General features: G+C 34.8%; 217 protein-coding genes and 1 tRNA gene (1 of these 218 only partly in view). 156 read left to right on the top strand and 62 right to left on the bottom strand.

All coding sequences use genetic code 11. The features are described 5' to 3' along the window. The first annotated feature begins 2 nt into the window (after window positions 1–2). From V1503_RS04065 to addA, 6 genes are all read left to right on the top strand, one after another. The gene (locus V1503_RS04065; protein WP_410625019.1) at window positions 3–1,709 is read left to right on the top strand and encodes a peptide-binding protein; all 1,707 of its coding nucleotides are present in this window, start codon (window positions 3–5) and stop codon (window positions 1,707–1,709) included. 142 nt (window positions 1,710–1,851) lie between these two features. Next, on the top strand, window positions 1,852–2,805 hold the full coding sequence (locus V1503_RS04060) for an ABC transporter permease (RefSeq protein ID WP_214482480.1): 954 nt from the start codon (window positions 1,852–1,854) through the stop codon (window positions 2,803–2,805). A gap of 20 nt (window positions 2,806–2,825) precedes the next feature. Continuing rightward, window positions 2,826–3,731: an oligopeptide ABC transporter permease gene (gene opp4C, locus V1503_RS04055; protein ID WP_320258256.1), complete on the top strand. Its 906-nt coding sequence runs from the start codon at window positions 2,826–2,828 to the stop codon at window positions 3,729–3,731. A 646-nt stretch (window positions 3,732–4,377) separates the two neighbouring features. Beyond that, window positions 4,378–5,163 (top strand): nucleotidyltransferase domain-containing protein, encoded by a 786-nt coding sequence (locus V1503_RS04050; RefSeq protein ID WP_410625017.1) that lies wholly within the window; start codon window positions 4,378–4,380, stop codon window positions 5,161–5,163. A 386-nt stretch (window positions 5,164–5,549) separates the two neighbouring features. Continuing rightward, on the top strand, window positions 5,550–9,056 hold the full coding sequence (gene addB, locus V1503_RS04045; RefSeq protein WP_410625015.1) for a helicase-exonuclease AddAB subunit AddB: 3,507 nt from the start codon (window positions 5,550–5,552) through the stop codon (window positions 9,054–9,056). Continuing rightward, window positions 9,049–12,822, top strand: coding sequence for a helicase-exonuclease AddAB subunit AddA (gene addA / locus V1503_RS04040; protein ID WP_410625013.1), 3,774 nt, complete (start codon window positions 9,049–9,051; stop codon window positions 12,820–12,822). The genes addB and addA overlap by 8 nt, the downstream gene beginning before the upstream one ends. Window positions 12,823–12,858: 36 nt before the next feature. Here addA and V1503_RS04035 read toward each other — a convergent pair whose 3' ends face one another. The 7 genes from V1503_RS04035 to V1503_RS04005 form a co-directional block, all read right to left on the bottom strand. After that, on the bottom strand, window positions 12,859–13,077 hold the full coding sequence (locus V1503_RS04035; RefSeq protein ID WP_214482484.1) for a spore germination protein: 219 nt from the start codon (window positions 13,075–13,077) through the stop codon (window positions 12,859–12,861). 135 nt (window positions 13,078–13,212) lie between these two features. Beyond that, the gene (locus V1503_RS04030) at window positions 13,213–13,590 is read right to left on the bottom strand and encodes a spore germination protein GerPE (RefSeq protein ID WP_320208200.1); all 378 of its coding nucleotides are present in this window, start codon (window positions 13,588–13,590) and stop codon (window positions 13,213–13,215) included. A 10-nt stretch (window positions 13,591–13,600) separates the two neighbouring features. Further along, a complete protein-coding gene (locus V1503_RS04025; RefSeq protein ID WP_320208199.1) occupies window positions 13,601–13,807 on the bottom strand; it encodes a spore germination protein GerPD in 207 nt (68 codons plus the stop codon). Next, window positions 13,804–14,427 (bottom strand): spore germination protein GerPC, encoded by a 624-nt coding sequence (gene gerPC / locus V1503_RS04020; RefSeq protein ID WP_410625010.1) that lies wholly within the window; start codon window positions 14,425–14,427, stop codon window positions 13,804–13,806. Before gerPC ends, V1503_RS04025 begins: the two co-directional genes overlap by 4 nt. 291 nt (window positions 14,428–14,718) lie before the next feature. Then, the gene (locus V1503_RS04015) at window positions 14,719–14,931 is read right to left on the bottom strand and encodes a spore germination protein GerPB (protein ID WP_214482488.1); all 213 of its coding nucleotides are present in this window, start codon (window positions 14,929–14,931) and stop codon (window positions 14,719–14,721) included. 168 nt (window positions 14,932–15,099) lie between these two features. Beyond that, entirely contained in the window at window positions 15,100–15,321 is a 222-nt protein-coding gene (locus V1503_RS04010) for a spore germination protein (RefSeq protein WP_214482489.1), read from the bottom strand. Window positions 15,322–15,432: 111 nt separating this feature from the next. Next, on the bottom strand, window positions 15,433–15,585 hold the full coding sequence (locus V1503_RS04005; RefSeq protein WP_214482490.1) for an aspartyl-phosphate phosphatase Spo0E family protein: 153 nt from the start codon (window positions 15,583–15,585) through the stop codon (window positions 15,433–15,435). A gap of 380 nt (window positions 15,586–15,965) precedes the next feature. Here V1503_RS04005 and V1503_RS04000 point away from each other — a divergent pair, with 380 nt between their 5' ends. Next, window positions 15,966–16,319 carry a YisL family protein gene (locus tag V1503_RS04000; RefSeq protein WP_410629378.1) on the top strand — a complete coding sequence of 118 codons (354 nt, stop codon included), beginning with the start codon at window positions 15,966–15,968 and terminating at the stop codon, window positions 16,317–16,319. 177 nt (window positions 16,320–16,496) lie between these two features. On the opposite strand, the gene V1503_RS03995 is transcribed toward V1503_RS04000, so the two are convergent. Continuing rightward, on the bottom strand, window positions 16,497–17,057 hold the full coding sequence (locus V1503_RS03995; protein ID WP_410625008.1) for a DUF2777 family protein: 561 nt from the start codon (window positions 17,055–17,057) through the stop codon (window positions 16,497–16,499). A gap of 444 nt (window positions 17,058–17,501) precedes the next feature. Between V1503_RS03995 and asnB the strand changes: the two genes are divergently transcribed. Continuing rightward, window positions 17,502–19,349: an asparagine synthase (glutamine-hydrolyzing) gene (gene asnB, locus V1503_RS03990; protein WP_410625006.1), complete on the top strand. Its 1,848-nt coding sequence runs from the start codon at window positions 17,502–17,504 to the stop codon at window positions 19,347–19,349. A 1,456-nt stretch (window positions 19,350–20,805) separates the two neighbouring features. Here asnB and V1503_RS03985 read toward each other — a convergent pair. After that, a complete protein-coding gene (locus V1503_RS03985; RefSeq protein ID WP_410625004.1) occupies window positions 20,806–21,663 on the bottom strand; it encodes a CvfB family protein in 858 nt (285 codons plus the stop codon). 179 nt (window positions 21,664–21,842) lie between these two features. On the opposite strand from V1503_RS03985, the gene V1503_RS03980 reads away from it, so the two are divergent. Then, the gene (locus tag V1503_RS03980; RefSeq protein WP_214482499.1) at window positions 21,843–22,334 is read left to right on the top strand and encodes a YajQ family cyclic di-GMP-binding protein; all 492 of its coding nucleotides are present in this window, start codon (window positions 21,843–21,845) and stop codon (window positions 22,332–22,334) included. A gap of 142 nt (window positions 22,335–22,476) precedes the next feature. Here the strand turns inward: V1503_RS03980 and V1503_RS03975 are convergent, their stop codons facing one another. Next, window positions 22,477–23,832, bottom strand: coding sequence for an alpha-amylase family glycosyl hydrolase (locus tag V1503_RS03975; RefSeq protein ID WP_410625001.1), 1,356 nt, complete (start codon window positions 23,830–23,832; stop codon window positions 22,477–22,479). Window positions 23,833–24,104: 272 nt separating this feature from the next. Between V1503_RS03975 and V1503_RS03970 the strand changes: the two genes are divergently transcribed. After that, window positions 24,105–24,446 (top strand): P-II family nitrogen regulator, encoded by a 342-nt coding sequence (locus tag V1503_RS03970; protein ID WP_214482501.1) that lies wholly within the window; start codon window positions 24,105–24,107, stop codon window positions 24,444–24,446. Between the two features lie 44 nt (window positions 24,447–24,490). Next, entirely contained in the window at window positions 24,491–25,867 is a 1,377-nt protein-coding gene (locus tag V1503_RS03965) for an ammonium transporter (protein ID WP_214482624.1), read from the top strand. A 291-nt stretch (window positions 25,868–26,158) separates the two neighbouring features. Here the strand turns inward: V1503_RS03965 and V1503_RS03960 are convergent, their stop codons facing one another. Continuing rightward, window positions 26,159–26,290, bottom strand: a complete 132-nt coding sequence (locus tag V1503_RS03960; protein ID WP_410624999.1) for a DUF3941 domain-containing protein — start codon at window positions 26,288–26,290, stop codon at window positions 26,159–26,161. A gap of 168 nt (window positions 26,291–26,458) precedes the next feature. Next, complete coding sequence (locus V1503_RS03955) at window positions 26,459–27,316, bottom strand: DegV family protein (protein ID WP_410624997.1); 858 nt, start codon at window positions 27,314–27,316, stop codon at window positions 26,459–26,461. 307 nt (window positions 27,317–27,623) lie between these two features. Between V1503_RS03955 and V1503_RS03950 the strand changes: the two genes are divergently transcribed. Beyond that, window positions 27,624–28,460 (top strand): YitT family protein, encoded by an 837-nt coding sequence (locus V1503_RS03950; protein ID WP_214482505.1) that lies wholly within the window; start codon window positions 27,624–27,626, stop codon window positions 28,458–28,460. A gap of 83 nt (window positions 28,461–28,543) precedes the next feature. Here the strand turns inward: V1503_RS03950 and V1503_RS03945 are convergent, their stop codons facing one another. From V1503_RS03945 to V1503_RS03935, 3 genes are all read right to left on the bottom strand, one after another. Then, complete coding sequence (locus V1503_RS03945; RefSeq protein WP_214482507.1) at window positions 28,544–28,726, bottom strand: DUF3813 domain-containing protein; 183 nt, start codon at window positions 28,724–28,726, stop codon at window positions 28,544–28,546. 2 nt (window positions 28,727–28,728) lie between these two features. Continuing rightward, window positions 28,729–28,884, bottom strand: a complete 156-nt coding sequence (locus V1503_RS03940) for a hypothetical protein (RefSeq protein WP_214482509.1) — start codon at window positions 28,882–28,884, stop codon at window positions 28,729–28,731. Window positions 28,885–29,231: 347 nt separating this feature from the next. After that, window positions 29,232–30,050 carry a Cof-type HAD-IIB family hydrolase gene (locus tag V1503_RS03935; protein ID WP_214482511.1) on the bottom strand — a complete coding sequence of 273 codons (819 nt, stop codon included), beginning with the start codon at window positions 30,048–30,050 and terminating at the stop codon, window positions 29,232–29,234. Between the two features lie 340 nt (window positions 30,051–30,390). Between V1503_RS03935 and V1503_RS03930 the strand changes: the two genes are divergently transcribed. Further along, complete coding sequence (locus tag V1503_RS03930; RefSeq protein WP_410624993.1) at window positions 30,391–30,702, top strand: metal-sulfur cluster assembly factor; 312 nt, start codon at window positions 30,391–30,393, stop codon at window positions 30,700–30,702. Window positions 30,703–31,225: 523 nt separating this feature from the next. On the opposite strand, the gene V1503_RS03925 is transcribed toward V1503_RS03930, so the two are convergent. From V1503_RS03925 to V1503_RS03910, 4 genes are read right to left on the bottom strand one after another with little or no spacing between them, the layout of a single operon-like run. Continuing rightward, window positions 31,226–31,528 (bottom strand): metal-sulfur cluster assembly factor, encoded by a 303-nt coding sequence (locus V1503_RS03925; protein ID WP_214482514.1) that lies wholly within the window; start codon window positions 31,526–31,528, stop codon window positions 31,226–31,228. A 13-nt stretch (window positions 31,529–31,541) separates the two neighbouring features. Continuing rightward, on the bottom strand, window positions 31,542–32,786 hold the full coding sequence (locus V1503_RS03920; RefSeq protein WP_410624991.1) for a hypothetical protein: 1,245 nt from the start codon (window positions 32,784–32,786) through the stop codon (window positions 31,542–31,544). Between the two features lie 16 nt (window positions 32,787–32,802). Continuing rightward, window positions 32,803–33,009: a DUF2249 domain-containing protein gene (locus tag V1503_RS03915; protein WP_214482519.1), complete on the bottom strand. Its 207-nt coding sequence runs from the start codon at window positions 33,007–33,009 to the stop codon at window positions 32,803–32,805. Then, window positions 32,999–33,256 carry a DUF2249 domain-containing protein gene (locus V1503_RS03910; protein ID WP_410624988.1) on the bottom strand — a complete coding sequence of 86 codons (258 nt, stop codon included), beginning with the start codon at window positions 33,254–33,256 and terminating at the stop codon, window positions 32,999–33,001. The genes V1503_RS03915 and V1503_RS03910 overlap by 11 nt, the downstream gene beginning before the upstream one ends. 200 nt (window positions 33,257–33,456) lie before the next feature. On the opposite strand from V1503_RS03910, the gene V1503_RS03905 reads away from it, so the two are divergent. Further along, window positions 33,457–34,578: a TIGR04053 family radical SAM/SPASM domain-containing protein gene (locus V1503_RS03905; RefSeq protein WP_214482523.1), complete on the top strand. Its 1,122-nt coding sequence runs from the start codon at window positions 33,457–33,459 to the stop codon at window positions 34,576–34,578. A 208-nt stretch (window positions 34,579–34,786) separates the two neighbouring features. On the opposite strand, the gene V1503_RS03900 is transcribed toward V1503_RS03905, so the two are convergent. The 6 genes from V1503_RS03900 to V1503_RS03875 form a co-directional block, all read right to left on the bottom strand. Continuing rightward, the gene (locus V1503_RS03900; RefSeq protein WP_410624986.1) at window positions 34,787–35,848 is read right to left on the bottom strand and encodes an oxidoreductase family protein; all 1,062 of its coding nucleotides are present in this window, start codon (window positions 35,846–35,848) and stop codon (window positions 34,787–34,789) included. Continuing rightward, window positions 35,848–37,035, bottom strand: coding sequence for a carboxylate--amine ligase (locus V1503_RS03895; RefSeq protein ID WP_410624984.1), 1,188 nt, complete (start codon window positions 37,033–37,035; stop codon window positions 35,848–35,850). The genes V1503_RS03900 and V1503_RS03895 overlap by 1 nt, the downstream gene beginning before the upstream one ends. A gap of 15 nt (window positions 37,036–37,050) precedes the next feature. Beyond that, window positions 37,051–38,193: a glycosyltransferase family 4 protein gene (locus V1503_RS03890; RefSeq protein WP_410624982.1), complete on the bottom strand. Its 1,143-nt coding sequence runs from the start codon at window positions 38,191–38,193 to the stop codon at window positions 37,051–37,053. 46 nt (window positions 38,194–38,239) lie between these two features. After that, the gene (locus V1503_RS03885) at window positions 38,240–38,425 is read right to left on the bottom strand and encodes a hypothetical protein (protein ID WP_214482533.1); all 186 of its coding nucleotides are present in this window, start codon (window positions 38,423–38,425) and stop codon (window positions 38,240–38,242) included. Then, window positions 38,409–39,080, bottom strand: coding sequence for a PIG-L deacetylase family protein (locus V1503_RS03880; protein ID WP_320258257.1), 672 nt, complete (start codon window positions 39,078–39,080; stop codon window positions 38,409–38,411). The genes V1503_RS03885 and V1503_RS03880 overlap by 17 nt, the downstream gene beginning before the upstream one ends. 193 nt (window positions 39,081–39,273) lie before the next feature. Then, complete coding sequence (locus V1503_RS03875; protein ID WP_320258196.1) at window positions 39,274–40,326, bottom strand: M42 family metallopeptidase; 1,053 nt, start codon at window positions 40,324–40,326, stop codon at window positions 39,274–39,276. Between the two features lie 101 nt (window positions 40,327–40,427). Between V1503_RS03875 and V1503_RS03870 the strand changes: the two genes are divergently transcribed. From V1503_RS03870 to V1503_RS03845, 6 genes are all read left to right on the top strand, one after another. Next, window positions 40,428–41,909, top strand: a complete 1,482-nt coding sequence (locus V1503_RS03870; RefSeq protein WP_410624979.1) for a helix-turn-helix domain-containing protein — start codon at window positions 40,428–40,430, stop codon at window positions 41,907–41,909. A gap of 553 nt (window positions 41,910–42,462) precedes the next feature. Continuing rightward, window positions 42,463–44,121, top strand: a complete 1,659-nt coding sequence (gene hutU, locus V1503_RS03865; protein ID WP_410624977.1) for a urocanate hydratase — start codon at window positions 42,463–42,465, stop codon at window positions 44,119–44,121. Between the two features lie 16 nt (window positions 44,122–44,137). Further along, on the top strand, window positions 44,138–45,412 hold the full coding sequence (hutI, locus tag V1503_RS03860) for an imidazolonepropionase (RefSeq protein WP_320258198.1): 1,275 nt from the start codon (window positions 44,138–44,140) through the stop codon (window positions 45,410–45,412). Continuing rightward, window positions 45,390–46,415 (top strand): agmatinase family protein, encoded by a 1,026-nt coding sequence (locus V1503_RS03855; RefSeq protein WP_410629377.1) that lies wholly within the window; start codon window positions 45,390–45,392, stop codon window positions 46,413–46,415. Before hutI ends, V1503_RS03855 begins: the two co-directional genes overlap by 23 nt. A gap of 373 nt (window positions 46,416–46,788) precedes the next feature. After that, complete coding sequence (locus V1503_RS03850) at window positions 46,789–47,325, top strand: DUF4269 domain-containing protein (protein WP_410624975.1); 537 nt, start codon at window positions 46,789–46,791, stop codon at window positions 47,323–47,325. 365 nt (window positions 47,326–47,690) lie between these two features. Next, complete coding sequence (locus tag V1503_RS03845) at window positions 47,691–48,419, top strand: MBL fold metallo-hydrolase (protein ID WP_410624973.1); 729 nt, start codon at window positions 47,691–47,693, stop codon at window positions 48,417–48,419. Between the two features lie 142 nt (window positions 48,420–48,561). On the opposite strand, the gene V1503_RS03840 is transcribed toward V1503_RS03845, so the two are convergent. After that, entirely contained in the window at window positions 48,562–49,236 is a 675-nt protein-coding gene (locus V1503_RS03840; protein WP_214482551.1) for a Crp/Fnr family transcriptional regulator, read from the bottom strand. Between the two features lie 542 nt (window positions 49,237–49,778). Here V1503_RS03840 and V1503_RS03835 point away from each other — a divergent pair. Both V1503_RS03835 and V1503_RS03830 read left to right on the top strand, forming a co-directional pair. Next, window positions 49,779–50,345, top strand: coding sequence for an RNA polymerase sigma factor (locus V1503_RS03835; RefSeq protein ID WP_410624971.1), 567 nt, complete (start codon window positions 49,779–49,781; stop codon window positions 50,343–50,345). Continuing rightward, complete coding sequence (locus tag V1503_RS03830) at window positions 50,323–51,243, top strand: hypothetical protein (protein WP_410624969.1); 921 nt, start codon at window positions 50,323–50,325, stop codon at window positions 51,241–51,243. Before V1503_RS03835 ends, V1503_RS03830 begins: the two co-directional genes overlap by 23 nt. Window positions 51,244–51,337: 94 nt before the next feature. Here the strand turns inward: V1503_RS03830 and V1503_RS03825 are convergent, their stop codons facing one another. Next, window positions 51,338–52,024 carry a Crp/Fnr family transcriptional regulator gene (locus tag V1503_RS03825; protein ID WP_214482558.1) on the bottom strand — a complete coding sequence of 229 codons (687 nt, stop codon included), beginning with the start codon at window positions 52,022–52,024 and terminating at the stop codon, window positions 51,338–51,340. A 206-nt stretch (window positions 52,025–52,230) separates the two neighbouring features. Here V1503_RS03825 and moaA point away from each other — a divergent pair, with 206 nt between their 5' ends. After that, window positions 52,231–53,253, top strand: a complete 1,023-nt coding sequence (gene moaA, locus V1503_RS03820; protein WP_410624967.1) for a GTP 3',8-cyclase MoaA — start codon at window positions 52,231–52,233, stop codon at window positions 53,251–53,253. 185 nt (window positions 53,254–53,438) lie between these two features. Here the strand turns inward: moaA and ric are convergent, their stop codons facing one another. Then, on the bottom strand, window positions 53,439–54,137 hold the full coding sequence (gene ric / locus V1503_RS03815) for an iron-sulfur cluster repair di-iron protein (RefSeq protein ID WP_410624965.1): 699 nt from the start codon (window positions 54,135–54,137) through the stop codon (window positions 53,439–53,441). Between the two features lie 478 nt (window positions 54,138–54,615). Between ric and V1503_RS03810 the strand changes: the two genes are divergently transcribed. The 8 genes from V1503_RS03810 (at window position 54,616) to V1503_RS03775 (ending at window position 60,898) form a co-directional block, all read left to right on the top strand. Then, complete coding sequence (locus V1503_RS03810; protein ID WP_410624963.1) at window positions 54,616–54,873, top strand: FeoA family protein; 258 nt, start codon at window positions 54,616–54,618, stop codon at window positions 54,871–54,873. Next, entirely contained in the window at window positions 54,833–56,845 is a 2,013-nt protein-coding gene (gene feoB, locus V1503_RS03805; RefSeq protein ID WP_410629376.1) for a ferrous iron transport protein B, read from the top strand. The genes V1503_RS03810 and feoB overlap by 41 nt, the downstream gene beginning before the upstream one ends. Before the next feature lie 44 nt (window positions 56,846–56,889). Beyond that, the gene (locus V1503_RS03800; protein ID WP_320258207.1) at window positions 56,890–57,078 is read left to right on the top strand and encodes a FeoB-associated Cys-rich membrane protein; all 189 of its coding nucleotides are present in this window, start codon (window positions 56,890–56,892) and stop codon (window positions 57,076–57,078) included. 262 nt (window positions 57,079–57,340) lie between these two features. Then, a complete protein-coding gene (locus V1503_RS03795) occupies window positions 57,341–58,606 on the top strand; it encodes a molybdopterin molybdotransferase MoeA (RefSeq protein ID WP_410624960.1) in 1,266 nt (421 codons plus the stop codon). Continuing rightward, window positions 58,594–59,127 (top strand): molybdopterin-guanine dinucleotide biosynthesis protein B, encoded by a 534-nt coding sequence (gene mobB, locus V1503_RS03790; RefSeq protein ID WP_410624958.1) that lies wholly within the window; start codon window positions 58,594–58,596, stop codon window positions 59,125–59,127. The genes V1503_RS03795 and mobB overlap by 13 nt, the downstream gene beginning before the upstream one ends. Continuing rightward, window positions 59,117–59,590, top strand: a complete 474-nt coding sequence (locus V1503_RS03785; RefSeq protein WP_214482565.1) for a molybdenum cofactor biosynthesis protein MoaE — start codon at window positions 59,117–59,119, stop codon at window positions 59,588–59,590. Before mobB ends, V1503_RS03785 begins: the two co-directional genes overlap by 11 nt. Continuing rightward, the gene (moaD, locus tag V1503_RS03780) at window positions 59,583–59,816 is read left to right on the top strand and encodes a molybdopterin converting factor subunit 1 (RefSeq protein WP_214482566.1); all 234 of its coding nucleotides are present in this window, start codon (window positions 59,583–59,585) and stop codon (window positions 59,814–59,816) included. Before V1503_RS03785 ends, moaD begins: the two co-directional genes overlap by 8 nt. Window positions 59,817–60,391: 575 nt before the next feature. After that, window positions 60,392–60,898 carry a hypothetical protein gene (locus V1503_RS03775; protein ID WP_410624955.1) on the top strand — a complete coding sequence of 169 codons (507 nt, stop codon included), beginning with the start codon at window positions 60,392–60,394 and terminating at the stop codon, window positions 60,896–60,898. A gap of 123 nt (window positions 60,899–61,021) precedes the next feature. Here the strand turns inward: V1503_RS03775 and V1503_RS03770 are convergent, their stop codons facing one another. Continuing rightward, window positions 61,022–62,767, bottom strand: coding sequence for a sigma 54-interacting transcriptional regulator (locus V1503_RS03770; RefSeq protein WP_410624953.1), 1,746 nt, complete (start codon window positions 62,765–62,767; stop codon window positions 61,022–61,024). A 411-nt stretch (window positions 62,768–63,178) separates the two neighbouring features. On the opposite strand from V1503_RS03770, the gene V1503_RS03765 reads away from it, so the two are divergent. The 19 genes from V1503_RS03765 to argF all read left to right on the top strand — a co-directional run bounded on the left by V1503_RS03765 (window position 63,179) and on the right by argF (window position 86,755). After that, complete coding sequence (locus tag V1503_RS03765) at window positions 63,179–64,708, top strand: acyl-CoA carboxylase subunit beta (protein ID WP_410624951.1); 1,530 nt, start codon at window positions 63,179–63,181, stop codon at window positions 64,706–64,708. Between the two features lie 15 nt (window positions 64,709–64,723). After that, on the top strand, window positions 64,724–65,509 hold the full coding sequence (locus V1503_RS03760; protein WP_214482575.1) for an enoyl-CoA hydratase/isomerase family protein: 786 nt from the start codon (window positions 64,724–64,726) through the stop codon (window positions 65,507–65,509). A gap of 3 nt (window positions 65,510–65,512) precedes the next feature. Then, window positions 65,513–65,725, top strand: a complete 213-nt coding sequence (locus V1503_RS03755; protein ID WP_320258216.1) for an acyl-CoA carboxylase biotin carboxyl carrier protein subunit — start codon at window positions 65,513–65,515, stop codon at window positions 65,723–65,725. Window positions 65,726–65,737: 12 nt separating this feature from the next. Then, window positions 65,738–67,102 carry an acyclic terpene utilization AtuA family protein gene (locus V1503_RS03750; protein ID WP_410624948.1) on the top strand — a complete coding sequence of 455 codons (1,365 nt, stop codon included), beginning with the start codon at window positions 65,738–65,740 and terminating at the stop codon, window positions 67,100–67,102. A 3-nt stretch (window positions 67,103–67,105) separates the two neighbouring features. Beyond that, a complete protein-coding gene (locus tag V1503_RS03745; RefSeq protein WP_320258218.1) occupies window positions 67,106–67,432 on the top strand; it encodes an AtuA-related protein in 327 nt (108 codons plus the stop codon). A 71-nt stretch (window positions 67,433–67,503) separates the two neighbouring features. Further along, window positions 67,504–68,655, top strand: coding sequence for an acyl-CoA dehydrogenase family protein (locus V1503_RS03740; RefSeq protein WP_410624946.1), 1,152 nt, complete (start codon window positions 67,504–67,506; stop codon window positions 68,653–68,655). Window positions 68,656–68,870: 215 nt separating this feature from the next. Further along, a complete protein-coding gene (locus V1503_RS03735) occupies window positions 68,871–70,022 on the top strand; it encodes an acyl-CoA dehydrogenase family protein (RefSeq protein ID WP_410624944.1) in 1,152 nt (383 codons plus the stop codon). Between the two features lie 301 nt (window positions 70,023–70,323). Further along, complete coding sequence (locus V1503_RS03730; RefSeq protein WP_410624942.1) at window positions 70,324–71,871, top strand: AMP-binding protein; 1,548 nt, start codon at window positions 70,324–70,326, stop codon at window positions 71,869–71,871. Window positions 71,872–71,956: 85 nt separating this feature from the next. Beyond that, window positions 71,957–73,474 carry an o-succinylbenzoate--CoA ligase gene (menE, locus tag V1503_RS03725; protein ID WP_410624940.1) on the top strand — a complete coding sequence of 506 codons (1,518 nt, stop codon included), beginning with the start codon at window positions 71,957–71,959 and terminating at the stop codon, window positions 73,472–73,474. A 52-nt stretch (window positions 73,475–73,526) separates the two neighbouring features. Continuing rightward, the gene (locus V1503_RS03720) at window positions 73,527–74,306 is read left to right on the top strand and encodes an enoyl-CoA hydratase/isomerase family protein (RefSeq protein ID WP_410624938.1); all 780 of its coding nucleotides are present in this window, start codon (window positions 73,527–73,529) and stop codon (window positions 74,304–74,306) included. A 32-nt stretch (window positions 74,307–74,338) separates the two neighbouring features. After that, window positions 74,339–75,310 (top strand): NAD(P)H-dependent flavin oxidoreductase, encoded by a 972-nt coding sequence (locus V1503_RS03715; protein WP_214482583.1) that lies wholly within the window; start codon window positions 74,339–74,341, stop codon window positions 75,308–75,310. 643 nt (window positions 75,311–75,953) lie between these two features. After that, the gene (locus V1503_RS03710) at window positions 75,954–76,667 is read left to right on the top strand and encodes a YwiC-like family protein (protein ID WP_410624936.1); all 714 of its coding nucleotides are present in this window, start codon (window positions 75,954–75,956) and stop codon (window positions 76,665–76,667) included. Window positions 76,668–76,992: 325 nt separating this feature from the next. Continuing rightward, window positions 76,993–78,024 carry an N-acetyl-gamma-glutamyl-phosphate reductase gene (gene argC / locus V1503_RS03705; RefSeq protein WP_410624934.1) on the top strand — a complete coding sequence of 344 codons (1,032 nt, stop codon included), beginning with the start codon at window positions 76,993–76,995 and terminating at the stop codon, window positions 78,022–78,024. A gap of 61 nt (window positions 78,025–78,085) precedes the next feature. Then, a complete protein-coding gene (gene argJ / locus V1503_RS03700; RefSeq protein WP_410629375.1) occupies window positions 78,086–79,312 on the top strand; it encodes a bifunctional ornithine acetyltransferase/N-acetylglutamate synthase in 1,227 nt (408 codons plus the stop codon). A gap of 11 nt (window positions 79,313–79,323) precedes the next feature. Next, window positions 79,324–80,091: an acetylglutamate kinase gene (gene argB, locus V1503_RS03695; protein ID WP_410624932.1), complete on the top strand. Its 768-nt coding sequence runs from the start codon at window positions 79,324–79,326 to the stop codon at window positions 80,089–80,091. Between the two features lie 250 nt (window positions 80,092–80,341). Then, complete coding sequence (argD, locus tag V1503_RS03690; protein ID WP_410624930.1) at window positions 80,342–81,505, top strand: acetylornithine transaminase; 1,164 nt, start codon at window positions 80,342–80,344, stop codon at window positions 81,503–81,505. A 75-nt stretch (window positions 81,506–81,580) separates the two neighbouring features. Continuing rightward, window positions 81,581–82,663, top strand: coding sequence for a carbamoyl phosphate synthase small subunit (locus V1503_RS03685; RefSeq protein WP_410624928.1), 1,083 nt, complete (start codon window positions 81,581–81,583; stop codon window positions 82,661–82,663). Then, window positions 82,656–85,796: a carbamoyl-phosphate synthase (glutamine-hydrolyzing) large subunit gene (gene carB, locus V1503_RS03680; protein WP_410624926.1), complete on the top strand. Its 3,141-nt coding sequence runs from the start codon at window positions 82,656–82,658 to the stop codon at window positions 85,794–85,796. Before V1503_RS03685 ends, carB begins: the two co-directional genes overlap by 8 nt. Beyond that, window positions 85,796–86,755 carry an ornithine carbamoyltransferase gene (gene argF, locus V1503_RS03675; protein ID WP_410624924.1) on the top strand — a complete coding sequence of 320 codons (960 nt, stop codon included), beginning with the start codon at window positions 85,796–85,798 and terminating at the stop codon, window positions 86,753–86,755. Before carB ends, argF begins: the two co-directional genes overlap by 1 nt. 101 nt (window positions 86,756–86,856) lie before the next feature. Here argF and V1503_RS03670 read toward each other — a convergent pair whose 3' ends face one another. After that, window positions 86,857–87,684, bottom strand: coding sequence for an undecaprenyl-diphosphate phosphatase (locus V1503_RS03670; protein WP_410624922.1), 828 nt, complete (start codon window positions 87,682–87,684; stop codon window positions 86,857–86,859). Window positions 87,685–88,137: 453 nt separating this feature from the next. On the opposite strand from V1503_RS03670, the gene V1503_RS03665 reads away from it, so the two are divergent. Both V1503_RS03665 and clpB read left to right on the top strand, forming a co-directional pair. Continuing rightward, window positions 88,138–88,317 (top strand): YjzC family protein, encoded by a 180-nt coding sequence (locus tag V1503_RS03665; protein ID WP_214482592.1) that lies wholly within the window; start codon window positions 88,138–88,140, stop codon window positions 88,315–88,317. Between the two features lie 328 nt (window positions 88,318–88,645). Further along, window positions 88,646–91,252, top strand: a complete 2,607-nt coding sequence (gene clpB / locus V1503_RS03660) for an ATP-dependent chaperone ClpB (protein ID WP_410624920.1) — start codon at window positions 88,646–88,648, stop codon at window positions 91,250–91,252. 362 nt (window positions 91,253–91,614) lie between these two features. Here the strand turns inward: clpB and V1503_RS03655 are convergent, their stop codons facing one another. Beyond that, window positions 91,615–91,797, bottom strand: coding sequence for a YjzD family protein (locus tag V1503_RS03655; RefSeq protein ID WP_214482594.1), 183 nt, complete (start codon window positions 91,795–91,797; stop codon window positions 91,615–91,617). Between the two features lie 148 nt (window positions 91,798–91,945). Here V1503_RS03655 and V1503_RS03650 point away from each other — a divergent pair, with 148 nt between their 5' ends. From V1503_RS03650 to V1503_RS03640, 3 genes are all read left to right on the top strand, one after another. Further along, window positions 91,946–92,683 carry an alpha/beta hydrolase gene (locus tag V1503_RS03650; protein ID WP_214482595.1) on the top strand — a complete coding sequence of 246 codons (738 nt, stop codon included), beginning with the start codon at window positions 91,946–91,948 and terminating at the stop codon, window positions 92,681–92,683. Window positions 92,684–93,059: 376 nt separating this feature from the next. Continuing rightward, window positions 93,060–93,977, top strand: coding sequence for an NAD-dependent epimerase/dehydratase family protein (locus V1503_RS03645; protein WP_410624917.1), 918 nt, complete (start codon window positions 93,060–93,062; stop codon window positions 93,975–93,977). 171 nt (window positions 93,978–94,148) lie between these two features. Next, the gene (locus V1503_RS03640; protein WP_320258235.1) at window positions 94,149–95,108 is read left to right on the top strand and encodes a BMP family ABC transporter substrate-binding protein; all 960 of its coding nucleotides are present in this window, start codon (window positions 94,149–94,151) and stop codon (window positions 95,106–95,108) included. A 94-nt stretch (window positions 95,109–95,202) separates the two neighbouring features. On the opposite strand, the gene V1503_RS03635 is transcribed toward V1503_RS03640, so the two are convergent. Continuing rightward, window positions 95,203–95,484: a hypothetical protein gene (locus tag V1503_RS03635; protein WP_320258236.1), complete on the bottom strand. Its 282-nt coding sequence runs from the start codon at window positions 95,482–95,484 to the stop codon at window positions 95,203–95,205. 519 nt (window positions 95,485–96,003) lie between these two features. Between V1503_RS03635 and V1503_RS03630 the strand changes: the two genes are divergently transcribed. The 15 genes from V1503_RS03630 to opp4C (V1503_RS03565) all read left to right on the top strand — a co-directional run bounded on the left by V1503_RS03630 (window position 96,004) and on the right by opp4C (V1503_RS03565) (window position 113,144). Then, window positions 96,004–96,936 (top strand): beta-ketoacyl-ACP synthase III, encoded by a 933-nt coding sequence (locus V1503_RS03630; protein ID WP_410624914.1) that lies wholly within the window; start codon window positions 96,004–96,006, stop codon window positions 96,934–96,936. Between the two features lie 68 nt (window positions 96,937–97,004). Continuing rightward, window positions 97,005–98,243: a beta-ketoacyl-ACP synthase II gene (gene fabF / locus V1503_RS03625; protein WP_410624912.1), complete on the top strand. Its 1,239-nt coding sequence runs from the start codon at window positions 97,005–97,007 to the stop codon at window positions 98,241–98,243. A gap of 475 nt (window positions 98,244–98,718) precedes the next feature. Continuing rightward, window positions 98,719–99,498: a DUF2268 domain-containing putative Zn-dependent protease gene (locus V1503_RS03620; RefSeq protein WP_410624911.1), complete on the top strand. Its 780-nt coding sequence runs from the start codon at window positions 98,719–98,721 to the stop codon at window positions 99,496–99,498. A gap of 187 nt (window positions 99,499–99,685) precedes the next feature. Next, on the top strand, window positions 99,686–100,717 hold the full coding sequence (locus tag V1503_RS03615) for an ABC transporter ATP-binding protein (RefSeq protein ID WP_214482601.1): 1,032 nt from the start codon (window positions 99,686–99,688) through the stop codon (window positions 100,715–100,717). Next, on the top strand, window positions 100,714–101,703 hold the full coding sequence (locus V1503_RS03610) for an ABC transporter ATP-binding protein (RefSeq protein WP_410624909.1): 990 nt from the start codon (window positions 100,714–100,716) through the stop codon (window positions 101,701–101,703). Before V1503_RS03615 ends, V1503_RS03610 begins: the two co-directional genes overlap by 4 nt. A gap of 28 nt (window positions 101,704–101,731) precedes the next feature. Next, window positions 101,732–103,480 (top strand): oligopeptide ABC transporter substrate-binding protein, encoded by a 1,749-nt coding sequence (gene opp4A / locus V1503_RS03605; RefSeq protein WP_410624907.1) that lies wholly within the window; start codon window positions 101,732–101,734, stop codon window positions 103,478–103,480. 38 nt (window positions 103,481–103,518) lie between these two features. Then, a complete protein-coding gene (opp4B, locus tag V1503_RS03600; RefSeq protein ID WP_410624905.1) occupies window positions 103,519–104,484 on the top strand; it encodes an oligopeptide ABC transporter permease in 966 nt (321 codons plus the stop codon). Between the two features lie 13 nt (window positions 104,485–104,497). Further along, window positions 104,498–105,415: an oligopeptide ABC transporter permease gene (opp4C, locus tag V1503_RS03595; protein WP_410624903.1), complete on the top strand. Its 918-nt coding sequence runs from the start codon at window positions 104,498–104,500 to the stop codon at window positions 105,413–105,415. Window positions 105,416–105,627: 212 nt separating this feature from the next. Continuing rightward, window positions 105,628–105,837 carry a YuzI family membrane protein gene (locus tag V1503_RS25150; RefSeq protein WP_250886634.1) on the top strand — a complete coding sequence of 70 codons (210 nt, stop codon included), beginning with the start codon at window positions 105,628–105,630 and terminating at the stop codon, window positions 105,835–105,837. Window positions 105,838–105,984: 147 nt separating this feature from the next. Further along, window positions 105,985–106,734: a YjbA family protein gene (locus tag V1503_RS03590; protein ID WP_214482606.1), complete on the top strand. Its 750-nt coding sequence runs from the start codon at window positions 105,985–105,987 to the stop codon at window positions 106,732–106,734. 522 nt (window positions 106,735–107,256) lie between these two features. Then, a complete protein-coding gene (locus V1503_RS03585; RefSeq protein WP_410624900.1) occupies window positions 107,257–108,267 on the top strand; it encodes an ABC transporter ATP-binding protein in 1,011 nt (336 codons plus the stop codon). 9 nt (window positions 108,268–108,276) lie between these two features. Further along, entirely contained in the window at window positions 108,277–109,260 is a 984-nt protein-coding gene (locus V1503_RS03580) for an ABC transporter ATP-binding protein (protein WP_410624898.1), read from the top strand. Between the two features lie 195 nt (window positions 109,261–109,455). Next, window positions 109,456–111,225: an oligopeptide ABC transporter substrate-binding protein gene (gene opp4A / locus V1503_RS03575; protein ID WP_410624896.1), complete on the top strand. Its 1,770-nt coding sequence runs from the start codon at window positions 109,456–109,458 to the stop codon at window positions 111,223–111,225. 34 nt (window positions 111,226–111,259) lie between these two features. Further along, window positions 111,260–112,225, top strand: a complete 966-nt coding sequence (opp4B, locus tag V1503_RS03570) for an oligopeptide ABC transporter permease (RefSeq protein ID WP_214482610.1) — start codon at window positions 111,260–111,262, stop codon at window positions 112,223–112,225. A 13-nt stretch (window positions 112,226–112,238) separates the two neighbouring features. Then, a complete protein-coding gene (gene opp4C / locus V1503_RS03565; RefSeq protein ID WP_214482611.1) occupies window positions 112,239–113,144 on the top strand; it encodes an oligopeptide ABC transporter permease in 906 nt (301 codons plus the stop codon). Window positions 113,145–113,249: 105 nt separating this feature from the next. Here opp4C (V1503_RS03565) and V1503_RS25145 read toward each other — a convergent pair whose 3' ends face one another. Both V1503_RS25145 and trpS read right to left on the bottom strand, forming a co-directional pair. Then, the gene (locus V1503_RS25145) at window positions 113,250–115,343 is read right to left on the bottom strand and encodes a methyl-accepting chemotaxis protein (RefSeq protein WP_496113357.1); all 2,094 of its coding nucleotides are present in this window, start codon (window positions 115,341–115,343) and stop codon (window positions 113,250–113,252) included. Between the two features lie 205 nt (window positions 115,344–115,548). Continuing rightward, a complete protein-coding gene (gene trpS / locus V1503_RS03550; RefSeq protein ID WP_410624893.1) occupies window positions 115,549–116,541 on the bottom strand; it encodes a tryptophan--tRNA ligase in 993 nt (330 codons plus the stop codon). A gap of 575 nt (window positions 116,542–117,116) precedes the next feature. On the opposite strand from trpS, the gene V1503_RS03545 reads away from it, so the two are divergent. The 8 genes from V1503_RS03545 (at window position 117,117) to spxA (ending at window position 125,716) form a co-directional block, all read left to right on the top strand. Further along, window positions 117,117–118,775 carry a peptide ABC transporter substrate-binding protein gene (locus tag V1503_RS03545; protein ID WP_410624891.1) on the top strand — a complete coding sequence of 553 codons (1,659 nt, stop codon included), beginning with the start codon at window positions 117,117–117,119 and terminating at the stop codon, window positions 118,773–118,775. A 133-nt stretch (window positions 118,776–118,908) separates the two neighbouring features. Further along, window positions 118,909–119,841, top strand: a complete 933-nt coding sequence (locus tag V1503_RS03540) for an ABC transporter permease (RefSeq protein ID WP_320258251.1) — start codon at window positions 118,909–118,911, stop codon at window positions 119,839–119,841. A 1-nt stretch (window position 119,842) separates the two neighbouring features. Beyond that, window positions 119,843–120,790: an ABC transporter permease gene (locus V1503_RS03535; RefSeq protein WP_410624888.1), complete on the top strand. Its 948-nt coding sequence runs from the start codon at window positions 119,843–119,845 to the stop codon at window positions 120,788–120,790. An 11-nt stretch (window positions 120,791–120,801) separates the two neighbouring features. Further along, the gene (locus tag V1503_RS03530; protein ID WP_410624886.1) at window positions 120,802–121,854 is read left to right on the top strand and encodes an ABC transporter ATP-binding protein; all 1,053 of its coding nucleotides are present in this window, start codon (window positions 120,802–120,804) and stop codon (window positions 121,852–121,854) included. A gap of 6 nt (window positions 121,855–121,860) precedes the next feature. After that, window positions 121,861–122,799: an ABC transporter ATP-binding protein gene (locus V1503_RS03525; protein ID WP_320259166.1), complete on the top strand. Its 939-nt coding sequence runs from the start codon at window positions 121,861–121,863 to the stop codon at window positions 122,797–122,799. Window positions 122,800–123,296: 497 nt separating this feature from the next. After that, window positions 123,297–124,505 carry a putative glycoside hydrolase gene (locus V1503_RS03520; RefSeq protein WP_410624884.1) on the top strand — a complete coding sequence of 403 codons (1,209 nt, stop codon included), beginning with the start codon at window positions 123,297–123,299 and terminating at the stop codon, window positions 124,503–124,505. A 48-nt stretch (window positions 124,506–124,553) separates the two neighbouring features. Then, window positions 124,554–124,742 carry a hypothetical protein gene (locus V1503_RS03515; protein ID WP_214483286.1) on the top strand — a complete coding sequence of 63 codons (189 nt, stop codon included), beginning with the start codon at window positions 124,554–124,556 and terminating at the stop codon, window positions 124,740–124,742. Between the two features lie 575 nt (window positions 124,743–125,317). Continuing rightward, the gene (gene spxA / locus V1503_RS03510) at window positions 125,318–125,716 is read left to right on the top strand and encodes a transcriptional regulator SpxA (RefSeq protein ID WP_214483288.1); all 399 of its coding nucleotides are present in this window, start codon (window positions 125,318–125,320) and stop codon (window positions 125,714–125,716) included. Window positions 125,717–126,088: 372 nt separating this feature from the next. On the opposite strand, the gene V1503_RS03505 is transcribed toward spxA, so the two are convergent. Further along, a complete protein-coding gene (locus V1503_RS03505) occupies window positions 126,089–126,754 on the bottom strand; it encodes a TerC family protein (protein WP_214483290.1) in 666 nt (221 codons plus the stop codon). A gap of 580 nt (window positions 126,755–127,334) precedes the next feature. On the opposite strand from V1503_RS03505, the gene mecA reads away from it, so the two are divergent. The 4 genes from mecA (at window position 127,335) to pepF (ending at window position 133,196) form a co-directional block, all read left to right on the top strand. After that, on the top strand, window positions 127,335–128,018 hold the full coding sequence (gene mecA, locus V1503_RS03500; RefSeq protein WP_410624881.1) for an adaptor protein MecA: 684 nt from the start codon (window positions 127,335–127,337) through the stop codon (window positions 128,016–128,018). Window positions 128,019–128,182: 164 nt separating this feature from the next. Next, entirely contained in the window at window positions 128,183–129,694 is a 1,512-nt protein-coding gene (gene cls, locus V1503_RS03495) for a cardiolipin synthase (protein WP_410624879.1), read from the top strand. Between the two features lie 439 nt (window positions 129,695–130,133). Continuing rightward, entirely contained in the window at window positions 130,134–131,324 is a 1,191-nt protein-coding gene (locus V1503_RS03490; RefSeq protein WP_320259162.1) for a competence protein CoiA, read from the top strand. Window positions 131,325–131,378: 54 nt separating this feature from the next. Then, window positions 131,379–133,196 (top strand): oligoendopeptidase F, encoded by a 1,818-nt coding sequence (gene pepF / locus V1503_RS03485; RefSeq protein WP_410624877.1) that lies wholly within the window; start codon window positions 131,379–131,381, stop codon window positions 133,194–133,196. Window positions 133,197–133,305: 109 nt separating this feature from the next. On the opposite strand, the gene V1503_RS25140 is transcribed toward pepF, so the two are convergent. From V1503_RS25140 to V1503_RS03465, 5 genes are all read right to left on the bottom strand, one after another. Beyond that, the gene (locus V1503_RS25140) at window positions 133,306–133,476 is read right to left on the bottom strand and encodes a hypothetical protein (RefSeq protein WP_496113356.1); all 171 of its coding nucleotides are present in this window, start codon (window positions 133,474–133,476) and stop codon (window positions 133,306–133,308) included. A gap of 777 nt (window positions 133,477–134,253) precedes the next feature. Next, complete coding sequence (locus tag V1503_RS03480) at window positions 134,254–135,105, bottom strand: ClpXP adapter SpxH family protein (protein WP_214483375.1); 852 nt, start codon at window positions 135,103–135,105, stop codon at window positions 134,254–134,256. Window positions 135,106–135,125: 20 nt separating this feature from the next. Next, complete coding sequence (locus tag V1503_RS03475; RefSeq protein ID WP_214483295.1) at window positions 135,126–135,539, bottom strand: globin domain-containing protein; 414 nt, start codon at window positions 135,537–135,539, stop codon at window positions 135,126–135,128. Window positions 135,540–135,905: 366 nt separating this feature from the next. Next, complete coding sequence (locus V1503_RS03470; RefSeq protein WP_410624875.1) at window positions 135,906–136,514, bottom strand: lytic transglycosylase domain-containing protein; 609 nt, start codon at window positions 136,512–136,514, stop codon at window positions 135,906–135,908. A 392-nt stretch (window positions 136,515–136,906) separates the two neighbouring features. Then, entirely contained in the window at window positions 136,907–137,494 is a 588-nt protein-coding gene (locus V1503_RS03465) for a CYTH domain-containing protein (RefSeq protein ID WP_410624873.1), read from the bottom strand. A 126-nt stretch (window positions 137,495–137,620) separates the two neighbouring features. On the opposite strand from V1503_RS03465, the gene V1503_RS03460 reads away from it, so the two are divergent. From V1503_RS03460 to V1503_RS03445, 4 genes are all read left to right on the top strand, one after another. After that, the gene (locus tag V1503_RS03460) at window positions 137,621–137,998 is read left to right on the top strand and encodes a UPF0738 family protein (protein ID WP_410624871.1); all 378 of its coding nucleotides are present in this window, start codon (window positions 137,621–137,623) and stop codon (window positions 137,996–137,998) included. A gap of 95 nt (window positions 137,999–138,093) precedes the next feature. Next, complete coding sequence (gene yjbM / locus V1503_RS03455; protein ID WP_214483298.1) at window positions 138,094–138,729, top strand: GTP diphosphokinase; 636 nt, start codon at window positions 138,094–138,096, stop codon at window positions 138,727–138,729. Window positions 138,730–138,760: 31 nt separating this feature from the next. Continuing rightward, complete coding sequence (locus tag V1503_RS03450) at window positions 138,761–139,555, top strand: NAD kinase (RefSeq protein WP_214483299.1); 795 nt, start codon at window positions 138,761–138,763, stop codon at window positions 139,553–139,555. A 7-nt stretch (window positions 139,556–139,562) separates the two neighbouring features. Then, on the top strand, window positions 139,563–140,462 hold the full coding sequence (locus V1503_RS03445) for an RluA family pseudouridine synthase (RefSeq protein WP_410624868.1): 900 nt from the start codon (window positions 139,563–139,565) through the stop codon (window positions 140,460–140,462). Between the two features lie 92 nt (window positions 140,463–140,554). On the opposite strand, the gene prpE is transcribed toward V1503_RS03445, so the two are convergent. Continuing rightward, the gene (prpE, locus tag V1503_RS03440; protein WP_410624866.1) at window positions 140,555–141,322 is read right to left on the bottom strand and encodes a bis(5'-nucleosyl)-tetraphosphatase PrpE; all 768 of its coding nucleotides are present in this window, start codon (window positions 141,320–141,322) and stop codon (window positions 140,555–140,557) included. Between the two features lie 836 nt (window positions 141,323–142,158). Continuing rightward, complete coding sequence (locus V1503_RS03435) at window positions 142,159–143,313, bottom strand: FtsW/RodA/SpoVE family cell cycle protein (protein ID WP_320259156.1); 1,155 nt, start codon at window positions 143,311–143,313, stop codon at window positions 142,159–142,161. A gap of 388 nt (window positions 143,314–143,701) precedes the next feature. Here V1503_RS03435 and mgtE point away from each other — a divergent pair, with 388 nt between their 5' ends. From mgtE to V1503_RS03415, 4 genes are all read left to right on the top strand, one after another. Next, entirely contained in the window at window positions 143,702–145,072 is a 1,371-nt protein-coding gene (gene mgtE / locus V1503_RS03430) for a magnesium transporter (protein WP_410624864.1), read from the top strand. Window positions 145,073–145,089: 17 nt separating this feature from the next. Beyond that, window positions 145,090–146,943, top strand: a complete 1,854-nt coding sequence (locus tag V1503_RS03425) for a monovalent cation:proton antiporter family protein (protein WP_410624862.1) — start codon at window positions 145,090–145,092, stop codon at window positions 146,941–146,943. A gap of 209 nt (window positions 146,944–147,152) precedes the next feature. Next, a complete protein-coding gene (fabI, locus tag V1503_RS03420; protein WP_214483305.1) occupies window positions 147,153–147,929 on the top strand; it encodes an enoyl-ACP reductase FabI in 777 nt (258 codons plus the stop codon). 161 nt (window positions 147,930–148,090) lie between these two features. Beyond that, complete coding sequence (locus V1503_RS03415; protein ID WP_410624859.1) at window positions 148,091–148,546, top strand: CotO family spore coat protein; 456 nt, start codon at window positions 148,091–148,093, stop codon at window positions 148,544–148,546. Between the two features lie 52 nt (window positions 148,547–148,598). On the opposite strand, the gene cotI is transcribed toward V1503_RS03415, so the two are convergent. Beyond that, window positions 148,599–149,687, bottom strand: coding sequence for a spore coat kinase CotI (gene cotI, locus V1503_RS03410; RefSeq protein WP_410624857.1), 1,089 nt, complete (start codon window positions 149,685–149,687; stop codon window positions 148,599–148,601). Window positions 149,688–149,927: 240 nt separating this feature from the next. Between cotI and V1503_RS03405 the strand changes: the two genes are divergently transcribed. From V1503_RS03405 to V1503_RS03390, 4 genes are all read left to right on the top strand, one after another. Next, the gene (locus tag V1503_RS03405; RefSeq protein WP_410624855.1) at window positions 149,928–151,058 is read left to right on the top strand and encodes a glycosyltransferase family 4 protein; all 1,131 of its coding nucleotides are present in this window, start codon (window positions 149,928–149,930) and stop codon (window positions 151,056–151,058) included. Window positions 151,059–151,106: 48 nt separating this feature from the next. Beyond that, on the top strand, window positions 151,107–152,165 hold the full coding sequence (locus V1503_RS03400) for a CotS family spore coat protein (protein ID WP_410624853.1): 1,059 nt from the start codon (window positions 151,107–151,109) through the stop codon (window positions 152,163–152,165). Window position 152,166: 1 nt separating this feature from the next. After that, window positions 152,167–153,162 carry a hypothetical protein gene (locus tag V1503_RS03395; protein WP_410624851.1) on the top strand — a complete coding sequence of 332 codons (996 nt, stop codon included), beginning with the start codon at window positions 152,167–152,169 and terminating at the stop codon, window positions 153,160–153,162. Window positions 153,163–153,507: 345 nt separating this feature from the next. Then, window positions 153,508–153,741: a hypothetical protein gene (locus V1503_RS03390; protein ID WP_410624849.1), complete on the top strand. Its 234-nt coding sequence runs from the start codon at window positions 153,508–153,510 to the stop codon at window positions 153,739–153,741. A gap of 642 nt (window positions 153,742–154,383) precedes the next feature. On the opposite strand, the gene V1503_RS03385 is transcribed toward V1503_RS03390, so the two are convergent. Then, window positions 154,384–155,544, bottom strand: coding sequence for a glycosyltransferase family 4 protein (locus V1503_RS03385; RefSeq protein WP_410624847.1), 1,161 nt, complete (start codon window positions 155,542–155,544; stop codon window positions 154,384–154,386). Window positions 155,545–155,735: 191 nt separating this feature from the next. On the opposite strand from V1503_RS03385, the gene V1503_RS03380 reads away from it, so the two are divergent. Next, window positions 155,736–156,551: a UTP--glucose-1-phosphate uridylyltransferase gene (locus V1503_RS03380; RefSeq protein WP_410624845.1), complete on the top strand. Its 816-nt coding sequence runs from the start codon at window positions 155,736–155,738 to the stop codon at window positions 156,549–156,551. 108 nt (window positions 156,552–156,659) lie between these two features. Further along, window positions 156,660–157,124: a hypothetical protein gene (locus V1503_RS03375; RefSeq protein ID WP_410624843.1), complete on the top strand. Its 465-nt coding sequence runs from the start codon at window positions 156,660–156,662 to the stop codon at window positions 157,122–157,124. A 232-nt stretch (window positions 157,125–157,356) separates the two neighbouring features. Here V1503_RS03375 and V1503_RS03370 read toward each other — a convergent pair whose 3' ends face one another. Then, entirely contained in the window at window positions 157,357–157,929 is a 573-nt protein-coding gene (locus V1503_RS03370) for a hypothetical protein (protein WP_410624841.1), read from the bottom strand. A gap of 372 nt (window positions 157,930–158,301) precedes the next feature. Further along, window positions 158,302–158,988: a BMQ_0737 family morphogenetic spore coat protein gene (locus V1503_RS03365; protein WP_320259141.1), complete on the bottom strand. Its 687-nt coding sequence runs from the start codon at window positions 158,986–158,988 to the stop codon at window positions 158,302–158,304. 210 nt (window positions 158,989–159,198) lie between these two features. On the opposite strand from V1503_RS03365, the gene V1503_RS03360 reads away from it, so the two are divergent. The 11 genes from V1503_RS03360 (at window position 159,199) to V1503_RS03310 (ending at window position 166,612) form a co-directional block, all read left to right on the top strand. Then, window positions 159,199–161,493 carry a hypothetical protein gene (locus tag V1503_RS03360; RefSeq protein ID WP_410624839.1) on the top strand — a complete coding sequence of 765 codons (2,295 nt, stop codon included), beginning with the start codon at window positions 159,199–159,201 and terminating at the stop codon, window positions 161,491–161,493. Window positions 161,494–161,587: 94 nt separating this feature from the next. Further along, the gene (locus V1503_RS03355) at window positions 161,588–161,938 is read left to right on the top strand and encodes a DUF1360 domain-containing protein (RefSeq protein ID WP_214483318.1); all 351 of its coding nucleotides are present in this window, start codon (window positions 161,588–161,590) and stop codon (window positions 161,936–161,938) included. A gap of 86 nt (window positions 161,939–162,024) precedes the next feature. Continuing rightward, window positions 162,025–162,147, top strand: a complete 123-nt coding sequence (locus V1503_RS03350; RefSeq protein ID WP_284730468.1) for a hypothetical protein — start codon at window positions 162,025–162,027, stop codon at window positions 162,145–162,147. A 305-nt stretch (window positions 162,148–162,452) separates the two neighbouring features. Beyond that, entirely contained in the window at window positions 162,453–162,740 is a 288-nt protein-coding gene (locus V1503_RS03345) for a hypothetical protein (RefSeq protein ID WP_410624836.1), read from the top strand. A gap of 138 nt (window positions 162,741–162,878) precedes the next feature. After that, window positions 162,879–163,082 (top strand): DUF1657 domain-containing protein, encoded by a 204-nt coding sequence (locus tag V1503_RS03340; protein WP_410624834.1) that lies wholly within the window; start codon window positions 162,879–162,881, stop codon window positions 163,080–163,082. Window positions 163,083–163,165: 83 nt separating this feature from the next. Then, complete coding sequence (locus tag V1503_RS03335) at window positions 163,166–163,642, top strand: YhcN/YlaJ family sporulation lipoprotein (RefSeq protein ID WP_410624832.1); 477 nt, start codon at window positions 163,166–163,168, stop codon at window positions 163,640–163,642. 16 nt (window positions 163,643–163,658) lie between these two features. Next, the gene (spoVAC, locus tag V1503_RS03330; protein WP_410624830.1) at window positions 163,659–164,138 is read left to right on the top strand and encodes a stage V sporulation protein AC; all 480 of its coding nucleotides are present in this window, start codon (window positions 163,659–163,661) and stop codon (window positions 164,136–164,138) included. Continuing rightward, window positions 164,139–165,155 carry a stage V sporulation protein AD gene (gene spoVAD / locus V1503_RS03325; RefSeq protein ID WP_214483323.1) on the top strand — a complete coding sequence of 339 codons (1,017 nt, stop codon included), beginning with the start codon at window positions 164,139–164,141 and terminating at the stop codon, window positions 165,153–165,155. Continuing rightward, window positions 165,152–165,508 (top strand): stage V sporulation protein AE, encoded by a 357-nt coding sequence (gene spoVAE, locus V1503_RS03320; protein WP_410624827.1) that lies wholly within the window; start codon window positions 165,152–165,154, stop codon window positions 165,506–165,508. Before spoVAD ends, spoVAE begins: the two co-directional genes overlap by 4 nt. A gap of 12 nt (window positions 165,509–165,520) precedes the next feature. After that, complete coding sequence (locus V1503_RS03315) at window positions 165,521–165,727, top strand: DUF1657 domain-containing protein (RefSeq protein WP_214483325.1); 207 nt, start codon at window positions 165,521–165,523, stop codon at window positions 165,725–165,727. A 24-nt stretch (window positions 165,728–165,751) separates the two neighbouring features. Continuing rightward, window positions 165,752–166,612, top strand: coding sequence for a DUF421 domain-containing protein (locus V1503_RS03310; protein WP_320259137.1), 861 nt, complete (start codon window positions 165,752–165,754; stop codon window positions 166,610–166,612). A gap of 99 nt (window positions 166,613–166,711) precedes the next feature. Here the strand turns inward: V1503_RS03310 and V1503_RS03305 are convergent, their stop codons facing one another. Together V1503_RS03305 and V1503_RS03300 are read right to left on the bottom strand one after the other, a co-directional pair. Beyond that, a complete protein-coding gene (locus V1503_RS03305) occupies window positions 166,712–166,846 on the bottom strand; it encodes a hypothetical protein (RefSeq protein ID WP_284730469.1) in 135 nt (44 codons plus the stop codon). A 106-nt stretch (window positions 166,847–166,952) separates the two neighbouring features. Next, entirely contained in the window at window positions 166,953–167,264 is a 312-nt protein-coding gene (locus tag V1503_RS03300) for a thioredoxin family protein (RefSeq protein WP_214483327.1), read from the bottom strand. Window positions 167,265–167,456: 192 nt separating this feature from the next. Between V1503_RS03300 and V1503_RS03295 the strand changes: the two genes are divergently transcribed. The 10 genes from V1503_RS03295 (at window position 167,457) to V1503_RS03250 (ending at window position 175,844) form a co-directional block, all read left to right on the top strand. Next, complete coding sequence (locus tag V1503_RS03295; protein WP_214483328.1) at window positions 167,457–167,681, top strand: glutaredoxin family protein; 225 nt, start codon at window positions 167,457–167,459, stop codon at window positions 167,679–167,681. A gap of 694 nt (window positions 167,682–168,375) precedes the next feature. Further along, complete coding sequence (locus tag V1503_RS03290; protein WP_410624823.1) at window positions 168,376–169,614, top strand: ABC transporter substrate-binding protein; 1,239 nt, start codon at window positions 168,376–168,378, stop codon at window positions 169,612–169,614. Next, complete coding sequence (locus V1503_RS03285) at window positions 169,592–170,461, top strand: ABC transporter permease (protein ID WP_410624821.1); 870 nt, start codon at window positions 169,592–169,594, stop codon at window positions 170,459–170,461. Before V1503_RS03290 ends, V1503_RS03285 begins: the two co-directional genes overlap by 23 nt. Further along, on the top strand, window positions 170,461–171,249 hold the full coding sequence (locus V1503_RS03280; RefSeq protein WP_410624819.1) for an ABC transporter permease: 789 nt from the start codon (window positions 170,461–170,463) through the stop codon (window positions 171,247–171,249). The genes V1503_RS03285 and V1503_RS03280 overlap by 1 nt, the downstream gene beginning before the upstream one ends. Window positions 171,250–171,262: 13 nt before the next feature. Further along, window positions 171,263–172,237, top strand: coding sequence for an ABC transporter ATP-binding protein (locus tag V1503_RS03275; RefSeq protein WP_410624817.1), 975 nt, complete (start codon window positions 171,263–171,265; stop codon window positions 172,235–172,237). Between the two features lie 194 nt (window positions 172,238–172,431). Continuing rightward, window positions 172,432–173,082, top strand: coding sequence for a TVP38/TMEM64 family protein (locus tag V1503_RS03270; RefSeq protein ID WP_410624816.1), 651 nt, complete (start codon window positions 172,432–172,434; stop codon window positions 173,080–173,082). A 31-nt stretch (window positions 173,083–173,113) separates the two neighbouring features. Beyond that, window positions 173,114–173,695, top strand: a complete 582-nt coding sequence (locus V1503_RS03265) for a CDP-alcohol phosphatidyltransferase family protein (RefSeq protein WP_214483334.1) — start codon at window positions 173,114–173,116, stop codon at window positions 173,693–173,695. A 15-nt stretch (window positions 173,696–173,710) separates the two neighbouring features. After that, window positions 173,711–175,138, top strand: a complete 1,428-nt coding sequence (locus V1503_RS03260; protein WP_410624813.1) for a dihydrolipoyl dehydrogenase family protein — start codon at window positions 173,711–173,713, stop codon at window positions 175,136–175,138. An 84-nt stretch (window positions 175,139–175,222) separates the two neighbouring features. Then, complete coding sequence (locus tag V1503_RS03255) at window positions 175,223–175,459, top strand: hypothetical protein (RefSeq protein ID WP_214483336.1); 237 nt, start codon at window positions 175,223–175,225, stop codon at window positions 175,457–175,459. 250 nt (window positions 175,460–175,709) lie between these two features. After that, complete coding sequence (locus V1503_RS03250) at window positions 175,710–175,844, top strand: YjcZ family sporulation protein (protein WP_214483337.1); 135 nt, start codon at window positions 175,710–175,712, stop codon at window positions 175,842–175,844. Between the two features lie 391 nt (window positions 175,845–176,235). Here the strand turns inward: V1503_RS03250 and V1503_RS03245 are convergent, their stop codons facing one another. Next, window positions 176,236–176,925 carry a Crp/Fnr family transcriptional regulator gene (locus V1503_RS03245; RefSeq protein ID WP_214483338.1) on the bottom strand — a complete coding sequence of 230 codons (690 nt, stop codon included), beginning with the start codon at window positions 176,923–176,925 and terminating at the stop codon, window positions 176,236–176,238. Window positions 176,926–177,058: 133 nt separating this feature from the next. On the opposite strand from V1503_RS03245, the gene spoVIF reads away from it, so the two are divergent. Both spoVIF and V1503_RS03235 read left to right on the top strand, forming a co-directional pair. Continuing rightward, on the top strand, window positions 177,059–177,313 hold the full coding sequence (spoVIF, locus tag V1503_RS03240) for a sporulation-specific transcription regulator SpoVIF (RefSeq protein WP_214483339.1): 255 nt from the start codon (window positions 177,059–177,061) through the stop codon (window positions 177,311–177,313). Window positions 177,314–177,981: 668 nt separating this feature from the next. Beyond that, window positions 177,982–178,800 (top strand): ribosomal eL19 family protein, encoded by an 819-nt coding sequence (locus tag V1503_RS03235; protein WP_410624810.1) that lies wholly within the window; start codon window positions 177,982–177,984, stop codon window positions 178,798–178,800. Window positions 178,801–179,348: 548 nt separating this feature from the next. On the opposite strand, the gene V1503_RS03230 is transcribed toward V1503_RS03235, so the two are convergent. Then, a complete protein-coding gene (locus V1503_RS03230) occupies window positions 179,349–181,619 on the bottom strand; it encodes a UvrD-helicase domain-containing protein (protein WP_410624808.1) in 2,271 nt (756 codons plus the stop codon). Window positions 181,620–182,063: 444 nt separating this feature from the next. On the opposite strand from V1503_RS03230, the gene V1503_RS03225 reads away from it, so the two are divergent. Both V1503_RS03225 and V1503_RS03220 read left to right on the top strand, forming a co-directional pair. Then, complete coding sequence (locus V1503_RS03225; protein ID WP_410624806.1) at window positions 182,064–182,306, top strand: hypothetical protein; 243 nt, start codon at window positions 182,064–182,066, stop codon at window positions 182,304–182,306. Window positions 182,307–182,327: 21 nt separating this feature from the next. Continuing rightward, entirely contained in the window at window positions 182,328–183,227 is a 900-nt protein-coding gene (locus V1503_RS03220) for an MBL fold metallo-hydrolase (protein ID WP_410624804.1), read from the top strand. Window positions 183,228–184,396: 1,169 nt separating this feature from the next. Here the strand turns inward: V1503_RS03220 and V1503_RS03215 are convergent. Next, on the bottom strand, window positions 184,397–184,735 hold the full coding sequence (locus V1503_RS03215) for a TetR/AcrR family transcriptional regulator (RefSeq protein WP_410624802.1): 339 nt from the start codon (window positions 184,733–184,735) through the stop codon (window positions 184,397–184,399). Between the two features lie 169 nt (window positions 184,736–184,904). After that, window positions 184,905–185,579: a DUF421 domain-containing protein gene (locus V1503_RS03210; protein WP_214483346.1), complete on the bottom strand. Its 675-nt coding sequence runs from the start codon at window positions 185,577–185,579 to the stop codon at window positions 184,905–184,907. A 1,413-nt stretch (window positions 185,580–186,992) separates the two neighbouring features. Between V1503_RS03210 and V1503_RS03205 the strand changes: the two genes are divergently transcribed. Continuing rightward, a complete protein-coding gene (locus V1503_RS03205; RefSeq protein WP_410624800.1) occupies window positions 186,993–187,469 on the top strand; it encodes a GNAT family N-acetyltransferase in 477 nt (158 codons plus the stop codon). 357 nt (window positions 187,470–187,826) lie between these two features. Here the strand turns inward: V1503_RS03205 and V1503_RS03200 are convergent, their stop codons facing one another. The 4 genes from V1503_RS03200 to V1503_RS03185 form a co-directional block, all read right to left on the bottom strand. Beyond that, entirely contained in the window at window positions 187,827–188,252 is a 426-nt protein-coding gene (locus V1503_RS03200; protein ID WP_320259121.1) for a GNAT family N-acetyltransferase, read from the bottom strand. A gap of 4 nt (window positions 188,253–188,256) precedes the next feature. After that, window positions 188,257–188,772 carry a YjcG family protein gene (locus V1503_RS03195; protein WP_320259120.1) on the bottom strand — a complete coding sequence of 172 codons (516 nt, stop codon included), beginning with the start codon at window positions 188,770–188,772 and terminating at the stop codon, window positions 188,257–188,259. Window positions 188,773–188,982: 210 nt separating this feature from the next. Beyond that, a complete protein-coding gene (locus tag V1503_RS03190; RefSeq protein ID WP_410624797.1) occupies window positions 188,983–189,711 on the bottom strand; it encodes an alpha/beta hydrolase in 729 nt (242 codons plus the stop codon). Between the two features lie 216 nt (window positions 189,712–189,927). Continuing rightward, window positions 189,928–190,467 carry an HD domain-containing protein gene (locus V1503_RS03185; protein WP_410624795.1) on the bottom strand — a complete coding sequence of 180 codons (540 nt, stop codon included), beginning with the start codon at window positions 190,465–190,467 and terminating at the stop codon, window positions 189,928–189,930. A 265-nt stretch (window positions 190,468–190,732) separates the two neighbouring features. Here V1503_RS03185 and V1503_RS03180 point away from each other — a divergent pair, with 265 nt between their 5' ends. Beyond that, window positions 190,733–190,867: a hypothetical protein gene (locus V1503_RS03180; protein WP_284730471.1), complete on the top strand. Its 135-nt coding sequence runs from the start codon at window positions 190,733–190,735 to the stop codon at window positions 190,865–190,867. Window positions 190,868–190,921: 54 nt separating this feature from the next. On the opposite strand, the gene V1503_RS03175 is transcribed toward V1503_RS03180, so the two are convergent. Together V1503_RS03175 and shc are read right to left on the bottom strand one after the other, a co-directional pair. Further along, window positions 190,922–191,125: a hypothetical protein gene (locus V1503_RS03175; protein WP_214483383.1), complete on the bottom strand. Its 204-nt coding sequence runs from the start codon at window positions 191,123–191,125 to the stop codon at window positions 190,922–190,924. Between the two features lie 115 nt (window positions 191,126–191,240). Then, window positions 191,241–193,112 (bottom strand): squalene--hopene cyclase, encoded by a 1,872-nt coding sequence (gene shc / locus V1503_RS03170; RefSeq protein ID WP_410624793.1) that lies wholly within the window; start codon window positions 193,110–193,112, stop codon window positions 191,241–191,243. Window positions 193,113–193,719: 607 nt separating this feature from the next. On the opposite strand from shc, the gene V1503_RS03165 reads away from it, so the two are divergent. After that, the gene (locus V1503_RS03165) at window positions 193,720–194,454 is read left to right on the top strand and encodes a hypothetical protein (RefSeq protein WP_214483353.1); all 735 of its coding nucleotides are present in this window, start codon (window positions 193,720–193,722) and stop codon (window positions 194,452–194,454) included. Between the two features lie 538 nt (window positions 194,455–194,992). Here V1503_RS03165 and V1503_RS03160 read toward each other — a convergent pair. Beyond that, on the bottom strand, window positions 194,993–196,807 hold the full coding sequence (locus V1503_RS03160; RefSeq protein ID WP_410624791.1) for a sulfatase family protein: 1,815 nt from the start codon (window positions 196,805–196,807) through the stop codon (window positions 194,993–194,995). Between the two features lie 341 nt (window positions 196,808–197,148). On the opposite strand from V1503_RS03160, the gene V1503_RS03155 reads away from it, so the two are divergent. The 23 genes from V1503_RS03155 to V1503_RS03045 all read left to right on the top strand — a co-directional run bounded on the left by V1503_RS03155 (window position 197,149) and on the right by V1503_RS03045 (window position 220,773). Next, entirely contained in the window at window positions 197,149–197,649 is a 501-nt protein-coding gene (locus V1503_RS03155) for a hypothetical protein (protein ID WP_320259114.1), read from the top strand. A 530-nt stretch (window positions 197,650–198,179) separates the two neighbouring features. Continuing rightward, window positions 198,180–198,389, top strand: a complete 210-nt coding sequence (locus V1503_RS03150; protein ID WP_320259113.1) for a hypothetical protein — start codon at window positions 198,180–198,182, stop codon at window positions 198,387–198,389. Between the two features lie 705 nt (window positions 198,390–199,094). Continuing rightward, the gene (locus V1503_RS03145; RefSeq protein ID WP_320259112.1) at window positions 199,095–199,412 is read left to right on the top strand and encodes a hypothetical protein; all 318 of its coding nucleotides are present in this window, start codon (window positions 199,095–199,097) and stop codon (window positions 199,410–199,412) included. Between the two features lie 161 nt (window positions 199,413–199,573). Beyond that, window positions 199,574–199,705, top strand: coding sequence for a hypothetical protein (locus tag V1503_RS03140; RefSeq protein WP_410624788.1), 132 nt, complete (start codon window positions 199,574–199,576; stop codon window positions 199,703–199,705). A 135-nt stretch (window positions 199,706–199,840) separates the two neighbouring features. After that, window positions 199,841–201,232, top strand: coding sequence for a 4Fe-4S binding protein (locus tag V1503_RS03135; protein WP_410629373.1), 1,392 nt, complete (start codon window positions 199,841–199,843; stop codon window positions 201,230–201,232). A gap of 28 nt (window positions 201,233–201,260) precedes the next feature. Then, window positions 201,261–202,196 carry a F510_1955 family glycosylhydrolase gene (locus tag V1503_RS03130; RefSeq protein ID WP_410624786.1) on the top strand — a complete coding sequence of 312 codons (936 nt, stop codon included), beginning with the start codon at window positions 201,261–201,263 and terminating at the stop codon, window positions 202,194–202,196. A 230-nt stretch (window positions 202,197–202,426) separates the two neighbouring features. Next, window positions 202,427–202,729 (top strand): SHOCT domain-containing protein, encoded by a 303-nt coding sequence (locus V1503_RS03125; protein ID WP_410624784.1) that lies wholly within the window; start codon window positions 202,427–202,429, stop codon window positions 202,727–202,729. A gap of 121 nt (window positions 202,730–202,850) precedes the next feature. Continuing rightward, window positions 202,851–204,338: a multicopper oxidase family protein gene (locus V1503_RS03120; RefSeq protein ID WP_410624782.1), complete on the top strand. Its 1,488-nt coding sequence runs from the start codon at window positions 202,851–202,853 to the stop codon at window positions 204,336–204,338. A gap of 232 nt (window positions 204,339–204,570) precedes the next feature. Continuing rightward, a complete protein-coding gene (locus V1503_RS03115; RefSeq protein ID WP_410624780.1) occupies window positions 204,571–205,302 on the top strand; it encodes an urease accessory protein UreH domain-containing protein in 732 nt (243 codons plus the stop codon). Window positions 205,303–205,541: 239 nt separating this feature from the next. After that, the gene (locus tag V1503_RS03110; RefSeq protein ID WP_410624778.1) at window positions 205,542–207,815 is read left to right on the top strand and encodes a heavy metal translocating P-type ATPase; all 2,274 of its coding nucleotides are present in this window, start codon (window positions 205,542–205,544) and stop codon (window positions 207,813–207,815) included. Window positions 207,816–208,237: 422 nt separating this feature from the next. Further along, window positions 208,238–209,065 (top strand): prolipoprotein diacylglyceryl transferase, encoded by an 828-nt coding sequence (gene lgt / locus V1503_RS03105; RefSeq protein WP_410624776.1) that lies wholly within the window; start codon window positions 208,238–208,240, stop codon window positions 209,063–209,065. Between the two features lie 375 nt (window positions 209,066–209,440). Further along, on the top strand, window positions 209,441–209,731 hold the full coding sequence (locus V1503_RS03100; protein ID WP_410624774.1) for a hypothetical protein: 291 nt from the start codon (window positions 209,441–209,443) through the stop codon (window positions 209,729–209,731). Window positions 209,732–210,276: 545 nt separating this feature from the next. Next, window positions 210,277–210,888, top strand: a complete 612-nt coding sequence (locus tag V1503_RS03095) for a hypothetical protein (protein ID WP_410624772.1) — start codon at window positions 210,277–210,279, stop codon at window positions 210,886–210,888. A gap of 140 nt (window positions 210,889–211,028) precedes the next feature. Next, entirely contained in the window at window positions 211,029–211,748 is a 720-nt protein-coding gene (locus V1503_RS03090; protein WP_410624770.1) for a response regulator transcription factor, read from the top strand. Continuing rightward, entirely contained in the window at window positions 211,745–213,151 is a 1,407-nt protein-coding gene (locus tag V1503_RS03085) for a sensor histidine kinase (protein WP_410624768.1), read from the top strand. Before V1503_RS03090 ends, V1503_RS03085 begins: the two co-directional genes overlap by 4 nt. A 293-nt stretch (window positions 213,152–213,444) precedes the next feature. Then, the gene (locus V1503_RS03080) at window positions 213,445–213,573 is read left to right on the top strand and encodes a hypothetical protein (RefSeq protein WP_410624766.1); all 129 of its coding nucleotides are present in this window, start codon (window positions 213,445–213,447) and stop codon (window positions 213,571–213,573) included. A 61-nt stretch (window positions 213,574–213,634) separates the two neighbouring features. Beyond that, the gene (gene resB / locus V1503_RS03075; protein ID WP_410624764.1) at window positions 213,635–215,281 is read left to right on the top strand and encodes a cytochrome c biogenesis protein ResB; all 1,647 of its coding nucleotides are present in this window, start codon (window positions 213,635–213,637) and stop codon (window positions 215,279–215,281) included. After that, window positions 215,265–216,455, top strand: coding sequence for a c-type cytochrome biogenesis protein CcsB (ccsB, locus tag V1503_RS03070; protein WP_410624762.1), 1,191 nt, complete (start codon window positions 215,265–215,267; stop codon window positions 216,453–216,455). Before resB ends, ccsB begins: the two co-directional genes overlap by 17 nt. Window positions 216,456–216,476: 21 nt before the next feature. Then, window positions 216,477–217,004, top strand: coding sequence for a thiol-disulfide oxidoreductase ResA (gene resA, locus V1503_RS03065; protein WP_410624760.1), 528 nt, complete (start codon window positions 216,477–216,479; stop codon window positions 217,002–217,004). 14 nt (window positions 217,005–217,018) lie between these two features. Further along, window positions 217,019–217,456: a rhodanese-like domain-containing protein gene (locus tag V1503_RS03060; protein WP_410624758.1), complete on the top strand. Its 438-nt coding sequence runs from the start codon at window positions 217,019–217,021 to the stop codon at window positions 217,454–217,456. Window positions 217,457–217,671: 215 nt separating this feature from the next. Further along, a complete protein-coding gene (locus tag V1503_RS03055) occupies window positions 217,672–219,303 on the top strand; it encodes a sensor histidine kinase (protein ID WP_410624757.1) in 1,632 nt (543 codons plus the stop codon). Window positions 219,304–219,307: 4 nt separating this feature from the next. Beyond that, window positions 219,308–219,964: a response regulator gene (locus V1503_RS03050; RefSeq protein ID WP_410624755.1), complete on the top strand. Its 657-nt coding sequence runs from the start codon at window positions 219,308–219,310 to the stop codon at window positions 219,962–219,964. 140 nt (window positions 219,965–220,104) lie between these two features. Next, window positions 220,105–220,773, top strand: a complete 669-nt coding sequence (locus V1503_RS03045) for a plastocyanin/azurin family copper-binding protein (protein ID WP_410624753.1) — start codon at window positions 220,105–220,107, stop codon at window positions 220,771–220,773. Window positions 220,774–220,809: 36 nt separating this feature from the next. Here V1503_RS03045 and V1503_RS03040 read toward each other — a convergent pair whose 3' ends face one another. Both V1503_RS03040 and V1503_RS03035 read right to left on the bottom strand, forming a co-directional pair. Next, window positions 220,810–221,253 (bottom strand): hypothetical protein, encoded by a 444-nt coding sequence (locus V1503_RS03040; RefSeq protein ID WP_410624751.1) that lies wholly within the window; start codon window positions 221,251–221,253, stop codon window positions 220,810–220,812. 111 nt (window positions 221,254–221,364) lie between these two features. Next, window positions 221,365–221,883 (bottom strand): QcrA and Rieske domain-containing protein, encoded by a 519-nt coding sequence (locus V1503_RS03035; RefSeq protein ID WP_320259092.1) that lies wholly within the window; start codon window positions 221,881–221,883, stop codon window positions 221,365–221,367. 827 nt (window positions 221,884–222,710) lie between these two features. On the opposite strand from V1503_RS03035, the gene V1503_RS03030 reads away from it, so the two are divergent. The 9 genes from V1503_RS03030 to V1503_RS02990 all read left to right on the top strand — a co-directional run bounded on the left by V1503_RS03030 (window position 222,711) and on the right by V1503_RS02990 (window position 230,074). Next, window positions 222,711–222,783, top strand: a tRNA-Val gene (locus V1503_RS03030). Window positions 222,784–223,511: 728 nt separating this feature from the next. Continuing rightward, window positions 223,512–223,865 carry a hypothetical protein gene (locus tag V1503_RS03025; protein ID WP_410624749.1) on the top strand — a complete coding sequence of 118 codons (354 nt, stop codon included), beginning with the start codon at window positions 223,512–223,514 and terminating at the stop codon, window positions 223,863–223,865. A gap of 102 nt (window positions 223,866–223,967) precedes the next feature. Beyond that, window positions 223,968–224,150 carry a hypothetical protein gene (locus V1503_RS03020; RefSeq protein ID WP_410624747.1) on the top strand — a complete coding sequence of 61 codons (183 nt, stop codon included), beginning with the start codon at window positions 223,968–223,970 and terminating at the stop codon, window positions 224,148–224,150. A gap of 988 nt (window positions 224,151–225,138) precedes the next feature. Continuing rightward, window positions 225,139–225,534 (top strand): hypothetical protein, encoded by a 396-nt coding sequence (locus tag V1503_RS03015; protein ID WP_214483364.1) that lies wholly within the window; start codon window positions 225,139–225,141, stop codon window positions 225,532–225,534. Window positions 225,535–225,954: 420 nt separating this feature from the next. Then, entirely contained in the window at window positions 225,955–227,004 is a 1,050-nt protein-coding gene (locus V1503_RS03010; protein WP_410624744.1) for a beta-propeller fold lactonase family protein, read from the top strand. A 566-nt stretch (window positions 227,005–227,570) separates the two neighbouring features. Continuing rightward, window positions 227,571–227,981 (top strand): hypothetical protein, encoded by a 411-nt coding sequence (locus tag V1503_RS03005; protein ID WP_410624742.1) that lies wholly within the window; start codon window positions 227,571–227,573, stop codon window positions 227,979–227,981. Between the two features lie 249 nt (window positions 227,982–228,230). Then, window positions 228,231–229,025: a hypothetical protein gene (locus V1503_RS03000; protein WP_410624740.1), complete on the top strand. Its 795-nt coding sequence runs from the start codon at window positions 228,231–228,233 to the stop codon at window positions 229,023–229,025. A 409-nt stretch (window positions 229,026–229,434) separates the two neighbouring features. Beyond that, a complete protein-coding gene (locus V1503_RS02995; RefSeq protein WP_320259085.1) occupies window positions 229,435–229,677 on the top strand; it encodes a YncE family protein in 243 nt (80 codons plus the stop codon). Window positions 229,678–229,939: 262 nt separating this feature from the next. Beyond that, the gene (locus V1503_RS02990; protein WP_410629372.1) at window positions 229,940–230,074 is read left to right on the top strand and encodes a hypothetical protein; all 135 of its coding nucleotides are present in this window, start codon (window positions 229,940–229,942) and stop codon (window positions 230,072–230,074) included. A 422-nt stretch (window positions 230,075–230,496) separates the two neighbouring features. Here the strand turns inward: V1503_RS02990 and V1503_RS02985 are convergent, their stop codons facing one another. Then, a protein-coding gene (locus tag V1503_RS02985) for a hypothetical protein (protein ID WP_320259084.1) crosses the window boundary here: on the bottom strand, window positions 230,497–230,686 show its 3' portion. The gene runs 23 nt beyond the window's last position; the window shows 190 of its 213 coding nt (coding positions 24–213); its start codon lies beyond the right edge, outside the window; its stop codon occupies window positions 230,497–230,499.

The following is a 230,686-nucleotide window of genomic DNA, read 5'->3' as shown; positions in this document are numbered from 1 at the left end:
ACGTGAAATTGAGTAAATCAAATTGGCTTTTATTAAGTCTAATGTTAGTATTTGCACTATTTTTAGCAGCGTGTGGAAATGAAGCAGATGAGCCATCTACTGCGCAAAAAGATCCAGTAACAACAAGTGATGGTGAAGGCGAAGAGGAAGAGGAAGTAGAAGAAACTGAAGAACCAGCAACAACTAATGAACCACAATCTGGTGGGACGTTAATTATGGGATCTATAGGCGGTCCAACTTTATTTAATTCCATCTACTCTCAAGACGCTTCAAGTGGAGATATTCAAAATCTTATTTTCTCTTCACCAGTTATTGCTAACCCTAACCTTGAAGTGGAATATGATTTAGCAACAGATATTCAAAGCTCTGAAGATGGCTTAACAGTTACTGTAACACTTAGAGATGATGTAAAGTTTCATGATGGTGAGCCACTTACCGCAGATGACTTAGTATTCACATACAGTATTCCTATAAGTGATGAATATATTGGTCCACGAGGTGGAGATTTTGAATCAATAGAAAGCATTACAAAAATCGATGAATATACTGTTGAATTTAAACTAAATGAAGTAAATGTAGGGTTTATTCCAACAACATTAAACTACCAGGTTTTACCTGAACATATATTAAAAGATGTACCGATTGCAGAATTAGGCTCACATGAGTTCAATACGAAAAATCCCATTGGTTCAGGACCTTTTATTTTTGATGAGTGGAGAGACGGAGAGTACGTGAAAGTTGTGCGGAACGATGATTACTTTTTAGGTGCGCCTTATCTTGAAGAGATCATTTACAAAATTGTTCCTGATCAAAATGCGTTACTAGCACAACTTCAAGCGGGAGATGTGGACTATTACCCTTCTGTTCCAGAAAGTGAAATTGACACGGTAAAGGGATGGGCTGATAGTGCTGGCGTTGTCATTGAAGATGGTCTTGGATTACAGTATAACTTTATTGCTTATAACCAACAAAATGAGATGTTTCAAGACAAAAGAGTTCGTCAAGCACTTACGCATGCTGTAGACCGTGAAGGTATTATTGCAGCAGTGTTGAATGGTGGAGGACAAATAGCACACGTACCAGAAAGCCCATTATCATGGGCATATAGTGATGATGTTCCAGTATTTGAGTATGACCCTGAACAAGCGAAGCAATTATTAGCAGAAGCTGGATGGGAGGATACTGATGGTGATGGATTCTTAGATAAAGATGGTAAAAAGTTTGCATTTGAAGTTAAAACGAACCAAGGTAATAAAATTAGAGAAGATATAACAGTTATTCTAAAACAACAATTAGAAGAAATTGGTATTGAAGTAACACCAAATATTATGGAATTCAGTGCTTTTGTTACATCCATTACCGCTCCTAACTGGGATTATGATGCGCTAATATTAGGTTGGCTTCTAAACACATTCCCAGATCTAAATGAAATTTACCACTCAAGTCAAAGAGAACAAGGGATGAACTTTGTTTGGTATTCAAACCCTGAATTGGATATTTTATTAGAAGAAGCAAAATCACTAACTGATAGAGATGAATATAAGGATGCATATGCTGAAATTTACAAAATTGTTGCGGAAGACCAACCTTACACATTCTTGTATTATCCTACAAGATATCAAGCCATTCCTTCAAACTTACAAGATTATACCTTCCACTCAAGGCTTGATGTATATCATCCATATAAATGGTGGTTAAAACAGGAATAAATAATTATTTCGATTAAAAGAGGGGTGGGCTTCCCTCCCCTTTATTATTATTGAAGGCAAAGTATTATACAAATTGTAAAATTTAATAATACTTTAATGATAGATATAGCGATTATGTATGAAAAGGAGAGGGAGGTGCAACTTGTTAGCATATATCGTCCGTAGACTCTTCATGACTATTCCCTTGTTGTTAGGTATAACAATTATTTCTTTTGTCATTATCCAAATGGCTCCTGGAGACCCTACTGCCTTGTTAATAGACCCAAGTATTAGCCCAGCTGATAAAGCAAAAATGATAGAAAATTACGGTTTGAACGACCCTATTCATGTCCAATATTTAAAGTGGGTTGGAAATATGTTACAAGGAGACTTCGGAACATCTTTACTAAAAAAAGGAACTCCAGTATCTGAAATGATCATGAACAGACTACCTAATACTCTATTGTTAATGCTTGTAGCTACAGTGTTAGCGTTTTTAATATCAATCCCATTAGGTGTTTACTCAGCTACGAGGCCTTATTCAAAATTAGATTATGGAATTACAGTAACTTCTTTTTTAGGACTTGCTACTCCAAATTTCTGGTTAGGACTTATTTTGATTATGTTTTTTTCGGTAAAACTTGGCTGGTTTCCTACCGGTGGTGTTGCGAATCTCACAGGTCCGTCAGGTTTATGGGACCGCATTCATCATTTAATATTACCTGCATTCGTGTTAGCTTCAGCAGATATGGCTAGTTTAACAAGGTATACACGTTCAAGTATGATTGATGTAACGAAACAAGACTATATGAGAACTGCACGGGCAAAAGGGTTAAAGAGAGGTACGGTTATATATAAACACGGTTTACGGAACGGCTTAACACCAGTTATTACTATTTTTGGAGTTATGCTGCCGACATTTATCGGTGGATCAGTTATAGTTGAACAAGTATTTGCTTGGCCTGGTCTTGGTCGTTTATTTTTTGAATCAGCATTTAAAAGAGACTATCCAGTTATTATGGCATTAACTGTTTTATCTGCCGTTTTAGTTATTATTGGTAATATGATAGCAGACATATTATATGCGGTCTTTGATCCACGGATTGAGTATAAATAGGGGGGATTATCGTGTCACAAATGAATAGTATGCCTGAACCGACTAGAGAACAGCTATTGAACCCCATTCTTAACGAAAAGCCGGATACGTATACAAAAATTTTCGCTCGAAAATTTTTGAAAAATAAACTCGCAGTATTTGGGGCAGTTGTGCTTACGATCATCATACTTGCAGCAATATTTGCACCACTTTTAACACCATATTCCCCAAATAAACAAAGCTTAATAGATAAGCTTAAACCACCGAGTAGCGAGAATCTATTAGGGACTGATAAATTTGGCAGGGATATATTTACGAGATTATTGTATGGAGGTAGAGTTTCATTACTTGTTGGCTTTTCATCAATTGCAGGGGCAATAACAATTGGAACTTTCATAGGAGCGATTGCTGGCTATTTTGGTAGACGTATTGATTCATTTCTTATGAGGTTTGTCGATATACTTCTTTCAATTCCTACGATTTTCTTATTAATTACTTTGGTTACGATCTTTCAACCAGGTGTAGATAAATTAATTCTCATATTTATTTTTACAGGGTGGATGACCACTGCACGTTTAGTAAGAGGTGAGTTTCTTTCGCTAAGAACTCGTGAATTTGTACTTTCTGCTAAAACGATTGGTGCAAAATCGTGGACTATTATCTTTTCGCATATATTACCTAACGCACTAGGGCCAATTATTGTTGTGGCAACTTTAAACATTGGCCAGGTTATATTAATCGAAGCCGCATTAAGCTACTTGGGCTTGGGGATACAACCTCCGAAGCCGAGCTGGGGTAATATGCTACAAGATGCCCAAAACTATACGATCATGTTAAAAGCATGGTGGTATCCATTATTTCCTGGGTTAATGATTCTAATAACAGTATTATGTTTTAATTTTGTAGGAGATGGATTACGAGATGCCTTCGATCCAAAAAACGAATAAATAAAAGCCAAGGTGATGTACCTGGCTTTTTTTAGTTCTATACAAAGTAATACACTTAAGCTCTGTTGCTTCAATATGATGAAATGGATGAACTATTGACAAAGAGGTGAAGAATTGACGACTAGTTTTACTAGCAAATGAACATATTCACTAAGTGCACTGTATTTTTTGAAGGTTATTATAGTAGTTGTGTTCTAAGAAACAAACAAAGCATGGACTTAGTACCTTTTCTTATTAAAGGCGATGACAATCGCATAAAAACACCTCAAGTTGTTCACATTAAATTCATTAACAAAGTTTATGCAAGCTGTCTTCGTATTTATTATTGCTATTTAGCTAACTAACTCCCTTGATAGCTTTTCATCTCTCTAAAGAGTGAAAGTTGTAAAGGTGTATCTTACAGTTCTAAAGTATACGAAAGATTGTGTTCGCATTGAATGTTGCTTTGCGTTCTAATATATAAGTATGTATTCTTTTTACGTTCTTGGCATCTTATCTACTTTTACAATTGAACAAAGTTTACGAAAAGAGCCTTATGAAAATAACTAATTAAAAATAATCTTAATTCTTGAATTGATTAATTTCTTAGAACAGTACTTATATTGTTATAACATTTATACTTCGTAAAATGAGGTGTGTTAATACCGTGCGAACTCAAATTATATCAGAACTAGAACAAATAGAGAGGGAGGAACAAGTTAAAATAATTTTTGCTTGTGAAGCAGGCAGCAGGGCGTGGGGGCTTCATTCGAATGATAGCGATTTCGATGTGAGGTTTTTTTATATTCATCATACAGACTGGTATTTGTCCATTGAACATAAGAGGGATGTCATAAGCAAGCCTGTATCCGATTTATTAGATATTAGTGGATGGGATATTCGTAAGGCATTACAGCTTTACAAAAAATCAAATCCTTCCATATTTGAGTGGTTACAATCATCGATTGTTTATGCTGAACATGACCAAGTAATGAAAGGTTTTCGAAAAATGATTTCATATGCATTTTCTGAAAAAAAATGCATGTATCATTATTTACATATGGCTAAAAGAAATTATCATAACATATTGTCCAAAGAAAGTGTCACTGCAAAACAATATCTTCAAATTATACAACCTCTTTTATGCTGTAAGTGGATCGAAATGCATCACTCACCACCACCTGTCCAATTTCAAAAGATGATGTATGCGACAATTTCAAAAGAAGGTTTAATTGAAGAAATAGCTAAATTAATTAATATGAAGCGAAAAGATGTCATTAGTAGAGGGGATTCCAAAACTCTCGTACAATGTATTGAACAACTATTAATTACAATTGAAAGAGTTGTTCATAACCAGCCAGCTTCGAAATGTGAAAAGTATGAACCGTTTAACCAGATTTTTCTCAATGCACTTCAAGAATTTTGGGGATATGATAAAAATAACTCTTTTTAACTATGTTGTTATTTTAATTAGGCTGTTTTCGCAATGATTGTTGCTTGTCGTTCTAAGATATAACACGGATACAACAATAGTTTCGTTGCATCTTTTCTTCTACAATATAAAGATAATTATACAAGACTTCTTTTTACTGTCGTAATTTTGTATAAATAACAACAAAGTTTACGAAAAGAGCCTTTAACTAAAAAGGGACAGATAACTAGTGGTTTTATACTTTTTTCATCATTATATAGTGTTGGAAAATATACAGGCATCGTGAAAGCAGCCTTGTTAAAGTGATTAATGACATGCATTGGCTAACAACCTGCTATGGTGGTTATCTTATTGTAAATAAAGTAAAATAATAAATAGTATACAAGATTACTGGGAGGGGAGATTTTATGTCTCTTCGTTTTGTTATTGGAAGAAGTGGTTCTGGAAAGACACAGACATGTATAAATGAGATTCATCAACTGTTGATTAACGATCCAATGGGAGATCCGATCATTTACTTAGTACCGGATCAAATGACGTTTCAATCGGAGTATGAATTAATTAATAGACCAGGGATAAAAGGCATGATTCGTGCTCAAGTGTATAGTTTTTCAAGACTTGCATGGCGTGTACTTCAAGAGACGGGGGGAATTAGTAGATATCATTTATCGACTGTAGGTGTATCAATGCTGCTTAGAAAGATCATTGAGCATAGGAAGAGCGAACTGAAGGTGTTCTCAAAGGCAGCAGAAAAATCAGGCTTTATTACTCATGTTGAAGGAATGCTCACAGAGTTAAAGCGTTATTGTATAGATGCAAATGAACTTAAACAAACTCATGAACAGTTGATTCTAAAGGAAGATCAACCTAATAAACAAGTACTAGCTGACAAATTATACGATTTACAAATGATTTATCAAGATTTAGAAGCGCATCTATTAATGAAATATATTGATTCAGAAGATTATTTGAGGCTATTAGCTGAAAAAATGGCACAATCATCTTACTTACAAAATGCGCATATTTATGTGGATGGTTTTCATAACTATACACCCCAAGAGCTCGATGTCCTAGTGCAAATGATGAAAACAAGTAAGCGGGTTTCTATTACATTGACTACAGATGAACAATATGACGACTACCCCCCTCACGATTTACATCTATTTAGAATGACAGGGAGGACATATCAAACCATTACTCGATTAGCAAAAGAGGCTTCCATCGACATTGAGTCACCTGTTCGCTTGGTCGAAAATATGAGACATGCTTTACAACCTTCATTACATCATTTAGAGCAATCGCTTGAGTCTCGGCCTTCTATACCATTTCAACAACGTTCAAATATTACATTATATCAAGCTGTTAATCGTCGAGCAGAGGTGGAAGGCGTCGCTAGAGAAATTACTAGACTCGTAAGAGATGAGGGGTATCGTTATCGTGATATAGCGCTCTTCATTCGTAATTCAAATGATTATTATGATTTACTAGATACGGTATTCACAGATCACCACATCCCATTTTTTATTGATCAAAAACGTTCAATGCTCCATCATCCGTTGATTGAATTAATTCGCTCGAGCTTAGAGGTAGTGACAGCTAATTGGCGCTATGATGCAGTATTTCGGTGTGTAAAAACAGATTTATTATTTCCTCAGGATGCCAATATCAATGCGTTGCGTGAAGAAATGGACTATCTAGAAAACTATGTGTTAGCATACGGAATTCATGGGGGTAAATGGACGAATAAGAAACGTTGGGAGTATCGCCGTTTTCAGGGACTGGATTTAGATTCATATGTGAAGACGGATGAAGATGTATTATTTGAAAATAGAGTAAATGATTTACGTAATTTGATTGTACCATCGTTAAATAGCCTGCAAAAAAGACTTACCAAAGCGAAATGTGGTCGAGAGATGTGTGAAGCAATTTATACCTTTTTAGAAGAGCTGCACATTCCTGCTAAGCTTACAAAGATGAGAGATCAAGCTGAAGCTGACGGTCATTTAGTAGAGGGTAGTGAACATAGTCAGGTTTGGAAGGCTGTAATAGATTTACTTGACCAGTATGTAGAGGTATTAGGGGAAGAGGCATTACCATTACATGTATTTACGAATATTATCGAGACTGGATTAGAAAGTATGCAGTTTGCTCTAGTGCCACCAGCGATAGACCAGGTCCTCATCGCACATTTTGATCGTTCTCGCTATATTAATATTAAAGGGTCATTTATTCTTGGGGTAAATGAAGGTGTCATCCCTTTAAAGCCTACAGATGAGGGTGTTTTATCAGAGGTTGAAAGAGGAATGCTTCATGAAATAGGAGTAGAGCTAGCCCCTGGTGGTCGGGAACAGCTCTTAGACGAATCTTTTCAAATATATATGGCATTGTCATCTCCAAATGAATATTTGTACATCTCCTATCCTTTGGCGAATGATGAAGGGAAATCACTCATCCCTTCCAGTTTAATTAATAGAATAAAGGATTTATATCCAGAGTTAGAAGAAGAAGTGCTTGTGGGTGATACGAGTGAGCTAACAACTGCTGAAGAGCAGCTAGCTTTTGTAACTAGTCCAACAGTCACGCTATCTCATGTTGCTACTCAATTACAAGCATGGAAGAAAGGATATCCTGTAGAACCACTTTGGTGGGATGTATACAACTTTATTGTTAGTGATGCCTACTGGAAAACAAGAGGAAATAGAGTATTTCAAAGTCTTTTTTATGAGAACAAAGAACAGCCATTAAAGATTGAAACAACGAAAAAGCTCTATGGTGACACAATTAAAGCAAGCGTATCTCGAATGGAACGTTTCAAAGGTTGCCCGTTTTCGCACTTTGCCTCACACGGTTTAAAATTGAAGGAGAGACAGTTATTTCGTTTAGAGGCACCTGATATAGGTCAATTATTTCATTCAGCGTTAAAAATGATTTCTGATAAGCTTCGAAATCAACACGTAGATTGGTCAGAGTTGTCACAAGAGCAATGTCAGCTGTTAGCTATTGAAGCTGTCGAAAAACTAGCTCCTCGATTACAAAATGAAATTTTATTGAGTTCGAATCGACATCATTATGTGAAGCGTAAATTGCAGCATGTGCTCATTCGTGCTTCGGTCGTTTTAAGTGAGCACGCAAGAGCAAGTGGATTTACACCAGTTGGCTTAGAGCTACCATTTGGAGCAGGTGAAGAATTTCCTGCTATTGCGTTTCAGTTACCGAATGAAACAAAAATGGAATTAGTCGGAAGGATTGACCGTGTTGATAAAGCGGTTGGTTCACAAGGAGTATTACTCCGAATAGTCGATTATAAATCCAGTGCAAAGGAGTTAAATTTAGCTGAAGTTTATTATGGTTTAGCTCTACAAATGCTCACATATTTAGATATAGTTATTACCCATTCAACAAAGTGGATAGGACAGCAAGCGAACCCGGCTGGGGTTCTTTACTTTCATGTGCATAATCCAATGCTTCAAACAAAAGGTAAGCTAGCTGCAAATGATATTGAGAAAGAGTTATTGAAACAATTTAAAATGAAGGGCTTGCTTCTTGGGGATGAAGAGTCCATACGTTTAATGGATCAATCGTTAGAAGTTGGTCGTTCCGATATTGTAAGTGCTGGTATTAAAAAGGGTGGTGGCTTCTATGCTGGTTCATCAATAGCTTCAGCAGAGGAGTTCTCAAACTTACGTAAACATGTGAAAAACATATTTACTGATATAGGAACACATATTATGGACGGAGATGTATCAATTTCGCCTTATAAGTTAAAGGAGAAAACCCCTTGTACATTTTGTTCTTATAAACCGTTCTGCCAATTTGATGAGTCATTTAAAGAAAATCAATATCGAATATTATCAGATGAAAAAGATCATCGGATTTTAGAAAAAATTAGTAAGGAGGTTGAAGAGAATGACTAATAATCTCCCTCCAAAACCAACTGAAAGTCAATGGACAGATGAGCAGTGGCAAGCAATTGTTGCGAAAGGACAAAGTACATTGGTTGCTGCTGCGGCGGGATCTGGGAAAACAGCAGTATTAGTTGAAAGGATCATAAAAAAAATCACTTCTATTGAAGACCCGATTGATGTTGATCGATTACTCGTTGTGACATTTACAAATGCATCAGCCGCTGAGATGCGTAGTAGGATCGGTGAAGCTATTGAGCAGGCGATTAAGGAAGATCCTAGTTCACTTCACTTACGAAAACAACTAAGCTTGTTAAATCGTGCATCTATATCAACATTACACTCATTTTGTTTAGAAGTGATTCGTAAATACTATTACTTAATTGATATTGATCCAAGCTTTCGCATTGCTGATGAAGTGGAAGGCGAGCTCATAAGAGAAGAAGTTATTGAGGATATGTTTGAAGAGTATTACGGGATGGAAAACAATGACCAATTTTTTCAATTAGTCGATTGTTATTCAAATGATCGAAATGATGCTGATGTGCAAGTATTAATAAAAAAAATGTATGATTTTTCTCGGTCACACCCATCACCTAATGATTGGCTAAACTCAGTCATTAAAATGTACGAGATTACAGAAAATACCTCTATCGAAGACTTGCCATACTATAACTATTTATTAGCAGATATTAATATTCAGCTTGAAGGTGCAAGAGGTTTACTAGAACAAGCGTTAACAATTACAAAACAACCGTCAGGGCCTGCACCTAGAGCAACAAATATTGAAGATGACTTAGAGCAGCTTAATCGCATTGATCGTGCTAAGAATCTTTCATGGAATGAACTATATGAAGAAATGCAAGGTTTATCGTTTTCTCGAGCAAAAGTTTGTCGTGGTGATCAGTTTGATGAGATACTCATAGAAAAAGTGACAAAGCTTCGAAAGAAAGCTAGAGATATCATTGAAAAACTTCATGATGAACTGTTTAAACGTAAGCAAGAATTGTTATTAAATGATATTCGAGAAATGGAGCCTACGGTAAAAACGCTCGTTACTTTAGTAAAAGAATTTGCAATAAGATTTGAGAGTGTCAAACAAGGAAAAGGCCTTGTAGATTTTGCAGATTTAGAACATTATTGTTTGCAAATTTTACGGAAAACAAACAGTGCTGTCGAAGAATTCATACCATCTGAAGCTGCTCTCGACTATCGTGAGCAATTTCAAGAGGTTTTAGTGGATGAATACCAAGATACTAACATGGTCCAAGAATCAATTATTCAATTTGTTACAACAAATCAAGAACATGTCGGTAACTTGTTTATGGTAGGTGATGTGAAGCAATCCATTTATCGCTTCCGCCTTGCGGAACCGTTACTATTTTTAAGTAAATACAAACGGTTCAGTACGGTAGGGAAAGAAAGTGGTCTACGAATTGATTTAGCGAAAAATTTCCGAAGTCGTTCAGAAGTATTGAATGCAACAAATTATATATTTAAGCAATTGATGAATGAATCTGTAGGTGAAATTGATTATAACAGTGATGCAGAATTAAAGCTAGGTGCACTTGACTATCCATCAAATGATAAAATGGATACAGAATTTACGTTAATTGAGAAAAATCAAGACGATGTGGAAGGACCAACACATCTTAGCACCAAAGAAGAAGGTGTTCATTCTTTTGATCCGGTTGAGTTAGAGACAGCCCAGTTAGAAGCACGTTTTATGGCTAGTAAAATTAAGGAACTTATTAATGAGCCATTTGAAGTGTTTGATCGCAAGAAAAAAATGAACCGTCGTGTTGCATACAGAGATATCGTTATTTTGCTTCGTTCAATGACATGGGCGCCTCAAATTATGGAGGAGTTTAAGCAACAAGGCATTCCAATATACGCGAATTTATCAACAGGTTATTTTGAAGCGACAGAAGTTGCAATTATGCTATCCTTGCTTAAAGTGATCGACAATCCTTTGCAAGATATTCCACTCGCATCTGTGCTTCGTTCACCAATCGTTCAACTGAATGGGGAGGAACTAGCAAATATTCGCTTGAAAAAGAAGAAAGGTACTTATTATGAAGCATTAACAAGCTTTTTGAAGGGTGCACCTGAAGAATATGAAAAAGAGTTATATGAGAAGATAAGTAATTTTTATGAAAGTCTTCAAACATGGCGCATGAAAGCGAGAAATGGGTCACTCTCTGATCTTATATGGAAAATATACAGAGAAACACAGTATTATGATTATGTAGGCGGTTTACCTGGTGGAAAACAACGTCAAGCAAATTTACGGGCATTGTACGATAGGGCAAGGCAATATGAAGCAACCTCTTTTCGAGGATTGTTCCGATTTTTACGATTTATTGATCGTATGCAAGACCGTGGAGACGATCTGGGTACGGCAAGAGCTATTGGGGAACAAGAGGATGTTGTTCGTTTAATGACCATTCACAGTAGTAAAGGTTTGGAGTTTCCAATTGTTTTTGTAAGTGGCTTGTCAAGACAATTTAATAGACAAGATTTAAACAAATCGTATTTGTTAGATAAAAATTTGGGGTTTGCTTCAAAATATATTAACCCTTCGCTTAGGATTAGCTATCCGACTCTTCCGCAATTAACATTAAAAATGAAAATGAAAATGGAACTAATTGCTGAAGAAATGAGAGTTTTATATGTCGCGTTAACACGAGCCAAGGAAAAGTTATTCTTGGTCGGCACTGTGAAACAAGCATCAAAGGTGATTAATGAATGGCAAGGTCAGCTTTTAAATCACCAATGGTTGCTTTCAGATTATGATAGGGTATATGCAAAATCATATTTAGATTGGCTTGGACCTACACTGATACGTCACCGACATAATGAAGCTTTACGAAATGACGAAAACATTGATAAATTACCCGAAGAATTAACTGACTATCCTGCAAAGTTTCGGATAGAGATTAAACAATCAACTGATTTTTTAGAACAAGATTTGAACAATCCTATAGAAGATGAACAAATCTTATCAGCAATTCGTAACGGCCAATCAATAGATTTAGGAAGTTCATATCAGGACCAAATGGTTAACCGTTTAACATGGGAGTATCCAAACGTAGATGCTACAAAGTATCGGTCTAAGCAGGCAGTATCAGAAATAAAGCGGATGCGTGAATCATTAGATGAGTTTAGTCATACATCTTTGTTGGCACAAAAACAGCAACCTATTGCAGAACGTCCATTATTTTTACAAGAAAAATCAATCTCTCCTTCTGAGAGAGGAACAGCGATGCATCTGTTCATGCAGCAAATCAAACTACATGAGCCTATAACGATTGAAGGATTGTCAGACCAGCTTGCTAAAATGGTTGTTCATGAGATCATTACAGAAGAGCAATCAACAGCCATTTCTATAGAACATATCCATGACTTTTTTCAAACTGAGTTGGGAGAACGTCTAGTTAATGCTACGATGGTGAAGAGAGAGTTACCATTTAGCCTTGCGTTACCAGCGAAGGAAGCTTATCCAAAATGGCAAATACAAGACGAAGAGACTGTTCTTGTTCAAGGAATGATTGATTGTATATTTGAAGATGATCAAGGAATTGTCTTACTAGATTATAAAACTGATACAATTACCGGTCGTTTTACAAATGGGTTTGAAGAAGCTGAACCAATATTAACGAAGCGTTATCGCACTCAAATAGATTTATACCGACATGCACTTGAACAGATATGGCAAAGAAAAATAGATGAATGCTACTTATTTTTCTTTGATGGGTCACATCTATTACGCATGTAAAATACATAGCAACTCTTTGTAGGAATTCAAGAGTTGCTATGCATTTGCTGTTTGCGGCTGATCTACTAAATCTGGATCACCAGTATTTGTAAAGCTAATTCCGTTTGTTACAATGAAGAAGTTACCTGAAACTGAAGAACCTGAACCAGTATAAGATTTTTCCTGTGTTTTCGGCGATATATAAAAGGAATCTCCAAAGTTTATCACTCCGCCAGATACAGTGTTAATATTAACGGGTCCAACGATTGAAGGCATAGACTACACCCTTTATTAGAGTATCCAAATTAGTTCAACATGTTGAATGAGTAGTATATCTTCCTTATCTTATTTATGTGTGAATGTATAACTTGTCATTTCAATATTTATGTTATGCATTTGGCTTATAAATGTTCATTGATTCTCCTCATTACTTTCCAATTGTCGAATGTTCTTCACACGATCAACGGCATCAATTTCATCAATCGAACCTATTTGAACTAAAGATGAAGCGGCTATCCCGATGATTCTAATGTTACGTACGTGTATCGTTGGATTTTCGTTGTGAAAAGCAACAGAAACAGGCTCTCGGTCTGGTGGTTTAGGGATAACCTGTGAGTAAATTTCGTCTTCGAAATTACCTTCATTTGAAAAAAATAGCGGATATTCTCGTCTAACTGCAAAAACTCTAGCAAGCGGCGTGAAGGACACAGAATCACCAATATGAAATACCGAGCTTAATGACACATCAACAATTCTTATTTTGTTAACAACAGATACTCTACGCAGCATCTTGTTATCCTCAAAGTGCAGTTGAAGGTGGCGCGGTAGGAACAAATGGAACGAATGGTGCAACTGCGCCGATTATTAAAGATTCTGGTGGGGTATCAAATATGGATGATAAAGTTATTGAGTGTGTGTCGCCGACTAAAAAAACTGAAGAACTAGATACACCAATCATTCTTATGTCTCCTACACATAAATTCCGGTTTGTTACAGTAAAATTCATTTATCTTCTCCTCCTATGTTTCTTGGAAAATGTTGAATGAAAGCGAGAAATGAGTTTTCAATATCTTTTTTAACATATGAAACGATCCTTTCCATACTTCTTTTTGCTTGGGTTGGATTTTGTATATCAGCAGGTGTAAGTTTATTGATGTAATAATTTATCCGGGGGTTAATTTGTTTCTTTACATCTTCAATCATGAATTGTCGATATGAGTCGTCAAGAGCAAAATCTTGTTGTTTTTCAATCCCTTTAATTAGGTCAACGCTATTCCGGTCTAAAAATGAATGTACATCATTAAATACTTGTTGTGAAAAACCTTCAGGAAGTTGTTCGATTGGTGGAACTTGGAATTGATCTTGAGTTACTGCAAAATCTTCAATTGCATTAGAATCTTGTGGGTTTAAGCCAATATTTAATGTTCCCGAAAGAGTTTCAACCTTTAATTGATCAAATTTGTATTCAATCTTATCAATCGTCGTGTGTTTTTCGTTTTTTAGCTCTTCCACTTCATTTTGCAATTGCTCTATGGTTGATTCCATTTGTTTAATCTTTTCATTTTGAGATTCCACAAATGAATGAAGTTGGCGCATATACTGGTAGAATTCATCTTGAAAATACATTCAAACCTTCCTTTCTTTAGGGTATTCACATGATTTTGTTAAACTCTGTTGCTTTTATTGTTAAAATTTACTCAGCTGAAAGTGGCCTATGCAACTGTCGTGCTTTTCTTGCTATGTTAATATAGGTGTACATTCTTAGTTCGAATAACAAGTATCAATGCGTAAATAGCCTATTGTTAAGTACCTTTCAAATATTCGGAACGCACTAAAAATAAGGTGCATGCGCTTTGTTATTTATCATATGTGAAAAAAAAAAATAGGTGATTAGCCCATTTTGAATTAAAGAATTTTTTATGGTCCCTGTAATGGTACAAGTTGTCCCGTGCCTGGAAAACCTGTAGGTTGTTGAGCTTCGGGAGCGGGCTCTGTATATGCTCCTGTATTATACAAATTTGATAATGCATTAATACTACCAGCACTTCCTATTTGTAACACAGAAGAGTTCGAAACACCATCAACTCTTAGTTGGTGAATAATAATACTTTGGTTAATATAAAAGTTCAAAATTCCCACACCTCCTCTCTTTCATAGAACAAATTTAGTAAATGTACTTTTAAAGCTTTACAACAAGCAATCAGGTGAAGACTCAACCCCACCTGATTTGTAAATCCTTCAGATCTAAGCGTCATTTAAAAAACTCGACCTTTTTGAGAATTCATTCAGATTCAATTTCTACAGATTTGCAGCTAGTGGTTGATCAATTACATCAGCATCATACGTATTAGTTACACTTTGAGTGTTGTTAATATATAAATAATCACCTGTATTAAATGAACCTGCTCCAGCAAAGGTTTTAGCTGTGCTTATAGGTGAAATTGAATAAACGTCACCTATATGAAAAACTGCACTTGACCCAATGTCAGTTACATTTACGACACCAACTATAGCAGGCATAACAAACACCCTTTTACAATCTGTTATAGGCATAGTATGAGTGACCCTAATTTATTGTGAGGAAGAATTATAATCTTGTTTATTAAATAAAAAAACTTGGCATATGCCAAGTTAAAAGTCAGCTGAATCTAGTATTTCTTGTTCCACGTTCAATAAATCATCTAATTCCTGACTGCATTTTACTGTTTCATCTGCTGTATAACCGAATGTTGCTGCAAGGTCAATCATTTGTTGTCTTTTTTCTTCAATTATGTGTTGAATCATTTATCCCACACCATCTTATTTTATTGATAGGACTTAAGTATGTGTATATTATACATGATTATACATGAAATGGAATGCGTTCGCTAAAAGAAGATTTGTTTTTACAAAATAATGCAATATTCTACATGTGATGAATGAGGAAATGGTGTAAAATATTTCTTTTCATAACACTTCATGTAATTTTCTTTATTCATTATTTTAGAATTTTGGTCGAAAATATGCTATGATGTTGAAGGAGTAAGCTTGTTCTAGTATACTTGAACATCGCCGTGTCAGGTAAGAGAGTATACGCTACCTGATAGAAAGATTCCATCAATAGCGATGGAGGTCTAAAAACTTTTACAAACTAAGATGAAAAAAGAAAGGAAGGAATTAAAATGATAATACATGCACATCTTACCTCTTGGGTTGTAGCTCTTATTCTATTCTTCGTTGCATTTTCTATGTACAAAAAGGGAAGTAATAAAGGGGCAAAAATTTCTCACATGATTTTGCGTCTATTCTATTTACTTATCATCGCAACTGGAGGTATGCTTTATTCAAGTGGGGCAGAAATTCCAGGACTTTACCACGTGAAGGCTACGTTAGGAATTATCGTTATAGCTGCAATGGAAATGGTGTTAGTCCGTTCTTCAAAAGAAAAATCAACAAACATTGCTTGGGTATTATTAATTATCAGTTTTATAGTTGTATTATATTTAGGGTTTACATTACCACAAGGTACTCAGTTTTAAATAGGTAGGGTCTTTTCTTTTCTATGAAAAGAACAGCAAAAGGAGATTTTACTCGGCTGTCATCATACTAAAAAAGTAAGACTACGATTATATTTTAAGTACAATCAATTACATAATATGTAAGACATGTAATTAACAAAAAGCATCTGTATTTATAATAGATGCTTTTTTCATTTTTTAAATATGCTGTGAAAGTAAACGTTTCCCACTACTAGTTGTATATTCAAAACGATCAGTTGAATGAGACCCTCTAAAGAAATGATGCTGCACGTTACATATTGTCTCTAAATTATCGAAGATGAGGAAGTTTACACCTTCAGCATTTGAATTATTCATCTCAAAAAAACTTAATACATTATGAGAATAAATACAATCATACATAGAAAAAGACAATTGGTTTAAGCAATGGATAAATCTAATAAAGCTTTCTTCATTGAGCGATTGCAATAGTTCTGAGTAGTTAAGCAGCAGCTTCTTGTTTATCCTTACTTTATCTCCATGTTGTAAGAAATATGTGAATTTGGAGAGTTCAACAACTCCAGACTCAATGATGCTTCCTTTAAGCCAACGGTCCATCAACCATATTTCGAACTCGTCTTGAACAATATCTTCAAAATTTGAAGCAACATCATCTTCATCATCAAAAAAAATCCATTCATCACCAATATATTCAATTGATCCATTTATAAATGCTCTTTGTTGTTCTTTTATTAATTGCAGTCTATGCTGTATATTCATGCAGAAAATCCTCCAACTATGTGTTAACCATACTTTTTATTCAATTTGACTCCACCAATACAGGTGGAGTTGTATTTTTTGATGAGCGACTATACAACAAGCGGTTGTGCATTGAGAATAAATACGTATACAACTAGGCTATCGTGGTATCTTAGTTTCTATAAAACGATGAAGATCATAGAAAGTCTATTTGTGAAAATGTCATTTTAAAAAATAAACATGGTTTATAAACACGCCTTTGAAAAAAATTGAGTCATGTATTTCTTTATCTTGTTTAGACAACTTTCGTTCTCTTTAAACTATGAATCATTGGGTTGAATAAAAATATGTATAATGTTGTTATTTATGTAGGACGATTCATCCAATTCACGATAATTGCATACAATGATAGCATGCTTATACGAAGAATGGTTCATGTTAGTAATGAAGAGGAGCTGGTAAGAAATGTGTGGAATTACAGGTTGGATTGACTATAACAGAGACTTAAGAAACGAACATACCACCCTATCAAAAATGACAGAAACACTAAGAAAAAGAGGTCCGGATGATACGAATATTTGGACATCACTTCATGCGGGGTTTGGTCATAAAAGATTGGTTGTTGTTGATCCTGAAGGTGGTATTCAACCAATGTCTCGTTCCAATCATTCAAACACATATACTATTTGTTATAATGGAGAGCTATATAATACTGAGGATATTAGAAAACAGTTAGCTTCTTGTGGCTATACATTTAAAGGGCACTCTGACACTGAGGTGTTGCTAACTGCTTATATTGAATGGGAGGAGCGATGTGTTGATTATTTAAATGGTATCTATGCGTTTGCTGTATGGGATGCAAAGAAAGAACAAGTATTTCTTGCTCGTGATCGTTTAGGAGTAAAGCCCTTATTTTATAGGATGGATGAGTTTAGTATATTATTTGGGTCTGAATTAAAAGCCATTTTAGCACATCCATCTGTAAAAGCAGAGCTAGGAGTCGAAGGGCTAGCAGAGATTTTTGGTCTCGGTCCGTCGCGTTCTCCCGGTCATGGTGTATTTAATAAAATTAATGAGCTACGACCTGGTCATGCGCTTGTATTTTCGAAGCAAGGCATTAAAATGTGGCGTTATTGGAATGTAAAAAGTAAACCACATACCGATTCATTAGATGAAACGACTGAAAAAGTACACTTTCTCCTCAAAGATGCTGTGACAAGGCAGCTTGTGTCAGATGTACCATTATGCACATTTTTATCTGGAGGGGTAGATTCTAGTGCAATCACTGCTTTTGCTTCATTAGCGTATGCAAAAGAGGGAAAAGGAAGCTTGCATACGTATTCAATAGACTATGAAGAGAATGATAAATACTTTCAAGCAAATGATTTCCAACCGAATTCAGATGTGCCTTGGATTGAGAAAATGTCGACTGAATTTAAAACACAACATCATCGATGCGTCATTTCTCAACAGGATTTAGTGAATTATTTAACAGAAGCAGTATATGTAAGAGATTTACCTGGAATGGCAGACATCGATTCGTCATTATTATGGTTCTGTAAACAAATTAAAGAACAATTTGTTGTTGGGTTGTCTGGAGAATGTGCAGATGAAATTTTTGGTGGTTACCCTTGGTTTCACAACACGGATATATTACAAAATGCTGGATTTCCGTGGATGCGTTCCTTAGATGCAAGGATTGAGCTATTGCAAGATTCATGGAATAAAAAGCTAAAATTAAAAGACTACGTTCAAGAAAAGTATGAACAAACTGTAAAAGAAACACCGATGCTTGAAGGTGAAAACCCACTTGAAGCGAATCGAAGACAGATGTTTTATTTAAACATGATATGGTTTATGACAACATTATTAGATCGTAAGGATCGCATGAGTATGGGAGCTAGCCTTGAAGTTCGTGTACCATTTGCAGATCATAGGCTCGTTGAATACGTTTGGAATATCCCTTGGGAAATGAAAATGTACGGCAATAGAGAGAAAGGCATCTTACGGCGATCATTAGAAGGGATTTTACCAAGTAAAGTGCTTTATAGGAAGAAGAGTCCTTATCCTAAAACGCACCACCCTCTATATAGTTCACTTGTTAAAAATTGGTTAGAAAATATATTAGAAGATAAATCATCTGTGCTTTATGAGTTTTTTAATAAAGATAAATTAAAAGAAATTGTTGACTCCGAAGGCAAAGCATTTCGAGTTCCATGGTTTGGACAATTAATGACTGGACCACAGTTACTCGCATATTTAGCTCAAATCCACGTTTGGTTTAACGAATACGGTATACAAGTAAAAGAGTAGCTAAACTGGCAATAAATAAAAAATACAGAGGTTTGATGCGTAAATAAAGTGATAGATGGATAAAAACAAGAATTGACCGATAAAATGGTGGATTTGACCCGAAAATCATAGTATTAGACCGATAAAGTGCTGGATTTGACCCGAAAATCATAGTATTAGACCCATAATGTGCTGGATTTGACCCGAAAATCATAGTATTAGACCCATAATGTGCTGGATTTGACCCGTAAAACACCGAAATTGACCCGTAAAGAAAGTTTTAGACTGATAAAACCCAGAATTGACCGATAAAATGCCGTATTTTACAGTATTAGACCCGTAAAACCCAGAATTTGATGCGTATGCAAAGTGTTAGACCACTAAAACCCAGAATTGACCGATAAAACACTTGATTAGACCCGTATAATGCCGTATTAGACCCATAAAATACCGAAATTGACCCAGAAATTACAGTATTAGACCCGTAAAACACCGAACTTGACCCAAAAAACAGAATTTAACATGTAAACAAAGTTAGATCGATAAAGCATAGAAATTGATGCGTATGCAAAGTGTTAGACCACTAAAATACAGAATTGACCAATAAAACACTTGATTAGACCCGTATAATGCCGTATTAGACCCATAAAACACCGAAATTGACCCGAAAATTACAGTATTTGACCCGTAAAACACCGAACTTGACCCAAAAAACAGAATTTAACATGTAAACAAAGTTAGATCGATAAAGCATAGAAATTGATGCGTATGCAAAGTGTTAGACCACTAAAATACAGAATTGACCAATAAAACACTTGATTAGACCCGTATAATGCCGTATTAGACCCATAAAACACCGAATTTGACCCGAAAATTACAGTATTTGACCCGTAAAACACCGAACTTGACCCAAAAAACAGAATTTAACATGTAAACAAAGTTAGATCGATAAAGCATAGAAATTGATGCGTATGCAAAGTGTTAGACCACTAAAATACAGAATTGACCAATAAAACACTTGATTAGACCCGTATAATGCCGTATTAGACCCATAAAACACCGAAATTGACCCGTAAAACACCAAATTAGAGCCAAAAAAACAGAATTTAACATGTAAACAAAGTTAGATCGATAAAGCATAGAATTTGACGCGCATGCAAAGTGTTAGATCCGTGAAACATCAATATTGACCGATAAAACCTTTATCATACTAATAAATCAATATATGGGTCTTGCACCTATCCTTTTGATATTAATGGTCGGATAGGTGCAAGAGCTATTTGTTATACCACAGAAGGTGATGGTTTATTTTGGCTGTTTTCGCATTAGATGTTGCTATACGTTCTAATATATAAAAGCACGTATCCATCTAGTGTAACTGGCATCTTTTCTACTTTTACAATTATTAAGCTCTAATAAAACTTATCACATTGTCCATTGTTAATAAAAATAGCAACAAAGTTTACGAAAGGAGCCTTTATTTTTTAAAATAAGTCCAACCATCCTCTTGATACACTTTTTCATCTTTCATTAACTTACCTAATGCTCTTTTAAATGCGCCTTTACTCATGTGAAACCGTTGTTTTATATCTTCAGGTGAACTTTTATCTGAATAAGGCATTGCTCCTCCACGGTCTTCCATATACTTATAAATAACTAGTGAATCATCATTCATGCTTTCGTGGCTTCTAGATAATAATGATACATTAATTGTTCCATCATCCTTAACTGCAATGACTCTACCTTCGACATGTTCACCTAACCTTGGTTCTGACTTTCGCTCTGAATGATGAATAAAGCCTCGGTACCCTTCATCTGTAAGTAAAAATGAGCCGACTTTTAAGGAACGATAAATAGTTCCTTTAATATTTCTGTTGGAAATTTCCTTTGGAGCAGTGTTCATTATTTCCTCAATGATTTCTTCCGTAGCGAGTTTAGCAAGTAATCGTCCACGATTATCAGTTTTTAATGAACAATACAATTGATCGCCGATTTCAGGCCAAATATTTTCCAACAGTGGTAAATCGTCACCTGAAACAAGAATATCCTTTTTAATACCAATATCTATAAATGCTCCGAGGTTTTGCTTTACTTCTACAACTTTTACCCATCCGTATGATTCAGATGTAATACTTGGTAATGTTGTAGTTGCTGCTATACGTCCCTGGTGATCAGAATACAAAAATACTTCTACTTCTTGTTGTAACTGAATGTCAGAAGTTATTTCGCTATTATGAAGAAGAATGCTTGTCTCACCATCTGATAAAAAAAATCCAAAATCTGATTCTCTCTCTACAACAAGAGTAACAATGTTGCCTGCTTTTACGTTGTTCATCTTTGTTTCCTTCTTTCTACAAAAATTATCATATAGTTTACATTATAACCTGTTTCTAGCTTTTGTAAGTGGTATATGATATCTGTATGCACTAATATACATTATGTCATAAGTTGTCCCAATTGCTTAATTTTACTATAATGGAGACAAAACTCAATAGATATTTTGGAGGTGTCATCATGGCGAAGGAAAGCTCGTTCGATATTGTGTCTAAAGTGGATTTTTCGGAAGTAACAAATGCAATAAATATAGCTATGAAAGAAATTCAAAACCGTTATGATTTTAAAGGGAGTAAAAGTAACATCTCACTTGAAAAAGAAGATCTTGTGCTACTGTCTGACGATGATTTCAAGCTAGATCAGTTAAAGGATGTTTTAGTGAGTAAAATGGTTAAAAGAGGTATTCCGATAAAAAATTTAGACTATAGTAAAGTTGAAAGTGCTTCAGGTGGGACTGTTAGACAAAGAGCTAAGCTTATTCAGGGAATAGATAAAGAAAATGCTAAAAAAATTAACGCGATTATTAAACAACTAGGTTTGAAAATTAAAACCCAAATTCAAGATGATCAAGTGAGGGTTACTGGGAAGAATAAAGATGATTTGCAAAAGGTAATTACAGCCATTCGAGAGGCTGATTTAACAGTTGATGTACAATTTATAAATTACCGTTAATGTAAAAAAGCCATTTTAATGGCTCTATAAGCAGGTTTTTAGAACAAAGCGCCTCGTAGAATAGCCCTTCTAATACATTCATTGGGCGTCGAGGCGCTTGTCTAAATCACTCATGTTAATTTCTGATTCTTAGAATATCCTCTTATTTGTTATGGACCTTTTTATTTGCAAATAAAAATAGTAAAAACAAGGCTGGAACAGCAAAGACCATTAGCATAAATGGTAAATTTACACCGGTTTTCTCAGCAAGAACATAAATTTCTGCTTCCTCCCGGTCAATAGTTACCTTGTATCCCTGTTCATCACTTCTAATTAAATCTCCAGCTAATAATCCTCTAAGTTCTTTTTCATCTTCAAGCGTAGTTGTATCTAAGTGTACTGTCTTTGTTTCGGAGGTATTGTTGATGACAGCAATCGCTGTTTCTTCTTTATATGTCCGCTTAAAGACTAGCATGCCATCTTCCTCATATAACATTTCAAAGTCTCCATAGGTTAATGAAGGTAGTGTGCTTCTAAGTTCACTTAATTTAGTTATATAATCAGATAATTCTTTCTCAGTTCGAAAATTCATTATTAGTTGATTAGGAATTCCATTACCACCATCTAATGCTATTTCAGACCCATATAATACAACAGGCGCCCCAGGTGTTGTATACAAATGAACCAAAGCTTGTTTGATTCTTGTAACGGGATATTGATCCAGTGCGGTGGCTTTCCTTGTAAATCTATCTGTTTGAGGACTATCGATCATTTTCACTGTCGTTTCGGATTGTTCCTGGTTGTTATTTGTTTCGTTAAATACATTATTAATTGTATCAAGTGGTTGATCAATTGTTACAAATTTGCTAGAAGCTTCTTCGTAATAGGAACGACTTACAATTGCGTCAAAACCTATACCGTTATACGTGTGTTCAAGTTGAGATTCTATAGTTAGTTCATCTGCAAGCAAGAATAAATTTTGATTGCTTGATTTGATATCGTTAATAAATTCCTTCCAGAAATCACTAGGGTACAAGCCAATATTTAATATATGATAACCATCAATATCTGTTTCTTCTTGCAAAGATATGTAAGCTTCCGCAATATTATTTGGCATTTCCATTGTTGTTTCAACATCTACAATTATCTTCATATTCCGTTTATGAGCTTCGTCTACTAACGCTATTAAATCCTCTTTCGTTCCAAAGTATTCTTTGATAGTAAGATTTTCATTATCGTTACTAAAGTCATCGTTAAAAATGGATGATAACATTATAGTACTAAAACCCATTTCTTCAATATAATCGAGTTTTTGTATAACGCCCTTTATGTCACCCCCGTAACCGTCATTTGGAACTTTTTGATCATTTGATACATCACCGTTAAAGAATTTCTCCACTATTACATAATAGATCGTTTCATCCTCCAAAGTTGGAGCCTCATTATTTTCAGCTTGGACTAATACGCCTTGTATAAGGATGAATGGTATAAATAGGAAAGCGAGCAACCTTTTTTTCATTAATATTAAACTCCTTTTATTATTTTAAATGATCATATATAAAATATATCCTTTACTAGATTATCTCCACTAGTAGTAGGTAGTCAATATTTTAGCGATATGCTTCACAGAAGAATGTGCTTTTATTTGTAAAAATTAATCCATGTTATATTTTCTAACATAAAACGCAAAAAAGTTGTTGCTTTTTTCTGAAACTTCACTTAGAATAAGATACATGATATAACATGATGGCGTTAACTTATATAACATGTAGGTTAGAGGGGGATATGAAATTGAAAAAAGTTGAAGCGATTTTTCGTCCTGAACACTTTCAGGATCTACGCAATAAATTAGAAACTATCGGTGTAAATGGGCTTACTGTTTCAGAGGTTGCTGGATGTGGTAAGCAAAAAGGTCAAAAAGGGGTATTTAGGGGAAGTAAATTTGAAATCACATTAGTACCAAAAATTAAAGTAGAAATGGTCGTTGAAAACGAAAAGGTAGACGAAATCATTAACATCATTCAATCGATATGTCGTACGAACAGTGTGGGAGATGGGAAAATTTTTATCATACCTATCGAAGATGCTGTTAGGATTCGTACAGGTGAAACTGGAAAGCAAGCAATACTATAATTCGATAAAACCAATATTGAAAGGGAGAGATTAAGTTGAGAAGAATGAAAAGAACAGCACTTTTAACACTTATTATTAGTTTATTCATGTCGTCTGTTGCTTTCGCTGAGGGTCCAACCACCACTGCATTACAATCATCGATGGATATGATGTGGATCATGGTTGCAGCGTTGCTTGTATTCTTTATGCATGCTGGTTTTGCAATGGTAGAAAGTGGATTTACACGTTCTAAAAATGCATTAAATATATTAATGAAGAACATGTTGACGATTTCAATCGCATCAGTGCTTTATTTTCTAGTTGGATATGGAATTATGTTCGGATCAAGTGCTGGTGGATTTATCGGTACAAGTGGATTTGCCTTAAATGGTCATGAAGCTGACGTTGGATTCTTCTTATTCCAGGCAGTTTTCTCAGCTACATGTGCAACGATTATTTCAGGAGCCGTAGCAGAAAGAATTAAGCTATCTAGCTATTTATTAATTACGATTTTAATGACAGGTTTTATTTATCCTGTAGTTGGACATTGGATTTGGAATGGCGGATGGTTAGCTGAATTAGGTTTCGTCGATTTTGCAGGATCAACAGTTGTTCATTTAACAGGTGCACTTGGTGCAGTAGTTGCAGTATTCTTTCTTGGTGCAAGAATTGGCAAATACTCTGAGGGTAAAGTAAATGTCATTCCTGGTCATAATATCCCACTAGGGGCACTAGGTGTATTCATTTTATGGTTTGGTTGGTTTGGTTTTAACGGAGGAAGTACTTTAGCAGCTGATCCAGAATTAATCCCTCATGTTGTAACAACTACCTTATTGTCAGCATCGTGCGGTGTTCTAGCATCTGCATTTTATACAAACTTACGCTATAAAAGAATTGATGCTTCATTAACTTTAAATGGTGCTTTAGCTGGATTAGTTGGGATTACAGCTGGTACTGCAAACGTTTCTTTAGTTGGTGCAATCATTATCGGCCTAGTGTCAGGTATCATCTTAGTTGAAGCAGTACAATTTATTGATCGTAAGTTAAAGCTTGATGATCCAGTAGGTGCAATCGCAGTTCATGGAGTTGCTGGAATTTGGGGAACATTAGCAGTTGGCTTCTTCGATACTCAAGCAGGATTAGTTTACGGTGGTGGAGTTCAATTACTTGGTATTCAAGCCTTAGGGATTACAGCAGTAATCGTATGGACCGTTGCCACATTAGGTGTTGCACTATTCATTATGACTCGTCTTGGATCAATTAGAGTATCTCGTGAAGAAGAGATCGGTGGCTTAGATTTTGCTGAGCACGGTTCAACAGCTTATGAGTTACGAGAAGGTATTTTATCAGATCAACATAATCCTGTTTCTCCGGAATTTGGTTCTGGATTAATTGAAAGATTGAATCAAGCTGGTTCAGCAAGTAGTAAAGCAACTGGTTGATTAACGAAATACTAACATACAAAACAGCCATTTACTCATAGAGTGATGGCTGTTTTTATATTGTAAACACGGATGTTATTGTTATTTAATTTGCACAGCAAGTTAAGTAATTTGACAAGCAAAGATACTGCGAACCTCTAGCTGTATAGAAGATTATTATGAATAACTACTAGCCTTTATAATTTTATCATTAATTTAGCTTAAACAGAAAACCCTCAGAGGGCAGCCTCCGAGAGTTGGGTAATAACTCTTTATTTGGAATTTGGAAATGTAATGCAGTGTTTGTAATGCTTATTTATGATCTGTATCCTGTGAATATTGGCGTTCACCACGTTTACGATTTTGTTCTTTTTGTAAATTTTGTTTGTGGTGCAGTGCATTATTATCTTTTGCTTTTTTTTCATTATCACTCGTATGCGGCATAAAGAGACACTCCTTTTAAATCGGCTGATTTCAAATTGATTGTTGGTATGCGATATAACTGGATAATTTTTTCTCGTCACAGTCAATAGCAACAACAATGAAAGGAAAAGAGCCTTTAGTTATAATCTTTATTAGCTTGTCCGCGTTAGTGAGAATGTATGTAGCTTATTAACTATACTTATCATTCAAGAAAAATAACGCTAGTGTCCCTGGTCCAGCATGTGCTCCAATCGCACAGCCTATTGTATTTATTAAAAATTGATCGCAGCCAAACTCATCTTTAATTTTTTCTTGTAACAATAGTGCTCCCTCTTCATTATCTCCGTGACTGATACCGATCGTTTGAGTTGATAAATCAACTCCTCGTTCTCTCATAAGATCAATCATACGTTTGATCACTTTTTTGTTACCTCTAATTTTTTCTAATGGAATTAGCTTACCATCCTCAACATGCAATAAAGGCTTAATGTTTAGTAAACCTCCTACAAAAGCAGAGGTTCTACTAACTCTTCCTCCCCGAGCCAAATATTCTAAGTTATCAACTGTAAATATGTGTTCCATATGCTTACAGTGGAACTGGATAGCTTCGATGAGATCTTGATATGCTAGTGTTTTTGATAGCTCTACAGCCTTTTCTACAATTAATCCGTATCCTAAAGAAGCACATTTTGAATCAATAATTGTAAGTTCAAAGTTTGGGTATTCTTCTAAAACTTGCTCTCTCATTAACATTGCTGTTTGATATGTGCCGGACAGCTCAGAAGAAAAAGCGATATAAATTGATGATTTCTGCTGTTTTGCTAAGTTTAAGAATAGTTTTCTTAGCTCGCTAGGCTTGGCTTGTGATGTTTTTGCTATCTTTCCTTGTCGCATCGCATCATATACTTGCTTAGGTTTGATAGAGAGTAAATCTTCGTATTCTGTTCCATCAACATTAACACATAAAGGAACTAAATCTACATTTGAATTCCGATAAAAATCAAGCGGTAAGTCACTGCCGCTGTCTGCAATAATATTTGTATTCATCCAAGCACCTCTTTAAATAAATTGCTACATTAATAAATTTAAGCCTACTCAATAAGTTTATCATGACAAAAGAAATTATAGTATTGCAAGTTTGGGTAGAATATGTTTAATTTAATACATCACAGCAGTGAAAATAGTAAATAAGGCACTTTATTTAGAATTTGTAGCTACTATATTTATATAGTTAATCGTTTATATTTTACTAAGAATAGCAACAAATAAAACGGACAGCTTCATAAAATGAACCGTTAGAATATTCAAGTTTTGGGAGTAGAAATATAGCTTATAAAGGGGAATCATAGTAATTATGCATGAAGTAAAAAAGTTTGTAATAGTCATCTTAGGTGCATTATTAAATGCATTAGCACTTAATTTCTTTTTAATTCCTGCCAATATTTATGCTGGAGGCTTTGCAGGTCTTTCGCAGTTACTATCGAGCATTACTGGACAATTCACACCATTTCAAATATCAACAGGTATTTTTCTGTTCTTACTAAATGTGCCAGTTGCGATCCTAGGTTGGAAAAAAGTAGGGAAAAGGTTTACCCTGTATAGTTTTTTAAGTGTCGCATCGATGTCATTCTTTCTTCAAATATTGCCTATCGTTCATGTTTCTGAAGATATTTTATTGAATGCAGTTTTTGGTGGAGTCATTCAAGCAGTAGGGATTGGTTTCACATTGAAATATGGCGCTTCCACAGGTGGTCTTGATATCATCACGCTAGTTTTATCTAAAATCAATGATCGCCCTATTGGTGTATATTTCTTCTCATTAAATGCCGTAATCATTATCACAACCGGTTCTTTATATGGTTGGGAATACGCACTATATACGTTAGTGACTTTATATGTAGCGACAAGAGTGATTGATTCAATACATACTAGACATGAAAAACTAACAGCGATGATCATTACAAAAAAAGCAGATGAGCTAAAAGAGGCAATTCACTCAAAGCTAGTGAGGGGAATTACGACAGTACCTGCAAAGGGTGGCTTTTCAAATGAAAGTCAAGAAATGATGATTATCGTAATCACGAGGTATGAATTGTATGATTTAGAAAGAATCATCAAAAAGGTCGACGAGAATGCATTTACTAATATTGTTCAAACAGCAGGTATCTTTGGCTTATTTCGAAAAGAATAATCAATTAGAAAGGGTAGGAAATCAAGAGCTACTTTTTAGCTTATTTCCTACCCTTACACCGGAATAAATATTTTAACAATTAATTAATGTTGTAAATTGTCTAACCTATTTTGAAGCTCTCTTAACTGCTTTTTTTCAGCAATCGTTGAGTTTGCATATGCTGAGGACAGTGCGTTTTTTGCCGCTGACAAGGCATCTTCAGATTGAGCAGCCTGTTCAGCTAATTGAACTGCTTCTCGAGCTTGTTGAAATAATTGATTTCCCATCGTTATGCCCCACCAATTGATGATTCTTTAACATTTGAAATTTTTTGTCTTTCCTCTGCCTCTGCATATGTCGTGTGATAAGGGATCCGTTCATCATGTTTTTCAACAGCGTCAACACCTTGTTGAACGAAGCGTTTGGATTTATTACGTTTACCCATCAGTAGCCCCCCTTAAATCATCCTGAAGAAACTAACTCAACAAAATCGATTTCTAGGTGTATATTGAAAATGTTACTTGGTTAATCTTAAGCTACACTCGATTGATTGAGTCAGTATCATTTATATTTTGGCTAACAATTGTTTATATATACATGAATGATTAGGTTAAGGCTCTTATTATAAACTTTGTTGTTATTTGTAAAAAATATTATTAGACGTGATTTGGTAAAAGACAAGGTGCTCGAGTAAGTCTTTATTTAATCGTACATTAGGTAACAAAAAATGAAAAAATTTCATTTGTTATAGGGCTTTAAATGTTAGTTAGAACATTAAATAACCATTATCATTTAGTTATCAAGTTTTAATATATTAGCTAAAGCCTTACCGACTCCATCTTGTTCGTTTGTAGTGGTAATATCTTTAGCAAGGGACTTTAATTCATCAATTGCATTTCCCATAGCAATTCCAAATCCAGCATAATCAATCATTTCTAAATCATTGTCTTCATCGCCAAAAGCTATTATGCGGCTGCGAGGAATTTGATAATAGTCAGCAATTTTTTTCAAACCAACGGCTTTATTTAATCCAGCTTTTACAATCTCTATAATGTGCCATGGTGCTCCCCATTTGCGATGATCAATCATTTCTGCATGTACATCTGATAAATAAGAACGAATTTCTTGTACGTGGCTCTCTTCTGCATGAATTAAAATACTCGTAGGGTCGTGAGTTAAAATTTGCTTTAAGTCACCTGTTTCAATTTTCGGGTTGCCAAAGTTAAAGATATTTAAATACTTTTCATCATGATAATGAAAATAAACATCATCCATCACTTCAGCTAAAATATTCTTAATATCATATTGCTCACTAGCTTCCACGATATCCTTCGCTGTATTTAAATGAAGTGGGGTATGATATAATCCCCAATTGTGATCGATTGGATGATGAACGAAGGCACCATTAAAATTAACAATGGGTGTTTTTAAATTAAGCTCATTATAATAAATTTCACTAGCTCTATATGGTCTTCCAGTTGCAATAACAACAATATGACCTGCCATTTGAGCCTTCATGATCATTTCTTTCGTATATGAGGAAATCTTTTTATCATCAGTTAATAAAGTACCGTCTAAATCTAATGCAATTAAATGTTGTTGAAAGCTCATAATGTCTCCTTTGTAAAAATAATTTATCTTACATAATAAAACATTTATTATACTATTTACATAGTAGAAAATAATCATCGATTGTTTTAAGTGTACCTTGAATGGAAAAAATTTGTCCACTATTTTGTAATAAAATGAAAAATAATAAGAGCAAGTACGATTCATTAATATCTCACGATGTTAATTCATTCTCATATCGCTAGTATTTGCGACAATAAATGTAACAAATCGTTCATATTTTCTATAAGAAAATGTACTGAAAAGAAGTAATTTTTTTGCTAATTAGTACATATATGATATAATGAAAATGATTCTCAAGTAGGTCGAAAGGGTGAAAAACATGGATAAAGCTTTAGAAGAAAATTTAATGGGCGCACTTGAAAATGTGCTTGATCCAGAGTTAGGTATTGATATTGTTAATTTAGGCTTAGTGTATGGTGTTGATATAGATGATAATGGGACTGCGACTGTTACAATGACTCTCACTTCTATGGGATGCCCATTAGCAGGAACTATTTCTGAAGATGTAAAGAGAAATTTAGCGGATATACCAGAAGTAAAAGAGACAGAAGTTAGTATTGTTTGGAGCCCACCTTGGAGTAAGGATCGCATGTCAAGATATGCAAAAATTGCTTTAGGAGTTCATGGATAATCATGTAGTAAAATACATCTGATGTATAAATATTTTAGATATTATTGTAAGAGAGGTGGAGATTAAATAACTTCATCTCTCTTTATGCTGCCATAAGTTAAGCTTTTTTCTATTCTAGCCGAAAAAATGACTTAGCTTTGTTACTTTTTACGCCTAATCTATAAGATAAAATTGTTGTTTTACTACTGATTAGTCATCGATATATAGAAGGAAAGATGCAACTTTGTTTATTTCTTATGAAAAAAATAACAATTCATGAAAAAAAGCCCTTGGCTAAGAGCGGAATTGTTTCTTGTTTCAAAAGTAATGTTGTTAGGGTAAATGGCTAGCATCACAGTTTCAATATGATGCTATTTTTAACAAATTTGTACTATAAGAAGTAGCTTTAAATGTTAGTCATCATGTTATAGACGAAAAGCAACAATCAATGCGAAAACAGCCTGCTATTAAGATTCAACAACCAATCAGGTGGAGGAGAGTTACCACCTGATTCACCGAGTTCGAGTTTATTTACATGCAGTCACTATATTCCTTGTAAAGTTTGTAATGCTCTTTGTGACATGCGTTGCGGTGTCCATGCTGGCTCCCATACAAGTTGCACGTTAACTGTATGAACCTCTCCCAGTTGCTCGATAACATGCTTAACACCATTTACAATGCTATCGTGTAAAGGGCAACCAGGGGTAGTTAATGTCATGATAATTGACACATCATTAGCTGTGGATATAGTAACATCATAAATCAAACCGAGGTCAACAATATTTATGTTTAACTCCGGATCAATTACTTCATATAGACGACTGTACACTTTTTCTGTTAAGCTCATTAAGATCTCCTCCTTATTTCCGAATGACGTTGCCAATTGAAAAACAAAAGGTGGCAGTAGTTAATAACATTACTAATTGACTGATCGTATATAACGGAACACTCTTTACGATAATAGATAAAGCTATTCCAACAATGCTTATTAGAAAAGCAAGAAAAGTAGGTATGCTCATTTTCTCATTAATCATATCTTTTAACGTAGGAACAGATTCTTTACCTATCTCTTTGCTATATCGATGCGTCCACCATAAAAACGGAACTATTTTGTATAGGTATCCCATAATACTTAACACAATCCAAGCGATAATATAGAGTAATATAAGTATTGGAAACCAATGATGGAGACTAGGGAAAAAAGAGATAATCATTGCAAAAAAATGAATGAAAAACCCATTTATAATAGCTAATAATGAAAACATAAAAGGTTTATCAAGCTTCTTCTTAATTCTTTTTGTAAGAATGGTATATATATGCCCCGTAAATAAACTAAAGCCAATGAATAATCCACTGACACCTATTGGTAATAAAGTTGAAATATCTAGTAAAAAAGATAATGCTGTTAAAAATAATCCGCATACATAAGCACTATATACCCAAGCGGCTAATTTCATTGAAAATCCGTGTGCAAGAGCAAACATCGGCACCATTTTATAAGAAAAACCAAAAATCAATAAAGTAAACCAGCCTGTGATTCCAAATAAAATATGTGTTTTTAACAGTGGGATATGTTGAAATAATACTGTTCCGAACTGCAAATTATATGCTAACAATATCCCTAAAGCCAATGTAAGCAATAAGCAAATGAGTGCACTGCCAACAAACAATGTAAGTATATTGAATTTTTCTTGTTTTTTCATAGTCATCAACATTTGAATGATAAATAATAATATTGAAAATAAAGCAATACTTCCACTGTATAGAATTGTTTTAGGTGCAAATACAAATGATAAAGCCAGGCTAGAAACTCCTATAGCACTTAAGAAAAATTGAAGAAAGCCTAAGCGTTCACTCCAAATAGGAGTAAGGAAGACAACAGGAACAAGTTGGTACATTGCCCCCATAGCCACCATCACTGCCCATCCGAGAATAAGCAAATGTGCACTACTCCATATTTCAGGTATTCTATATAAACCTTTTACGATATTCTCACCTTGAAAAACCAGAATAAATTGACTTGCTAGAAAGGCTAATAAACTAAAAAAAATAAATAAAAATGGAAGCTTTATATTCGTTTCAGTCGTAGCTTGCTTTGGAAACATAAAGTATCACCCGTTTTCATCTTCTAATATCAATTTGATAAGTACCATCGTCTAGCTGTTTAGTATGGTGCGTATACTTGAGTTCATCCAATTGCTCATATAAGAACATAGGTCGTCTATCATTAATAATTGAAAGAACTTCGTTATCTTGAAGTTTTTCCAATGCTGCAAGTGTTCTCATCATTGGTTGGGGAGGCTCTAAACCTCGATTATCAAGAATCATTTTTCTCACCTCGCACGAAGGTCACTTTCCAATGCTTTGCTGCTATCTTCTCAACGGTATAAGTAAAACCTTTTGTTTTCATAATTGTAAGTAGCGGTGTAGGTTTAATAGGTGCGTGTAATATAAAAATGTCATCATCTTTCAATGAAGAAACAGTATTTGTTATTTTTTGAAATGGCTGAAGCTTTTTATTTATATCTTCTCTCACATCTAACTCAACGATGTTCTTTGCTTCTATATCGTTCATTTTTTATTCCTCCTCGTCATATCCTTTGATTTAATGATAATAATTTTCAATTATGTTTGGTGTGATTCAGTTCACTTGTTAATAATTTTTTCAATAGTTACCATTCACAATTTGTCCACAAGAATATGTGATGCATATCACATACATACTCAAATCAAAATAATTACAATATTTACATGAATGTTGAGGAGGTAGTCCTTATGTTTGATCGAGATTTTAATAAAAATCCATTTATAGTCATTTGGGAATTAACGCGTGCTTGTCAATTACACTGCTTGCATTGTCGAGCAAAAGCTCAAACTAGACGGGACCCTAGAGAATTATCCTTTGAGGAAGGTAAACAATTAATAGATCAGATTTATGAAATGGATAATCCAATGTTGGTGTTTACAGGTGGAGACCCTTTGATGAGGGAAGATGTATATGATATTGCAGATTATGCGATAAAAAAAGGTGTAAGGGTATCCATGACACCTAGTGCCACTCCCAATGTAACTAAACAAGCGATTGAGAAGGCAAAAGAGGTTGGTTTAGCACGGTGGGCTTTTAGTTTAGACGGTCCAACTGCTGAAGTACATGATCATTTTCGTGGAACGAAAGGATCATTTGATTTAACAATGAATGCCATAAAATATTTACACGAGTTAGAAATTCCAGTGCAAATTAATACAGTGATTTCTCGCTACAATGTTGATGTGCTAGAAGAGATGGCTAAGGTTGTAGAAGAGTTAAAATGCGTCCTGTGGAGTGTATTTTTTCTCGTTCCTACCGGAAGGGGGAAAGAGTCAGATATGGTATCCCCAGTACAACACGAACAGATTTTTCACTGGCTATATGAATTAAGTAAAAAGGTACCGTTTGATATTAAAACAACAGCAGCACAACATTATCGTCGTGTCGTTATTCAACAGAAAATGAAAGAAGCAAAAGATACAGATCGAGCTATCCGTTATGCAGATGCCTTAAACGAAGGAAAAACGGGTCAAATTGATGGTTTAGGTCGAGCACCAAAAGGTGTCAATGACGGCAATGGTTTTGTTTTTATATCTCATATTGGTGATGTATTTCCTAGTGGATTACTGCCTGTCAAAGCTGGAAATATTAGAGAGAAGACATTAGCGGATATTTATAGAAATTCTCCTATCTTCAAAGATTTGCGAAATCCAGACAAATTTAAAGGGAAATGTGGTGTATGTGAATTCCGCTTTGTTTGTGGTGGCTCACGTGCAAGGTCGTATGCAGTGACTGGAAATTTTTTAGAAAGTGAACCATTCTGTGTGTATATACCGAAAGCATTGCGGTCAAAATCAGTGAATACTTAATATAACAAGCTGAAGTAGGTGTAGCCTTCCTCTATATCTTTGAGTGGGATACACCTTTTTGTATGTAGCTATGTTAAAGCTCGGCCTCTTTTCATAACTAGCGTTAACTGTAGCTTTTCTTCGTTAACAAGATAGCAATTTCGTACAATCTATAATTTTTGAATAGTGCCTTTTTAACGAACGTTTTGTTTGAACATCTAGAAAAGCATTAGCTATAAAAATTGAGTTCTTTACCCCAAATCAAAACTTTGTCTAGATAATAGGTAAGCAATACACCTTTGTTACCATCAAACTCTTTTTGTAATTGTACTAGTAAGCCAGTTTCAAGGACGTACTGTAAATAAGACATTTTATATAATATCATAGGGTCACCTTGAAAGGAGATTCCTCTTTTGTTCATTTCCTTAGTATATAATTGAACACAATGGTTTCGAATGCTATCATCATTGTTTTTCTCGGAATTACGTAACCCAAGATATCTTTCAACTAGTAAATTGATATCAAACCAACCTGATGCAAATCTAGACGATTCCCAATCAATCATTTGAATATGGTTGTTAGTATTTTGATGAAAATGATTGCAGCATATATTTTGTAAATGAAGGTCACCGTGTACGATGCATTGTCCATTCTTTACTAGTTCAGAAAATGATAAAGAGCTTTCACTTAATATTTGTTGTATTATGCTGTGCGTAGGTTCTATCATTTTCTTTAAGCGCTTATGGTGTAACGCATCAATAAGATACAATTTTGTTTTTTGTATTTTAGCTTGTCTTCGTGTTTTCATTTTCTTCGAATGAAATGTTGGAAACCAGGGGTTAAACAAATCGATATTATCGTAGAAATTTTGCTCATATGAGTGGGCATGTAATTTTGCAATTGTTGGTATGATATAGTCAAAATGATTTGGAGGAGGTATTCGTCCACGCAAAGGCTCAATATATTCTATTAACATCCATGTTTCGTTATCAAATATATTTGACTTAGTTGCGTATATTGTTGGCATGAACTCTTTTAGAAAGGGGAGAGCTTTTTCATATAAATTTATTTCTACAGTATTTCTATTTTTTGACCCTATATAACGTTTAAAAATAATTGGTTGAATACCTAATTCTGTTGAGATGTCTAATTTATAAATCATACTTTTCGCAGATGCTCTTAATTGCTGAATTGAATCAGGAACAAATGACTTAAATTTGCCAAACTTATGTTTTATTTGATGATGAAAATCGGTGTTTTGAAAAACCTTTTTAATGTAGGCGATATCCATTATGTGTTTTCTTCCTGTTTTTTAGTTTTCCATGAATTATAAAGATGAGAAAATGTACTGCGCAAAAATGGCATCGGGTCATCCCATGCGAATAGTGCATATTGTTTGTTTCCAGATAGTCCCTTCTTGAAGTCATTAAAAGTCATTTCACCATATTCCCTTTTTTGGAGGTAGGCAAGGTAATACCGTACAAGATAAATCCATTTAATGTCTTCTATTTGATACAATCGCGGTTCAGGGTCTTGACCTGTTAAGTATAGGTAGTATAAATAAGCAAAATCTATACCACAAGCCTCTGTTAAACTATGAGAAAGCCATAATCTAGAATTGATCTCAATAAACTTAAGTTCACCATCACGGGGATCTTTTTTAAATTCGGCCATGGCTACTCCCCTACACTCCAATTCTTTTAGAAATGGTAAGCCAACATCAATAATTTCTTCATCTCTTTTGCTAATAATGAGGGCACCTGTACCCATATTTGGCGGGAATTGATGAATTTTTTGTAGTGTGAAAAGAGCCTTTACATTCATATCTTCATCAAGAAAAGTCGCCAGTTTGTAAAAAGTGCTGTCATCACCGGGAATAAATTCTTGTAGCATTAACTCACCAAATTGCCGATAGTAAGGAAAAACAGTTTTTAATTCTTCTGCACTATGAACCATAATAATTTTTTTATTAATATGTTGACGAAACTTATGTCCATAAACAGGCTTTATAATACACGGAAATGTTAATTTGTTAAGAATATCTTCCAATTCCTCTTCCTGATCTAAAAAAAAAGTTGTCGGGCATGGAATATTATACTTTGTAGCTAGTTCATACGTTAAACGTTTATCGATTAATGCATGAATAGTTGAGTGCTCAGGTAATAAAAATAAATAATACATAGACAATATTTCTCTATGCTTTGACATAAAATAGAGAAAATCATCTGAACCAGCATATAGCACAGCTTTACAACAAAATGTCTTACCTAAATTTAATAGGAAGGTAAGCAAGCCTTCTTCATCTTTAATAGGGTCAGGACAACTCTTACATGTTGCATAACATGTTTTGCCGATTTTGTATTTTTTTCCTGTATCAAAGGCGTATACATCCACTCCTTTTCTACCTAAACTTCTTACAATACCAATTCCATTTGCACTTAAATCAAGAACGATTGCAGGATGCTTACGCTCAACCATATTTCAACTACCTTTCTATAATAAAGATTGGTACTCCTGTTCAATTTTTCTTGACATCTCGTTAACTGTTAGCTCAGCTTGTGCAAACTTGCGGGCATTTTCCCCTAGTTCGTTTCTTAAAGAGGGATTTTGGATAAGTAGTAGCAGATGCTTTGAGAGTGTTTCAATGTCACCTGGTGTTGAAAGTAAACCTTCCTTCTGATGATGAATTAATTCGGGAATTCCTCCTACATATGATGAAACGATAGGTAACCCCATATGCATCGCTTCAATGATAGAAATTGGTAGACTATCATTTATAGTAGGTAAAACAAAAATGTCCGTTTCCTTTAATAGCTGAGGGATGTCGTCTCTACTTCCTAAGAACACTACATTTGACAAACGTAAATGTTGTGCTTGTTGTTCTAAATCCTCTCTCGTCTTACCGTCACCAATAATCCTAATTTCTACATGATCTAAATGCTCTTTAATCATGTTTAGGGCTTCTAACAAAATATGGTGACCCTTACGTTGAGTAAGACGAGCAATACAAGAAATGATCGTTTGATGACGGTTTGCACCTTTGGTGTACTCTATTTCTTCATTTTCTTCTATTCCTGTATGAACTGTTAGCATTTTTGAATCGTGTGCACCTAGTTGCTTAAGCGGTTCACGGAAATGATCTGATAGGATGATAATCTTATCCGCATATTGAACAGCCCTTTTATCAATTTCAATAAAGTACCTTGCTGAAAGTGAATCTTTGTCTACTTCTTTAAATTTTATTCTATTGAGGCTTAAAATCCCGTGAGGAGTATAAAGTAGTGGTTTTTCATAATGTTCATTAAGCATACCTAAAATATACGCAGTTGCTAAATCCTGAGCGTGTAAAATATCATAACCCTCAAGGTTTTGTTGACTTAAATGTGTTAAATATGTGTAAAAGTTAACGTCAAGCTGAAAAAACTTCTTCTTATCTTTACCGTAGCGTTGTTGGTAAAATTTCCACAAATAGTCACTTATGTTGTTCTTTGTGTTTACATAACCATCAAACTCGTTTGGACATGTAATTTCAACGACATGGCCACGATTCTCCAGGCCGTGTTTTAGATTAGTGATATAGTTAGATAAACCTCCAACATGAGGATAGTTCCAGAAAGTCGTTAGTAATATTCTCAATGTCCACTTCCCCTTTGTGCCCTCTAGTTTGATTTGTCATCATGTTTCATGTTGTTGAAGATTGAATGTTGTCGTTATTTGAATCCTCGAATGGATCTTTCTTGTCTTTCTTAAGTATCTGTTGTTGGAAATGATGATCCATCATGGCAAGTAAATCTGGTGCGGGAACTTGTAGTTTCGCTAACTTGGAAATTGTTATCTGTTTATTTGAAAAATCACCAATTGTCTTCATGTTGGATCCTCCTAATAATTTCAAAAGCCTCAGCATAATGTACACCAACTGTCATCCCTCTATACCTTGCTAAAAACTTTATTCCATCAAACGAACGGGGGTGGGGGAAAGGGCGCATTTCAACATCGTAATGTTTAAGGGCATTCAATTTATTATCGATTGTATCAGTTACGTCAACATAGTAATTTGGTTTAAAAGTTTGATCATTGGTATGGTGAGTCCATTCGGTAGATGAAACTGTTTCAAAGCAAATTATGTCGATTGGGGCACTTCCAGCTATAGGACGTGCAGCAGTCATAACAGCTTGAAATGTAACTTGATGGTCCTTATTTAAATCGCCATAATGGTGAGTGAATATTTTACAAGGTTGATATATTGTAATTAACTTTTCAATTTTCTTATTAATAAGGTGAAGTGGGAAAGTTTCCATTTCTAAATTAGGATACTCGAGGAAAATAACTTCTTTTACACCTAACTCTTTATTTGCTTCTATACAGCAGTTGGTGATATATTCATCTTCTTTGTTACGGCCTTGAGCAGTTATTACAGTAATAACTTCATAGCCACCATTTATTAATTTTTTTATAGTTGCACCCGAACCAAGCAGCTCGTCATCAGGATGGGATGCAATAATTAAGACAGTTTTTTTTAGCATCAATCCTTCATCTCCAAAAATGTGTAATCTATTTTAGGTTATGTATATGGGTTTAATGAAAGAGTTGATACAGACATATGCGGATAATGACTACCCATTTTTTACAGAGGAAAACATGTACGGATGAATCTTAACCGACAAATGAAGGAAAAAAAAGAGTAGATGGAGTAAAGTTCCACCTACTATACAAGTCTTAACATATTGTTGCTGTTTGAACATATGAAAGAAGTAGCTTTTCAGTATTAATTATTGAAGTTTGATGGGTACGCTCAAAGGCGTGTGATGATTCAATACCAGGGCCAATAAGTCCGTGAACAATATCAAATCCTGAACGTATAGCTGCGGATGCATCAGATCCGTAAAAAGGATATATGTCAACCTTATAGTCAATATTATTATCGTTAGCTAATTGAACTAACTTTTTTCTAAGGCCATAATGATACGGGCCGCTAGAATCCTTCGCACAAATAGACACTGTATATTCATCAGAAGCTTGACCATCTCCAATAGCTCCCATGTCAACTGCCAAATATTCAACGGTTTCAGGTGTAATATTAGAGTTTCCACCATAGCCAATTTCTTCGTTATTGGAAATAAGAAAATGTGTTGTATGTGGTAGCTGTATGTTTTCTTTTTTGATATGTTCAATTAGTTGTAGTAAGATAGCTACACTTGCTTTATCATCTAAATGTCTAGATTTTATAAACCCGCTTGAAGTAACTTCAACTCTAGGATCAAATGACACAAAATCTCCAACTTCGATACCTAGAGAGCGAACGTCCTCTGCATTCTCTACCTTTTCATCAATTCTAACTTCAATATTCTCCTCATTTCGTTTAGCTTCACCAGCATTTTTATATACATGTACGCTCGTTTGATGCATCAGAATGGTACCTGTATATGTCCGTCCGTCAGAGGTTTCAATTTGACAATACTCTCCTTCAACAGAATTCCACCGAAAACCTCCGATCATCGAAAGTTTTAACCGACCATTACTCTTGACTTCTTTAACCATAGCACCAAGTGTATCTACATGTGCTGTTAACATTCGATGTTTCGTGCCGTCAGTTCCAGGAAGAGTTGCAAGCAGTCCACCTTTTCTATTGCGGCTATTCTCGACCCCAATGTTAGTAAGTTTATCTTCAATAAATTGAATGATGTTGTCTGTATGGCCAGATGGACTTGGAATAGATACTAGTTCTTTAATAAGCTCAATTGTTGCATTTGTGTTTGGATATGTATTCATCTTAAATCTCCTCTCTTAATAAAAATATATCTCTCATTACTTTATCATATAATTTAGTTTTCTTATAATGTATAAAAGAGACTTACATAAGGAGAAGTCATATGAAATTACTTATTGCAGACCGTGATCAAGATGAAAGGATAGGGATACGTTGGTTAGTATCGGCAAACTCATTTTCATTTGAGCAAATATTGCTAGCTAGTTCATTTGACGAGCTTATTATCAACCTTGAAAATGATGTTCCAGAAGTAACAATCATAGAGCTTGATATGATCCCAAGAGAGCACTGGAACATACTATTGAGTAGGATAAAACAATATACACAAATCGTCATAGCTGTTTCAGCCGAAGCGACATATGAGCGTGCAAAGCAAGCGATAGAGCTGCAAGCTGTTGATTTATTAGTAAAACCAAATTCACCAGAGTCATTAAAGAAAACTTTGTATCGTTCAGTTAATGTTTTAAGAGCGGAACATAGCTCTAAACAACGTCAAGCTAATAAGTATAATACTACAACTTATCGTTCGCTTTTTATCCAAGATCACCAAAATGAAACGGCTGATTCTTTAATGGTATTACAAACTGAAGATCAAAATAAGTTAGCTGAGCTTCGCTTATTTCTTGAAACCTATTATGTAATGGAGGATGTATTACTATTACCTGTCAGTGATTTAATTGTATTAGTTTTTCAAAATAAAAATACAAAACAGTTAGAAGCAGTTGGAAATCGACTCCTTCAAGATTGGGATGAAGAAAAAAATGACCCAATGGCTATCGTTATTCATAGCCAAGGGATAATTAAGTCACTTCACGAAGCATACATGCAAGCAAAAGGGGCATTACAAGTAACATACTTTAAAGGATACAGGCAACTTATACATGTAAAGCAAAATGTTGAATGGCATACTATTGACCCTTTTTTAACTCCTCAAGAGCAAAGAGAATGGATAGATATGCTAAATAATAAGGATAAGGATATGGTTAAGTCATGGATGTACCGTCATTTTCTATCAATTTCAGAGCCTTTTCCCGAACCAGGATTAGTACGAACTAGATTAACAAGCATACTAGCACAAATACGTCGATATATGAAATCGTTTTATTTAGATCAAGGGGTGTACGAAGAGTTATACCATAAGGTTTTTGAAGAAATTTTATATAGTCCAGTCTTATACCGCTCTGTTCAACAAATGATTCTGTTTACGGGTCAATTATTTGATGGTGCTCAAAATCAACTAGAATCTTCACGTCACGATGTCGTCGAACTAGGCGTGGCATATATTGAAAGGAATTATCACCATCAAACTTTATCATTAGAGGATGTTGCTAAATACACAGGTAGAAGCCCCAGCTATTTTAGCCATTTGCTTAACAAAAAAATGAACATATCTTTTATTCAGCTTGTGACCAATCTTCGGATTCACGCTGCGAAGAGATTGTTATGGGAAACAGATTTATCAATTAAAGAGGTTGCAAATAAAGCTGGTTTTCGAAATGCAAATTACTTCAGTAGAATTTTTAAGCAGGTGATGGGTGTTACTCCTCGAGAGTATAGAATGGAGAAAGATATAGATTTAAATTAGGTCTATGTTTTAACACGAGTGTATTAGTGAGTGAGCTTTGCTGTCATGTTTTTGAATGAAAACAGCTAAGTATAGTCATTTTTCATAAAGACTGTTTTCACATAACATGTTGTTTTATTAGGTAATAAATACATACCCAACTGGCGTTGGGGGCATCTTTTCTTTTGCAAAATGATGACTTACATATAAAGCAGCCTCTAATGGTACAAAGCAACAAAGTGTACGAAAAGAGTTTTTCGCATAGTATGATTTTTCTCACTAAGAAATAAACAACTTTAGTTTTGTTGCACCTTTACTCTTTCAAACGATGATAAGAACATGAACCCCTATTTGTATAGTATATGTGTTATCTGTAAAATGGCAAAACGATGAATACATCTAAAATCAAAAAAAAATACTAATAACAAAATAAATTACTATAATTTCACGTAAATCCTTCTATTTTAATGATGCCAACTTGATATCGTCTTGAATTTCACAAAGTTTTGTTCTATTTTTCTGAAATTTCCCCTAGTATACTTACTCATAAGAAATGAATAATGGGGTGTTTATGATGAGTACAAATAAGCGTAGCATTGAAAATTATACAGGATCAGAATTACATGCAAAAGGTTGGGTTCAAGAAGCAGCATTAAGAATGCTCATGAATAATTTAAATGAGGATGTAGCAGAAAGACCTGAAGATCTCGTTGTATATGGAGGTATTGGCAAAGCTGCTCGTAATTGGGAAAGCTATGATGCGATTATAAAAACTTTACACAATTTAGAAGACGATGAAACGATGCTTGTTCAATCTGGGAAACCAGTTGCGGTGTTTAAAACACACACGGACGCACCGAGAGTGTTAATTGCAAACTCAAATCTTGTGCCAGCTTGGGCAAATTGGGACCACTTCCATGAGCTTGATAAAAAAGGCTTAATGATGTATGGACAAATGACAGCTGGAAGCTGGATATATATCGGCAGCCAAGGGATCGTTCAAGGCACATATGAAACGTTTGCTGAACTTGGACGCCAGCATTTCAATAGTACACTAAAAGGAACGATATCTCTAACAGCCGGATTAGGTGGTATGGGTGGAGCACAGCCTTTAGCTGTCACTTTAAATGAAGGTGTTTGTATTGCTATTGAGGTAGATCGAACTAGAATTCAACGACGCATTGAAACACGCTATCTAGATATAATGACAGAAAGTATTGATGAAGCTATTCAATTGGCACGTGAAGCGAAGGAACAGGGGAAACCACTATCGATTGGCTTATTAGGAAACGCTGCAGAAGTATTACCAGAAATGATTAGCAAAGGATTTACTCCAGATGTACTAACAGATCAAACGTCCGCACATGATCCAATTAATGGATATATACCTTTAGGCTATTCTCTAGAGAAGGCAGATGAGTTACGTAAAGCGGATCCAAAAGCATATGAGAGTGAATCTAAGAAGAGTATTGCTGAACATGTAAAAGCGATGTTAACAATGCAGGAACTAGGTGCGATTACTTTCGACTATGGAAATAACATTAGGCAGGTAGCAAAGGATGAAGGAGTGGACAAAGCTTTTAATTTCCCTGGCTTTGTACCAGCTTATATTCGACCACAGTTTTGTGAAGGAAAAGGGCCTTTCAGATGGGTTGCTTTATCAGGAGACCCAGAAGATATTTATAAGACGGATGAAGTCATTTTACGTGAGTTTAGCTACAATAAACATTTATGCAATTGGATTAAAATGGCTCGTGAAAAAATCCAATTTCAAGGGTTACCATCTCGTATTTGTTGGTTAGGTTATGGAGAGCGCGCTAAATTTGGGAAAATTATTAATGACATGGTTGCTAGCGGTGAGTTGAAAGCACCAATTGTTATTGGACGTGATCATCTAGACTCCGGTTCAGTAGCTTCACCAAATCGTGAAACTGAAGGCATGATGGATGGAAGTGATGCAGTAGCTGATTGGCCAATTTTGAATGCCTTAATAAATAGCATCGGTGGTGCAAGCTGGGTGTCTGTACATCATGGTGGTGGTGTAGGAATGGGATATTCATTGCATGCAGGTATGGTCATCGTTGCTGATGGAACACCAGAAGCTGCAAAAAGGCTTGAACGTGTGTTAACGACAGATCCTGGTATGGGAGTTGTTCGTCATGCAGATGCGGGGTATGATTTAGCGAAAAAGACAGCAAAAGAAAAAGGTATACACATTCCAATGATGGATTAAGGGGAGGAGGGTAATTATGAAACCACTTTTTATTAGAAATGCAAATGAAGTGATAACGCTGAAAGGTAGTTCAGAACATCCACGTAAGTTAGAGCAAATGGAAAACCTTGAAGTAATTAAAGGCGGCAGTGTCTGGTTGGAGAACGACAAAATCATAGCTGTTGGTACGGATGAACAACTACATGAACAATTTAAGAATCGAATTGATGAAGCAGAAGTGATTGATGCGCGAGGCAAAGTGATTTTACCTGGCTTAGTAGATCCGCATACACATTTAGTGCATGCAGGAAGTCGGGAAAATGAATTTAATATGCGCCTAAAAGGTGCGAGCTATATGGATATTATGAATGCTGGTGGTGGCATTCATGCATCGACAAAAGCAACGAAGGAAGCTAGTCATGATCAATTATATGTGGAAAGTAAACGTAGACTAGATCAGTTTTTACTTCATGGTGTTACGACTGTGGAAGCGAAAAGTGGCTATGGCTTAGCATTAGAGCATGAAATAAAGCAGCTTGAAGTAGCAAAACAGCTCAATGAAGATCACGTCATTGACATTGTTTCTACTTTTATGGGTGCACATGCAGTACCTGCCGAGTATAAAGATCGACCTGATGAGTTTGTAGATATCGTTGTAAATGAAATGATCCCTAAGGTTGCTCAGACAAAACTTGCTGAATTTAATGACGTATTTTGTGAACACGGTGTGTTTACACCGGAGCAATCAAAGCGTATTTTACAAGCTGGATTGGAACATGGCTTACTTCCTAAAATCCATGCAGATGAGATTGAGCCATATGGCGGAGCAGAAACTGCAGCAGAAGTTGGAGCAGTATCGGCTGACCATTTGCTTAAAGCTTCGGAAAAAGGTATGGACATGATGGCAGAAAATGATGTTATAGGCGTGTTGCTCCCAGGAACAGCATTTTTCCTCATGGCTGAATTTGCAAATGGGCGCAAAATGATTGATAAAGGTGTCCCAGTAGCTTTATCTACTGATTGTAACCCTGGGTCTTCACCTACTGTTTCATTGCCATTTATTATGAATCTAGGCTGTTTAAAAATGGGCATGACTCCTGCTGAAGTCATTTGTGCTGCAACAATTAATGCTGCTCATGCGATTAAACGAGGACAAGAAATAGGTAGTATTGAGGTCGGTAAAAAAGCAGATATATTAATTGTCGATGTACCGAATTATATGCAATTACCATACCATTACGGCATGAACCATACTGATACGGTTATTAAAAACGGTAAAATTGTCGTTGATGGAGGGAAGCTTTGTGTCTAATTATCCGTACCCGTTGCTTAAGCGACCACCATTTACCTGGGATAGAAACGAGAATATAACAGAACCTAAAGTACATGAATGGATTGAAACATTACCCGTAAATCATGATGTTAAGTGGGAGAACTTTGATATTTCTATTTTAGGAATACCTCTTTCACGATCATCAATTAGTGCATCAGCCGCGAGTGAGAATCCTGAAGCGATGCGCAGAGAATGGAAGTCTTTTACGACATATAATATTGATTATGACATTGATTTAACGGACCTTTCTGTAGTAGATTTAGGTGATGTCAAACAGCATGTTACAGACATTGCATTGTGTCATCAAAATATTACCCATGCAATGGTAGCAATGCGTCAACATCATCCACATGTGTTCCCAATCATGCTCGGTGGAGATCATTCTATTACTGCAATGCTAGTGAAAGGGTGGAAGCAGTCACATCCTAATGAGAAAATAGGTATTTTACAGTTTGATACTCATTTTGATTTACGAGATGTAGATGAATTTGGTCCAGCAAACGGTACTCCAATTAGAAATCTTATTGAAAACGAGATAGTAGAAGGTAAGCATGTATATAATATAGGCCTTCACGGTTTCTTTAATGCGAAATCATTAAAGGACTATGCGGACGAGTGTGGGCTGAATTATACGACACTACGTGAGGCACGTAAGCAAGGGATTGAACACGTAGTAAAGCGAGCAATAGATGAACTGAGTAATCAGGTAGATACAATATATTTGACTGTTGATATGGATGTACTAGATATTACTGCTGGACCTGGGGCACCGGCTGCAACACCAGGTGGGATGAGAGCAGATGAGTTGTTTGATGCAGTTTATATTGCTGGTCAAAGTGACAAAGTGAAGGCAATGGATATTGTTTGTCTCGATCCACATAAGGATCAAGCAAATTCAACTGTCAAAGCAGGCGTACATGTCATGCTATCGTTTTTATCTGGATATATAAATAGATTAGGTGAGAAGAGCTCTTTTCGTTAATTTTCTCATTTTAACAAGGATGCTTTGATCAACTTGTCAAAATATAAATATCAATACTGAAAGCTTTTAGATGGAGCTTATAAGATAGTGCTATAATATAAATCCTGTTGAAATATTGGCAGGATTTTTTCTTATTCGATCAAAGGTGTCAGGTCGACATATAACTTTGTATTATTAAGTTATTGTTTTTTTACCTAAAGCAAACAGCTTGAATACTTAATTTTAAACATGTTTAATGTCTTATAAGAAAAACATAAACTAAAAGGGACCTTTTCGGTAGACTTTGTTGCTATTAATATTGATTTCTAGTTATGTCATGATGAAATGTATATAACCACTACAATATTATTGACATGTTTTTAGGAGGGAAGCATTGTATAATTCTCTGATAAGTTTAAAAATGGGAACAGCAAAACAGCGTCAAGCATATAGTGCCATAGAAAATTTAGGAATTATGAAAGACTTAGTTGAGTATGATCCTGTAGTATGTGGAACGATACCAATTGGTGTTGATGTAATTGATTCTGATTTAGACATTATTATGGAAGTTGATCATTTACATAAACTAAGATTTGAAAATAAAGTAAAAAAACTATATGAGAATGAAATCGATTTTAAGATCACCAGAAAAAATATTAGAAATTTGGAAGTGATCAAGGCCAATTTTATATTTCACGGCTTTGAATTTGAAATATTTGGGCAATCTCAGCCAGTTTTACAACAATATGCTTACCAACACATGGTTATAGAGAGATTTATACTAAAAGAGTTTCCAGGTATAAGGGAACAAGTCATTAATCTAAAAATAAAAGGATATAAGACTGAACCAGCATTTTGTGAAATTTTAGGTCTATCTGGAGATTCTTACGAAGCATTATTAAATTTTGGTAGAGAAAAAGGGATTATTTAATGTTCTTTAATTTTTTCTCTACGTGAGAAAAGACCAAAATCCTTCAATAATGAAATTACTAATAACGGTCGTAGTAAAGCTGTTAATAAAATTGAAAAAGAAAGTATGCCTATATTTTGTAACGTAAATTCGGAATTTTTTATGGAATTTATAAGAACTCTTCACTATTTATCATGATCTAAAAATTTGTATAAGTTAGCCGCTGCACTAAATTATGAAAATTACCATGATGATGCGTAGTAAAAATCACAACAAATAAGCTTGCGGACCAATTAATAATCTGAAAATTATGAATATAAGTATGATTTATATGTATAATATGGTAAAATCAATGTGAAAAATTTAACATTTTAGGAGGAATGTATTTGTTCTCAAAGCGGAAAGTTACTATATTTGCATGTTTATTAATCACTTCACTATTTATATTTGGCTGTAGTAAGGAGGATGCTAGTACTACAGAGGGACCTCCATCACTTCAAGTAATTGGCCACGCCAGTGTGAAAATTAAAACGAGTGATGGTAAAGTCATTTACATCGATCCATGGGCAGGTGATGAGGAGGATTACTCTGAACCAGCAGATATAATTCTATCTACTCATGGACATTATGATCACAGTGATTTGTCAAAAGTAACGAAAAAAGATCAAACAGAAATTATTACACAATTTTACGATTTTGAAAATAAAAAGATTGAGAGTGACTTACCTGGTAAAAACATTGAGGTATTAGGTATTCATATTAGTGCAGTCGCAGCTTATAATGATCACCATCCTATAGATTTATCCTATGGTTATGTACTAGAGTTTGATGGACTGCGAGTTTATCATGCAGGAGATACTGGAAAAATAGAAGAAATGAATTTATTGTCTGATAAAAATATAAATTATGCCTTATTAGGTATGGACGGTACATATGATAATATGAATGTAGAGGAGGCGATAGATGCAGCAATAATGATTAATGCTGATCATGTCATTCCTATTCATACAGATGCACCTGGCATTTATAATGAAGAAAATGTTGAGAAATTCGAGGTGGAAAATAAATTAGAAGTAAAACCAGGAGAAACGATACAGTTAGAAGAGAAAAACTAGATTTAAAGTTTCCAGCTTCTTTGTAAAATACTAGACTAATTAATAAAGAAAACAAGGGAACTCCAAAGGGGAGTTCCCTTGTTCGTGGTATCTTGCCAGTTGTAAAAGAATGCCCCAATAACATTAAAGATAATAAGACGAGTTAATCAATACTACAAATAATAGCAGGGCACTCTTCACAATTAATTTCTGTTTTTAAGAACTCTAAATCAAGAATCGTAATAAATCCTTTATTCATTGATATTTTCTTTTGACGTCGCAAGTCATTTAACATGCGATTGACACTTTCTCTAGTTGTACCACAAAAGTTTGCCAGCTCCTGATTCGTAAGAGGTAAGTCAATAAAAATTCCATCTTCTTTCTTAATTCCATAGCTGTTTGACATACGAATAAGAGTAGAATATAGCGCACCTTTTTTTCCATTTAGAACTAAATCGCGAAATTTCGTTTGCGTTTTCCGAAAGTGATCACTCATCCATTTCATAAATTCAAATGCAAGTTGGCTATTTTGAAAAAATTGCGTCTCGAGATGGTCTTTTTTTATGACAGCTACTTCACAATCCTCAAGCACTTTTGCATTGAGAATATATTTTGCATCATCTGTAAAAAGTGTAAGCTCACCTACGATGTCATCTTGTCGACATATTCTTAATGTAAGTTCACGTCCATCTGCAGAAATTTTACTAATTTGTATTCTTCCGGAACGAATGATGTAAAGTTCTGTAGCCTCCATCCCTTCTTGAAAAAGGTATGAGCCTTTGTTAACTTTCACGGTGTACTCAGAGGAATTCAACAATTCTTTTAGCTCAACAGACATGGTCGGTTTTGTAGGCTGGGGTTGAGTTTTTATTGTTACCACCTACCTTATGGAAGAATTAGTTGTTACTTCTATTAAATATGAAAACATTCAAAACTGCAACGTAAATATTATCATTCTACTGGGTTATCGAAAGGATTATGATTTTTTTTTGATGTTGTACAACATAGATAATAGTATTATAAAGTTTGAATCCTACACGTTGAACTTAATTTATACTTTCTCATTCATTCTAACTTAAAATTAATTAAAATTTTTCATAAAATGTCACAAATTGATGAGTAAAATTGTTTTAATTATGAAACGCTTATTTATCAGGCTCTTTTCGTAAACTTAGTTGTCATTGTCACTACATTAGAAATACCAATAAGTATTGTATCATTGCCGTAAGTGCTAATGAAAAGATGCTACAAACGGTTGTTTTTTTACATGTAGTAAACAGATTTAAAACAGCTTTGAACATAACTTTTAATTATAAGGACGAAAAAAACAACAGTCAATGCGAAGATTGCCTTTATCAAAGAAAAGAGGAGGGATGGAAGTTGAAAAAGGTAGCAGAAAACAAAGACAAAATATTGAACGATTATAACGTTGATTTTAGCCAATTGATTAGTACAAATTATCAAAGGATTCATACATATTGTTTTCATATGCTTAGAAATGTCCTAGATGCTGAAGATGCTACTCAAGAAGTGTTCGTGAAGGCTTATAATAACTTGCATAAAATTACCAATGAAACCAATCTATCTGCTTGGTTATACAAAATTGCATATCATCATTGTTTGAATGTCATAAAAAGACAAAGATTAATCAAATTTATACCATTTCAACCTCATAATGAACCGCTAGCTCATAATAATACAACAATGCATGAAACAGAGTTTAGTGAAGAGATTTCAGATGCTTTACGAGAATTATCAGCAAAAGAACGTACGATTATTATTTTAAAAACAGTTCAGGAGCTTTCATACACTGAAATTGAGCAAATTATGAGTAGTAATCAACCCGCAGTGCGCAAATGCTATGAGCGGGCTAGGAAAAAGCTAAAAAGATATTTACTAGCAAACGAGAATAGGAGGATAAAAGATGAAGAAATTTCATTCCTTTGAAGACTTTGAACGATCATTGAAAAATGAACAAATCCCTACAATGAATGAACAACAAATACATGAAGCTGTGTTTTACAAGAAAGATAGTAAAAGAACAAGCTTCTTTGTTAACCGAAGGCTAGTGTTAATGACAACGGTATTACTCATTATTTTAACAACGTCAGTCGGTGTTGCTGCAAAATTAAATGGCTGGTCGTTGTTAAATTCAAAAGGTGAAACGATGCTAGAGGTTACGAATGAAAAGGAAGGTTTATCATACTACAGACGATATGATGATACAGTTGATGATTTAAAAGATACTCTTGAACCAGGTGAGTTTCTTTATTTTCTACCTATTGATCAATACGAAAGATATGGTCCAGGTGCTGTACGAACTGTTAAAAATGATACATATTTTTCTGATTATACAAATATGAAAAACTTTATTGAAAATAAAGTCTTATTACCAACTGAATTTCCTGGAGCCTATGAACTAGATAAAGGACAAATACAATACACTATTAAAAGTGAAGAAAACCTCTTAAATGTATATGAAGAAATGTATAAAGAGGGTAAAAGTAAGGGTCTAGAGTTTGTTACAAAAGAAGGAGAACTAAGTTCTAACATAGTTGTAATTTCAATGACCTTAAAAAACGAACTATACGAAAAGGTTTATATTAATATAATTTCAAGTACAAATGGCACTACATGGCATATGAGTGATAAAGAATTAGAGCAATCAGAGAAGAGAAACCTAAATGGCGTAGATTATATATATAATTCAGATGAAAATAGAATATTATTTGCTGTTGAGGACGGAAAAGGAGAAAACTGGATTTATAGCATGCATCAAGTTAATAAGAGGTCACCTGAAAACCCTGTACTTGATTTAACGGAAAATATTTTAAAACAACAATAAGGTTAACGCCATATTTAAAGAGTAAATCAGGTGGAGGAGCACTCCACTTGATTTTAATTATGAGAATATTAATTGCTCAACTGTGCGACAAGAATTAGTGTTTATACATCGTCGAAAATTGATTCCAGTCACAAATGATGATTTTCTTTTCTTCAATGTCTATAATATGTTCACTTTTTAATTTTGAAAAAACTCGGCTTACGCTTTCACGGGTAGCTCCAATTATGTTTGCAAATTCTTGTACTGTTAAAGGGAGTTCAATTTGAACACCTTTACTTTTTTTACTTCCAAATTCTTTTGCTAATCGATCTAATGTTGAAATTGTTTTACTATATACATCCAGTAAGGCGATATCTCTTATGATTGATGTAAAGCTACGTAGCTGCCGACTCATATAACGAATCATTTCAACAGCTATGTCTGGATTTTGCATCAATTCAACTTGCAAATGATTCGTGTCTAAGTATAAAACTTCCCCCTCTTGAAGCATTTGAGAAGTTGCAGGGTATCTTGTTCCTTCTTCGCTAAATAACGCTGCTTCAGCAAATATATCTCCTGCTTTTTTTAAACAAACAACAATCTCTTTTCCAGTCTGGTCTCCTTTTGTGAGGCGAACAATGCCAGATTTCACAAAAAAAACTGATGTAGCTTCCTCGACTTCAGAAAAGATAATCTCCCCCTTATTAAAATATTGAGATTTAAGATTTTCCGAAATAAAGGCTAATGATTGCTCTGGTAAATCTTGAAATATATTTATTTTTCGTAACATCTGGACATACATGTTAAAACCTCCTTAACTGAGATAATAAAGTAATAATAGGAGAAATCGCTCCAAAAAAATATTTCCCAGTTAAAGTGTATACGACAAGTTAATTTCTTTAAGTGACAAGCATCACATTGTTTATAAATATATTTTGCTTTAATATGTATATAATAGGTTAAATATGATATTACTGACTTAAATAATTTATGGGGGAGAGATTGCTTATGGTCAATCAGGCAATATCAATTCAAGACCAACATCATCGCCCTTTGCGGGATATAAGAATATCAGTAACAGACAGATGTAATTTCCGTTGTTCATATTGCATGCCAGCAGACATCTTCGGCCCTGATTTTCCATTTTTACAAAGGAAAGAACTATTGACGTTTGAAGAAATTTCTAGACTCGTCAAATGCTTTGCTGAGATTGGTGTGAAGAAAGTAAGGTTAACTGGGGGAGAACCGTTACTTAGAAAGGATCTTCATATTTTAATTAAGCAACTGTCATTAATAGATGGGATTGAGGATATTGCTCTTACGACAAACGGAATATATTTACCAAAATATGCGAAAGAGTTAAAGCAAGCTGGTTTACAGCGTGTAAATATAAGCTTAGATGCTATTGAAGATGAAATCTTTAAAGAAATGAACGGCAGATCTGTAGGTGTATCACCAGTTTTAAAAGGTATAGCAGCTGCTAAAAAAGAGGGCCTAATTGTAAAAGTTAATATGGTTGTTAAAAAGGGCTTAAATGATTCACAAATCATACCGATGGCGAAATATTTTAAAAAGGAAGAGATTCCTATTCGCTATATTGAGTTTATGGATGTCGGTAGCACAAATGGCTGGAATTATGATCAAGTGGTAACGAAAAAACAAATATTTCACCAATTAGAAGAACACTTTGAATTAGAACCAGTGGAGCAACGGTATTTTGGCGAAGTAGCAACATGCTATCGTCACAAAGGCACAGATACAGAAGTAGGGTTCATTACATCTGTTTCAGAGTCATTTTGTTCTAGCTGTACAAGGGCTCGTATATCAGCAGATGGGAAAATGTACAATTGTTTATTCGCATCGAAGGGCCACGATTTTAAGAAAATATTACGCGCTAATGCATCAAGCGAAACAATTATAGAGGAAATTAAAAAGGTGTGGGGAGCACGACACGATCGTTATTCAGATGAACGTACTGAACATTCAGCAAAAATGAGAGAAAAAATCGAAATGTCCTACATTGGTGGGTGAGAAGAAAAGGGTAAGTATCCTGAACATACCCGCCAAGCAAAGAAGAGTGGGATGAAAAGTCGCTTGTTAACCTTCATATGGTTTGGCTTATGAAAACAAGCAGATAAGCCCTGTAGGTTTCATATCATGCAAAGCAGCAAACTCAATAACAAACCCTCTGACATAATTTATCAGAGGGTTTTAATTTATGAAATCCTATTAAATAAAATATTATTTTCTAGATGAATATGTTCAAATAAATCAGATTCTAGCTCTTCTAAGCGATTAAATACTAATTGATACGTTCTACATGCACCTAATGGTGGCGTGAAATTATTCGTAACGGTACGTAGTTCCTTTAAGATATCACCTGCAGTTTCATGTTCATTTTTCGTAGCTTCGAGAATATTGACGATTTTGTCTCGATTACTATTAGAAGGATCGTGCTCGAACGCTAAAAATGATGGAAATAGCTCAGTTTCTTCACCCATAAGGTGCTCTTCTAAAACTGCTTTTAACGTGTTGAATAGCTTATGAACTTGAATAAGTTCTGGGTGGGCTTGTCCATGGACCCTCATCACCTTTGTTACATACGGGCTTAATTGTGGAAGCTCCTCTTCTAAATAACGATGATGTTTATCTATTATGCGGTTGATAAGTTCGGTAATAGATGCTGAATTCCAGTTGTGTTGAGAACTTGAATCGTTTTCTTTCTCTTCATATAATTTGTTTAGCTCTGCAATTATTTTTTCTGTAGAAACATTTCTTTCAAGAGCTGATTCTTTTATAGGTCTATTCCCATTACAACAAAAATCAATCCTATACGATTTGAAAATATCACTAGCTTTAGGAAATTCTGCTACAACTTCCCCTACAATCATGTTTTCATCAAATTTATTTGGCATTTCTATTCCCTCCTCATTATTAAAGATGGCTGTTTTCGCAATGGTTGTTGTTTTTCGTATTAAATAATAACCGTACCCAACTAGAGGTCGTGGCATCTTATCTTCTGTACAGAGATGACTAACAATATTTGGTACTAAATTCATAACAATAGCAACAAAGTTTACGAAAAGAGCCTAAAAAATAAATTCTTATGTATAGCATAGACAATCCAAATGGGTAGCGTGGTGATTGAGATCACAGGTCTTTCATTGAATGTAACTTTATGGACAGGAAATGCGGTGTCAATTGGGTAAATTGACAATTGACGTCACACATCTTTCATAATATCGCAACTGTATTGTGACAAATATTACACAAAAATAAAAAAATCTATTATATGATGAAATTACAATGAGAAGAATTATCATTATCATATAAGATAATAATTTGTAAATTTAACTATGAAGAACTTTTCAGCTATTTCAGGAGGAATATCATATGAACATGGCTAACTTGAAAAAAGGCTCTACAGCAAAAATTATTGATTTGTCATTAGCAAGTGATCTTGTGAAGCAACGGTTATTATACATGGGCGTCGTAGAAGGTGAAAATATTTGCTTAAAGTGTGTCATGCCATTTGGAGGTCCAGTATTGATTGAGTGCTGCGGACAATGTATAAGCATTAGACGTAATGAGGCAGCGAAGATTGGAGTGGATGATATTGTCCTCACAAATTGCACTATTCGGGAATCCTAATACGGGAAAAACATCGCTGTTTAATAATTTGACAGGATCATATGAATACGTTGGCAACTGGAGTGGGGTGACCGTTGAGAAGAAAATTGGTATCTTAAGAGATAAACAAGGCCAGCTCATTGATCTCCCAGGAGTGTATTCATTAAATCCACTTTCAAAGGATGAAGAGGTTGTCACAAATTTTATGCTGACAGCATCATTTGAAAAAATTGTTAATATTGTTGATGCTTCTCAACTAAAGCGGAATTTACACTTAACAGTGCAGTTGTTAGAGTTCGAGAAACCTATCATTATCGGTTTAAATATGGTTGATGTTGCAAAAAAAAGAGGCTTGATAATCAATGCTGAAAAATTAGCTGATAAGCTTGATGTCATAGTAGCTCCTATTATTGCTAGAACTGGAATGGGCTGTGAAGAACTTACAGCTAATCTTGCGTTACTAAATGAATCTAATGAACGAATATTTACATTAAATTATGGCGCTATTTTAGAAGAAGCAATTCAGCAAATTGAAGAAATACTACCCGACAAGTTATCCATATCAAAACGGTGGTTAGCTATACAATATTTGGAAGGTAATAAACAAGTAGAATCCTATGTTAGACAATTTTTAGAACCAAATATACTTGAGCAAATAAAGCACCAAACGGAACAGATGATATCAAAAGTTACAGAAAGTGGAACAATCCGTCAATTCATCTATCATATACGTGATCAGTTTATCGGTGGCTTAATAGTAAACGTAATGGAAGTGTCAGAGACAAAGGAAAGAACTACAACGGAATTAATTGATAATATAGTCACGAATAAATACTTCGGGTTACCACTATTTTTACTATTTATGTATATCATTTTTATGTTAACTTTTGATTGGCTCGGTTCGCCTTTAGCGGATTTGTTGGATGGCTTTATTTCAGGACAAATATCATCATTGTTAGCAAATGGACTTGAGGTAATCGGTGCTTCGGAGTTTATTCAATCGTTGGTACTTGATGGCATTGTGGCAGGGGTTGGTGGAGTATTAGTATTTGTACCACAAATTTTTATCTTGTTTCTATTAATCTCATTCCTTGAAGATTCAGGATATTTAGCGAGAGTAGCTGTAGTGATGGATAGATTAATGGAGGCAATTGGCTTAAATGGAAAGGCATTTATTCCTATGATTATTGGTTTCGGATGTAACGTCCCAGGTGTTATGGCAGCTAGAACAATTGAGCAACCGAAAGAGCGACTGTTAACAATATTATTAACTCCTTTAATGTCTTGCTCAGCAAGATTACCTGTATATGCGTTGTTTGCAGGGGCGTTCTTTATTAAACATCAAGCTGTCATCGTATTTTCATTGTATGTATTAGGAATTGTTGTTGCGATGGTGCTAGCAAAATTGTTCTCTAGTATATTTTTCAAAGGAGAAAAATCACTGTTCGTCATGGAACTACCTCCTTATCGCATCCCTCAATTGTTAACATTGTCACGTAGTACGTGGGAGAAGGGAAAGGGATTTTTGAAAAAAGCGGGAACAATCATTTTTGCAGGTTCTGTTTTTATTTGGTTGTTAACATACTTTGGACCAAGTGGTGTCGCTGAACAAATGGATAATAGCTTTTTAGCTTTAATAGGTGGTTATATAGCTCCTTTATTTGCCCCTTTAGGATTTGGCACATGGCAAGCTGCCGCTTCGTTGATGACAGGTTTTTTTGCAAAAGAAGTTGTCGTATCGACGATGAATATTATTTACTATGCGCCTAACACAGACTCTTTACAAGGCATGCTATCACAATATTATACACCAATCTCCGCTATTAGCTTTATGTCATTTGTCCTTTTATACGTACCTTGTCTTGCAACAGTAGCTACGATAAAAAAAGAATCGAATTCGACGAAATGGACACTTTTTTCAGTTGGATATGCCCTAGTAATTGCTTATGTAATTTCTTTACTTATTTATCAAGTCGGAAAAATGTTTTTATAGTAGGAAGTATAGATCACTGACTAAATATTAAAGGAAGTGATAAAATGGTAATAAATATTGTCCTTGGAACATTGATTATCGGTTATGCGGCATTCATGCTCTTAAAATCATTAAAACGTAGCTCAAAAGGAAAATGTGCAAATTGTTCAAGTGCTTGCCAGCTTCCATGTGATCATACTTCAACAGTACATGATGAAGTTTCACAAGCTCCAGAAGAGCATACAGTTAAATAATGGAGGAGCATGGTTTCTTTTAGAGGAGATTTAACAAGGATGAGAAAATAAACCAATTTAGTAATTTGGCAGTCGTGGTCAAGGACTTTTCTATTAAAAAAGTTTCATCAACTTAAGGCATCATTTTATGTAATGAGTTCAGCTAAACAAGCTTTAAGCTATCGTTAAAAAGAAGAAAAGATGTTGGAAACTTTTGTTGTATACCCGTAAATAATTAGAATGTATAAAAGTCTGTTAGAAATAACTATAAAGGAGTAGGCCTATGGTGGAAAAAAGACAATTAACACCAGTATCAGAAGCTGTTAGTAAGGTTATGACACATGCTAAGCATGGTGAAATAGAAGAAGTATCAATAGATGATTGCTATGGTCGTTTTCTTGCAGAAACGATTGTTGCAGATCACGATGTACCAAATTTTGATCGCTCTGCTTTTGATGGCTTTGCGATACGAGCAGTAGATTCCATACATGCGAATCAACATAATCTTATTGAATTTGAAGTGGTTGAAGAAATAGGTGCCGGGCAGGTAGCATCAGAGACATTAACAGAAGGTCAAGCGATACGAATTATGACCGGAGCACGAATGCCTTCGACTGCAAACGCGATTGTAATGCTCGAATTAACTAAGCAATACGAACGTGATGGAAAAAAGTATATGTCTATAAAGCGACCTTTTAAAGAAGGTGATAACGTTTCTTTTAAAGGTGAAGACACAAAAAAAGGTACTGTATTAGTTGAAAAAGGACATGTTATAAATCCAGGTATAAAAGCGTTATTAGCTACATTTGGTTATAGTACTGTAAAAGTAGGAAAAAAACCAAAAGTAGGTGTGTTTGCAACAGGGTCAGAACTACTTGATGTAGATATGCCTCTAGAGCCAGGAAAAATACGAAATAGTAATTCCTACATGATCTGCGATCAAATAGAACGTTGTGGTGGAGAGGCCGTTTATCTTGGAAAGCTCATGGATGATTTTCAATCATGTTACGAGGCGATGAAAAATGCACTTCAACATGTTGATATTCTTATTACCACAGGCGGTGTTTCTGTAGGAGACTTTGATTACATACAAGAAATTTATAACAAGCTAGGAGCTGAACTCCTTTTCAACAAAATTTCAATGCGACCAGGCAGTGTGACTTCAGTTGCACAGTTAAATGGTCAGCTATTATTTGGCTTATCTGGGAATCCATCAGCCTGTTATGTTGGTTTTGAACTATATGCTCGTCCAATCATAAGGAGCCTATTATTTTCAGCACGTCCACACCTTCAAAAAATTCAAGCTACGCTTAATGAAGACTTCCCTAAAGCTAATCCTTTCACGAGATTTGTAAGGAGTAAGCTGTCATACCATGAAGGAAAAGTTTTTGTAGCACCGAGTGGTTTAGATAAATCAAATGTAGTTGTTTCTTTAGCTTCTACGAATGCGTTAATGATGTTACCAGGTGGCACTAGAGGATTTCAAAAAGGAATGCTGGTAGACGTGTTGTTACTTGAAGATCAAGAAGGTTGTCAATGGCCGTGGTGAATACACCAGTAATTTTACAAATAGTAGGGTATCAAAATAGTGGGAAAACCACTTTAGTTGAACGCTTTGTGCATGAATCAGTCAAACAAGGTTTAAAGGTTGGCACAATTAAACATCACGGACACGGTGGCAAACCAAAGGCAAATGATGTAGGGAAAGACACATATCGTCACCGGCAAGCTGGTGCAGTCATAACTGGGGTTGAGGGGGAAGGGACTGTTCACATTCATATTGAAAATGACGAAACTTCCTTGAAGCAATTATTACACATGTATAATCCATTTGGCCTAGACATCATTTTTGTAGAGGGTTATAAACAAGCACAATTTCCCAAAATTGTTTTGTTGCGGTCTGTAGAAGATATCCATTTATGTAACGAATTAACGAACGTGTTAGCTATTATAAAATGGTTCGATCATCATCAATTTGATGAGATTCCATATAAAGTGTTCAATATTGGTGAGCATGAAAAATATATTCCGACGATTTTACAAAATGTGAGGAGACGACATGGACAATAAAAATTTTTCATTGACTGAAGATCCAATTCGAGTTCAAGAATTAATAGATAAAGTAGTTAGGCGTGAAGCAGGAGCGGTAACTACTTTCATCGGTACAGTGAGAGAGTTTACAAAGGGAAAGCGAACTTTATTTTTACAATATGAATCATATGTTACGATGGCTGAAAAAAAACTAGCACAAATAGGTGAAGAAATAACAGAGAAATGGCCTGATGCTAAAGTAGCGATCACTCATCGAATCGGTAGGTTAGAAATATCAGACATTGCAGTGGTCATTGCTGTATCAACACCTCACAGAAAAGATGCTTATGAGGCGAATGAGTATGCGATTGAACGTATAAAGCAAATTGTTCCTATTTGGAAAAAAGAGCATTGGGAAAATGGTGAAAAATGGATTGGAGATCAACTGGAACAAAATGAATACCCAACAGGACAACCTGAGGAGGAGCATATCAATGATTAAAGTTTTACTTTTTGCACATTTGCAGGATGAGGTAGGTAAAGAAACGATAACGATAGATAAGGCACCTCTAACAATTGCTGAATTAAAAGTATTGCTATCAGACCAATTTGAACTACAAAATGTAGAACAATTAATGTTTGCTATAAATGAAGAGTATGCACAAGTGAATGATGTCATCCAAGCAGGGGATATTGTTGCACTTATTCCACCTGTAAGCGGAGGGTGAAAATAAAGATTATATTAACCACCAGAAAAAGTGAGTCGACTGATGACTCACTTTTTTGTTAGCCAATATTTCATCAGTGTTATGTTGATTAACCTTCTCTAATAAAGCATTATCCTTACATTTATAATGAGAATTCAGAAAATGTACAAATGATAGAGATATATAATACGCTATACTCTGTTTTAGAGGAACATTTTGGAATGTACATTAAAAAAGGGGCAGAAAGTGAGTTGGAAAATGAAAAAGGATAATTAGATATAACTTATTTTACTTATCTATTTTAGTGTATCAGGATATTCGTATACATTATGTAGTGAGAAAAAATACTAATGGATTTTTTATAACGAAATCTCAGATTATAGTCGTAGAGCCAGTATTGTTGCTCTATCTAATATTACTTTAATCTTTCCATAAATTATTTTGGTTGAACTGAGCCAAAATGAAACAAGTAGTGAAGAATTCTGAATAACTTCTGACATTGAAACGGCATCAAGTGAAGAAGTACTCGAAGCTTATTAAAATATTATAATTGGGGTTTTAAATCTTTTGAACGATTAGGGAAAGGAGGGAGAAGGATGAAGTTTAGCTGGAAAAATCTTATTATTATAGTCATTTTAACTAACTTAGCTACCTTTTATTGTGTTAAGGTTTTTTTTCCAACAACAGTTATAAAAAATAATTATCTATTTAAACTCGCAGGTAAGGGTGAGTATTGGGAGGTGAAAGATTATCAAATTGCATGGAAATCTAATAAAGGAGCAATTGAAGGTAGCGAAGAAATAACCTATCTGGGAGATCCTCAGCAACTAGAAGGAAAAATTGAAGTAAAAGTATATGATTATTTTAGAGATGGCATTGTACCTCACAGTGTAGGAGAAACAGATGCGGAACAGTTTGTGAAATATGTCTCAATTAAAAGAGGTGGTGGAGGGGCTTATCCTGATAATAGCCTGTCTTTTGAAGATATTATGGAGCAAACTATTTTTGAATTTAGCTGGAGAACCAAAGATGGAAAAAATCATAAAGAGAAAGTTAAGTTGGAATTAGATTATGACCAACGATATATAAACCATATAAAATGAACAATCCAACCATTTCTAATGAGCTCTTTATCTACACGAAAACAAATCCAATACTCCCATGAAAGAATGAGTCTGGGGTTATTGGATCGAGAATTTTACGACTATATTATAGGAAAATATTTCTTACATATAATGGGTTTGCTCTTTTATAGCATAGTTTTTTATTTTTTCATAAAGCGTGGAGCGACTAATTCCTAACAAATGAGCGGCTTTAGTTCGATTACCGTTTGTTTGGATAAGCGCTTGAATGATCAGTGATTTTTCAGACTCTTTCAGTAGATTTTTTTGATTAGTAAAATATCCATTATTAAAGCTATGAAAAGTAGGTTGTGTTTGTTGAAGTCCATATGTAAGCTCTTCAAATTGAATATGTAGTGGCTCAATCCATTTTGTATTAGTAAAGTGATAAGCTCGTTCAATAATATTCTCAAGTTGTCGTACATTGCCTGGCCAATCATATTGTTGAAGCTTTTCAATGCCACCGTTTGAAATACCAACGATAGTGCGCTTTGTTTTGGCATTACATTTTTCAATGAAGTGATTACATAGTAAAGGGATATCCTCCATACGTTCATTTAAAGGAGGGATATGGAGTTGAATGACATTTATTCGATAGTATAAATCTTCTCTGAAAATTCCTTTAGCTATTAACTCAATTAAATTCTTATTTGTAGCTGCTATAATTCTCACGTCAACCTTGATCGTTTTTGTGCCACCAACTCTTTCAAACTCTCTTTCTTGTAAAACACGTAATAGCTTTGCTTGGAGAGATAAGGGCATATCACCTATTTCATCTAAAAACAGGGTACCTTCATGGGCTAATTCAAATTTACCTGGTTTTCCTCCTTTTTTCGCACCAGTAAAGGCACCAGAAGTATAGCCGAAAATCTCTGCTTCTAACAGCTCTTCAGGAATGGCTGCACAGTTAATTTTGATGAATTTCCCTTTTCTGCCTGATGAAAAATGGATACCATCTGCTATTAATTCTTTTCCTGTGCCACTTTTTCCAGAAATTAGAATAGTCGAAAATGATTGTGCGGCTATTAGTGCTTGTTGTTTTAAGTCTTCCATTCTTTCACTTCGAGAAATAATGTGTGTAAAATAATTTGCGCTTTGTTTCGTAGATACTAAACCTCTAGCAACCTGCTCATAATCAGTAATATCCTTTAAAACTACCATTCCCCCAGTAACTGTTTGCCATTGTAGCAGAGGAATAAAAGAAGCTATCACTGATGTTGTACCTATCGATAGTTGCTTATGCTTAATAATGGTCTTAGATTGAATTGTAGATTTTAAATAATTTGAAATTGCTGGAGAGATTTCTTCAATAGAGTGATTTATAAGTTGGTTTTTTTCATAGTTAAGGATATTAGTTGCAGATGTGTTAACGGATGTAATTGTGAGATGTAAGTTAACAGAGATAACCGACTCTTCTAAGTTATTAATTAATAAATTGAGACGTTCTGTTAAGCTTTGACTTTCTGTTATTAATCCTCGAATGAGTTCAGACTTTGTAAGTACGCCTACCACTCTTTGTTGATCGTTTAGAACGATGGCATGACCAACATTTTCTTGCACTAGCAAGTCTTTTGCAAAATATACATTATCATTTTCATTAAGTGTTACTACGTTTTTTTTTATGTATGGAGTGATTTCTTTTGCTAAATCTCCTGAATCAAGTAAACAACGATAGAGAGAATATTTGGTGACAATTCCTACGAATTTTTTGTTATTTATTACGCAAGCGATATCCTGACGAAAGTGTAAAAAAGCTTGAAGAACTTCACGAACGGAGCTCGTAGGTACTACTTTGATAAATTGAAATGAAGTGATTTGACGAATTTCTATAAGGATAACCCCCTTTTCCATATGTTGCAATTGTATTAAAAAAATTTTGAATATTCAACACATTTGTCCGGTTTCTGTACAGTCGTAAGTTACTACGGACATATGTAACGATGCTAACAGCAATATATAATCGATATTTTCTAAGGAATATTTGTGTATGAAATTCCGTCGTATGAGTTAAGTACACCACATTTATGGATCAAATACTTAGTTATATGGGTCAAATAACAATATTTACTGGTCAAAAACTCAGTTATATGGGTCAAATTACAATATTTACGGGTCAAAAATTCAATTATATGAGCTAAATCACTATATTTATCGGTCAAATTCATTGATTTACTTATTTGGCACAACATTTGCATAAAGCTATTTGTAGGATTTCTTTTATATTCATCTACTTATTTTTCTTGCTTATAAGGGGGCTAATTAATGAGAGAAGATTATGAACTATATTTAAGAGAAAAAGAAAGAATTTTAAAAGGTGGGAAAGAAAAATATCATCAGTATAACGCAAGTAAAGGCAAGATGTTCGTTCGAAGTAGGTTATCGAAGCTATTTGACGAGGGGGCCATCGTTGAGGACGGATTATTTGCCAATGCGGAGGAACCTGAATTACCTGCTGACGCTTGTATTACTGGTATAGGTAAGATTAACGGGAGAACGGTATGTTTTTTGGCTGCCGATTCAACAGTAAAAGCAGGGTCATGGGGACCAAAATCAGTCGAAAAGAATATACGAATTCAAGAAAAAGCGATGGAACTACAAGTACCAATGTTATACCTTATTGATTCTGCAGGAGCTAGAATAACTGAGCAATTGGAAGTTTTTCCTGGGAAAAGACAAGGTGGAAAGGTTTTTTATAACCAAATCCAAATGTCTGGATCCGTACCGCAAATATGTATTTTATTTGGACCGTCACCAGCTGGTGCTGCCTATGTACCTGCTTTTTCTGATTTGGTGATTATGGTTGATCAAAATGCTTCAGCATATTTGGGATCTCCAAGGATGGTTGAAATGGCGATCGGTGAGAAAACGACGATGGATGATATGGGTGGTGCGAAAATGCATTGCTCAGTGAGTGGACTTGGTGATGTTCTCGTTCAAACTGAAGATGAAGCGATCGAAACATGTAAGCAGTACTTAACATTTATGCCACAAAATTGGCAAGAAGTGCCGGATGAGGGCGTAAGTAAAGAACCGGTAACAGGAAGAAAGATAGAAGAAATTATTCCTCAAAATGAAAACGTTCCTTTCGATATGTATGAACTGATTAATCAAGTAATTGACGAAGATAGCTGGTTTGAATATAAGAAGTTATTTGCACCAGAGCTCATAACTGGTTTTTGTAGGATTGGTGGAAAAGTAACTGGGTTAGTTGCAAACCAACCAAAGGTAAAAGGTGGCACCTTATTTGTAGATTCGCCAGACAAAGCAGCACGCTTTATAAAAATTTGTAATGCCTATAGTATTCCTCTGTTGTTTTTATCAGATGTTCCAGGCTATATGATTGGATCAAAAGTTGAAAGAAGCGGAATCATTAGGCATGGTGCAAAAATGATTTCTGCATTATCAGAAGCAACAGTTTCAAAAATTTGTGTCGTTGTAAGAAAGTGTTACGGTGCTGGATTATATGCCATGGCTGGACCTGCGTTTGGAACAGATGCAGTGTTAGCGCTGCCGAGTGGATCAATAGCTGTAATGGGACCGCAGGCAGCTGTAAATGCAGTATATTTAAATAAAATACTCGAGCTTCCTGAAGAAGAACGCCAGGCTTTTGTTCAAGCTAAGCGAGAGGAATATGCAGAGAATATTAATATCCATAAGCTAGCTTCAGAGTTAATTATAGATGATTTAATCGGCTTTGAAGAGTTAAGATCGGCAGTTATTCGCAGGTTTGCATTATATAAAACGAAAAAAGTACATGTGCCCGAAAAGAGAAACGCGATTCATCCAGTATAGAAAAGAGGTGTAATAGTGGAATTCCAAACAATTTTATACGAAGTGAAAGAGCATATCGCAACGATTACTCTTAATCTACCTGAAGTGAGAAATCCATTAACAGAGAAGTTAGTTACAGAGCTTATCCAAGCGATAAAGCTAGCTGACTCAGATGAACAAGTTCAAGCCATGATTTTAACAGGGCGTGGAAAATCCTTCTCAGCAGGTGGTAATCTGAATGAATTTAAGCGGACTTCTGAAAAGGATGTTCCTACATTATATTTTGAAGGAAAAAGTAGTACAGAGTTATTTAAACTAGGTGCAACGGTACAAACACCGATGATTGCTGCTGTAAACGGTGCGGCACTTGGTGGTGGAACAGGTCTAGTTGCAATGTGCCATATAGCTATTGCATCCACTAGTGCAAAATTAGGCTTAACAGAGCTGAAGCTAGGTATCGTTCCATTTGTCATTTTGCCATGGGTAAGAAGAGCAGTAGGAAACCGTAAAGTAATGGAAATGATGCTTAAGGCAGAAGTGTTAACCGCTGAAGAAGCATGTAAATATCATTTAGTTCATCAAGTTGTGGAACCAGAGAGATTAGATGAAGAAGTCTGGAATACTGCAAAAATAATAGCATCTCATAGTCCACTTGCTGTAAAGCTAGCACTAGATTCATATTTTACGACTGAACAGATGGATTTTATGAAATCCTTTGATTATTTATCAAACTTAAGGCTTGTATCTTTTAAGAGTGAGGACCTAAAAGAGGGTGCTTCAGCATTTTTAGAGAAACGAGTGCCCGATTGGAAAGGGGTATAAACAGTGAATTATGAAGCTCCTATAAGTGGGAATGTTTGGAAGGTTTTAGTGGAGGATGGCGATCATGTCCAAATTGGTGATGTTCTTATCATAATGGAATCTATGAAGATGGAAATTCCAATCGAAGCAACAGCTGAAGGGACAGTAAAAAAAGTAATAGCTAGTGAAACAGATTTTGTACAAGAAAGTGATATTGTTATAGAAATGGAAGACTAGGGAGGTGGTTATGTGAAGTCAATTCGAATAGGCGCTGCTCAAGGCTTTTATGGGGATACAATTGAACCAGCAATTGCAACAGCAAAGCACGGTAATGTCGATTATTTATGCTTTGACTGCCTAGCAGAATTAACGATGGCAATATTATTAAAGGACCAACAAAAAGATCCTCATCTAGGATATGCAAGGGATATAACTATATCAATGAAAGCGCTGTTACCGTATGTGAAGGAACAAGGAATGAAGATTCTTACAAACGCGGGAGGTTTGAACCCTCTAAGAGCTCAACAAGAAGTCATTCAAATTGCAAGGCAAAATGGATTTGAAAACATAAAGATTGCTGTCGTCACTGGAGATCATATTTATGACGATTTAGAGGATTTGATAGAACAAGGGGTTTCACTTGATCATTTTGAGACAAATGAGTCCTTTCGTACAGTAAAAGACAAAGTATTGTTTGCAAATGCTTATCTCGGCGCACAGCCCATCGTAGAAGCATTGAAAGAGGGAGCAGATATTGTAATCACTGGACGGACAACAGATACCGCGCAGTTTTTAGCACCTTTAATATATGAATATAATTGGGGAGATCAGGAGTGGGATAAGCTTGCAAGTGGTGTGTTTATGGGCCATTTACTAGAGTGTTCTGCGCAATCAACTGGGGGAAATTATAGCGGTGAATGGCATGAAGTTGCTCAAATGGACGAAATAGGTTATCCGATTGCTGAATGTCAAGAAAATGGAGAGTTTATCGTCAGTAAGGTAAAGGAGCGCGGCGGTCTTATTACACCAAATACTCTGAAAGAACAAATGCTGTATGAAATCCATGATCCATCAGCATATATTACGCCTGATGTTGTTGTTGATTTAATGAATGTGAAGCTCGAACAAGTTGCTGAAAATGAGGTTTTAGTCACAGGTGTGAAAGGCAAAGCTAAACCAGCTGAATTAAAAGTCGTTATGGGGTTTGACAATGGCTATATGGGGCAAGTAATAACTGGATTTGCTTGGCCAAATGCACTGGAAAAAGCGAAAAAAGCAGATGAAATTATTCGCCTTCAAGCAGAGAGGAGCAAACTTCAATTTGATGAGATCAAAACTGATTTCATCGGTTACAACGCGCTACATGGTCCTTTGGCAACAGAAGTGAGTACCGATTCAAATGAGATTTTTCTTAGAATGGCCATACGTACAAAATCTAAAAGAGACGCCATTTCTTTTTCAAGGCTATTTCCACCACTTGCTTTAAATGGCCCACCGAGTATGGGGGCGTATATAGGAAACATCCCACCTAGAAAGCTATTTGGTATGTGGGCAACGCTTATACCTCGACACCTTGTAGAGGCTAAGATTTCTGTTACGGTTCAGGAGGTGTAAAGGATGTCGAAGATACTACTTGCAGAAATAGCTCAAGCTCGTTCAGGTGATAAAGGCAATACCGTAAATATAGGACTTATTGCTAAAGAGGAACAATGGTATGACATACTCGTTGACCAAGTAACGAGTGCAAAGGTGAAGGAGCATTTTGAGGGAATAGTACTTGGAAATGTAACAAGGTATGAACTACCAAACATACACTCACTTAACTTTGTATGTACTAATGCTTTAGATGGGGGCGGATCAAACTCATTACGATTAGATAACCTCGGAAAATGTTTTGGTTCCAATTTACTGAGGTTAGAAATTGATATATCTCAAGATTTATGAAGTATCGACGTTTTAAAAATTCAGCATCTCAAAAACTAATCTTTACATATTTCATTAAGAAAGGAGTGGTAATGATTAAGTATGAACCGTATTTTTCAGATGAACACGAACAGTTAAGAAAGACGATAAAAAAATTCGTTCAAAAGGAAGTAATTCCTTTCGTAGATGAGTGGGAAGTAGCAGGCGGCTTTCCTAGAGAAATGATGGCAAGAATGGGTGAGCTCGGATTTTTAGGACTGCGTTACCCTGAAGAAGTTGGAGGGCAAGGCTGGGACTATTTCTCTGGTATTGTGTTAGCTGAAGAGCTTGCGAAGTGTGGAGCTGGTGGTTTTCCAATGGCTGTTGCTGTTCAAACTGATATGGCAACTCCACCAATATTGGAATTTGGTACAGAGGAACAGCAACAAAAGTATTTGAAGCCAGCGTTACGAGGTGAAAAAATCGCTTCAATTGGGATTACAGAACCAAATCACGGATCTGATGTAGCTTCTATTGAAACGAGAGCTAAACGAGATGGGAACGAATGGGTTGTCAATGGAGCAAAAACGTTTATTACAAATGGTCCGAGTGCTGATTTTATTACACTCGTTACACGAACTTCTGATAGTCCAGGGTATAAAGGTATCAGTCTGTTTTTAGTTGAAACGAATCGTCCTGGCTGTACTGTCAGTAGAAAGCTAGACAAGGTAGGTATGCGCTCATCTGATACTGCTGAATTTGTATTTGAGGATGTACGTGTACCACATGAAAACTTGTTGGGGGAAGAAGGGCGAGGTTTTGCACAAATTATGTGGGAACTACAAGGAGAGCGATTAATAGCTGCCGCTGGGGCAATCGGTATGGCTGATCATGCGTATAAGTTAGCTCTTGAATATGCCAAAACGAGAAAGCAATTCAATCAAACTATTAACAACAATCAAGTCATTTCACACTTGTTGGTAGAAATGAAAACTGAAATAGAGCTTTGTAGAGAATTAACCTATGCTACTGCGTACAGGTTTGCAAATGGTGAAGTACCTAGTAAAGAAATATCCATGGCAAAGTTAACATCAGCAAAAATGTGCCATTGGGTAGCAGATCGAGCATTACAAATTTTCGGAGGAAGCGGATATATGCTAGAAAATGAAATTCAAAGAATTTGGCGTGATTCTAGAGTGTATCGTATTGGCGGAGGAACCGATGAGGTTATGAAAGAAATTATCGCTAAGCAAATGGAGCTATAAGAAAGAGTTTTGCTGTATCGAAAGCTTTTCTAACTGTTTAGCTACTGAACCGAACCTCTCTAGCTGTTTCAACTATTTTTACGTCTTTAGCTCACTTGTCTAGAAAAACTTAACTCAAGTCATTCATTCGAAGCGAACAGAAATGACGACAGTGCATGTGTTGGTGAGGTGTGTGCTATTTTTTGAATTTCAATTTTTTTGGGGGTGAATTGTTCATGACTCACTGGATCTTCACTGAAGAACACAAATTATTTCGTAGAACCGTTCGAAAGTTTGTGGAAAAGGAAGTCAAGCCTTATGTTAATGAGTGGGAAAAGGAAGGTGAAATCCCACGCAGCCTTTTTAAGCGAATCGGAGACCTAGGTTATTTAGGTATTAAAGTGCCAAAGAAGTATGGAGGATTAGGTTTAGATTATATTACTGAAGCCGTTTTTCTTGAGGAGTTAACAAAATGTGGCTCGGGTGGTGTAGGTGCTGCGATTGGAGGCTCCATTGGAATTGCCATGACCCCTATTTTGAATTTTGGTAACGATCATCAAAAGGCAAAATATGTTCAACCTACGATTGCTGGGGATATGGTGGGAGCTCTTGGGATAACTGAGCCAAACGCTGGAAGTGATGTCTCCTCTCTGCGTACGACTGCTACAAAAAAAGATGGATATTATGAGTTAAATGGATCAAAGACGTTCATTACAAATGGTGTAAATGCCGATTATGTCGTAGTTGCTGCCAAAACGAGAAATGAGCCACTGCATAAAAATATTAGCTTGTTTATCGTTGAAACAGGATGGGATGGCTTCGATGTTGGAAAGCCTTTGCAAAAACTAGGTTGGCGAAGCTCTGATACTGGGGAGTTATTCTTTGAAAGCGTAGCTATACCTGAAGAAAATCTAATTGGAAAAGTGAACGATGGCTTTTATTATATTATGAAAAATTTTCAATGGGAAAGAATTATCTTATCGTTAGCATGTGTAGCTCAGGCGGAAATGGCACTGGAGGCAAGCATGAAATATAGTTCCGAAAGAATACAATTTAATCAACCAATTTCAGCATTTCAAGTGAATCGACACAAAATGGTTGATATGGCTGTAGATATTGAAAAAGCAAAGCATATGACTTATCGAGCGTTATATTTATTCAGTGAAGGTAAAGACATCACGACTGAAGCGACATTTGCGAAAGTTTATGCTGGGGAGATGGTAAATAGGGTCTGTGATGAAGCTATGCAAATCTTTGGTGGGGCAGGGTACATGATGGAATATGATGTACAACGTTATTGGCGAGATGCTAGAGTCCAATCGATTGGAGGTGGTACGACACAAATTATGAATGAAATTCTATCAAAGCAACTACAAATAGTAGATTAGTAAATTAAGAAATGAAGGCGTTAATAGATCGATTTTACAAACTGATTTTTACTCTATTGATGATGTTAAAATTTCACATCAAATATAACAACTGTTATGCTGAATTAGTTTAACCTTATGTCAGAGGGATAGAATACCCAACTCTATTAAGAATATATTCAACTCTTTGGTCGACGGGACTTCATTCGCTCTCCGTTAATGAAAGCGCTTTAATATTTTATGTAAATGTAAGTATCTGCTCTATAATAGCAAGCTGGTCATGGATAAGTATGGCTTAAATATCAAATAAAGAGGTGTTCATATGATGATTAACGAGATCAACAGAATTGCCATTGGGGATATGTTAAGAAGAACAGCTAACAGAGTGCCTGAAAAAATAGCCCTTGTTGATAGTGACGTTGAGTTAACGTATAAACAACTAGACAATGCAGTTAATCAATTTGCTAACTATTTGTTAAATAATGAATTTAACAAAGGTGATTGTGTAGCTACCATTGCTGGGAATTCCTACGAACATGTAATCGCTATTTTTGGTATAGCAAAAGCAGGATTAACATGGGTACCCATTAACCCACATATATCAATCCAAGAAAAGCTATATATTCTCGATGAGGTGAAGGCATCGATCATCCTTGGTGATGCACCGCTGTTAACGCAAGATTATGAGAGCTTAAAGGCAAAACACTTATTATATTTTAATAACACCTCAGAAGAACAATTAGCATTTCTTGCTGCTTTCAATGATGAATCTACAAATGAACCGGTAGTTGATATTCATGATCGTGATGTGGCTCAAATTATGTTTACGAGTGGAACGACAGGAAATCCGAAAGGTGTCATGATCAGTCATACGAGTGTCTATGTATCAAGCTTAGCAAACATTATTGAAAACAAATTGAAGCAAGAGGATGTCGTAACGATTATGTTACCGATGTTTCATTGTGCGCAACATGCATTTCTTACATCGTTTATAAATATAGGGGCAAAGAATATCATTTATAAAGCTTTTGAACCAGAGGCTTTTATGCAAACAGTCCAAGAGGAAAAGGTTACGGTTATGTTTGCCTTACCTATTATGTATCGAGCCATTATTCATCATCCAAAAAGAGAACACTATGATCTTACATCTCTCGAAACGTGTATGTATGGGATGGCTCCTATGGATAAGTTTACTTTAGAAAAAGGCATAACCGAATTGAATGCAAATTTTTTATTAGGTACTGGGCAAACAGAAATGTATCCAGGTACGATGTTTTTTAAACCAGAAGAACAGTTACGTCGATTCGGATCTTATTGGGGTACGAGTAGTTTAATTAACGATACAGTGATTATGGATGGCGAAGGTAACATCCTCAGTAAAAATCAAGTCGGTGAAATCGTCCACCGTGGTCCGAACGTCATGAATGGATATTTAAATAATAAACAAGCTACCGAGCAAACGCGTATGTTTGATTGGCATCATACAGGAGACTTAGGTTATTGGGATGATGAGGGACAAATGGTTTTTGTAGATCGAAAAAAAGACATGATTAAAACTGGTGGAGAAAATGTGGCATCTATAAAGGTAGAACAAACAATTATTAATCACGCTAAAGTTCAAAATGTAGTAGTTGTAGGGTTGCCACACGAGCACTGGAGTGAGGCAGTGACTGCGTTTGTAATTCCAAAAGAGGGAATGGATTTAACGGCTGAAGAAATTATTGCATATTGCAAGCAATATTTAGGAGGATTCCAGGTTCCTAAGGATGTCGTTATCGTAAATGAATTACCTATGACATCCACTGGAAAAATACAGAAACATCATATTCGAAAACAATATCAAGAACACTATGCACACGCGAAGTCCTAATAAAAAATACCATTCACTCTGACAAAAACATTTTTTCGAAACAAGACTAAGTAACAAATAAATAAGTGAAAGGTGGGTTAACACAATGAACAAAGGAATAGGGTCATGGCTAACATATCATAGTGAACAGAGACCTGAACAAGCTGCTCTCATATACAAAGATAAAACAATCACGTATAAGGAGTTAAATATTAGAGTTAATAAACTGGCTAATAGTTTTCTTAAGCTAGGAGTTCGATTTGGAGATAGAGTTAATGCTCTCCTTTTTAACTCAAATGAATGTATGGAAACGATGTTTGCTTGTGCTAAAATTGGTGCTATTTTTGTACCGATAAATTTTCGACTTAGCATTGATGAAATTGAATACATTGTTCGAGACTCTGGAACAGGTCATTTAATCTACGATGAAAGAATGACTCAAGCAGTGAATGCATTGCGTGAAAGAATAAAAGACTTAAATTATTTCATCCATGTCGGTCACTCTCCAGATTTAGTAGATTTATCTTACGAAAATTTAATAGATCAGTCATTGGGGAACGAGCCTGAATTTGAACTGAGCGAAAATGATGTTCATATGATGATGTATACGTCTGGTACGACTGGAAAACCAAAAGGAGCAATGTTAACTCACGGAAATACACAATGGAATGCAATTAATGCGATTCAATTTTTGGCTTTCAAAGAAGATGACATTACTTTAACTGTGGCACCTTTATTCCATATTGGTGGGATGAATATTCTTACGACCCCTGTACTATATAAAGGAGGGACTGTCGTTCTTCAAGACCATTTTCAACCAGATAAGGTACTACATGCGATCCAAGCTTATAAAGTAACTAGTCTATTTCTTGTTCCTGCAATGTGGATGGCTCTCTTACATTCTAACCTCATTAATGACTATGATGTATCATCTTTTCGATTTTGCATTTCTGGTGGCGCACCATGCCCTCTCACAGTGATTGAATTTTTTCAGCAAAGACTAGTACCGTTATATGAAGGGTTTGGATTAACTGAAACAGCTCCATTTGTAAGCTTACTAGATGCTAAAAATGCTTATCGAAAGATGGGTTCAGTTGGTAAGAACCCTATACACACGGAAGTGAAAATTGTTAATGACTTAGGAAGCCGTGTAGAACATGGTGAAGTTGGTGAATTATTAGTCAAAGGCCCTAATGTGTTTGCTGGATATTGGAATAAACCACTTGAAACGAAGAAGGCTATTAAAGATAGTTGGTTCTATACAGGTGATTTAGCCAGAATGGATGATGAGGGTTTTATTTATATTGTAGATAGAAAGAAAGATATGATTATAAGTGGTGGAGAAAATATTTATCCTGCAGAAGTGGAACAAGTTTTATATAAGCATCCTGATATCAAAGAAGTTGCTGTAGTTGGGGCAGTAGATGAGACATGGGGTGAGGTCCCTAGGGCATATATTGTCCTACATGATACCGACAAAAATTTGACACTCGAACACTTCACAACATTTTGTAATGGAAAGCTCGCGAATTATAAGATTCCTAAACATATAGAGCTACTTTCCAATCTACCTCGAAATGCAACTGGCAAAGTGTTAAAAACTCAACTAAGAAGCATGCTGTGATAGTACTTAAACTGTCTTAGTTTTATAAGAGAAACAAAAGGAGGAACATAAAATGATGAATAATTTAGTATTATACGAATTGCTAGATCGTACAGCTGTAATTACGTTGAATAATCCTGATAAGCTAAATGCACTGTCTTTTGATTTAATTGAGGAACTTGAAGGAGCTATTCGAAAAGCGGAGAAGGATGAACATGTGCAAAGTATTATTTTGACAGGTACTGGTCGTGCATTTAGTTCAGGAGGGAACGTAACTGATTTTCCAGATTTGAATGCAGTGAACGGGCGTAAATATTTGATAGAGGGACATGATTTACTTAAAAGAATTTATGCTTTAGAAAAGCCAGTTATTGCAGCTGTCAATGGATTAGCAGTTGGAGGAGGGTTTAATTTAGCTCTTTGTTGTGACTTTGTTTTAGCTTCAGAGAAAGCTGTTTTTTCTCAAATTTTTTCAAAAATTGGTCTAGTTCCTGATATGGGAGGAATGTTTCTTTTACCGCGCACCGTTGGGTTACAAAGGGCAAAGGAGCTTATGTATTCAGGACGAAAAATTACTGCAAAAGAAGCGTTTGAATATGGTATTGTGCTTGAATTAGTATCTGCAGAACATTTAATGGAACGAGCAGTTGAATTTGCGAAAACAATAACAGAAGGTGCTCCAAATGCAATTGCATTAACTAAGTCAATTTTAAACCATAGTTTTGAATCAAGCTTTGATCAAATTTTAGCTGAAGAAGCTATGGCACAAGGTATTGCCTTTACAACGAAAGATCATAGAGAAGGAGTAACGTCATTTTTTGAGAAAAGACAACCACAATTTTCTGGTAGGTAATTAGTGTATGAATTAAAAAGGGGGGAAAGATAATGAACGAAAAACTGCCGAAACATATGACTACAAATATAACTTTACCAGTCATTTCAGCACCAATGTTTCTCATATCAAGTCCAAAGTTAGTTATTGAAAGTTGTAAGTTAGGTGTCATAGGTTCGTTTCCAACATTGAATGCTAGAACAGTAGATATATTAGAAGATTGGATGGCTGAAATTTCTACAGAGCTAGCTATTGCAAAAAAAGAAGATCCTCAACTGAAAGTTGCACCATGGGCTGTCAATTTTATCGTTCATCAAACAAATCCGCGATATGAGGAAGACTTACGGTTAATAACTAAATATCAGCCCCCAATTGTTATTACATCACTTGGAAACCCGTCAGCTGTTGTTGAAATTGTTCATCAATATGGTGGTCTTGTCTTTGCTGATGTAAGTAACATTCCTCATGCTCGCAAAGCTGCGAAAACGGGAGTTGACGGCTTAATTCTAGTATGTTCAGGTGCAGGAGGGCATGCTGGAACAATTAATAGCTTTGCTTTTGCAGGAGAAGTAAGAAAATTTTGGGATGGCATTACAGTCTTGGCAGGTTGCATCACGACGGGACGTGATATTCTTGCAGTTGAAGCTTTAGGTATGGACATGGCTTACATTGGAACGAGATTTATAAGTGCAAAGGAGAGCTTTGCAAGTGAAGATTATAGAGATATGTTAATAGATGCTTCTGTAGATGATCTTATTTATACTGATGCCATTAGTGGTGTATACGCTAATTACCTAAAGGAAAGTATTTTAAATGCTGGTATTGATATAAATGAACTTGAAAAAAAACAAACTGTTGACTTTTCATTTATGAACCAAACAAATGCGAAAGCATGGAAGGATATTTTTTCAGCAGGGCAAGGAGTTGGTCAGATAAGTAGAGCTCAAACAGTTGCTGAAATTATTGAGGAAATGCAAAATGAGTATCATTTAGCTAAAGGTAGGTTGTCTGAAACGCTCGTTTAGCTTAAAGGCTCTTTTCGTAAACTTTGTTGCTATTGTTATCAAATTATTACCAAGTACTATATAAGTGGTTTATATGTTAGTCAACTATGTACAGCAGAAAAGCGCTAGTTGACTATTTTTTAATAAGAAAATCAACAATCAATGCAAAAACAGCATTACTAAAAATGGACGGTATGATGAGTTGTATAGGTGCACAATAATTAAAAAGTTATCACGTACGCTAAATGTATACGTGCTTAAATCTTATAACGAAAATGTGAAAACAGCCAAAGGAAAACATGCTGTATGGACATCACTCTCATCTAATAAAGTTTAAATATCGGAAGGTTACCCATGACTTTAACCTTATTGCTATTTTCAGCCTTAATAGAAGGAAAGGTGTCACGAAACTTTAGTTGCGCTTATTTTCAGCGTGAGAAAACAACAATCCTTATCATAACCACTCTATTGAAAGGCTAGGACCAGAAGTTATTCTAGCCTTTTAAGAGCTTACAATTAGGCTATACACAACATTTTTGTAAATTGTTAATAAAAAGTCAAAGATGCCTTGGAAGGGACTGTAACTTTGTGATTTATCTCACTTATTGTTTTATGTTGTTTCATTATAATAACATCTAAGAAAGTTTAGGTGAGGTGAACGAGTATGAAACCTTTGATTCCGAAACAACACGGTGCATGGGCTATGTTACTCATCCCATTTTTGGTAGGAATATTTGCTGGTCAGCCTTCTATGATACATATCCCCTTATTTGGTGGCTGGCTGTTACTTTATTTAGGTACATATCCTTTGCTCATGTTTTTGAAAGGAAAGCGACAAGAATTTTATCTCAAATGGACATTTATTTATATGTTTCCAGCTCTAATTTGTTTAGTTGTAGCATTAATTATTAATTATAACCTTATTTATTTTGGCATCGTCATGTTGCCTTTTTTCGTGGTAAATGTGTATTTTGCAAAGAAAAACCAAGAACGTGCTCTACTAAATGACATGAGTGCAATTACATCATTTAGCATCGGTGGAGTAGCTAGTTATTATGGGGGGACTGGTACGATAGATTTTGTTGCTATTGGTATTTTGTTACTATCAATGTTCTTCTTTATAGGAAGTACATTTTATGTGAAAACAATGATAAGAGAGAAGAAAAATAATGCATACCGTTGGCTTTCTTGGGGATACCATCTAGGAATCATAGTTATATTATTTGTAAGTGGCTACCCTTGGTTTATTATTGCGTATATACCGAGTGTAGTCCGTGCTTTTTACTTTTATGGAAAAAATGTTTCTGTTTTGAAAGTAGGTATCTGGGAAATTATAAATGCTGTTTATTTTTTCTTAGTCGTTGTAGTGTTAGTCTAAAATAGCATTGAAATGTATATCGTATTTATAATGAGAGCTAACCTATTAAAGGTTAGCTCTTTTTATTTCATAAGGTCAATATTCAACTAAGCTACAAAATAGGTAGATTTAATGTTTGTTCTATTTTTACAGCGTAATTAATAGTATTTATATAATAGTTTATGGTTTTTATAATTTATTTATAAAAATACAATTGATTTTATATTTATTCAGTATTATAATGAAAACTAATTTTACGTGATGTTCAAAAAAACATGACAAAGACAGAGGTGTAGCTTTGAATTGAGTGAATCAATGCTGCCTAAGAAATAGAGGGGGATCGCAGATGAGAGCTGCTGTAATCGGTGCAACAGGTTATGGAGGAGTAGAACTATTACGTTTATTGCAGCAACATCCAGTCGTTAATGTTCATTCTGTTCATTCATCTTCTAATGATGGATTACCATTAGGGCAGATGTATGGACATTTATCTGGAAGTTTGAAATTTCAGTTAGAAAGTATTGATATTGACAAAATTGGTAGTGAGGTAGATGTGGTATTTATGGCAACACCAGCTGGTGTATCTAGTGAATTGACATCACAATTCAGTGAATATGATACACATATCATTGATTTATCAGGTGATTTGCGGCTACAAGATAATAAAACTTATGAAAGATGGTATAACAAGACTCCAGCTCCATCTCAAATTGTCAAGGAAGCTGTATATGGATTATCCGAGTGGAATAGCAATAAAATTAGTGAAGCTAAGATTATTGCAAATCCCGGTTGTTACCCTACGGCGGTACTACTAGGTTTAGCACCTTTAGTTCAGATGGATTTAATTAAGGAAGAATCGATCATTATTGATGCAAAATCAGGTGTTTCGGGTGCAGGGAGAAGTTTAGCTACCGCTGTTCATTTTGCTGAAACAAATGAGAATCTAAAAATCTATAAAGTAAATCAACATCAGCATATTCCAGAAATAGAGCAAATGCTCCTTAATTGGAATGGTAGCATTCAACCAATTACATTGAGCACCCATCTTGTTCCAATGACTCGAGGTATTATGGCGACAATGTATGTTGAGCCTAAAAAACAGCTCAAAACGGAGGAGCTGTATGATATTTATAGGTGTGCATATGATGAGCATTATTTTGTACGAGTAAAGGATGTATTTCCATCAACGAAGGAAGTTTATGGGTCAAACTATTGTGATATTGCATTGATGAATGATGAAAGAACAGGAAGAATTACAATTGTTTCAGTGATTGATAATCTAGTTAAAGGAGCAGCAGGTCAGGCTATTCAAAACTTAAATATTTTACTAGGTATGGATGAACATACGGGCTTAGATTTACTACCTGTTTATCCATAGATGTCATATATATTTTTCTTTCTCTTACGAAAAAAATAATGGAGGAATAAGTTTGATTAATATGAAAACAAAAGTAGGTACTGTTAATGTATTGCCAGAAGGAACGATCACATCTCCTGAAGGGTTTCAAACGGATGGGATTCATGCAGGTTTAAGATACACCAAAAATGATCTAGGTATTGTTCTCAGTGAAGTACCAGCCACATGTGCTGCAGTATATACACAAAGTCATTTTCAAGCACCTCCATTAAAAGTTACGCAACAAAGTATTGCAGTTGAAAACAAGCTTCAAGCTATTGTTGTAAACAGCGCCTGTGCCAATGCATGCACCGGTGAACAAGGTATGCAGGATGCATATGAAATGAGACATTTATGTGCTACACAATTTTCGATGCAAGAACACCTCATTGCAGTAGCTTCAACAGGAGTAATAGGTGAATTATTACAAATGAATAAGATCCGTACTGGAATAAAAAAACTTAAACCTAACAAAACGAAAAAAAATGCACAGCATTTTGAATCAGCTATTTTAACGACTGATACCGTTACAAAAAAGGCATGTTATCAGACAGTTATTGATGGAAAAACAGTGACAATAGGTGGAGTAGCTAAAGGTTCTGGTATGATTCACCCCAACATGGCTACTATGCTTTCATTTATTACGACAGATGCCAATATTGATTCAACAATTTTACAAAATACTTTACGAATAATAACGAATCAATCATTTAATCAAATAACTGTTGATGGTGAGACATCTACTAATGACATGGTTATTGTGATGGCTAATGGGCTAGCTAATAATGAACCATTAACCCCAATACACTCTGAATGGAAGCAGTTTTACACAGCTTTAATGCATGTTTGTGAAGATTTAGCTAAACAAATTGCTCGTGATGGGGAAGGAGCAACAAAGCTTATTGAAGTAAAAGTGAAAGGGGCAGTAAACGACGATGAAGCAAGGGAAATGGCTAAACAAATTGTCGGTTCTAACCTTGTTAAAACAGCGATTTACGGTAATGATGCGAACTGGGGAAGAATAATTGGGGCGATTGGACATAGTAGTGCATCAGTTAATCCAAATACTGTAGATATTACGGTCGGTTCAATAAAGATGTTAATTGCGAGTCAACCACAGCCGTTCTCCGAGGAAAGAGCAACAGCATATTTAGCAAATAATGATATTTATATTGAGGTACATTTGAATATAGGTGATGGCGAAGGGATAGCATGGGGCTGTGACTTAACTTATGATTACGTCAAAATTAATGCAAGCTACCGAACGTAAGGAGGATGGGGATGAGTAATGACATCATCGTAATTAAATGTGGAGGAAGTGTTATAACAGAGCTTTCAGCACAGTTTTTTAAAGGGCTCCATGAACTTCAAAAACGAGGAAAGAAAGTGGTTATTGTACACGGTGGAGGGCCAGTTATTAACCAATTATTGTCACGAATGAACATACGAGTGGAATTTGTTGATGGCTTACGTAAAACGACAAAAGATGTGTTAGATGTAGTAGAAATGACTTTAGCTGGAAAGGTTAATAAACAATTTGTGACTAATTTATCTCAATATGGTCTCAAAGCTGTAGGACTATCAGGTTGTGATGGCCAAATGTTGCTAGTGAAGCCTATTGAATTTGAGAAGTTAGGTTACGTAGGTGAAGTTGATCATGTAAACGTAGATTTGCTTATAACGCTACTTAACGATGACTACATCCCAGTTGTTGCACCAATAGGCATGAGTTCACAAGGGGGGAAATACAATATTAATGCTGATTCAGCAGCAGGGAGTATTGCTGAAGCACTCAATGCAAAACAATTATTGTTTGTTACAGACGTTCCAGGTATATTACAAAATGGTATTCTTTTAGAAGAAGCATCTGAAAACCAAATTAATGGCATGATAAGTGATGGGACGATTTATGGAGGTATGATTCCAAAGGTCAAAGCAGCAATTCACTCATTATCAGACAAACTACAAGAAGTGATGATTGTCAGCGGGAAAAATAGCATCTTATCTGCCAGCGGGTCGTTGCACGGAACGAAAATAAGAAAAATGTAAGAGTTTTTTATAACTCTTGATCAATAAAGAGTGCATTATAAGAATGTGTTTAATAAATGGAAAGTATAATATTTTTGCAGAGAATCATTCGCTATACAGGGGTTATCTATATCTAGCTCTAGCACCTATCCCTCGAGACCACTTCGCCATTTCAACCGAAGGAAAAAAGACGCCTTCATGTGAAATGTGTCCAGTGCTTGTCGGGGATGATACAGTCGCTTGCGCTTTTCTAATTGGGAGGTAGCTTACAATGACGAAAGAAACATTATTTCCTACTTATCAGCGTTGGGACATTCATGTTGCTTCAGCTGAAGGTTCACATATCATTGATGAAATGGGCAAAAGTTATCTAGATTTTGTGTCTGGAATAGGCGTATGTAATCTAGGTCACCGTCATCCAAAAGTTCAACAAGCAATAGAAAAACAATTACAAACATTTTGGCACGTCTCAAATTTGTTTCATGTTGACTCACAGAAAGAAGTCTCACGTCTACTTGTTGAAAATAGTAACGGTTCAGCAGTCTTCTTCTGTAACAGTGGTGCTGAAGCAAATGAGGCAGCAATTAAACTAGCAAGAAAACATACGAATAGATCAAGAATCATTACATTTAAACAGTCATTTCACGGCAGAACATTTGCTACGATGACGGCTACAGGGCAGGATAAGGTTCATGATGGATTTGGACCTTTATTAGAAGAGTTTCTTTATCTACCATTTAATGATATCGAAGCGATAGAAAAAGTGATTGATAGTCATGTAGCAGCCATTATGCTAGAAATTGTTCAAGGTGAAGGTGGAGTTGTACCAGCTGAGCGTGATTTTTTACTAAGGGTTGAGGAATTATGTAACAAGTATGGAGCACTCCTTATTGTTGACGAAGTACAAACAGGGGTTGGTAGAACGGCATCTAAGTTTGCATATCAAAAATTTGGTATTTCACCACATATTATTACTGTTGCCAAGGGGTTAGGAAGTGGTTTACCCATCGGTGCAATGCTTGGGACTGAGAATCTAATCAATACATTTGGTCCAGGCTCTCACGGTTCAACATTTGGTGGAAACCCAATAGCTATCGCTGCAGCAAAAGCAACATTAGAAATCATATTTGATGATGTTTTTTTACAGCAAGTTGAACAAAAAGCAGCCTATTTAACGAATAAACTGAGTGATGTTTGTAAGCATGTAAGCTTCATAGAAGAAATTCGCGGGGAAGGATTGATGATAGGGATTGCTTGTAATATCAATGTTACAGATATTATATCGAAAGTCCGTGAGGAAGGACTACTTGTATTACCAGCAGGTCCACATGTGATTCGGCTATTACCACCACTTACAGTAAGCTATGATGAAATAAATTATGCAATAAATATCATTAGTAAAGTTGTAACAGATATAACAATGGTAGCTAAATAACTATCGGGTTATTTTTTTAATCTGAAATGCATAAAAATTCAATAAAATAAATAAAAATACAAAAAGAGGTGTAGCATGAAAGCATATTTAACGTTAACGAATGGGAATGTCTACGAAGGGGACATAAAATCACCTCTTTCAACTAATATATCTGGTGAAGTTGTGTTCTTTACAGGAATGACAGGATACCAAGAGGTTCTCACTGATCCTTCGTATAAAGGACAAATTATTGTTTTTACTTATCCTTTAATAGGGAACTATGGAATTAACGCTGTAGATTTTGAAAGTAACAAACCACATGTTGCTGGAGTAATTGTGTACGAAGCGAAAGAATCATTAAATCATTTTGAAGCTGAGAAAACACTAGAACAGTATTTAAGGAAATGGAATGTTCCATTAATTACACATATTGATACGAGGGCCATCGTAAAAACAATTCGGGATAGTGGCACTATGTTAGGACAAATATCTCATATACCACATACGCATTTTAGCAAAATAAAGCATTTACATGAAGAAAAGTTGGCTGTTGCTGAAGTATCTACTAAGAACAATCAAACATTAGGTACGGGATTTCCACACATTGTAGTTATAGACTTTGGATACAAACAATCAATTGTTGAACAATTGATAAAACGTGGCTGTATGGTAACGATCGTACCATATTATACAAACTATAACACAATTACTGAAATTCAACCTGATGGTATATTGTTATCTAATGGTCCAGGAGACCCAAAGGCACTTGAAAACATCATAAGTGAATTAAAAAAAATATTATCTAATTACCCGACCTTAGCAATTTGTTTAGGACATCAGCTCGTTTGCTTAACATTTGGAGCGAATACATTAAAGTTATCTTTTGGTCATCGCGGTGCTAATCAACCAGTGCGTGATTTAACAAATAATAAAGTTTTTATGACATCACAAAATCATAGTTATGTTGTGGATGAACATAGTCTCAGTGAAACTTCATTACAACCACGTTTTGTCAATGTAAATGATCGTTCGATAGAAGGTGTAACACATAAAACGTTACCAATATTAACAGTTCAATACCACCCTGAGGCTAATCCAGGGCCTGTTGAAAGTGAATGGGTCTTTGACGAATTTATAGATAGTGTTTGTGCGGTTAGGGGTGAGAAAGTGTATGCCTAAAGATACAACAATTCAAAGCATCCTAGTCATTGGGTCAGGTCCAATTATTATTGGTCAGGCAGCAGAATTCGATTATTCAGGCACACAAGGATGTAAAGCATTAAAAGAAGAAGGGTACCGAGTGATTTTAATTAACAACAATCCGGCAACAATTATGACAGATGATTTGTATGCTGATGTTGTTTATTTTGAACCATTAACAGTTGACTGCGTAACAAAAATTATTGCTAAAGAAAGACCAGATGGATTGTTAGCAACACTAGGTGGTCAAACTGGGTTAAATCTTGCATTTTCCTTATATGAAGAAGGTGCATTAGAAAAATATAGTGTTCGCTTATTAGGCACTTCAATTGAATCGATAAAAAAGGGTGAGGATCGAGAAGAATTTCGTGAACTTATGAAAAAATTAGATGAACCAGTTCCTGAAAGTGAAATTGTCACAACGTTGGAAGGTGCTCTAGGTTTTGCAACAAAAGTGGATTTTCCCATAATTATACGCCCTGCATATACATTAGGAGGAACAGGTGGTGGTATCGCCTACAATGAAGAACAGTTTAAGTCATTCGTAACGAATGGGTTATTAGCGAGCCCGATTTCTCAATGTTTAATTGAGAAAAGTGTAGCTGGCTTTAAAGAAATAGAATATGAGGTAATGCGTGATTCAACGGGAACATGTATTACGATCTGTAATATGGAAAATATTGATCCTGTCGGAATACACACAGGGGATTCAATCGTTGTTGCACCTTCTCAAACAATTTCTGACAATGAATATCAATTGCTAAGAACAGCATCTATAAAGATCATATCAGCTTTAGGTATTGTCGGTGGGTGCAATATTCAATTTGCACTTGATCCATACAGTAAGCAATATTATTTAATAGAAGTTAATCCAAGAGTTAGTCGTTCATCTGCATTAGCATCAAAAGCTACAGGTTATCCAATTGCAAAAATAGCCGCTAAACTCGCAGTTGGCTATTCATTAGCAGAATTAACCAATCCAGTAACTGGTTATACTTTTGCAAGCTTCGAACCAAGTTTAGATTACACTGTGGTTAAAATCCCGAGATGGCCGTTTGATAAATTTCCGACTGCGGATCGGACATTAGGTACACAAATGAAGGCAACAGGAGAAGTCATGGCACTTGACCGGAATATTGAAAGGGCCATTCAAAAAGCAATTCAATCACTTGAACTTGAAAGCATCGGATTGTTGTTAAAAGAGCTATGTGAATTTGCTACAGAACCTCTCCTGAAACTTCTAAAGGAAGCTGATGATAGAAGGTTATTCGTAATTCTTGAATTATTACGCAGGGAAATTTCAGTCGATGTTATATTTGAGCATACGAACATTAATTATTTCTTTTTGCATATATTTTCGCAACTAATTGACTTTGAACAGAAAATAAAACAATTGTCATTAAATAGCGTTACAAAAGAAGAAATGCAACAGATGAAAGAAAAAGGCTTTTCAGATGAGTACATCGCTTTGTTATGGAATGTCAATGAGCTTGATGTAAGAAGTAAAAGAAAGTCGTTAGGAATTGTTCCTTCTTATAAAATAGTAGATACTTGTGCAGCTGAATTTAAGACGAAAACAGCCTATTATTATTCTAGCTATTTTGGAGAAAACGAACTAGCAGCTTCTTCAAAAGAAAAGGTACTCATTATTGGTTCTGGTCCTATACGGATTGGTCAAGGAATCGAGTTTGATTATAGTTCAGTTCATGCTTGTTTTGCCTTACAACAAGAAGGGTATGAAACGATTTTGATAAATAATAACCCAGAAACTGTAAGCACCGATTATGAAACAGCAGATCGTTTATATTTTGAGCCATTAATCTTTGAAGATGTATTAAATGTTATAGAAGCAGAAGGTGTCGAAAAAGTAATCGTTCAGTTTGGTGGTCAAACTGCAATTAATCTTGTTCATCAGTTAGAAAAGTATGGTATTGAAATTGTTGGAACCTCCCACCAAATTGTACATCTGTTAGAAGACAGAGATCTTTTTTACAAGCTTCTATCAGAAATTGATGTACCACATGTACCTGGCAAAATAGCGTTAAATGAGTATGACATATTAGAAAAAGCGCGTGAAATAGGTTATCCGATTTTACTGAGACCTTCATACGTTATTGGTGGGAAGGGCATGGTCACGTATTCATCAGAGCAGGAATTAAAAAAATATATGAATAAACAAACACAGAGAGTGTACCCGGTATTAATAGACGCCTTTATCCCTGACAAAGAAGTGGAGATTGACGTGTTATCGGATGGGAAAAATATAGTCATTCCAACGATCATTGAACATATTGAACGAGCAGGAGTTCATTCAGGAGACAGTTATGCTGTTTTACCAGCATATAGTTTAACAGAAGAAGAAAGAGACAAAATTGTTGCCTATACGGAAAGAATTGCTCAAAAGCTATCTTTCACAGGTGTGATGAATATTCAATTCGTCATAAACAAAGGTGATGTTTTTGTACTTGAAGTTAATCCAAGGGCTAGTAGAACAGTTCCTATTGTGAGTAAGGTAACAAATATACCTATTATACAAATTGCGACAAAATTATTGCTTGGGAAATATACATTAGATCAACTGTATGGCAACAAAGGGTTACTAGAGAATAAACCGTATTACACTGTGAAATCGCCTGTTTTTTCCATAAACAAGTTGAATGGGGTCGACCCGACTGTTGGACCAGAAATGAAAGCTACTGGAGAAGGGATTAGCATTGCGCTAACGATAAATGAAGCACTCGCAAAGACATTTCATTCTTATCTTCAGTCACACGAAGGAAGTAATGAAATATTTATTGACCTTGATGACGAACAAGATGAATTAAAGGACACGCTATATCACGAGATTGAAGCAGCTGGTTTAATAGCAGTAGAAGATGTAAATATTGATGTTTGGCTGAAGAAAAAAGAAGCATTAGCAGTGATTAGTATAAATGAAGGAAAACAAGCATTGACTAATCGCATAAAATCTATCGCTCATAGTAAACAAGTATTCACTCAATATGAGACAGTGAAAGCGTTTTTTACAGCAATTTCTCACAAGAAATTTACGATGCATTCGATACAAGAGTGGAAAGAAAAATCTAAATTAACGCAGGAAGTGGTGATATAATGGCAGCTCTACCAAAAGTGAAGACCAATATTCAATTAAAGGGTATGGATTTGCTGACACTAAGTGAATTGAATATCGACGAAATCATGTATTTATTAAACACTGCATTATATTTGAAGAAGGCAAGTAAAAGCGGAAAGCATAGTAAGGTACTAGATGGTCAAACATTAGCTATGATATTTGACAAGCCTTCAACACGAACGCGTGTGTCGTTTGAAGTAGGGATGACGCAATTAGGTGGTCACGCGCTATTTTTGAATAGTAATGATTTACAATTAGGTAGAGGAGAAACAATAGCAGATACCGCAAAAGTATTATCACAATATGCAGATGCCATTATGATTAGAACGTTCGCTCATAGCACAGTTGAAGAATTAGCGTTACATGCTAAAATTCCTGTCATTAATGGTCTTACAGATCAATTTCACCCATGTCAAGCATTAGCTGACTTATTAACAATCTATGAAACGAACAAAACTTTTGAAGGTGTTAAACTGGTTTACGTTGGAGACGGGAATAATGTGGCCCATTCATTAATGATAGCATCGGCTAAAGTGGGTTTAGATTGTGTCATAGCTTGCCCTAAAGGATATGAACCTGAGAGTGAAATTTTTAAAATAGCTTCTCAATTTGCTAAAGAAAGCGGGGCTTCGATTGACATTTCTCATGACCCATATCATGCTATAGAAATGGCTGATTTTGTTTACACTGATGTGTGGGCAAGTATGGGCCAAGAAAAGGAGCAGGCAGAGCGGTTACAAGTGTTTCAACAATTTCAGGTGAATGAAAATTTAATCAAGAAAGCTAAGTCTAACTTTAAATTTTTACATTGTCTACCTGCACATAGAGGTGAAGAAGTTACTGCTGAAATTATAGATGGCAATCACTCTGTAGTATTTGAACAGGCTGCGAATCGTTTACACGTTCAAAAAGCATTATTGCAAGAGATACTCAGTTAGTTAGTTAACATAAACATCGTAGTAAAAAGCTCCCTATTATAATATTAATAGGGAGTTTTTCTATACCTTCTTTTGGTTTGTTATATTTTCAGTATGTGAGCTTAAAATAACGCATAAATTGTTACGAGCGTTCCTACGATAAAGCAATATATTGCAAAATATTTCAAGTTTCCTCTTGCCATGATGCCCATAAACCACTTTAAAGAAAAGTAAGAAGCAAATAGTGAAGCAAAGAAGGCAACTGTATATGGTATGGCTAATGTTTTTAAATTCTCGTCAGTTAAAATATCTGTAAAGCCTAATACCATCCCACCTGCACTGACTGGAATATATAATAAGAAAGAAAAACGTAACGCAGTTTCTTGCTTCATGCCGAGTAACATAGCAGCAACAATCGTTGCTCCAGATCGACTAATTCCAGGAATGAGTGCAACAGCTTGGGCAAATCCTACAATAATGGAATCTCTAAGAGTAAGCTCAGCATCATTTTTTCTCCCGCGAAAATTACGAATCGTCCAAAGTGCGATACCAGTAATTAATAAAGCAATTCCAAGAACATAAATTTTCTTCAAATGATAAGAAATGAAATCATCAAAAAATACACCAATGACTCCAGCAGGAATTGTTCCGATAATTAAATAAATAATAAAACGAAAATCTGATTTTGCACTTTCATCTTTTTTTATAACATATGCAATGCCATTAGTTGTTAAACGAACCAAATCTTCTCTATAGATGAGTAGGACTGCGATAAGAGATGCTGTATTGACAAGTAATGCGAATGACATATCTTCAGTTTTTATTCCAAAAATAGTCTCTGCTAAAAATAAATGGCCGCTTGATGAAATAGGAATTGGTTCTGTGAACCCTTGGAATATTCCTAACAATAAATATTTAAGTAAGAGAAATATTTTTTCAAATGAATCCACGTCTAAAATCCTCCAATATTGATGCTACTATTTATTCATTTAACTATACTTTCTGTATGGCTGTAAAGAGTTAATTTCTATGTAAAGGCTGTTCTTACAAAGATTGTTGTTTTAATGAGCAGCTTTCGTTTTACATAGTAATTATTTTCTTATATAACCAAAAAACGCTTTGTAAATTAGCTTTCATAGCATCTTTTCATAAAATGATTCACATACTGTCTAATTTTTAATTTCAAGAGAAGGTCTTGTGTAGATTAAAAAGCTCGTCACATAAAAGATGTATTCACATGAAATAAGAAATATTCTTTCAAAATGATATGTAGAAAACATGAAATTGCAGTTAAAAGGAAATAGTAATACTGCATGTAGAAAAGAGTGTGAATGAGAAAGAAGGAACTTTCCAAAGTCTTTTCATGCTCTTGCTGAGATAAATTGTTTTAAGGAGTGAGAAAGATGGGACAAAGTCATCGCTTTAGATCAGGGCAAAGAGCTCCGAATAATGGAGAATATGTTGAAGTAGGGGAGACAGGGGATAATGTGAAAAATCCAAAGAAGATTAGATTAAAAGCAGGAGATCCATTCCCAGAAACATCAAATCATAATAGACATTGGACATACAAAAGAAAACCTTAAATACTGATAAAATCTGAAGGTTTTATTCGTAAATTAATCATGTAAAGTAAGCTGGGGCTTTGTCCGAGCCCCAAAATTTTAAAAAAGTAAAAAAGGTCCACGAAATCTAGGTGCACGCGCATCATATGTTAATACTTGTAGCAACAATCTGTACGAAAGAAACCAGTCTGAATATCATACTATCTCCTTTAACTAGACTACACAATCAACATTTGTAACGTCTATGTTAAAGGAGATTTTTTGCTATATACTTTTATTTCCACAAGAATCCATATATAATATGATTAAAGGTCAAAAAAAGTCAAACTACTTTTTTGGGGGGATTTGGATGGAGCTAAATAATATGACGCAAAAGCTACAAGAGGCTGTTATGTCATCCCAAACATTAGCTATTAAAAACCATCATCAGGAGGTAGATGTTGTTCACCTATTGTACACACTTTTAAATGAAGAAGATGGGCTAGTAAAGACGATTTTTCAACACTTAGATATTAAAATCCAACTTATTAAACAGCAAGTAGAAGAACTGTTACATAAGAAACCTCAAATAATTGGAGCAGGGGTTGAGGCTGGTAAAGTATATATAACTCACCAGTTACAACAGCTTTTTATATATGCAAAAGAGGAAGCTGATTTTTTAAAAGATGAATATATTTCTATTGAACATCTGTTATTGGCTATCGTAAACAAAAAGGCATCATCAGAAATGAAGGATCTGTTCATACAACACCGTGTTACTCGAGATTCATTATTAAAGGTTTTAGCTGAGATAAGGGGGAACCAAAGAGTGACAAGTCAAAACCCAGAGGTTACTTATGAAGCTTTAAAAAAATATGGGCGTGATCTCGTTGCTGAAGTTCGCTTAGGGAAAGTTGATCCGGTAATTGGTCGTGATAGTGAAATACGAAGAGTTATTAGAATTTTATCTAGAAAAACAAAGAATAATCCAGTCTTAATCGGAGAGCCAGGTGTTGGGAAAACAGCGATTGTTGAAGGTCTTGCGCAACGTATCGTGCGTAAAGATGTTCCAGAAGGTTTGAAGGATAAAACTATTTTTACATTAGATATGAGCTCGCTTGTAGCAGGTGCAAAGTTTCGTGGAGAGTTTGAAGAAAGATTAAAGGCTGTATTGCAAGAAGTGAAAAAAAGCGATGGTAGAATTCTGTTGTTTATAGATGAATTGCACACGATTGTTGGTGCAGGGAAAACAGAAGGGGCAATGGATGCTGGGAATATGCTAAAGCCGATGTTAGCTAGAGGTGAGCTCCATTGTATTGGTGCTACAACGCTTGATGAGCATCGCCAGTATATTGAAAAAGACCCTGCATTAGAGCGTCGTTTTCAGCAAGTGCTTGTTAATGAACCTACTGTAGAAGATACCATTTCCATATTAAGAGGATTGAAGGAACGATTTGAGATTCATCATGGGGTGAACATACATGATAGAGCAATTGTTGCTGCTGCAACATTATCTGATCGGTATATATCTGAACGCTTTTTACCAGATAAAGCAATTGATCTTATCGATGAGGCTTGTGCAAAAATAAGAACAGAAATTGATTCTTTACCTGCTGAATTAGATGAAGTCACTCGAAGAATGATGCAACTTGAAATTGAAGAAGCCGCTTTAAGAAAAGAAACGGATATCGTTAGTAAAAACCGCCTTGAAATTTTAGTAAAAGAGCTGTCAGATTTAAAAGAGAAAGCTGCAGCTATGAAAGGCAAGTGGCAACTTGAAAAAGAAGGGTTGCAAAATATTCAGTTGTTACGAGAACGAATTGAAAAAGCAAAAAGAGATCTTGAAGAAGCTGAAAATAATTATGATTTAAACAAAGCTGCAGAGCTACGACATGGACTAATCCCACAATTAGAAAAGGAATATAAATTACTAGAGCAGCAGTTAAATGACCAACAACCAGAGAATCGTTTATTACGGGAAGAAGTAACCGAAGAAGAAATAGCGAATATTGTAGGCAAGTGGACGGGTATTCCAGTAACAAAGCTTGTTGAAGGTGAAAGGGAAAAGTTACTGAGACTTGCTGGCATATTAGGGAAAAGGGTCATTGGTCAGGATAAGGCAATTGAACTGGTTGCTGATGCAGTACTAAGGGCAAGAGCAGGAATAAAAGATCCAAATAAACCGATCGGCTCATTTATTTTTTTAGGTCCAACTGGCGTAGGAAAAACAGAGCTTGCAAAAGCATTGGCTGAAGCATTATTTGACAGTGAAGAACAGATGATCAGAATTGATATGTCTGAGTATATGGAAAAGCATGCGATTTCAAGGCTTATTGGTGCACCTCCAGGTTATGTTGGATATGAAGAAGGGGGCCAATTAACTGAGGCGATTCGTAGAAAGCCTTATTCAGTAGTATTGTTAGATGAAATTGAAAAAGCACACCCAGAAGTATTCAATATATTGTTACAAATTTTAGATGACGGACGGATTACAGATTCACAAGGTCGAACAGTTGATTTTAAAAATACAGTAATAATAATGACCTCAAATATAGGGTCTCAGTTTCTGTTAGATGGGATGAATGAGATTGGGCAAATAAACGATGTTATTGAAAATCAAGTTCTGGATCAACTACGAGGACATTTCCGACCGGAATTTCTTAACCGAGTTGATGATATCATTTTGTTCAAGCCACTTTCTCAAGCGTCTATCAATGGAATTGTTGAAAAACTGATTAACGAGCTGCAAGTTCGTCTAAAAGAGAGGCACATATCAATTTCAGTTACAGCGGAAGCAAAACATTATATAGGATTATCAGGCTTCGATCCAGTATACGGAGCGAGACCGTTAAAAAGGTTTATCCAGAAACATGTAGAAACACTAATGGCAAAAGAAATCATTGCCGGTCATATAAACGATCATGATCATGTGAAAATTGATGCAAAAAATGGACAAATCAACATCAGTAGTGAGTGAGAATTTGTAAATGTATCTATAATTATTTATAGGTTAGTTAGATTTTGTAACTCATTATTACCGAGTAAATTGATGGACATATAGAAACACTGTTTTCATATTAAAACATAATCCAGAATACAAGGTTTCTTTTTCTTCTATTTTTGCTACAGTAGGAACAAAAATTATGAAAAGAGTCTTTAGAAAAGAAAAAAATAAAAAAGTCTTGGGTTAATCCCAAGACTTTTTTATTTACTAAATAGGGCTGTTTTCGCATTAATTGTTGCTTTATGTTATAAGAGTTAAGCACGTATATAATTAACGTTCAAAAAAAGCCCTAAATATTCAATCGATTCCGAAGTTTTTCACGAAATCGAATTTCTTTAATGGTTTTCAGTAGGCTCGATTGGAAGTGCTTCCCCAATGATATATACAAAAAGGGTAAATGCAACAGCTAATACGGTACCTGTTGTAAAGCTATATACAGCACCAAGCATTGAGCTGCCTACATAAGTAGCCATATGTACTAATAAAAATGTCCAGAAAAAAGTCCAAAAATAACGCAATATTATCACCCCACTATTATGCATTTTAAGTTAATCATATCATAAATATTATATAGAATAAATAGATGTTACGACTTACATTTTGGTAAATACAATCATACATTGTAAAGAATGAATAACAGCTTGATTAGTGTGAGGCGGGGGAGCTATGGAAGAACTAAAACGCTTTCTACAATTAGATAAAGAATGGAACGTTGTCCATATTCCATATAAACCGAATGGTTTTGGTGTATTTGTGATAGGTGATAAAAACCATTATGTAGATCAACAGACGAGTTTTTGGATGCAAAATATGGGTAGAAGTTTGTTATTAGATTCATTTTCTAACAATGGATATACGGTGTTTTATTCCAACTTATATAATGAACATTGGGGAAGTCCAAAAGCACTATTGTTAGCAAAAAGGTTGTATCACATAATTATGCGTAAAGAGATTTTAAATAAACGTATTCATGTTTTAGCAGAAGGGATGGGAGCTTTAGTAGCTTTGCAATTAATGGAGGATGATGCAGCTAAAATTCGTTCTACGGTTTTATTAAACCCATGTATTGATTTAATTGCACAGGCAAATGCGGAAAAAGACAACAAATTTTTTTACAAACGTTTTTTAAAAGAATTTGCAGCAGCACATGATATTGATGATAAAAATGCAGAAGTTCATTTAATGAACCTTAAACAAGAGTATAAAAATAATAGTACAAATATTAAAATATGGCAGTCAGTAGACAACTATTATTATAATCCAATGATCCATAGTAGAAAGTATGAGAAATTAAGAAAAAGTATGAGTGCTCCTATTACACTTGCATATCACTTACAAGAAAAGCGTAATAGCATTGCTCAATCTATCATACGGTTTTATAGAGAGAATGAAAAGGTCCTTTAATACAGGGAAATTTGTTGTTTATTATATGATGAGTTTTTTGTAGCTCAATAAATGTAAAATAGAAAAAATGCCACGAACGCTAGATGTAAAAGTGCTATTATCTTATAACGAACACCAACAATCAATGCGAAAACAGCATTAATATAAGATTTGCTTAGAGTGGTTGTTTAAATAAACTTAGCTGCTTCTTTTATTAAGTTAAAATTGCAAAGTGGATTTATAAGTGGTTATTTTAAATAGAAGAAAAAAAGGCAAGAAACATTTTTGTATAGACTAAAGAAACCTTTGTATGAAAAGGCTTTTTAACAATTGCGTAACAATTGATACTGTTTAGTGAAATCAAATTAATGAGGAAATGGTCGGAGGAGGGGAAAGATTGGAGCAGGCGATGGTATTTGGTGCGATGGGTTTTGTTGGATTCAATCTTAGTTGTTACCTTCTGGAAGAAGGGATGGAAGTATTTGGTGTGAGAAACCCTTTGATTGAAAAGTGTGATAAATTTATTGAACAAAAAATGTTGCACCTGGGTAGAAATGCTAATTTTCATTTACTTGAGCTTGAAGAGGGTTCACCTTTAATTCACAAGGGCGATATCGACACAAGCTCCGCGATATATTATTGCTTGTTTGATCCTACAATTCATATAAAAAGTGAATTTTATCAACAAAAGTATATAGAGAAGTCACTCACTTTATTAACGAAAGTAATTAATTTTTGTGCTCTGCGCAAATGTAAATTAATCCTCGTATCTACACTTGATATGTTTAATCGTAATGAGCAAGTAATTAATGAAGAAACAGAACCAACACCTAAATCATTGAACGGATTATTACACCATCGTGAAGAAATATTAGTGATGAACAAAGAAAATGATCTAGAATTTCCATACATTATTGTCCGTTTACCAACGCTATATGGACCGTGGCAACCTATGGAAATGGCGTTTCAGCATGGGATTGTAACTACTGATCTCCACTCTGATCACCCCACTATACATGAAGACACAAGTGATGTTTTATATATTCGTGATTTATTAAATAGTTTATATGTTCTTGGGTCAAATAATTTATCAAACGAAATCATACATTTTGCAAGCGGTAATGAAAGTGAATGGTTTTATGGTTATAAGTTAATTTATGAACAAGAATCATCTTTGAGAAATGAGTACAAATACCCAATCATAGATACGACAAAGGTAAGGAAATTATTAAATTTTTATCCACAAACAACAATAGATGAAGGAATTAAGAAGCAGGTAGCACACACAAAAAAAATAATGAAACATTTGATTTAGTAATTGTAAAAAAATTCCCCTTTTACAAATGAGCAAACGTCAAGGTAAAATAAGAGTTAGCTATGATCAATTTGATATAGTAATCAAGTAAAATAAATTCAAGCTTGTATACTAGTTACATAGAAGTGAATAAATAGTACTACACCTATGTCGCTAAAGGAGTTGCTGTAAATGCCTAAGCTGTTAACAGTAATCATTTTCCTTTATATTTTCATGATTGCAGGATGTGAGAATTCAGAGGGCAATAAAATCAACAATGTTGGTCTTCTCGTACCTGATACAGTTAATGATCAAGTATGGGGGACAAAGGGTTATAAAGGGATGTTAAAGATTCAGTCTAACTTTAATGTAGATGTTTTTTTAAAAGAAGGAATGAATAACGAAGCTGTTGTAAAGGTTGCAGTTGAGGACCTCAGTGCCAAAGGCGTAAATCTAATATTTGGTCATGGGAATGAATATGTGGAATACTTTAATAAAATAGCTCCTCAATACCCAAATATACATTTTATATATTTTAATGGTGATGCCGTTATTGAAAATATAACGAGCCTTAATTTTGAAGCAAATGCGATGGGTTTTTTTGGTGGTATGGTAGCTGGGAAAATGACTCAATCCAATAAGGTTGGGGTTATAGCTGCGTTTGATTGGCAGCCAGAGGTAGATGGTTTTTTTGAAGGTGCACTATTTCAAACGAACGATGAAGTTGAGGTAAAAGTTGAATATGTACAAAATTGGAATGATATTGACTTAGCATTACAAGTTGTCGATAGAATGATTAGTGAAGGTGTTGATGTTGTCTATCCTGCTGGTGATGGGTTTAATGTTCCTGTTATTGAGAGGCTGAAAGAAAATGGACTGTATGCAATTGGTTACGTATCAGATCAATCAGATTTAGGACAGGCAACGGTGTTAACGAGTACGGTTCAAAACGTTGATATATTATATGAACTTGTTGCGGAAAGGTATAACGATGGAACGCTTGAATCAGGAAATTTATATTTCGATTTTCAGGATGAAGTTATTACCATGGGGGTATTTAGCCCAAAGATAGATCAAGCTTATCAGAAAAAAATAAATAGCTATATTCAGATTTATAAAGATACGGGGAAGCTACCTAATCAAATTGAATAATTAAAAGTGTGAATATAAGAGTAAAAACTGCTGGTGTTTTAGTAATAAGTAAATAATCTCTTTCATGAAAGGCGGTAGCTTCGTAATTCTTGAATCATTTTTTTGATTTTTTAAAAAAGTTAAATAACGGAGTGAGCTCTTTCATCATTGGTTTAAGTTGATTATATGAGTTATAAATATCATTCAATTGTTCCATTATTTTCACATAGTCTATTTCATCATTTTGTTGTTGTGGTGTCTGATTGACACTTGGTTGTTGTTCTCTGAAATTTTGAGTTTGTCTGTCTCTGTCTCTTCGTGGGCCGAATAAAGACCTTGAAAAAGGATCAACCGGTCTTGTTTCAGCACCCCTCGAATGTTGTTCTTCTTTTTCCATAGTATCACCCCACTTCATGTGCTTTAATACTCGTGGATCATTTCGTAACTGTTGCTGCTATTGTTCCTAATTTAACATAGTTAAATTAGGAGCTAACCTGAACTTAGCAGTGGTTTCGCGCAAATTATTTGTAAATATTTTTAAGTTCTTAATAAGCAAACCACAATGTATGCGAAAATCACCTTACTTATAGCATATGTTTTATTAAAACAAATTTTGTAGACGGATATCATAATGATACTTAGGTGAACGTCCATTTTTTTGAGACAATAAAGTTGCTAAAAGGTAACAATATGGAGTAAAATTAGTACCAAGTAATAATATTTACTATTAATAAGGGCTCTTTTCATAAATTTTGTTGCCATCTTTACAAAATAGTTAAAGCTAAATGAGTTTTTGTATGAATGCCATAGTCTTGAAGAAAAGATACCATAATTGTTTCTTGTATACGTATTTTTGTCTTAATACAAAAAACATCAATCGATGCGAAAAAGCCATTAATAAAAAGGAGATTAGCATATGAATGCAGGTATTTTAGGAATTGGTCGATATTTACCCGAACGTGTGTTGACAAACGCTGATTTGGAAAAGATGATGGATACATCTGATGAGTGGATTCGTACACGCACAGGGATAGAGGAACGTAGAATTGCCAATGATGATATTGATACGTCAGACATGGCATTTTTTGCTGCAGAAAAAGCGTTAAAAGATGCGGAAATCACAGCTGATGAAGTAGATATGATTTTAGTTGCTACGGTGACACCAGATCAGCCATTTCCATCAGTAGCATGCAGAATTCAGGAGAGGTTAGGAGCAAGTAAAGCGAACGCTATGGATATAAGTGCTGCTTGTGCTGGGTTCATGTATGGCATGGTAACCGCCAAACAATTTATATCTACAGGGACTTATAAGCATGTGTTAGTCATTGGTGTTGAAAAATTGTCTAAGATCACTAACTGGGAAGATCGCAATACCGCTGTCTTATTTGGGGATGGGGCTGGTGCCGTCGTTATGGGGCCTGTGTCAGAAGATAGAGGCTTACTTTCTTTTGAACTAGGAGCGGATGGAACCGGTGCAAACCATTTATACCAAGATGAATATATCATTATGAACGGACGTGAAGTCTTTAAATTTGCAGTAAGGCAAATGGGTGAGTCTAGTGTCAATGTATTGGAAAAAGCTGGATTAACAAAAGAAGATGTTGACTTTCTCATTCCTCATCAAGCGAATATTCGTATTATGGAATCAGCGAGAACAAGGCTCGAACTACCAGAAGAAAAAATGTCAAAAACAGTGCATAAATATGGGAATACTTCAGCTGCTTCAATCCCAATTTCCATCGTTGAAGAGCTAGAGGCTGGTAAGATCAAAGATGATGATTTGCTCGTCATGGTCGGCTTTGGCGGAGGTTTAACTTGGGGAGCTATTGCTTTCCGTTGGGGGAAATAACAAAAATTTAATTATTTAAAATATATGTTGAGTAATTCATGTATAAATGGACAAAGGAGATGCTTACAATGAATAAACGTAGAGTTGTTATTACAGGTTTAGGTGCTGTTACACCTCTTGGGTCATCAGTGGAAGCAACATGGGAAAATTTAATAAAAGGTGTTTCGGGTATTGGAACTGTTACGCGTGTGAACCCAGATGATTATCCTGCTAAGGTAGCAGGTGAAGCAACAGACTTTAACCCTGAAGATTTTATGGAAAAGAAAGATGCACGAAAAATGGATCGTTTTACGCAATTTGCGTTAGCGGCATCTTTGATGGCAGTAAAAGATGCCAGCCTAACAATCACAGATGATATTGCTCCAAGAGTTGGTGTCTGGATCGGATCTGGGATAGGTGGTATGGAAACATTTGAAAATCAATTTGAAACATTTCAAAAACGAGGCTATCGTCGTGTGAGTCCGTTTTTTGTACCGATGATTATCCCTGATATGGCAGCAGGTCAAGTGTCAATTGCTCTTGGTGCCAAAGGGATAAATTCTTGTACTGTCACAGCATGTGCTACAGGGACGAATTCTATCGGTGATGCATTTAAAGTCATCCAGCGAGGAGATGCGGATGTAATGGTTTCAGGTGGAGCGGAAGCACCAATTACGAAAATGTCCATGGCTGGATTTTGTGCTAATACAGCGTTGTCAACAAATCCAGATCCAGATACAGCGAGCCGTCCTTTTGATAAAAATCGAGATGGTTTCGTAATGGGTGAAGGAGCTGGAATCATTGTCCTAGAGGAGCTAGAGTTTGCGAAAGCAAGAGGGGCAAAAATTTATGCAGAAGTAGTCGGTTACGGTTCTACTGGAGATGCCTATCATATTACAGCGCCTGCACCTGGTGGAGAAGGTGGGGTTCGCGCAATGAGGCAAGCAATTGAGGATGCTGACCTTACACCAGAACAAATTGATTATATTAATGCTCACGGTACGAGCACACAATACAATGAAAAATTTGAAACAATGGCGATTAAAGAAGTGTTTGGTTCGTATGCCGAAAAACTACCAATTAGCTCAACGAAATCCATGACAGGACACCTACTAGGTGCTGCCGGTGGGATAGAAGCAATATTCTCAGTCTTATCGATTAAGGAAGGAATCATTCCTCCGACTATTAACTTGGAAACTCCTGACCCTGATTGCGACCTTGATTACGTTCCGAATGAAGCTAGAAAACAGGAAGTATCTGTAGCGTTAAGTAACTCATTAGGTTTCGGGGGTCATAACGCAGTATTAGTCTTTAAAAATTATGAATAATAATATGATAACCCAAAAAACTGGCTATTTTTATATGCCAGTTTTTTGTGCTTATATGGCCTATGCACTCACATTAACATTTTGTCATATGATGAAAAGAAAACTGTATTCTTCTTTAAGAAGTGATTAATAACATGATTAGGCCCTTTTCGTATAGTTTGTAGCCATAGTTACAAATTAGTGCCATAAAAAGAAGTTTTATATGTTAATCATCGTTGTACAGAAGAAAAGGTGTCACGAACTCTAGTTGTGTATTACGTGTTTATTTCTTAATACGTAAAAGAACAACCAATGCGAAAACAGCCTTTTTAAAAAAAGTTAACAAGCTGATGATTTTACAACATTCATCTCATAAGAAGAAAGAATGGCATGAATGATAGTTTCTAAGACTATTTATTCTTCGTACGAGATACATCAATTAATGCGAAACAGCGCATATTGTTGATATTAATCATACAATAAAAGGGTGAAAAAGATGCCTGTAATATCTACCTATGAATGGTTGGATCAATGGTACGACGAACCATATAAACTGTGTAAAAAATTAGCAAAATTATTTGGAGGAACATCTGAGAGGTCTATCTATTCATATCTACGTTCCTTTGGAATGTATCGTCCCTCAAGGAATGGTAAGGAATGTATACATGAGCTCAAGGAGAATAAAGTATGGGAAATTGTAAAAAAAGAGCATCAACTTTTACAAAAAGAATGGGTGGGTGAAGATGTACCGATCATCATTTTTCCAGCCGATTCATCAAATCCTGGCTTGCGCGAATACAATGGTAAATCTGGTGTTGCTTTTAAAGATAAGCTATTTTTATTCGTCTCTCCACAAAATGAGAAAAATGAAATTCGTGCTTTATTTACACATGAATATAATCATGTTTGTAGGTTATCAAAGTACAAAAAAAATGATGACAGTTATACTTTATTGGATACGATTATCTTAGAGGGGCTCGCTGAAAATGCTGTTAGGGAAAGACTTGGGGAAAAATATGCTGCTGCATGGACGAATTATTACTCTCAGGATGAAGCTCAATATTATTGGAATAAAATAATAAAACCGAAAAGGAATGTGTTAAGAAGTCACCGGATTCATGATCAGCTTCTATATGGTCATGGACTTTTTCCAAAAATGGTAGGCTATAATGTTGGATATCAATTAGTGAAATCGTGTATAGATCATCAAGGTGATGCGATAAAGACTTTGTTATCTTTCCAAAGTAATGACATCGTTAAATATTCAGACTTTTAATCATTATTAAATGCTTAAAGAGGAGTAGTAGAAAATCTAGTATACTAGCTACTTTTCTTTTTTTTATATTTTGAAAATATTGTAACTTTAAAAAATATATTGATTTTGTAAAGAATCTGTAATATATTTTATTATAATATTATGTTTAAAAATTCATATTAAATATATTACTAATTAGAGGTGTACTATGAGTTCAAATTCTCGTCAAAACGCTGAAACACCTTTATTAAAGGTGAGCAATTTAGAAACAGCCTTTAAAATTGATGGTGAATACCACAATGCCGTTGATAATGTGTCATTCTCAGTAAAGCCGAAGCAAATTGTCGGAATTGTTGGAGAATCAGGATGCGGAAAGAGTGTTATGTCACTTTCCATCATGAAACTGTTACCAAAGCACAACGGAGAAATTAGAAGTGGACAAGTTGATTTTAAAGGTAAGGAATTGCAAGATTTAGATGATAATGAGATGAATACAATTCGCGGAAAAGATATTTCTATGATTTTCCAAGAGCCGATGACTGCACTAAATCCAGTTTTCACAATCGGCTTTCAACTTGAAGAAGTACTTTTTAACCATATGAATATTTCTAAACGTGAAGCGCGCTTGAAAAGTGTTTCTTTATTAAAAAGTGTCGGAATTTCCAGACCTGAGCAAATTGTCGAAGAATATCCTCACCAGCTTTCAGGTGGAATGAGACAAAGGGTAATGATAGCAATGGCTATCGCTTGTCAGCCACAATTGTTGATCGCTGATGAGCCTACAACTGCACTCGACGTAACTGTACAAGCCCAAATTCTTGAATTACTTAAGGAAATTCAAGAAGTAAATGATATGTCAATCATTCTTATTACGCATGATTTAGGTGTCGTTGCAGAGATGTGCGATGAAGTAATAGTTATGTATGCAGGTAGAATTGCTGAAAGAGCTAATGCAGAAGAACTGTTTTACAACCCGAAGCATCCGTACACGAAGCTATTAATGGGCTCCATTCCTAAGTTAGATGAGGAAGTTGAAAAGTTAAGTTCTATTGAAGGAATTGTACCTTCCCTAGTCAATATGCCGAAAACTGGCTGTAAATTTGTTGACCGTTGTCCACAAGCAATGGCAGAATGTAGAGAATTAACACCACAGCTGAAAGAGGATAATGTTAATCATGAGGTAGCTTGTTTGTTATATGAAAACAGCTTTCCTACTGAAAGGGTGAAGGTGAGTAAATGAGCCAACAATCAACTTTAGAAGAAAAAGAAAGTTTACTAGAGATAGTAAATTTGAAAACTTACTATCCTATTAAAGGTGGAATTTTACGTAGAACGATAGGCAATGTTAAAGCAGTTGACGATGTATCCTTTGAAATTAAGAAGGGTGAAACATTCGGGCTTGTAGGAGAATCTGGATGTGGTAAATCAACAACAGGTAGAACGATTTTACGTTTGTTGGAACCGACAGACGGCAAGATTATTTTTGATGGACAAGACATTACGAAGTTAAGAGGTGCATCCCTACGACAGATGCGTAAAGACTTCCAAATGGTTTTCCAAGATCCATATGCTTCCTTAAATCCTACAATGATGGTCGGAAGTTTGGTATCAGAGCCTATTCGCAATTACAAAAAAGTTTCTGAAGAAGATTTAAAAGATGATGTCTTGGATTTGCTGAAGAAGGTTGGGCTACCTCCTGATGCATACTATAAATATCCACATGAATTTTCAGGTGGACAAAGACAGCGTGTCGGTATAGCTAGAGCGCTTGCACTTCGCCCAAAGCTTATCATTGCCGATGAACCTGTGTCCGCACTTGACGTGTCAGTGCAGTCACAAGTATTAAACTTGTTGAAAGAATTACAAGATGAATTTGATTTAACGTATTTGTTTATCGCACATGACTTAAGTGTAGTGAAACATATGAGTGATAGAATTGGTGTTATGTACCTAGGTGGGATCGCAGAGCTTGCTGATAAAGAAAGCTTATATGCTGAGCCTTTACATCCGTATACCCAAGCGCTGTTATCTGCAATTCCTGAACCTGATCCAAGGAAGAAAAAAGAGCGCATTATTTTAGAAGGGGACGTACCTAGTCCAGCAAATCCACCTGAAGGCTGTGCCTTCCACCCACGCTGTGCCCATGCTAAACCGGAGTGCCAGAAGGTGAAACCTGTTTTGAAGGAGGTGAAAAAAGGTCATAAAGTAGCATGTCACTTATATTAACTAAAATTGATAAATTAGGGGGAGAACTATGAAAAAATCATTATGGCTGTTTTCATTAATGCTTGTTCTAGCATTGTTCTTAGCTGCTTGTGGTGGCGGGGATGACGCTTCAGCTCCAGCAGATGATAATAACACAGAAGAAACTGATTCAAACGATACTGAAGCTACAACAGAAGGTCCTAAAGAAGGTGGAACTGTAACATACGGTTTTACCCAACCGTTTAAAGGCGTATTATCATATGCTTATTATGAAGGTGCAGATGATTCAGAGATTTTACAGTTTATGCAGGAGGGCTTAACTGCAACTGATGTAAACTTACAAACTGTACCAAACTTAGCAGACTGGGAGCTTTCTGAAGATAAGCTAACGTTAACGTTTAAGTTAAAGCAAGGTGTTAAATGGCATGATGGCGAAGAATTAACTGCTGAGGATATGGAATATGCTTGGTACTTAATTGCTGACCCTACTTATGAAGGAGCTCGTTTTGCAAACGTAGCAATGATTGAAGGTGCAGCGGAATACCAAGCAGGTGAAGCTGACACGATTGCAGGTATTACGGTAGTAGATGACTATACAATTGAAGTAAAAGTAACAGAACCATCTGTTAACTTAGTTGATAACATCTGGACAGTACCAGAACCAAAACATTATTACGGAGATTTATCATCTAAAGAAGTACCTGATTCTGATCAAGTTCGTGTAAACCCAATTGGTCTTGGACCATTTAAAGTGAAAAACATCGTACCTGGTGAGATGGTTGAGCTTGAGCGTTATGACGATTACTGGAATGGTAAGCCTTTATTAGATGGAGTTGTGTATAAAGTAATAGATGGCGCATTAGCTTCAGGTTTGCTTGAAAGTGGCGAGATCGACATTATCACAGCACCTTCTGATCAGTGGGAGATTATTAAAGATTTACCAAACCTTGAGAATGAAGTAGTAGATGCTTTATCATACAGCTATATCGCTTTTGATATGGGTTATTACGATACTGAAAACAACGTAGTAGTAAGTGACAACCCGAAATTCCAAAACAAAACGTTACGTCATGCAATGGCGTATGCAATTAATCGACAAGAATTTGTGGATAGCTTTAGAAATGGGCTTGGAAAACCATTAAATGTTCCTTTCCCATCTGTTTCTTGGGCAAAAATTCCTGATGATCAAATTAACACATATGATTATGATCCAGAAAAAGCAAAAGAGCTTTTAGATGAAGCTGGTTATGTTGATGTTGATGGTGATGGCTTCCGTGAAGACCCAGAAGGTAATAAATTTACAATTAACTTTGACGCGATGAGTGGTGCAGAAACGTCTGAGATTCGTGCTCAATACGTACTACAAGCATGGCAAGGTGTTGGACTTGATGCTCAATTAAACGGTGGAGCACTAAAAGACTTCAACTTATTCTATGATACGATTGAAGCAGATGATCCATCTGTTGAAACATTCCATGGTGCTTGGGGACTAGCTACAGATCCAGATCCGTCAGGTATTTGGTTAAGTACTGATAAGTGGAACATGTGGCGCTGGTATAACGAAGAGTCTGATGAGCTAATTAAAGCTGGTGTCCAATTCCCAGAGGATCCAAACAAAGATGTACTTGAGCACCGCAAAGAGATTTATTACGAATGGCAAAAACTTGTTAACGAAGAGCTACCTGTTATTTTCTTTGAACAACGTGAAGATGCTTGGGCGATTAACAAGCGCTTAAAAGGCGTAACAGTTACACCATTTGGCGTACTCGATTTCGAAAAATGGTATGTTACAGAGTAATAAAATCTATTTGAAACTGTACGATAAGGAGATCCGACATGCTACAATATACGATTCGTAGACTATTAGGAATGATTCCGTTACTTTTCCTTATCTCCGTAGTGGTATTTACCCTGGCTAAGCTAATGCCAGGGGATGCCCTTTCGGGTAAAGTTGATCCGCTCAATTCTGATCCAGAATATATTGCAGAGATGCGTGAAAAAATGGGTTTAAATGATCCAATTCACGAGCAATATTTTCGTTGGATAAGTGGCGTTCTACAAGGAGATTTCGGAGATTCATTTGTTCATAAACGTGATGTATCTGAGCTAGTATTTTCTCGCTTTCCAAACACACTCTTACTCGCAATATCTGCACTTCTAATTGCTTATGTTTTGTCATTTTTGATGGGGAGACATGCAGGAAGATATCCTTATAAAAAAGGAGATTATTTTATCTCAACCTATAATTATATTGCCTTAGCGATTCCAAGTTTTGTTGCGGCATTAGTTGCTATTTACGTGTTTGCTATTAAATTAGGCTGGGTACCGGCAACTGGTAGTATCGGTGCTGGTGTAGAAGCTGGGACTCTGGAATATTATATGAGTAAATTAAAGCATACGATTTTACCTGCTTTAGTATTAGGTGCAATGGCTACAGCTAGTTATACGCAATTTTTACGAAATGATATTATCGAAAGCTCACGTAAAGATTACGTTCGTACAGCGAGAGCGAAAGGTACAAAAGAGAGTACTATTTATAATAAGCATATACTACGCAACTCTCTTATACCGATCGTAACATTATTAGGTTTTGATATCGCATCTTTATTAAGTGGGGCAATCATCGTTGAATCAATTTTCACATATCCAGGCATTGGTAACTTGTTTTTTGAGTCGATGAATAGCCGAGACTATTCAGTTTTAATGGCAATCACTATGCTACTGTCAATGATGGCGTTAATTGGTAATTTATTAGCGGATTTACTTTATGGGATAGTTGATCCGAGAATCCGTTTAGGTTAGTGAGGTGAAAAAGATGGAACCATCAGTGTCAAATCAAGCAAACTCTGTTATACCACAAACAAAACGTCCCAAAAAACAATCACCGTGGGCAATAGCTCGACGAAAATTTTTACGTAATAAGCCAGCTATGATTAGCTTAATATTCTTGCTATTTATTACTACTGTAAGTATGTTAGCTGAACCGTTAACGGTACCGATGGAAGAAACGAATATTATCAACACAAGTCAACTTAGTCAGGAACCATCATCTGAGCATTGGTTCGGTACTGACAAAGCTGGGAGAGAAGTATTTGACCGTGTTCTTCACGGAGGAAAGACATCATTATTACTCGCGTTTTCAATTACGCTAATCCTTACTATTATCGGTACAATTATTGGTGCTACCTCTGGATTTTTCGGAGGTAAGGTTGATTCAGTACTTATGAGATTTACGGATTTTGTTCTAATATTTCCGTTCTTACCGTTTGTAATCGTATTGAAAGCGATTTTTATTGAATCAGGTATTGCTGTTCTCATTTTTGTTATTAGTATATTAAGCTGGACAGGTATGGCTCGTATAGTCCGAGGACGAGTATTAGCTGAAAAGGAAAATGAGTATATTCTTAGTGCAATATCAATTGGTTGTTCACCAGCGAAAGTTATTAGAAAGCATTTATTTCCAAATATCATGTCTATTATTATCGTACAAGCAACACTCTTATTGGCGGTAATGATAGTTGTTGAAACTGGCTTAAGTTTCCTTGGTTTTGGTGTTCCTATGACAACTCCGAGCTGGGGTAATATGCTTCAAGAAGCACGTAGCCCAGATGTTTTACAATATAAGTGGTGGATATGGCTTCCACCAGGCTTAGCAATTGCTTTAACGATTCTTTCAATTAATTTTGTGGGTGAAGGCTTGAAGGATGCATTTAACCCGAAATCTAGCCGATAATTAAAAAAATCTATCACTTTAATAGTGATAGATTTTTTTTTGACTACTTTTTTTTATTTTCGTTTCATATATATGAATAAGTTCCATAGGACAAGTATTAATCCGTTTACAGTTATTTGCTATATTCGACAGAAATGTGCTATTTCACTATATATATATCAATTGGCAATAATTTTGGTGTTAATAACAATAAGAGGAGTGTGAGCTAAATTATGTACCGCCTGTTTTTGTTTCTTGTAGGATTTGGTCTTTGTGTTGCCGGGGGAATTAGTATTATAGCTTACTTGAATTTGCTCACACTCGGTGTAGGAGTTATTGACTATGTCATATTTATTAGCAAAAGGGTAGAAAGTTATTTATTAGTAATAGGAATCTGTATTATTTGGCTTAGCATTTATTTACAATTTGATAATGAAGAATAGTAATTATGTTAACAGAAAATGGTCACTTTTACTTTCTAAAATATGTATAAGTAGAAAAACAGCATCGATTAGTTTCAAATAATGGAATAAATTTATAGTACTCTGCCTATACTGTTGACAAACAGTAGTGAAGTGAGGGGTAAAAGTATGTTGTATCTTCATGATGTTTGGGTAAACTGGTTTGAAGGTGAAGAAAACGGATATAATGTATGTCACTTTCACGAATGGAGAAGTGACGATAGTGTGGAGTTATTAGATCAAGTTCCATTGATTAAGGTTGATCCATTACTCTATGCTTATATTGAAAATGATTTAATGGAATTACCTGCACAACTGCTAGAAGATGTACATAAGAAAGCATTCATTCGGAAAAATCATGAACGGAAACAATTAGAGTATTGTTTTGTTGTAACAGATGGGTCAGGGATTATTGCGATTGATACAATAGGATATCATATACCTATAAGAAAAAGCAGGCTTATACCAAGACAAGAGCAATTGGTATATGAAATGGTCCAAGATAAAGAACAAGACACATATGCGATAGAACTTCATCATAATGAGGAAAAGGAATACCATATTCTTTCGCTTGAACCGGAGCTGATGAGCGGACTAACGAGAAAAGAAAGACAACTTAAACAGCTATTGTTTATGGCCTTAGATCAGCTATATCAAACGAAAAATGCTGCACAAATAAGATATTGGTATACTGAATGGAAACCACAACATTATGAAAATATACAACAAATGACTTTTAAAGAAGCTTGGTATAGTTTATATGAGGAAGCAAAAACGGGCTGGAGTAGTAAACATGAGCTCTTATGTGAAAACTTAATAAAAGGACAACCATTTTTTGAAAAATTGTGGGAGCTAGAACAAGAGTCAAAAGTAAATTAACAAAGTAATCGGGCTATGATCCGATTACTTTTTTTTTGCTTTTCTCACATTATTTTTTGTAATAGAAATAAACATGTACACAACTAAAGTTCGTGGCAACTTTTTTCTGTACCACGATGACTAACAATGTAAATCACATTATTCATATTAGTTCGATAATAATATTATCAAAGTTTACGAAAAGAGCCTAGATTTTGTATCGAAAAATAGATGTAACAATGGGTAATAAAGAATAGGATATTGGGATTGGGGGGAATATACCTTCTCTACTTTTATAAAGCTCACAAATTTTTGATAAATAACTAAATTTTGTAATGTATTTGTAATGCTTGTAATATATTGAATGTGAATTGAAAATTATGAAATTTCACATAAAAAATGACTATTTTCGAACTTGGAATCAACAGTTATACAACTAGAGTTTATAGCTATTATTCAATCGGAAATTTTAGTCTAGTTGTTGTAGTTAATAAGAAGAACCCCACAAAATACCGAAAAGAGTCAAAAAAATTGAGGTGTACTATGGGTATAATTTCTCATTCAAGATCGGTATCACCACTATTAGAAGTAAGAAATTTAGAGACAGCTTTTCAAGTAGATGGAGAATACTATAATGCTGTGGATCAAGTGTCATTTACTGTGAAGCCAAAGCAAATTGTGGGTATTGTTGGAGAATCAGGCTGTGGAAAAAGTGTAATGTCATTATCTATTATGTCACTGTTACCGAAGGGTATCGGGAAAATTAACGGTGAGATTTTTTTTGAGGGAAAACATATAGAGAAGATGGGTGACAAGGAGCTAAATAGTATTCGTGGAAAAGACATAACTATGATATTTCAAGAACCTATGACAGCGCTAAATCCAGTCTTTACGATAGGTTCCCAGGTGCAGGAAGTTCTGTTAAATCATTTGAAGATTTCTAAGAAGATGGCAAGAGATAAAAGCATTGCCCTCTTGAAAAGCGTTGGAATTTCTAGACCGGAAAAGGTGGTTGATGAATATCCACATCAATTGTCAGGAGGAATGAGACAAAGGGTCATGATTGCGATGGCAATTGCATGCCAACCAAAACTTCTCATTGCAGATGAACCTACGACGGCTTTGGATGTTACTGTGCAAGCACAAATTTTAGAATTGCTTAAGGATATTCAAGAAGTCAATGATATGTCAATTATATTAATTACTCATGATTTGGGTGTTGTTGCTGAAATGTGTGATGAAGTACTCGTAATGTATGCTGGAAAGATTGTAGAATCTGCGGACGTTGAGACGTTATTTAGTAAACCACAGCATCCATATACAAAAGCTCTATTGGAATCCATCCCTAAAATGGATACCGTAGTTGAGAAATTAGGTTCTATTGAAGGGATCGTTCCTTCTATTACTCGTATGCCTGATGTCGGATGTAGGTTTGCGAACCGTTGTCAAGAAGTGAAAGAACAATGCAAAGTTGTAGCTCCACAGTTAGTAGAAACTGATCAATCACATTTTGTTTCGTGTTTACTATATGAAACTAGTCAATTAAAGAAGTGAGGGTAAGACATGTTAAGAGCAATGGATAATGAAAACTCTCTAGTTGAAATTAAGAACTTAAAAACATATTACCCAATAAAAGGAGGATTTTTTCGTAGAACTGTTGGGCAAGTAAAAGCAGTTGACGATGTATCATTTGCTATCAAAAGAGGTGAAACATTTGGCCTCGTTGGAGAATCAGGCTGTGGGAAGTCTACAACTGGCCGAACGTTGCTAAGGTTGATAGCCCCAACAGATGGAAGTATTGTATTTGAAGGACAAGATATTACTAAAGTTGGAGGAAGTTCATTACAAAAATTAAGACGTAATTTTCAAATGATCTTTCAGGATCCATATGCGTCATTAAATCCGAAACAAATGATTGGTGATATCATTTCTGAGCCTATACGAAATTATTCTAAAATCACTAAAAGAGATTTAAAAGATGAGGTTATGAATCTGCTAGAAAAAGTCGGCTTACCTAGGGACTGTTATTTCAAATATCCCCATGAGTTTTCTGGTGGTCAGAGGCAGCGTATTGGCATCGCAAGGGCGCTAGCATTAAAGCCAAAATTTATCATAGCTGATGAGCCTGTATCTGCGCTAGATGTATCTGTGCAATCACAAGTCCTTAATTTACTTAAAGAACTACAAAGTGCTTTCAACTTAACTTATTTATTTATTGCACATGATTTAAGTGTAGTGAAACATATGAGTGACCGGATTGGAGTAATGTATTTAGGTAGAATAGTAGAAATCGGTGAAAATCATAGTTTATACTCAATGCCGCTACATCCATATACACAAGCACTTATATCAGCAATTCCACAACCAGACCCTATGGCAAAGAAAGAGCGTATTATTTTACATGGAGATGTCCCTAGTCCGGCAAATCCTCCAACAGGCTGTCCATTTCACCCTCGTTGTGTACACGCAAAGCCGGAGTGCGAACAAGTGAAGCCGTCTTTAAAGGAGGTGAAACAAGGACATTCAGTTGCTTGTCATCTATATTAAAGGCTCTTTTCGTTTTATTCACTATTTATTAGCTAGATGAGGATAAGAATATCCAACTATTTTAGAGATGGCAAGATGGCATCAACCATTCGATATATGTAGCTATCTTTCTGTATTAAAGCAATATCTCATAAGAAAACAGCCAAGTTAAGCAACGTGAATTTAGGGGAAAAATTATAACTCGGGGGTGTTTTTGTGAAAAAACATAAGTTAACTGTTATGTCATTGCTATTAGTACTTTCATTTTTCCTAGCTGCGTGTAACGGAGGTGATGATGGTGAATCAACAAGCGGAGATAGTCAGGATCCTGTGACAGAAGAAAATGAAGAAGAAGTGACAGAAGAAAATGAAGAAGAAGTGGTAGAAGAGGGGCCTACTGAAGGTGGAGTGGCAACGTACGCTGTAGAATCAGAATTTGATGGTTTATTTAACTTTGCTTTTTATGATGGGTCTGTTGACGGTGATATTTTATCTTTTTTTGATGAAAATTTAATTGGTGTTGACGATAATCTCCAATACGTTCCAGGTATAGCTGACTGGACAACAGACGACAACATTAACTACACTTTCACATTCCAACAAGGGGTAAAATGGCATAATGGAGATGAATTGACTGTTCACGATTGGGTATTTTCATTGGAAACGATCGCACATCCAGACTATGACGGAGTTCGTTTTGTGAATGTAAGTGATATCGTAGGTGCGCAAGAATTTCGCGCTGGAGAAGCTGACAATATAAGTGGCTTAAATGTCATTGACGATTATACAATTGAAATTACATTTGATAAGGCTCGAGTCAATAATTTAGAGAATTTGTGGACATATCCAATGAATAGAACAGAATTTGCAGGAATCGAAGTGAAAGATATGTCTGGATCACCTCAGGTTCGTCAAAATCCAGTTGGATTAGGTCCATTTAAAGTAAAGAAAATTGTTCCTGGCGAATATTTTGAGATGGAGCGCTTTGATGACTATTATCAAGGAAGGCCATATTTAGATGGGGTTGTAGTTAAAGTGATAGACAGCTCGTTAACGAAAGGCTTACTTGAGAATGGCGAAGTAGATATGATGGGTGTTCATCCTTCAAATTTAGGCGAAGTTGAAGCATTAAATAACATCGATTTATTAGAAATACCAGGATTATCATATTACTATATTGGCTTCAAAATGGGAGAGTGGGATGGCGATAAAAACGTCATGAATATTGAGAAATATCAGGATAAAAAACTACGGCAAGCGATGTTGTACGCAATTGACCGTCAAGCTTGGGTTGATGCATTTTTCAGTGGCTTAGCACAACCAGTTAATAGACCCGTTCCTTCTGTGCACTGGATTGCTGCTGAAAATGCCATACTAACGAATCAATTTGAATATAGTCCTGAAAAAGCAATGGAGTTACTAGATGAAGCAGGTTATGTTGACGTTGATGGTGATGGATTGAGAGATAATCCTGCTGGTGAAAAATTCACCGTTAAGTTTGGACATTATGCAACGAGTAATCCGACTTATGAAGCACGTGCACAAGCAATCCTTCAATATTGGCAAGACATTGGGCTTGATGCTCAGTTTGCGACTGGTGGTTTAATTGAAGTCAATTTATATTATGACATGCTTGAAAATGATGACCGAGAGCTTGAAGTCTTCTATGGTGGTTGGTATACCGGGACAGACCCAGATCCATCACCATTATGGGGATCGGATGCTAAGTTCAATTACACTCGTTGGGTAGATGCTGAAAATGACCGACTGTTAGACGATGCATTAGATATGGAAATTGTAGGTACTGATACGGAAAAACGCATGGAAATCTATAAAGAATGGCAGCAATTCTTTAATGAAGAAGTGCCAGTGTTACCAATTATGGAGTTGTATGACCTATGGGCAGTGAATAATAGGCTTCAAGGGACACATATTAACTCAGTAGGTGCACAAAATGATGTTCACCTTTGGTATATTTCAGAGTAACAATTTTCGATAATGCTAGATAAGGAGAATGATGATGATTAAATTCATACTAAGAAGATTACTTGGCATGATACCGATGTTACTCCTTATCTCCTTTGTAGTGTTTTCCCTGGCAATGCTCATGCCAGGGGATCCACTTGGTGGAGAAATAGATCCGTCAAATACTAATCCAGAGTATATTGAGGAAATGAGAGAAAAACTAGGATACAATGATCCAATTCCTGTTCAGTATCAGCGTTGGATAACAAACTTTGTTCAAGGTGATTTTGGAAAATCTACAAAATATAAAATTCCAGCAGAACAAGTCATTTTTGAGCGTTTACCTAATACAATTTTGCTAGGCGTTACTTCTTTATTAATTACTTATATTCTCGCTTTTTTTATGGGAAGTTATGCGGGGAGAAAGCCTTATACAATTGCTGACCATACGATAGGTGGCTTTAACTATTTAGTTTTAGCAATTCCTTCATTTGTTGCTGCTATCGTCTCAATATATTTCTTTGCATTTGAACTCGGTTGGTTTCCTTCACATGGTTCAGTCACGATCGGTCTAGAAGAAGGTACACTAGCATATTGGCAAAGTAGATTACATCATGTCTTATTACCCGCAATCGTACTAGGAGCATTTAGTACGGCGTCGTATACGCAGTTTTTACGTAATGATATTATCGAAAGTAGTCGTAAAGATTTTGTTCGAACAGCTAGAGCGAAGGGGACGAAAGAATCAACAATTTATAATAAACATATTTTAAGAAATTCAATCATTCCGCTTGTTACCTTTTTAGGGTTTGATTTTGCAGCACTTGTAGGTGGTGCGATTATTACAGAAACAATTTTTTCTTATCCAGGTATAGGTAATTTATTCATAGGATCTATAAATAGTAGAGATTATGCAGTTGTGATGGCGATCGTAATGATGTTGTCACTATTAACGTTAATAGGTAACTTAATAGCAGATATTTTATACGGTATAGTCGATCCTCGAATTAGAGTAGAGTAGGAGGAATGGTTGTATGGAAGTAGAAACAGATCAAACAACCAAGGTGAAAAAAGCAAGAAAGAATCAATCCCCTTGGGCCATTGCTCGTCGTAAATTCTTAAAGAATAAACTTGCCATGATCAGCGCTGTTTTTCTTGTTTTCATATGTATCATATCGTTTTTAGCACCGTATGTAACGACTGCTGATATTACAAGAGTGAATGTAGGGGAGATGGGACTTGCCCCTTCAACAGATCATTGGTTTGGAACTGATAAAAGCGGGCGCGACGTTTTCACTCGCTTGCTTTATGGTGGTAGAATATCGTTAGTGATTGGTATGTCGTGTACATTCTTGATCATATTGCTAGGAACCATTATTGGGTCGATTGCAGGGTATTTCGGAGGTTTTGTTGATGGAGCTTTAATGAGATTTACTGACTTTATTTTAAATTTTCCTTTTTTAGTATTCGTAATTGTAGTAAATTCTATTTTTATAGGGAAAGTAAATGGTGTTTGGGTATTGATTGGTATTATTAGTGTACTAGCATGGGGAGGCGTTGCAAGAATAGTACGGAGTAAAATACTTGCTGAAAAAGAAAATGAGTATATTTTAGCAGCACAATCAATCGGGTGTTCACCAATTAAAGTTATTATAAGGCATTTGCTCCCGAATGTAGGATCAACAATTATTGTTCAAGCATCGCTCTTATTTGCAAGTATGATCGTTGCCGAGACAGGCTTAAGCTTTCTTGGCTTTGGAGTTCCACAAACCGTCCCAAGTTGGGGAAATATGTTGTCAGTTGCTAGAGAAACGGATACACTTCAAAACAAGCAATGGATTTGGGTGCCTCCTGCAACAATATTAACGTTAACTATTTTATCTATTAATTTTATAGGAGAGGGCTTAAAAGATGCCTTTAACCCAAAATCAGCTCGATAAGAAGGAGAACTTAAAAATAGTCAGTCCCTTGTCCTATATATGAATATAGGGAATCGGGACTGACTATTTTTGAGCTATACAAGACACATGAATGCGTTAATTCTTCTAGTTATCTTGCTTTACTTTAAATCTTTCAACAGATTTATTTAGTTCTTGTGACATTGACAATAAATTCTCAATTTGTTCACTAACAGTGGCCATATTAGCTGCTGTTTCTGTAGCTGAAGCTGCAACTTCCTCCGTACTTGAAGTTGTTTCCATCGCATAAGATGAAGATTGCTTTGAATGGTCTTGAATTGAAGTGACACTTGTTTTTTGTTCTCCTAATAGATCATTCATAGAATTGATCGTAAGTACAACTTTATCCATCGATGCATTTATTTGTAGTAAAGCCGTTTTTGCTTTTGCGGCTGCCTCAGTTTCTTTTTGCGCTTGTTCAATACTTTGTATCATTGTTTTATTCACATTCGATATGGAATCAAGCACACTTGAAATAATCTCTTCTACTTTGTTAGAGGCATTTCTACTTTCTTCTGCAAGCTTTCGGACTTCATCAGCAACAACTGCAAAGCCTTTACCATGCTCACCAGCTCGTGCTGCTTCAATGCTCGCGTTTAACGCTAATAAATTTGTTTGATCAGCGATATCTCTTGAAGTTTCAAGAATTGTACGAATTTGATTTGTCCTATCTTCTAGTATTTTTACTTCTGTAGAAGATTGATCTGTCGCATTAGCCAATGCTTGAACACCAGTGATGACATCCTCCAAAATCGTTTGATTATCAACAATCGTATCTTGAGTTTCTTCGGCTGTAGTAACAACCTCATTTCTTTGCTTATCTATTTGAGTAGCAATCTCCATAAACTGATCTATTTTGTCGTCAGTTTCTTGACTAATGGCAGCCTGATACTCTGAGCCTTGTGCAATTTCATCTATGGCTGCTGTAATTTGTTCAGATGAGATAGCGACTTCGTTAGCTGTCTGTCTCAATTGTTCTGATGTATTAAGGGTTACGTTTGAGGCTTCTTTAGTATTTCTAACTATACCATTTAAACTAATAATCATATCATCAAATGACTTGGCCAATTGACCGATCTCATCTTTACGCATGATGTTTGTCGTATTCGTTAAGTCACCTTTTGCAATACGCTGAGCTACGTTCATCAATTTCTTCAATGGCTTTACAAGTCGATTTGAAAAGATAAACGCAATAAATGTAATCACAATTTGTGATATAACGATGATAAGAATTATAACATTTCGTATTTCTGTTACTGCTCCAAAAGCGATTGACACAGGCGTATCTACAAAGACGGCAATACCTAGCTCATGATCATATACATAAGAAGTTACTTGCTCATCACCATTTTCATCTTTAAACACCCCGACCCCACTTAATAGGGAAGCATCTTCCGCAAACTCGTTCCCTTCTACTTTTACAACCATATCACTTACACCTTCGTGATCAAGAAATGACATCAATTCCTGATCATTGGTTTCCAGTTGAGATTGTTCATCTGAGGCAACTCCAACCCCTTCAGATGACACGAGAAACATGTTTTGGTCTGTATCGGATGCAGTTCCTCTAAGTTCCCTCCAAGCAGTACGGATATCTATGTATGTACCAATAACACCTATCGGTTTTTTTACTAAATCTGTTACTACTTTAGACACTTCTAATGTAAATACAGGTCCCAATGTATATTTACTTTCTTTAACCTTGCCAACAAAAAGACCTGCTTGCATAGCATTCTGATATGCTTCATCATTACTTCGATCTGAAGGTGAGATAGAATACCCTTGTCTCATCTCTTCATTTCCACGATCGTTAATATGGTAAATATCTAAAAATTTAGAATTTGAAGAACGCATTCTAGAATAACCTTTACTAATATTTTGATCAGTTTCGTTTTTTAGCATTTCTGACATGAGTGTTATTTCTTCAACTGTTGTATTAACGTAGCCCTGTAATGATTGTAACTGGGTTTCAGCAACCATCATTGATTGAGTTTGTATATTTTCTTCCATTTTTTTTGTGACGTACGGTGTAATAATTAATATAAGTAACAAACCAGTAGTAATCATAGACACTAAAAATAGCAAATTTATTTTAATGCCAATTCCGTGTATATTTATCTTTGTTTTTGTACGATTTGGCTGTTTTTTTGCTATTTTCATCGTGTTCTTATTTTTTCGCACACAAAAATCCCCCTTAAAATAATCAATTATAGCAATTATACCATTATTTATGAAAAGGGAACTATTGATATCGAAAAATTACTTATGTGTGGAAGGTAAATAGAAGTGGATTAATCGTTTAGTTTTTTGCAAACAAAAAGCGCGACGTTAGATTCTTAATACGTCACACTTTTTGTTGAATGGAGGTAAAGAAAGATCTGTTAATCTATCTTATCTTTCGACCTAACCCCATCGCATTTTTCATTTTTCTTAGCATTTTATTTGCTGTATAATTTGCTTTTTCAGCGCCTTCATTTAATATGTCGTCCAATTTACTAGATTCCATTAAATGATAATATTTGTCTTGTATCGGTATTAGTGACTGTTTGACAATATCAGCTAGTTCAGATTTAAATACTCCATAACCTTTCCCTTCATATTGTTGCTCAATTGAGGAAATTGGTTGATCGGTTAGTGCGGAATAAATCGTAAGTAAATTTGAAACCCCTGGTTTTTGTTCTTTATCAAATTTTACGATCCCGTCTGAATCAGTTACTGCACTTTTTATTTTTTTCTCAATTGTTTTTGCATCATCAAGTAATGTAATAAATGATTTTGAATTTGGGTCAGATTTACTCATTTTTTTTGTAGGATCTACAAGTGACATGACACGAGCCCCATGTTTAGATATGCGAACTTCAGGGATGGTGAAGATGTCATTATATTTTTTATTAAAGCGTTCGGCTAAATCACGTGTTAATTCAATATGCTGTTTCTGGTCCTCCCCAACCGGAACGAGATCAGTATTATACAATAATATATCAGCAGCCATAAGAGGTGGATACGTTAGTAAGCCAGCAGAAACTCCATCATTACGATTTGATGATTTATCTTTATACTGTGTCATACGCTCTAGCTCACCAATATGAGCAATACATTGGAGCATCCATCCTCCTTCAGCATGTGCAGGTACTTCCGATTGTATGAACAGTGTGGACTTTTGAGGATCTATGCCTACAGCTAAATAAAGAGCTGCTAAGCTTCGAGTATTGTTTCTTAATTGTAATCTGTCCTGTGGTACAGTAATTGCGTGTAAGTCCACAATACAGAAATAACATTGATACTCATGCTGCAATTCTACAAATTGTTTCATTGCTCCAATGTAATTTCCTATTGTGATGGATCCGCTCGGCTGTATGCCGGAAAAAATTGTTTTCATATCATTTTACTCCTTATATTTAAGTTCCTAAAAAATGAACAATGGAATATGTCAAGATGACAAAACGAATTATGTAATGAAAAAAGCAAGATGTTTGATCATTTAATCATCTTTAGTTTAAAGCACGAAAAACCAGCATTTTAACATTATTATAAGTATTGCAAAATTATATAAAAAAAAAATAGTAAATGCAAACTTTATATTATAAAAACAAAGAAAATTAGCATACTAAAGACTGTAAATCCGAGTAAGTAAAAAACTTATTGCAGTAAAAGAATTATGAACTTTTTTATTCAATTTAATATGAGAAAAAATACATATTTAGAAAGGAGAAGACAAATAGGGAAACATTTCATTGGTTTATTTTTGAAGAAGATACAAAAATAAACAATATAAGTACAACTATCTTATAGGTATATAGAACTATTTATTCGTGTCAAATGGTAAACGTATCAGGGATATCAATCATTATCGTATCAAAATTTATGCATAGCAAGTGGAAAAATTGTATAATAAATTCTGTGGTTTTAAAACTACTCAACATGAAAAATGAATGAAAAGGAGAGAAACACAACATGAAGAAGACAAAAAAGTCATTACTTCTAACATTGATTCTTGCTTTGAGCGTGTTCGTAGCTGCATGTGGTGCAGCAGAAGAAGAACCTGCTAAAGAAGAAGATACGGGTACTACTGGTGAAGCTGCTTTAGCAGAAAACCAAACTTTAAGAATTAATAATAATTCTGAGCCTAGTACTTTAAATCCAGGTTTAGCAGAAGATACGACTTCTTCAGCAGTATTGCTACAGACGTTTGAAGGATTGACTCGTATTGGTAAAGAAGGTAGCCCTGAAGAAGCTATGGCTGAAAACATAGAAGTTTCGGATGATGGACTTACTTATACATTTACTCTACGTGATGGCGCTAAATGGTCAAATGGAGATCCTGTAACGGCTAATGATTTTGAATATGCATGGAAATGGGTCCTTAATTCAGGCGAAGCAAACTATGCATATCAATTATATTATGTGAAAAATGCTGAAGCAGCTTCAAAAGGTGAAGTGTCTATTGATGAAGTGGGTGTCAAAGCAATTGATGATAAGACACTTGAAGTTCAATTAGAAAATCCAACACCTTATTTCTTAGAATTAACAGCATTTTATACTTACTATCCAGTAAATAGCAAAATCTCAGAAGCTAACGCTGATTGGGCTTTAGATGCTGGAGACGACTATACATCAAACGGTCCTTTCAAAATGACTACTTGGGAACATAACGATAAGATCATTTTAGAAAAGAACGAACATTATTGGGACGCGGATAATGTTAAGCTTGAAACAATTGAAATAGTAATGATTAATGATGCAAATACTGAATTAACGATGTTTGATAATGACGAATTAGATTGGGCTGGTAACCCAACAGGTAATTTACCAACAGAAGCACTGCCAACCCTTAAGGAACAAGGTGATTTATCAATCAATCCAATTGCTGGTGTTTATTGGTACAAGTTTAATACATCAGAAGCACCATTTAATAATGCAAAAATCCGTAAAGCTTTCGCGTATGCAATTGATCGTAAAGCGATAGTAGATAATATTTCTCAAGGTGGAGAAATTCCAGCATTGGGAATTATACCACCGACAATCTTCCCTGAAGCTGAAGATCAAGGTTACTTTAAAGATGCTGATATTGAGACAGCTAAACAGCTTTTAGAGGAAGGGTTAGCTGAAGAAGGTTTTGCAAGTGTTGATGATTTACCTTCAATAACACTTTCATACAACACTCTTGAAGCACATGCAAAGATTGCTCAAGCTATTCAAGATATGTGGAAGAAAAATCTAGGCATAGAAGTTGAATTGTTAAACCAAGAGTTTGCAGTTCACCTTGATGCAATGGATGCTGGTGATTTCCAAATCGCTCGTCTTGGATGGTTAGGTGATTTCAACGATGCAATGAACTTCTTAGAAATCTACAAAGAAATTGGTGGCAACAACGACACTCGTTGGGAAAATGAAGAGTATAAAAGCTTGTTAAACCAATCTAATACGGAAACTGATCCAGAAAAACGTAAAGATCTGTTAAAACAAGCTGAAGAAATCTTCATGGAAGAAATGCCTGCAATGCCAATTTATTACTACACAAATAAGTACGTGAAAAAAGATAATTTAAAAGATGTTGTAGTATCCGGCTTAGGTGATGCACAATATAAATGGGCTTATTTCGTAGAAGAATAATATTTTTTAAAATGATTAAATGTACATCATTAGCTGTTTTATAGCATTAATAAGTAATGGTATATGGAGAATTTCTCCGTATACCATTCTTTACGATTAGGGTTTTGTCAGAATATTGTGGAGGTGTAAACCCTTGTTTAAATATATAGTAAAGCGTTTAGGCTTTATGTTAATAGCACTTGTGTTAATTGTTACGGTTACTTTCTTTCTCATGCAGGCAGCACCTGGAGGTCCATTTACTTCGGAAAAGCCACCACCACCGGAGATCCAGCAAAAATTAAATGAATATTATGGGCTTGATCAACCATTGTATGTTCAATATTTTGATTATTTAGTTTCAGTCGCTAGCTGGGACTTCGGCCCATCATTTAAATACAAAGGTCAATCTGTAAATGACTTTATTAATTCAGGATTCCCTGTGTCGTTAATACTAGGACTGGAGGCTATCTTTCTAGCACTTGCTTTTGGTGTACTATTCGGTGTTATTTCAGCTCTCAGGCATAATAAATGGCAAGACTATTCTGTAATGATTTTAGCGGTATTAGGGATATCTGTACCAAGCTTTATCATGGCATCGGTCCTACAATATGTGTTTGCGATAAAATTAGGGGTATTTCCTGTCGCAAGATTTGAATCATTCTCTTACCATGTTTTACCTGCGATTGCTTTAGCGTCGACACCGCTGGCATTTATCGCACGACTTACTAGGTCAAGTATGCTTGAAGTCTTAGCTTCAGATTATATAAGAACGGCGAAAGCAAAAGGAATAAAGAATACGGTTATCGTCGTCAAGCATGCGATTCGTAATGCTTTAATGCCTGTAGTTTCTTATATGGGTCCACTAACTGCTGGGATATTAACAGGTAGCTTCGTTATCGAGAGTATATTTGGTATTCCTGGGTTAGGTAGCCACTTCGTTCGGTCGATTACAGATCGTGATTATACAACGATTATGGGTGTAACTGTGTTTTATAGTATATTGTTACTCGTTTCAATCCTTTTAGTGGATATATTATATGGATTAATTGATCCTCGTATTAAGCTTGCTCAAGAGAAGGGGGATTAATATGGATAAACAATTAGAAGAATCACAAACGATACAACAAAACTTACCTAAAGAATTATTCGAAAGAACAAAATCTGAAGCACATGAAGCAGAAAAATTAGGGAAAAGCATCACATTTTGGAAAGATGTTTGGCTACGCTTTAAAAGCAATAAATTAGCTGTATTCGGTATTTTTTTATTGTTCATACTCGGAATTATGGCATGGGTTGGTCCAAGCTTGACCCCATATGATTATGCGACAAATGATTTAACCCAAGCGAACAAAGCACCTTCAAGTGAACATTGGTTTGGCACTGATAGCTTAGGTCGTGACGTGTTTACTAGAATTTGGCATGGTGCACGAATTTCGTTGTTTATCGGTTTAGCTGCTGCAACAATTGATTTAATTATCGGTATCATTTGGGGTGGTTTAGCAGGTTATCTTGGCAAGCGTACGGATGAAATATTAATGCGTATCGCCGATATTTTAACAGCTGTTCCATATTTGTTAGTTGTAATTTTGCTAATGGTCGTATTAGAACAAGGCTTAACAACAATGATTATTGCGATGTCTATAACCGGCTGGATTAATATGGCTCGAATCGTTCGTGGGCAAGTCCTTCAACTAAAATCGCAGGAATATGTGTTAGCAGCTCAAACGCTAGGTGCAAATACGAAAAGAATTATGGCTCGACATTTAGTTCCTAACTCAATGGGCCCCATTTTAATTACAATGACATTAACGGTTCCTGCAGCGATCTTCACTGAAGCTTTCTTAAGCTATTTAGGTCTTGGTGTACCAGCACCACTCGCTAGCTGGGGAACGATGGCAAGTGAAGGTGTACCAGCAATGAAATATTATCCGTGGCAATTATTCTTCCCGGCTATATTTATATGTTTAACCATTTTTGCTTTTAATGTTGTTGGAGATGGCTTACGAGACGCACTTGATCCACGACTACGAAAATAGGGGGGAGAAAAATGAAGCCAATTTTAGAGGTAAACGATTTAGCTATTTCTTTTCACACTTTTGCAGGAGAAGTAAAGGCGGTCCGTGGCGTAAATTTTCACGTAAACAAAGGAGAAACGCTAGCTATCGTTGGTGAGTCAGGTTCAGGGAAAAGTGTGACAACACAGTCAATTATGAAGCTTATTCCAACACCTCCAGGTGAGTATGTACGGGGCTCAATCATGTTTAATGGTGAAGACATTGTCCAAAAATCAGAGAAACAGATGGAAAAAATTCGTGGTAAAGATATTGGGATGATTTTCCAAGATCCGATGACTTCATTAAATCCAACGATGAAAGTCGGACATCAAATCATGGAAGGTTTAATTAAGCATCAAAGTATGTCAAAAGCTGATGCAAAAAAAGAAGCGATTAATTTACTGGACATGGTAGGTATTCCAATGCCAGAAAGGCGTGTGGATGAATACCCTCACCAATTTAGTGGCGGTATGAGGCAGCGTGTTGTCATTGCGATTGCATTATCATCTCGTCCAAAGCTATTGATCTGTGATGAGCCTACAACAGCTCTTGATGTGACCATTCAAGCGCAGATTCTCGAGTTATTAAAGGATTTACAAGAAAAGATGGATATGGCAGTTATATTCATTACCCATGATCTAGGTGTCGTAGCAAATGTAGCTGATCGAGTTGCGGTTATGTATGCTGGGCAGATTGTTGAAACTGGAACAGTAGATGAAATATTTTATAGTCCTGAACATCCATACACATGGGGGTTATTAGGGTCAATGCCAAGTCTTGAAGGCAGCGAGGATGAGCTTTATGCGATTCCAGGGTCACCACCTAATTTAATTAGCCCACCTGTAGGAGATGCATTTGCATTGAGAAGTGAATACGCGCTGAAAATTGATTTTGAAATGGAACCACCGATGTTTAAAGTATCAAATACTCACTATGCAAAAACATGGCTATTACATGATAATGCACCGAAAGTTGAGCCACCTGAAATAGTGCAGCGTATGAAAAAGCAATATGAATCTTTCAAACGCAGACATGAAAGAGGGTAAATGAAAATGACGAATAGAAGAGAAAAATTGTTGGAAATTCAAGATCTTAAACAGCATTTTAAAGTTAGTAAAGAAAACACAGTAAAAGCTGTTGATGGTATTTCCTTTGATATATATAAAGGTGAAACGTTTGGCTTAGTTGGAGAATCAGGTTGTGGAAAATCTACTACAGGAAGAACGGTCATTCGTTTATATGATGCAACTGATGGCAAAGTTATTTTTGGTGGGGAGAATGTCCACGGGAAGAAGTCCAAAAAGGAATTAAAATCTTTTAATCGAAAAATGCAGATGATCTTTCAGGATCCATATGCGTCACTTAACCCACGGATGAAAGTATCTGACATTATAGCAGAAGGAATTGATATCCATGGTCTCGCTTCTTCTAAGCAAGATCGAATGAATAGAGTCCATGAATTGCTAGAAATTGTTGGACTTAATCGAGAGCATGCGAGTCGTTATCCCCATGAATTCAGTGGCGGACAAAGACAACGTATAGGGATTGCAAGGGCACTAGCAGTAGACCCAGAATTTATCATTGCAGACGAGCCTATTTCAGCATTGGATGTTTCTATTCAAGCTCAAGTTGTGAACTTGATGAAACAGTTGCAAAAAGAAAAAGGTTTGACATATTTATTTATTGCGCATGATCTTTCGATGGTCAAGTATATTAGCGATCGAATTGGTGTAATGTATCGTGGGAAAATTGTTGAATTAGCAAGCAGTGATGATCTCTATAACGACCCAATTCATCCTTATACGAAAGCACTGTTATCGGCAATTCCATTGCCTGACCCAGAACATGAGCGCTCTCGTAACAGAATAATTTATGACCCTTTGCAGCATAATTATGATACTGAAGCTCCTGCAATGAGAGAAATTAAACCAGGCCATTTCGTATATTGCTCAGAGTCTGAATACAAACGTTATAAAGAAGAACGGAAATAGTAACGATAGATCCCTTTTTTAAGGGATCTTCTTTTTTTAGGCTCTTTTGTATATTATGTTGCTTTTTTCACTTACATTTGAGTAATTGACGTGTCTAATGTGTTTGTAGTCTTTAGAGAAGAAAAGATGCCATGAATGCTTGGTGTATACGTATTTATTTCTTAGTACGAAAAGCAACAATTAATGCGAAACAAGCCTAAGTAATTAACACTTCTTGTCCTTTACTGCTAACTTTATACTTATAACTTGTATATTACCTTTCTAGCTGTCCTATTTTCTAATAAACGCAATATTTTGTCATACTCAAATATAAACAGCTAGATAAACCATTCATTATAATAAGTTGGTTGGGGTTAACTATATAGATTTGTCTAAAATGCTCGAATTACAGCAATAAAATAGCCAAAAAATAAAAGAATTTGTTAAACATTACCCCAAAAATTAGTTATTTGATTTATAATTAAATTAATTCATCTTAGTTGGGGGAACACTGATTTATGAATATAAAGGGATATTTTATTACACTTATAACTGCTAGTATGTTGTTCTTTTTGTTTGGTACAGATGGGTATGCTAAGCAAATAGAGTCAACTTCGGTAAGTAATCACGTTATAAAAAGGTCAGTTGTAAAGAAAAAGATCCTACCTGAACAGCTACCTCGATACATGTATGATTCTGGGTTGTCCTTTGAATACCCAGATGCAGTAAGAGGGATTTATGTGACAGGCCATTCAGCGGGTGGGGATAAATTTGGTACTTTAGTTAATTTAGTTGATTCATCGGATTTAAATGCAATGGTAATAGACATAAAAGATGATTATGGCAATATGACATACATACCAGAAAACCAACCATATAAAGAAATTGGAAAAAACTATATTAAAGACCCTGTAGAAATGTTAAAGACACTAGAAGAAAAGAAAATATATCCAATTGCTCGGATTGTAGTATTTAAAGACAGTGTCCTTGCGAATAAATATCCTGAATGGTCATTTATTGAAGAAAATAATATTTGGACAAATAGACGGGGCGAATCGTTCGTTAACCCATTCATAAAAGAAGTTTGGGATTATAATGTCGGTATAGCAATTGAAGCAGCAAAACTAGGTTTTCAAGAAATTCAATTCGATTATGTGAGATTTCCAGAAGGATTTGAAAAACGTGATTCAATTTTATCGTACAGTATGGGAGAATATGCAAGCAAGGATATAGATAATGTTCAAAAACGTGTTCAATCAGTTACAGATTTTGTTGCCTATGCAAAAGAAAAGCTTAAGCCATATGGCGTAAAAGTATCGGTGGATATTTTTGGTTATACAGCAACATTGCCTGAAGCTCCTGGGATAGGGCAAAACTTTTCTAAAATATCAGCAAATGTTGACGTTATTTCGTCTATGATTTATCCTAGTCATTGGACAACATATTTTGGTATTCAAAAGCCTGATTTAGAGCCATATAAACTGGTTACAGAATATATTAAGGTTGAAGCTGAGAAATTAAAGGAATTAACTAATAGTCCTATCTCTAGACCTTGGCTCCAAGATTTTACTGCTTCTTGGTTAGGAAATGGTAACTATAAACTATATGGCAAAACTGAAGTAGAGGATCAAATTAGAGCTTTGAATGAAAATGGTGTAAAAGAATTTTTACTTTGGAATGCAGGTAACTCCTATACAGAAAATGTAGATTATACCCCGTTGAACTAGGAAATTACTTGTGAAGGTCGTTAGAAATATATCAATGGAGGTATTGGAATGGTTATTGATTATTTTACTGATTTTGCTATAGTGGCTGTACTAATCATTGGTATTACTGCTATGATGGGAGTCATGTTAAATGGTATTGGTGAAAAGTTTTTCGGAGGAAGAAAGAAAGCTGAATCTTTTAATCAATCTGCAAATACACAAGTCGGTTGGAGAAGTGTTGGAGGAAAGCGAAATTAATTTAACAGGAGACTTTCCCCTATATGTACAATGAAGCAAAGTAGTTTTTACGAATGTATAACATCGTTAATGTAAGAAAGGTGCTGCGAAATAGTTGTATGCGTTTTAAATTCTTATTTTAAATACTGTCAATGAGAAAACAGTCCTGACAAAAAGATTCAATACCATTAAATACAAATTACATTTTATAGAAAATTACACTAAAATAAAATATATATTAAGAAAAAACCTAGCTGTCGCTGGGTTTTTTTACACATAATTAATTGAAAAAAGTATATCTTTCTATATATATTTATTGTATAATTATCAATAGACATTACTTATTTAGATTTATTTCAATTTAGATTTTTTTTTCTTTTTTTGAAACTTTTTGTGTTTATTTACGTATAACATTTTAGAGAGTATCAAAAGGTGGAGAATATAAGCTGAAGCATTGTTTATGTTACAACATGTTTACTCGTACAATTCGTTAACATTCTCTTATCAGATATACTGAACTTTTGGTAACTTTTAATTTATGAAATTATTTCTTATGTGAGCTTTCTATCCACATAAATTATGGGAGTGAAGAAACAATGGTAACTTTATATTCATCACCAAGTTGTACTTCCTGTCGCAAAGCAAGATCTTGGTTAGAGGAACACGATATTTCATTTAAAGAACGAAATATATTTTCAGAATCTCTAACTATCGAAGAAATTAAAGAGATTTTAAGAATGACAGAAGAAGGAACAGATGAAATCATATCTACAAGATCAAAAACTTTTCAAAAATTAAATGTTAATGTTGATACTTTACCATTGAATGAATTGTATAGTCTTATTCGTGAAAATCCTGGATTGTTACGAAGACCAATTATCATTGACGAGAAAAGACTTCAAGTAGGTTACAACGAAGATGAAATTAGAAGATTTTTACCGCGTAAAGTCAGAACTTTTCAATTGAAAGAAGCGCAAAAATTAGTAAACCAATAATCTGGAATATAAAAAAACTTCTACATCTCGATGTAGAAGTTTTTTAGCTTAGGTTCTTTTCGCAAAATTTTCTGCTATTAATAACAATATAGAAAAACGCAACTATTAGTTGTTTATGTGTGTCATCGTTTTAAAGAAAAAAATACTTCACGAACTCTAGTTGTGTACGTATTATTTAAAATTTAAATCACATTCGCAGCCATAGCATTGGCTGAGATTTTTAGCGAATAGCTTGTTGGTTTTCGTAAGATGCTAATAACAGAAACAAAGTTGCGAATTGTGGATGTATGAGTGGCGAATTAATTTCAAGTTTTTATTAACAAGACCGAACAAGGCTTATCATGTTTAGTTAATTTAAAAGTCTTGTGCCGTTTAACGAACTACTCTGATCCGATTACTAATATATCCACCTGTAATTACAAGTAAAATGCAAATATATGGTATAATGATTTTTGCGTAATTATAGTGGTTAAAAAATTGTGTAAAATATAATTCATGTGTAATCATTCTTCCGGCAGTAAATGCTAAAATACTTGCTCCTATATAGATAATAATAGGGTATTGATCCATTATGTATAGTATTAGTTTACTGCCCCAAATAATAATTGGAACAGAGATTAACACACCAATTATTACGAGTGGCAAATGTCCTTGTGAGGCTCCAGCTATTGCAATTACATTGTCTAAACCCATTATAATATCTGCAAAGACAATTGTTCGAATAGCAATATATAAAGAAGTACTCGCTTTAAGTGTTGCTTGATCTTGGCTCTCTGACACGAGTAATTGATAAGCAATCCTGAGAAGTAATATTCCACCAATCATGTACAATAACGGGATAGTCATTAATAAAGCTGCAATAATAGTTAAACAAACACGAACAATAATAGCAAAGGTAGTACCAATAAAGATAGCTTTATTCCTTTTAGCTTCAGGAAGATTTCTTGTTGCTAAGGCAATGACAACAGCATTATCGCCGCCTAATACGATGTCAATTCCAATAATCATCATGATTGTAATTACGTAATCAAAATCCATTTTCGTCCTCCTGTTAACTAAATAATAGCGCTATCTTTTTTATGGCTTTGTTGTAAACTTAGCTGATTCTTTTACTAAATGACGACTGTTAAACTAGATTAATGAAATCTTAGTGTTTGGTGCAAAGATGGTTATATTCTGATTATTTTTTAGGTAGCATAATAAAAAAATGCGAAAGCAGCTTTTTTTATTAATAGTACAAGTATAGTAAGCAACATTCATCATTATGACGAGTAAATAACAAATATATGGCCATCTTTAAAAAACGACATTTTATATAGTATTACGTGATATAAATGATCTCGCTCTAGAAGGTTCGATGGAAAGAATAAGAACGATACATTGCTATGTTGATAAACTAACTACAAGTCCATAAAAAAGAGACTAATTAAGTTTATATAGGCTTTTTGTCTGCTCTTATTGGGCAGTAGATGGTTTTTAAATAATCGGTATTTTTTATTTCCATTCCTTTTGTATTTGTCATAAAATAAAAGTACAAGAATGATTATAATCGTGAAAAAGTGTATCACGGGGGTAAATAAGTCCCTTCAAAAACATCCTATGGAAGGGAGTTAATTATATGGAAATTGAACGAATAAATGAGAATACTGTAAAATTTTATATTTCATATTTAGATATTGAAGAAAGAGGATTTGACCGTGATGAAATATGGTATAATCGTGAAAGAAGTGAAGAACTTTTTTGGGAAATGATGGATGAAATTCATCAAGAAGAAGACTTTGTGGTGGAAGGTCCGTTATGGATACAAGTCCAAGCATTAGATAAAGGGCTTGAGGTACTCGTAACAAAAGCTCAACTTTCAAAGGATGGGAATCGGTATGAGATTCCTTTATCAGAAGATCGAATAAAGGAATTACCTGTTGATGAGAAAATAGAAGAGTTACTTGATCAACAATTTAGCCCAGCTAAGGATGATTATAATCAAAATGTTAACCAAGTAGACGATGAACAACTCGAATTTTTACTTAGGTTTGATGATTTTGAACATATTATCTCATTGTCACATCGAATAGATGCATCACCATTCAAGAATCGATTATTTTCATTCGAAGGACAATATTATTTATATGTTGAATTTAATGAAGAAAACATGATAGGGGATGAATTGGACGCTATTATAAGCTTGTTGTTAGAGTATGGGCAAGAAACAACAGTGACAATTCATCGACTAGAAGAGTACGGAAACGAAATCATTAAAGAAGATGCAATGACGGTTATAGCTAATCATTTCCCATCAAGATAATAAAAGCCGATTTCTGAAATAGTGAAATCGGCTTTATTAAAATACTTGTGAGTGTTATTAAATGCAGTAATGCAATTGGACTTTTGCCCACGTTAGTGTGGGCAAATTTTAATTAATTTTGCTAACTTAGGGTTGAAGAACTGTAGTATGAGGTGGTGTGGGGAATGAAAAAAACATTACAGGTTTTAGTATTTTCATTTATTATAGTTATCTTATTTTATGTTACAAAACAATATTGGGAAGGCTGGATTCTAGGAGCGGCTAGTTTAATTATTAGTTTATCAGTTATTTTCATTGGTTTTGTTATTTTCTTAGAAAATAGAAATCCAACAGCAACATTAACATGGCTTATCATTTTAGGTAGTGTTCCGTTGTTAGGTTTTATTTTTTACATAATATTTGGTCGTAATTTTCGCAAGCGTAAGTTATTTGCTAAAAAAGCGTTGTTGGATGAACAGACATATTTAAAAATTGAAGGTGGACCATATTGGAGTGAGGAAAAAATAACTCATATGGGGGAGCATCAACAGCTTCTTTTCCGCCTTGCACAGAATTTAGGTAAAAGCCCAATATCTTTTTCAACAGAAACGAAAGTGCTTACAAATGGTGAGGAAACATTTTCTCATATTTTAGAGGCATTAAGAGGGGCGACACATCATATACACCTTGAATATTACATCGTAAGGCATGATGACATTGGGCAGCAAATCAAAGATATTTTGATTGAGCGAGCACAAAATGGCGTTCAAGTACGCTTTTTATATGATGCAGTTGGCTGCTGGAAACTTTCAAGAAGCTATATTGAAGAATTGAGAAAAGCTGGGGTGGATATGATTCCTTTTTTTCCAGTTAAATTACCCATTCTAAACCACAAAATTAACTTCCGTAATCATCGAAAAATAGTAGTGATTGATGGAACAATAGGTTTCGTTGGTGGTCTAAATATTGGTGATGAATATTTAGGTAAAGATTCTTATTTTGGTTTTTGGAGAGATACACACTTAGCTGTTCAAGGTGAATCAGTACGGACTCTACAATTGATTTTTTTACAGGATTGGTACTATATGACTGGACAAAAGTTGTTAACTCCGAGCTATTTGTCTCCACAGTTAATTGATAAAGAGAACTTGGGCGGTGTTCAATTAATTGCTGGTGGACCAGATAACGAATGGGAAATCATAAAGCAGCTCTTTTTTTCTATGATCATTTCGGCAGAAAAATCTGTTTGGATTGCAACGCCTTACTTTATTCCTGATGAAGATATTTTCACAGCGTTAAAAGTTGCTGCTTTAAGCGGAATTGATGTAAGAATATTGATGCCTAAACGTCCAGATAAAAAGATTGTATTTTATGCATCCCGTTCGTATTTCCCTGAGCTGTTAGAAGCAGGGGCGAAAATATATGAATACAAAAAAGGCTTTATGCATAGTAAGATTCTAATTGTGGATGATGAAATTGCCTCAATTGGAACATCAAATATGGATATGAGAAGTTTTCATTTGAATTTTGAAGTGAACGCATTCTTATATCGAACAAATAGTATTCGAGCATTAACAAATGATTTTATTCATGACATCGCACATTCTGATATTATTACCGAGGAGCAATTTAGTACCAGGCCAATTTGGGTTCGTTTATATGAGTCAACTGCACGATTGTTGTCGCCACTATTATAACAAGGGTATCTTTTTTGAGGGTCAAACTTTGCGTTTAGACCCTTTTTTATTTAGGCTCTTATTCGTAAACTTTATTGCTTTTATTTGAGTAACTGATGTGGATTATATGGTTTTTATAGTTTTTTAGAGAAGAAAAGATGCCCTAACCGATTATTAAGCATGTTTAGCTCTTATTATGAAAAGCAACAATTAATCCGATAGTAGCCTAATACATTAGGCAATGAGATATATACCGATACAAATAAAAGGTTAACACCGAGCTACGGTAAAACAGCTTATAACTTGCGATCAGTAACAATTATTTAATAAATCGCTGACAATTGTCTATCATAAGTGCTAGCAATTTTAATTAAATATCATTAGCACCAAAGTTTTTGTAAATAGTCTAAAGGGATTTTGCTATTTTAGTTGAATGACAAATAGAAAGGGTGGTGACAATGTGTTAGTCGCAAAATTAAGTAATAATAAACAAGTATCATTAGTTGAAAACTGGACGCGGAAGGAGCTTGAAATTCTAAAAAGAGACGAAAGCTTTTATTGTCCATCTTGTGGCGAAATGATGTACCTTAAGCTTGGAACGAAAAGAATATTTCACTTTGCACATCAAACGAAGGAGAATTGTAAATTTTCGATTGAACCAGAATCTCAGTATCATATGGAAGGGAAAAGTGGGATATATGAATGGTTAAAAAAACAATCATTTTCTATCAAGCTAGAGCATTATATAAGCAACATAAAACAGCGACCTGATTTAATTATTAGAGACAATCATCATGTATATGCGATTGAGTTTCAATGTTCTACGATTAGTACTGAACTTTTTGCCAAACGAACAGCGGCTTATAAAAAATATGGTATTATTCCAGTTTGGATATTAGCAGCTAGCTTTATGAAAATAACTTCTCGGTGCATGAAGATATCTCAGTTTCAATCATTATTTATTGAAGATCTATATGGGCGTTATGGCAAGATCATATACTTTTGTCCGTATAAACGGCAGTTTTATCTTAACGAAAATCCACTTTTCTTCTCTTCAACTGAAGTTCTCTCTGGTATAGTTTCTCTTCCACTTCATTCAAGTACATTTTATCAGTTGCTTAAATCAAAAGGTTTTCATGGGAAAACACTTTATGAAAATTGGGCTTATAAAAAGAAGTATTGGCGTTTATATTGTACGGTTTATCCTTCAAAAGACCTCGAAAAACTACTTCATGTATTGTATGAAAAAAAAATCCCACCGAGCCTAATTCCAGCGGAAGTTGGTATACCTACTAATTATTCCTATTGGTTTGAGACACCACCGATTGTTTGGCAAGCTTATATATATGTTGATATTCTTATGAAAAGTAATGGGGGAACTTTCACATTCGCTGACATACTTAATTGTGTGAACCTACGAATCACTAATAATAAAATATCGATTAGAACATTACCTTTAGTGACAAACTCACATTATGCTAATGCTATTAGAGAATATTTGCTTTTATTAGAGAAATTACAAGTGATAAAAAAAATTAAACATCAAGGGTTTAAAGTAAAAAAAGAATTTACGCTACCTAAATCTTCTGAAGATGCAGTTTTATTGGATTATGATATAATGAATAAGTTACTATCATATAATAATAAATAGTTATATATGAATTGTTCAAACAATTTAGAAATGTGAATTTAAGGAGGCTATACGATGTCCGAACAGGCAGCAGTGAAGAAAATACCTACAAGAGATGAAATAAGTATTGAAGATACATGGAAATTAGAAGATATTTTTGCATCTGATGAAGTGTGGGAAAATGAATTTAATGCAGTGAAGGCACTTATTCCAAATGTCCAAAAATATAATGGAAAACTAGCAGATTCTGCAGAAGTTTTATATGATTTATTACAACTACAAGATGAAATAACGATGCGACTTAGCAAGCTTTATTCTTATGCACATATGCGTTATGATCAAGATACAACGAACTCTTTCTATCAAGGTTTAGATGACAGAGCAAAAAATCTGTACACACAAGCTTCTAGCGCTTTATCATTTGTAGTTCCAGAAATCCTTGCCATGGAAGAGAGTCAGCTTAAAGAGTTTTTAGATAATAAAGAAGAATTAAAGTTATATAAGAAGGCATTGGATGATATTACGCGTCAACGACCACATGTGCTGTCATCTAGTGAAGAAGCTTTGTTAGCCCAAGCATCTGAAGTGATGGCATCTTCTAGTAATACGTTTGGGATGCTTAACAATGCCGACCTTACATTCCCAACTATAAAAGATGAGAATGGGGATGAGGTTGAAGTAACACATGGACGTTATATACGCTTCCTAGAGAGCGAAGATCGTCAAGTTAGAGAAAATGCATTTAAAGCTGTTTATGATACATATGGTAAATATAAAAACACATTTGCTAGTACATTAAGTGGAGCTGTGAAGAAGGATAATTTTAATGCAAGAGTGAGAAATTATGAGTCAGCTCGTCATGCAGCATTAAGTGCTAATAATATACCTGAATCAGTTTATGATAATTTAGTGGATACAGTAAATGATCACCTTCCTTTATTGCATAAATACATTTCTTTACGTAAAAAGCTGTTAGGTGTTGATCAACTTCATATGTATGATTTATATACACCACTTGTAAAAGACGTGAAAATGGAGGTAACCTACAAGGAAGCCAAGGATTATTTAATGAAAGGTCTTACTCCGTTAGGTGAGGATTACTTAGCCGTGATTAAAGAAGGGCTAGATAATCGATGGGTAGATGTTCATGAAACTAAAGGCAAACGAAGTGGGGCATATTCATCAGGGACATATGGTACAAACCCATATATTCTAATGAACTGGCAAGATAATGTTAATAACTTATTTACACTTGCGCATGAGTTTGGTCACTCAGCGCATAGCTACTACACTCGAAAATTCCAACCATACCCATATGGAAATTACTCAATCTTTGTAGCTGAAGTAGCATCAACTTGTAATGAGGCGCTACTTAATGACTATTTATTGAAAACAATAGATGATGAACAAAAACGTCTGTATTTATTAAATCATTATTTAGAAGGCTTCCGTGGTACAGTATTCCGTCAGACGATGTTTGCTGAATATGAACATCTTATTCATCAAAAAGCGCAAGCAGGTGAAGCGTTAACAGCCGAATTATTAACAACGACTTATTATGATTTAAATAAAAAATATTTTGGAAATGATCTTGTCATTGATGAAGAAATCGGTCTTGAGTGGTCAAGAATCCCTCATTTTTATTATAATTACTATGTATTCCAATACGCTACTGGATTCAGTGCTGCTACTGCCTTGAGTAAACAAATCCTTGATGAAGGTCAACCAGCTGTGGATAGATATATGGACTTTTTGAAAGCGGGTAGTTCAGATTATCCAATTGAAGTATTGAAAAAAGCTGGAGTTGACATGACTTCATCAACTCCAGTTAAAGAAGCTTGTCAAGTTTTTGAAGAGAAGTTGAATGAAATGGAACAGCTATTAACAAAATAACTCGAAAAAGGAATGGGAATCCCCATTCCTTTTTATTGTTCAACAAGCACTGATGGATAAGAGGGTTGCACGCACTTATATTATTAATGATGTGAAGTGGTGTAGTTAATTAAACTCCACGAAAGCGATTACGATCGTTAAGATAGATTATGAAACTTAAGATAGTAATAAAAAGTAAAGGAGAGCTAATATAGATCGGAATAATTTGCATTAACCCAAGTATTTGTATAGCTAAAGCAACTATAAAAAAAATACTAAATAGTACAACGACAAGTTTCATACCATCAACCTTTCTGTCCGTTAATATAATGATATTTGGAATGTGGTACGAGTAGTTATAATGTATATTGTATGATGGATAAGTGTAATGTATGACAAAATTGTGAAAGGGTGAGCAGAATTGTTGCCATTGTTTCATTCATCTGTTATATTATACTTGTGAAGTTAATCACAAACAAACAATACCCCTTGTTTGACCGTGAAAATTTCTCCCATCCCCTTTGTTGTCTTTAGACATACATGAAAAAAGCTTAGTTTATGCTTACTAAGCTTTTTTTATTTGTCTCTCTTCGCAAACTTAACTACTATAAATGTAAGAAAAAATGCTAAGAATACTTTTTGTGTTCGGTTATTATCTCAGTAATAACATCACTATGTGAAAAGCATTGCTACAATTTTGTTAACTAGGTGTCCAAGTACGAGAACAATGTGTGTATATATGTTGGGTTATATGGTTTGGACAATGAATGAGTAAAAATAATTCATACAAACACCAGGCTAATCGTAATACTATTGACTTACCATTATCGATATATGTTGGAAAAGAAACAATCAATGTATATTTCTTAATAATAATAACGTAAAGAAAAAGAGTCTTACACATGATTGGTCAGACTCTTTCTACAAGGCTATTTTTGAATACATTGTCACTTATCGTTTATCTCCTCTACCTTTATTCTGCAAAACGCAGAGTGTTACGCAAATGGACATCTTAATTCTCTAAGTTAGGAATAATAGCAACAAAGTTTAGGAGAACAGCCCTAATAAAGTGATTAAGCTACTGGATATATCTCCAGAACGTCCCGTATTTTACAGGAACTCTTTCAACCTTTTTTTGCAATGCAAGTTTTTTCATCTCTCGTTCTACGTCATTACAAGACATATCGTAGACAACAGATATTTCTTTTGTTGCTACAAACCTAAAATGCTGTAAAAACACTTCAAGTGGAGGAACTGGGTCTGCTTGCACTTTTCTACCGAGCATATCTTGAATGACCTGCACATAAACATCATAAGAATAGCACCCAGATATTTTTAACCCTTCATCTTCCACATGTTCATTAAATAGGATGAGTGTAGGTATTTCCTGTACATCCATTTCCGAAGTAATTTTCAAGTCACATTGTAGTGCTCTTGCAGCACTTGGTGAGTGAATATCTTTAATAAATTCGTCAACATCAAGTCCTACATCTTTTGCACATTCAATTAAAACTTCTTCGTTAGAAATGTTTTGCTTTTCTAAAAATAGCACTTCTTGTACTTTTCTTAGAAATCGGTTCCCTGATTTTCGACCTTGAAGCTCTGCTGCTTTAATCGCAACTGAGACTGCATAGGGTGTTGAAATTGGATCTTCCATCCATATTGTTCCGTCGCATGACATTCCACTTCTGCTTGCTGCCCTTTCCCAAACCATAGCCATATTTTCATGGCTTTTCTTTCTTCTAAGTTGTAAAGTTTCTAATTTTCCACTAACTATATGACGCAATGAGAAAAAACGGCCATATTCAATTATTAATTTTTTTACGATTGGTTCAAGACCCCAACAATCAGAACAAAGCGGATCAACAAACATGTATAATTCTAATGGCTTTCTTTGTGGTGTATGAGAGCTTAAGGTATGGTTTTGCATATTACTTGATTGTTGCTTTTTCAAAATGAAACCCCTTTCGTCTCTGTTCCTTGATCAGGTGTGTTAATCATATGTTGGGCAGTTAATACTAATCTGTTATAAAACTCTTCACGCACAGGACCGTTAAGGTTTACTGCATCCATTGCTTCTTTCATGCATTGTAACCATGCTCTTGCTCTAGTTGGTGTAATTTCAAATGGCATATGTCGGGCACGTAGCATCGGGTGACCATGCTCTGTCGTATAATGGTTTGGTCCACCTAAATATTGTGTTAAAAACTGTTTTTGTTTACGTGCAGTTTCGGTTAAGTCGTTAGGAAAGATAGGAGCCAACTCAGCATGTTGCTTCACTCGGAGATAGAACTCATCTACTAGCTTATCAATGAATTGTTCGCCACCTATTGCGACAAATGGTGTTAACATCTTATCGGTCATGTTGACTACTCCTTTTTTATTGTAGAATAGATTATTTCTAAGTTCTAACCTCTCTCATTGTTACACCTTTTCGACTGAAGACAAAAAGATTTTCATCATAAGTCGAAAAGGCACTACAACACTTGTAAGGGTTAAGCATCTTAATTTTTTTTATCCAATGATGTCTCTTATTCCTTATAGTACTTTTGGAGGACTAAGGACTTTACGCTTATAAAAAACTTAGTAAATGTATGTTTATTTTAGCAATCTATAACAGTTATCTCAAATAAAGAGCACTGAAATTCGTACACAAAAAAATACCATCCTGATTAAAGGAGGTACTATCAAGGTTTTTAGCTATTAATAATAGAAAAAAACACTTTAATTTTATAATGAGTGATATGTATTAGTTACTTTTTTAACATAGTTTTGCGTTTCTTTAAATGGTGGGATACCTTCAAACTTATCTACATTTCCTGGGCCAGCATTATATGCAGCTAGAGCCAATTCAAGATCGTTATCGTATCTATTAAGCATATCACGTAAATATTTCGTCCCAGCTGCAATATTCTCTTCCGGATCATATAAATTTGTAACACCTAACGCCTTAGCTGTGGGAGGCATTAATTGCATTAAACCAGTTGCCCCTGCTCGACTAACTGCATTTGGGTTAAAGTTGGACTCTGTCTTTATCACAGCCAAAATTAACTTTGGATCAATATTATATTTTTGTGCAGCATTATTTACGATCTCATCGTATGTTTTTGGAGTGCTAGTGTCACTTGCGATACTTCCGTTTAGCTGTTGTTGAGCATATGCTTGTGTTGTTAATTGACTATTTTGGACTGAAACATTTGCTGGAGCACTTGAATCCACTAAATATTCATTTAAAAGCTCTTTAAATAGAGACTCATTTAATGATGTTTGTGATGAGCTTACTTGAAAATTTTTCAATGCCTGAAGCTCCATCATAACTTTTAAATGATCAATACTCAATTTAATCACCTATCTTTCTAAAATACGAGGAAGTTTTAATATGTTGCTTACGTTATTAAAGTGAACAGATCGCATGTCCTTTTTTAACGCTAAATCCAATCAGCCACATTGTGAGAATATAAATGATTGAATATGAAGTGACAAAAGTTGATTTGATTTGTCTATGGTATCATTGCGTTCATTATTTTTCTTTGTTATGTATGGCTCTTTCCGTAAACTTTGTTGCTTTTTTTTATTTATAATTGAGAAAGTGAAGTCATTATATAACTGTTATAACCATTAGAGCAGAAAAGATGCCCCCAAATGTTAGCTATATTCACAGTGAGCTCTTAGGTAAGCAACAATTTATTCGAAATCAACCTTATGTATTTATGAAATGAACATTTTCATTGTCAACTTTCTTCTTTGTTAATCTTATAATTATAAAATCTTTGAATTTTATTTTCTGTTTTACGTACAGGAATTTGAAATTTACTTAACAGTTTTTGAAATGTAGCAAATCCAGTTTCGTAATTTCTTACTTCATATTCAATTTCGTAATCATCTATTGTTAAATAATGACTATGGTCAAAAACTAGCGTTCCACCCCCATATATTATTTCGGCTCTATTTGTAGAAAGTGAACCAAAATACTTTATTTCGTTAATTGGAACATGAAGTTTTTTTAATTGCTGAAGAACCTCTCCATTTATGGAAAAATCGTTGCGAAGCAATCGTTGTGCTTGTTCATCTGTAAGCGGTTGATGTATCTCAAGTAAGCCGACTTGGGCTGGCTGCTTTAATGTTAGCATATATTCGTTTTCTTTTAAACGGATTCTCAATGCAGAAGCTTTACTTTTAAGCGCAAAATCGTTTGTATCGAAATAATAGTTTACCTGGGATTTGAAATGTGTATTGTTTATTGAAAAAGCATTTAGCATGTTGTTAAATTCAATTTTCGTCAAAATATTTTTAAATTCAATTTCAATTTCTTGAGTCACTTTGAATACGTCCCTTCTACCTGTATCATTACATTATCTCTTTAATTTATGACAATCGCAATTATTATCTTCATATACAAGAGTGTGATAAAATAAAACCAACATTCACTATAGAAGGAGAGCATCATGCGAAAAATAATTACGATAACTAGTTACGAAATAAATGAGCAAATCATACAACTATGCTCAAATGATACAAGTATTAATATTACAAAAGGAAAAGATACGAAGCAAATGCTTGTTGATTCAGATCAGACTGCCTTTATTTATATCATTGAATGTGATGAAGAGTATGTTTATATAGAGATTCCACATGCTTGTTGGAAAGGGTTAAAGCAGCTTCTCTTACATAATTACCAAGCTGTTTTACAGGTGGGGAATCAACGTCTTCAACTTGAAAATATGAAAGAAGAGTTAGAGTACTTAATTAATAATATTGAAGGAAATACAAACTATGGTGACGAAATGGTTAGTAAAGTGGAGGAAATATTTTTAACTAACTGATTAGGTTACATAGTTAAACCTCAAAGATTTTTATACTGTTACATATATATAAAGAGCTAAATCTTTCAGCGTAAGAGTAGATGGTGGTGTTTAATATGGGTGAACATTGGGACGTGTTTTTAGCTCCTTATCGTCAAGCAGTCGAGGAGTTAAAAGTAAAACTTAAAGGAATGCGCTCGCAGTTTGTTATGCATTCTGAGCATTCAGTTGTTGAATTTGTAACAGGGCGTGTAAAGCCAATTGCGAGTATATTAGATAAAGCAGCAAAAAAAAATATTCCTCTCAGTAACTTAAGTGAGGAAATGCAAGATATCGCTGGATTAAGAATTATGTGTCAATTTGTTGATGATATTAAAATAGTTGTAGAAATGTTACAAAAGCGCAATGATTTTGAAATTATTGAAGAGAGAGACTATATAAATCAAAATAAAGAGAGTGGATACCGCTCTCATCATGTAGTTATTCGATACCCTGTGCAAACGATTAAAGGTGAAAAACAAATTCTTATTGAAATACAAATACGAACATTAGCGATGAATTTCTGGGCTACAATAGAGCATTCACTCAATTATAAATATCGTGGTCAATTTCCAGAGGACATCCAGCTTCGTTTAAAGAGTGCTGCTGAGGCAGCATATAGATTAGATGAGGAGATGTCCTTAATCCGTGAAGAAATTCAAGAGGCACAAGCATTCTTTACTAAGAAAAAGGAAGTACATGATTCAGATTAATCATTTGATTACTTGAAAAGGGATGTTGATAATGAAATTTGCTGTAACTTCAAAAGGTGACACTACATCAAATACATTAATGCATAAAATGAAAACATACTTATTAGATTTTGATCTAGTATATGATGAGGATCGGCCAGATATAGTCGTTTCTGTAGGTGGAGATGGTACGCTATTGTATGCTTTCCATCGTTATAAAAGCAGACTCGATAAAACTGCATTTGTAGGTGTTCATACAGGTCATTTAGGTTTTTATGCGGATTGGGTTCCAGATGAAATTGAAAAGCTTGTTATAGCTATTGCAAAAACACCTTATCAAGTGATTGAGTACCCAATATTAGAAGTAATTATTCGTTACTTAGATGGAGCTAAGGAACAAAGGTATTTAGCCCTAAATGAATGTACTGTAAAGAGTGTTGAGGGGTCTCTTGTTATGGACGTGGAAATAAAAGGTCAGCATTTCGAGACATTTAGAGGTGATGGGTTATGTGTTTCAACGCCGTCAGGCAGTACAGCTTATAATAAAGCACTAGGCGGTGCTATTTTACATCCATCATTAGAGGCTATACAAGTAGCTGAGATGGCTTCTATTAACAATAGAGTGTTTCGTACGATTGGCTCACCTTTAATATTGCCAGGGCACCATACATGCTTGTTTAAGCCCGTAAATGATGTAGATTTTCAAATCACTATAGATCATTTAACACTACTTCATAAAGAGGTTAAATCTATACAATATCGGGTTGCTCATGAGAAAATAAGGTTTGCTCGCTTTCGACCGTTTCCATTTTGGAAACGTGTTCGTGATTCATTTGTTAAGGAATGACTACAATTTGAAAAACTTTAAACTACAATGGATAATTTCTGAAAAAGATCACTATAAGCTCATTCGTGATTTTTTGAAGCAGCAACATATTTCAAAGGCTTCACTCACTGATATCAAGTTTGCAGGTGGAGATATTATTGTTAATGGAAAATCTCAGAATGTTCGCTACAGGCTAAAGCAAGGTGATCAAGTAGTAGTTGTATTCCCAATAGAACCAATTGGTAAAGGTATAGTAGCGGAAAATATTCCTTTAGAAATTATTTATGAGGATGAGTATCTGTTAATTATCAACAAACCACCTAATATGCCGACTATTCCTTCACGTCAACATCCTCAAGGATCCCTAGCAAATGGTTTGTTGAACTATTATAAGGAGCAGGGCTTACAAATTACCGTTCACATTGTCACTAGACTTGATCGTGATACATCTGGATTGGTTTTGGTAGCGAAGCATCGTCATGTTCACCATTTGCTGTCACAACAACAACAGTTAGGACAAATTAAACGAGTTTACTACGCTATAGTAAACGGGTTGGTGACATTAAATAGTGGAACGATTACTTCACCAATTGGAAGGAAAAGTAATAGTATCATTGAAAGGGAAGTTAGGGATGATGGACAGAAGGCAATTACTCATTTTCAAGTAGTAAGAAGGTATCCTACTTATACATTGGTACAATTACGTTTAGAAACCGGAAGGACGCACCAAATTCGGGTTCATATGTCGCATATTGGTCACCCATTAGAGGGAGATACTCTATATGGTGGGACAGTGCAACATATTAAACGGCAAGCTCTGCATTGTCACAAGTTAACATTTTGTCATCCGGTTACATATGAGGAATTAGTCTTTCAAAAAAATTTACCTGATGATATGCATTCACTTACGACTGAATTTGATAAGTAGGAGAGTACTCTACACATATGGGCAATCAGGTGAAGAAAGCCTTCACCTGATTGCAGAACTATTTTGAGATTTAACTGTAACATTTTAGCGTATTATGATCGTGTATTATTTTGTTGCTCATCCTCTTCAAACGTTCTAAATTTCTCAGCAATATATGGCATAGTTGATTGTACAGCGACAGTTTCAATCTCAGGGTAACGAAAGGCTGTTAAGCTCCCTCCAAATACAGCACCTGTATCTATATTTATCGTTTTATTAATGATTCTAGGTTGTTTGACAGGTGTATGGCCATATACAATCCAGCTATCTCCATTGTAGTTTTGAGCCCAATCTCTTCTAATTGGTGTCCCATCGTCATTCAACTTTCCCGTTATGTCTCCATACAGTACAAACGTCTTGACTTGCTTGTCGTTTCTTCCAATAAAATCAGCGCGGATACCAGCATGTGCAATGATCAGTTTGCTATTATTAATTTGATAATATAATGGTGCATTCTCATAAAGCTCAATAAAATTAGATTTGACTTCTTGTTGTTCATAAACATTAAGCTGATTATATTCAGCGACCGTCGTATCTAATCCATGGGTGACTTGAACTTTATTTCCTAAAAAGAAACGATACAGTTTATTACAATGATTACCTGGTACATAAAATGAATGCTGATTTTTTACTAAAGAATAAACGATGTTAATCATACGAACGGAATGCGGTCCTCGGTCTGTTATGTCACCAACAAATGCTATGCAACGATTATTAGGATGTAATGGTACCCCAGATGACCATATGTAACCAAGTTTTTCTGTTAACAGCTTGAATTCGTTATAACACCCATGTATATCTCCAATGACGTCAATGTCCATTATGTACTCTCCTTAACAATAAGCATTTTAACTCTCCATCTCAAATGTGATTTTTTCTTCAGATAATTGTCATCTATAATCGAGTTAATTTCGAGGTGTGTTGAAAAAACATCATAGAACTTTTCTTCTTTTATAATAAGCTACATTGCATTTCACTATTCCAAACAGATCGTTATATAAAAATACATCATGCTACGAATATGACAAAGTCTAACACAAATGAATAAGAGCAGCTAAAAAAGCTGCGGATGAGTCAGAAAAAGCTTCTAGTTTGGACAATGAAGGGTGCGAATGTATAGGTTATGACAATAAAGGTGCAAGTACGACATTAATGATATTGGTTTGGATAGTAAAAGGTGCAAATGGGACAGTAAGACTATAGTTTTAGAAAATAAAGGAGGCGGTTGCGACAGTAAAACTAATGGTATGGACAATAAAGGATGCGAATGTGACAGTAGGATTATAGGTTATGGCAACAAAGGTGCAAGTACGACATTCGTGATGTTGGTTTAGGTAATAAATTGAAAAATAACTTTGTGCTACGCTAAAGGAATCTCCTCTTGGTTGAGGTGTTAATCATTCAACATTAGATGTTTGAATGACTAACTACCCATAACTAAAAAGCGAAGCTCTTTTCAAATGAGCTTCGCTTTTGTGTGATTTTCACTCTACTCCAAAACCTTCAAACGGAATATTACGCTTGTGTAGGGCGTCTTCGCAAGTTCTAAAGCTAATAATGATGACAGCTTATGTTCCTAAAAGCAAGCCAATAGGAAAAACCTCTTCATGTTGCTAGAGGAGAGTAATAATGGCAACTTTTTTGAGTAACCTGTATCTTAATCGAACATAAATTTGATTGTTCTCGAACGCACATTTAATACTATTCCTATAGCAATCATGTAGGTAAGCAAGGAGCTTCCACCATAGCTAATAAAAGGAAGAGGAATTCCTGTTATGGGTAAAAGACCTATTGTCATACCTATATTTTGGAAAACTTGAAATGTAATCATGCCTATAATTCCTGTACAAAGGTAGCTGCCGTAAGGATCATTGCTTTCTAGAGCGGTATGAATGATCCGGTAGATAAGCAGGAAGAAAATAGAGATTAGCAAGCAAGCACCAATGAAACCAAATTCTTCTGCTATAATTGCAAAAATAAAGTCTGTATGTGCTTCAGGAATACGTACACCTTCAGTCATATACCCTCGTCCGACTAGCTCCCCAGATCCAATAGCCAATAAAGATTGTAATAGCTGGAACCCTTGGGTAGGATATTCGTACGGAGCAAGCCATCCGTAAAATCTGCCTAATGTGTATGAATTACTATCTCCTCCTAAGAAATATTCGACGAAAAAGTCAAAGTTTAGGAAGTATATAAGAACAACGACACTTATGATTAAGATTACTGAAAAAAACAATGCTGCAATATAGCGCCATTTGATTCCAGATACAAGGATAATAGATGCGATAATAGCGGATAATACCATTGCAGTACCAAGATCGGGTTGCATCATAACAAGTAGCAGAGGTGGCCCCGAAATGAGCATGATTTTCATAAATAGCAATAAGTCTTCTTTAAGTGTCCGAATAGGATATTTTTCATTGTGGCGAAACACAATTTGACTTAATAGAATGATGAGGAAGATTTTCATCACCTCAGATGGCTGAAAGCTTCCAAGCCCCCCAGGAAACTGATACCAACTTGTTGCTCCATTTATATTTTTGACAAAATCTCCTTCTGGAATAATTTCTAAGCCGAGCAGAAGAAGCATGCCAAGACCATATAAAATCCAAGATATTTGTCTGAAGCGGTCAAAATCAATAATCATCGTCACAAGAATAGCTACTAAGCCAATCACATACCAAACAATTTGTTTTGTCACATATGCTGAATTAGCACTATAAATAGCAATACAGCTATATATTACAAAAAGTATCATTAACAACACAATCATATAATCTATCTTTGGTTGAGTCTTTTCTTTTTCCATTGTATAAACCTTCTTCTAGTTATTTCTCTCTTCGATATATTTTGACATAACTAGCGACATTTTACTATACATTTGCTAGTATAATGTGTATAAAAATTTTTTCCTGTTACAATAGTAAGTCTTATTGTTATCGTAAGGATGTAGTGACACGTGTTCAATAAGAGAATAGTGACTCGTTTTCCTTTTATTAACAGTAAGTATAATTAGTTAATACTATTGCTAAAAAAGTACTGAATAACATTCAGTGTAATTAGTTTATCATAATTTTTGTTAACTTGAGCATCCTCCGATACATAAGATTTCGTGTAGTAGATATTAAGTGGGTTTATTTTACATTTTAAAAAATGTAAGGAATTATGATTTTAGACTAGAGAGGGGGTTAACTAAAATGAGTGATAATAAAAAATTTGACACGTTGAGAGACTTTAATGAACTGATTCAGTTACTGTTAGAAGAAAATATTGAATATTTTAGAGAAAAGTTTTTTGACTTACATCCATATGATCAAGCCAAATTTTTCGTGAAGTTAGACAAAAATGTTAGAATGCTATTATATCGTTTTTTATCACCTAAAGAGATGGCTGCAATTTTCGAGAACATTGAAATTGAAGAAGAAGATTATCAACGGATATTATCTGAGATGAATCCAAACTTTGCTGCTGACATGCTTGCGGAAATGTATGCAGATGATGCCGTTGACGTCTTGAATGAAATTGATAAAGATCAGGCAGCTAGTTATTTAACGATCATGGATGACGAGTCAGCTGGAGAAATTAAAGATTTACTTCATTACGAAGAATCTACAGCTGGAAGTATTATGACAACTGAATTTATTGCTATTCATGCAAATCAAACTGTTCGTTCAGCGATGCATATTTTGAAAAAAGAGGCACCGCGTGCAGAAACGATCTACTATGTATATGTGATCAATGAAGAGAAGCAATTAGTAGGTGTCATATCATTAAGGGATTTAATTATATCTGATGATGAAACGATGATAGGAGATATGATGTATGATCGCGTGCTAGCAGTTTCTGTAGCAGAAGATCAGGAAGAGGTAGCTAAAAAGATGAAGGACTATAACTTTTTAGCAGTACCTGTGGTAGACTTTAGAAATCACCTTTTAGGGATTATCACTGTAGATGATATTATGGACGTAATGGATGAAGAAGCATCTGAAGATTATTCAAAATTAGCAGCTATTTCCGACGTAGACAGTTTTGACAAAAACTCCTTAACTGCAGCACGTAAAAGGTTACCTTGGTTAATTATTTTACTTCTTTTAGGAATGATGACTGCTAACCTCATTGGTAAGTTTGAAAGAACACTTGAACAAGTTGCAATCTTAGCTATGTTTATTCCGCTCATTGCAGGGATGGCGGGTAATACTGGAACACAAGCATTGGCGGTTGCAGTGAGAGGAATTGCTACAGGAGATCATGAGCATGAGAGTAAATGGAAATTACTTATCCGTGAAGCAGGAACTGGACTAATAACTGGCGTTACGTGTGGAGTACTTGTTACAATAATCGTATATTTTTGGCAACATAATATATTTTTAGGTATTCTCGTAGGACTGTCAATTTTAGCGACCTTGATCGTAGCTACGATTGCAGGTGCATTAGTCCCCTTAATTATGCACAGGTTAAAAATAGATCCAGCAGTAGCATCTGGTCCATTTATTACTACTATCAATGACATATTAAGTATTTTAATTTATTTTGGAATGGCAACACTATTTATGAGCTATTTACTTTAGAAAGGCAGGAATATTATATGGAGCAACATGCTTCTGTCACTTCGCTAGTTATCGTAATAATCATTGCATTTTTAACTCCAATTTTACTTCATAGACTGCGATTGAATCTCATTCCGTTGGTCGTTGCAGAAATTGTGATGGGGCTAATTATTGGAAAAAGTGGATTTAATATCGTACATCCTGACATGTGGCTAGAAACGCTGTCGATGTTAGGCTTCATCTTTTTAATGTTTTTAAGTGGTCTAGAAATCGACTTCTCAGCATTTGCTGGAAGTAAAAAGAAGGAAAAATTGAGCAGTGGAAAAGATGCACCAAATCCATTTCTTGTTGGATTTCTTATTTTTGTAGGTATTTTTGGTATATCCTTAGTTCTATCATACATATTTGTCTGGTTTGGTATCATTGAAAATGCATTTTTAATGACATTAATTATTTCTACAATCTCCCTAGGGGTTGTTGTTCCTACACTCAAAGACGTTCAAATTATGAAGTCATCAATCGGCCAAACGATCCTGTTAGTAGCTGTCATTGCAGACTTAGTGACAATGATTTTATTAGCTGTCTTTGTTTCTATTTATGATACTGGACAAGGTAGCACTTGGTTATTACTGATCTTGTTTGGTGTTGGGGTTATCTTTTATTTATTGGGGAAATATTTCCGTAACCAATCTTTTCTTGAAACGATGTCTAAAGGAACAATTCAGATTGGCACAAGGGCGGTATTTGCATTAATTATTGTATTAGTGGCATTATCTGAAACAATCGGTGCAGAAAATATATTAGGAGCATTTTTAGCTGGAGTACTTGTTTCCCTTTTAGCACCAAATGCAGATCTAGTCCATAAATTAGACTCATTCGGTTATGGCTTTTTAATACCAATTTTTTTCGTCATGGTCGGGGTAAATTTAGACATCTGGTCCTTATTTGAACACCCTAAATTGTTATTGTTTATTCCGTTATTGCTAGGAGCTTTGTTTATCTCAAAAATAATCCCTATTTATATATTAAGAATTTGGTATGATCGAAAAACAGTTCTTGCTTCTGGTTTTCTTCTAACATCAACTTTGTCCTTAGTAATTGCCGCAGGAACTATTGGTGTTCGGATGGAAATTATTAGTCAACAAATGTCAGATGCATTTATTTTAGTAGCAGTTATAACAAGTGTTGTTTCTCCAATTGCATTTAAAAAGATCTTCCCAGTACAGGAAGGAGAAATGCGTAAATTAAAGGTTGCCTTTATTGGAGCGAATCAACATACTCTAACTGTGACACGAGAATTAAACCCAGCTTTATATGAGTCAACTTTATATCATGTTACACAAGAGAAAATTGAGAAGAAAATTGCTGATTCATTGTTTGAGATTGTTGAAGTATCTGACTATTCGATTGAATCATTAAAGAATCTCGATGTATTTGATGTAGATATTTTTGTAGCAACAACTGGTGAAGAAACAATAAATGCTGAAGTAGCCATCTTTGCAAAAGAGTATGGTGTGGATCGTGTCATTGCGAGGGTTGAGTCACCGAACTTAGACGAGGAGCTAAAGTCAAGAAATGTCGATGTGTTCTCGGTATTCTTATCGACGAAAGCCTTGTTAAAGGCATTAATTGAGTCTCCAAGTGTCATGAACATCTTAACTAATCAAGATACTGCGTTATACCAAATCAATATGAATAATCTTAAATACGACGGTTTAATGCTGCGTAATTTTCCTTTTACTGGTGATGTGATTTTCGTTCGAATGTTCAGAGGAAAAGATTCGATCGTACCGCACGGGGATACTGAACTGAAAATGGGTGACAGGCTCATTGTAACAGGGTCACGAGAGTATGTAGAAGAGTTAAGAAGAGTACTTGAATTTGGTGAATAATAAAGCTATTCATAAATATTGATTAAAAAAAGGGTCTGAATCTATACTCTATATTCTGTATACAATATTGCTATAAATGATACAGACCATAGGGTATACGAAGCTGGCCCTTTGCTTATGAGAAATATATTATGAATGTGCTCAAAAATATGTTATACTATTTTTATTACTAGGTACTAATAACTTGTAATAATTCAGGAGGGATATACATGTCTTTTTCTTTAAAAGGACGTACATACGTTGTAATGGGCGTTGCAAATAAACGTAGCATAGCATGGGGCATCGCTCGTTCACTTCATAATGCTGGTGCAAGACTTATTTTTACTTTTGCAGGTGAGCGTTTAGAGAAGAATGTCCGAGATCTTGCTGACACGTTGGAAGGGAATGATACACTCGTCTTACCTTGTGATGTTACAAACGATGAAGAAGTTGCTAATTGTTTCAGCAAGATAAAAGATGAAGTAGGTACTATACATGGGATTGCTCACTGTATAGCTTTTGCAAATAAAGAAGAGCTAACTGGAGATTTTCTTAATACATCTCGAGACGGCTTCTTATTATCACATAACATTAGTTCATACTCTTTAACAGCTGTCGCAAAAGAAGCAAAGGACCTTATGACAGAAGGTGGAAGTATTATTACTTTAACTTATTTAGGTGGAGAACGTGTGGTCTCAAACTATAATGTGATGGGTGTTGCAAAAGCATCACTTGAAGCTAGTGTGAAATATTTAGCGAATGACTTAGGGAAATATGGTATACGTGTTAATGCAATTTCCGCTGGACCAATCCGAACATTGTCAGCAAAAGGTGTAAGTGATTTTAACTCTATTCTAAAAGAAATTGAAGAACGTGCACCTCTTCGTCGTACAACAACACAAGAAGAGGTTGGTGACACAGCTACGTTTTTATTCAGTGACTTTTCAAGAGGTATTACTGGTGAAAATATCCATGTAGATTCTGGATATCACATTCTAGCAAGGTAAATCGAAAAAAATAGTTTAGAAATTTATAATCGAAAGTATAAATCGTTTTAAAAACCTTCTTTTCAAATGAAAAGAAGGTTTTTTTTCTTAAATTTAGGTAATTTGTTGTACGAAGTGCATAAATATATATTGATGGAAATCGAATTAAGGAGTGAAAGAGCATGAAAGAAAAACAAAAAATTAAAAATACACCATTTATGTATATTATACAACCCAACTTAAGTACAATTGAATCATCTATGCAAAAAACATTTATAGCCAAGGTGGATAATAATGAATCTATAAATGTAACTGATATAAATAAAATCGATAACAAAGATAGTGTTGAAAAAATAGAACAGCCTGATCATATAATAGAAAAGAGAAAATATGCTAAAAAATCTTCAATTAAACCTTTTAAAGAAATGGACCTAGTTGAAAAAGTGAAATTTTTAGCAAATCCGCCAAAACAACTACCACGTGTAAAATGTAAAATTAAAACGATCAATGATATGTTTGAAGGTACGATTATTGAACAAACGGATGAAAAAATTTCAATGCATTTGATAGATACTGGCGAAACAATTACGATTAATATCGATGAGGTTGAACTAATAACGATGGTAGGATTGTCGTAGCTGTATGGTATGGAGGGAGCTCTAATTGTCGTGTAGACATTTAGAGCTTTTGTTATATTTGGTCAATCAACTTATTTAATGCGGTGGATTTAATTCGTTCATATTCCAACGCTCCTGTTAATTCATCGGGTAGTAATGGAGATTGACGTACATATCGTTCACGGATCACATCGTATAGCTCGTAAGGGAACAACATATCAATGAACATAATTTGTTTTTGTGCTGAAGAAAGAGGTGAAATTGATTCGTAAGCATTTATCATAATATTGAATTGTTCTTCATTCCAAACACCACTAGTGTCCAGCAGTGGTATGACAATTTTGCGCAAATCACGGATTGGTAAATCATACGATACGGTGTCAAGGTCAATTACCCAGATCTGCTCATCTGTTCCTAACAATGTATTACCTGTGCCATAATCCTGGTGACATAAAGTAGGTGTAGCCTCCATACTTTGTACCCATGTTTGATACTCTGATTCAAATAGTCTCTGTAATGTATTACGTCCTTCATCAATAAATGCATCTATTTCAGCTAAATAAGTTTGTGAAAAAGGATCATCAGGAAATCTTTGCGCAACTAGCTTCCATGTTTCCATCTGTTGACACCTTTTAATATAATGATTTGGCCATCTGCCAAGCTTTTTAAATACCGGAACACCTGGTGGTGGCAAGTAACCTATCGATGCTAAATGAAATTCTGCAAGCCCTTTCATCATGAATTCGACATCTTCAGTAACGGTTAATTCAAATGGTCTGCCCTCAATCCAATCATAGACAACAAACAAAAATGGTCCATGTTTAGAATAGAGTTCATCATGCTTATTAGGTATAATTCCTGGAACCCTCATACCTTTCTGTGCTAAGTAATCTTGGGCATAAATAGAAAAAAGCGCTTTTTTCTCAGGGCGGTGTATTCTTTTTAAACAAATGACTTGCTCTGTTGTATGGATTTTCCAAACGAGTGCCATTTGCCCCCCTTGGATAACCTCAATATTAGTTATTGAAAAATCCCAATAAGGCATAATTGTTTCTGCAAGTTTTAACAGCTTTTCTTCTTCTTCTGGTGTTAATACATACTCACTTTCTTCTTCTTCAAACTGATCAACTATAATTTGATCCTCAATCAATCCAGTCACCATCCTCCAATCCTTGTATGATTAATGTATGGTTATCCAACATAAGTTGCCAACAATTTTCTCAGTTTCATAAAAAAATAGGTATTTTCCTAGTTCTAGTATTTTTCACTGTAGCTAGGTAACGTGCCTACATTTAAAAAAATGAAAAGTAATTAGGAACAACGGTCCTTACAAACTCGTATCATAAATAAATAAGGATAGTTTATCTCAATTTTACTAAGTGTAAATGAATGGAGGTTGATTATGAAAATAGCTTTAATCGCTACAGAGAAACTTCCTGTACCTGCAATACGAGGTGGAGCGATTCAAATATATTTACAATCGGTTGCGTCAATCATTGCTCAAAAGCATGATGTAACAGTTATTTCAATTACAGACTCTGAGTTACTTGATTTTGAACAAACAAATGGTGTGAAATATGTTCGGTTTAGTGCAGATCGATATGTTGAGCAAATTGAAGCTCATATTAAAGCTGAAAATTATGATGTCATACATTTATGTAACCGTCCAAATTGGATAAAAATTCTAGCTGCTGCCTCACCCCAAACTAAATTTGTCTTAAGTGTGCATAATGAAATGTTCGATTATGAAAAAATGACTGACATTGAGGGTCTAGATTGTATTCAAAATGTTTCAAAAATCGTAACGGTTAGTAATTTTATTGGAAAAACAATAACATCTCGATTTCCAGAAGCCGTAAATAAAACATCGACGGTCTATTCAGGAGTAGATATAGACCACTATCATCCTGCATGGACAGGAAATGGTAAGAGTACAAGAAATAGAATTCGGGGCGAATTAAATTTACAAGGCAGAAAAATAGTCTTATTCGTAGGTCGTTTAAGTAAAGTTAAAGGTCCACATTTACTTCTTCAAGCTTTGCCGCACATCATAGACAAACATCCAGATATCATGATGGTTTTTATCGGGTCCAAATGGTTCGGTGACGATAATGTTAACAATTATGTACGTCATTTATATACGTTTGGTGCCATGTACAAAGAGCATGTGACGTTTATTAAGTTTGTGCGACCGAAAAATATTCCAGAGTTGTATGCAATGTCAGATGTATTTGTCTGTTCTTCACAATGGCAAGAGCCACTTGCACGTGTACATTATGAAGCGATGGCTGCTGGTTTACCAATTATAACGAGTAAGCGTGGTGGAAATCCAGAAGTCATTGAGGAAGGTAAGAATGGTTATATCATTGATGATTTTGAAAACCCAATTGAATATGCAAAGAAAATCAATCTATTGTTAAATGACGGAAATGCGCGTAGAAGCATGGGTAAATATGGTCGTTCAATCGTTGAACGTGACTTTAACTGGGATCGAGTAGCCGAGAATTTGTTACATGTGTATGAACAAGCATGAGCTAATTCACCAACTAAAACGAATCCTCTTCTGAAAGGGTGAAAGTATTTGGAACAACAGCATACTCAAGACATCTCTTATTTGAACCGAGTTTTACAGTTCTATCCATTTGATATATTAGATATTCATCTCATCGAAAGCCGGAGTGGAAGGACAACTTGGGAAGTAAAGACAAATGAAGGTGAAAAAATATTAAAACAGGCACAAATGAAACCGAGAAGAATGTTGTTTATCGCTGGAGCACATGATCATCTCTATAAAAATGGTTTGGCGATAACACCAATTCATAAAACATCAAGCGGTGCAATTTGTCTTGGAGCAAAAGATTTTTCATATGTGTTATACGATAAAGTAGTAGGAAATGAAATGATTTATTACAACAAGGATCAGATGAAGAAAACCTTTGCATTTGCCGCACAATTTCATATTTCTTCAAAAGGGTATGTTCCAGCCTCGGAAAGTAAAAAGCGTAGTAGACTTGACAAATGGCATAAATTATATCGATGGAAATTGCAAGAATTAGCGGGTAATAAGCAGTTAGCACAGTCTTATCCTGAGGACGAATTTTCTAAGTTATTTTTAATGTATGCTGACAAAATGCTTGAACGAGGACAAAATGCCTTAAGAGCTCTTGATAACGGCCAGTATGAACAATGGACAAAGAATTCAATTGAGGAAAGGAGTTACTGTCAACAAGATTTTACACTAGCTAGATTTACAGAAATTGACGGAAATCCATTTATGAGAGAGCTACATTCAATTACTTATGACCTACCATCAAGAGATTTACGCATTCTGCTAAATAAATTAATGAAAAAATTATCGGTATGGGATACTGATCTAGCTGTTGAGTTACTAAGTTCATATGAAGCTGTTAATCCGTTAACTCCAGATCAATATAAAGTGTTATGGGCCGACTTAGAATTTCCGTATTTATTCTGTTCAATTATACACAAATACTATTTAAGCCAGAAGAGATCCTGGGGTAATGAAAAGTATATTTGGGCGTTACAAAATATTATTGCAGTGGAAGATTCAAAAGAACAGTTTTTACATCAGTACAGAGAAATAGTTGGTAGTATAAAAGAAGGAAAAGGAGGTGAATGATGTGGTTGAAAATCAGTCTGACAAAGCGAATAATAAGATCCCAAAACTTGATTTAGCAAAATTTACATTTTCACCACCGGGACCGATGGGATGGAGTATTTCAGAGTATGAACAAATTCTTGATAATATAGATCAAATTGTCTTAAATGAATTAGCCGTAAAAAATCATTTATCCTCACTTGAAGGAGTAATCCTGCAGGAATACCCGACAGTAAATACAGTGACAGATGATATAGTAATCCAAGAAAACAGTGATGTGGAATCAGCTATAAAGAACGAGCAATTAGATGGAGTTGGTAGTGAAATAACTGCTCTGGAAGAAAGTGTCGATACACAAGAGATAGCGGCCAATGGAGATACGATTACTGATGAGCATGAGGAGTTCAATAGTCATGCAAAGGAATCCGAAAATTCACAAATAATGGAAGAGAATAGTCATAGTCATGATAATACAGGAAAGAACAGGCGTAAGGGATCTAAGAAGGCGTTATATCGTATTCTGTTAGAAGAAGAATTCGGTGAATATCCCATTTTTAGTACAAGTAACAAAAATAGTTTACAGGAAAGGAAAGGTGAAGATGCATCTAGCGGTAAGCTCGTAGAAGAAAAATCACATCCAATTGGTAAAGATACGAAGAGTCAAATCAAGGATGATGATAATCAGAGCAGCAAACAGCAATCAAAAAAAGATTTACACCAATTATTTAATGAAGAAAATGATAAAGATCGCAATGTAGATAAATCACCAGAGTTAAAAACGAATGTTACTCATGATAAGACTAATGATTCAACAGAGTCATTAAGTAGTTTGTCATCAGATGAAGTTGATGGTATCGATAAAGTTGACAATGTGAAAGAAGACTCAGAGAAAACTAAAGAAATAACAGCGAACGATACTGCCGATGTTGATCAAGAAATACTTAAGGAAGAAAAGGTAATAATGATTGCTTCAACCGACCCTTTACCTAAACCATCCATATATATAAGCAATGATTAAACTTATTTTGGCAATAAGATATAGTGATGCAGTTTTCTTATTTTTAGGCTGTCTTCTTTTCTCATACTAAAACATAAACCCTTGTGGCTTTTCATACTAAGCTAAATATGTAAAAACCAAGTATTCATGGCATCTTTTCTTGCAAAATCAGGTTATAACTATTAATTGATAACTTATTTTAGTAATAAGAACACTGTTTATGAAAAAGAGCCTTTTCTTAGTAATTAGGTCTCTATGGGCTAGTAAATCTTTTACCCCTCAAAAATTCAATATTATTTTGTCAATAATTTAATGCAAGATGCATATCATGTTAGCGTAATGAATTTCGGGTGAGGAGGAGTACAATTGGGTGAAGTCATTTCAGTAAAAGTAGATATTGATTTTGAAGAAGGGTTTGAGCTTTCACATAATGTAAGTCCTGAGGAGGCTTTGAAGGCTGTATTGAAAGAAATTAAGAACTTATCATTTGAAGAGCTAGAAATCGAACTAGAATATGAAGATGGTAATGTCTATGAGTATGTCATAGGTGAAGACGAAGAAGATGATGAAGATGAAGATGATGATGACGAAGAAGATTAAACAACTGTAAATTACAACCTGTAAGGTCAGATCTTTACTTCTATAGCTTGTAAAAGAGGGAATATCTCAAAACACAAGTTATAGAATTTGGAGATTTGACCTTTTTAACTATAATTGTTGAATTGGTGGTTTTGACATTTGTGTTGCTTTTTATTTTAAATAGAAAGACGGTCTTTGATGAGGCTGTTTTCACATTGATTGTTGTTTTTCGTATTAAGAAATAAACAGTACACAACTAGCGTTCATGGCATCTTTTCTTCTGTACAACGATGACTAACAATAAAAAAACCACTTTTTTGGTATTAAATTAATAACATTAGAAACAAAGTTTTCGAAAAGAGCCTTTAAAGATTACCATAGCTTTTATGCAGAAGCTGTTTTGTATTAATTGTTGCTTTTCGTAATTAGAACTATACAGGATTATAACTTATAATCGTAGCATCTTTTCTTCTCTAAAACCTGTAAAATTATATGATACTTAGTAGTTTCGCAAATTTACATAATATCAGAGTTTAAGAAAGGAGCCTAAGAAGAAAAAACAGAAATTAATGCGATAAATAGCAAAAAACAAAAATCAGCAATATGCCGCTTTTTGTTTTGAGTTCAAATTGTTGGAGTTGTTCCGTAACGAGGGCAAAATTTTTAGGTGCTATTTTGCTTTTCTTTATACAATACTTCGTTGTATACCCTTTCTAGCCGATCTGCAACGTGGTGAAACTGGAAGTTAACTTCAACAAATTTTCTGCCTAATTTAGCAAACCCCCTCGCAATGGATGGGTGTGATAAAATAAAATTGATCGATTTGGCATATTCCAAAGGATTGTTATAGTCATAAATAAGAAGGCCGTTCATTGCATCAATCATAACTTCTTCATTTCCACCCCGCTTAGTAGTAACTACTGGAATACCAGCAGCCATCGCTTCATAATGGACCCTCGCTAATGGCTCATTCCAAAGAGAACTACAGACAAATACATCTCCAATTAGAAATAAATGTGGAATATGTTCAGCTGGCACATACTTTGTAAAAATGATGCGATCTCCATATGGAAGTGCTTGTTTGTACAATGAGCGCACATAGCCATTCATATTATTATCACTAAACCACTTTCCCCCAACAATAACGAGAACAGCATGTTCATTCTTTTTTAATATATATTTCATTGCCTCAAGTAATATATGAGGGCCTTTGGATTGGCTTAAACGGCCGACAAATAATATGACTTTTTCATGCTGAGCAATACTATACTTTTGACGTAATCGATGGCGGATGCGTTTGCCTTCAAGAGACCATAGAGGAATGAATTGTTGTAAATCGACCCCAGAATAGACGACCTTTATTTTTTTTTCAGCTTCTGGAAATCGTGTTAGCACTGTTTGTTTAATATAATTGCTTACAGTCGTAATCGCATCAACGTCACGTACAATTTGTTGACCTTCATCAAAGGCAAGTTTATGTTCTGCAAACATTTCATTATGAAGACTAACGACGAAGCGGCTAGATGGAGAAGCTTGCTTATATAGTGGCACATTTGCAGGGCGGTTGTATACATGGATTACATCAAAGGTATGATTAGATAATTCTTCTGCTACTAGTGACCTATAATGCTCTCTGTCAAAACGTATAAAGGTTACTCCACTACGCTCTTCCTTATCAGGTAGATCAGGGTCAGTGATTGAAAAAACTGTTATGTCATGATCATCTTTTAAATATGGGAGCACCCCATCAATCATCAGCTGGATCGCCCCTCCTCTAATTGATGGTGATGGAAGCTTTTCGGTACAAATAAAGCAAATCTTCACCTTATCCATCCCTCCTTCCGTGTCTGTTCATATTTTATTCTTGTTATGGCTATTTTTGTGACAAATGCGGAGCCCAAAAATAGCGCTAGTAAGTAATATTATCATGGTCAACTTGCAGGGAGAGGTTTCTCGCATAACATATAGGAAGGTAATTATCTTAACGGAAAGATAGGAAGTGAGGAGAGGTTGACGTGATTAAAAAAGCGATCATACCAGCAGCAGGATATGGAACACGTAGTTTACCAATCACAAAGGTTATTCCCAAGGAAATGTTTCCGATTGGTATTAAGCCGGCTATTCAATACGTAGTGGAAGAAGCAATTGAGTCAGGAATTGAGCAAGTATTAATGGTTGTTTCTCGATCAAAAAACCTTATCGTTGACTACTTCGACCATTCACTTGAACTTGAAGCATTTCTTGAGCGGAAAAATAAAATGCATTTGATGGATGCCCCTAATATACCTGATATACAAATCCACTATACTCGCCAACCTATTGCGAAAGGTCTAGGGGATGCCATTCGTCTCGGAAAGTCATTTATAAATGACGAGCCGTTTGCTGTGTTATTACCAGATGATATCATTCTCCATAAACATTCACCATGTCTGAAACAATTAATTGATGTATTTACGAAATATAAAGAGAGTGTCATAGGTTTACAAACGGTTGACGAAAAATACTTAAATCAATATGGTGTAATAAAAGGAAAAAAACACAGTAACGATACTTATAGGTTGACTGATATTGTTGAAAAGCCAAAGATAAATCCACCTTCTCAATTAGCAGTCATAGGTAGGTATGTGTTTACACCAATGATTTTTGAGCAATTGGATAAGATTAAACGGGGTATTGGTGGTGAATATCAGTTGACAGATGGCATGAAAGCATTGTTGCAATCAGAAAAGATATACGGCAAATTAATTGAAGGAAAAAGATACGATATTGGTAGTATGGATGATTATATGAAATTACTTAATTTTGTTTACAGTGATATAAAAAATGGGTAAAAGTGGTGGACTCTTGTCCGTTTCAATTTTAATATAACTTGCATTTACTAAATTAGAAACAGGTATAAATCATACCTTTAAAAATACTACCGAAAGGATGGAAATCGGATGTCAGGTTGTAAATGCAAAGGGAAAAGAGAAAATGAAATTTATTGCGTAATGGAAAATAATAATATCACAGTGAAAACTGTTGGAATGAACAACTTTACGAATATCGTTTTAACTACCCCAATGATAAATGTCACTGAAAAAAATTGGGTCGCTAAGGTGGATTCAATGGTTGACCTACAAGCAATCACAGGTGATGGAGCAGTTAATGGCGTGAGCTGTACTTATACTGTTGAACGTATTACAAGTAGTATGGCTAATCCAGTTATATTATGTGAGTATGCTGTTAATGATAATAGGGCTGGTGGAATGTTTACATTAACTCCGAACAACACTGTTTGTGATGAGCCAGGAGTTGGCTGTCATATGTATAGACTTACAATTGCAAATGATATGACAGATTTGGATACTGGAATTGACAGTAATTGTCGGAGTTTAAATGTTTCAACATTTCAAAAAGGGTGAGTGAAAATCTAGGTTCTTTTCGTAAAGCAATAGTTTTATAGGATTCTCAACTTTTTGAAAGATGAAAAGATGCCACAGACGATTGGTTTATCTTTAAGTATGACAAACAAGTTTATGCGAAAACAGTGAAAACTAAGAGAACGTAAGAAAAGGTCAACGTTCTCCTAGTTTTTTAATTTGCATTCTTAGTAAAAAAATGCTCATAATACAGTCAATTTTTGAAAAGTATACTTTAGTGTTGAATGATAATTTGATTAATGGAGGCAACTCCTTTTTTCAATTCCTGGCTATAAAAGAATGCCTTTACCTTAAATATAGGGACTTTCTGATTTAGGTGATAGGATATATGGAAATTTGCGAAAGATAGTTGTTCTTCTGGTCGGATTTGTTTTGTTCGTACTGGTTTTAACCAATACTCACCATTGTCTTCTACTTTGTTCTTAAGTGTGTCATTTACATAATCCCAAGCTTCTAATTGGTATGGGTTGTCGTGGGGGTCATAATTTATATGTTCACCAATCTTACCGCTAATTAAAATGTCATTCGAAGGAGAAGCGAGCAAACAAATAATCGGCTCATTCACTTCAACGGTACCAATATTTTTAATGACGAATGATCCGAATACTTTTAGTGTATTTTTTTTATCCTTTGGTAGCAGTACTGAATATTGAAAATAAGGAATAACGGATACAATTTCGTTGTTGTCAAGCTGGTTTATAGCTGAGAGATACTCTTCTTTAACAGTCTTTAAATCAGCTTCGTACTGCGCAAGTCGCTGCTCAATTTCACGAAACGATTCCTTCATTTGTTTTATCCTCCTTTTGATAAAATTGCTTAACATAACAAGAAAGAAATTGAAGTCAATATATATTTATGAAAAATAAGATTGTCTAACAAGTGAAAAATATAGTCGTAATTAAAACTATTTTATGGACGAGTGTTTTCAAAAATAGCCTTCGCATAGATTGTTGTCATTTGTACTAATAAACAACGAGAATTCGTGGCATCTTTCTCCCATAAAACAATCTTTATCTTCTATTTTAGGAGCTGAAGCAACAAAGTTTATGAAAATAGCCAAAAAAATAAAAGTGCCTTCAAATATTGTAAGGCACTTTCCGTTGATATCGTTAGAACTATGTTAGCTCACAAGTTTGTATCAAGAGGTTATGAAATGTTGTCAACACAACGGAAACAGTTCATCACATTGTGGAGGATTCGCTGGTGGGATGCAATCTAGGTCACACTTAATTTCTCCTCTAGGTTCGCAGAATTGAGCCCAAACTTTCAACACAACATCAAATTTCACCATGATGTTTTGGCAAGATTTAAGACAAACCCAAGTTGTTGCAGAACAAGTAAAAGTTCCATCAGCATTTTGCGTACATGAAATATTCATAATCGGTTCGACTTTACAAGTTTTATGACCCTCTAGTTCAAACGGATCACAGCATACTTCTGTTCCAGGAGGTGCACATAGAAGCACTTCCTCACAAGTAGAAACCATTACTGTGTCAAATGTTACCCAAACCGTTTCTGTCATACCGCTTGCATTCGTCCCTGTTGCTTCTACAGTTATATCGATGCAAAAAGTTTTCTTTAACGAGACTTTCCATAAGCGAATTTCTCTGCCGTCATGGTAACATAACACTTCAGTACGATCATCTGGATCTGGCTCTTCACAAGCGATAAGTGACACATCACACATCGTTTTGTCGATTGTTGCCATAGATAAGTCAATTGGAGAATTTGAAGTCGTTAACTGTAATTCTCTGTCTGTAAGCTTTGTTAGTAAAGTGGTCCAGTCATACACTTTACAAACATGTATACATTCTTCCTTCCAAGAATCGTCAAGCTTAATTGCCATACAAATCTTCCTTTCCATAAATTTTGAATCTACTTCATCTTATGAATTGACAGTTAGTATGTGATAAGATAAATGACTATTTTTTTATTTTTGAGCATGTGCACTTAATGATGTAAACATTTAAATTAATGTGCATAAAATGTAGGTAAGGTTAAGTATAAAAAACATATTTCCTTTTACAAAATAGCACTTATAAAGGGGGGGAGGAACTTGGATAACCATGATATCATTCAAGAAAATGAAGACTTAAAAAAACAATTAGAAGGCTTACAATATATGCATGAAGTATATAAAGAATTAATTCAAATGAACGAGGAACGATTAAAAGTAAAGGATGTCAAAAAGTTTAGTGATGAACAGTCAGATAAAAATAAAAATGAAGATGAGCAACGAACTCAAAAACAATTATCTGACTTTTATATAAAAATGTCTTCTCAATTTGCAAATGTTGAACAGGACTTGCTTGAACAATTTTCAATGATTAAAGATGTATTGAATCAATTAACAGAGCAAAGAGATATGTACGAAAATAAAATACACTCCTTAACAGATACATGTGAAAAATTAGAAGGTATTCAATCAACACTTGTAGATCAACTCGAATCCATAGAACTAAAAAAGAAAGATTATGAAAAGAGGCTGGTGGAAATGGAAAAGGAAAGTGAATCATTACAAGCTGATAATGAGAACCTACGAGGGAAAATCGATCAATTACTTTCAATTATCGCAAACCAACAGGATAATGTACTGCAATTACAAGAAAACAAAAAAGTGGTTGCAGATAAAATAAAGAACGAGGAACAAGGTAGTATAAATGAACAAATCAAGACCTTACTTGAGAAAATCAATAATATGGAACATAAAATTTCTAAGCTAAAACAAGAAGATATTCAAGCGCATAGTAATGAAAAAGATGAACAAGAGCTTTTTGAATCAGCTCGCACACAAACCAACCAACCCCAAACAATATCTGATGTAAGTGTACCTGTTCAGGAACAATCGCCCATAATGGAAGTAAATAATACTTCAAACTTGATTAAGGAAAAAAACGGTCGGCAATCAGATTCTACTACTACTTCTACTACTACAAATAGCTTTATAAAACTAAGTGAAATTTTACGAAATTCTCCAGAAACTATTGTATTAACTCAAAAAGATCAGGTTGAATCATCACAGCAAAGAACAAGTCATCAAAAAAATGTGGTACCTAAATATAAAATGCCAAGTTTAAAGAATACAAATTATGTTGATCCGTTAACGCGTCTTAGAAAACAGTCCAACGAAACTAATCAGTCAGTAAATCAACAAAAAAAAAAACATAAAAACGAAAAAGCGGTAATAAACCCAAAAAAGCTAAAGATGAAAGGTAAAGAACAACACAATAATGACATGACCCACAAAATAGAAAATGTTGTTGCAGAGGAGAAAATAAGTAAAGAGCAAAGTACAAAAATGACACCTTCACAGGCTGAACAACTAAGTACTTACGGACATGTGCCTGAAGACATCGCTCAAAATGGAGTAACACAACATACGGTTTCAGAGAAGTTAGAGACTAATAATTTAATTCATCAGCAGTATAGTGAACAAAACGTTAAGGAAGAAGCTCTAGAAATAGAAGTTAGTAAAGATATGTTAAGTACACAAGATCATGATGACTTTCAACTTAACAGTGCTACGGATTCTGATGTGCAACATACAAACGCTGAGCTTCACCTTGAACATAAGAATAATACAATAGTTGATATTGAAAATCTTAAAGAAGAAGAGAGTAGCATTGATGAACAACAAGTATCTACAAATGAAATTGACATGGAACAACAACATGCCAATACAACCTCTCACCTCGAGCAAAAGAATAATGAAATAATTGATATTGAAAACCTTCAAGTGGAAGAGGTTAGCATTGACGAGCAAGAAGTATTTTCTAATGAAATAGACATGGAAAAAGAACAACATGTTAATCAAGCCCTTCATCTAGATCAAAGGGCAAGTAGTGAACAGCTCAAAGAAGAAATGACTAGTAATTCAGTTGTTGAAAATGAAAGGGGAAAAAAACAACAGACAATAATTGAATTAAACGTAGAGTCTGATGAAAATTATAATGCAAATGATGAAGTGATGGATCAGAAAAATCAAGGTGATATAGATGAACAACAACTTGAAAATGTCGATAACGTTGAACATACAACTCACATGAACACTTCAACAGTTAGTTCACAACATGCTCAAGAATCTGATGAAAGTACAGACCAAGTTGAAAATACTGCTGGTACAACAATGCATCATACGATTTATACTAGTAAAGAACAGTTTAAAGATCATGTTGATGAAATAGATCAAATAGAAACGAGTCTTAGCAATAAGGGACTAGTTACAAGAAGTGAAGATAATCTATTAAATCATTATTCAACTGACAACCCAAATAATAGCTCTCAAGAAAAGCAAAACAAAAAATCTTGGTTTGTTTCATTCCTAAAAAAAATAAAAATATATAACAAATAGTTTGTGAGATTGCCTCTTTTGCTACAGATGACAAGGTGCCAGAGATGCTATTAAGTCAGCTTTAAAAAATAAAGATAAAGCAAAGGTGAAATGAATGTTAACTGTATTTGAATTCGTTATATTATTTCTTGCAAGCTTTCGGCTTACAAGATTAATCATTTATGACACAATTACAGCATTTCTTCGTAAACCATTTCATGAGGTGATCGAGGAAGAGCAACCAAATGGAGCTATTGTAACGTATATGCAGGTGAAGGGGACTGGGTTACGAGCTTGGATAGGAGAGCTGCTTAGTTGTTATTGGTGTAGCGGTATATGGTGTACGACCTTTTTTTATGTAGGTTATTTGTTCTGGCCTTTTTTATTCGAACCATTAATTTTTATTTTTGCCATTGCAGGCTGTGCTGCCATCATTGAAGTTATTATTTCTAGACTACTTGAGTAGAGAAAGAGCATTAATTGCTCGTTTTCACTACAACAGATTTATTTGTTAAGCATATAATATTGCACAAAGAATTTGGAGGTGTTTTGGTGAAAAAAATCATAATGAAGCCAGTAAATAAACCATCACAAGGTAAATACGTAGCTTCCCCACCTCCTGCGACTCCTGTTTACAAAAAAACTGGTGGTTGTGGTTGTGGGAAAAGAAGATAGTATGATAAAGCTTAACATAAAGTGTATGAGTGAATGAGGTGGAGTGATTTCTAGCTTATTTAACAAATTTAAGAAATATTTGTAATATGTTGTTGTCGTATATGAGCTTTATTACTATTATTTCAAAATTCCCTAGAAAAAATGTTACTAAACGCTTGTTACTATAGGCGAGAAAAACAACTGTCAAAGCAAAAATATTCAAAATATAAATTAGTTAGATCTGTTTAATTGAAAAGCCTATACACTAATATCATATATTGCATATGTTAGAAGCGAGTAAAGATTTTTTCTCAGGAGGGTAGAAAATGGCAGAAAAAAAACGGAAACCGAAAGAAATTCATGTAGAAAATTTAATCATTAAGGCAAATGAAGTAATTATCCAAGATGAAGGTAGTAAGTCACAACAGCCACAGGAAGAAAGAAGGCCTTTCCGTGATCCTTGGGGATTTCGTCCAAGAAGACAACAAGAAGTAGCAACTGAAGAAGCAGATGAAACAGCAACTGATACAGAAGAAGTTAATGAAGATGACCAAAGTACTGAAGAGGGAAATGTTGAGCAACCCCAACAAAGAAGACCGTTTTCTTGGTTTTAATTTTGAAACAGAGCTCCTTACAAGAGCTCTGTTTTACTTTATATGAAGGCATGATGGTAAAAAAAGTTATTATAAAAAATGCGTAAACGATACAAGATAAGCAGTGAAAAGAAATTTCCAGCATAGGAGGACATTATTTTGACTGTTGCAACACAAGTTAAGCAGACGATAGCTGGTTTAAAAAGTGCACAAGCGAGTTTTGAGCAATTTGCGTTACAAACTGAAAATCAACAAGCTAAACAATTATATGAGCAAGCTGCACAGCAGGCACAACAAATTGTAGACCTTCTCAATCCACGCATGCAAGAAATTGAACAAGAGGAACCTCAGTACAGGCAATAAAGGTTGGTTGAATACCAGCTTTTTTTGGAAGAAGTGCTTGCACATACTAATTAAGCATTACATAAAGAATGGATTGGTTTTGAATGAGAAAAAGTAGACTGCTTTTTTTAATGATCATTACCATAATAGCATCAAGCTGTACAATGACGGAAAAAGAGTCAAACGAAGAAAACCAAATGATAACAAAATTAAGTAGCACATCAAAGGAAAGGTCTCCCGAACAAATTGTGATTGATCAAACAATTTCGCAAAGAGTTATGAAGGAAATAGTAAAACAGGATAGGATTACGCAAGCTATTGCTGTAAATATTGATGAAGAAGTTGTCGTTGCGTTCAAGGTGAAACATGTTCACAGATGGTTTCTAGCTGATATAGAAGCGAAAGCAAAAAAAGCGTTAAAAAAAGAGTTTCCAGATTACAAAATTACCGTTTCTAGGGACTTAAAAATATTCATTGAATTGACGCAGCTTAAAAAGAAAATTGATGAAGATAAGCTTGATAAAAAGAAAGCTGAAAAAGAATTAAATGACATAACTTTATTATCAAAAGAAGAAGCTTAAAAGGTGGTGAGATCTGGTGGCAAATAAAAAACTAAAAAACTTGACACCGACACAACAGGAATATCAACAATTTGAGAAGGTAAGAGAGACGAAGCGTCCTGTTTTGATGAATTGTATAAAAGCTTTTTTTGTAGGTGGATTTATTTGTATCATTGGTCAAATGATCCAACTTTTTTATATTTATCAATTTAATTTTACCGAGCAAACCGCTGGACATCCTACAGTCGCAACAATGGTTTTTATATCGATGCTTTTAACTGGTTTTGGAGTTTATGATAGGATTGCACAATTTGGAGGTGCCGGAAGTGCAGTTCCTGTTACAGGATTTGGTAATGCAGTTATTTCTGCGTGTATTGAGCATCGTACGGAAGGTTTTGTGCTTGGTGTAGGAGGGAATATGTTTAAGCTTGCAGGATCAGTTATTCTGTTTGGTACATTTTCCGCATTTGTCGTTGGGTTAATTAAAACGATTGTTACACAATGGGGTGGCCTATAAATGCTGAAAGGTCATCGTACATGGGTGTTTAATCATAAGCCTGTCATCATATCAACAGGTACCGTAGGTGGACCATTCGAAGCAAACGGGAAGCTAGCTGATCATTTTGACTTATTACACGAAGATTTATGGCTTGGTGAGGACTCTTATGAAAAAGCTCACAAAATATTATTTGAAGAAGCATGTTTTAAAACTCTTGAAAAAGCTCATTTACCAAAGGACAAAGTACAGTTTGTTATAGGTGGTGATTTAATTAACCAAATGACTCCCACAACATTTGCAACACAGTCTATTGGTGCACCATACTTAGGTGTTTTTAGCGCTTGTGCAACTTCAATGGAGGCATTAGCATTAAGTGCTTTTCTTGTAAATTATCAAGGTGCAAATTACGTGTTAACTGGTGCTACAAGTCATAATTCTGCCGTGGAAAAACAATTCCGTTATCCTACCGAATATGGAGGACAAAAGCCTCCAACAGCACAGTGGACTGTAACTGCATCAGGTGCTGCATTAGTGAGTAAAGAGGGGAAAGGACCGCGAATTACTTCAGCTACGATAGGAAGAGTCGTCGACATGGGTTTAACTGATCCTTTTAATATGGGCGGAGCAATGGCACCTGCAGCTGTTGAAACGATAGAGGCTCATTTTCAGGATATGAATATTAACCCAGATCATTATGATTTAATTATTACAGGTGATTTAGCACATATCGGAAGAGAGATTTCGCTCGATCTATTAAAAAAACATGGACTAGCTATCGAAGATCATAAGTATCAAGATTGTGGGTTACTTATCTATCGGGAGGGTCAGCCTGTATTGGCAGGCGCAAGTGGGGCAGGTTGTTCAGCTTCAGTTACGTACGGTTATTTACTTAATCGTATGAAAGCAGGTGAACTGAAAAGAATACTCGTCATTGCTACAGGTGCATTACTATCTCCTCTTTCATTTCAACAAGGAGAAACAATTCCTTGCATAGCGCATGCAGTAGCCATAGAGAATGGAGATGAGAATGAATGATTGCAACTTTCTTTTGGGCCTTTGTGATTGGTGGCTTAATATGTGTTATCGGACAAATTATGTTTGATGTGTTTAAGTTAACTCCTGCACATACTTTAAGTATATTAGTTGTTGCTGGAGCCATACTTGATGGCGTTGGTTTATACGAACCTTTTATTGATTTTGCAGGTGCAGGTGCAACTATTCCGATTACAAGCTTTGGGAATTCTCTCGTTCACGGTGCGCTACAAGAAGCTGATAAACATGGCATCATAGGAGTGCTGACAGGTATGTTTGAAGTAACTAGTGCGGGGATTTCAGCAGCTATCATATTCGGATTTATCGGAGCGTTACTCTTTAAACCAAAGGGATAGGAGGTGATAGATATGACCGTTGGATCACAAGTAAAGCAAAGCTTAGCAAGTTTAAAGGGTATTCATGCAGGATTACAAAGTTTAGCACTAACATCAGTAGAGGGTGAGGCTAAACGTAATTTTCATGAAGCGATGCTATTAACTGAAGACATTATTGAAGAAATCAAAGTACGTGTAGGAGAGCTAGAAGGGGAAGAGCCTCAATATAGAGGTTTTTAATATTTACGAGAAGGAGCTAACACTATGCTTGATTGGATAGAGGTTGTCATCCGTTCTTTTTCAATCATTATTGGTTTATTTGTCATCACAAAAATATTAGGGAAAAAGCAATTATCCAAATTATCATTTTTTGAATATATAGTTGGGATTACAATTGGTGATATTGCCGGAACTCTCTCGATGGATCTTGGCCTAAACGTCATGCATGGATTAATAAGCATTTTTATTTGGTCCATGTTTCCTGTAGCTATTTCATTCCTATCTTTACATAATAAGAAGTTTAGAGATTTCGTAGAAGGAAACTCTACAGTTTTCATTAAGAACGGAAAAATCATGGAGGATAACTTAAAAAAGGAAAAATATACGCTAGATGAGCTATTAGAGCAACTGAGGAAGAAAGACGTCTTTAAATTTGCTGATGTTGAATTTGCTACATTAGAAACGAATGGAGATTTAAGCGTTTTACTAAAAAAGGAAAAGCAGCCACTTTCAGTTGAGGATGTTATTAATAATCCTCCTGCTATAAAGGAGCCGCAAACTGTTGTTATGGATGGACAAATCTTTGATGAGCCCCTTACGACGATAGGCTTAAATAGAAGGTGGTTAAAGGAAGAACTAGACAAAAAAGGAGTAGCTATAGAAAATGTGTTTCTTGCACAGGTCGACTCCTATGGACAGCTTACCATAGATGTTTATGACGATAAAATAGAAATTCCTAAACCACAAGCAAAGCAATTGCTATTAGCCTCTATAAAAAAATGTGAAGCAGATTTTGAATTGTTTGCACTACAAACTGAAAATCGTACAGCAAAAGACATGTATGCTAGAAATGCACAAAAGCTTCAAGACATGCAGATAAAATTAACAGCATATTTGGAGCACTAAAGCAGTAGGTCTGAGTTCTTGATACACCAAATAATTTCACTCAAAAAAAAGCGCCTTATGAAGATAAGGTTTATGCAGATAGGCGCTTGTACGATCCCGTTAATATTCTATATCTTCATAATCTTTAGGCTGTGGAGAAGGTTGGTTTGGGCTTTTTGTGTTTGTTTGCTGAATAAATTCTTTTTCTTGGTCCACTTTACTATTACTTTTTTTATTATCCTGTAATCGATCCATTATATGAGCAACCCCTTAGTAAGCATTACTTGTAGTATGAGAAGAACAACAAAATATATACTACAATAAAGCCACTGCATAAATTCTGCAATGGCTCTACTCATTATTATTCATTTAGAAATTGTCTTACTTGTTCAGGTGTTTTAGCATTTGCACTATGCAGATGACTAAGTTTGTCACCATTTTTAAATATTAGCAAACTTGGAATTCCCATTACATCATATTTTTCCGCTAGTTCAGGGAAATCATCTTTATTTATCTCGAACCAATTTAATGAAGGATTTTCGTCAATAATTTCACCGATAAACATGTCCATACGTCTGCAATCTGGGCACCAATTTGTATAAAATTTGATGATAGATTTTTCGTCCCTCGCTGTAATATCGTTGAACTGATCAAGTGATGTGATTTTCTCCATGTATGATCTCTCCCTTTCATAATTAAATGACTTATTCAATGTACCATAAATAGATAAGATAAAGAACAAATTTGATTTGTGTTTGTTCTTCCTCCAAAGTATATCCTTAGATAGGTAGAATGTATGTAAGCTGTCTTACTGAAAAAGAGTAATGATGTCATTAGAATTGACATTGTAAGGAGGGAATGAAAGTTGACAACGGTTTTATATACAATGGATGGGTGTTCATCTTGCCAGTATACAAGGAGTTTTTTACGAAAGAAAAATATACCATTTACAGAAAAAAATATTTTTCATCATAAAGAGTATTTACTTGAGTTACAACAACTCATTAATGAAATAACATTACCAATATTACATCTAGATGATAAAGTGATTATTGGTAAAGACATTTTGAAAATGTTTCCTACAACGTAGATGAGGTTTTAATAAATTGTTAATATATTCGTTATATATTCATAAGGTTCTTTTTTTAATCTTTGATTAAGGTTGTTGTCGTTAAATGTGTTGGAATAACAATGCAAATTGTGGACAATTAAGATAATCTAGTTAAAGAAAGGTGCCTTTGTGCATGCCTTATGCCCTATTATAGTAGTCTATGCGATAATAGCATTTAACAAGGCTCTTTCCATAAACTTTCTTACTATTGGTACTAAATTAGGGCAGTAAGAAGTGAATTGTTATCATGTTACTGGCTAAAAATCAAACTGGGTTTATACGTATTTTTATCTTTGTTCTAATAAATCGAAGAGTAAAGAGTAATTGACAATGCACTATTACTTAATAGTTGTACATTGGTAAATGTAATGTGAAGCTACTCTACTATAATGAAAAGCTTACACATAGTGGTAGTGTAATAGCTCCGGCTCTTTTTGTGAACCTTGTTGCTATTGTTACCAAATTAGCACTATAAAAAGTGGGTTTATATGTTAGTCATCGTTGTAAAGAAGAAAAGATCCCAAGAACTCTTGTAGTGTGCGTGTTTTTTTAAAAATACGAAAAACAACAACATATGTGAAAACAGCCAAAAGCTAACAGGAAAATCAGGGAGAATACCGAGTAAGATCCTCCTTGAAAGTGAAGATATTATATTTTTCTAGGAGGACAATATATGAAAAGTTTGAAGGGTATATCAATTATTTTTCTCTTTCTACTATCTGCTTGTAACAACAATCAACCTAACCGACACGGAGCTGAGAATTTACTTCAGCAAGAATGGAAAGATATTATTGAACTTGCCAGTGGTACAGAAGTGAATATATTTATGTGGGGTGGAGATGAAGGGATTAATTCTTACATTGATGATTGGGTTGCACCTAGACTACTTGAGAAGCATGACATTATTTTAACCCGCACACCGATGGATACAGAGAATATTCTTCAAAAATTGTTAACTGAAAAAAAAGCAGGCAAAGATTCAGGAACAATTGATGTTATATGGGTTAATGGTGAAAATTTTAAAAATGCTAAAGAAAATGAGTTATTACTAGGAGCATTTTCTAATAAGCTACCGAATGTCCAGCAATATGTCGATTTAGAAAGCTTAGATGTGCAATATGATTTTGGTACATCGACAGAAAACATGGAAGCACCATGGGGGAAAGTACAATTTGTATTAGCTTACAATTCAGCAAATATAGCTGAACCACCAAGAACTTTTGAGGAACTAAAGGTGTGGATGCAGGAGAACAAAGGAAAATTCACATATCCAGAAGCGAGTGACTTTACAGGTAATGCGTTTTTACGCCATTTAATGTATGAAGCAGCAGGTGGAGTAGATCAATTGTTATCTCGAAGCTTTGATGAGCAATATATTTATACTCAAAGTCAAGAAATGTGGACTTATTTACGAGATATTAAACCTTTTCTATGGAGATCAGGAGAAACTTACCCTCAAGATTTAGCTGCACTAGATCGATTGTACAGTGATGGTGAGGTATGGATGACAATGGGCTATAATGAAGCACGTGTTGAGAGCTTGATCGAAAAAGGGATCTTTCCAGATTCAACAAAAACATTTGTGTTTGACTCTGGGTCGATTGGGAATACACATTTTTTAACGATTCCATACAACAGTCCTAACGTGGCAGGGGCAATGGTTGCAATTAATTATTTATTATCACCTGAAGCCCAACTAAAGAAAATGGAGCCTTCTATGTGGGGAGAGAATATGGCACTAGACCCTACAAAGCTTTCCGAGGACTTACAAAAGCAATTACGACAAGTCAACAGAGGGGATTCTGTACTATCTTCAGAAGTCTTGAAGGATCACTTATTACCAGAAGTAGATTCTCTATATGTGAATTGGGTGAAGGAGACATGGCAAAATGAAGTGGTACAAACGCCATAACAAGACATTATTATTATTTTTTCCTGTGACGTTGTTCTCAATTCTCTTGATATCGTATGGGGTTCTTCACGGAATTATTGAATCGTTACAGTCGACTGATGGTGGAGTATCACTGCACGTATATCAAGAGCTATTTAGCAATACAGTGTTTATACAATCAATCAAGTTCAGTTTAAGAGTAACAATGGTATCAACTGTCATGTCATTAATAATAGGCCTTATTAGTGCAAAGTTTATTTATCATTTGTTGCAAAAAAGTCACTTAAAGTTACTCGTATGGCTGCCGATGATTTTTCCGCATTTCGTTGCAGCTTACATGGTATTTAGTTTATTTTCATCTAGTGGTATTATTGCTTCTATTTTTTACTCAGTTGAGCTAATTAGTGATCAAAGTCAATTTCCAGTATTGACAATGGATCGAGATGGTTTAGGTATAATGATGACTTATATATGGAAGGAAGTTCCCTTTGTAATTCTCATGCTCATTCCTGTTTTTTATGAAATTGACAATCGCTATGATGATGTTGTACGTACTCTTGGTGGCAATAGTTGGAATGTATTTTGGACTGTCGAATGGAAATGGCTTCTCCCAGTTATCATTGAGACATTTATTATCTTGTTTGCGTTTATCATAGCAGCTTACGAAGTACCCTTTCTAGTTGGAGCAACAAACCCGAAAATGATTGCAATTATTGCTTATCAGTGGTTTTTCGAAGGTGATTGGAGTAATCGTCCGCTTGCACTCGCTGCTTTTATTTGTATAACTTTACTTATTTTGGTCACAACAGCTGTAAGTTTTATGAGTATACAAAGGCTCAGAACAAGGCTTATAAGAGGAAAAATATAATGACAAAGCTCACTAAAAATATCGGATTACTTATTATGATATCCCTTGTATGTTTACCAGTTTCCTTAATTGTAGTAAATAGCTTTGCATACGGTTGGCGTTTTGGTCAAGTTGTACCTGAACATTTTTCGGCTAGAGGCTGGATGACATTGTTTAAAGATCAAAAACTGATTGAGGTGCTTCACACGACTATAAAAATTGGAATAGGTGTATTAATTCTAAACTTTATCATTGCGTTTCCTGCTGCGAAAGGGCTAGCACAAAAGAGTTTTTTTGGTAAATCAATGTTTGAAACACTGCTATTACTTCCTATTCTAATTCCAAGTTTAGCAGTAGCAATGGGATTACACATTACTTTTATTAAAGTGGGGTTAGCCGACCATTGGTTAGGTGTGACAATTGTTCATTTAATTCCAACCGTTCCTTATACTGTTAGAATTTTAAGAGCTGGATACGAACGTATTGGAGTGAAATGGGAAGAACAAGCTAAATCGTTAGGTGCATCACCGTTAAAAATATTTGCTACGATTACTTTACCATTACTATCTCCTAGTGTACGTACCGCGTCATTTCTCGTATTTGTCATTTCGTTAAGTCAATACGTTTTAACAGCACTTATCGGAGGTGGTACGGTAGTGACGTTAGCGACGATTTACTACCCTTATTTTACTACAGTAGATGATGCGGTAATTGCTAGCTTTTCTATTCTATTTGCGATCCTCCCTATCGTGTTTATATTATGTATTGAACTAGTCATAAGAACTGTTATATATGTTGCTAAAAGATAAAGAGGTGCTATAAATGGATGAATCATTTGTATCTTGCATAAACGTGTCAAAGCAGTATGGTAATACTTCAGTAATTGACGACATTAATTTTCAACTTGATAAAGGAGAGATACTTAGTTTAGTTGGACCATCTGGTTCAGGAAAAACAACGATACTCCGCAGTATTGCGGGGTTAGAGCAAGTATCTACAGGAGAAATATGGGTAGATGGTATAAATGTAACTCATGACAAAGCGGAAAATAGACCTATTGTCATGATGTTTCAGCAGGCCCTCCTTTTCCCCCATTTAACAGTACTTGAAAACGTCATGTACGGTGCAAAAAAGCTGTATAACCAAAGAAAAAATCGAATATATCATGCGAGACAGCTTTTAGAAAAAATTGAATTAATAAATTATGAAAAGAAATATCCTTATGAGTTGTCAGGTGGCCAACAACAACGTGTAGCATTAGGACGGGCATTAATGACTAAACCGAAGCTGTTATTATTAGATGAACCATTTAGTAGCTTAGACCCTCAACTGCGTTCATCAATAAGAGAATGGATCGTTTCACTATTGCAGAAAGAAAATATTACGACAATTTTTGTTACACATGATAAAGAAGAAGCGATGACAATTGGTAATCAGGTGGCAATTGTTATGGAAAATAAAATCCAGCAATTAGGTGCGCCACTAGATGTTTACAATCATCCTGTAAACGTGGAAGTAGCTAGATTTTTCAGTGATGGTCTTATCACAGATCATAACAAGTTTATACCTATCCAAGACTTGGAATTGCTTCCGAGCAATAATCAAATTGATCAGCACAAGCTAGCCTTTAGTGGAAAGGTAATGAATAGATTTATCAAACATGGCCAACTTTTTGATCAAATAGAAGTAGATCAAATAAATAAAAGTGTAACCGTTCCTTCAAACAGTCGTGTGAAAATAGGAGAAAAAGTAAAGCTAGTGACTAACCGAAGTAACGTACACACATTCCTTGCTTAGAAATATATTTTTTATGCTGTTTTCACAATAACTTTTGCTTTTCAAAGAGGCTGTTTTCTTATAGAATGTTGATTTTCATTCTAACAAATAAGAACGTATACAACTAGGTTTCGGAGCATCTTTTCAATTTTAGTAACTAGCAACAAAATTTACGAAAAGAGCTTTTTTTAAAACGAAATGAACGGAGGAAGCAAATGAAAAAGCAAACGATCGTAAAAATCATATTATTAATAGCTGTTCTTATTACCTTAATATGGATAAATAATAACTATTTAAATATTACTCCGACGTTAATAAGAGAATGGATATTATCATTTGGACTGTTTGCGCCAGTTATTTATGTCATTTTATATACTGTACGTCCACTTATCCTTTTTCCAGCTTCTATTCTTTCGTTAGCTGCTGGCTTAGCTTTTGGTGCTATTAATGGCACCATTTATACAGTAGTAGGAGCAACATGTGGTGCCGCTTTATCATTTTGGGTTGCCCGTAAGCTAGGAAAAAATATTAGTAATAAAGAATGGACTGGAAAGGCGAAGTCTATTCAAACTCAAATAGAAAAACAAGGCTTTATATATGTCTTATTGTTACGCCTGTTGCCAATTTTTAATTTCGACATGATTAGTTATATCGCAGGTATTTCAAAGGTTCGGTTTAAAGATTTTGTCTTAGCAACGTTTATTGGTATTATTCCTGGAACATTTGCTTATAACTTTTTAGGCTCAAGCTTTGCTCATGGAGATATGAAGATTGTTATGATTGCAGTTATCGTATTTCTACTCGTATTAATTATTCCAATTTTTACAAGTAAGAAGCTTAAAAAAAGATTAGGTTTAACGAAGTAATCAATTTCAATTAATTAACGGAGGTGTAATCATGCTTGATACACATGCGAGAAAGTACGTACAGCCTATCTTTCAAAGATCGGCAAAAGGTTTGTTGAAAATAGGTTTGTCTGCAAATCAAACAACTGTGATTTCGTTTGTTATTGGTATAACGACTGGTGTTTTTATTTATTTTGATTATACCGTATTAGCACTGGTCGCTTTATGGACTTCTGGTTTTTTAGATGCAGTTGATGGCACAATGGCACGACTAACTAAACCATCGCCATTTGGTACGGTCCTAGATGTAACATTCGATCGCATTGTAGAGATTAGTGTTATTTTAGGATTGGCATTTCGTTACCCTGAAGCGATGTGGAGCCTTTTATTATTAAGTGTTTCAATCATTGTTGCAATGACAATTTTCTTAACAGTCGGTGCAGTCACAGAGAAAGAAGGCATTAAATCTTTTTATTACCAACCTGGTTTAGCAGAGCGAACAGAAGGATTTTTACTTTTTTCAGCAATGATGATATTTACGAATGTGCTTGTATGGTTGACATTACTTTTTCTAGTGATTGAAATTTTTACAACAGTTCAGCGGTTATTAGAAGCAAAAAGAATTTTATCATAAGGTGGAGTGAGAGCAGTGAAAAAATACGACCTAGTAGTTATTGGTGGCGGTGCAGGTGGACTAACAGTCGCAGCGGGTGCTAGTTCATTAGGTGCAAAAGTAGCATTGATTGAAAAGGAAGAACAGCCTGGTGGAGATTGCTTGCATTATGGCTGTGTTCCATCGAAAGCATTAATAGAGTCAGCTAAGATCGTACATCATGCGAAAACGCAAACTGATCAATTCGGACTTCAATTACAAGGGAAACCATCGCTAGACGCAGCAATGACAAGAGTAAAAGTAGCAATTAATACGATAGCAAAACATGATGATGCCGATAGATTTAGGAGTATGGGAGTAGACGTATATATCGGTATCGGAAGCTTTCGATCCTCTCACGAAATTGAAATTAGTACAGGAGAAGTTGTGTACGGAAAGAGAGTTGTCATATCTACTGGATCAAGGCTGTTTATTCCACCAATCAAAGGAATCAATGATATTGATTATATAACGAATGAAACAATTTTTTCTTTGAAAGAAGCTCCTGGTCGATTATTGGTCATTGGTGGAGGTCCTATTGGTTTAGAGCTTGCACAATCTTTGGCTCGCTTTGGTAGCGAGGTTACTGTAGTTGAGAGAAGTGAGAGGCTGTTATCAAAAGAAGATGAAGAAATCGTTCCGTATGTACAAAAACATCTTGAAGATGAAATGACGATTTTTACGAATGCAACAGTAGAAGAGGTTAGTAAACAGTCTGGACATATATCCGTTTCTATAAAAAAGGACGATGGTCAGGTACAGTTGCAAGTAGACCAAATTCTCATTGCCTCTGGAAGAACTCCAAATACAGCAAAGCTAAATTTGTCAGCTGCGGGTGTCCACGTTGATCAACGCGGCACTATTGTCGTAGACGACTATTTACGAACAAATATTAAACATATATTTGCGGTTGGGGATGTGAATGGAAGGTTTCCATTTACACATGTAGCCGGTATGGAAGGTAAGTTAATCGTACAAAATGCTGTGTTAGGATTTTCAAAAAAGGTCAATTATGATAACGTCCCATGGGTGACTTATACTGATCCAGAGGTGTTTCATCTAGGGTTGACTGAGAGGGAAGCAAAAGAGACATATGGAGATATTTCGGTATTCTCTCAACCTCTGGCTGATGTAGACAGGTTTGTAAGTGACCATAACACAAATGGTATGGTTAAAATTATTGCGAATAACAAAGGTAAAATAATCGGTGCTCATGCAGTAGGTGCAGGTGCAGGAGATTGGATGCAAGAAATCGTGTACGCAAAACAATATAAACAAAAAATTGGCTCAGTTTCTCAAGTGATACACCCATATCCAAACCATGCTGCAGCTGTACAGCGGACAACTGATTTGTATTGGCGTGAAAAGCTGTTTAATAGCTCGTTACCTAAAATTACAGAAAAGTATATAAAATGGTTTCGATAATTTTATGAATATGTACAATTATGATTTATTGAACAACCTGCATTCATCACGAATATATTATGGTAACTTTACAGGAAATGAGTGATGAATGTGCCAGATTTTTGGAAGGAGTTAGCAAAATTTCTATCAGATATAACAGGAGAAGCTGAAACAAACGAAAAACCACCTCCTAAAGTTGATCAGTGGGCAAGGGAGCTTGATTCAGATTTAGGTAAACTTGACAATACAAGTGATTCTTTTTGGAGAAAATTTGAGAATATGATGGAAAAGGGAGAAAGGTACTTTGAGCAAAAGCAAAATGAAATAGATAGGAAGTTTTAAACAAGCTATCTTTTTCTCGTATATTTAGTATCAATTTTCACTACATGAGAACAGCTAACTGAATTCATAAATTTTAATGTCTCAGTATCAAAAGCATCTTAAAAGTGTAAACAGCAAATATTAAAGCCTCTTTTTACATCCTTTACATCAACTGATAAAATTCCTAGACATCTCCGCGTTTATCCATATCGTTATATGACTAGTCATCATACAGTAATAGTGATGATATACAGGGAGGTGTTAAAAGGGTATGTATTGCGGATCTGGTTGTTATGGATATCCTGGTTATGGATATGGTGGACCATACGGTGGGTCGTCATTTGTATTACTTGTAATATTGTTTATCCTATTAATAATCGTAGGTGCGACCGTATTTATGTATTAGTTTAAAGGTTGGAAAACACTAATGGTAAGTAAGTCCATTAGAAGCTACCTCTTTTAGGTTATATGTAAGACGTACCTTTATAAAAAGCATCAAAACGGATGAGATAAAAAATCTCATCCGTCTATTATTATTTTAACATTTATTTTGCTCTTCCTCTTGCTAGAAAACAAATTGCTGTTTTTCGTATGGAATGTTGTTTTCATTCTAAAGAATAATCACGTATACAACTAGGTTTCCGGGCAGCCTTTTCTTTGCTAAAGATTATAAAAATCCTATCATCAGCAACACAAATGTAAGACAAAAATGCACTAAAAGCTTTAAATCCACGAATACAACTATTTTGTTTTCTAATTGAATCGCTGTAGCAACAAAAAAATAATATTAGCCCTCTTTATAGGTACTGACTATTAATGTGTTTGTTTACATTGTCGACATGGATTGCTAATGAACGAATTCCTTTCTTAAGAAACCCTTCTTTCTTAAGCTGGCTTATGATTGTACTTGTTGTCTCACGAGTCGATCCGACCATTGTAGCAATATCCTGGTGTGTAAGCTTCATTTCAATTGTTTGCCACTCGTTTTTTCTTTTGCCGGATTTTTCACTAAGTTTCAGTAATAAATATAAGACACGATATTTTACATCGCCGAGTGCTATTTTTTCACTCATCTCGTAAATATCTTTTAACCGAGCAGAAAGTATTGAAATAAACTTCAAGGCAATTTTCGGATTTTTCTCGATAAATGATTCGAATTCTGATTTCCCCATCACACATAAATATGTGTCAGTCATTGCTTGTGCATATACTTGGTCATCAATAAGAGAGAGGGTAGATGTTTCTCCGAAAATATTTCCATCAGTTAAAATATCTAACGTAAACTCTTTTCCTTGTGCATTCATACGATATAGGCGAACTTGTCCCTTTTTTAAAAAAAACAAAGCTTTTATCGGAAGATTAGGATCTATGATAATTGTTCCTTTTTTGACTGGCTTCATCGAACTTAATTCATCAATTACTTGCAACTCTTCATTTGATAATTCTTCTAACAAACTAATTTGAGATAAGAACAATAATTTATCCATGTGAGTCCCACTTTCCTTTGAAAGTATATTTTCTAGTATACAAAAATTTTGATGATACGAACAGAACATTTATAGTGACGGTCACACCTGAGCATATCAAGTCATATGATATATCACGTTAGGAGGCTTAGGGATGGATAATAATTTATTTAAAAATATTGAGAAGAAAACAGGAGTTAAAATGAAGGATGTTTTCGAATTAGCCAATTCAGTACAACATGCAAACTTCCAAGATGAAAAACAAGTTAGGCAAATTGTGAAAAGAGTAGCTGAGTTAGCTAGACGTGACGTTCCAAAAGAACTTGAGGATAAAATCGTCAGTTCTATTATTAATGATGGGAAAAAGATTGATTTTGGAACGATAGCGAATATGTTAAACAAGAAGTAACTTCCTTCAAGCTAAACTAACTTTACGTTCAGGTGGGCAACAAGCTCCACCTGATTTTAAGTTGTAACTATTTAATGAGTAATGATCCTCATCAATAATTAAACTCCCTTCCAGTTGGAAGTTTTTTTGTTTTATTCCTAGCATACTTTTATAACATCATTCAAAGAGGTTGAGACAAAGGGAGGTAACGGATTTTTACTAAATCTTAAATAAGTTTTCTTTATAGTTGTTCTACGTCCTTTCCTAACTTATAGTTGAAAACTTGCGCGCTTATTAATAATTATATTTTAGTGACGACGAAATTTTTTGACACACATAATTTTCATTGGTTATAGAGCACGTATGAGCATTTTTCTTTGTGAATTTGATAGCTTTTATACTAAATTACGGCGTGTATTAGTGGCGTTATAGTTTATGAGTATCGTACAAGAAAAGATTATATTTGTATCGATATATGTTTACATATTTTTTGATCAATAGAAACCCGTTTTTGTTTAGTTATATTATCGAGCTAGAGTTTACATGTATAACCTCACATATACAAGTGCAGCTTAGTGTGCGATTTATTCCTTGTGTATTATTTCTCTACATGAAATTGTGAAAACCTGTGTCAACTCCCCAATATTTGAATAAAATAGCATAGAAAAATATAAGGGAGGTATGAACTGTTGAATCATTATTATCCACATATGCATAACCAGATGCACAATCCAATGCATGGAAATGTCATGCCTTGGCATGGGAATATGATGCCTTGGAACGGTAACGTCATGCCAGCGCATGAAAATGTAATGCCGATGTATGAGAACGTCATGCCAGCGCATGAAAATGTAATGCCAATGTATGAGAATGTGATGCCAGCGCATGAAAATGTAATGCCGATGTACGAGAACGTCATGCCAGCACAAGAAAATGTAATGCCGATGTACGAGAACGTCATGCCAGCACAAGAAAATGTAATGCCGATGTACGAGAACGTCATGCCAGCACAAGAAAATGTAATGCCGATGTATGAGAACGTCATGCCAGCACAAGAAAATGTAATGCCGATGTACGAGAATGTCATGCCGGCACAAGAAAATGTAATGCCAATGCAAGAGAACATCATGCCAGCACAAGAAAATGTAATGCCAATGCAAGAAAACGTCATGCCAGCACACGAGAAAGTAATGCCAGCTCACAGTCCCGAAGAAATGAAGGACTTCTGTAGAAAGTATAAGCACCACTTTGTCTGTGTAGAAATGAAAGATGGACGCCATTATGACGGAATTATTGTAGGTACGCAAGGAGATTCAGTAGTGATGTTAGTTCCAATGGGGGAAGTTGCGAACAGAGATGAGCAACAACAATTTGTTAACGACCCTAATGGAGGATTTGGCTACGGTTTTGGTGGTTTTGGAGGCTATCCACGAAGATTCCGTAGATTTGGTCGTTTTGGATTTCCTTTCTTTGGAATAAGACGCTTCGGTTTCCCATTCTTTTATTAACGCAGTGCTCACATAGTTTATCTTAATGTAAGCAGTAAGAAATAATTATACCTTCATCTAGCTGTGTATATCTAATTCAGGAATATTAACAAAGGTGTATGTATAAGGTAAAAGATATAAATATTGTTGAAAATAAGAGGACTGATGTGTCCTAGAATATGAAGGTAACCAAGTGCATGTTTAAAGAACGAAGAGCTAGGATGACTAGATCACTAGCTCTTTATTGATTCTTGATTATAAACCCTTAGATGACGATCAAGTTATACAGCTCCAACGACTATCCCCTAAGTGGACAAGGCAAAAGGTGCTCAAGTGATAACTATAATGCTTTCAAGAACAAATGAGCTGCTGCGTATCGGTAGTTGCTCAATCAAATGTTTGTAATCTCTGGTTGTATTCACATAAAAAGTATTTTTCGTACTAAGAAATAAACAAGATGAAACTAGATTTCGTAGCATTTCTTCTTTTTATTTAGAACCATAAAAATGGCATAAAGTCTTGTTCAACGGTAGTCATTTTATAAATGTACAAAAAGTTTAAAAAGCTTTTTATCTTATTATTGAAGCTAAGAAACGTGAACGCTTAGCTTTTTTACCACGTCGCATATGTGGTATAGACAAGTATAAAGAGTCTTGCGCACGTGTCATTGCAACATATAATAAGCGTCGCTCTTCCTCAAGGATACGAATATCGCCATTTCGAAACGATTCTAATGCATAATCGTGTGGAAGGCTACCGTCCACAGCCCCTAACACGTATACGTTTTTATACTCTAGCCCCTTCGCTCGATGGATAGTTGATAAAGTAATTGCGTTGTTATATTGCTTACTAAGTTCCTTCATTTCTTTATTCATTGCAATCATGTGATCAATGTGCTCAATGAGTTGGGGAAGATTTGTAAATTTCTTAGCAACAACCTTTAAGTCACGTACATCATCTGACCCTCTTTCAATAGCATTGCCTTCATTCCCTCTTTTTTTAACAAATTCAGCAAAGCCCATCTCTTGTTCGATTTTTTCTATAGCTTGGATAGGTGGTAGGTTAGCTAAAGTTTTAAACAAAGGAACTATTTTTTGTAACTTTCTTTTTTGAAAAGGTTGGACATTTTGAAGATATGCTAGTCCATCTACAAATGAACAATCTTCTAATATAGTAATTGCTTTCAAATCTTGATAGATTGATTGCTTTAAAAACTGTGCAGTTAAGATATCCCGAATAGCATTGCTATTATTTGGGTCTAAGCTTAAGCGTAAATGTGCAACTAAGCTTTTAACAGTTCTCCTTTGATAAAAAGATTCACTATCCTGTTCAATAGTGAAAGGTAAGCTAGACTGTGTCAACCTCTCAAATATGGCTCTAGAAGCGGAGTGGGTTCGATAAAAGATCGCAAAATCATTTGGCCCTGCCCCATTTGCAATTTTTTCTTTTAAATCAGTGACAATCATTGTCGCTTCCTCTTCTTCATCATAAGGAAAAAAAACAGTTGGTACATGTTGATTATTATTTTGTGATATCATATTTTTTTGATGACGAATACTATTCTCTGATATTACCGTATTTGCACTTTGGACAATATGATGTGTAGAACGATAGTTTTCTGCTAATATAACTGTTTTGCAATTAGGATAATCTGTAGAGAAATGTAAAATAAACGATGGGTCACTTCCTCGAAAGGCATAAATAGATTGATCATCATCCCCAACTACACAAAGGTTTTTCGTATGATTTGAGAGCAATTGAATGATCTTGTATTGGACTTTATTAATATCTTGAAATTCATCGATTAAAAAATAGTGGAAGCGTTGCTGATACTTTTTTAACAGTTGTTCATTATGTTGGAAAAGCTGTAAGCAACCAACAAGCATATCGTCAAAGTCGAATAAAGATTTTTCCTTTTTCAATTGTTCGTAGCGCAAATATAAAAATCCTAGCTTTTCTTCCCATTCGTCTGTAGGTTTTATATCCATCGGTTCCAACAATGTGTTTTTCCAATAACTAATTTTTTGAAGGGCTTCGTCGTAAGCAAACTGCTTTTCATCTAAATTGATTTCCATCCCCGCTTGTTTAACAAGCTGTTCTCTTTGCCATTCCCATTTGATGAGTTTGTCGCTTTGCCATTTCTCAGGGGTGTGGTGTAGAAGTATTTTGTAAAAAATACTATGGAAAGTTCCTATTACCATGCGACTGATCGTTGCTGATGATATCCCGTAAGAAAGTAGGCGTTGTTTCATTTCTTTTGCCGCTTTAGTTGTAAATGTAACGAGTATCATGCTAGCTGGATCTACTTTTTTATCATTAATCATATAGAGTGTTCTTGTAGTTAAGACACGAGTCTTTCCACTCCCAGCACCAGCAAGAATAAGAAGTGGACCTTCTGTATGCTTTACCGCATCCCATTGTAATGAATCTAGCTGAATGTTGGTTGCGTATTTAACGTACTCTTTTGTTGTATCATTTTTAAATGTTTGGGTTGTTGTTACGGTTTTTGCAGGCTGCCATATCATTTGCTTTTCCAAGACCGTTGATGAAATAGTACGTGATTTTGGTATGCGAAATCCATTTTGTTCAACAAAATTAATAGCGTTATCAGCCTCGTTTTCTTTTGGTTGATGAACTGGTACCACATTGACGTTTTGACAGGATGTCGTTTTGTGATAAAAATGTGGTTGCTTTGACATGCCTAGATATAATCGGACTTCTGCGCCACAATCTTTACACGTAATTTCTCCTCGAAGACTATTTTCATAGAGGCGCTGGAGATTTTCTCTATGCTGAGAATCTAGTTCAATAAGGCGATCATGATGTATTGCACAGTCCATGAAGGACCCTCCTAATGACTTGTATATTTTTAACCTTTCTATCATAACAAAATGATGAATGGAGGAAAAGTTGAATTGTAGAATTTGTTGATACTTCTGGTTTACTTGCAAACTATTTCTATAATTTTCATATGTTAAGCTACGTATTTTGGCCCTAAAACATTGTAGAGATTTCCCATTCGTAATAAACAGGTGTGGGATGCTTTAATTGAGTGTCTCTGTTTGAAGTAAACATTGTTGATTTGAAAACAATCATAAGAAGTAGTTTTATACGTTTGCACGTTTTACAGAAGAAAGTATGCATGAACATTTTAAGTAAATGTGGTGCGAAAAAGAGCAATCAAATGATTTGTGTTTAAGTAAGAAGTTTTGGAATATTATGAGTTATTAAAGGAAAAAACTTGCATCTTATCGAATGTTTATATATAAAGGAAGGTGATAGCTATGACTTTAATTGCACCTATTAATCATGAGCAATACAGTTTATACGCACTTCGCACCATTCCGTTCAAGCAAGATATGATGAAATTTAATCCAGTTTATAAGTCTTCAATAGATGCACGGCTACAGGAACAATCATTTCCAATTTCGATACTTCAAAAAAGAAAATACGAAGTGAAAGAAAATGATGAAAAACTATATTACGAAATTACTGGTAAAGGGAAATATATAAATGAACTAGTCTGAATAATGGGGGCGTACTACTAAATGAAGTTATGCAACATTCAACACGATTGTTATTATTTTCATGCTGCGGTCAATATTGGTTATGTGAAAGCGGGTGACCAAGGGTTGTTGATTGACGCAGGTCTCGATAAGAGTTCAATAAAAAAAGTAATTAAAGAGCTTGATAAAGAACAGTTACCTCTTACTCACCTATTTATTACTCATGCACATGCAGACCACTTTGGAGGTGCTGCGCATTTACAAAAAACAAAAGACGTATTTACGATGGCTCCGCCACTTGAGGAGGCGGTTTTACGGTATCCTATTTTGGAGCCAATATATTTATTTCAAGGAAACCATCCTTTACCAGAAATGAGAAATAAGTTCTTGGAAGGTGAAACTATCAGAATTGACCAAGTACTAAATGAAGGTAACCATGAAATAGATGCTTTTACGTTTGAATGTATCTCATTTCCAGGGCATAGTGAAAATCAAATGGGTATAAAAATCAATGAAATTTTATATTGTGGTGATGCTTATTTTAGTATAGAGCAGCTTCAAAAACATAAAATTCCTTATATTGTAGATTGCCAACATACAATAAATACATTAGAGAAGTGTTTGGGAATTGATTGTTACGGGGCAGTACCTGGACACGGCGAATTTGAAACTGCTTTTCAACGGACTATTAGAGGCAATATCGTATACCACCATCAAATATTAGATTGGATGAGTGACTACTTTAAGTTGAAAGAAGCCAATGTAAGTCATGAAGAATTAGTTAGAGATGCATGTGAGGCCTGGGAGGTTTCTTTGCCATTCGTATCATCGTGGATGCTGTATCGTACAGCGATAACAGCGTACGCAACTAAGCTAGTAAAAGACGACTTAGTAGAGTTATCAATAAAAGATTTCGCGCTATCATTTAACTGGAAAAGCTAGCGAATGTTTGCACTAGCTTAATACATCCAAAGCATGTGCTCCGCCACTTGTTGTTTGCTGAAATTAACATTCTGTTTATAAACAGTAGAAAGCAAAGAGGCTGGGACATAAGTTGAAACTTTACTGATTTTTATACATTACGTAAAAATAAAACCGCATGAAATCAAGGTTTATAAATTTGATTTCGTGCGGTTTCTTCATTTTAATTAGGTTTTGTCCCAGCCTCTTTTTTATGATGTGATAAGTATTGTTGCATTTATTTGCGTTACTATTTATGCTTGTCTCTTTTTGAAATATATTAAATGGACCTTGTAATATATGAGAATAGACACCACGACTAGATTTGTAGGGGGGACATCTTTGTACGAGGCTAGTAGTGCGAAATCAACCTTCGAAAGACAGGAATATGTAAGAAAACGATCTATTGACTACAAAAAAAGTCCAATAACTATTGGACTCTAAGAGAGAGGTGTGTCTTAAATACCGTTCATATCAAATAAGATACATTATAAAGATGAGAAAAATATGTGACGATGATGGTAAATTGTGTGAATATTTGAAATATCTACTTTTACAAACTTTGTTGCTAATTAAAAAAAACTAAAGGAGGTGTGTTTAAAAGCTGAGAAAAATACTACGAGTGTAATTAAAATATTCTTATGTCTAGGCTCTGTTCGTATACTTTGTTGCTATTGTTATAAAAAAATGGACGGTATGAATAGTTTTTATAAAACTTTAATAAATGTAAAAGTAGAAAAGATGCCACGAAGCCTATGGTTATACGTGTCTATCTATTAGAGCTAAAAGCTAGTCACGGAGAAAACTGATTTAACAAAGGCATTAAGCAGAACTATGCAGTGCAATACAATAACAAAATACTTAGTAAGTGATAAGTATCGTCCGCAAATACGTCTAACTAGTTGTCGGTTTGAACATCTATTTTTAACCCCGCAGCACTTGGGGCCCTTTTAGAATAAATTCGTAGGATTTGTTTAGACATATGGCCAGGTGAGGGATAAGGTTCTTCTTTTAGCCACCAAGTGAGAACACCTATAAAAGCTGAACTAGCGAAGTGAAGAAGCAGTTCTTCAGGAAGGAGTAGGTCATTTTTTTCATACCTAGCTCCGTTAAATTGTCTTTGAATTTGTTGCGAATTTTTATGTCTAAAATCATATACACCCGTGTTCACCGAACATCACTTGATAAAAAAAGCGGTGTTTTTCAACATGTTCAAATACTCTCAGTATTGTTGCTTGAAGCTTGTTGGTTTCTAATAGCTTATTTTTAATATGATTTGTTGGATCATATACATCTTCAACCTCCAACAACACATGCTCAATCATGTGATCTAATAAATCATATTTATCTTGGTAATGTAAATAAAAAGTAGCACGATTTATCATTGCTTCATCTGCAATATTTTGGATGATGATACTGTCAAAGCTTTTAGCTGGATCAAACTTAAGAAAGTCTCTCCAATTAATTTTCGTGTTCTGGAAAGAAATCATTTGATCATGGATTAGGTATATTAGGTTGGAGTCGAGTAGTGAGTTTGATGTTTGTAGCTGTTTTGAAGTGGAAAAATGGAATAAATGAAGCAGATAGTCAGTTGAGTATAGACAGTCAAAATTGAACAGAAAGTACTTGTTTTAAGTTGCCTAATAGAAAGGAGAGGCATTAATACTTCTGAACGTGTAATCCCTCTCCTTCTTTCCATTCTGCGTATAGTATTTCTGAATACTTTGTTGCACCGTGAACTTGAATTTGCCCTTGAAGCCACTTTGTATCGAAGCCAACTTCCTCTAAATTCTCCCATAGCACTTCCCCGTCACTAATTAGTGTGTTTGAAAGTACAACATTTTCTTTAGATAAATTCATATCACCACGTGTGGGAGCTGCATATTTGGATTTTTTAAGAACGTTAACAGTTCCATCTGTTTCTAGTAATGCGTATTCAACTTCCCGAATAGAGAATGCATCCTTTGTTCGTAGAAGGTGCTGTAATTGATTAATATCAAGTTTATTTTTCTTTAATTCATTGTAATTAATTTGTCCTTTGTTAATAACGATTGATGGCTTACCTTCAAGAAAAGCTCTTGTTCTCTTCCATTTTTGAGTGATCATTTCCATCGTGTAAATTAATAACCCCCAAATTGCAACCGAATAAATAATTTGCCCTAACCCTGTATTCTCATCAAATAGTGCGTTTCCAACTAATTCGCCGAGGACAAGTGCAGATATGAAATCAAAAGTTGTAATTTGAGTGATTTGTGATTTCCCTAACATTTTTGTGACCAAAAATAACGCAATAAAGCCAAAAAAAATCTCGATTGTAATATGATAATAATCCATGTTATGCACACCTTTATATATGAATCAAAAAATATGCTGCTTATAGTTAACTAGGTATTATGCAATTGTTATTAGTGGATATGTTTTTTAATAAATTTTGTTACTAACGTGACAATATTATAGCGGAAAAAAATGATTTGTTAGCTGTTTGACATCATTTTTATGTTAATGTTTAAGTACGAAAAATTATAATCAATGCAAAAATACCTTATAAAAAAAATAATATTTAATTGTAACTTCTTAAGTCAGAAACAGCGTTTCAAAATGACAAGGGTATGTACGAATGATTATTAAGAACGTCGCTCCGCTATTCCTATAAGTTCATTATTATGATGTACAGACAGGGATTTTTTATGATCTTTTCAAAGGCTTTATTTTGGAGTAGACGAATAGTAAGGCACTTATTATTAATTTTATGAAAAGGAACAGGGAGATAAAGACATTAGACCCTAAACATAGAATTTCAAGCGTGTTAGATTGAAAATTACAGTATTGACCGATAAAACATAGAATTTGACAGGTAAATAAAGTGTAAAACCCTGAATTGACCGATAAAATGCCGGATTTGACCCGGAAATCACGGTATTAGACCCATAAAATGCTGGATTTGACCCGAAAAACACAGAATTTGACCCAAAAATGACAGTATTAGACCGATAAAATTTACGGTATTTGACCCGAAAATAACAGTATTAGACTGATAAAATGCCGGATTTGACCCGGAAATCACGGTATTTGACCCGAAAATGACAGTATTAGGCCGATAAAATGCCGGATTTGACCCGAAAATCCCGGTATTTGACCCGAAAATGACAGTATTAGACCGGTAAAATGCTGGGTTTGACTCGGAAATCCCGGTATTTGACCCGAAAATAACAGTATTAGACCGATAAAATGCCGGATTTGGCCCAGAAATCCCGGTATTTGACCCGAAAATGACAGTATTAGACCGGTAAAATGACAGTATTAGACCGGTAAAATGACAGTATTAGACCGGTAAAATGCTGGGTTTGACTCGGAAATCACGGTATTAGACCCATAAAATGCTGGATTTGGCCCGAAAAACACAGAATTTGACTTGTAAAACACAATATAAACAGGGAGATAAAGACTTCTTTATCTGGTTCAATATATTTAGGTGTTTATATTTATGTACGAAAATCAACCAGAAAAGAGTCTTTATTAAATTTTCGTTAATTTACTATAATTAGTCCGAAAAATGGAATTTGAGAGGATTATCGTCGTCATATCGAAGTAGAGTCATTTGGATAGGAAAGAGTAGTCTAATCATATCATCATCGTCTAGAATTGCTGAACAAGAACTTGTAGTAATATTATAATATTGAAACGAATGTATGTTCTTGTTGTTGTGCTTATGATAAAATATAAAGAAAATAAGGAGCAAAAAAGACTATGGATAAAATTAATTGCATTGAGTTAAAACATTTTTCTGATGAATATTTGGAAACCTTATCTTCTTTTAAACTCCCTGAAGAACAAGTAAAATTTACTGCATTACCAAGTAAGGTTTTGGAGGTGACGGAAGGACAACATCGAATTATCATTGTTAATAATAATGTACCTGTTGGTTTCTTTTTATTGCATTCAACTGAACGAGTAAAGGAGTATTCAGTTAATCCGAAGGCTATGTTGTTAACCGCATTATCTGTTGACCATGCGCATCAAGGAAAAGGTTACGCCAAACAAGGTATGATCGTCTTAAGCGATTTTGTTAAAGCTGAATTTCCTAATTGTGATGAAATTGTTTTAGCAGTGAATCATAAAAATGTTCCTGCTCAACAGCTGTATGCAACAGTAGGGTTTGAAGACACTGGCACGCGAAAAAGCGGTCCAATTGGGGAACAGCTTGTTATGAAATTATCGCTGTGATATACACCATTTGTAATAAAATGTTATTCAACAATTGGCGTATTTCTGTAATGGATCAAAGAGTTTTTTCAATGGTTTTAAATACTGAATAATAGATGGGATTTATTACCATTATTATAAAATAATAGGTGAAAATCATTATGATGAAAAATAGTAAAAAGGGAAATTTTTTCTATTGTTGAAGCTTTAACGAAAGTCGCATCCGAAGGAATTTTATATAATTTGGTTGGTTATTAAACATCGGTAACATAGTTAAAATCTAACCTGAAAACATCGCTTTTTGTAAGGAATATAAATAAAAAAGCGCTAATAACCATTTCTCGTTATTAGCGTAATGTACATTGTATTTTATAGACATTATGTTAATTGTTTGACCATCGTTACGTGAGGAATTCCTGCATCCATAAAAACTTCAGAGACTGTTTCATACCCAAGTTTTTTATAAAATTGTTCTGCATGGGTTTGAGAATTTAACTTTAATTTATCAATTCCTTGATCAATGGCAAATTGTTCAATTTTGTCCATAATCATTTTTCCACTACCTTTTTTACGGCTAGTTGAAAGAACACAAATACGCTCTACTTTACCAGTGTTTTCTAATTGGCGAAAGCGACCCGCACCAATTGGTTGATTTTGATCATACAAAACAAAGTGTGTTGCTTCATTTTCTAAGTTGTCTATTTCTTCTTCTTCAGAAACTTGTTGTTCTTCGATAAAGACCTGTCTGCGGACCAATAATGCATCGTTATATTCTTCGTTAGTAGTAGCTATTTTTACTTTCAATCAGTTAACAATCCTTTCCAAACTGAAATGTTTCATAAACAGTCCATTGTCCATTGTCTAATTGATATAATAAATGGAAACGGTCAATTTTTTCTTCGAAATTTACATTTGTCATTTTTAATCTACCAAAAACATCAGAATGTTCATCATTCGATAGTTTTTGTCCTATCGTAATATGAGGTACAAATGCATATTCAGGATCGTCTGCAAATAAGCCAGAATGAAGCATTTCATGTAGATTTAATAATTCAGGTGTAGGGTCAACTTTTAAATAAATGACATTATTGACAGGTGAAAACGAGCTAAATTTATACACGTGTAGATTAAACGGCTGAACTTTTTCTGTTATATCCTTTAATTGTTCAACCATCTCCTTCATATCGTTATCATCTGATTCAAATGACGCTTTAAGCGTAATATGTGGCGGAATAAGTGAATAATTAGGGTCATATCTCTTTCGGTATGAGTTCGCTTTATCTTGAAGTTGTTTTGAAGGGAATAATACAATTCCGTATTTCATGATTTCAGCTCCTTTTCTTAAAATGGATTTCTTTAATTATACTCATCTTTTACACATATGTTTGTACATCGGCAGGCTCCGAAACAATCAATTAGAAAAAATGCATCTACCTCTTTGACTACATGCTATTAAAATGTTTGAATATAATAATTTCTATTATAGCAAAATAAGTGAAAATTATATATATTAGCTATTTAAAGAATTATCTTGTCACATAGACAGCATCATTTTAAGTGCGCGACTAAGATCAGGTTGCCAATAAGTCCACGTATGGTCCCCATCAAATTCATCATAAAAGATCGGATAGGCTTTCTTCTTCATCACGTCATGTAACTCTCTGTTCGGATATACAAAATCCTTTATTTGTCCATCGGTTGTCTTTACTTCTGTTTCTTGTTTTCCAATTACGTGATAAAGCTCCAATTGATGAGGAAGTTTGAAATCTTTTACCTTATCAATTACATGGCTGTTCACATATGGGGACTGCATGATGATTTTTCCAAATGTATGTGGATATGTTAGTGCAGCTAACAAAGATACAGTTCCACCTAATGAATCACCTAATAGTATACGCCCCATACCCATATTGAATGTTGGATATTCTTTATCAATATATGGTGTTAACTCATCTGCTAGAAAGCGTATATATTGCTGATGTTTTTGTCCATTTGGATGATACTTTTCTTTTCGGTCGATCACATCTTTATAAGGTATAGCTACTATAATCGTGTTATCTATTTGTTTTATAGAGAGTAGATGATCTGTCACTCTGGCAATTTTACCTAGATTTAAGTAATCTTGGCCATCCTGTGCGATTAATACGTGATACTTATACAATGGTGAAAAATTCGCAGGTTCATATATGAGAATTTGTACTTCTTCATTAAGGGCTTCACTCGTTAAAGTCACTTCTTTAATTTTGCCTTTTATACCGTTCATGTGATAAACCTCCTACAGCTGTCATAGTACGTTAATATCATCAAATTGTACCATAAACAACGGTATAATGCTGTTAAAATGATAGGAGGGTGTGATAGATCATAAATGACAGAATAAAGTTAAGGGAAGTAAAAAGGGAAGCGGAAAGGAACACCATCGGTATGCCCGCTTAATCGACATGTATATGAAGGTGTGTAATTGAAGTAGTTGCTGTCATTAATTGGCTTCTTTTAAATTAGTGGTATTTTGTAAATAACGATCAATGAGTGAATCTAAGTTTTTGATTTTTACTAGCGCCAGCTTTTTCTCGATTGTTCGATAGTGATGTTTCCCATTTGGTTCTTCGTCAGCCTCATCAGCTAATTTTACAACCTGTTGTAAGTCATCTGTATTTAGCTTGCCTTCAGGAAGGTAAGAATCTGTGTGTAGCAACACTGCTAATGCAATTTGCTTGGCATTCGTAGGTTTTTCTCCTAATCGGATTAATAGTTTATGTGCACGTTCAGCTCCTTTGATCGCATGTATATCATTTTGGCGATATTGCTCAAAGTCCCATTTGCCGTCTTGATACCACTCATAATGGCCGATATCGTGTAAGAGTGCTGCTTTTGTAGCTAAATCTACATCAACTTTATACTGTATTGCTAAATGAAAGGCATGGTAGGAGGTGGAAATTGCATGAGCAACTCCAGAACGATTAAGATATTTTTGAGCAATCGGATGTAAAAAAAGGTCTGTTAAGGTCACTTCTCTCATAGGTGCTCTCCTCCATTCTATTGTAGTTAAATAAAAAAGTGTTTCTTTTTAGATTAACAAAAAAACAAGGTGATTGGAATAGTTCTTTTGTATTAATTGTGAATTTTTACGGTGTTTTCACATTGTTTAGTCGCGTTGCACAATAGCCACTTATACATCTTTTCTATTTTTGGTTTCTCGTAAATTTTGTTGTTGTCGTTCCTAAAATAACAGATAAAAACCTCGTTTTTCTCAAAAATCATAATTTTATAGAAGGAAAGATGCAATGCCCCGAACCTTAGTTGTATACATGATTATTTTAATAGAGAAAAAACAACAATTTATACGAAAACAGCCTATAAAAAAAGCAACAATTGATGTGAAAGCAGCCCCTAATTTAAAAGATAGAAGTTTTAGATAATGATGTTCATCTAAATAATGACAAAATACAAAGTTTACGAAACGAGCCTTATTTTCATTGTGAAACTGGGATTGCCGATAAAATATTTGCTAGATTAAAAGTTCGTTGTTCATGACGTAACAGACAATATGCTTTCACATAGCTCGGCGTTACTTGTTCAACCCGTAAAATCCTTTGTGTTATTTGACCAGATTTAGACATGTATATGACTTCTATCGGTTGCTTTAGCTCTAAACATCTTAAAAATAATCGATACAAGATGTAACAACCCCTTATAGATTAATAAACTTGTTTTTAGATAAGATCTCAAAAAGCTTCTTTTCATATAGGAGAAAAAAATACAGAAAATATGTTCTTTGTTACTTTATTATTGTCAATTTTCTGTCAATATATAATTAGACAGTGCTATTAGTGGAAAAATTGTATTGTAGCTATGGTATTGGGTGTAAAATTGACCGGGTAAGCCGGTGCCTGTAGGATAAGTATGTTGGGTAGAAGAATAGTTATTTGAAATTAAAAATTGTATTCCAGTTTGAATCGATCTTTCCATTTTTGAATTAGAAGTGAGCAATGCATCTAAAGCCCATGCAGTTTGAGAAGGTGTACTAAATTGCAAAGGTACGAATCGTTCGACTTCAGCACTGCGACAAGACTCTCCCCATCCACCATCATTATTTTGAATATTTTTAAGCCAACGAATTGCCTTACGTATACAAGGGTGATTTGCTTGGATACCAACTGCCCTCAAACCTGTAACAGCAGCCCATGTGCCATAAATGTAACAAATACCCCATTTCCCATACCAAGAGCCATTCTCTTCTTGATTGTTAATTAACCAATTCACAGCTTGTTTTACTTGTGGATGTTCTTCGTCATAGCCAGCAAAGTTTCCAAGATATTCAAGTGTACGTCCTGTTAAATCAGCTGTTGATGAGTCACGCAATGTAAAATTAGCGTTTTCGATCGGTAATGTTGCTAACCATTTTTGGTCAACGTTTTTTTCAAATGATGGCCAGCCACCGTCATTATTTTGCATAGACAGAAGCCACTTCTGCCCTTTCGATAAAGCGACTTGAAAAGGATGTTGTGTTTGAGCCGTTGATGTGATGGCTCTTAGTGCTGCAGTTGTATCATCAATATCAGGAATAATCGTGTTTATATCTGAGAAACCCCAGCCCCCTGGTTCTGTATTGGGGTTGTGTACTGTCCAGTCTCCATATTTTTTGTGCTGACGGGATAGTAGGTATTCGTTAGCACGATGTATCATTAAAACATCTGCACTTACTCCTGCTTTTTGGAGCGCATAACTTAATAAGGCTGTATCCCATACAGTTGAGGGTGAGTTTTGAATATGAACTTCGTTAGCTGGGCAACTGAGAGATTTCAATCCTTTAATTGCTTTTTGGATAATCGGCGAATCTTTCGTGTATCCCAATGCTAAAAGTGCAAAAACCATGACGACAGTTGAGGTAGCGTAACTATACAAAGTCCCATTACTTTCAATTCTGTCTAGTAAAAACTTCTCAGCTTTTTTTAATCCTTGTTCATGGATATGCAGCGGATAGCTAGCAAGTTTTTTAAGCTGTGTTAAGAATTCATGTGAAAGTCTACTTTCTCTAATCCAGCTTTGTGTGAATAAAGAAGGAGGTGTGGTGAATAGATGACTTACATCTGGTGTACTCTCAGAACGAAGTGAAATGCGTTTGTTTCCACAAATAGCCATAGGAATAAAATGAATTCGGGCATAATTACTAATTGAATAAATGCTAAGTGGCGAAAATTTTGGAAGCATTAATATGGACATAGGAATATAAAATGCTGTAGGCCAAGGATATTGGCCGCATACAGAGAGAATAAACTTAGTTGTAAAATGAGCCTTAGTCAACCCACCTTGTGATTTAATGTATCGTTCTGCTTTCTTCATATTTGTATCACTTTTTTTCGCAGCTTTAGAGCATAATAAGGCGAAGTAACATTGAATGGTAGCAGATAAATTTCCATCTTGCTCATCTTCATACAGCTTCCAAGTACCCTTTTCACTTTGTATACTCAATAATCGATTTGCAAGTTTTGATATTAATGATTCTTCATCTATACCAAGGCAATGTAACAAAATAATAGTATAACAATCCGTTAATGGAGGACCTTCAAAGCAAAATCGCCAAGTCCCATCTGTATATTGTGTTTCATGGAGGTCATGCACAATAGTTGTAATTTCTTCACGAATTTCTTCGTTTGAAAACAAAAGAATCACTCCTTATAAAGTGGTTAGCCTGGGAGAAGGGTTGATCAGCTTTTTAAAACAACCTTTTTACTATATATTCATGTATGCCTGTACATATTGACGTGACAGGAAAACAATACTATAAAAAAACATTTTAATTCTGAGAATAGATTCGTATGAGTAAGAAATGAAAGAAAATGTACTTACATGCATTTTCATACGAACAACTTCTAATACATTTAGTAATATTATCAGTCAATCATTAGGGCTCTTTTCGTAAACGTTGTTGCTACAGTTCCTAGGAGAAAATGTCGCTTTATTCAACAGTCATCGTTTTATAGAAGAAAGATGCAACGAAAATTAGTTCGTGTTTATTTTTTAGTAAACACAACATTCTATAAGAAAACAGCAATCAGTAAAGAATGTTTACCATCATTAGTTGTGGAGATGATTGTTTGGAACAAGAGGGGAGCTTTTTTTGTAAACTTTGTAGATTAGAACATTTAAATGAAATTAAGGGAGAAATGTAAATGTATGGAAAAAATAGTGTCATTGGGTTTAGGTGTATATGATTTAGTTCTTTGTAGGATAAGCAACAGAAATAATTGTAATTGTGAGGTGGGTATAAATGAAGTGGGTTCGTATTTTATGTGGCTTGTTAGTATTTGTACTTATGTTATGTCAAATCGCAGCCCCTGTATTTGCTTATAATGAGTCGAGTGGAAAAGTAATCAAATTTTCAAGCAAGAGTCATGTTCAAGATAGAATAAAAGTAGCTAATTTACCTGATGCTAATGTTACATTGCTAGCGATTAAAGAAGACAAGTGGTTTAAATATTTTCAGCTTACAGTAGGAAAACGAAACAAAGAGTTTGTACATTGGATGAATGTCACAGATCATGACTTTCAGCCAAAATTGTACTCTATTGATGTAACAAATACTGGTCAGGAGGAAATTATTGTCGTCCTCACGACAGACCGAGACAAAGGTGTATATATAAATGAAGCACATGTATTAGAAAGAACATTAGTAGACAAAACAGATGTAGTGAAAGAAATTTATATTGAGAATCCACGAATCATCGCCGCTCAAAAAGTTAATATGAAGAGAACGAAGAGAGGAGTAGTTTTAGTAGTAGATGGTAAAAGTACATTCATTCCAAATAATAAGCTAGATTCTAAAGAAGAGTTACCTCAACTATCAATGGAACATTTTGTGAAATTTACGATAGAAGACAATACACTTAAGGCTATATTATTGGTAGAAGAAAAACCGAACCATTATTATGGTAACATCGTCATTACATACGAATATGATAATGGCATCATGAAAGCTGAAAAAGTAGAGCTTCGATTAGGGTAACAATAGCGCGTATTAGAATGGCAATAAAGATTAAATTATCATCATTTAATTAAGTAAAACCAATAGTTTCCATGAGTAGGGAAGGCGGAAAATTACACAAGAAAAATTTTGCTAAATGCCTGATTAGATATGTCTATAAATAATGAGAGGTCAGGAAACATGATTTTAATTCAAAGAATTACATTTAACCTATTAGATGGTCCTTCAACAAATTTATTAATATGTCTAATAGCTGTTGGATATTCAGAACTACAATTCAATCGTAGCTACATAGTTCTTTAGCATCTTGTTCTTAAAAAGTGTTGCTTGATTTTATGCAAATGTCATTTGCATGAAGGAAGAACAAGTGGTTGTATTTCTGAGCAATAAATACAACCCTAAACAAAAGCTAATACAACAGTTCTTACTATATAATCATATTTTTTCTAATATGATACTGAGAATGTAGTATAGATTACAAACTAAAAAAGAAACTACAATGCAAATGTACTTCGCAAAGTAGTTGATGTAAACAATCTATTTTGAACACATTGCCAAACTATGAAGAGCCTTTGCAATTACAAGACGACATTCCAGGTACAACTCCACTTGATGGTGATAGTCTCTTTTGGCTACATTGCTCTTCAAGAGCTGAAATAAGAAGGTTCTGGACTATTATTGATTCTGGGGTTTCGAAGGCAGGGTTCGCTAGGTTTTTTTCTTCTAACGGATCATTAGTAAGGTTGTATAGTTCATATTGATCTGGAACTGGATTATACTTTGTTTTCGTTAAGCAAAGGTAGCATTGCTCATTTGATGTTGTATTAATAGCAGAGCTCTGGACAGTTGTGTTGTCCTCACACCCAGGATCACTCCAAAATTGTGGATTATCATAATAACGACTAAGCTTCCACCTTTCTCTTTTTTTATCCATACCAGTAGGTAACATCGTAATAATCGCTTCAATATGATTTGGCTGGACGACTGATTCATACGGCTCTCCTGATAATGTGACCTGATTCAATCCCCTTGTCACATCATCATCACTCATAAAATAAATCGGTTCATCGTCACGGTAAAAATTCTTTCTTCCTTTTAACAAGGGGGTAAGGTCACGACCAACTAGAGGGTGTACTTCAGTATGGTCTAGCCTCAGCTTTTCTTGTATTTCCATTGGGTTAATACCTGCTAAGCCTAGCATAGTTGGCAGAACATCAACGTGACTCGTTATACTGTCTGTACTTTGTCGACCAGAGAACAGCCTAGGACTGTGGATGATCATAGGGACATGAATCGACTCTTCGTATGTGTTATACCACTTTTGAAATAATCCACCGTGTGCACCTAATAATTCTCCATGATCAGATAAGAAAATGACAATTGTATTTTCATAAAAATTAGATTTCTGAAGTGCTTGAAATACTTTCAACATTTCCTGATCAGCTTCTTTTTGTAAAGAGTAATACAACTGGCGATAAAAAAGTGTGTCTCTTAGAGGCTGCAAAGCTTTCTGATAAGTGACTCGGTAGCTATCTTGTGCGATGGGTTTTGTAGATAGTGATTCCTTTGCCGTTGGAGCAGGAGGAATGAACGGAACAGAAGGGTCTACTTTAAAATTATACAGTGCACTTAATTCTGTAACGATTCCGAATAATGCGATATCATGTGGATTTACAAATGAGCTCATAATCAACCATGGTGCATCATTTTCTTCTTGTAATTCGAGAGACCGAATCAATGCAACAACTTCTGCAGAATAGACAACATCTCGCCCACTGACACCTATGGCTGCTGAACATCCTGAATTTCGAGGAGCTGAACCATGAGGCTCAGGACCCACCCAGCCAGAGAACCCAAACTTATCCAATTGATCAGCGCTCAAATACTTTCGAACCTTCTCTTCATCAGGTATTCCTGTCAATGTATAGCTTGGGTAAGCATCTTTTGTACCAGGAATGAGAATATCTTCATCAGAAGCATGCCACTTTCCTTTCCAAAAAGTACGATACCCAGCAGCTTTAAAATAGTCACCCATCGTTGGAACGCTATTTGGGTCTAACCAGAATAAATCTGGGTCAAACGCGGTTTTAGCAACACCGCTTGTTTGTGTTACCCCATGTAGGGAAGGGTACTGCCCAGTATACAATGTCGCACGACTTGGTGAGCAAGCTGTACTCCCAGCATAATGATTGTTAAATTCAAATCCATTTTCTCGTAAAAGCTCTTGTGCAATAATATTTTCTTTCCGCCATAACTTTAGTTCTTCGTTTTCATAAATTGATGGAAATCTTTCCTGGTCGACCATTAAAATAAGAAAGTTTGGCTTTTCTTCTTGGACATTTTTGCGGTCTGAACTTGTTGTCGCTTGATTCACTTAACATAACCTCCATATGTTGTGATTAGGATAAAAGATACTCTCGTATGCTTTAATTCATCTTCACTATATGATGGTTATAAAGTTATCATTCTAGAATCATTATGAATAAGCTGTATAACACTCGATGTCCCAAGATGGGTAGGAAACACCTTTCATTGTTTCTAAAATATATACAAATAGAGTGTAGGCATCATTTTTTCAAATATCAGTCTCAATTGATAAAGAATAAACACCGTTTTTACAAAGTGTTGGTTTCATTGAGCGTAATAAACAATATATATCAAAAAACTCGAAATATTGATAAAATGATTGTTAAATAGTTGTATTGGAGGATAATAATGAGAAATAAAGTGACAGGTGTTTTACGATTTTTAGGCGTATTTACTATTTGTGTAGGGATAATTATAGGCGCTTGGTTGGCAAATGATACACAACTATTATCTTTTGGAGGGGCTTTTTTAATTGCCTGTGTTATAAATAGTTTTTTGTTATTTGGTCTTGCTGAAGTAATGAATGTGGTATTCAAGATCTACGAAAATATGGGCGGTTCGACACTCAAAAAACTTGAAATATCTGGCTCACTAGAAAGTGTACAAGCGAATAGTAAAACAAAACGAATCGGTATAAGCGATAGGAAGACGATTGAAATGTTTTATGTTGATTCACATAGTCAAACAGCAATTGAGATAGTAGGCACCCCATTTGAGGACTTCTTTTTGGTGAGAAACAGTGACGGAGGAATAGATATAGTAGAATTAGGTGGTTTTAAGCCGCAAATACTAAGCGTAGAAAGTATAATAAATCATCCTCAATTAAAAGATTGGTATGAGTCATTATAGATAAAAAAACATTTATCGAATACAAGCAATCTCTCCGATTCTTCAAATATCGTCATATAAAATCTAGATAAGAGAAAAGAAAGTACAACGGGTTTCAACTATAGCATAGGTACGAAATAGTTACATATTTTTGTTTCTAGTAAACTTGTACTCAGGAACTACTTAATTAGCTTATAGATTTTTAATCGTGGGTGTTCTAAAATATTTGGAAATCAATATATTTAATCAATAGGCACATTGCGTAATCTTGATTACAATTTTATTAATCATGGAAAATAACTTCAAAAATTATTAAGTAAAAAGATGCTGCGAACCAAAAAAAGCCTAATATAAAATCAATAATCTGTGCGAAAACAGGCAGCAAATAAAAATATGTTATGTATTCACTTGAAATGCCTTAAGATAATGTCTAAATCCTTTAATAATACCCCATCATGGAGGATCTCGTAATTGGTTAGTCAGTTATACAAGAACCATTTTACAGTTTATAGCTATTATCCTGTCATGAGACCAAAAAAGGAGTGAAAGCATTGTTAACGAAGGAGGAACAATTTATACTTGATGAACTAAAAGTTATTTTTAAAAATGAAGGCAAAGCAGCAGTTGAATTCAATAGACGAGAATTAGTAGAGCATTTTTCAGACATCAATGTTCCAGTTGTTATAAAATCTCTAGTGATCAATGGCTACTTAAGTATTGAACATCTGCCAAAAGGAAAACTCTTACTAACCATCTTGTAGATTAATAATAAAAGTTAAAGCCTTGAGGAGATATTGTCTGTTTACAGGATGCCAAAAAACACAAAGAAAATAAAGAGTAACGGATTTCTAAATAACTATTGTTGTATATGTATCCGTTACTTAACGCTAACACTCATAGGGAACAGTCTTCATTAGATTAGAACAAATACATACCTCCTTTACGTTATCGTTGTTCATAATTAACGGTGTTTTATTTTTTTGTATTATGAAATGATTTTGTTTGGGTAAACCCTGTTTCCAAAACTATTGTATGAAATGTGACGAGCCACTTGAAAAATTATAGGATTCGTAGATGAGTCCTATAATAATTAAGTACGTTGGCTGGTCTTTTTGTTGTGCATGAATAATATTGATTTCTAGATAGTAGCTTGATTATAGGTTGCTAAAACTAATTCGGAGATGGTTTTCTTTTGGTTACATATACAAGAGCCTTTACATGTGTAAGATCCATTTATATTTTCTTTCTTAGGTATTTGTATTACACCTTCCCTATTGTTGTTGAGACTTAACAACTATTTTATTTGAATCCAAAATCTCCATAAAAACTTTAAAATTTCATTCTATAATAACTCTGTTGAACTAACTAAAAGGCTTGCCACAAGGATAACCTTTTATTAATTATTGGGGTGTGAAAATTGAAAAAGGTGGTTCAGTGTAAACTATATAAAATGGGTGAGTTCAGTGTTGAGTAATATGCGTAAAAAAGAAAATAAAATAATATTTATTACTAAAGGGTATGCTGTGACAATACCAAAAAAACTTAGGGATTTTTGTAATATGGAACCTGGGCAAGTAGTGGATGTTTACTATAGTGATATGTGGATAGAAATAACGAGCAATAGAAGAAATGAAAGTTTAGAAAATCAAGTAGTGGTTGGTTCCAGAGGTTCAATATATATACCAAAAGAAATACGGAAATTTACGAATATTAATGAAAGCACTAAATTTAAAATTTGTATTAATGAAAATTTAAAATCAATCAAACTAATACCATTTGTTTAGGGCAATAAACTTGGACTATAGTGTACATAGGTTTGTTACATCATTCATCAAATTAATTTTTTAAAAAAATACATTATTTCTTCAAAAAAAATCCTTTAAATCTGCATATTCCCTCGATATTTTTAGAGTGTAAAAAAAATATCTTCATAGAGGAGTTAGGGATGTTAAAGAAAGTATCAGCATTTAGCCTACTCGTAGTGTTACTAAGCATAGGGATAGTCGTATATGCAGATGGAGGGGATGCGGGAAATTATGAAGACATTTCATCAGTTATTAACGGTTTTAGAGGATAAAATACTTTAATAGAACAAAAAAATCAACTCTTTGAACAATCCGATGGTCATGCTCACGGTGAAGAGATTGTAATTGTAGATTCTCCAAATTATGTGGTTTTAGGAATATTTGGGACAATTATCTTCTTGTTTTTAGTGTTGGGTCTCATTTTAAAATTACATAAGAGAAAAATGGAAGAAGCATATATTCAAAGAATACATATGAAGAACTTGTTGTCGCATCCCATTATAAGCAGTTTTCTTAAAAGTAAATGGTATCCTGGGATTTTTCAATGGACAGCCATTGTTGTGTTTTCAATCATTGTATTTCAGTTAGTTGCGGGTACAACAAATGGTCATAAGAATTTTGGAACGACGATGACATGGGTTCTTTGGTGGCCTATTATTCCGCTTTTTTTTATCTTATTTGGAAGGTTTTGGTGTGCAGTTTGTCCATTCGGCAAAATAAGTGACATTGTTCGAAAATACTTTGGTAGTGAACTCCCCGTACCAAAGTTTCTAAAACAGTATGGTATTTGGTTAATGGATTTATTTTTTATTTTAATTACATGGAGTGATCACGTTTTTGGTATTGTCGATTCACCTAGAGGATCTGGGTATTTATTATTAATCTTGTTGACAATGGTCATCATCACATCTGTTTTTTACGAAAGAAGAACTTTTTGTAAGACACTATGCTTTCTAGGTGGTCTTGCAGGTAATTATTCTAGAGCTGGTATTGTTGAATTAAAAGGGACAGAGGAAATTTGTAAAAGCTGCAAAACTCAATCATGTTATCGGGGTAACAGCAAAGTTGAAGGTTGTCCTATGTTTCAATTTCCAAGAACAATGGATTCAAGTGGGGATTGTAACTTATGTGCGAATTGTATTAAAGCTTGTCCTAATGATTCGATTCAAGTTTCAATTCGTAAACCTACTAGTGAGTTATGGGGCATAAAAAAGCCAAGGTTAGAGCATACCGCATTAGCAGCTATCATTATGGGAATCGTATTTGTTCAAAATATTACGATGTTGTCTGTATGGGAAGATATTCTACAATACATAAGTCAATTAACGAGAACAACGAGCTATGCAATTAATTTTACAGTTGCATTTATAGTATCAATGGTTATTCCATTATTCCTTTTGTGGTTTGCTTCTTTTATAGCATCTAATAAAAAGGACATGCAAACAATTAAAGAGTATTTTGTAATTTTTGGTTATGCCATTATTCCGCTGGATTTGGCAGGGCATATGGCACATAATTTATTTCATATTTTGACCGAGGGGAAAGCAATTTGGTACAATACGCTCCAGTTGTTTGGTATTAAAGCGAGTGGTGATTTAGCTATTAGTTCAGGTTTAACAGTACAAATATTACAGTATGCAATTATAGTTTTAGGATTGCTTGGCTCGATTTATACCGTACATCGTATAGGGAACAATAATGGTATTCAGAGGAAGCTACCTTTTTATGTGTTAATGATAGTATTTACAGTAGTCAATATTTATCTGTTTGCACTGCCAATGGATCACAGAGTTCATTAAATTTCTTTCTAGAAGGAGACAATTATATATGAAAATGTTAAAGACAATTGCTCCAATTTTATTAGTAGGAGTAGTACTTGTTGGCTGTAATTCCAATGAACAAACTACAGAACCTACGAAAATAGAAGGTGGCAAAAAAATTGAACATATGCACGGGTTATCATTTCAGGATGATACGATCTTTGTTGCTACACATGAAGGAATGATTTCCACTAGTGATAAAGGAGAATCATGGTATACTGTTAGCTCTCATGATAATGATTTTATGGGTTATCATGCACTATCGAATGGTGAAATGATTACAAGTGGTCATCCAGGGAAGTCATCAAACCTTCCAGACCCTCTAGGACTTTTAAAAAGTACTGATAATGGAATTACATGGGAAGAAGTATCGTTACAAGGCAAGATTGATTTTCACATTTTAGATGCAAATTATTCAAATACTGATATTATATATGGTTTGAATCAAATGGGTAGTGGCAAATATGGGGCTGGTATATTTAAATCAATTGATGGTGGCGAAAATTGGGATAAAATTGAGCCAGTTGGCTTACCAGATGACCTTCATAAAATTTACACATTAATCTCACAGCCGAATAATGATAGTGAACTACTGGCTGGAACACAGAATGGTGTCATGCGTTCTGAAGATAGTGGAGAGACATGGGAGTTATTAGATGGAAATCGCTTAATTACTGCAATTACAGTTATGCCAAATGAAAGCAAGGACTTAGTGAGCTACTCAATTACACAAGATGAAGCAGGTATTATGAAAAGTAGCGACAATGGGCAGACTTGGGATTACATTGGTCTAGACTTGGGAGAGGACGCAGTCAATAATATATCTATAAATGCAGATAATAATAACTTAATGTCAGTAACAACATTTAACAACTCTGTGTATGTGACTGAAGATGGTGGGGGAAATTGGAAGCAAACGATAGATGCTGGAACTATTAAATAACAGCTATAGAAGAGACTCGACATATTAGTTGGGTCTTTTCTATATTTCAGAAATGATGGGTATTACATATTTGAAATTAATAAAATGCTTTAAGAATCTGCAAAATTTCTCAATTAATTTCGAAGAAAGTAATGATAAATAACATAAGCTTGTTGCATAAACTTTGTTGCTACTATTTTTTCACTATTAGCAACATAAACGTATTGAACATATGCAATTGAAAATTATGAATGAAGTTCAATAAATCTGCAAAAATTCTTGCTAGTATAAGAGCAAACGAATGGAGTGAACTGATCATGATGGGATGGCTCGATAGCTGCTCTGGTTTTCAAGGAGGAAGTATGATGATGCTAGGGATGTTTATTTTTTGGGGAGGCTTACTTTTCTTTGGGTTTTATCTTCTGAAAAAATATCTGAATGGCAATAACCATTCATACCAACATCCGATAAATATTTTAAATGAAAGGTTTGCAAAGGGTGAAATTTCTGAAAAAGAATATGACCATTTTAAAGCAAAAATAAGAAGTAAATAACAAAAACTGCTTCTATCTTTTATAAGTAGTTGGGCTAAACAAGTTTAATTTGACAACGGAGTATTGTGGAAAATCAATGGAAGATTAGTAGATAATGAACTTAACCAAAGGGGTGAAAGGTTTGGGGAAGTTTCGGTTATTGACACTTATAATTGGAGGAATTTCTTTCATATTAGTTGGGTGTCAACAAACAACTTCAAATGACAATTCAACATCTATAAATATATTAGATATACCAAAGGAAACTCCAAATGAAGAGGAGGTTGTTACATTTGATATTATTGCTCAATCAACTGTTTGGGAAATAAAAGGTACACGATTTGAAGCTTGGACTTATAATAACGAAATTCCTGGAGAGGAGATTCGTGTATCCGAGGGAGATTTCGTACGTGTAAATTTAAAGAACAACCTTGATGAGCCAGTTACGATTCATTGGCACGGCATGGTTCTCCCTAACATGATGGACGGTGTAGCTGGTGTGACACAAAATGCAGTGCAACCTGGTGAGGAATATACCTATGAATTTGAGGCAATAGAAGCAGGGACGTATTGGTATCATTCCCACCAAGATAGTGGTAATCAAGTAGATAGAGGTTTATATGGCGCACTAATCGTTGAACCTATGGAGAAATCTTATGACCAAGATTTTGTACTGATGCTAGATGAATGGTCTATTGGTGAAAGTGGTGGAATGATGGACCATATGTCCGGTGGCACTCCTGGAGAGATGGACTCACAGATGACCTATGGAACCTTTACTGTGAATGGTAAAAGTGCGCCAAATATCGACCCTGTTGTTGCTGATTTTGGAGAAAGAGTAAGATTGCGTCTAGTGAATGCTGGATATCAGAAACACTATTTATATTTACAAGGGAACTCTTACAATTTAGTTGCAAATGACGGTAAAGAAGTGATTGGTGCACCACTAATCTCTGATGTAATTGAGATAGCTCCTGGGGAGCGGCTAGACATTGAGTTTAACGCTAATCAGAGTAATAATTGGTATATTTCTAGCGTGAACAATGTGGAAGGTGCCAACGATATAAGAATTCCTATCATCGTAAATCACGTTGAAAAGCAAGTGGAAGATATAGATCCTGTTGTAGAAGGAAAAAAGGAGTTATCACTTATTGATTTTACAAACATTGGTGAAATGGAGTCGATTATTAGCTCAGAAGCCGAGCCAGACCTGATATACGAAATGGATTTGAACGTTGGGATGGGTATGATGGCAGGTGGTATGACTTACAAGATTAATGGGAAAACATTTCCTAATACTGATCCTATTAAAGTTCAGAAAGGTGACGTAGTAAAAGTAACGATTACAAATAATAGTATGTTAGACCATCCGATGCATTTACACGGTCACTACTTTCAAGTGATAACGAGAAATGGAGAGAGGTTAAAAAATCCATTAGTAAAAGACTTAATTAATGTTAAACCACATGAACAATATGAGATCTTATTTACTGCTGATAACCCAGGAGAATGGGTCTTTCATTGCCATGACCTTGTCCATGCTGGAAATGGGATGGTAACAGTTGTTAAATACAATGGATATTATTCACCATTTGAATTAGAAGGAGAGTACTTCAATAAACCCGAATAAGTTTATGTCATATAACGAGTTTCTTATTTTTCTATACTTTCTTTATAATTATGGCTCTTTTCATAAACTTTACTCAACAGTCATCGTTTTATAGAAAGATAGTTACCCAAAGCCTAGTTGTATACGTGTTTGTTATTTCGTACGAAAAACAACATTCTATACGAAAACAGTCATAATTATTGTATTTAGTGAGCATTAAAGTGTTAACTTGAAAATTAAAGGTGGTTTTGTTGTGTATGCTATATTTAGTCAGATAAGTAACTTTTTTAGTCAGCCTTTTATGAATATTGCGTATAGCGTTGAAGGTATTCCGCTGGCATCTGCATTTGTTTTGGGCATTGTTGGTGCAATGGCACCTTGTCAATTTACAGGGAATATTGGTGCAATTACTCTTTACGGAAATCGTTCCATGCAAGAAAAACTTGCATGGAAAGAAGTGATCTATTTCATTATCGGGAAAATAACTGCATTTTCTTTACTAGGGTTATTAGTATGGTTGCTAGGACGCGAGTTTCAGCAAAGTCTAACCTTATATTTTCCTTGGTTTAGGAAAGTAATTGGGCCAATTTTAATATTAATGGGTATTTATTTAATGGGGTTTTTCAAAATGACTTGGAATCTGCAGCTAATTAAAATACCAGACAGTTATTTTAAAAAAAGTAAATTTGGCTCATTTTTAATGGGATTAAGCTTTTCCTTAGCATTCTGTCCAACGATGTTCATCTTATTTTTTGTTACATTAATGCCTATCGTTCTATCTACTTCTTATGGAGTTATTTTACCAACTATTTTTGCTTTAGGTACGTCTATCCCTGTTCTAATAGCGTTGTTTATAATATGGTATTTTGGCTTAGCAGGTTCATTAATGAAAAAAGGTAGAAAACTAGGGAAACGAATTCAAATGATTGCTGGTATTATCATTATTATAATAGGTATCTTTGATACAATAACTTATTGGGCTTAAACTATAGTCATAGCAGCAACAAACTGCTATGACTATTTTATTTAGGACATTTTTTAGAGGAAGTTATGTCATATGGTCAAAATAAAAGATAAGTACAATATTTAAGTTGACAATTACCATAGGGGGGTATAGTATAAAAGTAAGGAAACAACATAAGGTTATTAATTAAGAGTAAGCGTTAAAGGCTATTCAAATTTTACTTCAACATAAATTCCAATTATGGAAAGGGCGGGTTATTGATGATGGAAGGTAAAAAGACTCATCAAAATGTGGGTAATCCTGAAAGACATACACATCAAGAACATGATGACCATAAACAACATGGACATGTAGGACATAATCACCTGGAACATAATAGTCATAACGAACATGATGGTCATAAACACCGAGAACATAATAGTCATAATCATAACGAACACGATGGTCATAAACACCGAGAACATAATAGTCATAGTCATAACGAACACGATGGTCATAAGCATCGAGAACATAATAGTCATAATCATCAAGAACATAATAATCATAATCATAACGAACACGGGGGGCATAATCACCAAGGCCATGGAGGGCATAATCATGGGCATATGATTGCTGACTTTAAGAGGAGATTCTATATTTCTTTAATAGTAACAATACCAATATTAATTTTTTCTCCTATGATCCAATCGATTTTAGGGTATGAATTAAGTTTTTATGGAGTAAATTATGCTCTGTTTATTTTAGCGACATTCATTTTTTTCTATGGGGGAAAGCCTTTTTTAACAGGTTCTTATGATGAGCTGAAACAAAAGAGTCCTGGAATGATGACCTTAATAGCACTTGCGATTGTAGTGGCGTATATATATAGTACCTTGACTGTCTTTGGTTTATCAGGAAATAATTTCTTCTGGGAATTAGCCACCCTCATTGACATTATGTTATTAGGGCACTGGATAGAAATGCGATCAGTAATGGGAGCTTCTAATGCTCTGGAAGAATTAGCGAAAATGATTCCTTCAGAGGCTCATTTGATAGATGAAAATGGAGAGATAACAGATGTTAACATTAGTCATTTAACCCAAGGAAATAAAGTTCTAGTAAAACCTGGTGAAAAGGTCCCTGTTGATGGAACTATTATTAAGGGGAACTCTTCCATCAACGAATCTATGCTGACAGGTGAATCAGTACCAGTTGAAAAAACAATAGACGATGGGGTGATTGCAGGATCCATAAATGGAGAAGGATCTTTAACCATACAAGTAGAAAAAACGGGAGAAGATAGCTATCTTTCCCAAGTAGTAAAGATGGTTAAAGAAGCCCAAGAATCAAGATCCAAAACACAGGATTTAGCTAATCGTGCTGCTAAATGGTTATTTTATCTAGCACTAATTGCTGGGTTCGTTACATTGGTAACATGGTTATTGCTGGGGTACCCTTTTGTTTATGCGTTAGAACGTATGGTAACTGTAATGGTAATTGCTTGTCCTCATGCTTTAGGTTTAGCAGCTCCATTAGTTGTAGCTAGATCTACAGCATTAGCTGCAAAGCAAGGGTTATTAATCAGAAACCGTGCTAACTTTGAAGAAGCAAGAAATATTCAATCCATTGTCTTTGATAAAACGGGTACTTTAACCGAGGGTGAATTTGGTGTAACTGATATCATGACTGAAAATGGCTATGAAAAGAAGGATGTTTTACAACTTGCAGCTTCTCTAGAAGTATTGTCTGAACACCCGATTGCAAAAGGGATAGTTGGAGAAGCAAAAGCTCAAAAATTAACTTTTTATCAGCCAGATGAGTTTGAATCGATGACAGGTAAAGGGCTAAAGGGAATTGTAAAAGGTAAAGAGATTTTACTAGTCAGCCCTGGTTTTGTTAAAGCAAATAATATAAGATTTCAACAAGAAACGTTTGAGAGATTATCTGAGCAAGGAAAAACTGTAATCTTTGTATTAATTAATAGTGAAGTAGCTGGAATGATTGCACTTGCTGATAAAGTTAGAGAAAGTGCTGAACGTGCAATCGCACGTTTGAAGAATATCAATGTCCAATCGTTGATGTTAACTGGAGATAATTACAAAGTAGCTCAATGGGTTGGAAAGCAATTGAATTTAGATGATGTAGTTGCAGAGGTATTACCACATGAAAAAGCAGACAAGATAAAAGAACTAAAAGCAAACGGTTTAAAAATAGCAATGACAGGGGATGGGGTCAATGATGCACCTGCTTTGGCAAACGCTGATCTCGGAATAGCTGTAGGAGCAGGTACTGATGTTGCAATGGAGACTGCAGATGTTATTTTAGTAAAAAGTAATCCTGAAGATGTTGTGTCCATCCTTGAGCTTTCAAAATCAACGTATAGAAAAATGATTCAGAATCTATGGTGGGCAACAGGGTATAACATTGTCGCGATTCCACTGGCAGCTGGAATTCTATCACCAATAGGAATTGTATTAAGTCCAGCAGTTGGAGCTGTATTAATGTCACTCAGTACTGTAATTGTTGCGATAAACGCACGATTGTTCAAAGGTTAAGATCGGAAAAATACATTGATAAAAAATATTCGTAAGTTAAGAAACGCCACTAAAGACTAAATAGTTTTGAGGTGGTGTTTTTTTGTAGGTGAAAGATTACCCAACACTTTTCTTTCGAAAAACTTTATAGTAAATTCCAATCTTCATAAAAAATCTATAATTTTCTATTATAATAGCACTGTATTCGAAGGAGGGGTCATATTTTAGGCTGTTTTCGCATTGATAGTTGTTTACGTGCTAAGAAATAAATACGGTATAACTTTAGTGAGTGGTACCTTTCTGCTATAAAACCAGAAAAACCCCCCCGTTATAGTGGTTTAAATTAGCAAAATAACAACAAAGATAAGGAAACGGACCTTTATTTAAGCTAGTATGACTGGTTATGATGAGTAGAAATAATTTAATGAAGAGAGGAATTTTTGATGAAACCCATATTTAGTATAGGTCCGCTTTCAATATATTTTTTTGGTTTAATGATAGCTATTGGTGTAATGGCAGGTTTAGCTATTTTAACTAGAGAAGCAAAACGTAGGGGACTTAATTATAAATTATTGATAGATGGTGCAATCTACTCTTTCATTGGTGGAGTAATAGGAGCTCGAATTATTTATGTATTCATGTACGATCCTATCTATTTTATTAATAATCCATTAGAAATTATATTCATTCATAACGGCGGACTCTCAATACATGGTGGTATTTTAGGTGGTCTTGCTGTTGGGTATATATTTTTGAAGCGTCACAAGATGCCGATTTGGGAAACATTAGATATTGTCGCGCCAGCATTAATATTAGCTCAAGGGATTAGTAGAATTGGTTGTGATGTATTTGGTGGTCCAATTTCACAGGCATTACCTTGGGGAATGGAAGTAAATGGAGAGTATCTTCATCCATCTCAAGCATACGAATTTTTATTAGATTATTTGTTATTTGGGTACCTATGGTTACGCTTGAAAAAATCATCTTACCATGGGCAAATCTTTATTCATTATTTAATTGGTTATATGATCATACGAGCAATTGTGGAATTCTCAAGAATTAATCCAATGATATTAGGTACGATATCTGTTAGTCATTTAATGAGTATTGTAGGTATAACCATCGGAATATTCTTAATGAAATATTTGAAACCAAGAAGCACTATTAATAATGATAATGTAATAACAGCAACAGATTATTATAAAACAATATTTGCAGTAATTGTATTGATGCTTTTATCGGTCATTATTTATTTTTGGGTACAGGGGTGAAGATCAGCTTAATAGTTGAAAAAACACCTTTCACACAGTTGAGAACATATATGCATTTTATCTGCAGAAAAAACAATTAGCATATAAAGATATTATAAGAGGTTATGGTATTGAGATGGGAGTGATGATTCAGAAATTCATAAGTAATAATATATTGTTAGATCGGCCCTTTTCTAAAATTTTGTTTAAGTTATTAAATTGAACAGCATGGTGAAGCTATATGAACTTTCATCCTTAAAATAGTATAAAAGGAGCCACTAACACCAGTTAGTATGCACATTTAGTTTTAAGTACAAAAAAATAACACCGTTCAAAGTTTACAGTCATTTGACATATGACTTCATTATTAAAATTGATCTATGGGAGGTATTAATGATGGAATGGATTTTACTTTTACTGCTTCTTTTATGTCCATTATCAATGGTCTTTATGATGAAAGGTCATAATCATGGAAAACATCAACATGGTCATCGTCATGGGAAACATCAATTTGGTCATAATGCTACTGTACAAAGTGATTTATCGTATGAAGAAGAACAGTCTTCTAGATTAGACAGCTATAAAGTTAAGCAATTAGAAGGTGAACTTACTATGTTAAGAGAACAACATGAATTGCTTAAAGAAAAATTTGATGACTCTATCGAAAGTAATGCAAAGAATAAGTAAAGCTGGAGAAGGAGTCAACAGGGTGAAAAATCTAATGATGTAGTTAAATAAATCGAACTACAAAGGAGATCATTGATAGAACCCTGTATACCAAGAAGCTCATGAAATCTCATTTGAGGACAGTATTGTAGAAAAGCATGAAGGAATTAATTATACATTTAATGATGATAACTTAGCCGAACACATACAAGGTTGATGTAATTAATATGGAAGCTACCCACCTTGTAAATGAATTACAATTAGATGATTGCAGGTTGATGTTGATTTAACTACTCATTCAGGTGATTTGACCGAATTAAAGCTAGATAAGAATATTTTTTTGAGTAGATGATTAGCACAAAGTATGTGTTAGAAATTTTGTTATCCAAAGGACAATTCAAGATTTTATCTTCAAATAAATAACTTTTATATTAATACCGTAGTTTTGGATTACACGTCTAGGTGATTTAAGTCGAATCATCTGATGTTTGTAGGGATATCTGTACTAGTTGCAATAGTAATTGCATATATTGGTGTACATGCTATTAAACTAGGATGTGATAAATATGATTATGTCAAAAGCGTTATTAATGACAATTATAACACCACTCTTATTAACCTTTTATATTTCCTTATGCTTGGTAATACAAAGAAAAAACATAGCAAGTATGACTAGTATGACGATTACAATGACAGTCGGTATGATGAATGGTTTGTTAAGTGGAGTGATCTTTGGGGTTTTTTTTAATGGAAATCTCTTTTTATCTACTGTCTTAGGAATGGGTGTTGGGTTTATATGTGGAAGTATGGTTGGGCTACTGAATGGAATCATACCAGTATTAAATGGAATGTTGTCAGGTTTAATGGGAGGAATGATGGGAGCAATGTTAGGTGAGATGGTAATGGTTCAATATCAGGAATCAACCATCAAAATTTTTTTTACATTAGTGATTGTTTCTCTCATTCTAGCTTTAAATTTGTTGAATGATGAAACGCAAAAACCTTTCACTCAGCCCTTCAATAAAATGCTTGAACATCCAATAGCTTCAGCTATTATCCTTATTGGATTTTTCTATATATACAATAATATGGGACTAATAGTTAACACTGAGTCGTTACAAGTTGATTTAGATATAGAACATAATCACATAATTGATAATAGTGGAAATGTAGATTGAAAACGGAAGGAGAGCAGCTTAGTCATGCTGGTCTCTTTTCAATATAGGATTATTCTTATCTGCCTATTGATCTTAAACCTTTTGAAAAACGGGAGATACTAATTTATATTTTAGGGAAAAATGCTGAATAGGGTGATCAAATGAAAAAACAAATTCTAGTTGTTGATGATGAAATTAATATGAGAAACCTTATTAAGATTCACTTGAGTAAGGATTATGAAGTGTACGAAGCAGATAATGGTTATGAGGGTTTATCAGTGGTAAAAAGAAAACACCAAATGCTTGACTTGCTCATTTTGGATATTATGATGCCACAATTAGATGGATGGGAAGTTTGTAAAGAAATTAGACAAAATCTAAATATATCAATTCCAGTTTTAATGTTAACTGCAAGAGATGAAGTAGCTGACCGAGTAAAAGGCTTAGAAATAGGAGCAGATGATTATTTAAGTAAACCTTTCGCTCCAGAAGAACTTCAAGCAAGAGTTAATGCATTGATACGTCGCTCTAGTGTATCCCGACATGAAAATAATTCCGAAGGCTTCCTGATTTTTGGAAATGGTGTTCTGACAATTGACTCAACTAGTAGAGAAGTTCGGATTAATAATGTTCTAATTGATTTAACTCCGAAAGAATTTAAGCTTATGCATCTATTGGCATTACATCCAAACAAAGTGTATACACGAGATATTCTGTTAGATACTGTGTGGGGGTATAATGAACCAACTGAACTAAGAACGGTTGACACACATATTAAAAATATAAGGGTAAAGATGAAGAAACTACAGTTTAGTTTTAATCCGATTAAAACGGTTTGGGGAGTAGGGTACCGGTTGAATAACCCTGACGAGAGTGTATGAAGAATTTTAACAGCATTACTTGGAAGCTTGGCTCTGTAATTATTATATTATTTATTATAATAGCAATTCCCCTCGTCTATGTAATCGATCGTTTATTTACTGACTTTTATTATAAACAAGTACATGACAATATTCACGAACTTTCTATACGTTATGCGTCTTCTCTTAATAACATTCAGGATGAGACAATCATTGAATTACTTCAACAGTTATCGTTTCTAACAAATACTGAGATCATTGTTGTTGATGAAAATGGACAAGTTATCTTTAGTTCTTTAGAGACTGTAGCACTCATTGGGGGAGGGTATCTATCAACCGATGATTTATCAACTCTTCGTGATGGTTATGATACAGATATAGAATATCGGAATGATAATACTCATTTTTTAGCGTCTGGGAGTCCTGTTTTTTCAAATAATCTATTTTTGGGAGGTGTTTTTGTGTTATCTTCCGTTGATGATATACATAAATCCATTTCTCAAGTCCGTTCATTATTGTTTATCGCTCTTCTCGGAGCAATATTAATAGGTATAGGAATTACTTATTTTGTCACTCGAAAATTATCCAATCCGCTTCTATTAATGGAAAAAGCTACGAGAGAAATAGCCAAAGGGAAGCTAAAGACACGAGTTAATGTACATTCATCTGATGAAATTGGTAAATTATCATCAGCCATTAATGACCTTGCAACTGAACTGGATTCATTTAGAACAAATAGAAGAGAATTCTTTGCAAATATAGCTCATGAGCTTCGTACACCGTTATCTTATTTACATGGGTATTCCCAAGCATTAAAAAATAATCTATACATGGATGAACACGAAAGAAATGAATATTTATCAATTATAGAAGTAGAGACAACTAGGTTAACAAGACTTGTTGAGGATTTATTTGACCTTTCAAAAATGGAATTAGGAAAAGTAGACGTATACACTGAATGGGTTGATATAGAGGAAATAGTTGAGTCTGCAGTTTATAAAACAAGCATTCACGCAAAGAAAAAAAAATTATTAGTTAAAACATTTTTCAACGAGCATACGCCTCTTATTTATTCAGATGGAGGCAAGCTAGAACAGCTGTTTATTAATCTTCTAGACAACGCCATCCGCTACACAAATCAAGGTGAGATTGAAGTAATTGTTAAAACTGAACGTGATAAATGTTTGGTTGATGTTAAGGATACAGGTATTGGTATACCAGAAGCGGATATTCCATTTATATTTGATAGATTTTATAGAGTGGATAAATCGCGTTCACGTACTATGGGTGGAACAGGTCTTGGGTTAGCGATCGTAAAAAATATTATTGAATTGTTGAACGGAGAGGTTAAGGTAACAAGCGAAATAAACAAGGGCACAACTATTAGTATTTCGTTGCCGATTGAAAGGGATAGCGCTTCATGAAGAAGAACTTAATTATACCTGGAGTATTAATTTTATTAGGAATTATTTGTTTTTCCATTGTAGTAACAACTTTAATTAAGCCGACAAGTATTCTTGATTATTTTAAGACATTATTTGAAATTTGTTTAATTGTGTTATGTCCTCTCATGATTTTTTCCGTATTTATAGTAATAAAATCAAAATAAAAGTATTTCCTTATAATGTGGATTGTATGGGGATTCGAAATTGTAGAGACTCTTATTGTTGTTTAGGACCTTTCACATGCACATAATCATAGGGTAGGAAAATGATCAATGACAATAGTCAATTTTTTAATAGAAGTAACGAATGAGAAAGAAGCATTAGGAATGACTATAAATAATCGTAAAAAAAGTAACCTAAAAGCGCTGATAAATACAGCGTTTTTTTTCTTATATTCATAAAATCTTTAAATTTTATTGGTACATTACAATAACGAGCAAGGTAATAAACAGGAGGTTGTTTATGGTAGGAAAGTTATGTGAGTGTGGGGAGCAAAATCAGGTAGGAACAGAGCTTTGTAGTCGATGTGGGAATCCATTAAAAGAGAGCGCAACAAATTTGATTAATATGCGATACGAAGGAACGGCAAGAAGGTCACAAGTCTATAATAAAACACCAATAGACAAAGCATGGCAGTTTTTTTCTTCCGTGAAAGTCGGGGTTTGGTTAATCATACTTTTGCTTCTCGCATCAATAATAGGAACCATTTTCCCTCAAGAAATATACATACCACCTAATATTCCACCTTCAGATTTTTACAAACAAGAGTATGGGGTTTTAGGAGACGTATATTACCAGTTGGGCTTTAATAATCTATACAATTCATGGTGGTACCTACTCTTAATTGGTTTGTTAAGTATTTCTCTTACTGTAGCAAGTATAGATAGAGTAATCCCATTATATAAACAATTAAAAAATCAAAGAGTGACAAAGCATGTGAAGTTTTTAGAAAAGCAAAGATTATTGGGCATTACTTATATAGAAGAAAAGGATGTTGATTATACGCATGTTCTAGAACGTTTACAATCATCACGTTATACAGTTAGAAAAGATGGGGATAATTTTCTTGCAGAAAAAGGTAGGTTTTCTCGTTGGGGTCCGTATGTTAATCATATAGGATTAATCATCGTATTATTTGGGGGGATGCTTCGTTTTGTCCCTGGCTTTTATTTAGATGAAGTAGTTTGGCTGCGTGATGGCGAAACAAAAGAAGTGCCTGGAACAAATGGAGAGTATTATATCAAAAATGAGAAATTTATTCTTGAATTTTATGATGAGAATGATCCGAAATATAAAGAAGCGATAAACAATGCAGGAGGAGTAGTTCCAAAAAACTATCAAACGAATGCTATTTTGTTCAAGAATACTGGTTCAAGTATACCAGGTGTGGAACCCGATTTAGAGGAAATTAAGCGTGAACAAATTCGAGTTAATTATCCTCTTGAAATAGATAACTATGCACTATACCAAGTAAGCTATAAGCAAAATGAGTTTGAAAGCTTTGACTTTGCCGTAACTGATAAAGCATCTGGAGAATCCTTTGGAAAATTTACTGTTGACTTAGTAAACCCAATAACTAAGTATCAGATTAATGAAACAATAGCTGTAGAGATTATGAGTTATTTACCTGATTATGAGCTTGGTGAAAATGGCCCAATCACAAAATCAAAGGTCCCGAATAATCCTGCTTTTGCTTTTAATGTTATTGGTCCAAATTCATCCGAAGATGAGGTAAGTTTCCTATCCATTGGTCAAAACCTTGAACCGTTAGGTGAAAATAATTATAAAATTGAACTTGCGGGGGTTAAGACCAGAAATGTTACCGCACTTACAATCCGTAAAGATTTAACATTAGGTATTATTGGCTTAGGTGGATTTATTTTTATGGTTGGACTTGTTCAAGGTAGTTATTGGCAGCATCGAAGAATATGGCTTCAGCGATTCGGTGATGAATTATGGGTTGCTGGTCATACGAATAAAGGGTGGTTTAGCTTTCAAAAAGAGCTACAAAAAACACTTCATAATACATGTATTTCAGTTCCAATAGATCAGCTAGAAAAAAGGACAAGAGGGAAGAACGGGGAGGAAGAGAATGTTTCAGCTAAGTAGTCAATTATTAGGAATCTCGTTTTTTATATTCTTTATCGCAACCATTTTATTTTCTGCATCTTTTAAAACGCATAAAAATAAGGATACAAAATTATCAAAAATAGAAAAAATCGCATTTATATTGACTATTGTTGGTTTCATATTTCAGGTTTCATATTTTGTCTTGAGGTGGATCGCCTCTGGGTATGCTCCTGTCAGTAACATGTTTGAGTATATGACGTTTTTTGGGATAACGATAGTTTTAGCATTCATTATTATATATCTAGTATATAAAACAAGTATATTAGGTGTTTTTGCTTTACCTATTGCTATGATCATCATCGCTTATGCCAGTGTTTTTCCTGATAACATGCAACCGCTTGTACCAGCCTTGCAAAGCTACTGGTTAAAAATACATGTGACAACTGCTGCGTTAGGTGAAGGTGTTTTAGCGATTAGTTTCGTGGCAGGTTTGATTTTTCTAATAAAAGCAGTTAATCAACATAAGACGACAAAAGAAACAGTATTCTTAGAGCTAGTCATGTATGCTTTACTAAGTACAATTGGTTTCGCTGGTGTTACTTTAATATTTAATACAATGAACTATGAAACTAACTATAGTTGGGTCAGCGAAACAGATGTAGAAACAACGATTACATACACGATGCCAGCGATCGTAGGCCCTCCAAACGGAACCCTTGAAGAATCTAACAATTCATATGGTGCTTTAGTTGATGCTCCTTATTGGATGAATGGGGTGAATGCACCAAGAAAGTTGAATTCCTTATTGTGGGCGTTATTAAGTGGATTGAGTCTATATATTATAACAAGATTAATATTAAGAAAAAGAATAGGTGCTTTCATTCAACCAAAGCTTAAGAATGTCCGTGCTGACCTTCTGGATGAAATAGGATACCGTTCTGTATTAATAGGATTTCCTATCTTTACGCTAGGTGCATTAATATTTGCGATGATTTGGGCACAAGAAGCATGGACTAGGTTCTGGGGATGGGACCCAAAGGAAGTATGGGCTTTAATTACATGGTTGTTTTATGCAGCATACTTGCACTTAAGATTATCAAAAGGGTGGCAAGGGAAGAAATCGGCTTGGTTAGCAGTTATCGGTTTTATTATCATTATGCTGAATCTAGTTGTAGTAAATCTAGTCATTGCAGGTTTACATTCATATGCATAAATCGGTTAGGAGGTAACTGCGATGAACAAGCGTATAAGGACTATTTTACGAGGGTTAATTTTGTTAGGATTTGTGTTAGCTATAGGGTATGTATTGTACTCCAATTTTTCTAGTGAAAAAGGAGAGATTGCTATTATAGGTAAGAAAGCACCAGATTTTAAATTGGTCACATTGGAAGGAGACTTTGTCCAGCTTAGCGAGTTAGCTGGTAAAGGAGTATTTCTAAACTTCTGGGCTACATATTGTCCACCATGCAAAAAAGAAATGCCTTTTATAGAAAATTCTTATCAATATTATAAGGACACCGGTGTAGAGGTGCTAGCAGTGGATGTAGGAGAGCCTAAATTAACAGTTCAATCTTTTGTTGATCAATACAATTTAACATTTCCAATTTTATTAGATAAAGATGAACAGGTGCTTAATGCCTACAATATTGGGCCTATTCCAGTAACTTTTTTAATAGACAAAGATGGGATTGTAATAGATAAAATAGTTGGTGAAATGACTCAACAGGATGTTGATAATTACATGAAAAGAATCCAACCTTAAAAAGGAGTGATAGTATGAACCAAAAGGGAATCAGAGTGATCCTGATAGTGCTGTTTGTTTTAGTTATTTTAGGCACTGTTGGGGAATTTTTATTTAATTCTAAAAATGAAAACATTGGGGTAAATTATACAAGCGAACTTTCCTGGAATTCATTATCACAAGACCAGGTAGTTAATGCTATGGAAAAAGACGATGTTATTCTAGTTGACCTGCGTGAAGTAGAGCTTTATCAAAACAATCATATACCAGGATCCATCAATATACCTTTTAACGACATTAGGAATCGTTACACAGAACTAGATGCAAACAAAGAGATTATTTTTATTTGTCACTCTGGACGCATGGGAGCAGACAGCAGTCAGTTTTTGATAGATAAAGGTTATAAACAGGTAGGGAATTTAAATGGTGGTATGAACCAATGGTCTGGTCCTTTGGAAAGTGGACTACAATAGTTATTGGAAGTTTTAATAGATCAGATTACTAATTGTTTTAGCATTATTGATCAGTTATAGTTATAAAAAAAGGCTTTTTGCTTTCTTAATAGTTACGTTTTATATTTTTAGTTGATAGTCTTTAAGTAGGAAGAAAAGAGGACACAAATTAAATGCTTTTTTATTAGTACGAAAAACAACAATATGCGAAAACATCCTAAAAAGGGGAAGGAAAATTGAAGAGCTACTCAAGGTTTAAGATTTCTTTTATAGCTATTACAAGCTCCCTAATCGTAATTTATGAACTAATCCGTCATAAATTTATCATACATCGATTATCCTATTATGCAGATATAGTCATTTCTTCATCTATCTTTATAATGGGAATTGTTTTTATATCCATCTATTTTTTTAATAACCTATCCAAACTTGAGAAAAAGAAATATGAAAAAGAAAAAGAAGCAAAAGCTCTTTATGATAGTAGTATAGATGGTATTTTCCTGTTCAATGAACAAATGCGGTTGGAACATATGAATCAAGGTGCAATAACTATGAGTGGAAGGGATACCATCGAACCTTTACATCTAAACGACTTGATTTGGATTGAAGAAGGTTTAATTGATAATTTCAATAAATTGTATTATGGAAAGCTAATAAAAAGGAATGGCGATGAAATCCCCATAAGTATTTCAGCATCTAAAATATATAGCGATCATTCATTAAGGAATAAAATTGCTTTAACAGTTAGAGACTTATCTTCTCAAAAAGAATTAGAGGCAACAATAATAGCTTTATATACAGAAACAGCTAAAAAACAATACCAATCTGAGAACTTATTTAAGCTATCGAAGATAATTATATCTTTAGGACGTTTAACATCGAATAAACATATTGTATTTCAAAATGCACTAACGATTGTTAATAATTTATTGGGTTGTAATAGTAGCAGTTTACTTATTCTCAATTACAATGATCTATCAAACCCAACTGTAGTATCCACAGGAAAAGTTGATAAAAATTCTATCCTATCTTTGTACCGAGAAAAAGTAGAAGTTACAAAAAATAGTGATTCTTCTTTAATGTTTTTAAAGCTGCAAACTAAAGATAAATCAGAAGTCATTGGATACCTCATATTACAGAATTCCGATACTCCTAATAATGAAGTATTGACTAATGTTCTACATACTTTATCTATTTCCTTGGAGAATGTCTTTCAATATGAAAAAATAAAAGAAATTGCAATTGTTGAAGAGAGAGAACGATTATCCAGAGAGATGCATGATGGATTAGCCCAAGCAATTAGTAGTATGAAAATATTACTTGAATATATTAAAGCTAAAACGTCAGAAGATCATTTAAATAAAGATCAATTTTCCTCAAGTTTATATCAATTGGATGAACTAATTAATTCCACCTATAATGAAATTAGACAGTACTTATTTGAACTTCGCTTATCAAAAGATACCGAATTGTCCTTATTTAAACTAATAGATTTGTATAGAAGAAAATACATGGAACAATTAGGGGTAGATGTTCAGTTTGAACAAATTGGGATTTTGAAAGATGTAAAATATGTAACCCCTCTTGTGAAAATGCATATCCTACGTATTTTACAAGAAGTGTTCAATAATATTAATAAACATGCTCAAGCAACAAGTGTAAAAGTGAGCTTACTTAAAATTAATGAAGAAATCCACATTCAAATCAAAGATAATGGGATAGGTTTTGAAAATCTTGGGGAAATGGATAAAAAGTACGGTTTAAAAACGATTCATGAACGTGCAAAATTAATCCAAGGAAATATAAAAGTTGATTCAAAATTAAACCAAGGTACTTCTGTGGAATTAATTATACCAATAGATAGGTGATTCAATGAAAAAAATAAAAATATTAGTGTGTGATGATTATGAAGTATTAAGAAAAGGACTTGTCCAATTACTACACATACAACCTGAGTTTGAGGTAGTAGGTGAAGCAGGCGATGGGTTGGAAGTCATTTCATTGACACGAAAATTGAATCCTGATGTAATACTGATGGACATTCAAATGCCAGAAAAAAACGGCATAGAAGCCTCGAAACAAATTCGAACATTCAATAGTAATGTAAGAATTATTATGCTAACAATATCCGATGAAGAGCATGATTTGTTTAATGCTATAAAAAATGGTGCAAATGGTTATTTGTTAAAAAACCTCAACATGGAAGAATTATTTTCTTATATTAAATTGGCATACGAAGGATATCCTCCTTTTACCAAAGGGTTGGCTGATAAAATATTACAAGAGTTTTCGATTATTTCAACTAAAGTTGAAGCTTCATCAGAAATTAATAATTTAAGCGACCGAGAAAAGGAAATTTTAGAACTTGTTTCGAAAGGGTATACAAATAAAGATATTGGTAATTTTCTTTATATAAGCCCCCACACCGTGAAAAAACATTTGCAAAATGTTCTTGCCAAATTACATGTTACTAATCGAACTCAAGCAGTTGCTAAAGCAGCTCAAGCAGGAATACTAAAGGATATATAGGCTAAATGACCTAAAAAAAGGAGTAGTAATAATACTCCTTTTTTTTAGTTTGTTATCCATATGGTTAACAGACTATTAATTCAATTCAAATTATAATAATAATGTGAAAAAAATATAATTTCGATGAAAGAGGGTAGAAAATGAAGCAAAATAAAAATCTTATTCATTACATTATTTCGAGTTTCATAATTGTAGTGTTTCTAGTAGGGTGTTCAACAGTACAAGATAAAGAGGTTTCTGTTGAAAAGGACGTGGAAATTTCTAATGAAAAAGTCAGTGAAACTAGTAGTCAACAAGAATCTAGTGAAATTGAGAATGCGGAAAACACTGAGGATATAGAAGACACTGAGGTTACAGAAAACACCGATGATGCAGAAAGTGCTGATAAAACTGAAACTGCGTCATCTGATGAAGCTGTTAGTAACGACAAAGTAATAGAAATTTCAGCATTTGAAATGGGATTTAATCCTGAAAAGATTACTTTAACAAAAGACACAGAATATGAATTTATTTTAATAAATGAAGGTAAGGTTTTCCATGATTTAAATGCTTACGATATGGACATTGAAATAACTTATATGGATGAAATGGATGCACACCCTGATGAAGTGTCTTTCATCGATAAAATATTTGGTGTTAAGGTAGTGTCAGCTGATGGTGAAAATGAAGCAATTCATATGAATGTAGATGTTGAGCAAAGCAGTAGAATCCAATTTATACCTTTAAAAGAGGGAGAATTTAAAATCTATTGTAGTGTTCCCGGGCATGAACAAGCAGGAATGGTTGGGACTATTATTGTGGAAAAATAGAAATCGGTCTCATTGAAAAGTGAGGATTGATTGTAGTCAACTCCCACTTTTCAATTTTTTTAGTATAAATCTGCTAATGGTGAAGGTTAGAGGGAAAAGAACAAGTAATTGAATAACTGGTAAAAGTCCAATGTTCGTATTTAATACTAACGGCATATATTCTGAATAAGACCATCTTTTAGTATACAGTGCTGAACTTTCAAAATAAAAACTTAAAGCTAACGCATATAAGAAAATGATTATATAAGTGACTTTGTTCAATTTATTTAATATCCATTTATCATTTCCATGAATAAAGGTTAGTAAAAGAAATAAAAGAATTGTCATATTAACGTCTCCAAATATTGCTTGCCACATGAGTGGCTCAACAATTGACATCGAAGACATATTATAAAAAATCCCACACTGTAGGAATTCCCAAGCCGAATGAAGGATTAACGATACAACAATAATTATAATTAATTTCTTTAGAATTTCCATAACTTCACCTACGACAATTAGTTGTTGGTTTTTAAAGGCTCTTTTCATAAATTACTGGAAATGGGAACTAAGTTGAGTTTTACTAGATTAACCAAACATCCTTTTGAAAACTTAAGTACGTTCTGTGCTACTTAGTACTGGTATATATACTTCATTGTTTTGTATAATGGGTTGAAAGATGTCAAGAGGACGTGGAGGTGGACCGCCAATATTTATACCGAATTCATCGTATTCTCCGCCGTGACAAGGACAATAAAATGTTAGTTCCTTACTACTTTCACTTTTTTCATCATCGCTAACCTCACCAGCAATACAGCCCAAATGAGTACATACAGGAGACATAATTAATAGGTTATTCGCATTCTCAGGATCAACATTTACATACACAAATCCTTCTCTTTTTTGTTCGACCCATGCATCTTTAATAGTTGTTGAGTAATTTATTTTTTTAGGAAAAGGACCTTTTTTTATATCATCTAACAAGCCTAATTTTGCTAAAGAACTAGTATCTATTGTTTCCTCATTATTACATGCAGTCAGGCTTATTGGTACAACAGCAAGCGTTAACATACCAAGAGTACCTTTAGTACCGTTTTTTAAAAACGTTCTCCTATTCCATTTCTCCATCATATTTTAACCTCCTTATTATAGTTTATAATAGCGTAAATTTATGAAGATTTTATGTATTTTGATAAGGAAGAAACCTTTGGACTTGATTTATTCTTTTTCTTCATTTTGTATTATTTTTCTAATAAGGTAAGCAAGAAGAACATGTTTTCTTTGTATGAGATTCATTTAACGTATTGAGTTTTTGTGAAAATAAGTTATAAAAGCATTGTTCTTAATAAAGGCTATATAATTTGATTTAGTATTATCTGCAATAAGTGAAAATGTTTTTCTTACATTGATATGCTGTTTTAGTTTGTACTTCTACACGAAGCAAAATCCTTCATTTTCATCTATGTAAGGTCAAATCGTCCATAGTCCACATCATCACAACCAAATAAATACATACCTTTGTAGACATAAATAGAGCTTCAACCTGATATCAGTCATGTTTTTCATCGACGTAAGGGTAGTCATTTTTTGATAAATGGTATTATGGAACTTAAGGTTACATCTAGCCCTTATTTTCTGTAAGATCAGAGAACATATTTTCGTAACAATAGGGAGTCAACTTTTCATAAAGGAGTCCCACACACGATCAAATTAAAATAAAAAGGTTTTTATCCAAAAATTTTATATTTTTGTCACCAAATAATCATAGTAAGAAAGGATTTAATATATTGAACATAGTTTTTCAAAAGAAATGAACTCTCCAAGGATAGTTGTGTATGTAAGTTACTTAATTCGAAAACCAACAATTAATAAGAGGTCGTTGAGTTGAAGTCATGAAAAGATATTGACATTTCAAATATATCAAGCTATTATATTAATTATTCACGACAATATATTGTGATTCCGTAGCTCAGCTGGGAGAGCGCTACCTTGACAGGGTAGAGGTCGCTGGTTCGAGACCAGTCGGAATCATCCTAACGCTAGGATCCTTGATAACTCAAAGGTTCTAGCGTTTTTTATTTCCATTGACTTGTGCTTTGGCTTAGTCGCAGGGTTACGCTCCCATTAACCCGCAAGGTAGCGGTGCTGTAGAGGTATTTATCCATCATATTCGTTTAGTTAATTTACTTAAAGGAGACGAATATTAAGGCAACATAACGACGTGGTAAAGCTACTAAAAACGCAAGAGTAATCGGGCAAAAGAAATCTATCAACGATTTAGAAGAATTGTTTTCACGATTAAAAGTGATTAAAATAGCCGAAGGCCGTGCGGAGAAAACTCTAAAATAGTACGATCACAACTAGGGTTTTTTTTTTTGATTATTTAGATCGCAACGGAATTGATCGAAATATAAAGTGTATTACGGAAGATACCATTAGAGACTATATTGTATTTATGCGTGAAAGACTAGTGAAATTTGAAGATCATAAATATAAAGCCAGTAAAGGCAGGGAAGTCGGATTATCTCCAGTGACTATTAATACGCGTCTTAAAATGGTCGTCCTCAACGAAGATAATTTTGTCTGAGAGCGATTGGTCAATATTAGTTAAAGGAGGCGGTCAGTGCGCGAGTTAACGCTATCTCAAAGGACTGCTTGAAACAACAGTGTTAGATATACATCTTTCAGTGATAGTAAAGTTATAATTTATCACACAAATTTCTCCTGTACTTCCATTAGTACATGTTAGAGTTATTTGAGTGACGTTTCTATATGAGATGCATATAACATCTCCTTCAATACAAGGACCTAAAGGAAAATCCATCCCGTTTGAGGTTACTACTATCAGTATTTCACACGTTGTAGTAGGTTCTATGTTAATTGTACCGTTTACAGATCCTATAGTATTTCCATTAAAAAAGGAAAATGTTGGACTACCGCACTCTCGTTCAATTCTCCCTGAGCATTGGTCGGTAATTACTGGACAATCACAACAAGCAGTTTGTTCTTTGGCTGTAGATACAGTACTACCGCAACATGATGATTTTGAAACATACGCGCTCATTATTCTACCTCATTTCATAGTTTGTTTGCGGTATTGTATGGTTAATTAATTCGTTTTGATTAGACGGTTGAGTAAATATTTTGGTGTTTTACAGCTAATCGCATTCAGCGTGGTTGGCTTTTTTAGATTCCGAAAAAGGAGTCAATCTAACATGGCGCAAACACAGCGCGAAGTTGGCGAATTCACAGTGAAATTAAACGTTGAGGTGTCTGATGTTATTGCTGGGTTAAGGGCTATTCAACGTGAAGCAAAGAAAGCAACGCAGGCACTTCGGGAGTTGGAGAGTATTTGCTTATCGTTAATACGGTCAGCTTTTTATATTGTGAAAGGTTAACGCAAGCAGGGTGCGAGGATTAAAGTTGGTAGTGAGCCGGAGCGATACACGTTTAATCCTAGCGTGTTTTATCATCAGAATAAGAAGCCGGACGATACATTACTCACCATGTTTTAACGTGAAGAAATGGCGTTGATTCTCAATTAGAATAACGTAAATTATAATGACTGTGACCTTATTCACACAAATCAGCCAAAAGTGTGATCTTATTCGCACAACCAAAAACGGGGTTCACACATAGAGCGACAAGGGATGTAGCGATTAGGAGCGGAAATATATCTTAATCTTTGTCTACCGACTAAGATTGCGCCTCATTCGTTTCTCTCATTCGTCGCTGTCCTCTTTATCGCTGGTTATTAAATTATCGGCGAGGAAAGGTATTAATGGACAGTGATGACTTGAGCAAGGCGAAAAGCGGCACAATGGTTTTGAACTTATTAAATCGGTATGTATTCGCAAAGTATTACGGAAAGGAGGGCGTTAAGTATGGTACGGAATTTAACAAAAGCACAAATAACGGCAATTACGATATTAGCAATGCCGAAAAGAAACGGAATGAAGTACGCTGAAATAGCCGAAGAGGTAGGCGTTACAGAACGTACATAACAAAGGATGGCGTAAGCTCGATCACTTTAATGAAGAATTACATCGTCAGATTATGCGCAATACAGTCGATAGATTACCGGAAGTAATGGAGTCGATATACCCGATCACATAATCAAGGATAGTAATGCTGCGATGTTTAGGACGTTGTTTCAGGTGCATAGTAGTTAACGGAGAAGGTCGAAATCGATTCGATAGATAAAGAGGAAGGCGTTAGTATGTCGGATGTGAAAGTGAAGATCGAACGGTTTAAGCAAACGGTAGACACTGACGAATAGATAGCGGAATTGTAGGGTGAACTTGATGTCGGTTGAGGTCGTACGTCCAATCAGGGTAAAAATACGAGCATATTATATCGTAAATCTGTGATTATGGAAGTTTAGCGATGTCTCAGTATAAGAAAGTAAGTACGTGTTGTGGAAGTACAATCGTAAAGGATGAAAAAGCGTGCGATTGTCCTTGTCTATTGTTTACTGGTGATATTACTTCAAATTTCTCGGTAGATAGCGTCAATACAACATCGGAATTATATAATGGAAAAGCAATTGGAATTGTAGGTACGGTGCTATTAACTTTAGCAACATTAAACTTGAATGATGTAGTCGTATTTAACTTTTTTTCAAATGGTACATTAAACAAGTCTATAACTTTAAATGCCAATCAATTTAACAAATTTTTCACATGCGATAATGTAACTAGAATTGAAGTAGTGTTTGTGGCTGGTACGGACCCTGTAGAAGGGTTAATGCGTTGGGGAGCAGTGAATGAGCCTTGTAAGTAAATAAGTCTACAAGCCGAACCTGACGCGCGGTACCTCGAACACTTTCACCTTAAAACGGAAGGTTAATTGTATGCACTATTTTAGCGAGTAAAGGGAGTTCGACAAGCTAGAAACGCGGTCATATCAACGATGTATAAAATAGTGTATATCTGATAAATTTACATGCGTTAGGAACGCTGTCATATCAACGCATGTGATCGTATGTTGGTTCCTATAGTTGCTATTATGTAAACTAGAAACGAATGACGTATACAGCGACATACACAAATCGGAGTGTGGTCGCAAGGGGAAAACGACTGACCCCAAAGCCACCTTAGCGAATAGCCTTCATCTGATCGAAAAACAGTGCGGATTCAAAAAATCACTTTGACTTTAACTCGCATACATTGGTAAAAACGATTGTAAGGAGGTCGGTACGATATGGTACTGGCTTATGTAATGAATGCTAGTTCCTTTAACGTTTCCGTTATTGATACGAAAACACACTCCGTAATTGCTACCGTTTTGGTGGGACCGGGCCCAGATAATATCGCAATTTCACCTGACGGGAAACTAGCTTATGTTACTTTCAGTGGATTAGGGGTTAGTGGCGTGTCAGTTATTGATACGAAAACACACTCGGTTATTGCAACTATTCAAGTAGGAGTTTCGCCCGTAGGTATCGCTTTTACTCCGGATAGTAAGCTTGCTTATATAGTAATCGAAGGTGATGCAAGTGTGTCAGTGGTTAGCACGAAAACTCATACTGTCATTGATACTGTTGATATAGGAGGACAACTTGAATCTATAGCAATCAGCCCTGATGGGAAATTAGTTTACGTATGTGATCGTGAAGACGTTGGTGGTGTTTCTTCTGTAGCTGCTATAGATGTTAAGACTCATAGTATGATAGCGACAATCAATGTTAGTGAAGATCCAAGAGCCATTTCTTTTACACCTGATGGGAAACTAGCTTATGTAGTATGCCAAGATGATGAAAATGTGTCAGTTATCGATACAAAGACACACTCAGTTATTTCAACTGTTGGAGTGGAAGAAGATCCGATTAATATTAGATTTACTCCGGACGGGAAACTCGCATATGTCGTAAATGAAGGCGATAATTCAACAAGTGGCTCTGTCACAGTAATCGACGTGAAAACGCACTCCGTTGTCGCTACACTACCGGTAGCTAATCCGGGCGACAGTCCAAGTAATATAGCGATATCACCTGACGGGAAACTTGCTTATGTAGATGCTCGTGACGGAAATACGATTACTGCCATCGATGTAAAAACACAATCGATTATAGCTACAGTTCAAATAGATGATAACCTCCGTTTCGTAGAGTTCAGTCCGGAGGGAAAGTTAGCTTATGTTGGTAATGAAGGTGATGCAACGGTAGGTGTTATTGATGTAAAAACGCATTCAGTAATCGCAACCGTTGATGTTGGAACAAGTCCTGAGGCGATTGCATTTACACCGGATTAATATAATCTAACCTAAACTAAATTCACGCTCGCTCATCAACCGGCGAGCTTTTTCGCGTGAACTAACACGGAAAGGAGGACGATCTTACGGCGTAGGAAAATGGCGAATGGCTAGATTATGATGAGCGCCAGCACAAAATTGAAGAAATAAACGAAATTATCACGTTAATTGACGCTGAGTATAATTCAGCCGAAGATATGCCGGTCGAAATTGTGCAAGACTACTTCGAACTAATCGAAAAGCTAGAGCGTTTTAACCGAATTCACCGTGGCGAACGCGACTTGCTTTACTTTGCATACGAATATTTCCGCGAAAACTTGAACCCGGAAAACTCCGATAACTGGATTCCGAGACAGTAACAAAACGTTGAGTGTGTGGGATATTAAAGAGAAGATCAAGCGGTTTAAGGGCGGTAAAGAGGAGATGAATAGAGTTTTCGCTTATCGATAGAATAGTAGACAGGACATATGGAAATGTAAGTGTAGTTGTTTCGTTTTTGCGTCCAATCACGGTTATAAATACCGGCATAATATACCGTATTAAACTGTGATAGCGGAGGTCGAACGATGAGTCAATATAAAAAAGTGAGTACCTGTTGCGGGAGTACAATCAAGGAAGGAAAAACGTGTGATTGTCCGTGTCAATTGCTCGCGGATGTTATAAGTGCTCAAAATAACGGTTTAAATAGTACGAATAATAATATAGCAGAAGTATACAACGGTAGAGCAGTTGGAATACGTGGTAAGGCAGAGTTAAAAGATGGCATAACAACTCCTACTGGGATGGGTGAAGTTGTTATTAATTTTACTTCAAATGGTATTATACAGCCTATAACCTTAAAATTAAATGGTGTAGGCAGTATCTCTAGTAAAATTTTTTCATTCCTAAATGTAACCAAAATAGAAGTGATAGTTATGAGTGGAGTGGACCTAAATGTACTTGTATCTCTCGATGGAATGACAGAGCTATGTAGTTAAGCCTGCAAGCCCAACCTTTTCGCCTTGAATCAGAAGGTTAATTGTATGCAGGATAATGTAGTAAAGCGTAGGTAGATCAAGCGGTTTAAGGGCGGTAAAGAGGAGGATGAATAGGGTTATCGCTTATCGATAGAATAGTAGACAGGACATAAGCAAATGTAAGTGTAGTTATTTCGGTTTTACGTCCAATCACGGTAATAAATATTGGCATAATATACTTTATTAATCTGTGATTGTGGAGGAATAACAATGGGTCAATACAAGAAAGTAAGTACATGTTGCGGGAGTGCTACTGGTAAGGAAAAAACGTGTGATTGTCCGTGTTTATTGATTGTAGATAATATAATTACTTTAAACAGGAATATGAATGATACAACTAATAATACGGCTGAAGTATACAACGGTAGGCCAGTTGGATTGCAAGGTGAGGTCGAATTAACGTCGGAATCGGGAGTACCTATGGGTGTCGGGATTGTAATAATTAATTTTACATCAAACGGTATTGTACAGCCTATAACATTAGATCTATCTTCTAGAAACACTAACAAAATATTTTCGTTGTTAAATGTAACTAAAATAGAAGTGAATGTTATGACTGGTGAGAATCTGGATGTGTGTGTAACTTGTGATGGAATGACAGAACCGTGTAAAAGGGGCAGTATAGGCTATAGTGCAGTTGAAAAAGTAACGCAATGCGATTGTCCGTGTCAGCTACTTGCCGACGATATAGGTACCACAAATACTGGCTTAAATAGTGTGACTAATAATTTGGTGGAAGTATACAACGGCAGAGCAGTTGGATTTCATGGTGAGGTCGTTTTAAGAGAAGATCTAACAGACCTAGTGGGTGTAGCAGAGGTAATTATTAATTTTACTTCAAATGGTGTTATACAGCCTATAACTTTAAATTTAAACGAGGTTGACACTACCGCTCACAAAATGTTTTCATTTTTAAATGTAACTAAAATAGACATAATGGTTTTGAGTGGGGAAAATTTAGCTGTAGATATAGATATTGATGGAATGACAGAACCGTGTAGTTAGGTCTGCAAGCCGAGCCCGACGCGTGGTACATCTACACTTTTAACTTAAAAAAGAAGGTTAATCGTATGCACTATTTTAGCGTAGTAATGGACGACCGATACGCCACAAATGTCTTCAAATCAACGATGTATAAAATCGTGTATAATTGATATATTTTCGTGCGTTAGAAACACTATCATATCAACGGTTATGAGCGCGTATTGGTTCCTATAGCTCCTATTATACAAATTAAAAGCGAATGACGTATACAGCGATATACACGAATTGGAGTGAGGCTGCAAAGGGAAAACGACTGACTCCCAAGCCCCCCCGACCAAAAGCCTTTATCTGACGAAGAAACTGTGCGTATTCAAAAAATCACTTTGACTTTACTCTCGCATACACTGCTAGAAAGGACATAGGTCGGACGATGGTACGGGCTTACGTTGTTAACGAAACTTCAACCGGTAATGTTTCTGTGATTGATGTGAATACACATTGCGAGATTGCAAGGTTTACAGTTAGTGGTTTACCTACCAATATAGCGGTCACACCGGACGTAAAGCTTGCGTATATTAACGGTGGTTCCGGTACTAATTCGGTAACAGTCATCGATATTAAAACACATTCCGTTATAGCAAGAGTACTGGTCGAAAGTTGCAATTACCCCTGATGGGAAACTCGTTTATGTGTAAGTGAAAACCAAAATAATATTGGCACAGTTCGGTAATAGATGTAAAAACTCACTCAGTTATAAATACAACCCAAGTAGGTAACATAAATAATCGACCTGATAACGTAGCAATTACACCGAATGGTAAATTTGTGTATGTAGTTACTCGAAATGGAAATACCATCACGGTCATTGGTACTAAAACCCATTCAATCATAGCAGTAGTCGGAGTGGATAGCTAACAACGTTTTGTTTCTTTTACATCCGACGGAAAACCTCCTATGTCGGAAATGCTGGTAGTAATAATGTTTCAGTAATTGACGTAAAAACTCATTCGCTAATTGCTACAGTTCCCGTATTTGCTGAACCAACTGCTATCGTATTCACACCGTGTTAATGTAATTTAACATAAAATAAATTCACGCTCGTTCATCAATCGGCGAGCTTTTTCGAGTGAACTAAAACGGAAAGGAGGACGATCTTATGGAGTGGAAAATATCAGCCCCACGGTATAGCACCCGAGGCGCAAATGGCGAAGGAATTCTTTGTCGATGAACTGAAAAAGGCATTAAGAAAAGTTAATTACCCGACACTCACACGTTGATAAAATTCAGCAAAGGTAACGAAAAGATCTTCGAATCGAGGTGGTGTTTCCGTATATTCGAAGCGGAGGAAAAATAATCACGTCCTGTTGCTCGAACAATTTGAACGATTTGGAACGGGTGAGGCTGACGACTTAATTGACGCAGTGGAGCAGGAGGTTTCAATATTCGAAGAAAGTGAGAACGCGGGTAATACAAAAGCCTACATGGTTGTAGCTTATTCGTTAATATGCTGTTTTTCTAATAATCTATCAGCTTTAGCTGATATTTTATAAAGATTTTCACTTATTTCGTTAAGTAGATATATACCTCTAAATAAACAACCAAGAATAATACCAAAGGCGATAATTGCAGCAAAAACTGGGCCAGTAAAAACGATTAAAAGATAACTTAATATAGTAGTTATA

This window comes from Nanhaiella sioensis, assembly GCF_046557775.1.
Classification (GTDB): domain Bacteria; phylum Bacillota; class Bacilli; order Bacillales; family SM2101; genus Nanhaiella; species Nanhaiella sioensis.
This window is presented reverse-complemented; position numbering and strand designations above follow the sequence as displayed.

What these genes read in the sequence shown, in the direction of transcription:
- opp4C (WP_320258256.1), top strand. Translation starts at nt 2,826, where the DNA reads ATGAATAGTATGCCTGAACCGACTAGAGAACAGCTATTGAACCCCATT.
- addB (WP_410625015.1), top strand. Translation starts at nt 5,550, where the DNA reads ATGTCTCTTCGTTTTGTTATTGGAAGAAGTGGTTCTGGAAAGACACAG.
- addA (WP_410625013.1), top strand. Translation starts at nt 9,049, where the DNA reads ATGACTAATAATCTCCCTCCAAAACCAACTGAAAGTCAATGGACAGAT.
- V1503_RS04035 (WP_214482484.1), bottom strand. Translation starts at nt 13,077, where the DNA reads ATGCCTTCAATCGTTGGACCCGTTAATATTAACACTGTATCTGGCGGA.
- V1503_RS04030 (WP_320208200.1), bottom strand. Translation starts at nt 13,590, where the DNA reads ATGCTGCGTAGAGTATCTGTTGTTAACAAAATAAGAATTGTTGATGTG.
- V1503_RS04025 (WP_320208199.1), bottom strand. Translation starts at nt 13,807, where the DNA reads ATGAATTTTACTGTAACAAACCGGAATTTATGTGTAGGAGACATAAGA.
- gerPC (WP_410625010.1), bottom strand. Translation starts at nt 14,427, where the DNA reads ATGTATTTTCAAGATGAATTCTACCAGTATATGCGCCAACTTCATTCA.
- V1503_RS04010 (WP_214482489.1), bottom strand. Translation starts at nt 15,321, where the DNA reads ATGCCTGCTATAGTTGGTGTCGTAAATGTAACTGACATTGGGTCAAGT.
- V1503_RS04005 (WP_214482490.1), bottom strand. Translation starts at nt 15,585, where the DNA reads ATGATTCAACACATAATTGAAGAAAAAAGACAACAAATGATTGACCTT.
- V1503_RS03995 (WP_410625008.1), bottom strand. Translation starts at nt 17,057, where the DNA reads ATGAATATACAGCATAGACTGCAATTAATAAAAGAACAACAAAGAGCA.
- asnB (WP_410625006.1), top strand. Translation starts at nt 17,502, where the DNA reads ATGTGTGGAATTACAGGTTGGATTGACTATAACAGAGACTTAAGAAAC.
- V1503_RS03985 (WP_410625004.1), bottom strand. Translation starts at nt 21,663, where the DNA reads ATGAACAACGTAAAAGCAGGCAACATTGTTACTCTTGTTGTAGAGAGA.
- V1503_RS03980 (WP_214482499.1), top strand. Translation starts at nt 21,843, where the DNA reads ATGGCGAAGGAAAGCTCGTTCGATATTGTGTCTAAAGTGGATTTTTCG.
- V1503_RS03975 (WP_410625001.1), bottom strand. Translation starts at nt 23,832, where the DNA reads ATGAAAAAAAGGTTGCTCGCTTTCCTATTTATACCATTCATCCTTATA.
- V1503_RS03965 (WP_214482624.1), top strand. Translation starts at nt 24,491, where the DNA reads ATGAAAAGAACAGCACTTTTAACACTTATTATTAGTTTATTCATGTCG.
- V1503_RS03960 (WP_410624999.1), bottom strand. Translation starts at nt 26,290, where the DNA reads ATGCCGCATACGAGTGATAATGAAAAAAAAGCAAAAGATAATAATGCA.
- V1503_RS03955 (WP_410624997.1), bottom strand. Translation starts at nt 27,316, where the DNA reads ATGAATACAAATATTATTGCAGACAGCGGCAGTGACTTACCGCTTGAT.
- V1503_RS03950 (WP_214482505.1), top strand. Translation starts at nt 27,624, where the DNA reads ATGCATGAAGTAAAAAAGTTTGTAATAGTCATCTTAGGTGCATTATTA.
- V1503_RS03945 (WP_214482507.1), bottom strand. Translation starts at nt 28,726, where the DNA reads ATGGGAAATCAATTATTTCAACAAGCTCGAGAAGCAGTTCAATTAGCT.
- V1503_RS03940 (WP_214482509.1), bottom strand. Translation starts at nt 28,884, where the DNA reads ATGGGTAAACGTAATAAATCCAAACGCTTCGTTCAACAAGGTGTTGAC.
- V1503_RS03935 (WP_214482511.1), bottom strand. Translation starts at nt 30,050, where the DNA reads ATGAGCTTTCAACAACATTTAATTGCATTAGATTTAGACGGTACTTTA.
- V1503_RS03930 (WP_410624993.1), top strand. Translation starts at nt 30,391, where the DNA reads ATGGATAAAGCTTTAGAAGAAAATTTAATGGGCGCACTTGAAAATGTG.
- V1503_RS03925 (WP_214482514.1), bottom strand. Translation starts at nt 31,528, where the DNA reads ATGAGCTTAACAGAAAAAGTGTACAGTCGTCTATATGAAGTAATTGAT.
- V1503_RS03920 (WP_410624991.1), bottom strand. Translation starts at nt 32,786, where the DNA reads ATGTTTCCAAAGCAAGCTACGACTGAAACGAATATAAAGCTTCCATTT.
- V1503_RS03915 (WP_214482519.1), bottom strand. Translation starts at nt 33,009, where the DNA reads ATGATTCTTGATAATCGAGGTTTAGAGCCTCCCCAACCAATGATGAGA.
- V1503_RS03910 (WP_410624988.1), bottom strand. Translation starts at nt 33,256, where the DNA reads ATGAACGATATAGAAGCAAAGAACATCGTTGAGTTAGATGTGAGAGAA.
- V1503_RS03905 (WP_214482523.1), top strand. Translation starts at nt 33,457, where the DNA reads ATGTTTGATCGAGATTTTAATAAAAATCCATTTATAGTCATTTGGGAA.
- V1503_RS03900 (WP_410624986.1), bottom strand. Translation starts at nt 35,848, where the DNA reads ATGGATATCGCCTACATTAAAAAGGTTTTTCAAAACACCGATTTTCAT.
- V1503_RS03895 (WP_410624984.1), bottom strand. Translation starts at nt 37,035, where the DNA reads ATGGTTGAGCGTAAGCATCCTGCAATCGTTCTTGATTTAAGTGCAAAT.
- V1503_RS03885 (WP_214482533.1), bottom strand. Translation starts at nt 38,425, where the DNA reads ATGAAGACAATTGGTGATTTTTCAAATAAACAGATAACAATTTCCAAG.
- V1503_RS03880 (WP_320258257.1), bottom strand. Translation starts at nt 39,080, where the DNA reads ATGCTAAAAAAAACTGTCTTAATTATTGCATCCCATCCTGATGACGAG.
- V1503_RS03875 (WP_320258196.1), bottom strand. Translation starts at nt 40,326, where the DNA reads ATGAATACATATCCAAACACAAATGCAACAATTGAGCTTATTAAAGAA.
- V1503_RS03870 (WP_410624979.1), top strand. Translation starts at nt 40,428, where the DNA reads ATGAAATTACTTATTGCAGACCGTGATCAAGATGAAAGGATAGGGATA.
- hutU (WP_410624977.1), top strand. Translation starts at nt 42,463, where the DNA reads ATGAGTACAAATAAGCGTAGCATTGAAAATTATACAGGATCAGAATTA.
- hutI (WP_320258198.1), top strand. Translation starts at nt 44,138, where the DNA reads ATGAAACCACTTTTTATTAGAAATGCAAATGAAGTGATAACGCTGAAA.
- V1503_RS03855 (WP_410629377.1), top strand. Translation starts at nt 45,390, where the DNA reads ATGGAGGGAAGCTTTGTGTCTAATTATCCGTACCCGTTGCTTAAGCGA.
- V1503_RS03840 (WP_214482551.1), bottom strand. Translation starts at nt 49,236, where the DNA reads ATGTCTGTTGAGCTAAAAGAATTGTTGAATTCCTCTGAGTACACCGTG.
- V1503_RS03830 (WP_410624969.1), top strand. Translation starts at nt 50,323, where the DNA reads ATGAAGAAATTTCATTCCTTTGAAGACTTTGAACGATCATTGAAAAAT.
- V1503_RS03825 (WP_214482558.1), bottom strand. Translation starts at nt 52,024, where the DNA reads ATGTATGTCCAGATGTTACGAAAAATAAATATATTTCAAGATTTACCA.
- moaA (WP_410624967.1), top strand. Translation starts at nt 52,231, where the DNA reads ATGGTCAATCAGGCAATATCAATTCAAGACCAACATCATCGCCCTTTG.
- ric (WP_410624965.1), bottom strand. Translation starts at nt 54,137, where the DNA reads ATGCCAAATAAATTTGATGAAAACATGATTGTAGGGGAAGTTGTAGCA.
- V1503_RS03810 (WP_410624963.1), top strand. Translation starts at nt 54,616, where the DNA reads ATGAACATGGCTAACTTGAAAAAAGGCTCTACAGCAAAAATTATTGAT.
- feoB (WP_410629376.1), top strand. Translation starts at nt 54,833, where the DNA reads ATGATATTGTCCTCACAAATTGCACTATTCGGGAATCCTAATACGGGA.
- V1503_RS03800 (WP_320258207.1), top strand. Translation starts at nt 56,890, where the DNA reads ATGGTAATAAATATTGTCCTTGGAACATTGATTATCGGTTATGCGGCA.
- V1503_RS03795 (WP_410624960.1), top strand. Translation starts at nt 57,341, where the DNA reads ATGGTGGAAAAAAGACAATTAACACCAGTATCAGAAGCTGTTAGTAAG.
- mobB (WP_410624958.1), top strand. Translation starts at nt 58,594, where the DNA reads ATGGCCGTGGTGAATACACCAGTAATTTTACAAATAGTAGGGTATCAA.
- V1503_RS03785 (WP_214482565.1), top strand. Translation starts at nt 59,117, where the DNA reads ATGGACAATAAAAATTTTTCATTGACTGAAGATCCAATTCGAGTTCAA.
- moaD (WP_214482566.1), top strand. Translation starts at nt 59,583, where the DNA reads ATGATTAAAGTTTTACTTTTTGCACATTTGCAGGATGAGGTAGGTAAA.
- V1503_RS03775 (WP_410624955.1), top strand. Translation starts at nt 60,392, where the DNA reads ATGAAGTTTAGCTGGAAAAATCTTATTATTATAGTCATTTTAACTAAC.
- V1503_RS03770 (WP_410624953.1), bottom strand. Translation starts at nt 62,767, where the DNA reads ATGGAAAAGGGGGTTATCCTTATAGAAATTCGTCAAATCACTTCATTT.
- V1503_RS03765 (WP_410624951.1), top strand. Translation starts at nt 63,179, where the DNA reads ATGAGAGAAGATTATGAACTATATTTAAGAGAAAAAGAAAGAATTTTA.
- V1503_RS03745 (WP_320258218.1), top strand. Translation starts at nt 67,106, where the DNA reads ATGTCGAAGATACTACTTGCAGAAATAGCTCAAGCTCGTTCAGGTGAT.
- V1503_RS03740 (WP_410624946.1), top strand. Translation starts at nt 67,504, where the DNA reads ATGATTAAGTATGAACCGTATTTTTCAGATGAACACGAACAGTTAAGA.
- V1503_RS03735 (WP_410624944.1), top strand. Translation starts at nt 68,871, where the DNA reads ATGACTCACTGGATCTTCACTGAAGAACACAAATTATTTCGTAGAACC.
- V1503_RS03730 (WP_410624942.1), top strand. Translation starts at nt 70,324, where the DNA reads ATGATGATTAACGAGATCAACAGAATTGCCATTGGGGATATGTTAAGA.
- menE (WP_410624940.1), top strand. Translation starts at nt 71,957, where the DNA reads ATGAACAAAGGAATAGGGTCATGGCTAACATATCATAGTGAACAGAGA.
- V1503_RS03720 (WP_410624938.1), top strand. Translation starts at nt 73,527, where the DNA reads ATGATGAATAATTTAGTATTATACGAATTGCTAGATCGTACAGCTGTA.
- V1503_RS03715 (WP_214482583.1), top strand. Translation starts at nt 74,339, where the DNA reads ATGAACGAAAAACTGCCGAAACATATGACTACAAATATAACTTTACCA.
- V1503_RS03710 (WP_410624936.1), top strand. Translation starts at nt 75,954, where the DNA reads ATGAAACCTTTGATTCCGAAACAACACGGTGCATGGGCTATGTTACTC.
- argC (WP_410624934.1), top strand. Translation starts at nt 76,993, where the DNA reads ATGAGAGCTGCTGTAATCGGTGCAACAGGTTATGGAGGAGTAGAACTA.
- argJ (WP_410629375.1), top strand. Translation starts at nt 78,086, where the DNA reads ATGAAAACAAAAGTAGGTACTGTTAATGTATTGCCAGAAGGAACGATC.
- argB (WP_410624932.1), top strand. Translation starts at nt 79,324, where the DNA reads ATGAGTAATGACATCATCGTAATTAAATGTGGAGGAAGTGTTATAACA.
- argD (WP_410624930.1), top strand. Translation starts at nt 80,342, where the DNA reads ATGACGAAAGAAACATTATTTCCTACTTATCAGCGTTGGGACATTCAT.
- V1503_RS03685 (WP_410624928.1), top strand. Translation starts at nt 81,581, where the DNA reads ATGAAAGCATATTTAACGTTAACGAATGGGAATGTCTACGAAGGGGAC.
- carB (WP_410624926.1), top strand. Translation starts at nt 82,656, where the DNA reads ATGCCTAAAGATACAACAATTCAAAGCATCCTAGTCATTGGGTCAGGT.
- argF (WP_410624924.1), top strand. Translation starts at nt 85,796, where the DNA reads ATGGCAGCTCTACCAAAAGTGAAGACCAATATTCAATTAAAGGGTATG.
- V1503_RS03665 (WP_214482592.1), top strand. Translation starts at nt 88,138, where the DNA reads ATGGGACAAAGTCATCGCTTTAGATCAGGGCAAAGAGCTCCGAATAAT.
- clpB (WP_410624920.1), top strand. Translation starts at nt 88,646, where the DNA reads ATGGAGCTAAATAATATGACGCAAAAGCTACAAGAGGCTGTTATGTCA.
- V1503_RS03650 (WP_214482595.1), top strand. Translation starts at nt 91,946, where the DNA reads ATGGAAGAACTAAAACGCTTTCTACAATTAGATAAAGAATGGAACGTT.
- V1503_RS03640 (WP_320258235.1), top strand. Translation starts at nt 94,149, where the DNA reads ATGCCTAAGCTGTTAACAGTAATCATTTTCCTTTATATTTTCATGATT.
- V1503_RS03635 (WP_320258236.1), bottom strand. Translation starts at nt 95,484, where the DNA reads ATGGAAAAAGAAGAACAACATTCGAGGGGTGCTGAAACAAGACCGGTT.
- V1503_RS03630 (WP_410624914.1), top strand. Translation starts at nt 96,004, where the DNA reads ATGAATGCAGGTATTTTAGGAATTGGTCGATATTTACCCGAACGTGTG.
- fabF (WP_410624912.1), top strand. Translation starts at nt 97,005, where the DNA reads ATGAATAAACGTAGAGTTGTTATTACAGGTTTAGGTGCTGTTACACCT.
- V1503_RS03620 (WP_410624911.1), top strand. Translation starts at nt 98,719, where the DNA reads ATGCCTGTAATATCTACCTATGAATGGTTGGATCAATGGTACGACGAA.
- V1503_RS03615 (WP_214482601.1), top strand. Translation starts at nt 99,686, where the DNA reads ATGAGTTCAAATTCTCGTCAAAACGCTGAAACACCTTTATTAAAGGTG.
- V1503_RS03610 (WP_410624909.1), top strand. Translation starts at nt 100,714, where the DNA reads ATGAGCCAACAATCAACTTTAGAAGAAAAAGAAAGTTTACTAGAGATA.
- opp4A (WP_410624907.1), top strand. Translation starts at nt 101,732, where the DNA reads ATGAAAAAATCATTATGGCTGTTTTCATTAATGCTTGTTCTAGCATTG.
- opp4B (WP_410624905.1), top strand. Translation starts at nt 103,519, where the DNA reads ATGCTACAATATACGATTCGTAGACTATTAGGAATGATTCCGTTACTT.
- opp4C (WP_410624903.1), top strand. Translation starts at nt 104,498, where the DNA reads ATGGAACCATCAGTGTCAAATCAAGCAAACTCTGTTATACCACAAACA.
- V1503_RS25150 (WP_250886634.1), top strand. Translation starts at nt 105,628, where the DNA reads ATGTACCGCCTGTTTTTGTTTCTTGTAGGATTTGGTCTTTGTGTTGCC.
- V1503_RS03590 (WP_214482606.1), top strand. Translation starts at nt 105,985, where the DNA reads ATGTTGTATCTTCATGATGTTTGGGTAAACTGGTTTGAAGGTGAAGAA.
- V1503_RS03585 (WP_410624900.1), top strand. Translation starts at nt 107,257, where the DNA reads ATGGGTATAATTTCTCATTCAAGATCGGTATCACCACTATTAGAAGTA.
- V1503_RS03580 (WP_410624898.1), top strand. Translation starts at nt 108,277, where the DNA reads ATGTTAAGAGCAATGGATAATGAAAACTCTCTAGTTGAAATTAAGAAC.
- opp4B (WP_214482610.1), top strand. Translation starts at nt 111,260, where the DNA reads ATGATTAAATTCATACTAAGAAGATTACTTGGCATGATACCGATGTTA.
- opp4C (WP_214482611.1), top strand. Translation starts at nt 112,239, where the DNA reads ATGGAAGTAGAAACAGATCAAACAACCAAGGTGAAAAAAGCAAGAAAG.
- trpS (WP_410624893.1), bottom strand. Translation starts at nt 116,541, where the DNA reads ATGAAAACAATTTTTTCCGGCATACAGCCGAGCGGATCCATCACAATA.
- V1503_RS03545 (WP_410624891.1), top strand. Translation starts at nt 117,117, where the DNA reads ATGAAGAAGACAAAAAAGTCATTACTTCTAACATTGATTCTTGCTTTG.
- V1503_RS03535 (WP_410624888.1), top strand. Translation starts at nt 119,843, where the DNA reads ATGGATAAACAATTAGAAGAATCACAAACGATACAACAAAACTTACCT.
- V1503_RS03530 (WP_410624886.1), top strand. Translation starts at nt 120,802, where the DNA reads ATGAAGCCAATTTTAGAGGTAAACGATTTAGCTATTTCTTTTCACACT.
- V1503_RS03525 (WP_320259166.1), top strand. Translation starts at nt 121,861, where the DNA reads ATGACGAATAGAAGAGAAAAATTGTTGGAAATTCAAGATCTTAAACAG.
- V1503_RS03520 (WP_410624884.1), top strand. Translation starts at nt 123,297, where the DNA reads ATGAATATAAAGGGATATTTTATTACACTTATAACTGCTAGTATGTTG.
- V1503_RS03515 (WP_214483286.1), top strand. Translation starts at nt 124,554, where the DNA reads ATGGTTATTGATTATTTTACTGATTTTGCTATAGTGGCTGTACTAATC.
- spxA (WP_214483288.1), top strand. Translation starts at nt 125,318, where the DNA reads ATGGTAACTTTATATTCATCACCAAGTTGTACTTCCTGTCGCAAAGCA.
- V1503_RS03505 (WP_214483290.1), bottom strand. Translation starts at nt 126,754, where the DNA reads ATGGATTTTGATTACGTAATTACAATCATGATGATTATTGGAATTGAC.
- mecA (WP_410624881.1), top strand. Translation starts at nt 127,335, where the DNA reads ATGGAAATTGAACGAATAAATGAGAATACTGTAAAATTTTATATTTCA.
- cls (WP_410624879.1), top strand. Translation starts at nt 128,183, where the DNA reads ATGAAAAAAACATTACAGGTTTTAGTATTTTCATTTATTATAGTTATC.
- pepF (WP_410624877.1), top strand. Translation starts at nt 131,379, where the DNA reads ATGTCCGAACAGGCAGCAGTGAAGAAAATACCTACAAGAGATGAAATA.
- V1503_RS25140 (WP_496113356.1), bottom strand. Translation starts at nt 133,476, where the DNA reads ATGAAACTTGTCGTTGTACTATTTAGTATTTTTTTTATAGTTGCTTTA.
- V1503_RS03480 (WP_214483375.1), bottom strand. Translation starts at nt 135,105, where the DNA reads ATGCAAAACCATACCTTAAGCTCTCATACACCACAAAGAAAGCCATTA.
- V1503_RS03475 (WP_214483295.1), bottom strand. Translation starts at nt 135,539, where the DNA reads ATGACCGATAAGATGTTAACACCATTTGTCGCAATAGGTGGCGAACAA.
- V1503_RS03460 (WP_410624871.1), top strand. Translation starts at nt 137,621, where the DNA reads ATGCGAAAAATAATTACGATAACTAGTTACGAAATAAATGAGCAAATC.
- yjbM (WP_214483298.1), top strand. Translation starts at nt 138,094, where the DNA reads ATGGGTGAACATTGGGACGTGTTTTTAGCTCCTTATCGTCAAGCAGTC.
- V1503_RS03450 (WP_214483299.1), top strand. Translation starts at nt 138,761, where the DNA reads ATGAAATTTGCTGTAACTTCAAAAGGTGACACTACATCAAATACATTA.
- prpE (WP_410624866.1), bottom strand. Translation starts at nt 141,322, where the DNA reads ATGGACATTGACGTCATTGGAGATATACATGGGTGTTATAACGAATTC.
- V1503_RS03435 (WP_320259156.1), bottom strand. Translation starts at nt 143,313, where the DNA reads ATGGAAAAAGAAAAGACTCAACCAAAGATAGATTATATGATTGTGTTG.
- mgtE (WP_410624864.1), top strand. Translation starts at nt 143,702, where the DNA reads ATGAGTGATAATAAAAAATTTGACACGTTGAGAGACTTTAATGAACTG.
- V1503_RS03425 (WP_410624862.1), top strand. Translation starts at nt 145,090, where the DNA reads ATGGAGCAACATGCTTCTGTCACTTCGCTAGTTATCGTAATAATCATT.
- fabI (WP_214483305.1), top strand. Translation starts at nt 147,153, where the DNA reads ATGTCTTTTTCTTTAAAAGGACGTACATACGTTGTAATGGGCGTTGCA.
- V1503_RS03415 (WP_410624859.1), top strand. Translation starts at nt 148,091, where the DNA reads ATGAAAGAAAAACAAAAAATTAAAAATACACCATTTATGTATATTATA.
- cotI (WP_410624857.1), bottom strand. Translation starts at nt 149,687, where the DNA reads ATGGTGACTGGATTGATTGAGGATCAAATTATAGTTGATCAGTTTGAA.
- V1503_RS03405 (WP_410624855.1), top strand. Translation starts at nt 149,928, where the DNA reads ATGAAAATAGCTTTAATCGCTACAGAGAAACTTCCTGTACCTGCAATA.
- V1503_RS03375 (WP_410624843.1), top strand. Translation starts at nt 156,660, where the DNA reads ATGTCAGGTTGTAAATGCAAAGGGAAAAGAGAAAATGAAATTTATTGC.
- V1503_RS03370 (WP_410624841.1), bottom strand. Translation starts at nt 157,929, where the DNA reads ATGAAGGAATCGTTTCGTGAAATTGAGCAGCGACTTGCGCAGTACGAA.
- V1503_RS03365 (WP_320259141.1), bottom strand. Translation starts at nt 158,988, where the DNA reads ATGGCAATTAAGCTTGACGATTCTTGGAAGGAAGAATGTATACATGTT.
- V1503_RS03355 (WP_214483318.1), top strand. Translation starts at nt 161,588, where the DNA reads ATGTTAACTGTATTTGAATTCGTTATATTATTTCTTGCAAGCTTTCGG.
- V1503_RS03345 (WP_410624836.1), top strand. Translation starts at nt 162,453, where the DNA reads ATGGCAGAAAAAAAACGGAAACCGAAAGAAATTCATGTAGAAAATTTA.
- V1503_RS03335 (WP_410624832.1), top strand. Translation starts at nt 163,166, where the DNA reads ATGAGAAAAAGTAGACTGCTTTTTTTAATGATCATTACCATAATAGCA.
- spoVAD (WP_214483323.1), top strand. Translation starts at nt 164,139, where the DNA reads ATGCTGAAAGGTCATCGTACATGGGTGTTTAATCATAAGCCTGTCATC.
- spoVAE (WP_410624827.1), top strand. Translation starts at nt 165,152, where the DNA reads ATGATTGCAACTTTCTTTTGGGCCTTTGTGATTGGTGGCTTAATATGT.
- V1503_RS03315 (WP_214483325.1), top strand. Translation starts at nt 165,521, where the DNA reads ATGACCGTTGGATCACAAGTAAAGCAAAGCTTAGCAAGTTTAAAGGGT.
- V1503_RS03310 (WP_320259137.1), top strand. Translation starts at nt 165,752, where the DNA reads ATGCTTGATTGGATAGAGGTTGTCATCCGTTCTTTTTCAATCATTATT.
- V1503_RS03305 (WP_284730469.1), bottom strand. Translation starts at nt 166,846, where the DNA reads ATGGATCGATTACAGGATAATAAAAAAAGTAATAGTAAAGTGGACCAA.
- V1503_RS03300 (WP_214483327.1), bottom strand. Translation starts at nt 167,264, where the DNA reads ATGGAGAAAATCACATCACTTGATCAGTTCAACGATATTACAGCGAGG.
- V1503_RS03290 (WP_410624823.1), top strand. Translation starts at nt 168,376, where the DNA reads ATGAAAAGTTTGAAGGGTATATCAATTATTTTTCTCTTTCTACTATCT.
- V1503_RS03285 (WP_410624821.1), top strand. Translation starts at nt 169,592, where the DNA reads ATGAAGTGGTACAAACGCCATAACAAGACATTATTATTATTTTTTCCT.
- V1503_RS03280 (WP_410624819.1), top strand. Translation starts at nt 170,461, where the DNA reads ATGACAAAGCTCACTAAAAATATCGGATTACTTATTATGATATCCCTT.
- V1503_RS03275 (WP_410624817.1), top strand. Translation starts at nt 171,263, where the DNA reads ATGGATGAATCATTTGTATCTTGCATAAACGTGTCAAAGCAGTATGGT.
- V1503_RS03270 (WP_410624816.1), top strand. Translation starts at nt 172,432, where the DNA reads ATGAAAAAGCAAACGATCGTAAAAATCATATTATTAATAGCTGTTCTT.
- V1503_RS03265 (WP_214483334.1), top strand. Translation starts at nt 173,114, where the DNA reads ATGCTTGATACACATGCGAGAAAGTACGTACAGCCTATCTTTCAAAGA.
- V1503_RS03255 (WP_214483336.1), top strand. Translation starts at nt 175,223, where the DNA reads ATGAATGTGCCAGATTTTTGGAAGGAGTTAGCAAAATTTCTATCAGAT.
- V1503_RS03250 (WP_214483337.1), top strand. Translation starts at nt 175,710, where the DNA reads ATGTATTGCGGATCTGGTTGTTATGGATATCCTGGTTATGGATATGGT.
- V1503_RS03245 (WP_214483338.1), bottom strand. Translation starts at nt 176,925, where the DNA reads ATGGATAAATTATTGTTCTTATCTCAAATTAGTTTGTTAGAAGAATTA.
- spoVIF (WP_214483339.1), top strand. Translation starts at nt 177,059, where the DNA reads ATGGATAATAATTTATTTAAAAATATTGAGAAGAAAACAGGAGTTAAA.
- V1503_RS03230 (WP_410624808.1), bottom strand. Translation starts at nt 181,619, where the DNA reads ATGGACTGTGCAATACATCATGATCGCCTTATTGAACTAGATTCTCAG.
- V1503_RS03225 (WP_410624806.1), top strand. Translation starts at nt 182,064, where the DNA reads ATGACTTTAATTGCACCTATTAATCATGAGCAATACAGTTTATACGCA.
- V1503_RS03220 (WP_410624804.1), top strand. Translation starts at nt 182,328, where the DNA reads ATGAAGTTATGCAACATTCAACACGATTGTTATTATTTTCATGCTGCG.
- V1503_RS03215 (WP_410624802.1), bottom strand. Translation starts at nt 184,735, where the DNA reads ATGATTTCTTTCCAGAACACGAAAATTAATTGGAGAGACTTTCTTAAG.
- V1503_RS03210 (WP_214483346.1), bottom strand. Translation starts at nt 185,579, where the DNA reads ATGGATTATTATCATATTACAATCGAGATTTTTTTTGGCTTTATTGCG.
- V1503_RS03205 (WP_410624800.1), top strand. Translation starts at nt 186,993, where the DNA reads ATGGATAAAATTAATTGCATTGAGTTAAAACATTTTTCTGATGAATAT.
- V1503_RS03195 (WP_320259120.1), bottom strand. Translation starts at nt 188,772, where the DNA reads ATGAAATACGGAATTGTATTATTCCCTTCAAAACAACTTCAAGATAAA.
- V1503_RS03190 (WP_410624797.1), bottom strand. Translation starts at nt 189,711, where the DNA reads ATGAACGGTATAAAAGGCAAAATTAAAGAAGTGACTTTAACGAGTGAA.
- V1503_RS03185 (WP_410624795.1), bottom strand. Translation starts at nt 190,467, where the DNA reads ATGAGAGAAGTGACCTTAACAGACCTTTTTTTACATCCGATTGCTCAA.
- V1503_RS03180 (WP_284730471.1), top strand. Translation starts at nt 190,733, where the DNA reads ATGCCCCGAACCTTAGTTGTATACATGATTATTTTAATAGAGAAAAAA.
- V1503_RS03165 (WP_214483353.1), top strand. Translation starts at nt 193,720, where the DNA reads ATGAAGTGGGTTCGTATTTTATGTGGCTTGTTAGTATTTGTACTTATG.
- V1503_RS03155 (WP_320259114.1), top strand. Translation starts at nt 197,149, where the DNA reads ATGAGAAATAAAGTGACAGGTGTTTTACGATTTTTAGGCGTATTTACT.
- V1503_RS03140 (WP_410624788.1), top strand. Translation starts at nt 199,574, where the DNA reads ATGTTAAAGAAAGTATCAGCATTTAGCCTACTCGTAGTGTTACTAAGC.
- V1503_RS03130 (WP_410624786.1), top strand. Translation starts at nt 201,261, where the DNA reads ATGAAAATGTTAAAGACAATTGCTCCAATTTTATTAGTAGGAGTAGTA.
- V1503_RS03125 (WP_410624784.1), top strand. Translation starts at nt 202,427, where the DNA reads ATGAAGTTCAATAAATCTGCAAAAATTCTTGCTAGTATAAGAGCAAAC.
- V1503_RS03110 (WP_410624778.1), top strand. Translation starts at nt 205,542, where the DNA reads ATGATGGAAGGTAAAAAGACTCATCAAAATGTGGGTAATCCTGAAAGA.
- lgt (WP_410624776.1), top strand. Translation starts at nt 208,238, where the DNA reads ATGAAACCCATATTTAGTATAGGTCCGCTTTCAATATATTTTTTTGGT.
- V1503_RS03100 (WP_410624774.1), top strand. Translation starts at nt 209,441, where the DNA reads ATGGAATGGATTTTACTTTTACTGCTTCTTTTATGTCCATTATCAATG.
- V1503_RS03095 (WP_410624772.1), top strand. Translation starts at nt 210,277, where the DNA reads ATGATTATGTCAAAAGCGTTATTAATGACAATTATAACACCACTCTTA.
- V1503_RS03090 (WP_410624770.1), top strand. Translation starts at nt 211,029, where the DNA reads ATGAAAAAACAAATTCTAGTTGTTGATGATGAAATTAATATGAGAAAC.
- V1503_RS03085 (WP_410624768.1), top strand. Translation starts at nt 211,745, where the DNA reads ATGAAGAATTTTAACAGCATTACTTGGAAGCTTGGCTCTGTAATTATT.
- V1503_RS03080 (WP_410624766.1), top strand. Translation starts at nt 213,445, where the DNA reads ATGACAATAGTCAATTTTTTAATAGAAGTAACGAATGAGAAAGAAGCA.
- resB (WP_410624764.1), top strand. Translation starts at nt 213,635, where the DNA reads ATGGTAGGAAAGTTATGTGAGTGTGGGGAGCAAAATCAGGTAGGAACA.
- ccsB (WP_410624762.1), top strand. Translation starts at nt 215,265, where the DNA reads ATGTTTCAGCTAAGTAGTCAATTATTAGGAATCTCGTTTTTTATATTC.
- resA (WP_410624760.1), top strand. Translation starts at nt 216,477, where the DNA reads ATGAACAAGCGTATAAGGACTATTTTACGAGGGTTAATTTTGTTAGGA.
- V1503_RS03060 (WP_410624758.1), top strand. Translation starts at nt 217,019, where the DNA reads ATGAACCAAAAGGGAATCAGAGTGATCCTGATAGTGCTGTTTGTTTTA.
- V1503_RS03050 (WP_410624755.1), top strand. Translation starts at nt 219,308, where the DNA reads ATGAAAAAAATAAAAATATTAGTGTGTGATGATTATGAAGTATTAAGA.
- V1503_RS03045 (WP_410624753.1), top strand. Translation starts at nt 220,105, where the DNA reads ATGAAGCAAAATAAAAATCTTATTCATTACATTATTTCGAGTTTCATA.
- V1503_RS03040 (WP_410624751.1), bottom strand. Translation starts at nt 221,253, where the DNA reads ATGGAAATTCTAAAGAAATTAATTATAATTATTGTTGTATCGTTAATC.
- V1503_RS03035 (WP_320259092.1), bottom strand. Translation starts at nt 221,883, where the DNA reads ATGATGGAGAAATGGAATAGGAGAACGTTTTTAAAAAACGGTACTAAA.
- V1503_RS03020 (WP_410624747.1), top strand. Translation starts at nt 223,968, where the DNA reads ATGGCGCAAACACAGCGCGAAGTTGGCGAATTCACAGTGAAATTAAAC.
- V1503_RS03015 (WP_214483364.1), top strand. Translation starts at nt 225,139, where the DNA reads ATGTCTCAGTATAAGAAAGTAAGTACGTGTTGTGGAAGTACAATCGTA.
- V1503_RS03010 (WP_410624744.1), top strand. Translation starts at nt 225,955, where the DNA reads ATGGTACTGGCTTATGTAATGAATGCTAGTTCCTTTAACGTTTCCGTT.
- V1503_RS03005 (WP_410624742.1), top strand. Translation starts at nt 227,571, where the DNA reads ATGAGTCAATATAAAAAAGTGAGTACCTGTTGCGGGAGTACAATCAAG.
- V1503_RS03000 (WP_410624740.1), top strand. Translation starts at nt 228,231, where the DNA reads ATGGGTCAATACAAGAAAGTAAGTACATGTTGCGGGAGTGCTACTGGT.
- V1503_RS02995 (WP_320259085.1), top strand. Translation starts at nt 229,435, where the DNA reads ATGGTACGGGCTTACGTTGTTAACGAAACTTCAACCGGTAATGTTTCT.